The sequence below is a fragment of the Sphingomonas sp. BL-S-30 genome (assembly GCF_055521475.1).
This window is the reverse complement of the sequence record NZ_CM145481.1, coordinates 516408-739537: the sequence shown is the minus strand read 5'-3', so window position 1 is coordinate 739537 and position 223130 is coordinate 516408. Positions and strand designations below refer to the sequence as shown.

At 66.3% G+C, this 223130-nt stretch carries 216 protein-coding genes, 5 tRNA genes and 1 pseudogene (1 of these 222 only partly in view); 126 read left to right on the top strand and 96 right to left on the bottom strand.

What is annotated here, in order from left to right; all coding sequences use genetic code 11:
• A protein-coding gene (gene dxs / locus ACZ1I5_RS03260) for a 1-deoxy-D-xylulose-5-phosphate synthase (protein ID WP_465172306.1) crosses the window boundary here: on the bottom strand, positions 1–828 show its start. The gene continues 1098 nt to the left of window position 1, outside the view; only the first 828 of its 1926 coding nucleotides appear in the window; it begins with the start codon at positions 826–828; the stop codon falls past the left edge of the window.
• Between the two features lie 97 nt (positions 829–925).
• Here dxs and ACZ1I5_RS03255 point away from each other — a divergent pair, with 97 nt between their 5' ends.
• Positions 926–1462, top strand: coding sequence for a GNAT family N-acetyltransferase (locus ACZ1I5_RS03255; RefSeq protein WP_465173884.1), 537 nt, complete (start codon positions 926–928; stop codon positions 1460–1462).
• Here the strand turns inward: ACZ1I5_RS03255 and ACZ1I5_RS03250 are convergent.
• Positions 1459–1935 carry a Fur family transcriptional regulator gene (locus tag ACZ1I5_RS03250; RefSeq protein ID WP_372857177.1) on the bottom strand — a complete coding sequence of 159 codons (477 nt, stop codon included), beginning with the start codon at positions 1933–1935 and terminating at the stop codon, positions 1459–1461. The two genes, ACZ1I5_RS03255 and ACZ1I5_RS03250, sit on opposite strands and share 4 nt — an antisense overlap.
• A gap of 44 nt (positions 1936–1979) precedes the next feature.
• Positions 1980–2375 (bottom strand): MerC domain-containing protein, encoded by a 396-nt coding sequence (locus tag ACZ1I5_RS03245; protein WP_465172305.1) that lies wholly within the window; start codon positions 2373–2375, stop codon positions 1980–1982.
• A gap of 132 nt (positions 2376–2507) precedes the next feature.
• On the opposite strand from ACZ1I5_RS03245, the gene ACZ1I5_RS03240 reads away from it, so the two are divergent.
• From ACZ1I5_RS03240 to ACZ1I5_RS03215, 6 genes are all read left to right on the top strand, one after another.
• Positions 2508–3545 (top strand): COX15/CtaA family protein, encoded by a 1038-nt coding sequence (locus ACZ1I5_RS03240; RefSeq protein ID WP_465172304.1) that lies wholly within the window; start codon positions 2508–2510, stop codon positions 3543–3545.
• Positions 3542–3862 (top strand): divalent-cation tolerance protein CutA, encoded by a 321-nt coding sequence (gene cutA / locus ACZ1I5_RS03235; RefSeq protein ID WP_465172303.1) that lies wholly within the window; start codon positions 3542–3544, stop codon positions 3860–3862. The genes ACZ1I5_RS03240 and cutA overlap by 4 nt, the downstream gene beginning before the upstream one ends.
• 118 nt (positions 3863–3980) lie before the next feature.
• The gene (gene rplM / locus ACZ1I5_RS03230) at positions 3981–4460 is read left to right on the top strand and encodes a 50S ribosomal protein L13 (protein WP_465172302.1); all 480 of its coding nucleotides are present in this window, start codon (positions 3981–3983) and stop codon (positions 4458–4460) included.
• Positions 4460–5008 (top strand): 30S ribosomal protein S9, encoded by a 549-nt coding sequence (gene rpsI, locus ACZ1I5_RS03225; protein WP_465172301.1) that lies wholly within the window; start codon positions 4460–4462, stop codon positions 5006–5008. The genes rplM and rpsI overlap by 1 nt, the downstream gene beginning before the upstream one ends.
• A 113-nt stretch (positions 5009–5121) precedes the next feature.
• Entirely contained in the window at positions 5122–5625 is a 504-nt protein-coding gene (locus ACZ1I5_RS03220; protein ID WP_465172300.1) for a hypothetical protein, read from the top strand.
• A gap of 55 nt (positions 5626–5680) precedes the next feature.
• Entirely contained in the window at positions 5681–7417 is a 1737-nt protein-coding gene (locus ACZ1I5_RS03215) for a serine hydrolase (protein WP_465172299.1), read from the top strand.
• 29 nt (positions 7418–7446) lie between these two features.
• On the opposite strand, the gene ACZ1I5_RS03210 is transcribed toward ACZ1I5_RS03215, so the two are convergent.
• The 3 genes from ACZ1I5_RS03210 to ACZ1I5_RS03200 all read right to left on the bottom strand — a co-directional run bounded on the left by ACZ1I5_RS03210 (position 7447) and on the right by ACZ1I5_RS03200 (position 9949).
• On the bottom strand, positions 7447–8130 hold the full coding sequence (locus ACZ1I5_RS03210; protein WP_465172298.1) for a DUF4166 domain-containing protein: 684 nt from the start codon (positions 8128–8130) through the stop codon (positions 7447–7449).
• A gap of 224 nt (positions 8131–8354) precedes the next feature.
• Positions 8355–9122 carry a metallophosphoesterase family protein gene (locus ACZ1I5_RS03205; RefSeq protein ID WP_465172297.1) on the bottom strand — a complete coding sequence of 256 codons (768 nt, stop codon included), beginning with the start codon at positions 9120–9122 and terminating at the stop codon, positions 8355–8357.
• The gene (locus ACZ1I5_RS03200) at positions 9119–9949 is read right to left on the bottom strand and encodes a diacylglycerol/lipid kinase family protein (RefSeq protein WP_465172296.1); all 831 of its coding nucleotides are present in this window, start codon (positions 9947–9949) and stop codon (positions 9119–9121) included. The genes ACZ1I5_RS03205 and ACZ1I5_RS03200 overlap by 4 nt, the downstream gene beginning before the upstream one ends.
• An 83-nt stretch (positions 9950–10032) precedes the next feature.
• On the opposite strand from ACZ1I5_RS03200, the gene ACZ1I5_RS03195 reads away from it, so the two are divergent.
• The 5 genes from ACZ1I5_RS03195 to ACZ1I5_RS03175 all read left to right on the top strand — a co-directional run bounded on the left by ACZ1I5_RS03195 (position 10033) and on the right by ACZ1I5_RS03175 (position 13941).
• Positions 10033–11550, top strand: coding sequence for a malonate--CoA ligase (locus ACZ1I5_RS03195; protein WP_465172295.1), 1518 nt, complete (start codon positions 10033–10035; stop codon positions 11548–11550).
• A 9-nt stretch (positions 11551–11559) separates the two neighbouring features.
• A complete protein-coding gene (locus ACZ1I5_RS03190; RefSeq protein ID WP_465172294.1) occupies positions 11560–11976 on the top strand; it encodes a polyketide cyclase in 417 nt (138 codons plus the stop codon).
• Positions 11977–11982: 6 nt separating this feature from the next.
• Positions 11983–12456 (top strand): Cys-tRNA(Pro) deacylase, encoded by a 474-nt coding sequence (ybaK, locus tag ACZ1I5_RS03185; protein WP_465172293.1) that lies wholly within the window; start codon positions 11983–11985, stop codon positions 12454–12456.
• Positions 12457–12566: 110 nt separating this feature from the next.
• Positions 12567–12640 (top strand) — tRNA-Gly (locus ACZ1I5_RS03180).
• Between the two features lie 56 nt (positions 12641–12696).
• The gene (locus ACZ1I5_RS03175) at positions 12697–13941 is read left to right on the top strand and encodes an NAD(P)/FAD-dependent oxidoreductase (protein WP_465172292.1); all 1245 of its coding nucleotides are present in this window, start codon (positions 12697–12699) and stop codon (positions 13939–13941) included.
• Positions 13942–14466: 525 nt separating this feature from the next.
• On the opposite strand, the gene ACZ1I5_RS03170 is transcribed toward ACZ1I5_RS03175, so the two are convergent.
• Positions 14467–15852, bottom strand: coding sequence for an RNB domain-containing ribonuclease (locus ACZ1I5_RS03170; RefSeq protein WP_465172291.1), 1386 nt, complete (start codon positions 15850–15852; stop codon positions 14467–14469).
• Positions 15853–16165: 313 nt separating this feature from the next.
• Between ACZ1I5_RS03170 and ACZ1I5_RS03165 the strand changes: the two genes are divergently transcribed.
• Together ACZ1I5_RS03165 and ACZ1I5_RS03160 are read left to right on the top strand one after the other, a co-directional pair.
• On the top strand, positions 16166–17905 hold the full coding sequence (locus ACZ1I5_RS03165) for a hypothetical protein (RefSeq protein ID WP_465172290.1): 1740 nt from the start codon (positions 16166–16168) through the stop codon (positions 17903–17905).
• Positions 17906–17908: 3 nt separating this feature from the next.
• Positions 17909–19237 (top strand): ComEC/Rec2 family competence protein, encoded by a 1329-nt coding sequence (locus ACZ1I5_RS03160; protein WP_465172289.1) that lies wholly within the window; start codon positions 17909–17911, stop codon positions 19235–19237.
• Here the strand turns inward: ACZ1I5_RS03160 and ACZ1I5_RS03155 are convergent.
• Positions 19234–21129, bottom strand: coding sequence for an ABC transporter ATP-binding protein (locus ACZ1I5_RS03155; RefSeq protein ID WP_465172288.1), 1896 nt, complete (start codon positions 21127–21129; stop codon positions 19234–19236). The two genes, ACZ1I5_RS03160 and ACZ1I5_RS03155, sit on opposite strands and share 4 nt — an antisense overlap.
• 250 nt (positions 21130–21379) lie before the next feature.
• Between ACZ1I5_RS03155 and ACZ1I5_RS03150 the strand changes: the two genes are divergently transcribed.
• Positions 21380–21811, top strand: a complete 432-nt coding sequence (locus ACZ1I5_RS03150; protein WP_465172287.1) for a lysozyme inhibitor LprI family protein — start codon at positions 21380–21382, stop codon at positions 21809–21811.
• A gap of 7 nt (positions 21812–21818) precedes the next feature.
• Here the strand turns inward: ACZ1I5_RS03150 and ACZ1I5_RS03145 are convergent, their stop codons facing one another.
• On the bottom strand, positions 21819–22715 hold the full coding sequence (locus ACZ1I5_RS03145; protein ID WP_465172286.1) for an AraC family transcriptional regulator: 897 nt from the start codon (positions 22713–22715) through the stop codon (positions 21819–21821).
• A gap of 89 nt (positions 22716–22804) precedes the next feature.
• Here ACZ1I5_RS03145 and ACZ1I5_RS03140 point away from each other — a divergent pair, with 89 nt between their 5' ends.
• The gene (locus ACZ1I5_RS03140; RefSeq protein ID WP_465172285.1) at positions 22805–23629 is read left to right on the top strand and encodes an SDR family oxidoreductase; all 825 of its coding nucleotides are present in this window, start codon (positions 22805–22807) and stop codon (positions 23627–23629) included.
• Here ACZ1I5_RS03140 and ACZ1I5_RS03135 read toward each other — a convergent pair whose 3' ends face one another.
• Positions 23630–25132: an FAD-dependent oxidoreductase gene (locus tag ACZ1I5_RS03135; protein ID WP_465172284.1), complete on the bottom strand. Its 1503-nt coding sequence runs from the start codon at positions 25130–25132 to the stop codon at positions 23630–23632.
• Positions 25133–25195: 63 nt separating this feature from the next.
• On the opposite strand from ACZ1I5_RS03135, the gene ACZ1I5_RS03130 reads away from it, so the two are divergent.
• The gene (locus ACZ1I5_RS03130) at positions 25196–25672 is read left to right on the top strand and encodes a MarR family winged helix-turn-helix transcriptional regulator (RefSeq protein ID WP_465172283.1); all 477 of its coding nucleotides are present in this window, start codon (positions 25196–25198) and stop codon (positions 25670–25672) included.
• Here ACZ1I5_RS03130 and ACZ1I5_RS03125 read toward each other — a convergent pair.
• The 3 genes from ACZ1I5_RS03125 to ACZ1I5_RS03115 all read right to left on the bottom strand — a co-directional run bounded on the left by ACZ1I5_RS03125 (position 25663) and on the right by ACZ1I5_RS03115 (position 28798).
• Positions 25663–26448 carry a hypothetical protein gene (locus tag ACZ1I5_RS03125; RefSeq protein WP_465172282.1) on the bottom strand — a complete coding sequence of 262 codons (786 nt, stop codon included), beginning with the start codon at positions 26446–26448 and terminating at the stop codon, positions 25663–25665. The genes ACZ1I5_RS03130 and ACZ1I5_RS03125 overlap by 10 nt on opposite strands.
• Before the next feature lie 112 nt (positions 26449–26560).
• Positions 26561–28048, bottom strand: a complete 1488-nt coding sequence (locus tag ACZ1I5_RS03120) for a S41 family peptidase (protein WP_465172281.1) — start codon at positions 28046–28048, stop codon at positions 26561–26563.
• Positions 28049–28111: 63 nt separating this feature from the next.
• The gene (locus tag ACZ1I5_RS03115) at positions 28112–28798 is read right to left on the bottom strand and encodes a lysozyme inhibitor LprI family protein (RefSeq protein ID WP_465172280.1); all 687 of its coding nucleotides are present in this window, start codon (positions 28796–28798) and stop codon (positions 28112–28114) included.
• Positions 28799–29055: 257 nt separating this feature from the next.
• Here ACZ1I5_RS03115 and ACZ1I5_RS03110 point away from each other — a divergent pair, with 257 nt between their 5' ends.
• Entirely contained in the window at positions 29056–29769 is a 714-nt protein-coding gene (locus tag ACZ1I5_RS03110; RefSeq protein WP_465172279.1) for a hypothetical protein, read from the top strand.
• Positions 29770–29774: 5 nt separating this feature from the next.
• Here the strand turns inward: ACZ1I5_RS03110 and ACZ1I5_RS03105 are convergent, their stop codons facing one another.
• Positions 29775–30530: a competence/damage-inducible protein A gene (locus ACZ1I5_RS03105; RefSeq protein ID WP_465172278.1), complete on the bottom strand. Its 756-nt coding sequence runs from the start codon at positions 30528–30530 to the stop codon at positions 29775–29777.
• Positions 30531–30594: 64 nt separating this feature from the next.
• On the opposite strand from ACZ1I5_RS03105, the gene map reads away from it, so the two are divergent.
• The gene (gene map / locus ACZ1I5_RS03100; protein WP_465172277.1) at positions 30595–31422 is read left to right on the top strand and encodes a type I methionyl aminopeptidase; all 828 of its coding nucleotides are present in this window, start codon (positions 30595–30597) and stop codon (positions 31420–31422) included.
• Here map and ACZ1I5_RS03095 read toward each other — a convergent pair.
• Positions 31413–31937 (bottom strand): helix-turn-helix domain-containing protein, encoded by a 525-nt coding sequence (locus tag ACZ1I5_RS03095; protein WP_465172276.1) that lies wholly within the window; start codon positions 31935–31937, stop codon positions 31413–31415. The genes map and ACZ1I5_RS03095 overlap by 10 nt on opposite strands.
• Before the next feature lie 134 nt (positions 31938–32071).
• On the opposite strand from ACZ1I5_RS03095, the gene ACZ1I5_RS03090 reads away from it, so the two are divergent.
• Positions 32072–32755: a hypothetical protein gene (locus ACZ1I5_RS03090; RefSeq protein WP_465172275.1), complete on the top strand. Its 684-nt coding sequence runs from the start codon at positions 32072–32074 to the stop codon at positions 32753–32755.
• A 30-nt stretch (positions 32756–32785) separates the two neighbouring features.
• Here the strand turns inward: ACZ1I5_RS03090 and ACZ1I5_RS03085 are convergent, their stop codons facing one another.
• Positions 32786–34015 (bottom strand): TCR/Tet family MFS transporter, encoded by a 1230-nt coding sequence (locus tag ACZ1I5_RS03085; protein WP_465172274.1) that lies wholly within the window; start codon positions 34013–34015, stop codon positions 32786–32788.
• 148 nt (positions 34016–34163) lie between these two features.
• Between ACZ1I5_RS03085 and ACZ1I5_RS03080 the strand changes: the two genes are divergently transcribed.
• The 7 genes from ACZ1I5_RS03080 to ACZ1I5_RS03050 all read left to right on the top strand — a co-directional run bounded on the left by ACZ1I5_RS03080 (position 34164) and on the right by ACZ1I5_RS03050 (position 42175).
• Positions 34164–34553, top strand: coding sequence for a hypothetical protein (locus ACZ1I5_RS03080; RefSeq protein WP_465172273.1), 390 nt, complete (start codon positions 34164–34166; stop codon positions 34551–34553).
• A gap of 325 nt (positions 34554–34878) precedes the next feature.
• Positions 34879–36540: a YbaL family putative K(+) efflux transporter gene (ybaL, locus tag ACZ1I5_RS03075; RefSeq protein WP_465172272.1), complete on the top strand. Its 1662-nt coding sequence runs from the start codon at positions 34879–34881 to the stop codon at positions 36538–36540.
• Between the two features lie 308 nt (positions 36541–36848).
• Positions 36849–37187 carry a P-II family nitrogen regulator gene (locus tag ACZ1I5_RS03070; RefSeq protein WP_332718811.1) on the top strand — a complete coding sequence of 113 codons (339 nt, stop codon included), beginning with the start codon at positions 36849–36851 and terminating at the stop codon, positions 37185–37187.
• 97 nt (positions 37188–37284) lie between these two features.
• Complete coding sequence (gene glnA, locus ACZ1I5_RS03065) at positions 37285–38697, top strand: type I glutamate--ammonia ligase (protein WP_465172271.1); 1413 nt, start codon at positions 37285–37287, stop codon at positions 38695–38697.
• Positions 38698–39043: 346 nt separating this feature from the next.
• A complete protein-coding gene (locus ACZ1I5_RS03060; RefSeq protein ID WP_465172270.1) occupies positions 39044–39394 on the top strand; it encodes a GreA/GreB family elongation factor in 351 nt (116 codons plus the stop codon).
• Positions 39391–40230, top strand: a complete 840-nt coding sequence (locus ACZ1I5_RS03055) for a uroporphyrinogen-III synthase (protein ID WP_465172269.1) — start codon at positions 39391–39393, stop codon at positions 40228–40230. The genes ACZ1I5_RS03060 and ACZ1I5_RS03055 overlap by 4 nt, the downstream gene beginning before the upstream one ends.
• A 76-nt stretch (positions 40231–40306) precedes the next feature.
• On the top strand, positions 40307–42175 hold the full coding sequence (locus tag ACZ1I5_RS03050; RefSeq protein WP_465172268.1) for an AsmA family protein: 1869 nt from the start codon (positions 40307–40309) through the stop codon (positions 42173–42175).
• Between the two features lie 19 nt (positions 42176–42194).
• On the opposite strand, the gene ACZ1I5_RS03045 is transcribed toward ACZ1I5_RS03050, so the two are convergent.
• Positions 42195–42491, bottom strand: coding sequence for a hypothetical protein (locus tag ACZ1I5_RS03045; protein ID WP_465172267.1), 297 nt, complete (start codon positions 42489–42491; stop codon positions 42195–42197).
• Positions 42492–42566: 75 nt separating this feature from the next.
• Between ACZ1I5_RS03045 and ACZ1I5_RS03040 the strand changes: the two genes are divergently transcribed.
• Positions 42567–43175 (top strand): flavodoxin family protein, encoded by a 609-nt coding sequence (locus tag ACZ1I5_RS03040; protein WP_465172266.1) that lies wholly within the window; start codon positions 42567–42569, stop codon positions 43173–43175.
• Between the two features lie 27 nt (positions 43176–43202).
• Here ACZ1I5_RS03040 and ACZ1I5_RS03035 read toward each other — a convergent pair whose 3' ends face one another.
• Positions 43203–44177, bottom strand: a complete 975-nt coding sequence (locus ACZ1I5_RS03035) for a quinone oxidoreductase family protein (protein ID WP_465172265.1) — start codon at positions 44175–44177, stop codon at positions 43203–43205.
• A gap of 120 nt (positions 44178–44297) precedes the next feature.
• Between ACZ1I5_RS03035 and ACZ1I5_RS03030 the strand changes: the two genes are divergently transcribed.
• Positions 44298–45722, top strand: coding sequence for an aldehyde dehydrogenase family protein (locus tag ACZ1I5_RS03030; RefSeq protein WP_465172264.1), 1425 nt, complete (start codon positions 44298–44300; stop codon positions 45720–45722).
• A gap of 4 nt (positions 45723–45726) precedes the next feature.
• The gene (locus ACZ1I5_RS03025) at positions 45727–46563 is read left to right on the top strand and encodes an ATP-grasp domain-containing protein (RefSeq protein ID WP_465172263.1); all 837 of its coding nucleotides are present in this window, start codon (positions 45727–45729) and stop codon (positions 46561–46563) included.
• Here ACZ1I5_RS03025 and ACZ1I5_RS03020 read toward each other — a convergent pair.
• Positions 46560–46838, bottom strand: coding sequence for a helix-turn-helix domain-containing protein (locus ACZ1I5_RS03020; RefSeq protein WP_465172262.1), 279 nt, complete (start codon positions 46836–46838; stop codon positions 46560–46562). The two genes, ACZ1I5_RS03025 and ACZ1I5_RS03020, sit on opposite strands and share 4 nt — an antisense overlap.
• 72 nt (positions 46839–46910) lie before the next feature.
• Between ACZ1I5_RS03020 and ACZ1I5_RS03015 the strand changes: the two genes are divergently transcribed.
• The gene (locus tag ACZ1I5_RS03015; RefSeq protein WP_465172261.1) at positions 46911–47276 is read left to right on the top strand and encodes a VOC family protein; all 366 of its coding nucleotides are present in this window, start codon (positions 46911–46913) and stop codon (positions 47274–47276) included.
• Between the two features lie 172 nt (positions 47277–47448).
• Here ACZ1I5_RS03015 and ACZ1I5_RS03010 read toward each other — a convergent pair whose 3' ends face one another.
• Together ACZ1I5_RS03010 and ACZ1I5_RS03005 are read right to left on the bottom strand one after the other, a co-directional pair.
• A complete protein-coding gene (locus ACZ1I5_RS03010; protein ID WP_465173883.1) occupies positions 47449–51510 on the bottom strand; it encodes a translocation/assembly module TamB domain-containing protein in 4062 nt (1353 codons plus the stop codon).
• Positions 51511–51602: 92 nt separating this feature from the next.
• On the bottom strand, positions 51603–53585 hold the full coding sequence (locus ACZ1I5_RS03005; RefSeq protein WP_465172260.1) for an autotransporter assembly complex protein TamA: 1983 nt from the start codon (positions 53583–53585) through the stop codon (positions 51603–51605).
• 143 nt (positions 53586–53728) lie between these two features.
• Here ACZ1I5_RS03005 and ACZ1I5_RS03000 point away from each other — a divergent pair, with 143 nt between their 5' ends.
• Positions 53729–53908, top strand: a complete 180-nt coding sequence (locus tag ACZ1I5_RS03000; RefSeq protein ID WP_465172259.1) for a hypothetical protein — start codon at positions 53729–53731, stop codon at positions 53906–53908.
• Positions 53909–53918: 10 nt separating this feature from the next.
• Here ACZ1I5_RS03000 and ACZ1I5_RS02995 read toward each other — a convergent pair whose 3' ends face one another.
• Complete coding sequence (locus ACZ1I5_RS02995; RefSeq protein WP_465172258.1) at positions 53919–54533, bottom strand: S24 family peptidase; 615 nt, start codon at positions 54531–54533, stop codon at positions 53919–53921.
• A 112-nt stretch (positions 54534–54645) separates the two neighbouring features.
• Between ACZ1I5_RS02995 and ACZ1I5_RS02990 the strand changes: the two genes are divergently transcribed.
• A complete protein-coding gene (locus ACZ1I5_RS02990) occupies positions 54646–54825 on the top strand; it encodes a hypothetical protein (RefSeq protein WP_465172257.1) in 180 nt (59 codons plus the stop codon).
• Positions 54822–55133 (top strand): hypothetical protein, encoded by a 312-nt coding sequence (locus tag ACZ1I5_RS02985; protein ID WP_465172256.1) that lies wholly within the window; start codon positions 54822–54824, stop codon positions 55131–55133. The genes ACZ1I5_RS02990 and ACZ1I5_RS02985 overlap by 4 nt, the downstream gene beginning before the upstream one ends.
• Before the next feature lie 2 nt (positions 55134–55135).
• On the opposite strand, the gene ACZ1I5_RS02980 is transcribed toward ACZ1I5_RS02985, so the two are convergent.
• Positions 55136–55999, bottom strand: coding sequence for a hypothetical protein (locus ACZ1I5_RS02980; protein ID WP_465172255.1), 864 nt, complete (start codon positions 55997–55999; stop codon positions 55136–55138).
• A 123-nt stretch (positions 56000–56122) separates the two neighbouring features.
• Between ACZ1I5_RS02980 and ACZ1I5_RS02975 the strand changes: the two genes are divergently transcribed.
• The 3 genes from ACZ1I5_RS02975 to ACZ1I5_RS02965 are packed head-to-tail and all read left to right on the top strand — an operon-like array spanning position 56123 to position 58750.
• Entirely contained in the window at positions 56123–57124 is a 1002-nt protein-coding gene (locus ACZ1I5_RS02975) for a DNA topoisomerase IB (protein WP_465172254.1), read from the top strand.
• Between the two features lie 4 nt (positions 57125–57128).
• Entirely contained in the window at positions 57129–58382 is a 1254-nt protein-coding gene (locus ACZ1I5_RS02970; protein ID WP_465172253.1) for a mechanosensitive ion channel family protein, read from the top strand.
• Positions 58379–58750, top strand: coding sequence for a nuclear transport factor 2 family protein (locus tag ACZ1I5_RS02965; RefSeq protein ID WP_465172252.1), 372 nt, complete (start codon positions 58379–58381; stop codon positions 58748–58750). The genes ACZ1I5_RS02970 and ACZ1I5_RS02965 overlap by 4 nt, the downstream gene beginning before the upstream one ends.
• Positions 58751–58796: 46 nt before the next feature.
• Here the strand turns inward: ACZ1I5_RS02965 and ACZ1I5_RS02960 are convergent, their stop codons facing one another.
• Positions 58797–59291 carry a hypothetical protein gene (locus tag ACZ1I5_RS02960; RefSeq protein WP_465172251.1) on the bottom strand — a complete coding sequence of 165 codons (495 nt, stop codon included), beginning with the start codon at positions 59289–59291 and terminating at the stop codon, positions 58797–58799.
• Between the two features lie 297 nt (positions 59292–59588).
• On the opposite strand from ACZ1I5_RS02960, the gene ACZ1I5_RS02955 reads away from it, so the two are divergent.
• From ACZ1I5_RS02955 to ACZ1I5_RS02945, 3 genes are all read left to right on the top strand, one after another.
• Complete coding sequence (locus ACZ1I5_RS02955; protein ID WP_465172250.1) at positions 59589–60047, top strand: MaoC family dehydratase; 459 nt, start codon at positions 59589–59591, stop codon at positions 60045–60047.
• Between the two features lie 147 nt (positions 60048–60194).
• Positions 60195–61373 (top strand): acetyl-CoA C-acyltransferase, encoded by a 1179-nt coding sequence (locus ACZ1I5_RS02950; protein ID WP_465172249.1) that lies wholly within the window; start codon positions 60195–60197, stop codon positions 61371–61373.
• Between the two features lie 121 nt (positions 61374–61494).
• The gene (locus ACZ1I5_RS02945) at positions 61495–62463 is read left to right on the top strand and encodes a glucokinase (protein ID WP_465172248.1); all 969 of its coding nucleotides are present in this window, start codon (positions 61495–61497) and stop codon (positions 62461–62463) included.
• Positions 62464–62474: 11 nt separating this feature from the next.
• Here ACZ1I5_RS02945 and ACZ1I5_RS02940 read toward each other — a convergent pair whose 3' ends face one another.
• Entirely contained in the window at positions 62475–63704 is a 1230-nt protein-coding gene (locus ACZ1I5_RS02940) for a polyhydroxyalkanoate depolymerase (protein ID WP_465172247.1), read from the bottom strand.
• A gap of 167 nt (positions 63705–63871) precedes the next feature.
• Between ACZ1I5_RS02940 and ACZ1I5_RS02935 the strand changes: the two genes are divergently transcribed.
• Together ACZ1I5_RS02935 and ACZ1I5_RS02930 are read left to right on the top strand one after the other, a co-directional pair.
• Positions 63872–65674 carry an ABC transporter transmembrane domain-containing protein gene (locus ACZ1I5_RS02935; RefSeq protein ID WP_465172246.1) on the top strand — a complete coding sequence of 601 codons (1803 nt, stop codon included), beginning with the start codon at positions 63872–63874 and terminating at the stop codon, positions 65672–65674.
• 1 nt (position 65675) lies between these two features.
• Positions 65676–67115, top strand: coding sequence for an FAD/NAD(P)-binding protein (locus ACZ1I5_RS02930; RefSeq protein WP_465172245.1), 1440 nt, complete (start codon positions 65676–65678; stop codon positions 67113–67115).
• A 428-nt stretch (positions 67116–67543) separates the two neighbouring features.
• On the opposite strand, the gene ACZ1I5_RS02925 is transcribed toward ACZ1I5_RS02930, so the two are convergent.
• Positions 67544–67996 (bottom strand): MarR family winged helix-turn-helix transcriptional regulator, encoded by a 453-nt coding sequence (locus ACZ1I5_RS02925; protein WP_465172244.1) that lies wholly within the window; start codon positions 67994–67996, stop codon positions 67544–67546.
• A gap of 57 nt (positions 67997–68053) precedes the next feature.
• Between ACZ1I5_RS02925 and ACZ1I5_RS02920 the strand changes: the two genes are divergently transcribed.
• Together ACZ1I5_RS02920 and ACZ1I5_RS02915 are read left to right on the top strand one after the other, a co-directional pair.
• On the top strand, positions 68054–68725 hold the full coding sequence (locus ACZ1I5_RS02920; RefSeq protein ID WP_465172243.1) for a glutathione S-transferase family protein: 672 nt from the start codon (positions 68054–68056) through the stop codon (positions 68723–68725).
• A gap of 124 nt (positions 68726–68849) precedes the next feature.
• Positions 68850–70013 carry a saccharopine dehydrogenase family protein gene (locus ACZ1I5_RS02915; protein WP_465172242.1) on the top strand — a complete coding sequence of 388 codons (1164 nt, stop codon included), beginning with the start codon at positions 68850–68852 and terminating at the stop codon, positions 70011–70013.
• A 157-nt stretch (positions 70014–70170) separates the two neighbouring features.
• Here the strand turns inward: ACZ1I5_RS02915 and ACZ1I5_RS02910 are convergent, their stop codons facing one another.
• The 3 genes from ACZ1I5_RS02910 to ACZ1I5_RS02900 are packed head-to-tail and all read right to left on the bottom strand — an operon-like array spanning position 70171 to position 73165.
• Positions 70171–70485 carry a hypothetical protein gene (locus ACZ1I5_RS02910; protein WP_465172241.1) on the bottom strand — a complete coding sequence of 105 codons (315 nt, stop codon included), beginning with the start codon at positions 70483–70485 and terminating at the stop codon, positions 70171–70173.
• Positions 70486–70526: 41 nt separating this feature from the next.
• Positions 70527–70829 (bottom strand): hypothetical protein, encoded by a 303-nt coding sequence (locus tag ACZ1I5_RS02905; protein ID WP_465172240.1) that lies wholly within the window; start codon positions 70827–70829, stop codon positions 70527–70529.
• Positions 70826–73165, bottom strand: a complete 2340-nt coding sequence (locus tag ACZ1I5_RS02900; protein ID WP_465172239.1) for a ribonuclease R family protein — start codon at positions 73163–73165, stop codon at positions 70826–70828. The genes ACZ1I5_RS02905 and ACZ1I5_RS02900 overlap by 4 nt, the downstream gene beginning before the upstream one ends.
• A gap of 145 nt (positions 73166–73310) precedes the next feature.
• On the opposite strand from ACZ1I5_RS02900, the gene ACZ1I5_RS02895 reads away from it, so the two are divergent.
• Together ACZ1I5_RS02895 and ACZ1I5_RS02890 are read left to right on the top strand one after the other, a co-directional pair.
• The gene (locus ACZ1I5_RS02895; RefSeq protein WP_465172238.1) at positions 73311–73667 is read left to right on the top strand and encodes an ArsR/SmtB family transcription factor; all 357 of its coding nucleotides are present in this window, start codon (positions 73311–73313) and stop codon (positions 73665–73667) included.
• Positions 73651–74154, top strand: a complete 504-nt coding sequence (locus tag ACZ1I5_RS02890; RefSeq protein WP_465172237.1) for an SRPBCC family protein — start codon at positions 73651–73653, stop codon at positions 74152–74154. Before ACZ1I5_RS02895 ends, ACZ1I5_RS02890 begins: the two co-directional genes overlap by 17 nt.
• A gap of 174 nt (positions 74155–74328) precedes the next feature.
• Here ACZ1I5_RS02890 and ACZ1I5_RS02885 read toward each other — a convergent pair whose 3' ends face one another.
• The 3 genes from ACZ1I5_RS02885 to ACZ1I5_RS02875 form a co-directional block, all read right to left on the bottom strand.
• Positions 74329–77085 (bottom strand): TonB-dependent receptor, encoded by a 2757-nt coding sequence (locus tag ACZ1I5_RS02885; RefSeq protein WP_465172236.1) that lies wholly within the window; start codon positions 77083–77085, stop codon positions 74329–74331.
• Between the two features lie 266 nt (positions 77086–77351).
• Entirely contained in the window at positions 77352–78419 is a 1068-nt protein-coding gene (locus tag ACZ1I5_RS02880; RefSeq protein WP_465173882.1) for an acyl-CoA dehydrogenase family protein, read from the bottom strand.
• A 163-nt stretch (positions 78420–78582) separates the two neighbouring features.
• Entirely contained in the window at positions 78583–79800 is a 1218-nt protein-coding gene (locus ACZ1I5_RS02875) for an acyl-CoA dehydrogenase family protein (protein WP_465172235.1), read from the bottom strand.
• A 299-nt stretch (positions 79801–80099) separates the two neighbouring features.
• Between ACZ1I5_RS02875 and ACZ1I5_RS02870 the strand changes: the two genes are divergently transcribed.
• The gene (locus tag ACZ1I5_RS02870) at positions 80100–81323 is read left to right on the top strand and encodes a TCR/Tet family MFS transporter (protein ID WP_465172234.1); all 1224 of its coding nucleotides are present in this window, start codon (positions 80100–80102) and stop codon (positions 81321–81323) included.
• Between the two features lie 44 nt (positions 81324–81367).
• Here the strand turns inward: ACZ1I5_RS02870 and ACZ1I5_RS02865 are convergent, their stop codons facing one another.
• The 3 genes from ACZ1I5_RS02865 to ACZ1I5_RS02855 all read right to left on the bottom strand — a co-directional run bounded on the left by ACZ1I5_RS02865 (position 81368) and on the right by ACZ1I5_RS02855 (position 82895).
• A complete protein-coding gene (locus ACZ1I5_RS02865) occupies positions 81368–81700 on the bottom strand; it encodes a hypothetical protein (RefSeq protein ID WP_465172233.1) in 333 nt (110 codons plus the stop codon).
• Positions 81700–82185, bottom strand: coding sequence for a hypothetical protein (locus ACZ1I5_RS02860; protein ID WP_465172232.1), 486 nt, complete (start codon positions 82183–82185; stop codon positions 81700–81702). Before ACZ1I5_RS02860 ends, ACZ1I5_RS02865 begins: the two co-directional genes overlap by 1 nt.
• 95 nt (positions 82186–82280) lie before the next feature.
• Positions 82281–82895, bottom strand: a complete 615-nt coding sequence (locus ACZ1I5_RS02855) for a glutathione S-transferase family protein (protein ID WP_465172231.1) — start codon at positions 82893–82895, stop codon at positions 82281–82283.
• A gap of 64 nt (positions 82896–82959) precedes the next feature.
• On the opposite strand from ACZ1I5_RS02855, the gene ACZ1I5_RS02850 reads away from it, so the two are divergent.
• The 5 genes from ACZ1I5_RS02850 (at position 82960) to ACZ1I5_RS02830 (ending at position 88288) form a co-directional block, all read left to right on the top strand.
• Positions 82960–84486 (top strand): class I adenylate-forming enzyme family protein, encoded by a 1527-nt coding sequence (locus tag ACZ1I5_RS02850; RefSeq protein ID WP_465172230.1) that lies wholly within the window; start codon positions 82960–82962, stop codon positions 84484–84486.
• Positions 84483–85259, top strand: coding sequence for a thioesterase family protein (locus ACZ1I5_RS02845; protein ID WP_465172229.1), 777 nt, complete (start codon positions 84483–84485; stop codon positions 85257–85259). Before ACZ1I5_RS02850 ends, ACZ1I5_RS02845 begins: the two co-directional genes overlap by 4 nt.
• A 144-nt stretch (positions 85260–85403) precedes the next feature.
• Positions 85404–86132, top strand: coding sequence for a hypothetical protein (locus tag ACZ1I5_RS02840; RefSeq protein WP_465172228.1), 729 nt, complete (start codon positions 85404–85406; stop codon positions 86130–86132).
• Positions 86133–86222: 90 nt separating this feature from the next.
• Positions 86223–86942, top strand: coding sequence for a response regulator (locus ACZ1I5_RS02835; protein WP_465173881.1), 720 nt, complete (start codon positions 86223–86225; stop codon positions 86940–86942).
• Between the two features lie 38 nt (positions 86943–86980).
• Positions 86981–88288, top strand: a complete 1308-nt coding sequence (locus ACZ1I5_RS02830) for a sensor histidine kinase (protein ID WP_465172227.1) — start codon at positions 86981–86983, stop codon at positions 88286–88288.
• On the opposite strand, the gene ACZ1I5_RS02825 is transcribed toward ACZ1I5_RS02830, so the two are convergent.
• Complete coding sequence (locus ACZ1I5_RS02825; protein ID WP_465172226.1) at positions 88269–89201, bottom strand: LysR family transcriptional regulator; 933 nt, start codon at positions 89199–89201, stop codon at positions 88269–88271. The two genes, ACZ1I5_RS02830 and ACZ1I5_RS02825, sit on opposite strands and share 20 nt — an antisense overlap.
• Positions 89202–89300: 99 nt before the next feature.
• Between ACZ1I5_RS02825 and ACZ1I5_RS02820 the strand changes: the two genes are divergently transcribed.
• Positions 89301–90092: an SDR family NAD(P)-dependent oxidoreductase gene (locus tag ACZ1I5_RS02820; RefSeq protein ID WP_465172225.1), complete on the top strand. Its 792-nt coding sequence runs from the start codon at positions 89301–89303 to the stop codon at positions 90090–90092.
• A 158-nt stretch (positions 90093–90250) separates the two neighbouring features.
• A complete protein-coding gene (locus tag ACZ1I5_RS02815; RefSeq protein WP_465172224.1) occupies positions 90251–92131 on the top strand; it encodes an ABC-F family ATP-binding cassette domain-containing protein in 1881 nt (626 codons plus the stop codon).
• Positions 92132–92168: 37 nt separating this feature from the next.
• On the opposite strand, the gene ACZ1I5_RS02810 is transcribed toward ACZ1I5_RS02815, so the two are convergent.
• Positions 92169–92253 (bottom strand) — tRNA-Leu (locus ACZ1I5_RS02810).
• 446 nt (positions 92254–92699) lie between these two features.
• Here ACZ1I5_RS02810 and ACZ1I5_RS02805 point away from each other — a divergent pair.
• Positions 92700–93203, top strand: coding sequence for a Ros/MucR family transcriptional regulator (locus tag ACZ1I5_RS02805; RefSeq protein ID WP_465172223.1), 504 nt, complete (start codon positions 92700–92702; stop codon positions 93201–93203).
• Positions 93204–93266: 63 nt separating this feature from the next.
• Here the strand turns inward: ACZ1I5_RS02805 and ACZ1I5_RS02800 are convergent, their stop codons facing one another.
• Positions 93267–95417, bottom strand: a complete 2151-nt coding sequence (locus ACZ1I5_RS02800) for a sulfatase-like hydrolase/transferase (protein ID WP_465172222.1) — start codon at positions 95415–95417, stop codon at positions 93267–93269.
• A gap of 196 nt (positions 95418–95613) precedes the next feature.
• On the opposite strand from ACZ1I5_RS02800, the gene ACZ1I5_RS02795 reads away from it, so the two are divergent.
• On the top strand, positions 95614–95955 hold the full coding sequence (locus tag ACZ1I5_RS02795) for a hypothetical protein (protein WP_465172221.1): 342 nt from the start codon (positions 95614–95616) through the stop codon (positions 95953–95955).
• A gap of 54 nt (positions 95956–96009) precedes the next feature.
• Here ACZ1I5_RS02795 and ACZ1I5_RS02790 read toward each other — a convergent pair whose 3' ends face one another.
• Positions 96010–97845, bottom strand: coding sequence for a hypothetical protein (locus tag ACZ1I5_RS02790; RefSeq protein WP_465172220.1), 1836 nt, complete (start codon positions 97843–97845; stop codon positions 96010–96012).
• Positions 97846–98144: 299 nt separating this feature from the next.
• On the opposite strand from ACZ1I5_RS02790, the gene ACZ1I5_RS02785 reads away from it, so the two are divergent.
• Positions 98145–99719, top strand: a complete 1575-nt coding sequence (locus ACZ1I5_RS02785) for an alpha-N-arabinofuranosidase (protein ID WP_465172219.1) — start codon at positions 98145–98147, stop codon at positions 99717–99719.
• A 150-nt stretch (positions 99720–99869) separates the two neighbouring features.
• Here ACZ1I5_RS02785 and ACZ1I5_RS02780 read toward each other — a convergent pair whose 3' ends face one another.
• On the bottom strand, positions 99870–100406 hold the full coding sequence (locus ACZ1I5_RS02780; RefSeq protein WP_465172218.1) for a DUF805 domain-containing protein: 537 nt from the start codon (positions 100404–100406) through the stop codon (positions 99870–99872).
• Positions 100407–100535: 129 nt separating this feature from the next.
• Positions 100536–102044, bottom strand: a complete 1509-nt coding sequence (locus ACZ1I5_RS02775; protein WP_465172217.1) for a YifB family Mg chelatase-like AAA ATPase — start codon at positions 102042–102044, stop codon at positions 100536–100538.
• Positions 102045–102162: 118 nt separating this feature from the next.
• Between ACZ1I5_RS02775 and ACZ1I5_RS02770 the strand changes: the two genes are divergently transcribed.
• From ACZ1I5_RS02770 to ACZ1I5_RS02735, 8 genes are all read left to right on the top strand, one after another.
• Positions 102163–102576, top strand: a complete 414-nt coding sequence (locus tag ACZ1I5_RS02770) for a hypothetical protein (RefSeq protein WP_465172216.1) — start codon at positions 102163–102165, stop codon at positions 102574–102576.
• An 87-nt stretch (positions 102577–102663) separates the two neighbouring features.
• Complete coding sequence (gene rpmH, locus ACZ1I5_RS02765) at positions 102664–102798, top strand: 50S ribosomal protein L34 (protein WP_010162954.1); 135 nt, start codon at positions 102664–102666, stop codon at positions 102796–102798.
• A complete protein-coding gene (gene rnpA / locus ACZ1I5_RS02760; RefSeq protein ID WP_465173880.1) occupies positions 102795–103121 on the top strand; it encodes a ribonuclease P protein component in 327 nt (108 codons plus the stop codon). Before rpmH ends, rnpA begins: the two co-directional genes overlap by 4 nt.
• A 142-nt stretch (positions 103122–103263) precedes the next feature.
• Positions 103264–103476 carry a membrane protein insertion efficiency factor YidD gene (gene yidD / locus ACZ1I5_RS02755; protein WP_465172215.1) on the top strand — a complete coding sequence of 71 codons (213 nt, stop codon included), beginning with the start codon at positions 103264–103266 and terminating at the stop codon, positions 103474–103476.
• 45 nt (positions 103477–103521) lie between these two features.
• Positions 103522–105276 (top strand): membrane protein insertase YidC, encoded by a 1755-nt coding sequence (gene yidC / locus ACZ1I5_RS02750; RefSeq protein WP_465172214.1) that lies wholly within the window; start codon positions 103522–103524, stop codon positions 105274–105276.
• Positions 105277–105279: 3 nt separating this feature from the next.
• The gene (gene yihA, locus ACZ1I5_RS02745) at positions 105280–105921 is read left to right on the top strand and encodes a ribosome biogenesis GTP-binding protein YihA/YsxC (protein ID WP_465172213.1); all 642 of its coding nucleotides are present in this window, start codon (positions 105280–105282) and stop codon (positions 105919–105921) included.
• Between the two features lie 65 nt (positions 105922–105986).
• Positions 105987–107117, top strand: a complete 1131-nt coding sequence (locus tag ACZ1I5_RS02740) for a zinc-binding dehydrogenase (protein WP_465172212.1) — start codon at positions 105987–105989, stop codon at positions 107115–107117.
• A gap of 56 nt (positions 107118–107173) precedes the next feature.
• Positions 107174–107842 (top strand): glutathione S-transferase family protein, encoded by a 669-nt coding sequence (locus ACZ1I5_RS02735; RefSeq protein ID WP_465172211.1) that lies wholly within the window; start codon positions 107174–107176, stop codon positions 107840–107842.
• Between the two features lie 434 nt (positions 107843–108276).
• Here the strand turns inward: ACZ1I5_RS02735 and ACZ1I5_RS02730 are convergent, their stop codons facing one another.
• A complete protein-coding gene (locus tag ACZ1I5_RS02730) occupies positions 108277–108723 on the bottom strand; it encodes a cupin domain-containing protein (protein WP_465172210.1) in 447 nt (148 codons plus the stop codon).
• Between the two features lie 10 nt (positions 108724–108733).
• Here ACZ1I5_RS02730 and dapE point away from each other — a divergent pair, with 10 nt between their 5' ends.
• Together dapE and ACZ1I5_RS02720 are read left to right on the top strand one after the other, a co-directional pair.
• Positions 108734–109891 carry a succinyl-diaminopimelate desuccinylase gene (gene dapE, locus ACZ1I5_RS02725; RefSeq protein WP_465172209.1) on the top strand — a complete coding sequence of 386 codons (1158 nt, stop codon included), beginning with the start codon at positions 108734–108736 and terminating at the stop codon, positions 109889–109891.
• Between the two features lie 79 nt (positions 109892–109970).
• Positions 109971–111137 carry a PrnB family protein gene (locus ACZ1I5_RS02720; protein ID WP_465172208.1) on the top strand — a complete coding sequence of 389 codons (1167 nt, stop codon included), beginning with the start codon at positions 109971–109973 and terminating at the stop codon, positions 111135–111137.
• Between the two features lie 4 nt (positions 111138–111141).
• Here ACZ1I5_RS02720 and ACZ1I5_RS02715 read toward each other — a convergent pair whose 3' ends face one another.
• The 5 genes from ACZ1I5_RS02715 to ACZ1I5_RS02695 are packed head-to-tail and all read right to left on the bottom strand — an operon-like array spanning position 111142 to position 115568.
• Positions 111142–112365, bottom strand: a complete 1224-nt coding sequence (locus ACZ1I5_RS02715) for a threonine synthase (protein WP_465172207.1) — start codon at positions 112363–112365, stop codon at positions 111142–111144.
• A complete protein-coding gene (locus ACZ1I5_RS02710) occupies positions 112362–113342 on the bottom strand; it encodes a cobaltochelatase CobT-related protein (RefSeq protein WP_465172206.1) in 981 nt (326 codons plus the stop codon). Before ACZ1I5_RS02710 ends, ACZ1I5_RS02715 begins: the two co-directional genes overlap by 4 nt.
• Entirely contained in the window at positions 113342–113893 is a 552-nt protein-coding gene (grpE, locus tag ACZ1I5_RS02705) for a nucleotide exchange factor GrpE (RefSeq protein WP_465172205.1), read from the bottom strand. Before grpE ends, ACZ1I5_RS02710 begins: the two co-directional genes overlap by 1 nt.
• Before the next feature lie 20 nt (positions 113894–113913).
• Positions 113914–114957, bottom strand: a complete 1044-nt coding sequence (gene hrcA / locus ACZ1I5_RS02700; protein WP_465172204.1) for a heat-inducible transcriptional repressor HrcA — start codon at positions 114955–114957, stop codon at positions 113914–113916.
• 59 nt (positions 114958–115016) lie between these two features.
• Positions 115017–115568: a hypothetical protein gene (locus ACZ1I5_RS02695; protein ID WP_465172203.1), complete on the bottom strand. Its 552-nt coding sequence runs from the start codon at positions 115566–115568 to the stop codon at positions 115017–115019.
• Positions 115569–115651: 83 nt separating this feature from the next.
• Here ACZ1I5_RS02695 and rph point away from each other — a divergent pair, with 83 nt between their 5' ends.
• Positions 115652–116368, top strand: a complete 717-nt coding sequence (rph, locus tag ACZ1I5_RS02690; protein ID WP_465172202.1) for a ribonuclease PH — start codon at positions 115652–115654, stop codon at positions 116366–116368.
• Positions 116365–116988: an RdgB/HAM1 family non-canonical purine NTP pyrophosphatase gene (gene rdgB, locus ACZ1I5_RS02685; RefSeq protein ID WP_465172201.1), complete on the top strand. Its 624-nt coding sequence runs from the start codon at positions 116365–116367 to the stop codon at positions 116986–116988. The genes rph and rdgB overlap by 4 nt, the downstream gene beginning before the upstream one ends.
• Before the next feature lie 153 nt (positions 116989–117141).
• Here the strand turns inward: rdgB and ACZ1I5_RS02680 are convergent, their stop codons facing one another.
• Positions 117142–117699 carry a CAP family protein gene (locus tag ACZ1I5_RS02680; protein WP_465172200.1) on the bottom strand — a complete coding sequence of 186 codons (558 nt, stop codon included), beginning with the start codon at positions 117697–117699 and terminating at the stop codon, positions 117142–117144.
• A 50-nt stretch (positions 117700–117749) separates the two neighbouring features.
• Here ACZ1I5_RS02680 and hemW point away from each other — a divergent pair, with 50 nt between their 5' ends.
• A complete protein-coding gene (hemW, locus tag ACZ1I5_RS02675) occupies positions 117750–118910 on the top strand; it encodes a radical SAM family heme chaperone HemW (RefSeq protein ID WP_465172199.1) in 1161 nt (386 codons plus the stop codon).
• Positions 118911–118979: 69 nt separating this feature from the next.
• On the opposite strand, the gene ACZ1I5_RS02670 is transcribed toward hemW, so the two are convergent.
• Positions 118980–120167, bottom strand: coding sequence for a penicillin-binding protein activator (locus ACZ1I5_RS02670; RefSeq protein ID WP_465172198.1), 1188 nt, complete (start codon positions 120165–120167; stop codon positions 118980–118982).
• Positions 120168–120177: 10 nt separating this feature from the next.
• On the opposite strand from ACZ1I5_RS02670, the gene rsmI reads away from it, so the two are divergent.
• From rsmI to ACZ1I5_RS02650, 4 genes are all read left to right on the top strand, one after another.
• Positions 120178–121011 (top strand): 16S rRNA (cytidine(1402)-2'-O)-methyltransferase, encoded by an 834-nt coding sequence (gene rsmI, locus ACZ1I5_RS02665; RefSeq protein WP_465172197.1) that lies wholly within the window; start codon positions 120178–120180, stop codon positions 121009–121011.
• Positions 121012–121190: 179 nt separating this feature from the next.
• Positions 121191–121544, top strand: coding sequence for a YraN family protein (locus tag ACZ1I5_RS02660; RefSeq protein ID WP_465172196.1), 354 nt, complete (start codon positions 121191–121193; stop codon positions 121542–121544).
• Between the two features lie 121 nt (positions 121545–121665).
• Positions 121666–122619 (top strand): glutathione synthase, encoded by a 954-nt coding sequence (gshB, locus tag ACZ1I5_RS02655; protein ID WP_465172195.1) that lies wholly within the window; start codon positions 121666–121668, stop codon positions 122617–122619.
• Between the two features lie 34 nt (positions 122620–122653).
• Entirely contained in the window at positions 122654–123253 is a 600-nt protein-coding gene (locus ACZ1I5_RS02650) for a DedA family protein (protein WP_465172194.1), read from the top strand.
• A gap of 123 nt (positions 123254–123376) precedes the next feature.
• Here ACZ1I5_RS02650 and ACZ1I5_RS02645 read toward each other — a convergent pair whose 3' ends face one another.
• Positions 123377–124291: a tyrosine recombinase XerC gene (locus ACZ1I5_RS02645; protein WP_465172193.1), complete on the bottom strand. Its 915-nt coding sequence runs from the start codon at positions 124289–124291 to the stop codon at positions 123377–123379.
• A 43-nt stretch (positions 124292–124334) separates the two neighbouring features.
• On the opposite strand from ACZ1I5_RS02645, the gene ACZ1I5_RS02640 reads away from it, so the two are divergent.
• The 4 genes from ACZ1I5_RS02640 (at position 124335) to ACZ1I5_RS02625 (ending at position 131322) form a co-directional block, all read left to right on the top strand.
• Positions 124335–126503, top strand: a complete 2169-nt coding sequence (locus ACZ1I5_RS02640) for a primosomal protein N' (RefSeq protein WP_465173879.1) — start codon at positions 124335–124337, stop codon at positions 126501–126503.
• Positions 126504–126560: 57 nt separating this feature from the next.
• The gene (locus tag ACZ1I5_RS02635; RefSeq protein WP_465172192.1) at positions 126561–128120 is read left to right on the top strand and encodes a hypothetical protein; all 1560 of its coding nucleotides are present in this window, start codon (positions 126561–126563) and stop codon (positions 128118–128120) included.
• 20 nt (positions 128121–128140) lie between these two features.
• On the top strand, positions 128141–129709 hold the full coding sequence (locus ACZ1I5_RS02630) for a hypothetical protein (RefSeq protein WP_465172191.1): 1569 nt from the start codon (positions 128141–128143) through the stop codon (positions 129707–129709).
• A 74-nt stretch (positions 129710–129783) separates the two neighbouring features.
• Positions 129784–131322, top strand: a complete 1539-nt coding sequence (locus ACZ1I5_RS02625) for a S1C family serine protease (RefSeq protein ID WP_465172190.1) — start codon at positions 129784–129786, stop codon at positions 131320–131322.
• On the opposite strand, the gene ACZ1I5_RS02620 is transcribed toward ACZ1I5_RS02625, so the two are convergent.
• The 5 genes from ACZ1I5_RS02620 to ACZ1I5_RS02600 form a co-directional block, all read right to left on the bottom strand.
• Complete coding sequence (locus ACZ1I5_RS02620; RefSeq protein ID WP_465172189.1) at positions 131319–132200, bottom strand: lysostaphin resistance A-like protein; 882 nt, start codon at positions 132198–132200, stop codon at positions 131319–131321. The two genes, ACZ1I5_RS02625 and ACZ1I5_RS02620, sit on opposite strands and share 4 nt — an antisense overlap.
• 57 nt (positions 132201–132257) lie before the next feature.
• Positions 132258–132728, bottom strand: a complete 471-nt coding sequence (locus ACZ1I5_RS02615) for a DUF1203 domain-containing protein (protein ID WP_465172188.1) — start codon at positions 132726–132728, stop codon at positions 132258–132260.
• Positions 132725–133762: a bifunctional DNA-binding transcriptional regulator/O6-methylguanine-DNA methyltransferase Ada gene (gene ada / locus ACZ1I5_RS02610; protein WP_465172187.1), complete on the bottom strand. Its 1038-nt coding sequence runs from the start codon at positions 133760–133762 to the stop codon at positions 132725–132727. The genes ACZ1I5_RS02615 and ada overlap by 4 nt, the downstream gene beginning before the upstream one ends.
• A 57-nt stretch (positions 133763–133819) precedes the next feature.
• A complete protein-coding gene (locus ACZ1I5_RS02605; RefSeq protein ID WP_465172186.1) occupies positions 133820–134485 on the bottom strand; it encodes a hypothetical protein in 666 nt (221 codons plus the stop codon).
• Positions 134486–134577: 92 nt separating this feature from the next.
• Complete coding sequence (locus ACZ1I5_RS02600) at positions 134578–136347, bottom strand: methyl-accepting chemotaxis protein (protein ID WP_465172185.1); 1770 nt, start codon at positions 136345–136347, stop codon at positions 134578–134580.
• A gap of 284 nt (positions 136348–136631) precedes the next feature.
• On the opposite strand from ACZ1I5_RS02600, the gene ACZ1I5_RS02595 reads away from it, so the two are divergent.
• From ACZ1I5_RS02595 to ACZ1I5_RS02575, 5 genes are all read left to right on the top strand, one after another.
• Positions 136632–137186 (top strand): F0F1 ATP synthase subunit delta, encoded by a 555-nt coding sequence (locus tag ACZ1I5_RS02595; RefSeq protein WP_465172184.1) that lies wholly within the window; start codon positions 136632–136634, stop codon positions 137184–137186.
• A gap of 29 nt (positions 137187–137215) precedes the next feature.
• Positions 137216–138745 carry a F0F1 ATP synthase subunit alpha gene (gene atpA, locus ACZ1I5_RS02590; RefSeq protein WP_465172183.1) on the top strand — a complete coding sequence of 510 codons (1530 nt, stop codon included), beginning with the start codon at positions 137216–137218 and terminating at the stop codon, positions 138743–138745.
• Positions 138746–138818: 73 nt separating this feature from the next.
• The gene (locus ACZ1I5_RS02585; protein WP_465172182.1) at positions 138819–139697 is read left to right on the top strand and encodes a F0F1 ATP synthase subunit gamma; all 879 of its coding nucleotides are present in this window, start codon (positions 138819–138821) and stop codon (positions 139695–139697) included.
• Positions 139698–139721: 24 nt separating this feature from the next.
• Positions 139722–141257: a F0F1 ATP synthase subunit beta gene (gene atpD / locus ACZ1I5_RS02580; RefSeq protein ID WP_465172181.1), complete on the top strand. Its 1536-nt coding sequence runs from the start codon at positions 139722–139724 to the stop codon at positions 141255–141257.
• Positions 141258–141389: 132 nt separating this feature from the next.
• Complete coding sequence (locus tag ACZ1I5_RS02575; protein WP_465172180.1) at positions 141390–141641, top strand: ATP synthase F1 subunit epsilon; 252 nt, start codon at positions 141390–141392, stop codon at positions 141639–141641.
• On the opposite strand, the gene ACZ1I5_RS02570 is transcribed toward ACZ1I5_RS02575, so the two are convergent.
• Complete coding sequence (locus tag ACZ1I5_RS02570; protein ID WP_465172179.1) at positions 141642–142079, bottom strand: DUF6265 family protein; 438 nt, start codon at positions 142077–142079, stop codon at positions 141642–141644.
• A 181-nt stretch (positions 142080–142260) separates the two neighbouring features.
• On the opposite strand from ACZ1I5_RS02570, the gene ACZ1I5_RS02565 reads away from it, so the two are divergent.
• Positions 142261–143778 carry a CpaF family protein gene (locus ACZ1I5_RS02565; protein WP_465172178.1) on the top strand — a complete coding sequence of 506 codons (1518 nt, stop codon included), beginning with the start codon at positions 142261–142263 and terminating at the stop codon, positions 143776–143778.
• A 47-nt stretch (positions 143779–143825) separates the two neighbouring features.
• Positions 143826–144983: an aspartyl protease family protein gene (locus ACZ1I5_RS02560; RefSeq protein ID WP_465172177.1), complete on the top strand. Its 1158-nt coding sequence runs from the start codon at positions 143826–143828 to the stop codon at positions 144981–144983.
• Between the two features lie 54 nt (positions 144984–145037).
• Here the strand turns inward: ACZ1I5_RS02560 and ACZ1I5_RS02555 are convergent, their stop codons facing one another.
• A complete protein-coding gene (locus ACZ1I5_RS02555) occupies positions 145038–145223 on the bottom strand; it encodes a hypothetical protein (RefSeq protein WP_465172176.1) in 186 nt (61 codons plus the stop codon).
• Between the two features lie 9 nt (positions 145224–145232).
• Positions 145233–145787, bottom strand: coding sequence for a polyhydroxyalkanoate synthesis repressor PhaR (gene phaR / locus ACZ1I5_RS02550; RefSeq protein WP_465173878.1), 555 nt, complete (start codon positions 145785–145787; stop codon positions 145233–145235).
• 95 nt (positions 145788–145882) lie between these two features.
• Here phaR and ACZ1I5_RS02545 point away from each other — a divergent pair, with 95 nt between their 5' ends.
• The gene (locus ACZ1I5_RS02545) at positions 145883–146887 is read left to right on the top strand and encodes an alpha/beta hydrolase (RefSeq protein WP_465172175.1); all 1005 of its coding nucleotides are present in this window, start codon (positions 145883–145885) and stop codon (positions 146885–146887) included.
• Positions 146888–146922: 35 nt separating this feature from the next.
• Complete coding sequence (locus ACZ1I5_RS02540) at positions 146923–148095, top strand: acetyl-CoA C-acetyltransferase (RefSeq protein WP_465172174.1); 1173 nt, start codon at positions 146923–146925, stop codon at positions 148093–148095.
• A 30-nt stretch (positions 148096–148125) separates the two neighbouring features.
• On the opposite strand, the gene ACZ1I5_RS02535 is transcribed toward ACZ1I5_RS02540, so the two are convergent.
• The 4 genes from ACZ1I5_RS02535 to ACZ1I5_RS02520 all read right to left on the bottom strand — a co-directional run bounded on the left by ACZ1I5_RS02535 (position 148126) and on the right by ACZ1I5_RS02520 (position 151531).
• Positions 148126–149148, bottom strand: a complete 1023-nt coding sequence (locus ACZ1I5_RS02535) for an alanine racemase (protein ID WP_465172173.1) — start codon at positions 149146–149148, stop codon at positions 148126–148128.
• 105 nt (positions 149149–149253) lie between these two features.
• The gene (locus ACZ1I5_RS02530) at positions 149254–149586 is read right to left on the bottom strand and encodes a type II toxin-antitoxin system RelE/ParE family toxin (protein ID WP_465172172.1); all 333 of its coding nucleotides are present in this window, start codon (positions 149584–149586) and stop codon (positions 149254–149256) included.
• Positions 149535–149804 (bottom strand): CopG family ribbon-helix-helix protein, encoded by a 270-nt coding sequence (locus ACZ1I5_RS02525; RefSeq protein ID WP_465172171.1) that lies wholly within the window; start codon positions 149802–149804, stop codon positions 149535–149537. Before ACZ1I5_RS02525 ends, ACZ1I5_RS02530 begins: the two co-directional genes overlap by 52 nt.
• Positions 149805–149908: 104 nt before the next feature.
• On the bottom strand, positions 149909–151531 hold the full coding sequence (locus ACZ1I5_RS02520; RefSeq protein WP_465172170.1) for an MFS transporter: 1623 nt from the start codon (positions 151529–151531) through the stop codon (positions 149909–149911).
• Between the two features lie 564 nt (positions 151532–152095).
• On the opposite strand from ACZ1I5_RS02520, the gene ACZ1I5_RS02515 reads away from it, so the two are divergent.
• The 3 genes from ACZ1I5_RS02515 to ACZ1I5_RS02505 all read left to right on the top strand — a co-directional run bounded on the left by ACZ1I5_RS02515 (position 152096) and on the right by ACZ1I5_RS02505 (position 154506).
• On the top strand, positions 152096–152680 hold the full coding sequence (locus tag ACZ1I5_RS02515) for an HD domain-containing protein (protein ID WP_465172169.1): 585 nt from the start codon (positions 152096–152098) through the stop codon (positions 152678–152680).
• Between the two features lie 303 nt (positions 152681–152983).
• Positions 152984–153880: an HAD family hydrolase gene (locus ACZ1I5_RS02510; protein ID WP_465172168.1), complete on the top strand. Its 897-nt coding sequence runs from the start codon at positions 152984–152986 to the stop codon at positions 153878–153880.
• Positions 153877–154506, top strand: a complete 630-nt coding sequence (locus tag ACZ1I5_RS02505; protein ID WP_465172167.1) for a hypothetical protein — start codon at positions 153877–153879, stop codon at positions 154504–154506. Before ACZ1I5_RS02510 ends, ACZ1I5_RS02505 begins: the two co-directional genes overlap by 4 nt.
• 202 nt (positions 154507–154708) lie before the next feature.
• On the opposite strand, the gene ACZ1I5_RS02500 is transcribed toward ACZ1I5_RS02505, so the two are convergent.
• The 3 genes from ACZ1I5_RS02500 to ACZ1I5_RS02490 all read right to left on the bottom strand — a co-directional run bounded on the left by ACZ1I5_RS02500 (position 154709) and on the right by ACZ1I5_RS02490 (position 157295).
• Positions 154709–154814 (bottom strand) — tRNA-OTHER (locus ACZ1I5_RS02500).
• Positions 154805–155191 (bottom strand): helix-turn-helix domain-containing protein, encoded by a 387-nt coding sequence (locus ACZ1I5_RS02495; protein ID WP_465172166.1) that lies wholly within the window; start codon positions 155189–155191, stop codon positions 154805–154807. The genes ACZ1I5_RS02500 and ACZ1I5_RS02495 overlap by 10 nt, the downstream gene beginning before the upstream one ends.
• 181 nt (positions 155192–155372) lie before the next feature.
• The gene (locus tag ACZ1I5_RS02490; protein WP_465172165.1) at positions 155373–157295 is read right to left on the bottom strand and encodes a PEP/pyruvate-binding domain-containing protein; all 1923 of its coding nucleotides are present in this window, start codon (positions 157293–157295) and stop codon (positions 155373–155375) included.
• A 110-nt stretch (positions 157296–157405) separates the two neighbouring features.
• Between ACZ1I5_RS02490 and ACZ1I5_RS02485 the strand changes: the two genes are divergently transcribed.
• The 3 genes from ACZ1I5_RS02485 to ACZ1I5_RS02475 all read left to right on the top strand — a co-directional run bounded on the left by ACZ1I5_RS02485 (position 157406) and on the right by ACZ1I5_RS02475 (position 159010).
• A complete protein-coding gene (locus ACZ1I5_RS02485) occupies positions 157406–158368 on the top strand; it encodes a phytanoyl-CoA dioxygenase family protein (protein ID WP_465172164.1) in 963 nt (320 codons plus the stop codon).
• 66 nt (positions 158369–158434) lie between these two features.
• A complete protein-coding gene (locus tag ACZ1I5_RS02480; protein WP_465172163.1) occupies positions 158435–158572 on the top strand; it encodes a hypothetical protein in 138 nt (45 codons plus the stop codon).
• Between the two features lie 183 nt (positions 158573–158755).
• Entirely contained in the window at positions 158756–159010 is a 255-nt protein-coding gene (locus ACZ1I5_RS02475) for a hypothetical protein (protein ID WP_465172162.1), read from the top strand.
• A 43-nt stretch (positions 159011–159053) separates the two neighbouring features.
• Here ACZ1I5_RS02475 and ACZ1I5_RS02470 read toward each other — a convergent pair.
• Together ACZ1I5_RS02470 and cpdR are read right to left on the bottom strand one after the other, a co-directional pair.
• Positions 159054–159128 (bottom strand) — tRNA-Val (locus ACZ1I5_RS02470).
• A 69-nt stretch (positions 159129–159197) separates the two neighbouring features.
• A complete protein-coding gene (cpdR, locus tag ACZ1I5_RS02465) occupies positions 159198–159575 on the bottom strand; it encodes a cell cycle two-component system response regulator CpdR (protein WP_465172161.1) in 378 nt (125 codons plus the stop codon).
• Between the two features lie 137 nt (positions 159576–159712).
• Between cpdR and ACZ1I5_RS02460 the strand changes: the two genes are divergently transcribed.
• Positions 159713–160570: an N-formylglutamate amidohydrolase gene (locus ACZ1I5_RS02460; RefSeq protein WP_465172160.1), complete on the top strand. Its 858-nt coding sequence runs from the start codon at positions 159713–159715 to the stop codon at positions 160568–160570.
• A 353-nt stretch (positions 160571–160923) separates the two neighbouring features.
• On the opposite strand, the gene ACZ1I5_RS02455 is transcribed toward ACZ1I5_RS02460, so the two are convergent.
• Positions 160924–161697, bottom strand: a complete 774-nt coding sequence (locus tag ACZ1I5_RS02455) for a SapC family protein (protein WP_465172159.1) — start codon at positions 161695–161697, stop codon at positions 160924–160926.
• Between the two features lie 58 nt (positions 161698–161755).
• Positions 161756–163204, bottom strand: a complete 1449-nt coding sequence (locus ACZ1I5_RS02450) for an FAD-binding oxidoreductase (RefSeq protein ID WP_465172158.1) — start codon at positions 163202–163204, stop codon at positions 161756–161758.
• An 87-nt stretch (positions 163205–163291) separates the two neighbouring features.
• On the opposite strand from ACZ1I5_RS02450, the gene ACZ1I5_RS02445 reads away from it, so the two are divergent.
• From ACZ1I5_RS02445 to ACZ1I5_RS02430, 4 genes are all read left to right on the top strand, one after another.
• On the top strand, positions 163292–163741 hold the full coding sequence (locus tag ACZ1I5_RS02445) for a hypothetical protein (protein WP_465172157.1): 450 nt from the start codon (positions 163292–163294) through the stop codon (positions 163739–163741).
• Between the two features lie 103 nt (positions 163742–163844).
• Positions 163845–164354: a hypothetical protein gene (locus tag ACZ1I5_RS02440; protein WP_465172156.1), complete on the top strand. Its 510-nt coding sequence runs from the start codon at positions 163845–163847 to the stop codon at positions 164352–164354.
• 111 nt (positions 164355–164465) lie between these two features.
• The gene (locus ACZ1I5_RS02435; protein ID WP_465172155.1) at positions 164466–165983 is read left to right on the top strand and encodes a DEAD/DEAH box helicase; all 1518 of its coding nucleotides are present in this window, start codon (positions 164466–164468) and stop codon (positions 165981–165983) included.
• Positions 165984–165990: 7 nt separating this feature from the next.
• The gene (locus ACZ1I5_RS02430; protein WP_465172154.1) at positions 165991–166191 is read left to right on the top strand and encodes a DUF1289 domain-containing protein; all 201 of its coding nucleotides are present in this window, start codon (positions 165991–165993) and stop codon (positions 166189–166191) included.
• A 56-nt stretch (positions 166192–166247) separates the two neighbouring features.
• Here the strand turns inward: ACZ1I5_RS02430 and ACZ1I5_RS02425 are convergent, their stop codons facing one another.
• The 4 genes from ACZ1I5_RS02425 to ACZ1I5_RS02410 all read right to left on the bottom strand — a co-directional run bounded on the left by ACZ1I5_RS02425 (position 166248) and on the right by ACZ1I5_RS02410 (position 169701).
• Positions 166248–166883, bottom strand: a complete 636-nt coding sequence (locus tag ACZ1I5_RS02425) for a glutathione S-transferase family protein (protein ID WP_465172153.1) — start codon at positions 166881–166883, stop codon at positions 166248–166250.
• A 129-nt stretch (positions 166884–167012) separates the two neighbouring features.
• Positions 167013–167495, bottom strand: coding sequence for a dienelactone hydrolase family protein (locus ACZ1I5_RS02420; RefSeq protein ID WP_465172152.1), 483 nt, complete (start codon positions 167493–167495; stop codon positions 167013–167015).
• Between the two features lie 250 nt (positions 167496–167745).
• Positions 167746–168834 carry an MBL fold metallo-hydrolase gene (locus tag ACZ1I5_RS02415; protein ID WP_465172151.1) on the bottom strand — a complete coding sequence of 363 codons (1089 nt, stop codon included), beginning with the start codon at positions 168832–168834 and terminating at the stop codon, positions 167746–167748.
• A gap of 201 nt (positions 168835–169035) precedes the next feature.
• Positions 169036–169701 carry a cell cycle transcriptional regulator TrcR gene (locus ACZ1I5_RS02410; protein ID WP_465173877.1) on the bottom strand — a complete coding sequence of 222 codons (666 nt, stop codon included), beginning with the start codon at positions 169699–169701 and terminating at the stop codon, positions 169036–169038.
• Positions 169702–169904: 203 nt separating this feature from the next.
• On the opposite strand from ACZ1I5_RS02410, the gene ACZ1I5_RS02405 reads away from it, so the two are divergent.
• Together ACZ1I5_RS02405 and ACZ1I5_RS02400 are read left to right on the top strand one after the other, a co-directional pair.
• The gene (locus ACZ1I5_RS02405; RefSeq protein WP_465172150.1) at positions 169905–170303 is read left to right on the top strand and encodes a DUF1963 domain-containing protein; all 399 of its coding nucleotides are present in this window, start codon (positions 169905–169907) and stop codon (positions 170301–170303) included.
• Positions 170304–170355: 52 nt separating this feature from the next.
• Positions 170356–170751 carry a DUF1963 domain-containing protein gene (locus ACZ1I5_RS02400; protein WP_465172149.1) on the top strand — a complete coding sequence of 132 codons (396 nt, stop codon included), beginning with the start codon at positions 170356–170358 and terminating at the stop codon, positions 170749–170751.
• A gap of 9 nt (positions 170752–170760) precedes the next feature.
• On the opposite strand, the gene ACZ1I5_RS02395 is transcribed toward ACZ1I5_RS02400, so the two are convergent.
• From ACZ1I5_RS02395 to ACZ1I5_RS02380, 4 genes are all read right to left on the bottom strand, one after another.
• On the bottom strand, positions 170761–171786 hold the full coding sequence (locus tag ACZ1I5_RS02395) for a glycosyltransferase family 4 protein (protein WP_465172148.1): 1026 nt from the start codon (positions 171784–171786) through the stop codon (positions 170761–170763).
• 5 nt (positions 171787–171791) lie between these two features.
• A complete protein-coding gene (locus ACZ1I5_RS02390) occupies positions 171792–172682 on the bottom strand; it encodes a UDP-2,3-diacylglucosamine diphosphatase (RefSeq protein WP_465172147.1) in 891 nt (296 codons plus the stop codon).
• A gap of 86 nt (positions 172683–172768) precedes the next feature.
• On the bottom strand, positions 172769–173386 hold the full coding sequence (locus ACZ1I5_RS02385; RefSeq protein WP_465172146.1) for a glutathione S-transferase family protein: 618 nt from the start codon (positions 173384–173386) through the stop codon (positions 172769–172771).
• 189 nt (positions 173387–173575) lie between these two features.
• Positions 173576–174577: an NAD(P)H-quinone oxidoreductase gene (locus ACZ1I5_RS02380; RefSeq protein WP_465172145.1), complete on the bottom strand. Its 1002-nt coding sequence runs from the start codon at positions 174575–174577 to the stop codon at positions 173576–173578.
• Positions 174578–174650: 73 nt separating this feature from the next.
• On the opposite strand from ACZ1I5_RS02380, the gene ACZ1I5_RS02375 reads away from it, so the two are divergent.
• The 5 genes from ACZ1I5_RS02375 (at position 174651) to ACZ1I5_RS02355 (ending at position 181202) form a co-directional block, all read left to right on the top strand.
• On the top strand, positions 174651–174848 hold the full coding sequence (locus ACZ1I5_RS02375; protein WP_465172144.1) for a DUF1192 domain-containing protein: 198 nt from the start codon (positions 174651–174653) through the stop codon (positions 174846–174848).
• A gap of 124 nt (positions 174849–174972) precedes the next feature.
• Positions 174973–177288, top strand: a complete 2316-nt coding sequence (clpA, locus tag ACZ1I5_RS02370) for an ATP-dependent Clp protease ATP-binding subunit ClpA (protein WP_465172143.1) — start codon at positions 174973–174975, stop codon at positions 177286–177288.
• 211 nt (positions 177289–177499) lie between these two features.
• Entirely contained in the window at positions 177500–179188 is a 1689-nt protein-coding gene (locus ACZ1I5_RS02365; protein WP_465172142.1) for a GGDEF domain-containing protein, read from the top strand.
• 67 nt (positions 179189–179255) lie between these two features.
• On the top strand, positions 179256–179453 hold the full coding sequence (locus tag ACZ1I5_RS02360; RefSeq protein ID WP_465172141.1) for a hypothetical protein: 198 nt from the start codon (positions 179256–179258) through the stop codon (positions 179451–179453).
• A 39-nt stretch (positions 179454–179492) separates the two neighbouring features.
• A complete protein-coding gene (locus ACZ1I5_RS02355) occupies positions 179493–181202 on the top strand; it encodes a long-chain-fatty-acid--CoA ligase (protein WP_465172140.1) in 1710 nt (569 codons plus the stop codon).
• A gap of 6 nt (positions 181203–181208) precedes the next feature.
• Here the strand turns inward: ACZ1I5_RS02355 and ACZ1I5_RS02350 are convergent, their stop codons facing one another.
• Positions 181209–181448, bottom strand: a complete 240-nt coding sequence (locus ACZ1I5_RS02350; RefSeq protein WP_465172139.1) for a ribbon-helix-helix domain-containing protein — start codon at positions 181446–181448, stop codon at positions 181209–181211.
• A 100-nt stretch (positions 181449–181548) separates the two neighbouring features.
• Here ACZ1I5_RS02350 and ACZ1I5_RS02345 point away from each other — a divergent pair, with 100 nt between their 5' ends.
• The 7 genes from ACZ1I5_RS02345 to ACZ1I5_RS02315 all read left to right on the top strand — a co-directional run bounded on the left by ACZ1I5_RS02345 (position 181549) and on the right by ACZ1I5_RS02315 (position 189930).
• Positions 181549–181788 (top strand): exodeoxyribonuclease VII small subunit, encoded by a 240-nt coding sequence (locus ACZ1I5_RS02345; RefSeq protein WP_465172138.1) that lies wholly within the window; start codon positions 181549–181551, stop codon positions 181786–181788.
• 4 nt (positions 181789–181792) lie between these two features.
• Positions 181793–182689 carry a polyprenyl synthetase family protein gene (locus tag ACZ1I5_RS02340; RefSeq protein ID WP_465172137.1) on the top strand — a complete coding sequence of 299 codons (897 nt, stop codon included), beginning with the start codon at positions 181793–181795 and terminating at the stop codon, positions 182687–182689.
• The gene (locus tag ACZ1I5_RS02335) at positions 182686–183384 is read left to right on the top strand and encodes a GH25 family lysozyme (protein ID WP_465173876.1); all 699 of its coding nucleotides are present in this window, start codon (positions 182686–182688) and stop codon (positions 183382–183384) included. Before ACZ1I5_RS02340 ends, ACZ1I5_RS02335 begins: the two co-directional genes overlap by 4 nt.
• An 81-nt stretch (positions 183385–183465) precedes the next feature.
• On the top strand, positions 183466–183966 hold the full coding sequence (gene coaD, locus ACZ1I5_RS02330; protein WP_465173875.1) for a pantetheine-phosphate adenylyltransferase: 501 nt from the start codon (positions 183466–183468) through the stop codon (positions 183964–183966).
• A gap of 159 nt (positions 183967–184125) precedes the next feature.
• Positions 184126–184860, top strand: coding sequence for a peptidylprolyl isomerase (locus ACZ1I5_RS02325; protein WP_465173874.1), 735 nt, complete (start codon positions 184126–184128; stop codon positions 184858–184860).
• 37 nt (positions 184861–184897) lie between these two features.
• Positions 184898–185923: a tRNA preQ1(34) S-adenosylmethionine ribosyltransferase-isomerase QueA gene (gene queA / locus ACZ1I5_RS02320; protein ID WP_465172136.1), complete on the top strand. Its 1026-nt coding sequence runs from the start codon at positions 184898–184900 to the stop codon at positions 185921–185923.
• Positions 185924–186333: 410 nt separating this feature from the next.
• Complete coding sequence (locus ACZ1I5_RS02315; RefSeq protein WP_465172135.1) at positions 186334–189930, top strand: hypothetical protein; 3597 nt, start codon at positions 186334–186336, stop codon at positions 189928–189930.
• Positions 189931–189960: 30 nt separating this feature from the next.
• Here the strand turns inward: ACZ1I5_RS02315 and ACZ1I5_RS02310 are convergent, their stop codons facing one another.
• Complete coding sequence (locus ACZ1I5_RS02310; protein WP_465172134.1) at positions 189961–190308, bottom strand: DUF2200 domain-containing protein; 348 nt, start codon at positions 190306–190308, stop codon at positions 189961–189963.
• Between the two features lie 44 nt (positions 190309–190352).
• Positions 190353–190709, bottom strand: coding sequence for a DUF1428 domain-containing protein (locus ACZ1I5_RS02305; RefSeq protein ID WP_465172133.1), 357 nt, complete (start codon positions 190707–190709; stop codon positions 190353–190355).
• A gap of 221 nt (positions 190710–190930) precedes the next feature.
• Between ACZ1I5_RS02305 and ACZ1I5_RS02300 the strand changes: the two genes are divergently transcribed.
• Positions 190931–191485 (top strand): EF-hand domain-containing protein, encoded by a 555-nt coding sequence (locus tag ACZ1I5_RS02300; protein WP_465172132.1) that lies wholly within the window; start codon positions 190931–190933, stop codon positions 191483–191485.
• Between the two features lie 14 nt (positions 191486–191499).
• On the opposite strand, the gene ACZ1I5_RS02295 is transcribed toward ACZ1I5_RS02300, so the two are convergent.
• Positions 191500–193275 (bottom strand): adenylate/guanylate cyclase domain-containing protein, encoded by a 1776-nt coding sequence (locus tag ACZ1I5_RS02295; RefSeq protein ID WP_465172131.1) that lies wholly within the window; start codon positions 193273–193275, stop codon positions 191500–191502.
• Positions 193276–193565: 290 nt separating this feature from the next.
• Between ACZ1I5_RS02295 and ACZ1I5_RS02290 the strand changes: the two genes are divergently transcribed.
• From ACZ1I5_RS02290 to ACZ1I5_RS02280, 3 genes are read left to right on the top strand one after another with little or no spacing between them, the layout of a single operon-like run.
• A complete protein-coding gene (locus ACZ1I5_RS02290; protein ID WP_465172130.1) occupies positions 193566–194288 on the top strand; it encodes an HAD hydrolase-like protein in 723 nt (240 codons plus the stop codon).
• A complete protein-coding gene (locus tag ACZ1I5_RS02285) occupies positions 194288–195091 on the top strand; it encodes a nucleotidyltransferase domain-containing protein (protein WP_465172129.1) in 804 nt (267 codons plus the stop codon). The genes ACZ1I5_RS02290 and ACZ1I5_RS02285 overlap by 1 nt, the downstream gene beginning before the upstream one ends.
• 39 nt (positions 195092–195130) lie before the next feature.
• Positions 195131–196036, top strand: a complete 906-nt coding sequence (locus ACZ1I5_RS02280) for a bifunctional helix-turn-helix transcriptional regulator/GNAT family N-acetyltransferase (protein WP_465172128.1) — start codon at positions 195131–195133, stop codon at positions 196034–196036.
• Between the two features lie 126 nt (positions 196037–196162).
• Here the strand turns inward: ACZ1I5_RS02280 and ACZ1I5_RS02275 are convergent, their stop codons facing one another.
• Positions 196163–196861, bottom strand: coding sequence for a hypothetical protein (locus ACZ1I5_RS02275; protein WP_465172127.1), 699 nt, complete (start codon positions 196859–196861; stop codon positions 196163–196165).
• A 73-nt stretch (positions 196862–196934) separates the two neighbouring features.
• Here ACZ1I5_RS02275 and tgt point away from each other — a divergent pair.
• Together tgt and ACZ1I5_RS02265 are read left to right on the top strand one after the other, a co-directional pair.
• A pseudogene (gene tgt, locus ACZ1I5_RS02270) lies at positions 196935–198075 on the top strand (tRNA guanosine(34) transglycosylase Tgt).
• A 1-nt stretch (position 198076) separates the two neighbouring features.
• A complete protein-coding gene (locus ACZ1I5_RS02265) occupies positions 198077–198277 on the top strand; it encodes a hypothetical protein (protein WP_465172126.1) in 201 nt (66 codons plus the stop codon).
• Between the two features lie 16 nt (positions 198278–198293).
• Here the strand turns inward: ACZ1I5_RS02265 and ACZ1I5_RS02260 are convergent, their stop codons facing one another.
• From ACZ1I5_RS02260 to ACZ1I5_RS02245, 4 genes are all read right to left on the bottom strand, one after another.
• Positions 198294–199115, bottom strand: coding sequence for a TIGR04222 domain-containing membrane protein (locus ACZ1I5_RS02260; protein WP_465172125.1), 822 nt, complete (start codon positions 199113–199115; stop codon positions 198294–198296).
• 13 nt (positions 199116–199128) lie between these two features.
• A complete protein-coding gene (locus tag ACZ1I5_RS02255) occupies positions 199129–199704 on the bottom strand; it encodes a glycine-rich domain-containing protein (protein WP_465172124.1) in 576 nt (191 codons plus the stop codon).
• Between the two features lie 99 nt (positions 199705–199803).
• Positions 199804–200631 carry an alpha/beta fold hydrolase gene (locus ACZ1I5_RS02250; protein WP_465172123.1) on the bottom strand — a complete coding sequence of 276 codons (828 nt, stop codon included), beginning with the start codon at positions 200629–200631 and terminating at the stop codon, positions 199804–199806.
• 42 nt (positions 200632–200673) lie between these two features.
• The gene (locus ACZ1I5_RS02245; protein WP_465172122.1) at positions 200674–201372 is read right to left on the bottom strand and encodes a pirin family protein; all 699 of its coding nucleotides are present in this window, start codon (positions 201370–201372) and stop codon (positions 200674–200676) included.
• Between the two features lie 103 nt (positions 201373–201475).
• On the opposite strand from ACZ1I5_RS02245, the gene ACZ1I5_RS02240 reads away from it, so the two are divergent.
• Complete coding sequence (locus tag ACZ1I5_RS02240; protein WP_465172121.1) at positions 201476–202393, top strand: LysR family transcriptional regulator; 918 nt, start codon at positions 201476–201478, stop codon at positions 202391–202393.
• A gap of 54 nt (positions 202394–202447) precedes the next feature.
• Here ACZ1I5_RS02240 and ACZ1I5_RS02235 read toward each other — a convergent pair whose 3' ends face one another.
• Positions 202448–205396, bottom strand: a complete 2949-nt coding sequence (locus ACZ1I5_RS02235) for a TonB-dependent receptor domain-containing protein (protein ID WP_465172120.1) — start codon at positions 205394–205396, stop codon at positions 202448–202450.
• A 433-nt stretch (positions 205397–205829) separates the two neighbouring features.
• Here ACZ1I5_RS02235 and ACZ1I5_RS02230 point away from each other — a divergent pair, with 433 nt between their 5' ends.
• Together ACZ1I5_RS02230 and ACZ1I5_RS02225 are read left to right on the top strand one after the other, a co-directional pair.
• Entirely contained in the window at positions 205830–206252 is a 423-nt protein-coding gene (locus ACZ1I5_RS02230) for a hypothetical protein (protein ID WP_465172119.1), read from the top strand.
• A 101-nt stretch (positions 206253–206353) separates the two neighbouring features.
• Positions 206354–206842 carry an EF-hand domain-containing protein gene (locus ACZ1I5_RS02225; RefSeq protein ID WP_465172118.1) on the top strand — a complete coding sequence of 163 codons (489 nt, stop codon included), beginning with the start codon at positions 206354–206356 and terminating at the stop codon, positions 206840–206842.
• 199 nt (positions 206843–207041) lie between these two features.
• Here the strand turns inward: ACZ1I5_RS02225 and ACZ1I5_RS02220 are convergent, their stop codons facing one another.
• The gene (locus ACZ1I5_RS02220; RefSeq protein ID WP_465172117.1) at positions 207042–207848 is read right to left on the bottom strand and encodes a hypothetical protein; all 807 of its coding nucleotides are present in this window, start codon (positions 207846–207848) and stop codon (positions 207042–207044) included.
• Positions 207849–208019: 171 nt separating this feature from the next.
• Here ACZ1I5_RS02220 and ACZ1I5_RS02215 point away from each other — a divergent pair, with 171 nt between their 5' ends.
• Positions 208020–210851: a M16 family metallopeptidase gene (locus ACZ1I5_RS02215; RefSeq protein ID WP_465172116.1), complete on the top strand. Its 2832-nt coding sequence runs from the start codon at positions 208020–208022 to the stop codon at positions 210849–210851.
• 184 nt (positions 210852–211035) lie between these two features.
• Complete coding sequence (locus ACZ1I5_RS02210; protein ID WP_465172115.1) at positions 211036–212184, top strand: Yip1 family protein; 1149 nt, start codon at positions 211036–211038, stop codon at positions 212182–212184.
• A gap of 206 nt (positions 212185–212390) precedes the next feature.
• Here the strand turns inward: ACZ1I5_RS02210 and ACZ1I5_RS02205 are convergent, their stop codons facing one another.
• Entirely contained in the window at positions 212391–213383 is a 993-nt protein-coding gene (locus ACZ1I5_RS02205) for a cupin domain-containing protein (RefSeq protein WP_465172114.1), read from the bottom strand.
• A gap of 287 nt (positions 213384–213670) precedes the next feature.
• Between ACZ1I5_RS02205 and ACZ1I5_RS02200 the strand changes: the two genes are divergently transcribed.
• From ACZ1I5_RS02200 to ACZ1I5_RS02190, 3 genes are read left to right on the top strand one after another with little or no spacing between them, the layout of a single operon-like run.
• Positions 213671–214582 (top strand): fatty acid desaturase, encoded by a 912-nt coding sequence (locus tag ACZ1I5_RS02200; RefSeq protein WP_465172113.1) that lies wholly within the window; start codon positions 213671–213673, stop codon positions 214580–214582.
• Positions 214579–215388 (top strand): phosphate/phosphite/phosphonate ABC transporter substrate-binding protein, encoded by an 810-nt coding sequence (locus ACZ1I5_RS02195; RefSeq protein ID WP_465172112.1) that lies wholly within the window; start codon positions 214579–214581, stop codon positions 215386–215388. Before ACZ1I5_RS02200 ends, ACZ1I5_RS02195 begins: the two co-directional genes overlap by 4 nt.
• A gap of 20 nt (positions 215389–215408) precedes the next feature.
• Complete coding sequence (locus tag ACZ1I5_RS02190) at positions 215409–216614, top strand: dipeptidase (RefSeq protein ID WP_465172111.1); 1206 nt, start codon at positions 215409–215411, stop codon at positions 216612–216614.
• A 526-nt stretch (positions 216615–217140) separates the two neighbouring features.
• Here ACZ1I5_RS02190 and ACZ1I5_RS02185 read toward each other — a convergent pair.
• The 7 genes from ACZ1I5_RS02185 to ACZ1I5_RS02155 form a co-directional block, all read right to left on the bottom strand.
• Positions 217141–217986, bottom strand: coding sequence for an IS3 family transposase (locus ACZ1I5_RS02185; protein ID WP_465169739.1), 846 nt, complete (start codon positions 217984–217986; stop codon positions 217141–217143).
• A gap of 23 nt (positions 217987–218009) precedes the next feature.
• Complete coding sequence (locus ACZ1I5_RS02180) at positions 218010–218420, bottom strand: transposase (protein ID WP_465169738.1); 411 nt, start codon at positions 218418–218420, stop codon at positions 218010–218012.
• Between the two features lie 455 nt (positions 218421–218875).
• The gene (locus tag ACZ1I5_RS02175; protein ID WP_465172110.1) at positions 218876–219550 is read right to left on the bottom strand and encodes a transposase; all 675 of its coding nucleotides are present in this window, start codon (positions 219548–219550) and stop codon (positions 218876–218878) included.
• A 139-nt stretch (positions 219551–219689) separates the two neighbouring features.
• Complete coding sequence (locus ACZ1I5_RS02170; RefSeq protein WP_465172109.1) at positions 219690–220562, bottom strand: DUF4231 domain-containing protein; 873 nt, start codon at positions 220560–220562, stop codon at positions 219690–219692.
• Between the two features lie 33 nt (positions 220563–220595).
• Positions 220596–221873 (bottom strand): tetratricopeptide repeat-containing protein, encoded by a 1278-nt coding sequence (locus ACZ1I5_RS02165; RefSeq protein WP_465172108.1) that lies wholly within the window; start codon positions 221871–221873, stop codon positions 220596–220598.
• Between the two features lie 93 nt (positions 221874–221966).
• Positions 221967–222383: a TIR domain-containing protein gene (locus ACZ1I5_RS02160; RefSeq protein WP_465172107.1), complete on the bottom strand. Its 417-nt coding sequence runs from the start codon at positions 222381–222383 to the stop codon at positions 221967–221969.
• Between the two features lie 475 nt (positions 222384–222858).
• A tRNA-Pro gene (locus ACZ1I5_RS02155) sits at positions 222859–222935 on the bottom strand.
• Between the last annotated feature and the right edge of the window lie 195 nt (positions 222936–223130).

Sequence of the window (223130 nt, the reverse complement as noted above, 5' to 3'; positions counted from 1 at the left end):
CGGGCCTTCCTCAGCATCGCGCACATTCTCCAGCACCGGGATCAGCTGGTCGAGGTTATGCCCGTCGACCGGGCCGACATAATAAAAGCCCAGCTCCTCGAACAAGGTCCCGCCCATCGCCATGCCGCGCGCGAACGAATCGGTCTTCTTCGCCGCCGAATGCAGCGGCCGCGGCAGCTTGCGCGCCAGGCGCCGCGCCAGCTCGCGCAAGGACAGGAACTCCCGGCTCGACACGATGCGCGACAGATAGGCCGACAAGCCCCCCACCGGCGGCGCGATCGACATGTCATTGTCGTTGAGGATCACGATCAGCCGGTTGCCGGCGGCCTCCGCATTGTTCATCGCCTCATAGGCCATGCCCGCCGACATCGCCCCGTCGCCGATCACCGCGATCGCCTTGCCCGGCTGGTCCTTGATCTTGTTGGCGATGGCAAAGCCAAGCGCCGACGAGATCGAGGTCGACGAATGCGCCGCACCGAACGGGTCATATTCGCTCTCGCTGCGCTTGGTGAAACCCGACAGCCCCCCGCCCATGCGCAAGGTGCGGATCCGGTCCCTGCGCCCGGTCAGGATCTTGTGCGGATAGCATTGGTGACCCACGTCCCAGATCAGCCGGTCGCGCGGCGTGTCGAACACATAATGGATCGCCGTCGTCAGCTCGACCACACCCAGCCCCGAGCCGAGATGACCCCCCGTCACCCCCACCGCCGCAATCGTCTCCGCCCGCAACTCGTCGGCCAGCTGCCGAAGCCGGGTCGGGGAAAGCGCCCTGAGATCCGCGGGCGTATGAACCGTGTCGAGCAACGGGGTCGAAGGAACGTCAGACATCGCGCCTGCTTAGCGGACGCGAAGAAGTGTGTCGATTGTTGTGGCGGTTGCGAGTGCTTCTTGACGACATGTGCACAGGATCGTGACACTGCCGACCATGGACCTCACGCATCGCCTCGCCACCGAAGCCGACATTCCGGCGATTCGCATCCTGATGGACCGCGCGATCGAGGCACTGCAACGTCCGTTCCTGTCGCCCGAAGAAGTAGCGGCTAGCCGGTTGAGCATGGGCCTCGACAGCCAGCTCATCGCCGACCGGACCTATTTCCTGGTCGAGACGACGGGCCGCCTGGCGGGGTGCGGCGGCTGGAGTCGCCGGGCGACGCTTTATGGCGGCGATCACAGCGCCGCGTTGCGCGACCCGAAACTGCTCGATCCGGCGACGGACGCGGCGCGGATCCGGGCGATGTACACCGATCCGGATTTCACGCGGCGCGGCGTGGGCCGGCTGGTGCTGCGGCTGTGCGAAACGGCCGCTCGGGAGGCGGGATTCGCCCGGGCCGAGATGATGGCGACGCTTGCCGGCGAACCGCTCTATCTCGCCTGCGGCTATGCGCCGATCGAGCGGGTGATGAAATTATCGGCGGAAGGTGCACCGGTCCCCGGCGTCCGCATGGGCAAGCCGCTGGTTTAAGCGGCGTCCTCATGCTCGCAATCGGCGCATTTGCCGCGCACCTCGATCACCGGCCGAACCGGCGAGAAGCCGGCTGCCTCGGCGGCTGAACGAACGCCGCTGGTGATGCGATCATTGTCGAGATGAGTCGTCTGGCCGCAGGTGTCGCAGACCAGGAAGATGCAGTCGTGCAGGCAATCCGGATGCGCATTGGCGACATAGGCGTTCGAGCTCTCGACTCGCCGCGCCAGGTTCGCGCCGACGAACAGGTCGAGGATGCGATAGACGCTGTTCGCCGCGACCCGGCGCCCCTCGGTCTTCGATACCGCCTCGGCGATGTCATAAGCGCTTGCCGGCTTGTCGAAGCCAGCGAGCGCCTCGAAGATCTGGGCGCGCATCGTCGTCCACTGCTCGCCCGATTTCTCGAGCGTCTCGCGCGCTGCCTTTGAAAGGTCAGCGCCCTGCGGTTCGTGATGGTGATGATGTGCGGCCATGGGGTTCAATTTAGGCACTGCCGCCCCCCGCGGCAAGTAAAGTCCTAGTAGGTCGCCCGGCGGTTCAGATCATGGCCGAGTGCGAGGATCGCGACGCCGATCAGAGTCCACACCGTCTCCGTGCCGCCGTCATGCGGCATGGTGATCGCACCCGCCATGATGCCGAGGCCGAGCGAGCCGACCACCGCCGGCATCATATAGCCATGCGCGAAGATGCCGCGGCCGAGCGCCAGCACGCCGAAGCCGATCGCGACGGTCAGGCCGATCTCGTGGAACAGCGGGTTGAGCAGCAGGCCGCCGGCCGATGCCGCGAGCGCCAGGAACACCGAACTCGCCAGGCAGTGCACCGCGCACAGCCCGGACAGGCCGATCGCGAATCGATCGAACCGCGACTCGAGCCACGCAAAAGCGGGGAAATGGGAATGGACATGCGTTGTCATTGTGCGGGTCATTTGGCACAGCATAGCGCAAGTTACAATATATCATCGATGATTTTTCGACGAACCGATCGTCGCAATCCCGAATCCCAATCCTGAATCGACGCGCGCGTGCGATGGGGCTAGAGGCGGAGCATGCTTCAGGCCTCTTCGCTCGCCCATCCATCGCGGCCGCGCGCCCTTGCCGTGTGGCTGTTTTCGGTCGCCGGGCTGATCGTGCTGATGGTGGTGATCGGCGGCATCACCCGCCTGACCGAGTCGGGCCTGTCGATCACGGAGTGGAAGCCGATCAGCGGCATCATCCCACCGCTTACCGATGCGGCGTGGCAGGCCGAGTTCGACCATTACAAACGCATCCCCGAATATACCCAGATCAACAGCGGCATGACGCTGGCCGGGTTCAAGGCGATCTTCTTCTGGGAATATACGCACCGGCTGCTCGGCCGCTTGATCGGCATGGCCTTCGCGCTGCCGCTGCTGTGGTTCGCGGTCCGCCGGCGCATTCCCCCCGGCTATGGCTGGCGTCTGGTCGCGCTGCTTGCGCTGGGGGGGCTTCAGGGCGCGATCGGCTGGTGGATGGTCGCCTCGGGCCTGTCGGTACGTACCGATGTCAGCCATGTCCGGCTCGCGGTGCACCTGATCACCGCGCTGGTGCTCCTGTCGGGCCTGGTCTGGACCGCGCTCGACCTGCGCGCCTTGGCGGAGAGCCGCCTCGCCGCCCCTGCCTCGCTAAAGCCGCTCGCGGTGGTCGCGCTCGCGCTGCTGTTCAGCCAGATCATGTTCGGCGCCTTCACCGCCGGGCTCGACGCGGGCTACGCCTTTTCGAGCTGGCCGCTGATGGGCAATGCCCTCTTCCCGGCGGGCGTGGCGTTCATCGAGCCGATCTGGCGCAACGCGGTCGACAATCCGGTGGTGGTGCAGTTCATCCACCGCTGGTTCGCGTTTGTCGCGGCGACCGCGCTGATCATCCTGGCGCTGCGGGCGATCCGCCAGGGCGGGGTCATCGCCGGGCGCATGCTCGTCTGGCTGGTGGTGTTGCAGATCCTGCTGGGTATCGCGACCCTGCTCAGCGGGGTGCAGATCGTCATCGCGATCGCGCATCAGGCCAATGCCGCGCTGACGCTGATCGCTGCGACCTTCGCCGCGCATGCGATCGGCCGCGCGACGCGGTGAGCCGAATCCAGCTCGTCCGGACCAGCTTCGGCAGCGCCGACGAAGCCGAGCGCGTTGCGCGGGCGATGATCGAGGATCGCCTCGCTGCCTGCGCCTCGATCGCGCCGATCCGCTCCATCTATCGCTGGCAGGGCAAGGTCGAGACCGACGACGAGATGGCGGTCCTGTTCAAGACCACCGGCGACCGGGTCGCCGCGCTGAAGGCGGCGATCATGGCGCAGCACAGCTACGACCTGCCCGTCATCGAAACCTGGGAGGCCGAAGTCGACCCGGCGGTCGGCGACTGGATCTATGAGGAAACCGTGCCGGTATCCTGATACCCGTCATGAAACCGGCCTTTCGCTTGACTTTTTTGGGCCTTCCTCACATTAGCCCGCCATCAGCGCCGTCCCGTGGGGGCGGCGCATGTCGTTTGAACGAAAGAGGTCTGGCCCCATGAAGGCGCTGATGAAGACCACCAAGTCGGTAAAGCCGCACGAGGTGGAGAAGAAATGGCATATCGTCGATGCCGACGGCCTGGTGGTCGGTCGCGCAGCCTCGATCATCGCCAATGTCCTGCGCGGCAAGCACAAGCCGAGCTTCACCCCCCATGTCGATTGCGGTGACAATGTCATCGTCATCAACGCGGACAAGATCCGGTTCACGGGCAACAAGCTCAAGGACAAGATCTATTACCGCCACACCGGCTATGCCGGCGGCATCAAGGGCGTCGCAGCGGGCAAGATCCTCGAGGGTCGCTTCCCGGAGCGCGTCCTGGAAAAGGCGATCGAGCGCATGATCCCGCGCGGCCCGCTCGGCCGTGAGCAGATGCGCAACCTTCGCGTCTTCTCGGGCAGCGAGCATCCGCACGCAGCGCAGAACCCCGAAGTCCTCGACATCGGTTCGATGAACCGCAAGAACAAGGTGGGCAATTGATGTCCGACAATCGTCAGTCCCTTTCCGATCTCGCGACCCTGACCAGCCAGCCGGCACCGGTCGCAGCCACGTCGACGGTTCTCGCCGGTGACGAATATGCGCCCGCCGCTCCTGTCGTCGTCCGCGAGCCGATGCCCCTGCGCGAGCAGATCCTCGACAAGTTCGGCCGCGCCTATGCGACCGGCCGCCGCAAGGACGCCGTCGCACGCGTCTGGATCAAGCCGGGCACCGGCAAGATCACGATCAACGGGCGCGACCAGGAAGTGTATTTCGCACGTCCGACGCTGCGCCTCGTCATCAACCAGCCGTTCGGTGTCGCCGAGCGTGACGGTCAGTATGACGTGGTCTGCACCGTCAAGGGCGGCGGGCTTTCGGGCCAGGCCGGCGCGGTCAAGCACGGCATCAGCCAGGCGCTGACCAAGTTCGAGCCGATCCTGCGCGCGCCCGTCAAGGCCGCCGGGTTCCTGACCCGCGACAGCCGCACGGTCGAGCGCAAGAAGTACGGCCGCGCCAAGGCACGCCGCAGCTTCCAGTTCTCGAAGCGCTAAGTCGTTCTCGATTTCGCGAAATGGGGCGGTCCGGCAACGGGCCGCCCTTTTTCGTTCTCCCCTTTCGCGAGGCGCTGGGCTAGCTTCCCCGGAAATCAGACGGAGAAAATGCGTTGGCTTTGCACGATCCCGTAACGGCCCGCATCGTGACGTTCATCGAACAGGTCGGCATCCCGGTGGAAACCGATTCAGTCCCCGAGGCCTCATTCCTTCCCGCGATCACGATCCGGAACGGCGCGGTCGTCTATGATCCAGCGCGGCTCGAATGGCCGGGCGATCTGCTGCACGAGGCGGGACACGTCGCCGTGACGCCGCCGGAGGAGCGGTCCACGCTCAGCGAGATCCGGTCCGACCCCGCCGAGGAGATGTCGGCAATCGCCTGGTCCTATGCCGCGGCGCTGGCGATGGAGCTGGATCCCAGAGTGGTGTTCCACGAGCATGGCTATCGCGGCGGCAGTGACTCGCTGCTCGAGAATTTCGCGGAGGGCCGGTATCTCGCCGTGCCGATGCTGCAATATTACGGGATGACGCTGGAGAAGCGCCCGGCGGCGGAACGCGGCGAAGAGTCCTATCCGCACATGGTGTCGTGGCTTCGGACCCGTCCGAAGGACCCGTGAGCCGCACCATGACGACAGCTCATAAGGCAGGCGGCAGAAAGGCATGATTCCCGTGATGAAGCGATGGCTCGTGCTGCTCGGACTCATCCTGTTGCCCGTGGCGGCATCCGCGCAGGACGCCAAAGGCGACTGGACGGGTACGCTTCAGGTGAACGTCTCGGTCAAGCTTCGCCAGGCCGTCCATATCGCCGCCGCCGAAAGCGGTGCACTGACGGGGACGCTCGACAGCCTGGATCAGCAAGCGCTCGGCATGCCGCTTGCCAATCTGGCCGCTGCATCGGGCAGCCTCTCCTTCGACGTACCCGCCGTGAAGGGACATTATGAAGCGACCTGGAATGACGCGGCGAAAAGCTGGTCAGGCACCTGGAGCCAGCTGGGCCAGAACTGGCCGCTCTCGCTGAGCGCCGGCACCAGGGAATCGCTCGCGCCCGCACCGCCAAAGCCCTTGCCCGCCAATTGGGCGGTTCCCGACAAGGCCGCGATCGACTCGCTGATCGATCGACGCATTGCCGGTCGCGCCGGCGAAGGGATCGTGATCGGCATAACCGACGCCTCGGGCCACCATCTCACCGGCCGCGGCCCAGCGGGCGCGGCGGCGTTCGACGGCACGACATTGTTCGAGATCGGGTCGATGTCGAAGGTCTTCACCTCGCTGCTGCTCGCCGACATGGTCCGGCGCGGCGAGGTGGCGCTCGACGATCCGGCGGAGAAATATCTTCCGGCCGGCGCGAAGATGCCGATGCGCGCCGGCCGGAAGATCACGCTCGAGGATCTCGCGACGCATCGCTCGGGGCTGCCACGCCTGCCCGACAATCTCTCCTTTGCCGATCCGGCCAATCCCTATGCCGATTACAGCGAGGCCAATCTGCTCGACTTTCTCGGCCGCTATGCGCTGACGCGGGACATTGGCAGCCAGTTTGAATATTCCAACCTGGGTGTCGGGCTGCTCGGCTATCTGCTCGCGCGGCGGACGGGCACCGATTACGAGACGTTGCTCAAGCAGCGGATCACCATCCCGCTCGGCATGCGCGACACAACGATCACGCTGACACCCGCGCAAAAGGCACGCTTCGCCATCGGTCATGACCAATATATGCGGCCGACCAGCGCCTGGGACCTGCCGACATTGGCCGGGGCCGGGGCGATACGATCGACCGTCAACGACCTGCTCCTCTTTCTCGACGCCAGTATCGGCACCAAAGCCTCTCCGCTCGCGCCCGCGATGAAGGCGATGCTGGCGAAACGCTGGCCGGGGGTCTCGCCCCACGTCGCCACCGGTCTCGGCTGGATGGTCCTGACGACGTCCTCCGGCGACATCGTCTTCCACGACGGCGGGACGGGCGGGTTCCGCACCGCGATGGCCTATGATCCAGCCAGGCGGCGTGGCGCCGTAGTCCTCACCAATGCGGCGATCGAGGAGTCGATCAGCGACATTGCCTTTCATCTCTTGCTGGGTGCACCGGTGGCGCCGCCCGCTCCAGTGCCGCCGGCGCCAAAGCCGGTCGCCACACGCACCGCGATCGAGTTGCCAGCCGCCGAGCTCGATCGGGTCGTCGGACGTTATCGCTTCACCGCCCAGCTCGACATGACCGTCACGCGCGATGGGTCGGGGCTGAAAGCGCAGCTCACCGGCCAGCCGGCTTTCCCGATCTTCGCCGAGGCACCGCTCAACTTTTTCTGGCGGGTGGTCGATGCTCAGGTCGTGTTCACCGCCGACCCGGGTAGCCAGGCAACCGGCGTGGTGCTCCATCAGGGCGGCGGCACGATGACGGGGACGCGCGTCAATCCCTGACGATCGGTGCGGCAACGAACACCGGTCGTTCATGCCACCTCTCCCGGGCGATATTCCGTGAACAGGCCGCATTGATGGACCAGCGCGCCGAACCAGGGGTGGTCGAGCGCGAGGGTGAAGGCGAACCAGCCATGGTCGCAGTCGATATGGCCGATGCTGAGCCGGCCGGGACTCAGCCAGCGCGGCAGGCGAAGGCGGAGCGGGCCGAGGCGCCAGAAATAATGATCGCTGTCGAAATAGAGCGCTTCGTTCTCGACCCGCAGGGTGAGCGCGATGCCGAAGCCCATGCCGAGATATTCCTCGATGCCGGTGGGGCCCGCGAAGCGCTTGGAGCTGTGGATCACCTGGGGGAAGCCGGCGTGGCGGCTATACTGGCGAGTCCAGAATTGGCCGCCGCCGCCGGCATCCTCCGTCACGCACACCGCCGCCGCGACGCCGGTATCGGTGGTGAGCGGCAACGGCGCGCCGACCAGGCGGCAGGCCTGGGCGAAGAGCCAGCCGAGCTGGCTCATCCGGCATTCGACGATCTCGCCGACATAGCTGATCGTCTGAGTCGCGAGCGCCTTACGCCCGAACCGGGCGCGGACGGCGGGCGGGAGGCTGGCCCAGCCCGCCTCGCCGAGCAACTGGCGGAAACGGGGGTCGATGACGGTGACGCCGGTGCGCGGCGCGTGCTGCGGAACGGGGCTTCGAGGTGTCGCGATGCTTGCCACTTCTTCCTCCTGTTCCGGTCATTTCTGTTAAATCAGAAATTACAGATTATGGAGGCGAAGTCAAGGCGGGAGGTAGCGGATCAGTTAGGTGGGGGCTTTTTTTGTTCCTTCCCCGGCGAAGGCCGGGGCCCAGTCGGGGGACAGTTCTGGTTCGCGTTGCGCGTCACAGCAGCCTTTCCAACTGGGCCCCGGCCTTCGCCGGGGAAGAAGGAAGGGAAAACGCCCTACTCCACCTTTTCCTTTGGCAGCACGGTATCCGGCTCGGGCCCGAGCGTGCGCAGGACCACGTCGAAACGCGCGTCCTCGATCCGGATCTCGTTGAACGATGGCGGCGAGTCGCGGGTGCGTTCGGAGAGGGTGCCGGCCCCGATCATCCGAATCTTGCGGCCAGCCGCCTCGTGAGCCACGTCGAACGGATCATGGACATGGCCGGTCAGCACCGCGCTCGCGCCCGCTGCCGCCAGCGCCGCGAAGGCCTCGGCGCCGTTGCGGGTCGAGGAAGTCATGCGGGTATGCGCCTCGATCAGCGGGTGGTGACAGGCGACGAAGACCAGCGCATCCTTGGGCGCTGCCTCGACCAGCGCCAGCGCCTTTTGCAAGGCGCGCGTGCTGACATGACCCTTGGACCAGTTGAGCCGCCACTGCGCGCGCGCGGTCGTGACCATCGGGACGATCGCCACCCCGGGCAGGTCGAGCGGCCGTTCGATCAGACGCTCGATCGCGCCGATCCGCCCATAGGGACGAAAGAAACGCGCGATCGGATTGAAATAGGGCAGGTCGTGATTGCCCACCTCGACCGTCACCGGCACGCCCAGCCCCTGCAGCCAGGCGAGGCCGGCGGCGAATTCGTGCGCCCGCGCGCGCATGGTGAGATCGCCGGTCATGATCACCGCGTCGGGCTGCTCGGCGCGCACGAGCCCGTCGAACCAGGCGATCGCAGCGCGATCCTCGCGGCCGAAATGAACGTCGCTGACATGGAACAGCCGGATCATGCTGCCTCCACGGTCGCGATGAACATCTCCCGTCCGATGCCGCCGGTGATGGTGACATTGGCATCGAGTTTGACCGGCTCGCCGTCGAACAGCGCCTGGACCGGCTTGTGCCCGGCGATACGCAGCCGCGTCGCCTGGACCTCAGTGACCTGGGCCGCCGCGACCCAGTCTCCGGTCAGCCATTCCCAGCCGAGCGCGGCGATCGACCGCCAGTCGCGCGCGTCGACGGCGGCGACGTCGAGATGGTCGGGCTCGGGCGTGACGAACACCGCCTGGGCGTGGTGGCGCAGGCCCGGCACGCCTTCCAGCCGGATCCCGCGCGAGAAGGTGCGGCGCCACGCAGCGAGGATCGCCCGACCAAGCCCGCGCAGCCGCCGCGACCGCACCAGCTCGCGCGCCCGGACCCAGGTGGCGGCCGGGCCGAGGATCAGCCCGACAAAGGCGCGGTGCGGCCCCGCCTCGACATAGGGCAATGCGATCCGCCTGCCCCCTTGCTTCGCCGCATGGACGATCGTGGCGGGATCGGCATTGCCGTGGAGCGCCTTGGCGAGCAGATTCATCGTGCCGCCCGGCAGGATGAGGATGGCGCCGGTCCAGTCGGCGAGCCTGCAGGCCGCGGCGTTGATCGTGCCGTCGCCGGCGAACAGCACGACCGTGTCGACTCCCTCGGCATCGAGGCGATCGGCGTCGGGCAGGTCGTCCTCGGGAAAGGCAGTACGACCGACGAGTTGCAGGTCATGTTCGGCGAACACGGCTTCGATCGCCGTGGCTTTTGCCGCCGTCGCCGTGCCGGAGGCGGTGTTGGTGATGAACCACAGTTTCTGCATGGGCACCTCAACGCGCGAGAAGAGAGAAAGGTGACGCGCCGCGCGCGGCGCGATAGGCAGCAGGCGACAAAAGCGGAGAGCTCATGCCCAATCTCTACAACCGGTTCGTCGAAGCCTTCACGCCGCGATCCGACGCGCCGTTCATCATCCGCCCGGACGGCGGCACGATCACCTATGCCGATCTCCACGCGGCAACGGGGCGGATCGCCAATTTGTTCGTCTCGATGGGCATTGAGCGGGGCGACCGGATCGCGATGCAGGTCGACAAGTCGGCGGAAGGGCTGCTGGTCTATCTCGCGACCCTGCGCATCGGGGCGATCCACCTGCCGCTCAACCCGGCCTATACCGCGCGCGAACTCGACTATTTCCTGCGCGATGCCGAGCCGGCGCTGTTCATCTGCAGCCCGGCGAACGAGCCGGTGCTGGGGCCGCTGTGCCGGGAAATCGGCGTTCCTTATGTGATGACCCTGGGCAAGGCTGGGGACGGCAGCCTGATCGAAGCTGCAGAAGCAATGCCCGCCGACTTCGCGACCGTCGATGTCGCGGGCGATGAGCTGGCGGCGATCCTCTACACCTCGGGCACGACCGGGCGCTCCAAGGGCGCGATGCTGACGCACGACAATCTCGCCTCCAACGCCGAGACGCTGGTCGATCTGTGGCGCTTCACGAAGGACGATGTGCTGCTCCACGCACTGCCGACCTTCCACACGCACGGGCTGTTCGTCGCGACCAACATCATCCTGCTCACGGGCGCGCGGATGATCTTCCTGCCGGCGTTCGATCTCGACACGATGATCCGGCTGCTGCCGCGATGCACGACGATGATGGGCGTGCCGACCTTCTATTCGCGGCTGCTGTCGCGACCCGAGTTCACGCAGGATCTGGTCAGGGACATGCGGCTGTTCGTGTCGGGATCGGCCCCGCTGTCGGCGGAGGTCCACCGCGAGTTCAGCGCGCGCACCGGGCATGCCATCCTCGAACGCTACGGCATGACCGAGACCAACATGAACAGCTCCAACCCCTATGACGGGGACCGGGTGCCGGGCAGCGTGGGTTTCCCGCTGCCGGGCGTGGAGATCCGCATCACCGATGCCGAGACGGCCACGCCGCTCGCGCAGGGCGAGATCGGCATGATCGAGGTGCGCGGGCCGAACGTGTTCAAGGGTTATTGGCGGATGCCGGAGAAGACCGCCGAGGAGAAGCGCGGCGACGGCTATTTCATCACCGGCGATGTCGGCAGTTACGACGAGCGCGGCTATCTGGTCATTTCGGGCCGGCAGAAGGACCTGATCATCTCGGGCGGTCTCAACGTCTATCCGGCCGAGGTCGAGGCGCTGATCGACGAGATGGCGGGCGTCGCCGAATGCGCAGTGATCGGCGTGCCGCATCCCGACCTGGGCGAAGGCGTGGTCGCGGTGATCGCGGCGAAGGCGCCGGGCGCGGTCGAGGCACAAGCAGTGAAAGCGGCGCTGGCCGACACGCTGGCGTCGTTCAAGCGACCGAAACAGGTCTATGTGGTCGACGAATTGCCGCGCAACGCGATGGGCAAGGTGCAGAAGGCGGAACTGCGCAAGACCTACGCCGCGACCTTCCAGGCATGAAAGGACAGCATGATGTTGCCAGCCCGCACCTATAGCGTTTCGATCGATCGCGACTGGCGCGCGCTGTACGAGGAGATCTGGCGGCCGGAATATTTCACGAAATGGGCGTCCGGTCTCGCCGAATCCGATCTGCGCGCCGAAGGCGATGGCTGGACGGCGGACGGGCCGGAGGGGCCGATCCGCATCCGCTTCACGGCCCATAACGACTATGGCGTGATGGACCATTTCGTCGATGTCGGCGCCGACGGCGAAGTCCATATCCCGCTGCGCGTCGTACAGAATGGCGACGGCGCCGAGGTGATGCTGACGCTCTATCGCCAGCCCGGCATGAGCGACGAGAAATTCGCCGCCGATGCGAAATGGATCAATGCCGACCTGAAATCGCTGAAGGCGCTGTTCACGCCGCAGCGCGGCCGCAACGGATAAGCGGTCATGTCCAAAGCCACGCCGGCAACCCGCGCGCTTTCCGCTGCCGGTATCGCCTTCACCGTCCACGCTTATGACTATGATCCGGGCGCCGAGCGGATCGGACTCCAGGCGGCCGAGGCACTGGGCGAGCCGCCGCAGCGCGTGCTCAAGACGCTGATGGCGCTGGTCGACGGCAAGCCCGTCTGCGTGGTGCTGCCGTCGGATCGCGAGGTCGCGATGAAGAAGCTGGCCGCCGCGTTCGGCGGAAAGGCGGCCGAGATGATGAAACCGGCCGATGCCGAGCGGCTGACCGGTTATCATGTCGGCGGGATCAGCCCGTTCGGCCAGAAGCGCCGCGTGCCGACCGCGATCGAGCAGACGGCGCTGGGCGAGGCGCTGGTCTATATCAATGCCGGCCAGCGCGGCCTTCAGGTCCGGCTCGATCCGAAGGCGGCGGCGACGGTTCTTGGCGCGGTCGCGGCGTCGATCGTGAGTTAGGCACGGCTTGCAGGAAAATCCGCGCCGGGCTATCGGCGCGTCAGGCGATCCGGCTGAAAATGTCGGAAAGCTACCGGCCGATACGCCAGAAATGGCGGAAAAGCGGGTTCGCGGGTGTAGCTCAATGGCAGAGCAGAAGCTTCCCAAGCTTACGACGAGGGTTCGATTCCCTTCACCCGCTCCAGATTTTCGGCTCTCCCGTATTCCGCACGCTGAAGCCGAACGGGGAGAGAGAATTTCATGACGACAGCCGCACCCCGCATCGTGATCATCGGCGGCGGCCATGCCGGCGCGAACGCGGCCGCATCGCTGCGTCAGGCCGGGCATGACGGCGAGATCGTGATGATCTCCGAAGAGGCCGTGCTGCCTTATCATCGCCCGCCGCTGTCCAAGGCTTATCTCAAGGGCGGGTCGACGCTCGAGGCGCTGTATCTGCGGCCGGCCAAATTCTACGAGACCAACCGAATCGAGACGATCCTCGGCGCGCGCGCGACCGGAATCGACACGGCGCGCAAGATCGTGACGCTGGCGGACGGGCGCGAGATCGGGTGGGAATTGCTGATCCTCGCCACCGGATCGGTCGCGCGGCGTTTCGACGGGCCGGGAGCCGATCTCGGCGGCGTGCATGTGCTGCGCGACATCAAGGATGCCGAAGCGCTGCGTGCGCGGATCGTCGGGGGCGCGAAGCTGGTCATCATCGGCGCCGGCTATATCGGGCTCGAGGTCGCCGCCTCGGCGCGCGAGCTGGGCGCTGAGGTGACCATCCTGGAACGCGAGCCCCGCATCCTGTCGCGCGTGGCATGCGAGGAGCTTTCCGGTTTCTTCCACCGCTTCCATGCGAGCCGCGGCGTGACGTTCCGTACGGGCGTGTCGGTCGCAGGGCTGCACGGCGAGGACGGTCAGGTGCGATCGGTCGAGCTGTCCGACGGCGAGGTGCTGCCCGCCGATGTGGTGCTGGTCGGGATCGGCGGGGCACCCTGCGATGCGCTGGCCAGGGCGGCGGGCCTGCACTGCGACAATGGCGTGATCGTCGACCTGGCGGGGCGGACGTCGGTACCCGGCATCTATGCGATCGGCGACCTGACGCGCCGGCCGATGCCGCATTATGGCGACCGCATGTTCCGGCTGGAAAGCGTGCCCAATGCGGTCGACCAGGCCAAGGCAGTGGCGGCCAACATCATGGGCAAGCCCCTGCCCGCGCCCGACCTGCCCTGGTTCTGGTCGGATCAATATGAGCTGAAGCTGCAGATCGCCGGCGTGCCGTTCGACGCCGACCGGCAGATCGTGCGGCACACGCCGGACAAGGAGAACAGCTTCTCGATCTTCCACATGAGCGGCGACCGGATCGTCGCGGTCGAGGCCGTCAACGCGCTGGGCGATTTCGTGGCGGGGAAGAAGCTGATCATGAGCGGGCAGCCGGTGGATATTGCGGCGCTTTCGGATGCGAGCGTGGCGGTGAAGACGCTGATCGCTGCGGGCGACTGAAGAGCGCAAGTCCTCGTCCGCGATTCGGGCGCGGCGTATGAACAGCGTGTCGGCCACGAAGTAATGCGTCGCCGCCATCGGGGTGTGGTCGCAACTATTCGGGTATTTTTGCCACCCAACGTCGACCCCGATTTTTCGGGGTTCGGGCGCCATTTCGGCGGGCGCGTTGGAGATTTTTACGGGTGTGCGGTGCACGATCCAACAGATCGAGCCTGGCGGTGAAAATCTATAGTGGAGAATTTCACGGGCTTTATTCGACGAATTTCGAGAATTGGTGGTGTTTGACCTGAACGGTATTTGGTCGCGTCGATCGTATGGCGTTGCCGGCATTTCGCGACATCCCTTCAGCCTGACCGAACAGGTTAGGGCAGGTGATGGCGATTTAGAATCGAGCCAGTTTCTTCCGCTTCCCCGGCGAAGGCCGGGGCCCAGTTGGGAAGGCGGGAGCAACAGCGCGAAGCGCTACCCAATTGACCTCCCCCAACTGGACCCCGGCCTTCGCCGGGGAAGGTCAGGGAGGAAGGCTCAGCCTACCCGCTCGAAGCTGATCGTCCTCTTGTCGGGGTCGGCCGCGACCAGTTTCACGTTCAGGGCATCGCCCGGCGCGACATGGTGGGCGGTGATGCGCGCGACCACCGGCAGGTCGCTCAGCTGCATGCGCGCACCGCGATCGTCGAGATCAGTGACGACCGCCGGAAACACCTCGCCCTCGCGCCCGCGCAGCATCGTGGCCTCGGCCATGTCGATCACCGCGCGGTCGATCTGGCCGCTCAGGGAATCGGCACGGGCCATGACGGAGGGAAGCTGGGTGAAGGCAGCCGTCACCACCTCGGGCACGGGCTGGCCGTTGGCGATCGCGAGGGTGGCGCGGACGACATAGCGGTCGGCGAGGCGGCGGAGTGGCGCGGTCGCATGGGCATAGGTCGCCGCCATGGCGGCGTGCCAAGGGGTGATGCCCTCGCGAAAGGGCACGTAGCTCGCCCCCTCGCCCGCGCGGCGGATCGCCAGCATGAACGCGGCCTGTTTCGGATTCCGCGGATCGAGCCTGCGGCTGAACTGGTCGAGCGTCGCGGTTGCCGGCCAGTCCAGGCCGAAGGCGCGCGCGGTGAGGCGCAAGCGCTTGATCGCGCCCTCATTGGGTTCGGCCATCACCCGGAACAGGCCGGTCCGGTGCGCCTGGAGCGCGTCCGCGATGGCCAGGTTGGTGGCGAGCGACATCGCCGCGTTCTTCACCTCGGAGTCGAGCACCGGGCGGAACAGCAGCTTGAACTTCCCCTCGCCGATCGCATCGACTTCCTGCTCGGGCGGATCGATGCGGGCAGCACCACGCCGGTCCTCGGCACCCTGGATGCGGCGCGCCAGTTCGTCGAAATCGGCGGGCAGGTCGGCCGGGGTCACGCTGTCATAGGCGAGCTTCGCCCGGCTGCGGATCACGGCGCGCTCGGCCCCGTCGAGATGCACCGCGCCATCGGGCGCGACGCGCACGGTGAAGATCACCGCCGGGCGCGGGCCGGTGGGCAGCAGGCTGGCGGCGCCTTCGGCCAGCACCGGCGGATAAAGCCCGGCCTTGCCGTCGGGCAGATATTGCGTGGCGCCGCGATGCCAAGCCTCGGCATCGAGCGCGTCGCCATCGTCGACGAACCAGGCGACGTCGGCGATGGCGTAATGGAGCAGAAGATCGGCGCCGCTCCGATCGATGCAGAAAGCCTGGTCGAGATCGGTCGAACTGGCCGGATCGAGCGTGACGAAGGGCCGGTCGGTGCGGTCGGCATGTTCGGTCGGCACGCGTTTCGCGGCGGCCTCGGCGGCGGCGAGCACCGCGGGCGGGAAGGAATCCGGCACCTGGAACTGGGCGCGGATCGCGGCAAGGCCGGCGGCCAGCGCTTTATCGGGATCGGCGAGCGCCTTCATTGCCGCCTGCCGTACACGCTGCGCGTGAGATGGGGAAGACGGGAGCGGGTCAGCGGAGCCTGCGACACCGGAGGGGAATTGGAGCGACTCCCGGTGACAGTTTTCCCGGCTCGGCGTCGTGGCTGCCGGCTCCCTTGCGCGGAGTCGCGTTCCGGCCAACACACGGACAGGAAAAGCAATTCACTCTCCCATGCAGCACAGGCGCGGCCTGCGCCGAACTGGTCCAGCCCATTTCCGAAGGATGGAACTCACCATCAGGGCGTTGTCCGGGGGGAGAGGCTGCGGTACGCTTCCACGTCCGGGAGACAAGCACATGGCCGCCCTTCAACCGGTACGCAAGCTCACCATCGTGGCGAAGGATCCCGCGCTGCGGATCGGCAAGGACGGGCCGATGGCGTTCGCCCAGGTCGACGTGCCCGCCGAGATCCTTGCCGCCGGGCCGACCGGCTACAGGATCAAGGTGGTCGATTACAATGCGACCGAACGCCGCGCCTATGCCAACCGGAAACAATATCAGGACGCGGGCGGCGCGCTGCTCGACCCGTTCGCGCCGGGCAGGAACGAGACGATCCAGGATCCGGCCTATCAGGCGCGCCTGCTCGCCGACCCGAATTTCCACGCGCAGAATTGCTACGCGATCGCGATGCGGACGCTCGGCCTGTTCGAGCGGGCGCTCGGGCGCCGGGTGTCCTGGTCGTCGGGCGGGCATCAGCTGCACATCGCGCCGCATGCCTTCGCTCTCGCCAACGCCTTTTATTCGGAACCCGACCGCGCGCTGATGTTCGGCTATTTCTTCGACGCCGCGGGCAAGCCGGTCTTCACCGCGCTGAGCCATGACGTCGTGGCGCACGAAACCACGCATGCGGTGCTCGACGGACTGCGATCCCGCTACACCGAGCCTTCCGGCCCCGATCAGGCCGCGTTCCATGAGGGGCTGGCGGATATCGTCGCGATCCTGTCGATCTTCTCGCTCCGCGAGGTGGTGGTGGCGGGGCTCGACCCGGCGCTCACCCTGCCCGGCCCCGGCGAACCGCTGCGTTTCATCAACGCGGACAAGGTCACCTCCAATGCCATCCGCCGATCGATCCTGCTCGGCATCGGGGCCGAGATCGGCATGACCACGGGCGGCGGCCGCGGCGCGCTGCGCCAGTCGGTCGAGATCGCGCCCGACCCGGCGATTCTCGACCGGCCGGGCATGGCCGAGCCGCACAATCGCGGCGAAGTGCTGGTCGCGGCGATGATGCATGCCTTTGTCGCGTTGTGGTCGGCCCGGATCGAGCAGCTCGGCACCTTCAAGGGCGAGACCTATAATCTCGCCGCGGTCGTCGACGAAGGCGCCAAGGCGGCGGCCCAGCTGCTCCAGATGGCGATCCGGGCGCTCGATTATTGCCCACCGACCGATGTGGATTTCGGCCAGTTCCTCACCGCCCTGCTGACCGCCGACCGCGAGCTGGTGCCGGACGACAGCCGGTTCGGCTATCGCGGCACGGTCAAGGCGTCGTTCGCCGCCTATGGCATCTTGCCGCCCGCCGGCGCGAGCGACGCCGAAGGATGCTGGCGGCGGTTCGACCAGGCCGACGCGCTCAGCTATTCGCGCAGCAATTCGGAGGCGCTGACCCGCGACCTGGACGAGTGTTTCCGCTTCCTGTGGGAGAACCGCCATGCGCTCGACATCAGCGACCGGGGCTATACCGAAGTGGTGTCGATCGACACCTCGCTGAGGATCGATCCGGACGGCATCCCGTTCCGCGAAACCATCTGCCAATATATCCAGCTGGGCCATTTCTTCGGCGCCGAGCTCCAGGCGCTGCTGAAGATGGAGCCGCTTCCCGAGGGTTTCACGACCCGAAGCAGCGCCAATATCCTGGGCGGGGGTGTCGTCGTCTTCGACCAATATGGGCGAGTCAAATATCACATCGCCAACGCGCTGCTCGACGGACCGCGCCAGCAGCGCCGCCTCGAATATCTGCGCGACACCGGCCAGCTGAGCGGGCGGCGCGACGACGCGCGCAGCCGGTTCGCGAACCTGCATCTTGCGCGGATGGAGGGCTGACCGATGGCCGCGACCCCCGTGACCGCAACGATCAACGCCTATCAGGTCGGGTTCGGCGACTGTTTCCTGCTGCGCCTCGACTATGACGACGGCAGCGCCCGGCACATCCTGATCGATTTCGGCACCACCAAGCTGCCGGACGATCCGGCAGTGAACATGAAGCGCATTGCCGACGACATCGCCGCGCGCTGTGGCGGGAAGCTCGACATCGTCGTCGCCACGCACCGCCATGCCGACCATATCAGCGGCTTCACGACTCAGGCGGACGGCAAGGGTCCGGGCGACGTCATCCGCGGCCTGAAGCCGCGCCGCGTGATCCAGCCATGGACCGAGGCCCCCGACGCGCCCGAGGACTGGGAAGGCCCCGAGGGCGTGAACCCGGCGACCGCGTTCGCCGCGCGCCGCCAGTCGCTGGACAATATGCATGCGGTGGCGGAATCGGTCGTGCAGCGGCTCAACCGCAAGGACGGCTTCGACCCGCGCTGGCCGCTGGCATCACGCCTGCGCTTCATCGGCGAGGACAATATCAAGAACGTCTCCGCGGTGAAGAACCTGGCGACCATGGCGGGCGACAAGAAGAACAACCTCTATGTCTTCCACGGCTGCAAGCTGAAGCTCAGTCAGATCCTGCCGGGCGTGAAGGTGCATGTGCTCGGCCCGCCGACCCTGCGGCAGACCGAGACGATCAGGAAACAGGCAGCGAAGAATGCCGACGAATTCTGGCTGCGCGCGCCGGCGATGCTGGCGCTGGGCGCTGACGGCACGGCGGCATCGAACACGGACAGCATGTTGTTCCCCGGGCTGAAGCGCACGGACAGCTTTCGCAAATCGAAGCTGCCGACCGAGATGCGCTGGGTCGCCGAACGGATCGATACCGCCGAGGCCGAACAGATGCTGGGCATCGTCACCGCGCTCGACAATGCGATGAACAACACCAGCGTCATCCTGTTGTTCGAGGCGGGATCGAAGAAGCTGCTCTTCCCGGGCGACGCGCAGCTGGAGAACTGGATGTTCGCGCTCCAGTCCCCGATGGCCAAGCTGCTCGACAGCGTGGACGTCTACAAGGTCGGCCATCATGGCAGCCTCAACGCGACGCCGAAATCGATGTGGAACCGCTTCAGCAAGCGCGGCAAGGCGGGCACACCCGACCGGATGACCTCGGTCATGTCGACCATGGCGGGCAAGCATGGCGGCAAGAACGGCGCGCCGACCGAGGTGCCGCGGCAACCGCTGGTCGATGCGCTGAAGGCCGACACCAATTTGTTCAACACCCAGGATTTGGGCAGCGGGGAGCTGTGCCAGACCGTGGTGATCGATTTGCGACCGGTCTAAATCTCCCGCCTTGGCAGCCGGGCGAAGCCACTTTGCCAGCGCCGGCCGACCCGGTTCGGAGCACGGGCGCCAGTCATCAGCAGCCGCTCGATCCGGCCCGGTGCCGTGGCATGGACCGGGGCCTTGCGCCCGGGCTCCTCGAGCGGCGGCTGTTCCAGCCCTTCCGCCTGGAGCGCCCAGAGCTGCTGAAAGGCGCCGCGTTCGCGCAGCAGGCGCTGCGGCGGGCCGTCCTCGACCACGCGGCCATGCTCGATCACCAGGATGCGGTCGAACGTGGCGACGGTCGACAGCCGGTGCGCGACCGCGAGCACGGTGCGGTCGGCCATCAGCGCGGCGACGCCGGCCTGCACCTCGAGCTCCGAGCCGGTATCCAGCGCCGAGGTCGCTTCGTCGAGCAGGACGATCCGCGCATCCTTCAGAAAGGCGCGCGCGATGCCGATGCGCTGGCGCTGACCGCCCGACAGGTTGGTGCCGCGCTCACCGGCGATGCTGTCATAACCATGCGGCATCTGGCGGATGAACGCGTCGCAATGCGCCGCCTCGGCCGCGCGATACACCTCCGCGTCAGTCGCGTCCGGGCGGGCGAAGCGGATATTCTCGAGGATCGAGCGGTGGAACAGCAGCACTTCCTGCGGCACCACCGCGACCGCCTCATGCAGTGTCTCCTGCGTGACGCCGTCGATCGCCTGGCCGTCGATCAGCACGCGGCCGGACTGGGTGTCGTAGAGACGCTGCAGCAGCTGGAGGATGGTCGACTTACCGGCACCCGACGCCCCGACGATGCCGACCTTCTGCCCGGCGGGGATGTCGATCGAGACATCGTGCAGCACCGGGCGGTGCGGATCATAGCCGAAGGTGACGTTTTCCAGCCGGATCGCGCCCGCGCCGCGGCGCAGGGCCGGCGCACCCGGCGCATCGACCACCTTGTGCGGCTTGCCGACGATGTCCAGCGTCTCGCCGAGATAGCTGAACTGCTGGCTGGTATCGATCAGCGCCATCGCCAGATCGCGCGAGCCGTTGAGCATGCGGAAAGTCATCGAGCTGATCATCACCACATCGCCCGCGGTGATGCTGCCGGCCGACCAGCGGCTGACCGCGTAGAGCAGGGTCGCACCGACCAGCGCGACCAGCGCGACGTCATGAAGGCAGCGCACGCGCTCGACGAAGAACCAGCCCTTGCGCTGGGCATCCGCTTCATCCTCGAAAAAGCCGCGCAGGCGATCGAGCTCGCGGCGGCGCGCGGCAAAGGCCTTCACCGCCCAGATATTGCTGATCAGGTCGACCAGCTCGCCGCCGCAATTGCCGGCGCGGCGGGCGAATTCCTTGTGATGGACATCGCCGCCAAGGCCGACCCCGACCAGGACCACGCCCACCACCACGACGAACAAGGCGAGCAGGACGGCCATGCGCACGTCGATCGACAGGAAGATGATCACCGCGCCCGCAAAGGAGATCAGCGGCGGGACGATCTCCATCAGGATGCGGTGGGTGATCGCGCTGAACGAGCCGGTGAGCGCGGAAACGCGGTGGCCAAGCGAGCCGGCCCGCTCATTCTGGAAGAAGGACAGCTGATGGCCGCTGAGGTGATTGACCATGTCGAGCCGGATCCGTACGCCGGTCGACACCGTCAGGCGGCAGAGCAGCCTGGCCGAGAGGCGCACGAGGATGCTTTCCAGCGTGACCAGCCCGACAAACGCGATCAGCGCGGTCTGCACCGGCCCCATCACGCGGCCCGGCGCGGCCATCGCGTCGATCAGCAGCTTCATCGCATATTGGATGCCGACCGAGCTCGATGCGCTGGCGACCACGACGACAGTGAGCAGGAGGAAACCGAGGGGCCGCGCCGCGAGGTAATGGGCGATGAAGCGGACGGGCCTGGCGACATAGGGCAATGGTGCGATCCCTTGTTTATCGTCGGTTGCAGTGCAGCAACCTTTGGTAACGCCGAGAGCCGCGCGAAGATGAACGGCAGATGAAATTTTCTTCAGGCCGCCCTGAAAACACGACGAGATCAAGGCGTTGCCCGGTGAATCGCCTATTAAATGTCCGGTCCGGCCCGGTTCGTTCTTTTGCGGCAGACAGGCTTTGACGAAGCCGGAGCGCTGGGCCAAGGCTGCTGCTTCCCCACAGGAGAGGATGAGCATGCGGAACGGTGCATCGATCATGGGTCTTGCCTTGGCGGCGCTGGCGCTGTCCGCCGCCCCGCCTCTGGCTACGTCAGGTCGGGCCGCCGGCCTCCCCCAGGCCCGCGCGACGAGCTGCGACAATCCCAAGACCGCGTTCGACAATGTCTATTGCGAGCGCAAGGTCTATATGCAGGCCGATACCGACCTGAACGCCGCCTACAAGAAGCTGCGCCCGCTGCTGACGGTGGCTGATCGCGCCACGCTGTTGCAGTCGCAGCGCGCCTGGATCCGCCAGCGGGACCAGCGCTGCGGGCTGAGCGAGGGCGACTCGATCAAGGTCGACCTGGTCTGTGCCAAGGACATGACGATCGAGCGCACCAACTGGCTGAACGACCGCTCGCGCGAATGCACCAGCTCCGGCTGTCGGTCGAGCCGGCTCGACGAATGACGCCGCGTCAGCGCCCGCGCGCAAAGGCGCCGGGCGCGCAGCCGACATGCCGGCGAAAGGCCGTGCTGAAGGCGCTGGCGGAGTCATAGCCGATCTCCGTGGCAAGGCGATCGAGCGATGTCCGGCCGCGACTGAGCGCGTCCCGGGCGAGGGCCATGCGCCAGCGCGCGAGATATTCGATCGGAGCGCAGCCAAGGGTCGCGGCGAAGCGCGCGGCAAAGGCCGAGCGCGACATGCCGGCGCGCCTGGCGAGCGTGGCCACGGTCCAGCCGGTGCGCACATCGGCATGGATCGCGCGCAGGCTTTCGGCGAGCGCCGCGTCGCGCATGCCGGCGAGCAGCCCGGCCGGCAGTGCCTGGCCGCCGATGCCGCGCCAGCGCAGGCATTCGACCAGCATGACCTCGAGCAGCCGCTCCAGGATCATGTCGCGGCCGGGCCGGTCGATCGCGGTCTCCTCCACGATCAGGTCGATGATGCGGGAGAGGCGGCCGGTATCGCCATCGGCCGCGCGGATATGGATCATCTCCGGCAGCAGCGCGATCAGCTGGGGCGCGTTGACCGGATCGATCCGGAACGCCCCGCCGAGCATCTCGACATCGGGCTCTCCCTCCTGCTCGCCATGCCGCACCGGGCGGTCGGACGGATCGCGCTCGACACAGGCCGCGCCGGGGTAGCTGGACAGCGTGAAGGCGGGCGTGGCGGGGAGCAGCACGAAATCGCCCCGTTCGAGCAGCACCGGCGCCGCTCCGTCGAGCGCGAGCCAGCATCGTCCGGCAAGGACGATGGCGAATCCCGGTTCGCCATAGGCGGCATAGCGAACGCCCCATTCCCCCCGCCCGCTGATCGGCTTGGACAAGGCGGCGTGCGGCCGGAGCAGGGTGATGACGTCGCTGAGCGGATCCATCTGGACGATCCATAATGAATTGCGGATGATCGATTATAGAACGTCCAGCCCTTCTGTCTATGATGCCGGCAACAGACAGGAGCATCGACATGACCAGCACCATCCTCATCACCGGCACGTCCTCCGGCTATGGCAAGGCGATCGCCGAGCATTTCCTCGCGCGCGGCTGGAACGTGATCGCGACGATGCGGCGCCCCGATCCGGGTGTGTTCGCCCCGTCGGAGCGGCTGAAGATCGTGGCGCTCGACGTCACCGATGCGGGCAGCATCGACCGCGCGATCACCAAGGGCGTCGCGGCGTTCGGGGCGATCGACGTGCTGGTGAACAATGCCGGGATCGGCCTGGCTTCGATCGTCGAGGCGACTCCGGATTCAGTGGTGCGCGAAGTGTTCGAGACGAACAGTTTCGGCGTGTTCGCGACCTGCCGCGCGATCATCCCACAGATGCGCAGGCAAGGCGGCGGGGCGATCGTCAACCTGACGTCGAGCACGACGATCGGCGTCATGCCGTTGGTCGCCCTCTATGCCGCGAGCAAATGCGCGGTCGAAGGCTTCACCGAATCGCTGGCCTATGAGCTGGACGGGTTCAACATCAGGGCGCGGCTGGTCGAACCGGGCTATGCGCCGACGACCAACTTCACCGCCAATGGCGGCCCGCGCATGGCGGGCCTGATCCCCGAGGATTATATGCCGTTCGCTCAGGCCTGTTTCGCGAAGATGGCCGATTATCCGACCGCCTATTGCACCGAAACCGAGGTGGCGGAGGCGTGCTTCGCGGCCGCGACGGAGAAGGGCGACAGGATCCGCTATCCGGCCGGGGCCGACAGCCGCATGCTCGCCGAACTGCGCTGGCCGACCGAGGACGCCTATCTGGCGCGGATGCGGGAGATGTTCGCACCGCGGCCGGTCACCTGATCACCCCCCAGCCGCGATCCCGAATTGCGCGAGATAGCAGGCGAGCGCGCCCTGCTCCCCGCGCGCGATAATCGCGCCGACATAGCCGTCCGGGCGGACGAGGAGCATGTCGCCGGTATCGAGGCCGCACAGGGCGCGGAACCGGTCGCCGTCGTCAAGCATATCGCCGTCCGCGCCGATCGCGCGACACTGCAGGTCCGGGCGCGCCGCCGGAAGATCCCGCGCGGCGCCGAAGAGCAGCAACGTCATGTGCGGACCGCGCAGCAGATCGAACAGCCGCACGGGCTGGCCGCCGGCACCGCGGAGCGGCGCGTCCGGCATGCGATCGCCCGCCAGCAGCCCGCCGGATCGCGCCGGTATTTCCAGCGACAGCGAGGATTCGGGATAGCCGAGATCGAGCTGATGCACTTCCCGCCCGCGCCGCATGTCGCCACGTTTCGCCTTTTCGAGCAGGTCGGTGGACAGGCCGAGCACCCCGGCCGCGATCGGACGGCGTTCCTCCTCATAGCTGTCGAGCAGCGCATCGGGCGCACCGGCGCACACCGCGCCCAGCTTCCACCCGAGATTATAGGCGTCCTGCACGCTGGTGTTGAGCCCCTGCCCGCCGGTCGGCGGATGGATATGGGCGGCATCGCCGATCAGGAACACGCGGTCGATACGGTAGCGATCGGCCAGACGGGCATTCATGCTATAGGCCGATGCCCAGGCGACCGACCGCACCGTCAGGCCCCGCCCGCCGATCCGGTCATCGATGAAGCGCTGCAATCCTTCGACCGAAAGGTCCGGCTCTCCCTCCGGATCGATCGGTGCCTGGAGCTGGAACAGATCGGTCTGCGGCAAGGGGCAAAGCCCGATCTGCCGCGCCATGTCGCCCTCGTTGAAACGGTGCCACACGTCACGGTCCAGCCCGTCCAGTTCGATATCGGCGACCACCGCGCGCACCCCGAGCGTCTTGCCGGGGAAGCCGATGCCAAGCGCGTGACGCACCGCGCTGCGCCCGCCATCGGCGCCGACCAGGTAATGGCAGCGCAGGCTCTCCAGCCCATCGGGTCCGGCGATGCGCACGGTAACGCCGCCGGCATCCTGATCGAAGCCTTCCAGGTCCCGGCCATAAAGAGGCCGGTGGCCCAGCTCGGCCAGCCGGTCGCGCATCGCCGCCTCGGCCCTGAATTGCGGGACCATCAGCGCCGCGCGATAGGGTTCCTCGGCGGTCGGCGGATCGATCGCCGCTTCCTGCCTCTCCTCTACACTGCCATCGTCCCGATATTCGCGCTGCAGCGGGTACAGCCCGCCGGTCGCGAAGAGCCGGTCGATGATGCCGAGATCCTCGAACACCTCCTGCGTCCTGGGCTGGATGCCCTTGCCGCGCGACCCGGCAAAGGGCTGCTCGAGACGATCGATCAGCCGAAACGACACGCCACGCCGCGCAAGATCGATCGCCAGAGTCAGGCCGGCCGCGCCGGCACCACAGATCAGGACGTCAACATCGCTCCGGTCTTCCATCAATGCCTCCTATGTGTATAATGCACATATCTCTCGCGGAGGCGCTGCGTGTCAACAAATAAAGTGCATAATACACATATTTCCCGGTCGCTGCCCGCGCTGCATCGATCGCTGATCGATATCGTCACGGTGATGGTGCAACCGGAGCGCGATGCCGCGATGCTGGAAGCGGCGGGGCTGACACTGGAGCGAGCGCTGTTTCCGTTGCTGGTGCTGATCGAGCGGCTCGGCCCGATCGGCGTGGTCGATCTCGCTGGTCGGGTCGGGCGGGACTATACGACGGTCAGCCGCCAGGTCGCGCGACTGGAGGACCATGGTCTCGTCACGCGCCATGCCGGCAAGGCCGACAAACGCGTGCGCGAAGCGGCGATCACGCCCGCCGGCAAGACCGCGACCGACGCCGTCGACGCGGCGCGCGAGCGGATGGCGCTGACCTTGTTCCAGGACTGGAGCGCGGAGGAATTCGATGAGCTGGTCCGGCTGATGCGCAAGCTGGCGGACGGGATGAACGAGGCGGGGCCGCAGTTCGATCAGGGCTGATCCGCCCCCTCATCCTCCTTCTTCTTTTCCCGGGTGAACGTAATTCGGATGCGCACCCAGGAGCCGATCAGCGACTTGCCGCCGAGGCGCGGCGGGCGGACAAGGAACTGCCACGAGGCAAGGCGCATTGCGCGAGCCAAGCCCGATCCGACCGGATATTCGCCGAGCGAGCGGCAATTGTCGACATGGTAGGCGGCGATCGTTTTGCAGGCGATCTCCGCCCAGCTGCCGCGCGTGGCCGCGCCCTCGGGGACATAGGTGGAGAGCTCGGCATGGGTGGGCTCGCGATACCATTCGACGTCATAGAGACGCTCGCCGCCCGGCCCCTCACCCGGACCATAGGCCGAGCCGCTGTCCTTGCCGGCACCGGTGTCGCCCGCGCCCGGCGCGTCGTTGCCGCGGGTGGTGGGAATCTTGGAGATGTCGGCGGCGTGGAACAGGTCGCCTTCGTTCAGCCAGGGATTGACGGGAGTCGGCTCGGGCGCGGCCGGCGGCGTCGGTGATGGGGGGGCGGGCGACGCACCGCCGGCCGCTTGTTTCTTGCGCGAGACGGCGCGCGGGCTCGGATTCTTCTTCGCCTCCTGATTCGCGTCCGGCGCCAGGCTGAAGGTCTTCTCCTTTTCCTTGGGAATCGGCGGCGGCAGGTGCGGCGAGAGCGTGAGCAGGCCGATCACGACCAGGATCTCGAGCGCAAGCGCAAGCAGGAAGGAAGTCGCGCGGCTGCGGGTCGAAGCGCGACGCCGGTCCGGCAATTCGTGGTCGGGCGCCGAACGCATTGGCGGCACGCCTAGACGGCGCGCGGCTACGCCGCAACGACCGGACGGCGAGATGACATTCTTTTAATCGGCCCTTTAATCGACGCGCCGGCGCGCGCGCGACCTCCGAAACTCAGAACAGGCCGGGGACCTCGCGCTGCGGTGTGCTCGGCCGATCGGGTGTCAACAGCTCGCGGGGAGCCGCGAGCGTGTCCCGCGCCGCCTGGGCGCGCTGGTCGCTCGCCGCGCTGGTGGAGCCAGACGCGATCGCCGAGCAAGACCGCCCGGCGAGGAAGTCCAGCGCCGAGCGCGTGGACGATTCGAGCGGGTCGCCGAGCTGGTGCGTGATATCGTCGTCCGCGCGGCAGCTCGCCTCCATGAAGGGGGCGAGGCCGTCGAAATAGGCGCCCTGACGCGCGGCGTTCTGAGTCGCGAAGGCGATCACGCGCAGCCGATCGTCACAGGCGGCGCGGTCGAGCGCGATCTGCCCGACCGGCTTGCCATAGGTATTGGTGCCGATCAGCGCCGAGCGGTTGTGAAGATAGGGCGTAAAGGCGTTGATCACGAGCTCGCTGGCCGATGCGGTGCCGCCGGTGCCGATAAAGGCGAGCCGGGTCGGCGAGGCCGATTGCGGCTGGGGCGAGAAAGTGCGGGTCGAGTTCTCCGACGATTTCTCGGGACGCAAGGTGACATAGTCGAACACGTCCGCGGTCGAGCGGTTGCCGCCGAGGAGATCGCCCATCAGCTCGGCGATCGAGACCAGCCCGCCGCCATTGTAGCGCAGATCGACGATGATCTCCGTGATGCCCTGGGCACGGAAATCGGCAAAGGCGGCGCGCAGCGCCGGGTCAGCGGTGTTGATGAAAGTGCGCAAATTGACATAGCCGACCTTGCGCCCGCCATCATTGATCACCTTCGCGCCGTAGCGCGATGAGACCGGCTTCAGCTCGAAATCGGCCTTGGCGACGGTCACGTCGCGCGTGCCGCTCGCATTGTTGATGCGCAGGAGCCTGGTCGTGCCGACGGTGTCGGGCCCCAGCGCGGCGGTCACGCCGGCAGTGCCCTCCGCCGCGATGATCGCGTTGACCGTGCGGAGATTGGCCGATGTGGTCCCGATCGCGAGAATCTCGGTGCCGCGGTCGATGCCGGCGGCGAGCGCGGGCGCGCCTTCGAAGGATTCGATCGCGAAGATGCGGCGGGCCGCGGTATCGGCGCCCAGGCGGAAACCGAAGCCGGCGCTCGCGCCCGAACTATAATAGGCGTTCTCCTCCGCGATCGAGGTGAGATAGGTGAAGAAGCGATCGCGCCGCTGGCTGCGCGCGGTGGCGGTCAGCGCGTCGATATAGGCCTCGACCGTGGTGTAGGGTGCCGGATCGAGGCTCGCGGGCAGCGTTTCCGGGAAAAGATACCATTCGCGCAGCTGCGCGCCCGCCCAGTCCTGGCGCTCGCGGAGCGAGCATCCGGCCGCGGTTGGGGTCGGTGTCGAGCTGGGCGTCGGCGTTGGCGTCGTGCCGCCCCCTCCACCGCCGCCGCCATTCGCGAGCGAACCGCCGCCGCCACCGCCGCAGCCGGACACCAGGGCCGCGATCGCCAACATGGCTCCGAACGGACGACGCTTCATCAGGCTTCCCCTCTGCTTCCAGACGTTTAGCCCGGCGAAATGCTTATGTCAGGAGGGTATTACCTATTGATTGCCGGCCGCCCAGATATTGTCGGGCGTGTAGCTGTCGTCGATCGAATAATGTTTGTTGGAGCAATAGCGTTTGCACCCGGCCGAACTCGTCACGGCGATACGCGTGACATGACCGGTCTTGTCGCGATCGAACCCGAAATCGACGGTGCAGGCGCCGCCGCCGACCCAGCGCGCCTGGACCAGCGGCGCCTTGTCGGAGAAGGTCGCGATCTGTTCCGCGCCCGCCAGCGCGCAGAGCGATTCGGCCTTGTCGCCTTCCAGGTCGCGCTTGATCGTGAATCTGAACTGCATCGGCCCTTCGTGCGCGATGTGGAGATAGGCGACATCGGCCGTCTTGTAGCTGGCGGACCAGTCCTCCTCCCTGAAGCCTTCGAGGAAGGCGCGTTGCTGCGTATAATCGCGCTCCACATCGGCGGCGCGGCAGGTCTTCACGCAGCGGGTCCGCAGGATCTGCTGCCAGTTGCGCTGCTGGGTGCGGAACGCGACCTTGTCGAACACGATGGCGAGCTTGTCGCGATATGCCTCGGCGACCAGGCTATCGAGCAGGGCGAGCTGCTCATTGGCGCAGATCGTCTTTTCGAGCGGGTGCGTGGCCCTGGCGCAGCTGAAGCTGGGTTGTTGCTGAGGCGCAGGGACGCCGAACAGGGTGACCATCAGCAGCGGAATAACATCGATCATCAAGGCCTCCCGGGTTGGCCGTGCAATGTTCTACCATGGGGTTATGTCATGCGCGCAACGAGCGGGGAAGAAGATGCTTTTCCGATCATGATATCGAGACTTGTGCCGGAAGGCGGAGGATCTAGGGTTGGGGCATGCGGGGGTGGTCCTATTTCGTAGCGGCGGCGGCCCTGGTCGTCGGCTTTATTGTAGGGTTCACGATGCGTAGGCCGGTCGTGTCCACCGTTTCAGGCGGGCCGATGCCTAGCCTTGCCGCAATGGAACATCTCCGGACTCCCGATTTGGGTGCACTGCTGATGGCGCGCGTAGGACGCAAATTAATCGGAGACAGCCGGAACGGTCATCCGATGGCCAACGGAGTTCAGTTTTATTCCATTCCAAAGCCTTACGGCTCCTGGCTTTGCCGGGTTCAGGTGTACTCAGTCCCCAAGAAGATTGTACGCGACAGGATCGAAGAGAGAGATTTTTTCGAGGACGATCTGGAAGTAGATCGGCGATACGGCATATGGCGTCACCCTACCGGGCCCGAGCCCACCGATGGCGCAAGAGACAAGGCTTGCGACACTTATCGCGACTTTGGCCACATGTTCTCGGAGGAGACGCTAGTTGCTGCCGGACGTGGGGCATATCTGCTCGACCTGGCGCTGCAACAGGCTCGAGCAGGCAAATTGGGCTTCGACGTCATTTGTCATCAAGTTCGCGGGCATCCGCCAGCAAGGCAGTGCGACGCATTGGCGATCTTGCGCAGATTGTCGCTCAAGCAACTCGTTAACGTCGAAACGAAATTCGAAAAGAACGGCGCTGCCTCTACTATTCGAGAGGACGAGCTGGGACTCAACACCAAGCGACAATTTGACGAGGGCAAAGAGGTCATTACCCTGACGATCGTCAATGAACAGGTCTGGGCAAAGCATGGCGCCGACCAAGCTGATATCCGGCGCGTCACTATCGAGCAGACGGCGATTTATTAGATAGCCTAAATCCCGTCCGGCACCACCACCCTGCCCTCGGCCTCGAGCCGGGCGGTGAGATCCGCCACGCAGGCATCGACCATCGCCTGGTCGGTCGAGCGGACCACGAAATTGGCGCCGGTGCGCCCCTCGCGGAAAAAGGGATAGCTGCCGATCGCGACGCCGGCATAGGCGCGCTCGACTTCGCCGAGCAGGACCGCGACTTCGCTCTCGGCGACCCAGCAGCCGATCGTGCGGGAGATCACCGGCAGCCCGCCCTCCAGGGTGCCGGTCAGGGCATCGAGCATGCCCGCGGTGATGTGCGGCACGCCCGCCATCACGAAGATGGTGCCGATGCGGATGCCCGGCGCGCCGGACATGCGGTTCTCGATCAGGTCCGCGCCTTCGGGCACGCGGGCCATGCGCTTACGGGCCTCGGTGAGGCCGCCGCGCGTTTCATAGTACCGTTCGAGCACGGCCACCGCTTTGGGATGGAAGGTGACGGGCACACCCAGCGCCTCGGCGATGGCATCGACGGTGATGTCGTCATGAGTCGGGCCGATGCCGCCGGTGGTGAAGAGATAGTCGTTGCGGGCGCGCAGGACGTTGACCGCCTCGACGATCGCCGCCGTCACGTCCGGCACCACGCGGACCTCGGCGAGGCGAATGCCCTGCACGTTGAGCCAGGCCGCGACCTGCGCGACATTCTTGTCCTGGGTGCGGCCCGAGAGGATCTCGTCACCGATCACCACCAATGCTGCTGTCCAGATCCTCTCGCTCATAACGTGCGCATAGACTGGTAACCCCGCCCTCGCAAAGTGCGCCGTTGCACGCTATATCTCCGGAATGACCGAATATGTAACCGTTACCCCGGATGCGCCCGCCGGCCGCACCGGCGCGATCAAGCTCCATGGACGCGAGGCGTTCGATGGCATGCACCGGGCCGGCCGCCTCGCCGCCGAGACGCTCGACATGGTCGTGCCGCACATGGTGCCCGGCGTCGCCACCGCGGATATCGACGACATGATCCGCCAGTTCATCGCCGATCGCGGCGGCGTGCCCGCCACGCTCGGCTATCGCGGCTATACCCATTCGAGCTGCATCTCGATCAACCATGTCGTGTGCCACGGCATCCCGAGCGAGAAGACGCTGAAGGCGGGCGACATCGTCAATGTCGACGTGACGCCGATCCTTGACGGGTGGCACGGCGATTCGAGCCGGATGTATCTGATCGGCGACGTGCCGATCAAGGCGAAGCGGCTGGTCGACGTGACCTATGAATGCCTGATGCTCGGCATCGAGCAGGCCAGGCCCGGCAATCATCTTGGCGACGTCGCGAATGCGATCCAGGTCCATGCCGAGAAGCATCGCTACGGCGTGGTCCGCGATTTCTGCGGGCATGGCCTCGGCCAGCTGTTCCACGACGCGCCCGAAGTGGTGCATGTCGGCCGCCCCGGCACCGGGCCCGAGCTGAAGCCGGGCATGATCTTCACGATCGAGCCGATGATCAATATCGGCCGCCCGGACGTGAAGCTGCTCGACGACGGCTGGACCGCGGTGACGCGCGACCGCTCGCTCTCGGCGCAGTTCGAGCATTCGATCGGCATCACCGAGGGTGGCTGCGAGATCTTCACGACCAGCCCCAAGGGCCTGCACCAGCCGCCTTACGCCTGAAGCCCGCGCCGGGCGAGTTCCTCGGCGACTCGGGTTTCGAAACGGATCGCCTCCTCCTCCGCCTTTTCGCGCCGGTGTTTTTCCAGGCGGACCTGGGCTTTCTCCAGCGCTTCGACCAGGTTGAAGTCCTCCGGCGCTTCCTTGACTGCGCCCCATCGTTTCGGTCTGCGGCTGGCGAGCCATTGCCGGGCGGCGCCGACATCCGCCGGAACATGGACGCGGATCGGCACGATCACCGGCTCCTTCGCGCCACTCGGGTGGAAGATTTTCTTATCGTCATAATCATAACCGCAGGCACGCTCGTACAGGGCGCGCTCGACGCGGTCGTCGGCCAGTTCCTTGCCGGTCCGGAGCGCCTCGGCGAAGTCGTCATGCTCGGCACGCCAGCGATAGAAGGTGCGCACGCAGACGCCGAGGATATCGGCGATCTCGCGGTCGGTTGCGCCGTTGCGGCAGAGTTTCCGCGCCTGCTCGGCGAAATCGGGGCGATAGGGGCTGGGGCGACCTCGGGACATGACGCCGGTTTAGCGGGGTGCGGGGGATGGTTGAATCAAGCTTTCGGGTGCCAGAATTCAATGCGCGCGTGTGACAAAAGTCAGCGCAATTGTCGCGCCGAAATTGGCGATTCACAAAGGAACCGCGCGACAAATTGGCAGGCGGCGCCGGCGAATTTTGTCATGCCGTCGGCGGTCGCAGAGCAGAGAGGCATAAAATCACTCTGACCCCTTTTACTCACAGTGTCATCGAAATCGGGCGCCATCTGACTTCACCATTATGGCGGCATCGGCTGATTTACTGGCGAAAATCGTATAAAAAGAATGCGGGGAGATACGCCATGCTCAATTACGTCATGTCGCACCTTGATAACATCAAGGACGCCGGCAATATTGTGTCTGTCGTGTTGTCGATCGCCGGAACGGCAATAGCCTTGTCAGCACGGCGGCAGATACGGAACGAACTTTTCGTAGCGGCCCGTGAGAGACTCTTGCTGTCGATGGCAGAGAACGATGCGAAAATGCAAATTTCGAAAATAAAAGCAGAAGGCCTGTCGAAAATCCTGAGCTCGCGATTAACCGGCACCGAACCCGATATAGAAGAAATATACCACACCCTCGAGAAAATCGAGAGCGAAAATAGTACAATCTCTTTACGACAATATACTACTGAAAGCCTAAGAGACCTTAGACCTACAACAGCAAACCTTATTCTCATGCGTGAAATTGGGATATCAGAAGCAGCTTTGACCAAGAATATCTCGGTCATCGATGCATATGTGGATCAAAACGCCATGATCGTGGAACTGCTGCGCAGTCGAGCGACTTCGCTTCCCTGACCAACACCAATGCGGGGACGTTGCCGCCCGCTACGCAGTCGGTTTTGCCGCGAAATGCCGCCGGATCGTCCAGGCCAGCAACAGCCATGCCGCGACGAGAAGTCCGCTCGCCAGCACGAACGGCGCACCGGGGAAATACACCCCCTTCGCATCGGCGAAATGGCCGAACACCGAGGTCATCACCAGCGGTCCGATGATCGCGGTCAGGCCGACCGTGCTGGCGACCGCACCCTGCAGCTCGCCCTGCGCATCCTCCTCGATCCGGCTGCTCATCATGCCTTGCATCGCGGGAAAGGCGATGCCGGTCAGGGCACCGATGACAATCGCGAGATAGATCATCCAGCCCGAGCCGGCGACGGCGAGCAGGAGATAGCTGGGCAGGCCGAAAGCGAGGCTGAAAAGGGCGCTGCGCCGCTCGCCGAAGCGCGCGATGGCGTGGCCGGTGACGAGCCCCTGCGCGATCGCGATGGTGATGCCGAAGGTCGCGATCGACAGGCCGATATCGAGCGGCGACCAGTTCAGCCGCGCGATCAGGAAATAGCCCCAGGTCGAGAGCTGCGATTGCGCGGCGAGCTGCATCAGGAAGATCGTCGCGAGGATGCCCAGCACGAAGGGATAGCGCGCCATGCGGATCAGCGTGCCGAACGGATTGGCGCGGGCGAGAGTGAAGGGGCGGCGCCGGTCGGCCGGCAACGTCTCGGTGAAGATGAAGAAACCGATCACTGCGCCGGACAGCGCCAGCACGCTCGCCGCGACGAACGGCAGGCGCAGGCCGATGGTGCCGAGCAACCCGCCGATCGCCGGGCCGAGCACGAAGCCCGAGGCCCCTGCCCCACCGAGCAGGCCGAACAGGCGGCCACGCTGTTCCGGCGGATAGATGTCGGCGATGCAGCTGTTCGCCGCCGCCCAGGTCGCGCCCATCACGCCCGAGATCAGCCGCCCGGCGAACAGCCAGGCGAGGGTCGGCGCCCAGGCCATCATCGCATAGTCCATGCCAAGCGCGACCAGGGTGCCGAGCAGCACAGGCCGGCGCCCGAACCGGTCGCTGAGCCCGCCGATCACCGGCGCGAACAGGAACTGCATCGCGGCATAGGCGAACAGCAGCTCGCCGCCGATCAGCGCCGCATGCGCGACATCGGCATGGCCGAGGCTCTCGACCAGCGACGGCAGGATCGGGATGATCAGCCCGATACCCGCCATGTCGATAAAGACGATGAACGCGATCAGCGGCAGCCGATTGTCGCTTCTGGAAATGGCCACCGATTCCCCCTCGCGCCGCCCCCGGCGCGCCGCCCTTATGCAGATTTCCGCGCGAAAGCCCATGCTCCGGATTCCCCAACCCCGAGGATCGATTATCGGCCTCGTCCGTTATCTCAGGGAGAATGCTACGCCACGGCTGGGAGAGAGGGTGCACATCACGAAGCTTGGACACATGAGGGACACGCTGCGGCTGTTCGCCGGTGCGGTATGGCTGACCGTTGCCACCACGCTTCTCTGCGCTCTTCTGCCGATCGGGCTGCCGCAAACCAGCGCGGTCGGATCCGCGTTCAACCCGTCGACCACCATCGTTGCACTGCGCAGCGTGGAGCCTTCTTCCCGGCTGACTCAGGCCGATGCGGTGCGGCCGAGGGACAGGGATATTCCCGCCGCCGATGCGCTGGTGATTCCGGCCGCCATCGCCTCTGTCGGTATCGTACCGAAACCGACGATCGCCCTTGATGGCGCGGTCGATCAATCGCCGTCGGTCTTTGCACCAAGCGGCGCCGCATACCCTCGGGGTCCGCCCTCCCGCGCCTAGGCGACCCGTGACGACATGGGCCGCCACCCGGTTCGTCGCGGCACTGACCAGCGCACGACGCTGCATGCCGCATCGGAAGGAAGCGCCCGGTGGAGCGGCCTCATCCGCCCCCTTGCGCTTTTCGACAAGGAATGAGTGATGACCCGACAAACCAAGCGGCCGCCCTGGTGGTTCGCCGCCGCCCTGTGGGCGGGAATTGCGGCAAGCGCGGCGATGATCGCCGCGGTCGCGAGCACCGCCCAATGACTCGACCGCCGGCGGGCGCTTCGTCCGCCGGCACCGGCCCGCCCGGCGCGTGCCGTTACCACCCCGTCAAGGAGACCCGATGCACCATACGCCCCTGATCGCCACCATCGTCGCCGCGCTGTTCACCGCCTTCGTCACCGGATCGATCGCGCACCGGCTGAAGGTGTCGCCGATCGCCGGATATCTGCTGGCCGGCGTCATCGTCGGGCCATTCACTCCCGGCTTCGTCGCTGATGGAGACCTGGCCAACGAGCTCGCCGAGATCGGCGTCATCCTGCTGATGTTCGGCGTCGGGCTGCATTTCTCGCTGCGCGACCTGCTGTCCGTCCGCAACATCGCGGTGCCGGGGGCGATCGTCCAGATCGCGGTGGCGACGCTGCTGGGCATCGGGCTGGCGCTGCTGCTCGGCTGGGGCCTGTTCGCCGGCTTCGTGTTCGGGCTGGCGCTGTCGGTGGCGAGCACCGTGGTGCTGCTGCGCGCGCTGCAATCGCGCAAGCTGGTCGAGACCGAGCGCGGCCGGATCGCGGTCGGCTGGCTGATCGTGGAGGACCTTGCCATGGTCCTGGCGCTGGTGCTGCTGCCGCCGCTCGCCAAGGTGATCAACGGCGCCGATGGCGGGGGCGCGTCGACGCTGATCGTGCCGATGCTGATCACCTTCGCCAAGGTCGCCGGGTTCATCGCGCTGATGCTGGTGGTCGGGCGCCGGATCATTCCCGCGGCGCTGCACTGGGTGGTGCATACCGGGTCGCGCGAGCTGTTCCGGCTCGCGGTGCTGGCGATCGCGCTCGGCGTCGCTTTCGGCGCAGCCTATGTGTTTGACGTATCCTTCGCGCTCGGCGCCTTCTTCGCCGGCATGATCCTGGGCGAGACTCAGCTCAGCCGTCAGGCGGCGGAGGAGACCCTGCCGCTGCGCGACGCGTTCGCGGTGCTGTTCTTCGTGTCGGTCGGCATGTTGTTCGATCCGTCGGTGGTGGTGCGGCAGCCGCTGCCGCTGCTTGCCACCGTGGGCATCATCGTGTTCGGCAAATCGATCGCGGCATATGCCATCGTCCGCGTCTTCGGCCATTCCAACCGGACCGCGCTGACGGTGGCGGCAAGCCTTGCACAGATCGGCGAATTCTCCTTCATTCTCGCCAGCCTCGGCACCAGCCTGCAGATCCTGCCCAAGGCAGCGAACGACCTGATCCTGGCGGGCGCGATCATCTCGATCTTCCTCAATCCGTTCATCTTTTCGCTGGTCGCCTCCCGGCTGCGCAAGGCCGAGGGCGAGCGCGACGACGCGCCGCAGCCCGCGCCGCGCAAGGGTCATGTCGTCCTGATCGGCTATGGCCGGGTCGGCCGGCTGATCGCCCGCGACCTGGCGCTGCGCGGGCGCGACACCATCGTGGTCGAGGACCAGGACGTGGCGGCGAAACGCGCCGAAGCCGATGGGGCGGTCGTCGTGCGCGGCAATGCCGTCGATGCCGAAACGCTGATGGCGGCGGGGATCGACAGTGCCGACAAACTGCTGATCGCGATTCCGGAAGGGTTCGAAGCGGGCGCGATCGTCGAGCGCGCGCGCACGCTCAATCCGGCGGTGCCGATCATCGCACGCGCGCATTCGGACGCGGAGGTGCAGCATCTGGAAAAGCTGAAGGTCGCGCATGTGGTGATGGGCGAGCGCGAAATCGCTTCACGGATGCTCGAGCTGGCGGGCCGGGCCGCCGCCGGGCAGGGCGTGCCGATACCCTCGGCGGCGTGACGGAGGAGGCAATGATCCTGACCCTGCCCGATCGCGGTCGAGCGGATTGAGCGGCAATTCGCTCTGCCCCCTTTTTGCACTGGCCTCTTGTCTGCCGACAACGCCGGACACTGCCGCAAAATAGGGCAGCCCCTGCCCGCCTGCACGGGCGTTAGGCATAGGTTGGCGCGCGAATCGCGCGTCGCGTCGCGGCGTTCCGCGCTCGCGCGGCTGGCACGCTTGTTGTAAGGGTTGCCGACAGGCATGGACGCCCGCTCAGTTTTTGGCGGCTCGGACTGGCCAACCACTTACCCCGGGGGCGTACCGACGTGAAGAAGATCGAGGCTATCATCAAGCCGTTCAAGCTGGACGAAGTGAAGGAGGCGCTGCACGAAGTCGGCGTATCCGGCATCACCGTCACCGAGGCCAAGGGCTTCGGGCGCCAGAAGGGGCATACCGAACTGTATCGCGGCGCGGAGTATGTCGTCGATTTCCTGCCCAAGGTGAAGCTCGAGGTCGTGGTCGAGGACGCGCTGGCCGACCGCGTGGTGGAGGCGATCGCCGCCGCCGCGCAGACCGGCCGCATCGGCGACGGCAAGATCTTCGTCATTCCGGTCGAAACCGCGCTCCGCATTCGTACGGGGGAGCGCAACGAAGACGCTATTTGACGCAACGCAGCATTTTGTGACAGCAGGGCCCTCCGGGGCAACATCATGATTCCCGATTCTATCGGGCAAACGACATTTCCAGAAAGGCTAGGGGCATATGGCGAATTCGGCGAACGACGTCCTGAAGATGATCAAGGAACAGGAGATCGAGTGGGTCGATCTGCGATTCACTGATCCCAAGGGCAAGTGGCAGCATCTGACGATGGTGTCGTCCGTCGTCGGCGAAGACGAGCTTACCGACGGCTTCATGTTCGACGGATCGTCGATCGCGGGCTGGAAGGTGATCAACGAGTCCGACATGATCCTGAAGCCGGATCTGGACGCGGTGTGGACCGATCCCTTCTCGGCGACGCCGATGCTGATCCTGGTGTGCGACATCGTCGAGCCTTCGACCGGCGAGCTCTATGCCCGCGACCCGCGCTCGACCGCGAAGCGCTCGGAAGCGTATCTCAAGACCACCGGCATCGGCGACACCATCTATATCGGCCCGGAAGCCGAGTTCTTCATGTTCGACAATGTGCAGTTCGAGACGAGCTACGCGACGAGCTATTACAAGATCGACGATATCGAGCTGCCGACCAACACCGGCCGCGACTATGAGGGCGGCAACCTCGGCCATCGTCCGCGCGCCAAGGGCGGTTATTTCCCCGTCGGCCCGGTCGACAGCGCCGTCGACATCCGCGGCGAGATGGTCTCGACCATGCTCGAAATGGGCCTGCCCTGCGACAAGCATCACCATGAGGTTGCCGCGGCCCAGCATGAGCTCGGCCTGACCTTCGGCACGCTGACGCTGACCGCCGACCGCATGCAGATCTACAAATATGTCTGCCACCAGGTCGCGCAGGCCTATGGCAAGACCGTCACCTTCATGCCGAAGCCGATCAAGGAAGATAACGGCTCGGGCATGCACACCCACCTTTCCATCTGGGAAGGCGGCAAGCCGCTGTTCGCGGGCAATGGCTATGCGGGCCTGAGCGACACCTGCCTGTATTTCATCGGCGGCATCATCAAGCATGCCAAGTCGCTGAACGCCTTCACCAACCCGTCGACCAACAGCTACAAGCGTCTGGTCCCGGGCTATGAAGCGCCGGTGCTGCTCGCTTATTCGGCACGCAACCGCTCGGCATCGTGCCGCATCCCGTACGGCACGGGCGCCAAGGCGAAGCGCGTCGAAGTGCGCTTCCCCGACGCGATGGCCAATCCGTATCTCTGCTACGCGGCGCTGCTGATGGCCGGCCTCGACGGCATCCAGAACCGCATCCACCCGGGCGAGGCGATGGACAAGAACCTGTACGACCTGCCGCCGGCAGAGCTCGCCCAGGTGCCGACCGTCTGCGCGTCGCTGCGCGAGGCGCTGGAGAATCTGGCGGCCGACAACGACTATCTGCTCAAGGGCGGCGTGTTCACCCCCGACCAGATCGAATCATACATCGAGCTGAAGATGGAAGACGTGGCGCGCTGGGAAATGACCCCGAGCCCGGTCGAGTACGACATGTATTATTCCTACTGATCGAATTCGTTTCGAGAGGGAGGGCGTCCGGAGCGATCCGGGCGCCCTTTTTCTATCGGGCGGCAATGTTTGACTTGCCCGGCCTCCCGGCCCATCCTGCCGCCATGCAGATCGCTGCGCATCACGACCGCTTTCGCGACCATTCGGGGCAACTCGCCGCACGCGGCTAGCCCGGGTTCCGCTCGGCTTCGCCGCCGGTGCCCGGGTGTCATCTCGCCATAGAAATTTCAGCGCTGCCGAACGGCGGCCCTTCAGCGGATGGACAATCGTGATTCCCCAACCTGCCATATCTGCCTGCGCGGCGCCTGTGCCGTGCCTAATCGACGCGGAATGCCGCCGTCTGGAAATGCTGGCGCTCGAGCGTCGGCATCTCAACCCCCTCGCCTCCTCGCTTCTGCTGGCCGAACTCGAGCGGGCCATTCTCTACCCGGCACGGGAGCTGCCGCCCGGGACCGTGACGATGAACGCCGAGCTGGACTATCTCGACGAGAGCAGCGATGTGCGCCGCACCGTCCGCCTGGTCTATCCCAATGAAGCGGATGTCGAGCGCGGGCGCATCTCCATCCTGACGCCCGTCGCGGCGGGATTGATCGGCCTGCGCGAAGGCGATCGCATCGTCTGGCCCGATCGACAGGGTCGGACACGCACCCTGCGCATCATGAAGGTCGCGCCGCGCGACGCCGAGCTTACCCCATGACTCTGTGGGTGACGCGGGCAGCGCCCGACAATCTCGCGACCGCCCGGCGCCTGAGAGCGATGGGCTATGGGTCGATCGTCGTGCCGGTGCTCCGCACCCGGGCGATCGAGCACGAGCCGGGGACAGGCCGGCCCGACGCGATCATGTTCACCAGCGCGCATGCCGTCCGCCACCACCGCCGGCCAGCGGTGAACGACACCGTCGCCGTCTTCGCTGCGTCGGAAGGAGTCGCCCGCGCCGCCTGTGCGGCCGGCTATGCGAACATCACCTCGACCGGCGACGATGCGGGGATATTGGCCGGGCTGCTCGCGCATGTCCTGCCGCCCGGCGGACGGCTGACCGAATTCTGCGCGCGCCGGACGTCACCGGGGTTCAGCCAACGCCTGTCCGGCAAGGGTTTCCGGGTCGACCATGTACCGGTGTACGACATGGAGCCGGTGGATCCCGCCGAACTCGGCGACACGCCCGTCCCGACCGGTGTCGGCGGAATCCTGGTCCATTCCTGCGGCGGGGCCCTGGCCGTGCGCCAGATCATCGAGCGGACCGGCTGGCGCGGGCCAATCTGGTGCATCTCACCGGCGAGCGCGCTGCTTCTGGACGGCCTGGACGGGATAACGCTGTCCTGGGCCGCCGCGCCGACCGAACGGGACCTGATGGCGCTGGTCGAAAGCGAAGCGCTGCCGACGCGGTGGCCGACGCAATCCGCGGCCGGCCGCGTGCTGCTGCGGCCGGTGCCGATCCGGTTCGGCGCGGGGCGGCGGCGAAGGCCTGGACCGGCCAATGATCCATGGCCGGCCGGCGGCCCGCAAGACGATGGGCCACCCCCTGCCGCATGAGCGGGCCACCGCCCGTCCCGGGGAATCGGGCGTCCGGCAAACGGAACGATCCGCCGGTCGGTTCGTCCTTCCCGCGATGACCATCCGCACTGTCCTCGCCGACCGGCGACTCCATCTCGCCGCCGGGGGCGTGATTGCGCTGCTCGTCGTGGCGCTGGTCGTGCTCGCGATGATGCCATGGGGAATGTTCAAATCGACCATCGAGTCGCGGCTGAGCGACAGTTTCGGGCGGAAGGTGACGATCGCCTCGGTCGAGCGGCTCGACGGTTTCTCGCTCTCGCCGACCGTCGCGATCCGGGGGTTGCGCATCCCGCAGGCGAGCTGGGCCGGGACGGGCGACCTGATCAAGGTCGACAGCGCGACGCTGCGCTTCCCGGTATTGCCGCTGCTGATCGGCCAGTTCCGCCCGGGCACGATCGACGTGAACGGTGCGCACCTCGTGCTCGTCCGCGACGCGCAGCGCCGCAAGAGCTGGAGCAAGCCCGACGACCCCGCGCAGGATGGCGGCGGCGGGGATGCGATTTCCCCGACCAGCCTGCGCATCGCGAACAGCAGCATCACCTATCGCGACGCCTTTCAGCAACGCACCTTCACCGCCGCGATCGCCGCCGATCCGCAGCACGGCGTGACGCTGGACGGCACCGGCGTGGTGCGCGGCGAGCCGGTGACGATCGCGGCGCGCGGCCCCGCGGTCGAGGGCGCCGAAGGTAAGCCCTGGCCGTTCCGTGCGACGATCCGCGGTGCCGCGCTCGACATGACGATCATCGGGGCGATGGATGCGCCGCTCGATCCGGGCGCGCTGAGCATGGATGTCACCGCCCGCGCCGACGATCTGAAATTCGTCGACTCGATCGTCGAGGCCGGCCTGTTCGGCACCCGCCCGGTCCGGCTCAAGGCCCATGCCCGGCGCGACGGGGCCATGTGGAAGGTCACCGGGCTGAGCGGACTGATCGGCCAGTCGGACATTGCGGGTCACGTCACCGTGCGCAAGGTCGACGGGCGGACCAAGCTGGACGGCGCTGTCTTCTCCAACCGGCTCGACTTCGACGATTTCGCGTCACGCGCGGGCGCCGCCGAAGCGGCGGCGAAGCGCCAGGCGATCGGGCCGCGGCTGGTGCCCGACACGCGGATCAACATCCGCAAGATCACCCGTACCGACGGCACCATCGCCTTCACCGCCCGGCAGCTGGTCAGCGCCAAGCCCTCGTCGCTGCGGGCGATGCGCGGCACCATCACGATCGACCATCAGCTGATGACCATTGCCCCGTTCGCGCTCGACCTGACTCGCGGCGCCATCACCGGATCGATGCGAGTCGATCAGCGCGGCGGGCGCAGGGAGCCGCTGGTGCGGATCGACCTGACGATGCGCGGCAGCAGCATCGCCACGCTCGCGGGCGGCGATGGCGAGGTCGACGGGCGCGTCGACGGCCGGGTGAAGCTGACCGGCACCGGCAGCACGATCCGCGAAGTGGTCGGCGCCTCGGACGGCACGATCGGACTGGTCGCGCGGGACGGCGTGCTGCCGGCGAAGATCGCCTCTTTCCTCGGTCTGGATCTTGGCCGCGGGCTGTTCACCGACAAGGACGCGCGGTCGACCCTGCGCTGCGCGATCGTCCGGCTCTCGGTCCGGCGCGGGGTCGGGACGACCGATCCGTTCCTGATCGACACGACTCGCAGCCAGGCGAACGGCACCGGCACGATCGGCTTCCCGTCCGAGCAGATGGCGATCCGCGTGACCGGCGCGCCCAAGGAGAAAAGCGTGCTGCGCCTGCCCGGATCGCTGACCATCGGCGGGTCGATCAAGGCGCCCGACATCGGGCTCGCGCCGGGCACCAAGTCGGTCGGCAATATCTTCAAGGCGATCGGCCGGTCGATCGCCGGAACGCAGGGGCCGCGGGCGACGGACGCGGACTGCGCGGGGCTGGCAGCGCGGACGCTGGGGTGATCGCTTCGCGACGAGCGCTCTACCCCCGGACCTTGCCGAAATGCCAGGCAAGATAGGCGCCGATTGCGAGCCAGCCGGCCGCTGCGGCGACCAGACCAGGCAGCAGGCCGGCGTCCGGCAGCCAGAGGATCATCAGCGCCACGCCGGCGAAGAGATTGGCCGAGCCCCACAGCATGTTCACCAGCGGCGGCGAATTGCCGATGCCGCGGGGTGTGGCGAAGGGCGTCGGGAAGGGATCGCCGCTCAGGCCGCTGGCGAGATGGGGAATGGCGTTGCAGAGCAGCGCGCCGGCGAGGAAGAGAAGCGCCAGGGTCATTTCGTCGCCTCGTCAAAGGGATAGGTTTCGATCGCTCCTCGTTTGCTGGTGAGCACCATCACGAGGAACCCGACCATGACGCTTAAAGCCATCGCCCTCAACTGCACGCTCAAGGCCGACGCCTCGAAGGAATCTTCCACTGACGCGATGATCGCGGTGCTGAAGGACGCGTTCGCCAGGGTGGATGTGGAGGTGACCGAGACGATTCGTGTCGCAGCGTTCGACATCAAGCCGGGCGTTACCTCCGATGAAGGCGATGGCGACGAATGGCCGGCGCTGCGCGAAAAGATCCTGGCGCATGACATATTGATCTTCGGCGGGCCGATCTGGATGGGCCAGGTCGGCAGCGTCGGCAAGCGCGTGCTCGAGCGGATGGATGCCTTCCTGAGCGAAACCGATGATCAGGGGCGGATGCCGAGCTACTCGAAGGTCGCGATCGCCGCGATCGTCGGCAATGAGGACGGGGCGCATATGTCGTCCTCGCAGATCTTTCAGTCGCTGAACGATGTGGGTTGGACGATCCCTGCGGTCGCCGCCTGTTACTGGGTTGGCGAGGCGATGGGGGATGTCGACTTCAAGGATCTGGAGAAGACGCCGGACAAAGTGCTGGAGACCGCGAAGATGGTGGCGGGGAATGCGGCGCATCTGGCCGGCTTGCTGAAGGGCGCACCGTATCCCGGATAGTTCAATCCTGCCCGGCACGGGCAGGAATTAAGGGATCAGCACCGTCGCCCCGCGCGTCTCGCCCGCCTCCAGCGCGCGGTGCGCCTCGGCGGCATCTTCCAGGGCGAAGGTCTGGCCGATCTCCGGCACGATCGCGCCGGCCGCCAGCATCTCGAACAGGCGGTCGGTGCCGGCCTGTTTCTCGGCATGGTCGAGATAATAGTCGAACAGGGTCGGACGCGTGACGAACAGCGAGCCTTTGGCCGCCAGCACGCCGAGCGCCACATCGGTGACGGCGCCCCCGGCATTGCCATAGCTGACGATCAGGCCGCGCTTCGCCGCGGCGGCCAGCGAGACCTGCCAGGTCGTCCTGCCGATGCCATCGAGCACCACCGGGACGCCCTTGCCACCGGTCAGCGCGCGGACCTCCTTCGCCACATCGACCTGCTTGTACAGCAGGATATGGTCGGCGCCCGCCGCACGCGCCTGCTCGGCCTTCTCCTCGGTACTGACCGTGCCGATCACCGTCGCCCCGATATACTTGAGCCAGCCGACCAGCAGATGGCCGACACCGCCCGCCGCGGCATGGACCAGCACGGTCTGGCCGGCCTGCACCTTGGCGCAGCGCTCGACCAGGAATTCCGCCGTGCATCCCTTGAGCAGCAGCGCCGCGGCGGTGCGATCGTCGACGCTGTCGGGCAGGATCATCACCTGGTCCGCCGGCAGGTTGCGTTCGGTCGCATAGGCACCCCGCGCCGGGCCGAAGGTACCGACCCGGTCGCCGACCGCGACTCCGTCGACGCCGGGGCCGACCGCCTCGATCACGCCTGCCGCTTCGCCGCCAAGGCCGGCCGGCAGCTCGGCGGGGTAGAGGCCGCTGCGGAAATAGGTGTCGATATAGTTCAGCCCGACCGCGGTGTTGCGCATGCGGACCTCACCGGGACCGGGATCGGGCAGGTCGATATCGACCCACTGAATCACCTCCGGACCACCGGTCCGCTCGATCCGTGCAACGCGCGCCATGTGTCGGTCTCCTGCTGGGATGAGGTGCACATAATCATCGCGTTTCAGGTTGCAACGTTTCGCGTTGCCCGCCATCTAGACCGCAACACCGTACCGCGAATTCAAAAATCGGAGGCGAGGATGAAGAGCTACCTCAACCAGTATATCGACGGCGCCTGGGTCGAGAGCGAGGGCGGCACGCGCCATGAGGTGATCGATCCGGCGACCGAGCAGCCCTGCACCGAGATCACGCTCGGCACCAGCGCCGATGTCGACAAGGCGGTCGCCGCGGCCCGCCGCGCGTTCGAGAGCTGGTCGCAGACCAGCGTCGAGGAACGCGCCGCGCTGCTCGGCCGGATCATCGAGGAATATAAGGCGCGCATCCCCGATCTCGCCGCCGCGATCAGCCAGGAAATGGGTGCGCCGATCGGCTTCGCCACCGCGGCGCAGGCACCGACCGGGCTTGGTCATTTCATGAACACACTGAAGGCGCTGAACGCGTTCCAGTTCGAGGAGCGCCTGGGCCGCGCCCGGGTGGTGCATGAGCCGCTGGGCGTCGTCGCGATGATCACGCCGTGGAACTGGCCGCTCAACCAGATCTGCGCGAAGGTCGCTCCCGCGCTCGCCGCCGGCGACACCATGGTACTGAAGCCGAGCGAGGAATCGCCCGCCTGCGCGATGATCCTCGCCGAGATACTGGAAAAGGCCGGCGTGCCGGCGGGCGTGTTCAACCTGGTCAATGGCGACGGGCCGGGTGTGGGCGCGGCGCTGTCGAGCCACAAGGACGTCGACATGGTGAGTTTCACCGGATCGACCCGCGCCGGCATCGCGGTGGCGCAGGCCGCCGCCGCGACCGTGAAGCGCGTGCATCAGGAACTGGGCGGCAAGGCGCCGAACCTGGTACTCGAGGGCGCCGATCTCGCCAGCGTGCTGCCGCCGACGGTGTCGGGCGTGCTCGCCAATTCGGGCCAGAGCTGCATCGCACCGACCCGCCTTCTGGTCCATGCCTCGCAGGTCGAGGACGCGACGCAGATCGTGAAGACGATGATGGAGGCGACTCAGGTAGGCGATCCATCCGTGATGGGCGCGCATATCGGCCCGGTGGTCAACAAGGCGCAATATGAGAAAATCCAGGGCCTGATCCAGTCAGCGATCGACGAAGGCGCGACGCTGGTCACCGGCGGCACCGGGCGGCCTGACGGGCGCAATGCGGGGTATTTCATCAAGCCGACCCTGTTCACCGGCGTCACGCCCGACATGCGCATCGCGCAGGAAGAGACGTTCGGGCCGGTTGCGACGATCACCTCCTATGAGACTCAGGACGAGGCGATCCGCCTTGCCAACGACACGCCCTATGGCCTGTCCGCCACCATCTCGGGCGATCCCGCCGCCGCGGCGAAGGTCGCGCCGCGGCTGCGCGCCGGACTCGTGACGATCAACTCCTGGTCGCCCGAGGGCAGCGGCCCGTTTGGCGGCTACAAGCAGTCGGGCAATGGCCGGGAGGGCGGGAAATATGGCCTGACCGACTTCATGGAAGTGAAGAGCATCGTGGGCGAACCCGCCTGACCCGATGACCCTGACCATCGATGTCCTGATGCCCGCCGCCGCCAGCGACTATGGCGCGGCGGCGGTGGCGATCCTCGACCAGTATCGTGCGGCCTTTGCGGCGCGCGACATGGCGCTTGCCACCCGGCCCTGGGACCAGGGACCGGGAGACGGCGACGTCACGCTGGCGCTGTTCGCCTGGGGCTATCATCTCGACGTCGCGCGCTGGGAGACGATCCTCGCCGCCTGGCCGGCGGAGCGGTTGCTGCTCAACGCCCCTGCCCTGCTCGCCTGGAACACGCGCAAGACCTATCTGCGCGAGCTCGCAGCGGCGGGCATTCCGATCGTACCGAGCTGGTTCGGCCGCGCCGACACGGCGAGCGTCGCGGCGGCGTTCGAACGGTTCGGCGCCGGGGAGCTGGTGGTGAAGCCGCAGGTTTCGGGCGGGAGCTACCGCACGGTGCGCGTCCGGCCGGGCGACGCAGTCGAGCCGCTCGACGATGCGATCGTGCAGCCATTCGTGTCGGCGGTTTCCGGTGAGGGCGAGCTTTCCTTCCTGTTCATCGGCGATGCCTTCAGCCATACCGTGCGCAAGGTGGCGAAACCGGGCGATTTCCGCATCCAGCCGCAATTCGGGGGGCAATTCAGCCGGTTCGAGCCCGAAGCGTCGCAACGGGCGCTGGCCGAAACCGTGATCGCGGCGCTGCCTGACGCACCGCTCTATGCCCGGGTCGACCTGTTGCGGCTCGCGGACGGCAGCCTGGCGCTGATGGAGCTGGAGGCGATCGAGCCCGACCTTTATCCGCATATGGCACCGGAGCTGCCCGGTCGCCTGGTGGACGCCGTGGCCACGCGGCTCTAACGCCGCCAGGGGCGAAGCGGCCGGTAGCTCGCCGCCTCATTTTCCAAGCGCCTTTCCACGTCGATCAGGCGGCGACGCTCAAGGTGCGCGACTGCTGCCTGGCAGGATCGGCGCGACAGGCCGGTACGCTCGGCGATGGTGGCGTAACTCAGCGCCTCCGGGCTGCTCGCCTCGATCAGCAGATAGACGAGAAAGGCCGATGGCCGGCGGTCATGGCCGACCAGGTCGCCCATCAGCGTGTCGATCACATAGGAGTCGAGCGATATGGCATTCATTGCCATGGCAATGCCTGCACCCCTCCCCGGCCGCAAGCCCCATGTCTAGGCTGGCACCCAAAGGAGACGGCGATGATCAAGATGATGAAGTTCGTGAGCATCCCGACGACGGACCAGGACCGCGCGCTCGCTTTCTGGACGACGAAGATGGGGTTCCGCGTCGTGACCGACCAGCCGATGGGCGAGACTCAGCGCTGGATCGAGCTGGGCATTCCCGGCGCGGAGACCAGTGTGGTGCTGTTCACGCCCGAGGGGCATGAGGATCGGATCGGCAGCTTCTTCAACGGCTCCTTCGCGTGCGACGACGTCGATTACAGCTATCGCCAGTTGAGCGAGCGCGGGGTGGAATTCGATGGCCCGCCGGAGAAACAGCCCTGGGGGACCTTCGCGCGCTTCCGCGATCCCGATGGCAACCAGTTCATCATGTCGAGCCGGTAGATTTGCTTCGACGAATGCATGCTGAATTACACGCTTCCCAATCCAGATCGTCATGCCGGACCTGTTCCGGCATCCATGGCTCCGCAAGCGCCGCAGCGGTGGGGTTTGCGGATCGATGGACCCGGACAAGTCCGGCGTGACGGATGAGGGACGCGCAGCTTACCTAAAAAACTCAATAATCCTTCGACACCCGGAGGTTCGCGCTCTGGCGGCCGAGGGTGGAGATGCTCGACAGGATCGACAGCCAGCGGGTGACCTGGAATTCGACCTGGGTCGCGGAATAGCCGGCGCCGTCCGTGATGATCTCGGCGAAAAGCCGGCGGGTGATATATTTACCTGCGGCGACCGAGGTGCCCGCGCCGGTCTGCGGATCGGCGGGCAGGATGCGCAGCCGGTCGAGGCCCGCCGCGCGGCGCACCGCGTTGATCGGGTTGAGCCCGCCGCTGCCATCGCGCAGCGCCGCGACCGCCGCCGCGAGCTGAAGCGCCTCGGGCGCCGAGAGATTGGTGATCGAGGTGCCGAACAGCAACCGCGAGAGCAGTTCGTCTTCCGGCAGCGCGGGTGTGCTGGTGAAGCTGATCTCCGGCTTCTGCGCGAAGCCGGTGACCCGGATCGTCGCGCTCAGCCCGGTCGAATCCGCATTGGCCGCGATATCGAGCGACGGGTTGGCCGGCACCTCGCCCGCGAAGCGGATACGGCCGCGCACCAGCTCGAACTGCCGGCCGGCGAATTCGTAATCGCCGCGGATCAGGTCCGCCTCGCCGGTGATGGCGGGGTTTTCGGGCGCGCCGCCAATCTGGAGGTCCGCCGACCATTCGCTGCTGAGTCCCAGACCGCTGACGGTCAATTCGGTGGGCGCGTGCGCCTTGATTGCCAGCCGCCACGGCTTGCGCGGAACATCGTCCTCCTCGCCGCCGCCGGGCAGGTTGATCTCGCGGATGTTGAGCTGCGGCACCGCGCTCGCCGCGGTCGCCTGGCCGAGCCGGTAGCGGCTCTTGTTGAGCAGCAGGTCGCCGCCGATCACCCCGCCCTGGCCGTCCGACTTGATCGTCAGCGGCCCGGTGACGGTCGCGCCGATATCGTCGCGGTTGATCATCACCGCATTCTCCGCGCGAATCGCGAGGTCGATGCCGAAGCCGTTGGCGGCGGCAAGATCGAAGCTGCCGGTGCCGGTGACGCGCCCGCCCTTGCCCGCGTCCGCCGCGAACCTGTCGATCACCAGGCGCGACCCGCCGAAGCGCCCGGTGGCCTCGACATTGGTGAGCAGGGTGCCGGTCACGCCGCTTTCGATCCGCGCATTCTTCGCCTGGACCACGCCGCGGATCTGCGGATCATTGACCTTGCCGCCAAGATCGGCCCCGATCGCGATCGGGCCGGTCAGGTCGAACAGCTCGATGCCGGTCAGCCGCCACAGCGTATCGGCTGGGCCGTCATAGCGAAGCTGCGCGAACAGCGCGGCGTTGGCCAGCTGGGTCGGCAGATCGCCCGAACCCGACAGGGTGAGCTGTGCCTGGGCGCGGCCGACCATCTTGCCGCCGCTTTTCGCCACGGCGCGCGCCGCTGCCTTGCCCGGCTGGAGGATGCCGGCAATGCCGACATCGACCGGCTGCGATGAGAGGATCAGTCCCGACCGGGTCAACCCGCGCACCGTCATGTCGACCCGTCCGGTCGGCGCCGCCCCGCGGCTTTGCGTGAAGGACAGCTTGCCCGAGGCAGTGCCGCCCAGCCCGAGGCCCGGATAGCCGATGTCGAGGATCGACAGCGGCATGCGCGACAGTGTCGCGTCGACCGAACTCGATGCGCCGGTGAACCGCCCCGCGACTTCCGCCTCGCCGCCGGCAAAACTCAATCTGGCGGGCGCGAGCCGCCAGCCATCGCCGTCGCGCGTGAACACCGCCGGCGTCACCAGCTTGATCGGCCGGCGATCGAGCGTGCCCTGCGCCGTCAGGGTGAAACTGTCGGGCGTCACCTCGGTCACGGTCTGGATATCGAAGGCGCGCCCACGCGAGCCGGAGATCGAGGCGCGGATCTGGCCGCGCCCGCCGCGCAGGGAGATGTTGGCCGCGACCCGCCCGAGCGACAGCGTGCCGCGCCGGAGGCCGGCGCCGGTCGCCGTCGCTTCGATCGACGTCCCCGCCGGATCGAGCAGCATCACCGCATCGATCCGACCGCGTCGCAAGGTGACGTTGTTGGCGAACGTGGCCGCGGCGATGTCGAGATGCGCTTCGATGCGCTGGATGCTGCCGACGGGACGGAACAGCAATTCGCCCGACAGACCACCACCCGCAATGGCCAGTCGCCCGTCGAAACCGCCATCGACGATCGCCAGGGTTCCGGTCGCCTTGCTGCCGCTGACGTTCAGTTCGTCGATCTGGATCGATCCACCACCACCCGGCGGCAACAGGATCTCGCCCTTGCCGTCGAACGGCCCGAGCCGCGATCCGCCCCGCGCGGTGAACGCAAAGCCTCGCGCGGTCGGATCGAGATGCGCCACGACGCCGGCCAGGCCCAGCGTGTCGTTGGGCCGTTCGAACACCAGGTCGAGCGTCGGCCGTTCGATCTTGCCGTCGAGTTTCAGGGTCAGCGGGCCATAGGTCGCCTGAGTCCCGCGCCCCTCGAAGTGGAAGGTGCCGTCGCGACGGCGAATGCCGTTGCCGGCCAGTCGCAGCGAGGGCGAGGTCAGCACCAGATTGTTGAGATGGAGGATGCCGTCAGGCGTGCGCTCGAGCCCGGTGACGAGCTTCGGCAGGCCGCCGGTGAGCGAGCGGAAGAAAGCGTTGTCGAGCCGCACCATCTGCGCCGTGCCGGTGCCGATCACCCGTGTACCGTGGCCGCCGGGGCCGGGCACCACGCGCAGGGTCGATTTGACGTCGACGATGCCGAGACCGGGGATGAGGTAGCGCCCGAGCATACCGTTGATCCCGACCTCGAACTTGCCGGTCGCCAGGTCGAGGATCAGGTTGATCCGCCCGGTCAGCTTGTCCGATTTCACGCGGAGATCGTCCCCAATGACGAACTTGCTGGTGACGCGCAGCACGCCGTCCAGGCTGAGATTGCGCAGGATGCCGCCGGCCACGTCGCCGACACCGGTCACCCGCGCGGCGGTGAAACGGATCGGCACCTTGATCGGCTGTTTCGAGAAATTGCCGGCGCCGCCGGCGCGCGCGACCTCGAACCCGGTCTGGTCGAAGGCGAAGCGGTCCGCGGTCAGGCGATAGTCGAAATGCGCGGTGGCAAAGACGCCGTCGAGGATTGCGCGCAGCTCGATCCCGCGGCCGCTCATATTGGGGAACAGCGCCTTTGGCTGGAGCAGCCGGGCATGGATCCGCAGGTTGCGGTACGCGCCCTGCCCCAGATCCACCGTGCCGACCGTGTCGACCGCCATGGCCGCCGACCGGAGGTTGAGACTGCCCTCCAGCCGCCGCTCGGCGAGGGTTGCCGCGCCGTTGACGATCACGCGCGGTGTCGTCAGCCGCTGCAGCTTCCCTTTGGAGAGCGGCGCCGGGTTGAGGGTGCCGGTCAGCGCATAGGTGCCCGAACGATTGGTCAGCGCGAGATCGATCAGCCGCACATCGCCGACATCGGCGCGCGCCATGCCCTTCCACACGGTCCAGGTGCCGTCGCCCGATACGTCCATCGCGATCGGGCGGGCAAAACCGGCGAGCTTCGCCAGCACGCCGGTCGCGCTGCCGCGCGCATGGATGTCCGCGTCGAACTTGTTGCGATCCGGCTCGGCATCGAGCTTCAGTGTCAGCGTGTCGCTGCCCTCGACCATCGCGTTCAGATCGACCAGCGCACGGCCGGCATGGATTTCCGCCCGTCCGGCCAGCCGGCCAATCCGCGCCACGCCGGTGATCTTCGGTGAGACCGCCAGCCGGTCGACGCGCAACTCGCCGATCCGGATATCGAAGGAGGGCAGCAACGGCCCGGCCTTGCCGGTGCGGATCGTCTGGGGAAGCTTGGCCAGGGTCGCGCGGGGGATGACCAGACTGCGAATATGCAGGCGGTTGTCGAGCCAGGCGAAGGGGACCCAGCGCAGTTCGGCGCGCGGCGCGTAGAAGATCAGGCCCTTGGGATCGGAGATGCGGACGTCGATCAGCCGCGCCTTGGAGAAGAGCGATCCCTCGATCCGCCCGACGCTGTAGCGCAGCCCGTTGGAGGGCCGCAGCGCCGCGATCCGGTCCGCCACCCAGCGATGGCCAATGGCGGTATCGAGCACCGCCAGCCCGACCATCAGCAAGGCAACGATGCCCAGCAGGCCGCCCACCAGCCAGCGCCACCAGCGGCGGCGCGCCTTAACGGCAGCCGGGGGTGCCGTTTCTTCGGTCAAAAGGCCTGTCCCAGCGAGACATAGACCGCGACGCGTGAATCCCCGCGCTGGGGGTTGATCGGCGTGCCGACATCGATGCGGATCGGCCCGAAGCTTGAATAATAGCGCACGCCGATGCCGGTGCCGAAGCGGAACTGCGTGAATTTGGGCAGAGGTGAGGTGTAGATGTTGCCGCCATCGAGGAACGGCACCACGCCGAAATTGCCGAACGCCTTGACCCGCGCCTCGAGGCCGAATTCGGTCAGGCTGCGTCCGCCGATCGGCGCATTGTTCGGATCGCGCGGCCCGATGCTCTGATACCCATAGCCGCGGACCGAGGCGCCGCCGCCGGCATAGAAACGCCGCGACGGCGCGATCGCGTCGCGCGGCGCGCCGGCAATCGTGCCCAGCCGGATGCGCCCGGCCATCACCACCCGGTCGCTGACCGACTGATAGGCGCTCGCGTCGATTTGCATCCGGGCATAGCCGAAGGCCGATCCCTCGAGCGAAATCTCGGGCGAGAATCGTCCCCCCAGCCGGAACCCCCGGGTCGGATTGAGCAGGTCGTCCGATCCGTCATAGATGAGCGTGGTGGGCAGCGCGCCGATGAAGAAGGTGCGGCGGCGCGGCGCGCCGGTCGACAGGATCACGTCGCGCTCGTCCGACGCGGCCAGCTCGGCGCCGAGCGACCAGGTCCATTTCTTCTGGAAGAAGATGTTGGTCTGCTTCTCCAGGCTGCCCGATATCGAAAAGGTCTTCGCCTGATAGGCGTCGCGCGTCAGGTTGGAGGCGACGATCTGGCCGGTCAGAACCCGATCACGCGCATGAAAGTTGCTGCGGCGGAATACGACGCTGGCGAGCTGTTCCTTGGTGCCGAGCACGCCGCGCAGGGTCAGCGCGCCCTCGGGAGGAAACAGGTTGCGATGAGTCCAGCTCGCCTCGGCGCGTACGCCTTCACCGGTGCCATAACCGATCTCGCCGGCGATGGTGTGCGGCGGCGCGGGCGCGAGCCCGACATTGATGTCGACGACCTGGGGGTCGGCGCTCTGCACCGGCTTGATGTCGACGGTGGACACCAGGCTGGTCTGGATCAGTGCGCGACGCAGATCTTCAAGCGCCGCGGCATTATAGGGTTCGCCGGGCGCGAAGCGGGCGATCTCCAGAATGTGCTTTGCGTCGAACACCTTGTTATCGGCTGCGGTCGTGATGGTACCGAAGCGCTTCTGCCCGCCTGGGTCGACTGTCATCGCCAGAGTCGCGGTGTGAGTCGCATGGTCGACGACGATCTCGGGCTCGCCCATCTCAGCAAAGGGAAAGCCCTGCTGGCCGATCGCGGTGCGCAACTGCGCCTCGCCCGCCGCAATTCTGTCGGCGTTGACCGCATCGTCGGCCTTCACGCCAAAGGCATCGCGCAGCCCCGGTTCCTTGTCGCCGGCGGCGGCGACGCCGGCAAGGGTAACGCCCTCGAACTTGTAGATCACGCCCGGCTCGGCATCGAGCACTACGACTGGCCGGCCCGCGGCCCGCTCGATCCGGGTGGAGACCCGCGCGTCATAATAGCCCTCTGCGCGGAGCAGTCCCACCAGCAGCGTGGAATCCTCGCGCGCGCGCCGGTCGAGCTGCGCGGCATTGGCCGGATCGCCCTCATGCGCCTTCAACGTGGAGAGCCCGAGGAAGCGCAGGTGGAGCAACGGACTGGCTACCGCGTCGATGCCTTCGATGCGGTAGCTGTAGCGCGATTCCCCGGTCATCTCGGCCTGGGCGGCCGCGGCCGGATCGACCGGCTCGGGCGGGGCCGCATCGAGATCGGGCCAGTCGACACCGAGACCCGGCATGGGTGCAAGCGGCGATTGCGGATCGAGCGCGGAGGGCTGCTGCGGCAGCGTCTGGGAAGCGGTCGCCGCGCCGCCATCCTGCGCATGAACGCCGGGCGCGGTGCAGACAAAAAGACCAGCGGCGGCACACAACACCGTGCCACGCGCCCTTACGGGTAACCACATGCCCCAGTCCTAGCGGGTCAAATCCCCCAGCGACAGTGGCTTGGCGCTCAACCTCCCCGAGCGGTGCCGATCACGCGTCGGCGGTGGCCCGATCCCATGGCCGGACGCTGGCGTCTTGCGGCGGGACATGGCAGAGGCGGGCCATGGCCAGCAAACCACCCACCCGCACCCCGCTTGCCGGCGGCGCCCTGATCGCGCTGGGCGCCCTGGGCGGCGCCGTGATCGGCCAGTTGCTGTACGCGCCGATCCCCGGGCTGCTGATCGGCACCGGGCTTGGCATCGCCGTCTCGATCGCGATGTGGCTGTTGAACCTGCAGCGCTAGCCCGCCGGGATTACCGCAGCGCGCGCGACAGCCAGACGACCCGGCCGAGCACCTCAACCTCGCCAGGTGCCCGTGACGGAATCGGCGGGAAATCCGCATTGTCGCTGGTGATGGCAATCTGCTCCCCGGCCCTGGCCAGCCGTTTCACCATCAGCGCGCCGTCCATGCGGACGACGAAGATACCGCCCTTCGCCACGACCTTCCGATCGCGTTCGTCGATCAGCATCCGATCGCCGTCCTCGATCGTCGGCGACATCGAGTCACCCTGGGCGCGCAGCACCGCGCTCTCCTCCTCGCGCACGCCGAGCGATGCCAGCAGACGCGGGTCGAACAGCTCGCCGCCCAGCAACCGGTCGTCCTCGGCCAGCCCGCCCGGCCCCGCCGAGGCCGCCACGTCGAGCCGCCGGACCTGCGCGACCGACGGGATGGCGGGCGTTTCCGGCCCGCCCAGCACCGCCTCGTCGACGCGGAAATAGCCGGCGAGTAGCTTGCGGTCGCGCTCCGCCAGCAAGCGCGGCGTACCACGCTTCACATATTGCTGGAGATAGGCCGGGTTGCGATGGAGCATGCGCGACAGTGCGGCATAGCTTTCCCCGCTCGCCTCGACGAGGCGGTCCAGAGCCATGCGAGGATCAGACGCCTCCATTCCCGTTCCAATAGCATAGGAAAATTCCTAGACAAGTTGGAAATTACGGAACAGACCGGGAACACAACCAAGAGACTCGGGAAGGGCTGTGATGTCGGTGCTGGCAAGAATCAATCGCTATCTGAAGAGGACGGGCATGCCGCCGACGCGGTTCGGGCGGCTCGCCATCAACGACCCGCGGCTGGTCGGCGACATGCGCAACGGACGGGAACCCGGGCCACGCGTGATCGCGCGGATCGAGGCGTTCCTCGCGCAGGGCCGCGAACGATGAGCCGCGGCCCCGATGCAGTCACGCTGCTCGTCCGAAGTCTGGAGGCCGATTCGCTGCGCGCCGGTTGTCCGGTGCGCATGACCGAGTCGGGCTGGACGCGCTGGGCCAGCGCCACCTTCAGCGGCGCGCGCCATGAACTGGGGCTCGAAGCGCCCGCTTCGGCCGCCCTCGATGCATGGCTCGAGGCGTTGCCCGAGGCGGATCTGCCGCTGCGCGGCCATCTGGTCGCGGATATCGTGGTGGCCGGCATATCCCGTGCCGACGGCATGGCGACGATCGCGATCGAAGCGCTGACCGTGGAAGAATAAAGTCAGCCGCGGCTGCCGAGACGCCGCAGCGAACCCAAAGCCAGATCCAGCGAATCCCTATCATAGGGCAACGTCCGCGACGGCGGCGGTGCTATCGTCTCGCGCCCGCCGAAACTGTGCTCGAGCCGATCGAGCAGCGCATGGATGCTGGCCGACGGATCCTTCTCGACCAGCGCCGAGGCAAAGGGCCGGGCGGGTGCGAAGGGCCGGTCGCGACCGCGCGGTACCGGGCGGAACGGGTTCCTGGCGCGGAAAAACCCTGCCGGCTCGAACGTCGCGGCGCGAACGGGCGGCGTCAGGTCGGCGGTCGCGACGCGCAGGCCGGGATCGAACGGCTGCCGGTCGACCGGCTTCGCCGGAATGGCGCCCGGATCATAGGCGGCCAGCGGCAGGTCGAGATCGGCGGGCAGAGCGCGTTCGAAGACCGCTTCCTTCACCGGCACCCCGTCGACTGCGGCAGCGGCAATCACGTCCGCCCTGGCACGGACCGGGCGATGCGCGCGCACCTCGAGAAAGGGTGTGCCCAGCTCGCGACTGGCCGACAGCGGCCGCCGCGCCGGCGCGTCCGGATGGGCATCGGCCCGGCGTAGCACTGGCGGCGCGTCGTCGCCGGCCGATTTTTCCACGACGATCGCACGGTCGCCCAGCAGGAACAGGCCGAACCAGATGATCAGCGCGACGCCGGCCATCAGGATCAGCACCGCGCCGGCCGGGCTCGCGCCGGCGAGGCCGCCATCGATCATGCCGGGGTCGATGAGGCGCGTCGGGACAAGCGCGAAGACAAGTGCGACGCCGCCGCCGATCACCGCCGCGGCGAGCGGCGCGACCGGGAGGTTCAGCTGTTGGCGGCGCACGGTATCGACCATCTGTACGGGATGGCATGCTTTTATGAGTTTTTGGTTAACGCCGGCGTAACGTCCGGCATCGCCGGCCTGTTGCGCCGGTAACTCCCGGTGGAACCTCACCCCCGTCCCGCGCATTCCGGCCCTATGGCCAAGATCAGTTATTGCGACGACAGCGAGCCCGGCATCACCCGGAAGAAGATGCGGCATGGCTGGGGTTATTTCGATCCCGAGGGCAACCGCATCACTGACCGCGACGAAATCGACCGGCTGAACGCGGTCGGCCTGCCCCCGGCCTATCGCGACGCCTGGTATTGCCCGAAACCCAATGGCCATATCCAGGCGATCGGCTGGGACGAGAAGGGCCGCAAGCAATATCGCTATCACCCGGAATTCCGCGAGGCCCAGGAATCCGCCAAATATGAGCTGTGCGCGCCGTTCGGCCGCGCCCTGCCGAAACTGCGGGCACGAGTCGAGGCGGACCTGAAGCGGCGCGGACTCGACAAGGAAACGGCGGTGGCTGCCATCGTCCGCCTGCTCGATCTCGGCCATGTCCGGATCGGCAATGAAGGCTATGTGAAGGCGAACAAGAGCTTCGGCGCGACCACGCTCCGGAAGCGCCACGCCAATCTGCGCGGCAAGACGCTGAAGCTGCAGTACAAGGCCAAGTCGGGCAAGCTGCGCGTGCTGACCATCACCGACGGCTCGCTCAGCCGATTCGTCAGGAAGTGCCAGGACTTGCCGGGCCAGCATCTGTTCCGCTGGATCGACGCCGCCGGCGAGGCGCATCCGGTCACCTCGTCGGACGTCAACGCCTATATCCGCGAGGCGATGGGCGAGGATTATTCGGCCAAGCATTTCCGCACCTGGGGCGCGAGCGTGCTCGCGTTCGAGACACTGGCCGGGGCCGGCCACGACATCAGCCTGAAGACGATGCTGGAGCCGGTCACCGAGGCACTGGGCAACACGCCCGCCATCGCGCGCAAATCCTATGTCCACCCCGCGCTGCTCGCCGCGGTGAAGGACGGGCAGGCAGCGCTTCGCGAGACGCCCCTGCCGCGATCGACTCAATATCTGTCGCGCGCCGAGCGCGGGCTGATCGATTTCCTCGAAAACCCTGGTGCCGCGACGCCCGCCAAGGCAGCATGATTTCATGACAGTAACGAACAACACGCAGGCCCAGTCGCCTGTCCTTTCCGCGTCCAACGTGCAGGATCAGGCCGAGGACCTGTTCACCGCCAGCTCGATCTGGATTCAGACTCACTGGCTGCAGATCATCATCGCCGTCGCCGCCGCGGCGGTGATCGTCGTCGTGCTGCATTTCCTGCGGCGGCTCGGCAACAAGCTGTGCAATCTCCGGCCCGGCCAGGCCGGCTGGGGCACGGTGTTCGGCCGCGCCATCGTCAAGACCGGCAATTTCTTCATCGTCATGGTCGCGGCCAAGCTGGTCGCCGGCTATGCCAATGCCCCGCACGAGGTGGCGACGACGATCACTTTCCTGTTCACGGTCTCGGCCGTGTTCCAGGCGGCGATCTGGGCGCGCGAGATCATCCTCGGCACGATCGAGCACCGCACCCATTCCGAACATTATTCGGGCGAGGCGATCGGCAGCGCGATGGGCATCATCCGTCTGCTCGTCACCTTCGCGCTGTTCGCGATCGCGCTGATCGTCGTGCTCGACAATCTCGGGGTGAACGTCACCGGCCTGGTCGCCGGCCTCGGCGTCGGCGGCATCGCGATCGGCCTCGCTGCGCAGGGCATCTTCGCCGACCTGTTCGCCGCGCTGGCGATCATCTTCGACCGGCCGTTCCGGCGCGGCGACGCGATCTCCTACGACACCAGCTCGGGCACGGTGGAAGCGATCGGCCTCAAATCGACCCGGATCCGCGCGGCGACCGGCGAGGAGCGGATCATCGCCAACCGCAACCTGCTCGACAAGGAAATCCTCAACACCAGCCAGCGCGACTATCGCCGCGGCCAGTTCAAGCTCGGCCTGGTGCAGTGGACGCCGGTCGAGAAGATGGAAAAGCTGCCCGACATCCTGGAGGAAGTGATCGAGGGATGCGGCCGCAAGTTCGTCCGCGCCGGCTTTATCGGCTTCGGCGAGGCGAGCTATGATTTCGACGTCGAATTCGATTCGCCGACATCAAGCTTCGAGGATTTCTTCGCCGCCCGGCATGCCGTCGGCCTCGGCATCATCAAACGGCTGAACGCGGAAGGGATCGAGCTCGCCTATCCCACGCAGACCGCCTTCACCGCGGCACCGCGCGGCGGGATGATCGCGCCCTATTCCGACGGGCCGATATATGGCGAGAATGCCGCGCCGATCGCTGACGATCCCGGCACCACGGCCGAGCTGAAACGGTCGGGCAATCACTCGGCCGTCGACCAGGATTCGCATCCATGACCAACGATCATGAAGCGATCGTCCGTGCCCAATATGAGGCGTTCCGCGATCGTCGTCGCGAGGATAGCGAGGCGCTGCTCGCGCCCGACTTCACCTTCACCAGCCCCTATGACGACGCCATTTCGCGCGCCGCCTTTTTCGACCGGTGCTGGCCCAATGGAGACAGGTTCGCCGAATTCCGGGTCGAGCGGGTCGCGCCGGATCCGGAAGGAGCGTTCGTCACCTATCTCGTCACTGCCGATACGGGCGAGCAATTCCGCAACACTGAATATCTGACCGTCTCTGATGGGCAGATCCACAGCGTCCATGTCTATTTCGGCGAAAGCTATCGCAGCGGAGAATTCGTCGCCAGGAAGCCGGAAATCTGAAGCCGGCGGTCCCCCCTCCCCGGGCAAGCCCGGGGAGGACTCGGGGTTACGCCATCTCCGGCACGCGCTGGCTCATGGCAATCGACGCGAGCATAGCGTTCCAGTTGCCGACGGTCATCGCGCCGAGATATTCGTCCTGCATCACCGGCGTCAGCACTTCGATCATGCGGCTGCCCTCGACCCAGAACTCGATTACGCCGAACGCGCCGCCGCGCTTGCGGTATTTGGCGGGCCAGCCCTCGCGCTCGGCGATGGCGAAGACGTCGGTCGCGCCCATGCGGGTGGCGATGGCGACGTGAGTCGCCGAACGGCGATCCGGCGATCCGATTACGCCATAGCAATCGGCGTCGCCATCGGCCGGCACCAGCTCGGTGCCGCGCGGATAGACTTCGATGATGGTGTTGCGCTCGTCGCCGGCCATCGCGACCCAGCTGCCCTCGATCACGGGCGGAAACGGCGTGGCCTGGCCGTCCCACAGCTCGGCAATCACCTTGGCGACATGCTGCGGATTGTCGGCATCGATCGAAACGTGGAAAATCATCTGTGAGCTCCGTAAATCTCGGTCCTCGCGATCGGCGAGGTGTCGCAATCTTCCTATCGCAGCGCCCGGTCGGGACGGTGCGGCGTTCGACGGATTCGACGAAATTGCGACGGGTGCGATTCGGCGCTACGCCTTTTAGAAGCTTGGGTCCGCTCCTGTCGCCGCGCCGGTTGCCGGATTCGCGAGCCAGGGACGCTACGTCATCGCCGCAATTAATGTTTCCGGTCAGCCGAGGCTTGCGCGGGCCGGGGCGGCGTGCCTAGAGGGTTTTCACATCCAACTACCCCTGAGGACATCATGGCGACCATCACCGCGCAGGACATGGCGGGCCGCATCGGCACCGAGACGGTCTCGGACTGGGTCGAGGTGAGCCAGGAGATGATCGACAAGTTCGCCGACGCGACGGGCGATCACCAGTTCATCCATGTGAACCCGCAAATGGCGGCGATGACGCCGTTCGGCGGCACCATCGCGCATGGTTTCCTCACCTTGTCGCTGATGCCGCTGCTTGCCTCGAAGGTGCCCGACGCGCCGAAGATCGAGGGCGTGAAGATGGGGATCAACTATGGCGGCAACAAAGTCCGCTTCCTCCAGCCGGTCCGCTCCGGCAAGCGCGTGCGCGGCCGGTTCAAGCTGATCGAATTCATCGAGAAGCGCCCCGGCCAGTGGCAGCAGACCAATGAATTCACCGTCGAGATCGAGGGCGAGGAAAAGCCGGCGATGATCGCGGAATGGATCGCCCAGATTTTCGTCTAACTTTCTCCCCTGGAACTCCCCCTTCCCGCTTGCGGGAGGGGGTCGGGGGGTGGGCACCCGCTCTCCGCACCGTCATCGCCCGCTCAGGCCGGGCGCCCACCCCAGCCCCTCCCGCAAGCGGGAGGGGAGTGAAGAAGAGGAATACCCATGCGTTCCGCCGTCATCGTCTCGACCGCCCGCACTCCCATCGGCCGCGCTTATCGCGGCGCGTTCAACAACACCCCCTCGCCCACCCTTGCCAGCCATTCGATCAAGGCAGCGGTCGAGCGTGCCGGGATCGATCCGGCCGAGGTCGATGACGTGGTGTTCGGCTGCGCGCTGCAGCAGGGCCACCAGGCCGGCAACATCGCCCGCACCGCGCTGCTGCGCGCCGGCCTGCCGGTGAGCGTCGCCGGCCAGTCGATCGATCGCCAATGCTCGTCGGGCCTGATGGCGATCGCGACCGCCGCGAAGCAGATCATCACTGACCAGATGGACATCACTATCGGCGGCGGCGTGGAGAGCATCAGCCTCGTCCAGACGCCCAAGATGAACGTCGCGCCCGACCCCGAGCTCGTCGCGATGCACAAGGACATCTACATGCCGATGCTCGGCACCGCCGAGGTCGTCGCCAAGCGCTACGGCATCAGCCGCGAGGTGATGGACGAATATGCCCTCCAGTCGCAGCAGCGCACCGCCGCCGCCCAGGCCGCCGGCTATTACGACAAGGAGATCGTGCCGGTCACCGCGACCATGGCGGTGGTCAACAAGGAGACCAAGGAAGTCACCTACAAGGAAGTGACGCTGGCGAAGGACGAGGGCAACCGCGCCGACACCACGATCGAGGGCCTGCGCGCGCTCCAGCCGGTGATGGGGCCGGGCATGACGATCACCGCCGGCAATGCCAGCCAGCTGTCGGACGGCTCGTCCTCCTCGGTGCTGATGGAAGAGAAGCTTGCCGAGCAGCGCGGGCTCCAGCCGCTCGGCCGTTATGTCGGCATCGCCGTCGGCGGCACCGAGCCTGACGAGATGGGCATCGGCCCGGTCGTCGCCATCCCCAAGCTGCTCCAGCGCTTCAACCTGAAGATGGACGATATCGGCCTGTGGGAGCTGAACGAGGCGTTCGCGGTGCAGGTGCTCTATTGTCGCGACAAGCTCGGCATCCCCAATGAACTGCTCAACGTCTCGGGCGGCGCGATCTCGATCGGCCATCCCTATGGCATGACCGGCGCACGCGCGACCGGCCACGCCCTGATCGAAGGCAAGCGCCGCGGCGCGAAATATGTCGTCGTCACCATGTGCATCGGCGGCGGCCAGGGTGCGGCCGGCCTGTTCGAAGTCCTTTGAGCTGACCGGGAGGGTGCCGTAGGGCACCCTCCCGCCACTTCCGGGCAGTGCATTAGCTTCTGAGTAAGCACCCGCGCCCTATGGTACCGCTCACAGGATTGCCCCTCCGGACAGGAGGGCGATGGAGGGGCGGATGACCGGCGACGCAATTGGTTTAGTGGCTGATATCGGCCGACAGTCAGTGCGATTTGCGCTGACCGGCGGCGGCGTGGGCATCACCCCGCGCGACGTGCGCAGCTATCACACCGCCGAACATGCCACCTTCACCAGCGCGCTGCTCGCCTATCTTTCCGAGGTCAATCAGCGCGATACGGTGCTGCCCAGCGTGCTCGCAGTGGCCGGCGCGGCGCGGGGCGACCTGATCAACCTCACCGGAAGCCGCTGGTATATTTCGCTCTCGGGCGTCGAGGCAGTGCTTCGGTCGCGCCCCCAGGCACTCAACGAATGCGCCGCCACCGCGCTGGCGCTGACGACCCTCAACCAGAGCGCCTTCACCCCGATCGGTGCGCAATCGACGCGCCTGGTCCAGCCCGGCGGCAATTATATCGTGCTCAGCATCGGCACCGGGCTCGGGGTTGCCGCGCTGGTCACCGGATCGAACGGCAGGCTCCAGCCGATCGCCAGCGAAGCGGGCCATATGGGCTTCTCGCCGGGTAGCCCTGACGAGGAGAAGTTTGCGGCCTTCATCCGGGCGCGAGGCCCGGCCAGCGCCGAATCGCTGCTCAGCGCCGGCGGGCTGGTCGCGGCCTATGCCGCGCTGGCCGAGGGCGGCAGGACGATCGGCAGCCCCGAAGAGGTGACGCGGTCCTCGGGCCGCGATCCGGTGTCGACCGCGGTGACGAGGATGTTCGCGGGTTATCTCGGCGCGTTCATCGGCGATCTGGTGCTCGCTTATGGTGCGTGGGAAGGCGTTTACCTGACCGGGCCGATCCCGCGCGCGTTGCAGGTACAGCTGAGCGATCCCCGGTTCCGCAGCCGGCTCGAGGCGAAGGACGCCTTTCGCCGCCAGCTCGGCGAAGTGCCGATCGCGATCGTCAACCGCTCCGACCTGGAACTGATGGGCGCCGCCGCCGCACTACACAACGACTAGCGGTCCGGGCGTCAGGCGTTCGACGCCATCCACTCTTCCAGCACCGGCGCGATCTGGTTGCGCCACTTGCCGCCATTGAAGATGCCGTAATGGCCGGCATCGGCCACCAGATATTTCTTCTTCGCCGCCGGCAGCTTCGTCGCCAGCTTCAGTGCCGCCCTGGTCTGGCCGAGACCGGAGATGTCGTCGCGCTTCCCCTCGATCGCCAGGATGGCGATATCGGTGATCGCCGCCGGATCGACCGGGCGGCCGCGATGCGTCATCGTGCCCTTGGGCAGCGAATGGTCCTGGAACACCACATCGATCGTCTGGAGGTAGAATTCAGCGGTCATGTCGCAGACCGAGCGATATTCCTCGTAGAAATCCTTGGTCTGGTTGGCGCTGTCGTCATCGCCCTGCACGAGATGTTTGAACATCTCGTAATGCGACATCATGTGGTTGCCGAGGTTCATCGTCATGAACCCGCTGAGCTGCAGGAAGCCGGGATAGACCCGCCGCCCCGCGCCCGGATAGGTCGCCGGGATGGTCGCGATGACATTGTTCTCGAACCAGCTGTGCGGCCGCTCGGTCGCCAGGGTGTTGACCGCGGTCGGCGCCTCGCGCGTGTCGATCGGGCCGCCCATCATGGTCAGGGTCTTCGGCCGCGCCGGATTCTCGTCGGCGCTCATCAGGCAGGCCGCGGCATAGCAGGGCACCGAAGGCTGGCAGACCGCGAGCATGTGCGAGCCCCCCTCTTTTTCATTGGGCCCGACATGCTCCATGAACTCGATGATGTAATCGATATAGTCGTCGAGATCGAAGCTGCCGTCGCTCAGCGGCACCAGCTTCGCGTCGCGCCAGTCAGTGATATAGACATCCGCCACCGGGAGCATGCGCTCGACCGTGCCGCGCAGCAGCGTGGCGTAATGGCCCGACATCGGCGCGACGATCAGCAGCTTGGGGCCGCCCTTCACGCCCTTGCGCACGAAATGCTTGAGCTGGCCGAACGGCTTGCGCAGCGCGATCTCCTCGACAACGTCGACCTGCTTGCCGTCGATGATGGTGTGATCGAGCCCGAAGGCCGGCTTGCCGCGCGGCGCCGACGCATGGGCGAACACTTCCAGTGCGGAGCTGACGATCGAGCCGCCACCGAAATAGGCGAAGGGATTGGCCGGGTTCGACAGCATTCCTGCACCGAAATTGGCCATCGCGCTGGCGCCCGCCAGCATCGATTTCTGCATTTCATAGGCGTCGTAGAGCATTGCGTACCCAATATCGGAAAACTGGTTTGTCGGATCAATGCATAGGTGTGCAGCGCAGCATACGCAATCGAAACGGACATACTATTTGGGTCCGCGACCCGGAGCGGGTCACCCGCATCGCTTTCTCGCCCATTGCGGAGGCGGAGGACAGGCCCTACTCCGCCGGCATGGCTGAGCCACTACCCGCGTCACCCGCCGTTTCCGTCGCGAAGCCCGCCGAATCGCGGCGCCAGCTCGGCAATCTCAGGATGGTGTGGCAGCACGCCTCGCGCTATCCGCGCCAGATCGTCACCGCCCTGCTGGCGCTGCTGGTCACCTCCGCCGCGACGATCGCCATCCCGTACGGCTTCAAGAAAGTGATCGATCGCGGTTTCGGCCCCGGCGCCGACGGCTCGGTCACCAATTCCTTCCATTATCTGCTGATGATCGTGGTCGTGCTCGCCCTCGCGACGGCGGTGCGTTTCTATTATGTCTCCTGGCTGGGCGAGCGAGTCGTGGCCGATATCCGCACCGCCGTGCAGCGTCATTTGCTGACTCTCGCGCCGCGCTTCTTCGAGGAGAACCGGCCGTCGGAAATCTCCTCGCGCCTGACCTCGGACACCGCACTGATCGAACAGGTGGTCGGCACCACCGTCTCGGTCGCGCTGCGCAACTGCTTCACCGGCGTCGGCGGCATGATCTATCTGTTCGCGCTGTCGCCCAAGCTGGCCGGCATGCTGATGCTCGGCATCCCGATCATCATCATGCCGATCGTGCTGCTCGGCCGGCGCGTGCGCAATTTCTCGCGCACCTCGCAGGACCGGGTCGCCGATGTCGGCTCGATCGCCTCGGAGACACTCGGCGCGATGAAGATCGTGCAGGCCTTTGGCCAGGAGGATCGCGAGGCGGCCCGCTTCGGCACTGCCGTCGCCGCCACCTTCGCCGCGGCCAAGCGCCGCATCGCGCTGCGCGCGGTGATGACCGCGATCGTGATCGGGCTGATCTTCGGGTCGATCACCATGGTGCTGTGGGAAGGCGCGGTCGACGTCGCCGCCGGCCGGATCAGCGGCGGATCGATCGCCGCGTTCGTGCTGACCGGCGGCCTCGTCGCGGGCGCGTTCGGGGCATTGACTGAAGTCTATGGCGACCTGCTGCGCGGCGCGGGCGCCGCCGGCCGCCTCGCCGAGCTGCTCGACGAAGTCCCGGAAATCCGGGCGCCGGCGCATCCCGTCGCCCTGCCCGAGACCGCGCGCGGCGCGATCGAGTTCGACAATGTCACCTTCCGCTACCCGACCCGGCCCGAAGTCTCCGCGCTGCAGGATTTCTCCCTGGCGATCGCTCCGGGCGAGACCGTCGCGGTGGTCGGCCCGTCGGGGGCGGGCAAGACCACCCTGTTCCAGCTGATCCAGCGTTTCTACGATCCCGATGCCGGCCGCGTGCTGCTCGACGGCGTGCCGCTGCCCGATGCCGATCCCGCCGATATCCGCCGCCACATCGCGATGGTGCCGCAGGAAACGGTGATCTTCGGCGCCTCGGCCCGGGACAATCTGCGCTACGGCAAATGGCAGGCAAGCGACGACGAGCTCTGGGCCGCCGCCGAGATCGCCAATGCCGCCGAATTCCTGCGCAAGCTGCCCCAGGGCCTCGACACCTTCATGGGCGAAGGCGGCGCGCGCCTGTCGGGCGGCCAGCGCCAGCGCGTGGCGATCGCCCGCGCGGTGCTGCGCGACGCGCCGATCCTGCTGCTCGACGAAGCGACCAGCGCGCTCGACGCCGAGAGCGAGCGGCTGGTGCAGGAGGCGCTGGAGCGGCTGATGGAGGATCGCACCACCCTGGTCATCGCGCATCGCCTCGCCACCGTCCGCGCCGCCGGCCGGATCATCGTGATGAGCGAGGGGCAGATCGTCGAAAGCGGCACCCACGGCTCGCTGATCGGCCAGAATGGGCTGTACGCGCGGCTTGCCAGCCTGCAGTTCAGCGAGGCGGCGTAGCTTGAGCAGACCGAATGTCCACACCGTCGCGGTGATCGGCGGCGGAATGAGCGGCGCGCTGTTCGGCCTGAAGCTGGCCGCCGCGCGCCCCGATTTCCGCGTGATCGTGATCGAGGCGACGCGCCGGATCGGCCGCGGCCTCGCTTATGGCGCGTGCTCGCCGCAGCATCTGCTCAACGTGCCGATCAGCCGGATGGAAGTCGGGCTCACACCCGGCTTCGCTGACTGGCTGCAGGCGAACCCGAACGCCCGGGAAGCCCTCTCGACCGGTCTGGCGGAAAGCGGCGGCGACCTGCACGGTGTGTTCGTGCCGCGCGCGCTGTTCGGCGCCTATCTGGAGGAGCGGCTGGAGGCGGCGCTGGTCACGGGCGACGGGCCCGGCCTGTCGCTGGTCCGCGGCGAAGCGGTCCGCGTGCTCGCCCGACCCGATCGCACCGTCCGGTTGAGCGACGGCCGCGAGATCCCGGTCGATGCCGTGGTGCTGGCGACCGGCAACCTCGCCCCGCGCGCGCCGGGCGGGCCCGACTCATGGTTCTATGACAGCCCCGGCTTCGTGCCCGACCCCTGGGCGCATGATGCGTTCGACGGGCTTGCGCCCGACGATCCCGTGCTGCTGCTCGGCACCGGCCTCACCACGGTCGATATCGTGCTGAAACTCAGCGCCGCCGGCCATCGCGGCCCGATCCTCGCCACTTCGCGCCGGGGCCTCTTGCCCCAGGTGCACGCGGCCGGCGGCGCCTGGCCGGCCTTCCTCGAAGCGGCCCTGCCCGCCTCGCCGCGCCGGCTGATGCGGCTGATCCGCGAGCAGGTCGCCACTGCCGAGGCGCGGAGCATCCCGTGGCAGCGCGTGTTCGACGCCGCCCGCCCCGCCATTCCGGCGGTGTGGAGCAGCTGGTCCACGCGCGAGAAGCGCCAGTTCCTCCGCCATCTCCGTACCCGCTGGGACGTCCACCGCCACCGCATGGCGCAGCGCATCCATGACGCGCTCCACGCCGAGGCCGCGCGTGGCCGGCTCGAGATCCTGCCGGCGCGGCTGCGCGGCTATCGCCTGGTCGGAGACAAGGTCGAGGTCGCCCTCGCCGCTCGCAACGGCGGCGAGCGTCGGTTCACCGCCGCCCGCGTGGTCAACTGCACCGGGCCGCGCCGAGATGCCGGCGCGATCGCCATCCCCCTGCTCGCCGACCTGCGCGACCAGGGTCTTGCCTTGCCGGATGCGCTCGGCCTCGGCCTCGAAACCGACAATTGCGCCCTGCTCGATTCGGATCGCCGCGCCTCGACCTGGCTGTTCGCGCTCGGCGCGCTGACCTGCCCGCAATGGTGGGAAATCACCGCCGTCCCCGAGATCGCGGTCCAGGTCGACCGGCTGGTCGGGCACCTCGCCAATCCCGAAGCCGCGCATCTCAGCGCCGGCGACTTCCTGGATCTTGGATCGGGCATCTAGAGCATATTTGAGCTGGATTTACCCCCTACCGTTCGGCCCCGGACTTGATCCGGGGTTGTCGAAGCCCTGCTCTTCATCTTCTCCGGAAGAAAGAACAGCCCTTCGACAAGCTCAGGGCGAACGGGGAGAGGTGATTCCAGCCAACTAAGTTTTTTGCGCTAGTCGGATTCGGGTGCAAGGGATGACATGCCAGGTCCCGTGGCGCGGTTGAATCGAGCTCGACGGCAAGCTGTCACAAGCGGCCACGATCACAGGAAAATCGGCCCGAGATATGGGACACCAGCTTGTCCCATATCTCGGGCCGCCGCTTGGCAAGCGCTTCAGACAATATTATTAAATATCAAGTGCCTGCTTGAAATCCGACCTCCATGGGAAGCGCCCGTCGCGAGGCGCCGCGCTGAGAATCTCCAACAACTGTCCCATGAGGCTCACAGCAGCGCGCCGAGGCCCATGCGAAGCGCGTCGCCACTGGCGGCACGCGACTCCAGCCCCCTCTCGATCTCGCCATGGACGCTGGTCCATACCGGCATCGCTTCCGCCAGCACCTGCTGCCCCGCCGCCGTGAGCACCAGCCGCTTGATCCGGCGGTCCGACGGGTCGGCCTCGACAAGCACCAGCCCGTCGCGCTGCATCGGCTTGAGATTGGCGGTGAGACTGGTGCGGTCCATCGCGAGCAGGTCGGCGACCGAGCCGAGCGACGGCGGCCTGGGCCGGTTGAGCGCGTTCAGCAGCGAGAACTGGCCGCTGGTGATGCCGAACGACCGGAAGGCTTCGTCGAACCGCCGGGACAATGAACGCGCCGCGCGCTGGGTGGCCAGGCACAGGCAGTGATCGCGCACAAAATGCGTCTGATCGACGGATACCGGTCCAGGCTTTGACATGACGGGTTTATGTTGATATCAACTTATTCTGTCAAGTGCTTCGTGAGAGGATGCCCCATGCCGATCGATCCCAATGCCGATATCGAGATTACCAGCTTTGCCTGGGTGCCGGACTTCGCGCGCGGCTTCGTCCGGGATCTGCGGCCGCGCTGGGCGTGCGAGGAAGCCGGCATCGGCTATTGCGAACGGCTGATCGGTTTCGAAACGGCCAAGGGCGAGGACTATCGCCGCGAGCAGCCCTTCGGCCAGGTGCCGGCGTACCGCGACGACGAAGTGCAGATGTTCGAGAGCGGCGCGATGGTGCTGCGTATCGCCGAGCGTTCCGCGGCGCTGATGCCCAAGGACGCGGCGGGCCGCTCGCGCGTGCTGACCTGGGTCACCGCGGCGCTCAACAGCGTCGAGCCGTTCGTGTTCGACCTGGTCAATATCGATACGTTCAACCCGGACGCCGAATGGGGCAAGCTGCGCCGCCCGCAGGTGATCGACAATCTGCGCGGGCGGCTCGCAGGAGTGTCGGGCTGGCTGGGCGAGAAGGACTATCTCGAAGGCGACTTCAGCGCCGCCGACATCATCATGACGACGGTGCTGCGGGAGGTTTCGGACGACGCGCTGCTGGCCGAATTCCCAAACCTCGTCGCCTATCGCGATCGCTGCATGGCGCGCCCCGCCTTCAAGCGCGCGCTGAACGCGCAACTCGCCTCGTTCGCGCCCGAACCCGTGCCGGCGTAAAAAGGTAAGTCCTCTTAAAAATCCCCCTTCCACTTGCATCACCGGGTTAGGGGAGGGCATGTTCGACCGACCGCGCGGTAACAGGCCCTCCCCCGGCCCCTCCCGCGAGCGGGAGGGGAGTAACATGCGCGACTTCGACATCATCGTATACGGCGCCACCGGCTTCACCGGCCGCCTCGTCGCGGAATATCTGATCCAGGCCTATCCCGGCCCCGACGCGCCGCGCTGGGCGATGGCGGGCCGGTCGCTGTCGAAGCTGCAGGAGGTCCGCGACGAGATCGGGGCGCCCGCCGACATGCCCCTGCTCACCGCCAATTCGGACGATCCCGCCAGCCTGAAGGCCCTGTGCGAGCGCACCACGGTGATGCTCACCACCGTCGGCCCCTATCAGCTGTACGGCAGCGACCTGGTCGCCGCCTGCGCGGAGACCGGCACTGCCTATGTCGATCTGTGCGGCGAGCCGGCCTGGATGCGCCACATGATCGACGCCCACCACGAAACCGCACAGCGCACCGGCGCCCGCATCGTCTTTTCCTGCGGCTTCGATTCGATCCCGTTCGACCTCGGCGTGCTCACCCTGCAGGACGCGGCGAAGCGCAAATACGGCAAGCCCGCCCCGCGCGTGAAATGCCGGGTGCGCAAGATGGTCGGTACCTTTTCCGGCGGTACCGCCGCCAGCCTCAAGGCCACGCTCGCCGCCGCGGCGCGCGATCCGTCGATCCTCGGCCTGCTGACCAACCCCTTCTCGCTGACCCCCGGCTTCCAGGGACCGAGCCAGCCGCGCGGGCTGCTGCCCGATTACGACAAGACGATCGAGGCCTGGGTCGCCCCCTTCATCATGGCGCCGATCAACACCAAGAATGTCCACCGCACCAATTTCCTGCTCGGCGAGGCGTACGGTGCCGACTTCGTCTATGACGAGATGATCGTCGCCGGGCTCGGCGATATCGGCAAGGCGGCGGCCGAGGCGATCGCGAAATTCAACCCGATGGCCAGCGACAAGGGCCCGAAACCCGGCGAAGGCCCGTCGAAGGAAGAGCGCGACAACGGCTATTTCGACGTGCTGTTCATCGGCGAGATGCCCGACGGCTCGCGCATCGACTCGGTCGTCACCGGGGACCGCGATCCCGGATACGGGTCGACCAGCAAGATGATCGCGGAGGCGGCGCTCTGCCTGGTGCAGGACGTGGCGGGTGAAGGCGGTATCTGGACGCCGGGCGCGCTGCTCGGCGAGGTGCTGGTCAAGCGGCTGCAGGCGAAGGCGGGGCTGACGTTCCGGGCGGGCTAAATCCTCCCCGGAACGGGGAGGGGGACCATTCGCCTCTTCCGGCGAATGGTGGAGGGGCTTGGAGTGCGGAACGTCGGTCCCCCGCTCCAAGCCCCTCCACCACCCGCTGAAGAAGCGGGCGGTCCCCCTCCCCGAGCAAGCTCGGGGAGGAATTAAGTTAGCCGAGCAGCCCGATCCCCACGCCCGCCGCCAGCGCCGCGGCAAGGCCGGCCAGCGCCATGCCCAGCTTTTTCCGCCGGCCCTGCTGATACGCATCCAGCTTCGGCACATCGAGATACCAGGTCCCGTTCTTCGCCGGCGCGATCACGCCGTTTTCGCGCAGGCGGTCGAAGAATTTCTCCTCCATCCGCCGCGCCGGGGTGAAGCTGACCGCCTTGTCCGGCGATACCGCATTGCGCGACATGAAGTGCGAGATGACCCTGCGTCGCGCCCGTGCCGCCGCTGCCGCCACCGCTGCCGTTGCCCCGCCCATGCCCGTTCCCCAATGACGTAAGCGGCGATCATGCCACGGCTTCAGCCGCGATAGAAGAGCATCGCGACGGCGGCGATCACCACCGGCACCGCGATCGCGATCGGCACCCAGCGCCGGCTGAATGCTTGCGCCTCACGGTGATAGGCGACCAGATCGAACCACCAGCGCCCCGGCGCCGCCTCGCGCAGCGCGCCGATGCGGCGGAAGCGGTCGAACCACCAGCGCTCGACGCGATCCTTGGGCACGAAGGCGATCGCCTCCCCGGGCGACAGCGCATGCTGCGCGAGGAAATGACCCGCCACCGGCCCGCGCACGCGCCGGGCGGCCGCGGGAAGCTCGCTCACCGCTTGCGCCCCTGGTGGCGGATGTTCGCCGGCCGGCCGCGTCGCTTGATCACGCGGTGCGGTTTCGCGTCGCGCTCGGGCCGGGCGCCCTTCCCGTCCACCATCTCGAAGCGCAGCGCGCCCGACACCGGGTTCGCTTCGGCCAGCCGGAGTTGCAGCCGCTGGCCGCTCGCATATTCAGTGCCGGTCTCGTCGCCGATCAGGCGCCGCGCCGTCTCGTCATAGCGGAAATATTCGCCGCCAATGTCACGCACCGGCATCAGCCCGTCGCCACCGATCCCCTCGACCGTCGCGAAGAAGCCGAAATTGGCCACGCCGGTGATCCGCACGTCGAGCACCTGCCCCACCCGCTCGGCGAGGAAGGCGGCGACATAGCGGTCGATCGTGTCGCGCTCCGCCTCCATCGCGCGGCGCTCCATCATCGAGATGCTCTCGCCGATCTTCTCCATCGACGCCGCCTCGCCCTCGGTCAGCCCGCCGGGGCCGAGCTTGTACGCAGCAACCAGCGAGCGGTGGACGATCAGATCGGCATAGCGTCGGATCGGCGAGGTGAAATGCGCGTAGCTGCCGAGCGCGAGCCCGAAATGGCCGTGATTCTCCGGGCCGTAATAGGCCTGGGTCTGGGTGCGCAGCACCTGCTCCATCACCTGGGGGCGGAAATCCACCTCGCCGATCCGGTCGAGGATGTGGTTGAAGGTGCCCGGCCGCACCACCTGGCCCAACGCGAACTCGACGCCGAAGGTCTTGAGATATTCCTTCAGCGCGACCAGCTTCTCGCGGCTCGGCGGCTCATGGTCGCGGTACATGACCGGGGCCTTTTTCGCCTCCAGCGCCTTGGCCGCCGCGACATTGGCGGCGATCATGTAATCCTCGATCAGCTTGTGCGCATCGAGCCGCTCGCGCGGCGCGACCGACAGGATGCGGCCCTTCTCGTCGAGCACGACGCGGCGTTCCGGCAGGTCGAGATCGAGCGGCTCGCGCTTCTCCCGCGCCTTGTTGAGCGCGCGCCAGCAGGCCCAGAGGGGGAGGAGGGCGGATTCCAGCAAGCCATTCGCTGCCAGGGGGCCTGCCCCCTCTCCGTTCGCTTCGAGCGAAGTCGAGAAGCCTTGGGGCGGGAGACCGTCATTCTCATCGATGGTGTCTCGACTTCGCTCGACACGAACGGGTTGGTTTGCCGCTTCATGAGCATCGATCGCCGCCTGCGCATCCTCATAGGCAATGTTCGCCGCGATCCGCACCACGGCGCGCGTGAAGCGCCAGCTCTTGAGCGTTCCGTCCTTCGCGATCCGCAAGTGACACGCCAGCGCCGCGCGATCGACATCCTGCTTCAGCGAGCACATGTCGGCCGACAATTCCTCCGGCAGCATCGGCACGACGCGGTCGGGGAAATAGACGCTGTTGCCACGCCGCCGCGCTTCGCGGTCGAGTTCGGAGCCGGGGCGGACATAGAAGCTGACATCGGCGATCGCGACGATCGCCTTCCACCCGCCCTCGTTCGCGGGATCGTCGTCGGGTGCGGCCCAGACGGCATCGTCATGGTCGCGCGCATCGGCCGGGTCGATGGCGACGATCGGCAGGTCGCGCAGATCCTCGCGCCCCTCCCCCAGAGGCGTCTGCGCGACCCGCGCGGCTTCCTCGATCGTCTCGGGCGTGAAGACATTGGGGATGCCGAGCTTGTGGATCGCGATCAGCGAAAAGCTGCGCGGCGCGAAGGGATCGCCGAGCCGCTCGGTCACCCGTACGGTGATACGCGGCGGACGCCCGGCCTTTTCCGCCAGCACCAGGTCGCCCGGCTCGGCACCGCCGGCATCGGAGACCATGAACTCGCGCCGCTCCTTCTTTTCGACGCCCTGCAGCCAGAGCTTGCCGCCTTCCTGATGCAGCACGCCGAGCACCAGCTCCTCGCCACGCGCGAGCTGCTTCATCGGATGCGCGATCCAGCCATTGCCGGCTTCCTCGGTGCGCGCCAGCACCCGGTCGCCAATGGCCAGGGCGCCATGCTTGCGCTCGCGTATCCTGAGGCGCGGCGCGGGGGCGTCGGACTCCCAGCGCTCGGGCACGGCCCACACATTGCCGCCGTCATCGACATCGGCGATGCGCAGCACCGTCACCTTGGGCAGCCCGCCGAGCTTGTGGAAGGCGCGGCCGGGCGCGCTGTCGATCAGCCCCTCGTCCGCCATATCCTTCAGCAGCGCCTTCAGGCCGATCTTCTCCTGCGCGGTCAGGCCGAAGGCGCGCGCGATCTCGCGCTTGCCGGCGGGAGTCTCCGACGAGGCGATGAAATCGAGGATCTGCTCGCGGGTGGGAAGGCCGGGCGAACGCTTTGGCTTGGGCATCGGCCAGAGATAGGCCGCGCGCGGCGTTGCGTCACTCCCCTGCGGAATACTGCAATGGCGGTACGGGACATGGAATGACCGGCCTACAGCAACAAAGGCCGGGACGCTTGCGCTTTCCGCGCGGGCAAGTTACATACTGAACCATATGGTTCAGTATGCGAGTCCTCCCCTCGATCTCTCCTTTGCGGCGCTGTCCGATGCGACCCGTCGCGGGATCATCGATCAGCTCGGGCAAGGCGACGCGTCGATCACCAGTCTCGCGGACACGTTCCAGATGACGCTGACCGGCGTGAAGAAGCACGTCCAGGTTCTCGAGCGGGCGGGGCTCGTCGTCACGCAGAAGGTCGGACGCGTGAGAACCTGCAAGCTTGGGAAACGCGGCCTAACGGCGGAAGCGGAGTGGATCGAGGTGCACCGCAAGCTCTTCGAGGATCGCTTCGACGCATTGGACGACATCATCAGTGAACTGAAACAGGAGGAAAGCGATGGATCAGCAAGTTAGCAGCGCAGGTGGCGTGCAGAACCCCACGTCAGTCGAGCGTAGAGGGGATCGCGAACTCGTCGTAACGCGGACATTCGACGCGCCGCCGAGCATCGTTTTCAGGGCGTGGAGCCAGCCTGAGCTGTTCCAGCGCTGGTGGATGCCGAAATCGGTATCCGGCGTTTCGCTCGTATCGTGCGATATGGATGTACGCACGGGCGGCAAATATCGGCTGGAATTCGGCACCGGCGGTTCGGACACCATGGCCTTTTACGGCAAGTATCTCGAGGTGGTACAGAACGAGCGCATCGTCTGGACCAACGACGAGGGCGAAGAGGGCGCAATCACGACCGTGACCTTCGAGGACCAGGGCGGGAAGACGCTGCTGAAGTTCCACGAAATCTATCCGTCCGGGGAAGCGCTCGAGGAAGCACTGCAGGGCTCCGCGGCCGGATTGCCGGAGCAGCTGGATCAGCTCGACGAGCTGCTTCCCAGCATAGGCGCGTAGCGCGGCGACAGGACGCTTTAACGACCGAGATGGGCGCGAAGCGGCCCTAGGCGCCAACATCTCCAATCGGGTCATTCACTCAAACAAAAAGCCGGCCGGGGTCGCCCCCGCCCGGCTTCAGGTGATCCCGCGCCCCGCGCCTCCGTCACGCCCCGGCGCGAGGGCACGCGCCCGTCAGAACTTCCCGCGCAGCGTCACGCCATAGGTCCGCGGCTCGGCGAGGAAGGCCGAGAAAATCTGCGTCGCGCCGGGATAGGTCGCGGCCGGGAACACGCCCGCCGGCCCGGGTCCGTCCGCCTGGAAGGGCGAGCTGAACGCCACCTGGGTATATTGCGTGTTGGTCACGTTCTGCGCCCAGAACTCGATCGCCCAGCGCTCGTCCTTGCCGCGCAGGCCGATACGGGCGTTCATCACGCCATAGCCATCCTGTTCCTTTTGCGGGAACAGGTCGGATCCGGTGTTGTAATCGCCGGTCAGGCGCCCATCGACATAGAACAGCGCCGACAGGCCGCTGTCGCCGAGCTTCGGCGTCCACGCCACGGACGAGGTGACGACGATCTCGGGCGCGTTGGACAGGTTGTCGCCCGGCAACAGGCGCAGCGCCGGGTCGAGCGGCGCGCCGCGATCGTTGCCGATCAGGTTCTTGCGATAATGGGTGTTGGAATAGGTCAGGCCCGCGCTGACCCGGAAATCGCGGATCGGTACCATCGACGCCTCCAGCTCGACGCCCTGCGAGATCACACCCGCTTTCACGTCGCCCGCGGCGCACGATCCGGTCGTCGCGCTCGTGTCGAGATCGGCACCGGCAAGGTCGGTTTTGCAGCTGTTGACGTTCTGGACCAGGAAGACGCTGCCGTTGAAGGTGTTCAGCTGGAAATTCCTGAAGGCCTGATGGAAGGCGGCGATGTTCAGGTTGAATTTCGGCGTCGAATATTTGAGGCCGATCTCGAACGCATTGTTGATCTCGGGGTCGAATTCCAGGTTGCGCACCAGCGCCTGGGCCCCGCCGACCGCCGCGAAGGTCGTCGTCGGCACGCCGTTCGCGACCAGGATCGGGGGTTTCAGGGCCGAGCGGTCGAGGTTGAAGCCGCCCGCCTTGTAACCGCGCGAATAGCTCGCATAGGCCAGCAGATCCGGCGTCACCTTGTACGACAGGATACCCGTGCCGGTCAGCTCGTTCTCGCTGCGCTTGTCGTTGATCGACACGCCGTTCAGCTCGGATGTGGAATTGCCCTGGCAGGTCAGGTTGATCAGGCCCCCCGCCAGCGCCGACAGCGCGGCATTGCTGAGGAGCCCCGTCAGGGCGGATTGCTGGGCCGGGCAGAGGCTGTTGTTGTTGCCGAAGGTCGCGTCGAGCTTCTTGGTCTCATGCGTGTAGCGCAGGCCGATGGTCAGCTTCAGCCCGTCGGTAATCTCGAAGATATTATGCGTGAAGACCGCGTAATTCTCGCTGTTCTGCTTGTAGGTGGACACCGTGTCGCCGACATTCACCACTGAATCCAGCCGGTCGAACGCGCCGATGAACAGCGGCGTCGCCGCGCCGAACTGGCCGGCGCCGCCATTGGCGCCGAGCAGCGCGGCCCGCCCGCCGGGGCTGAGACAGCCCGCCGAGGACGGGCTGGCGAGCCCGGCCAGCGCACCGCTGACGAGAATGCGGCAGGCGGCGAAACGGCCATATTGCGATCCGAATTTCAGATTGTCGCGAACCTCGAGGTCTTCGTTCGCGTAATAGCCGCCGATCAGCCAGTCGAGCTTGCCGTCGAACGCCTCGCCCTGGAGCCGCAGTTCCTGCGAGAAGGTCTTGAACCCTCGCCGTCCGGCATTCACGCTCGGCGCGCGGTACAGCAGGTCGACATAGCTGTAGTCGGTGTCGGACGCCTGGTAGTTGTAATAGTCGCGATAGGCCGTGATCGAGGTCAGCCTGGCCGGGCCGAGATTATAGTCGATCTGCCCCGAAACGCCCCAGTCCTGCGTCTTGCCGCCATAGACCCGGCCCGGGCTGATGTTGAGTTTGCGGGAATAGGGGTTGCTGAACGCCGCGACCGGCTGGCCCAGCGCGATCAGCACCGGGATGATCGGGTTCTGCGTGGTCAGCAGGTTGCGGTTCGCCGGCGCGATCGTCTGGTCGATATAGGCCGCGGCGCAGCAGGATTCGTCGCGCTTGGTATAATCGGCGATCAGGCGGATCGAGAGATCGCTGCTCGGCTGGTACATCAGCTGGCCGCGCAGAAAATAGCGGTCGCGGTCGTTGATTTTCCTGTTGTTCGTGACGTCCTTGTAGAAGCCGTCGCGCTTCACATAGACGCCGTCGAGCCGGGCCGCGAAGGTCTCGCCCAGCGGCACGTTCACATTGCCGCTGGCGCGCCAGTAATCATAATTGCCATAGGTCACCTCGCCGCCGCCGCTGAAACGGAATTCGGGCGGCTTGCTGTAGATGCTGATGAGGCCGGCCGAGGCATTGCGGCCGAACAGCGTGCCCTGCGGGCCGCGCAGCACCTCGACCCGGTCGATATCGCCCAGCTCGTTGAGGCCGACGCCGGAGCGCGATCGATAGACGCCGTCGATGAACACCGCGACCGAGCTTTCCAGCCCCGGATTGTCGCCGACGGTGCCAATGCCGCGCAGGCGCGCCGATCCGTTCGCTTCGTTGCCGGTGGACGACACCAGCAGCGAGGGCGCGACCTGGTTGAGCTGGCGGATGTCGTTCGCGCCGGAATTCTGCAGCGTCTCGGCCGTCACCGCGGAGATGGCGAGCGGCACATCGGCCAGGATCTGGGAGCGGCCCTGCGCCATGACGATGATGTCCTCGGCCAGGTCGGTCGCGTCGGTGGATGGGGCAGCCTGGTCGGCCACCTGGGCGAAGGCCGGCGGCGCCGTTCCGATCGCCAGGACGGACAGCGCACATGCAGCCATATAGTGCGTCTTCAGCATCACTCTCTCCCCTTCGGCCGGGATGCTCCATGATCCCGTACCGTAAACTCGAATTGATATCGAGATTGACGCGACGTCAAGTGAAAGACGCGTTTCGAAACAGTACCGATCCGCCCCGATCCGGCGCCAAACCCCGGGCGAAAGCCCCGGATCGGCCAGAACCTATATTCGAAATGGCTATATCTCCGCATTCCGGCGGCCCAAGAAAAAAGGCGCCGTCCCCAAGGGACGGCGCCTGTCTTTGCCGGGATAGGTCGCGCGAAGCGTCAGTAACCGTTGAGTCTCGCGAAGCGTTCGCGGTGCCAGGCGGCGTTGCCCCACAGGGTTTCCAGCACGCGCGCGCGCTTCAGGTAGAAGCCGGCGTCATGCTCGTCGGTCATGCCGATGCCGCCGTGCATCTGGATCAGCTCGCGGCTGACCAGGTTGAGCGTATCGCCCGCCACGGCCTTGGCGAGCGTCACGGCCTGGTCGACGTCCGACCGGTTCGCGTCGATCGCCTCCAGCGCGCCCTCAACCGCCGATCGCGTCAGCTCAAGCTCGGTGAACATCTTCGCCATGCGATGCTGCAGCGCCTGGAAGGTTGAGAGCGGCTGGCCGAACTGCACGCGCGTCTTGAGATAGTCGTTGGTCGTCGCAAAGGCCTGTTCCGCCATGCCGAGCATCTCGGCGCAGACCGCCGCGGTGGCGCGGTCGATCACCTTTGCGGTCAGGTCGGTCCCGCCCAGTCTCTCCGCGGGGGCGCCATCGAAGGTGACCTGCGCATGGCTGCGCGAATCCACCATCTTGCGCGTGGCGCGCGACACGCCCGCGCCGTCCGGCACCAGATAGAGCCCGTCCACCGCCGCGACGACGAACAGGCCGGCGCTGTCGCCTTCCGCCACGAACTGCTTGGTGCCGCTGATCCTGCCGTCGGACACGCTGGTCGCGATCGCCGCCGGGTCGTGGATCGGCCCTTCGTCCACCGCCAGCGTCGCAACGACCTCGCCCGCCGCGATCTTCGGCAGCCAGGCCGATTTCGCCGCGTCCGACCCGCCCAGCACGATCGCAGTGGCGGCGGCCGCGGTCGACGCCAGCGGGGACGCGGCCAGGTTGCGCCCGAGCTGCTCGAGCACCAGCCCGAGCGAGAGATAGCCGAAGTCCGATCCGCCAAAGGCTTCGGGCACGACGATGCCCGCCCAGCCCATCTGGCCCATCTCGGCCCAGGCGGCGGCATCATAGCCCTCCGCCGGCGCCGCATCGCGCATCCTGCGGAAGGCGGAGACGGGCGCCTCATTGTCCGCCCATTCGCGCGCCATGTCGCGCAGCATCGTCTGTTCGTCGTTGAGTGCCGCCATCATCCTGCCCCTTGAAACTATATCCGTCGTGCCGGTCAAAACCACTTCCGTCATGCCGGACTTGTTCCGGCATCCATCGATCCGCATGCGGTGCCGCCGGAACCTCCAGCCCACCGTTCGCGGCGCGATGGCCCCCGGAACAAGTCCGGGGTGACGGCCACCGCTATTGGTGGTCGAGCATCCCGAGGATGCGCTTGGCGATCACATTGTTCTGGATCTCGGCCGATCCGCCATAGATCGACACGGCCTTGCCCCACAGCCAGGTGCGGGTCTGGCCCAGCTCGGCCTCGGTAAAGCCTTCGCCTTCCCAGCCCAGCCCGTTCATGCCCATGATCTCGATCGACAGCTCGGCGCGGTCCTGGGTGATGCGCGCGCCGACATTCTTCATGATCGAGGTCGTGGCCGACGGCCCCTGGTTCGATTTCGCCTCGAGCGCGGCGCGGCGAAGCGTCAGCGCGAAGGCGCGGCTGTCCATCTCGTGCCGCACGATGCGCATGCGCAGGTCACTGTCGCCGATCCGGCCCTGCTCGTCCGTCCCGCGATATTCCTTGGCGAGCGTACCCATCGTCTTGCCGGCGAACAGGCGCCCGACCGTGCCGCCGCCCGACAGATTCTGCCGTTCGTGCTGGAGCAGCCGCTTGCCGATCGTCCAGCCCTCGCCCTCGCGGCCGACCAGATTGCCCTTGGGCACTTTCACGTCGGTGAAGAACGTCTCGCAAAAGGGCGACGCGCCCGAGATCATCTTGATCGGCTTCACCTCGACGCCCGGCGAGGTCATGTCGATCACCAGGAAGCTGATGCCTTCATGCTTCTTCGATTTGTCGGTGCGCACCAGCGCGAAGCATTTGTCGGCCCATTGCCCGCCCGAGGTCCAGGTCTTCTGGCCGTTGACGAGATAATGGTCTCCCCTGTCCTCGGCGAACATCTGCAGGCTGGCCAGGTCCGATCCCGCGCCCGGCTCCGAATAGCCTTGGCACCACCGCACCTCGCCTTTCGCGATCGCCGGGATATGCTCCAGCTTCTGCTCCTCGCTGCCATATTCGAGCAGGGTCGGGCCGAACATCATCACGCCCATGCCGCCGATCGGGTTCCACGCGCCGATCCGCGCCATTTCCTCGCCCAGCACGCGCGCCTGCGCCCGATCGAGCCCGCCGCCGCCATATTGCGCGGGCCAGGTCGGCACGCCCCAGCCCTTCTCGCCGAACGCCTTTTTCCAGGCGGCCTCCTCGTCCGACAGGCTGGTCGGCCCCTCGACCACCGCCATCAGATTCTCCTTGCCCTTCAGCGAGGGCGAGAAATGCGCCTCCAGCCAGGCGCGCGTCTCCTGGCGGAACGCGTCGATCGGGGTGACGGCGACGTCGGTTTCGGCGGCGCTGGCCATAATGCTCTCCTTCGGGACCGAATCTGAATATCGGGTATGGCCGAGCATGTGGCACAGATCGCCGGGCAAGCAAAGCGCCCAGGTGCGTGCCTCCGACCTCCTCGGCGCGTTGGGCGGAACCGCGCGACAAGGGCGCGCGATTAATCCGAAATGGCCCGAAAAACAGCGGTTTTTGGAGACAATTGATGCCCCCCTGCCCCCTTGCCCCGCCGTGCGACCTTGTGCATGTTCGGTGAATGTTCCGCCGGCGCCCGCGCGTCAGGAAAATTGTGGGACGCGAGCGATCCGGAGGGGAGTGAATGCGCTTCGAACATCGTGCCGTGCCCATCGTCCTTGCGGCCGTACTGATCGACACGATCGGTTTCGGCATCGTCATGCCGGTCTTCCCGCACCTCATCACCAGCATCGGCCATGTCGACCTCGAACAGGCGACACGGATCGCCGGCTATATGCTGGTGGTGTTCGCGGTGATGCAGTTCTTCGCCGGGCCAGTGCTGGGCAATCTCAGCGACCGCTTCGGCCGGCGTCCCGTGCTCATCGCCTCGATGCTCGCCTTCGGCATGGATTATGCGCTGATGGCCTGGGCCCCGACGCTCGCCTGGCTGTTCCTCGGCCGCGCCATCGCCGGCGTCGCGGGCGCGGTCTACAGCCCGGCCAGCTCGGTGCTGGCTGACGTCACCCCACCCGAAAAGCGCAGCGGCGTGTTCGGGCTGATCGGCGCGGCGTTCGGCATCGGCTTCATCATCGGGCCGGCGATCGGCGGACTGCTCGCCGATTTCGGCCCACGCGCGCCGTTCGTCGCCGCCGCGATCCTGGCGCTCGGCAACGCCCTGGTGATGATCGTCGCCATGCCCGAGACGCTCGCGCTGGAGAATCGCCGTCCGTTCAGGCTGCGCGATGCCCATGTCGTCGGCGCGTTCCGCCCGCTGTTCCATGCCGGCAACGCCGCGCCTCTGCTCGCGGCCTGGTTCGTGTGGCAACTCGCGCACATGGTCTATCCCTCGACCTGGGCCTTCTGGGCCGCGATCCGCTTCGACTGGGACGCCAAGGCAATCGGCTGGTCGCTCGCTTTCGTCGGGCTGGTCATGGCGCTGGTGCAAGGCGGCCTGACCGGCAAGATCATCGCCCGCATCGGCGAACGGCGAGCCCTTGTCGTCGGCCTGCTCTCGGCAGGCATCGCCTTTCTCGCCTTCGCCTTCATCACGCAGAGCTGGCAGGCTTATGTCCTGTTTCTGGTCGGCGCCCTGTCCGGCCTGATCTTCCCCGCGATGAACGGCCTGCTCTCACGCATGGTGGACGCCTCGCACCAGGGCGCGCTGCAGGGCGGCATCGGCAGCATGGGCAGCGTCTCGTCGATCCTCGGGCCGCTGCTGCTCACTCAGGCGCTGGCGACCGGGGTCGACCATGGCTTCCCGGGCGCGGCGTTCCTGCTGGCCGCAATCCTCTCCTTCCTGTCGCTCGGCATCCTCATGTGGAAAGTGCTGGATCGCGTGCCGCTGCCGGAAGCGAAAACCGCGATCTGAAAAAATCAAATTCCCCACTGTTCGGGAGGAGGTCTGATCGCGCCCTATAGCAGCGCGAAGCCCAGCGCCTTGTTGACCGTATCGCGTACCACGCTCACCCCCGCGTTGATCGCCTGCTCCGCCGCGAGGATGCCGATCCCCTTCACCGCCAGCAACATGGTCCGCGAGGTATTCTTCTGGATGTCGAGCTTCAGCCGCGCCTCTTCCGCGTCGATGATGCCCGACGCGTAGAGCTCGGCGATCTGGCGGATCGAGATGGCGATCTTCTCCGCTTCGTTCTTCGCATAGATCGCGGCGGTCTTGCCGCCCCCGACCAGCACCGCTGCCATCGCATTGCCGATCTCTCCGGTCAGCGCCCCTACGTCGATCTGCGCCATCAATTTCCTCCCGGTGCCATGCCGCGCTGCTTGGCCTTTTCCAGCATCAGGATCGCGCCGGTCGACTGCGCGAGCCCATTGAAGTCGGGCTCGAGGATTTGCGCGCTCATGCACTGCTCGGTGCCCTGCCGCGTCTGCTCGCGCCGCTTATGCTCCGCCTCGAGCGCGCTGAGGCTGTCCTCGAGCAGGCCGACCATCTGGATGGTCTGGCTGTTCTGCGCGAACACGCCGACATGGACGCGCAGGTCCTCGATATCGGCGTGCGCCTTGCGGTAGAAACCGGTCTGGCGCGAATAGACGCAATCGGGCGTGCCATAGCTGTAGAGCAGAGCCTGGCGCTCGGCCGAAAAGCTGCTCTGCAACGCCGAGACCATCTGCTCCGTCTGGCTGTCATAGGGCGCCATCAGGGTCACGGTACAGGCGCCGAGCGACAGCGCGGCCAGGCTCGCCACGATGCTGGCAAAACGTCGGCGACCCTGAGCCATTTAGCACCTCCCCGAATGTGCCGGAGCGCGACCTTATGGCGCGGCACCCGGGCTGTCGATGACAGCTACAGCCGGTCAGGTTGCAATCCGCCCGCTCACGCCCGGGCGCTTGGTCGGGCGGAAACGCGCTCATGCCAGGCGCGGAGATTCGCCTGATCCTCAGGGATCGCGATCCCGACAAAGCCGGCGAAGTCGACCACCGACAACAGCACGATATCCGCCATCGAATAGCTTTTCCCGTCCAGATAGTCCCGGTCCGCCAGCGCGCGGTCGAACTCGCGCATCGCGCCGGTCACGCGCGGCCGCTGGCTCTCGCCGAACTCGGTATATTGCGGCTTCACCACGCGTGCGGTGAAGGGATGGCAATGCGCCCACACCATCGACAGTGGCACCATCAGGCGCAGCTCGGCGCGGCGGGTCCACATATCGACCTCGGCCATGCCCTGCGGCCCCTCGCCGAACATCGGCGGTTCGGGGTGCATTGCCTCGAACAGGCGGCAGATCGACACGCTTTCCGTCAGCACGTCGCCATTGTCGAGCTTCAGCGCGGGGATTTGCCCCAGCGGATTCACCGCGAGGAAATCCGGCCCCTTATGCTCCCCCGCGACGATCGACAGGGTCTCGCTCGGCACGCTCAGTCCCTTTTCGGCGAGATAGATGCGCACCCGGCGCGGATTGGGCGCCGGATTCACCGCGTCGTAGAACAGCATCGGCATCCTCCTTTTTCGAAGATTGCGTATGGCATTTGCGGCGCGCCTCGCATAGCGGCGTCTCATGACAGCCGCTGATATGCTCGCGAGTGATTTCGCGACCCTGCCCGACCTGATCCGAGCGCATGCGACCGAGCAGGGCGGCAAGACCGCCCTTGCCGCGATCGAGGGCAGCATCGACTATGCGACGCTCGACGCGCTGATGGACCGGGTCGCCGCGGCGTTGCAGCGCGACGGCGTGGCGCAGGGCCAGGCGGTGGCGATCGTCGCGGCTTCGCGCATCGAGTATGGCGCGGTCTTTCTCGGCGCGCTCCGGGCCGGTTGCGTCGCCGCGCCACTCGCCCCGTCTTCCACGCCGGAATCGCTCGCCGCGATGATCGCCGATTGCGGGGCGCCGATCGTATTTGTCGACGACGAGGCCGCCGCAGCGCTGGCGGGCCGGGACATCACGGCAAAGGTCGTTCACTTCCCTTCGTTTGAAGACTGGCTCGCTCCCGAGGGTTCAAGCCCCTCCCCGGTCGCCATCGCGCCCGAAGACGGCTTCAACATCATCTATTCCTCCGGTACCACCGGCACGCCCAAGGGCATCGTGCAGAGCCACGCGATGCGCTGGGCGCATATCCATCGCAACGCCTCGGCCGGTTTCGGCGAGGCGGTGACGATGATCGCGACGCCGCTCTATTCCAACACGACATTGGTCAGTTTCCTGCCGACGCTCGGCTGGGGCGGCACCGCGGTGCTGATGACGAAATTCGACGCACGCGGCTTTCTCGAGCTTGCCCAGGCCAATCGGGCGACTCACGCCATGCTCGTGCCCGTCCAGTATCAGCGGATCATGGCGCTGCCCGATTTCGGCGGTTTCGACCTGTCGTCCTTCCGGCTGAAGACCTGCACAAGCGCGCCCTTCTCCGCTGCGCTCAAGGCCGATGTCATCGCCCGCTGGCCCGGGCTCCTGGTCGAATATTACGGCATGACCGAAGGCGGCGGTACCTGCCTGCTGGTCGCCAACCAATATCCCGACAAGCTCCACACCGTCGGCAAACCGATAGAGGACCATGACATCCGCCTGATCGACGATGACGGCAACGAGGTGCCGCAGGGCGAGATGGGCGAAGTCGTCGGCCGCTCGCCGGCGATGATGACCGGCTATCACGGCCGCTCCGACGCGACGCGCTCGGCCGAATGGTTCGACGCCGAGGGCCGCCGCTATATCCGCCACGGCGATGTCGGCCGCTTCGACGCGGATGGCTTCCTGACCTTGCTCGATCGCAAGAAGGACCTGATCATCTCGGGCGGCTTCAACATCTATCCGACCGATCTCGAAGCCGTGCTGGCACAACACCCCGCCGTCGCTGATTGCAGCGTGATCGGCATGCCGTCCGACGCCTGGGGCGAGACGCCGGTCGGCTTCTATGTGCCGCATACCGGCGTGGATGCCGGCACTGCCGAGATCCTCGCCTGGACCAATGCCCGGCTCGGCAAGACCCAGCGCCTGTCCGCGCTCCACGCGATCGACGAACTGCCGCGCAGCGCGATCGGCAAGGTGCTGAAACGCGCGCTGCGCGATCGCCTGGCGGAGAAGGCGCTGTGACCCCGATCGCCGACATCCTCGCCGCCGGCACGCCGATCGAGGGTGGATTCCGCACCAGCATCCCGGCCGACTGGCTGCAGGGCCGGACCAGCTATGGCGGCCTGTCCAGCGCGCTCGCGCTTCACGCGGCGCAGGGCATCGAGCCGGATCTGCCCCCGCTTCGCTCAGCCCAGATCGCCTTTATCGGCCCGCTCTCGGGCGCGGTGAGCGTCACCGCGACCAGGCTCCGCCGCGGCCGTAACGCCGCTTTCATCCAGGCCGATATCGTGTCGGACGCCGGCCTCGGCTTCCGCGCGACCTTCGTCTTCATGTCGGACCAGCCCTCGCGGATCGATCTCGATGGCCGGCTGCAAAGCGCCAGGTGCCCGCCCGCGCCTGATGCGACGCTCTATACCGGGCCCGACGAGTTCTTCACCGGCAACTTCAACTTCCTCGACCTGAAGGAAGAGGCGACGGGCGACGCGGAATGGCTGCGCTGGGCAAGGCTGCGCGCAGCCGAGGGGCTCGATCCGATGGTCCATGTGCTCGCCGTCGCCGATGCCCTGCCGCCCGCGGCATTCAAGCTGCTCGGCAAGCAGCCCGCCCCGATCAGCTCGCTGACCTGGATCGTGAACCTGCTCACCCCGGCACCCGCGACCACCGATGGCTGGTGGCTGCTCTCGGCGCAGTCGGATTATGCGCGCAACGGCTGTTCGAGCCAGGCGATGACGATCTGGAACGCCGACGGCCAGCCAATCGCCCAGGGCATGCAGAGCGTCGCGATCTTCGCGTGATTTTTCCTCCCCGGCACGGGGAGGAATTAAAGCTGCGACAAATTGCGACACTTTCGCGCTTCGCTGACATAGCCGCGCGACACCCGTGAGCGAAAACCCCGATCATAGCCGGCGGGACCGGGCAATCACTCGAAGGAACAAGGTATGCGTAACTATCTTCTCGCCCTCGCTCTGGCGGGCACTGCCATCAGCGGTGCCGCGTTCGCGGGGCAGAATGGCGGCGCCATGCGCGCCGACGCCGGCAAAATGGATACCAACGGGGACGGCACCATCTCGCGCGCCGAATTCATGGCGCGATCGGATCAGCGCTTCGCCCGGCTCGACGCCAATGGCGATGGCGTGATCTCGGGCGACGAACTGCCCGGCCGCGGCCGGCTGGTGGCGGGCACCGACACGGACAAGGACGGCAAGATCACCAAAGCGGAATTTTCGGCCCAGGCCGCCGCGCGCTTCGCGAAGCTCGACGCCAATGGCGACGGCAAGATCTCGCCTGACGAAATGAAGGCGATGGGCGAGCGCATGCGCGAAGGCCGGGGCGGACGGGGCGGCGGCATGATGCCGCCGCCCGGCGCTCCGGGGGCCCCCGGCATGATGGGCCGCCACGGCGGTCATGGCGGGATGATGGCCCGTCTGGACACCGACCATGACGGCAGGATCAGCCATGCCGAGGCAATCGCCCAGGCCGAAGCGCGGTTCGCGAAGACGGATGCCAATCATGACGGCTTCATCGACAAGGCCGAGATGGAATCGGCGCGCGACAGCATGAAGCAGCACATGGGCAGGATGCGAGGCCATGCGTGGCATCGCCCCGGCGGCCCCGGCACGCCTCCCCCTCCGGGTGCCGACGCGCCCAAACCAGACGCCGGCCAGTAATTCCCCGACTGGCCTGGCTGCCGGGCGGGTTTTCCCCCTTGCCCGCCCGGCATGTTCCAAAGGCAACCGATCATGCTAGACGCCGACATCATGGGAGAAACGCCACACCTGCTGCTGGTCGATGACGAGCGCTCGATCCGCGAGCCGCTCGCGCAATATCTGACCAAGCAGGGTTTTCGCGTGACTCAGACGGGCGATGCCGAGGCAGCGCGCACGCGCCTTACGGCCTATGCGATCGATCTGGTCATCCTCGACATCATGATGCCGGGCGAGGACGGATTGAGCCTCTGCCGCCATATCCGCGAGACGAGCGAGACCCCCGTCATCCTGCTCACCGCGCGCAGCGAGGAGACCGACCGGATCGTCGGGCTGGAGATGGGCGCCGACGATTATGTCGTGAAGCCCTTCTCGCCGCGCGAACTGGCCGCCCGGGTCAAGGTGATCCTGCGCCGCGCCGCCGCCGGCGGCACGCGCCAGCACGCGCCCGACACCGGCTCCTTCGCCTTTTCCGGCTGGGTGCTGAAATCGGGCGAGCGCGCCCTGGTCGACCGCGAGGGCGTGTCGGTGCCGCTCTCGACTGGCGAATATAATCTGCTCCACGCGCTGGTGACTCGCCCGCGCCAGGTGCTGACGCGCGACCAGCTGCTCGACCTGACTCAGGGCCGCGAAGCCGCCGCGTTCGACCGCGCGATCGACAATCAGGTCAGCCGCCTGCGTCGCAAGATCGAGACCGATCCGAAGAATCCCGATCTGATCAAGACGGTCTGGGGCGGCGGCTACACGCTCGCCGCCGAAGTCACCCGCCTGTGAGGCATATCCGGCTGTGGCCGCGCAATCTTTCCGGGCAGATGGTGCTGCTGATCGCGATCGCGCTGTTCGTGGCGCAGGCGATCAACTTCGCGATCCAGCTGCAGGACCGGCGCGCCTCCCGCTACGATCAGGCCACCGGCCCCGCGGTCGCCCGCATCGTCGATGCGGTCGAGCGCAGCAATCGTGGCGGTCCCTTCGACGGTAGCCGTCGCGGCGTGCGCAAGGCCGACCTCTCGCCCGTCAACCCGGCAGGCGAGCATCAGCCGATCGTCGAGCAGGGATTGCGCACCGAACTGGCGGAAGCCGGGCTGAAAGTCGGGCGGATCGAAACTGAAGTCCGCGCGATTCACAAAGGCGATCGCCGATCGCGCCGCTGGGGTCCGCGTTTTTCGGAACGCATGGTCAAGATGGGTGGCGAGCTGGTCATCGCGGTCGAACAGCCCGGCAAGGGCTGGCTCGTGCTCAGCGCGCCATGGCCCCGCGCCGAAGCCTTTCTGGTCTGGCGTCTGATCTGGCAGACGCTGGTGCTGTACGCGATCATGCTGATCCCGGTGCTGTGGATCGGCCGGCGCATCTCGCAACCGCTGCGCAGCCTCGCCGCCGCCGCCCGCAATTTCATGCCCGGCGAAGTCGATGTGCCGGTCGAGGAACGCGGCCCGCAGGATCTGCGCGACGTGATCGCCGCGTTCAACGCGCTGCGCCTGCGCGTTTCGGCGATGCTCGACGAGAAGGACCGGATGCTCGGCGCGATCGGGCATGATCTGCGCACCCCGCTCGCCGCGCTGCGCGTGCGCATCGAATCGGTCGAGGACGATACCGACCGGCTGAAGATGGCCGACACGATCGAGGAGATGAACCGGACCCTCGACGACATCCTGTCGCTCGCCCGCCTCGGGCGGCCGAGCGAAGCGCTCACCGAGGTCGATCTGGCCGCCCTGGTCGATGCCGTGGTCGAGGATTTCCGCGATCTCGACCATGACGTGACCTTCGAGGAAGCCGACCGGCTGAGGATGCGGCTGCGCCCGTCGCTGATCCGGCGCGCGGTGCGCAATCTGATCGAGAATGCGGTCAAATATGGCGTATCAGCCGAAGTTCGGGTCGTGCCCGGCGACCGCGAGGTCTCGATCGTGGTCGCCGATCAGGGCCCGGGCATTCCGCCCGAACATCTCGGCGACGTGTTCGACGCCTTCACCCGGCTCGAGACGTCGCGCAACAAGGAGACGGGGGGCATCGGACTCGGCCTCGCGCTGGCCCGCGCCATCGTGCGCGAGGCGGGCGGCGACATCACGCTGGTCAACCGCCCGGAAGGCGGGCTTGACGCGACGATCACCCTGCCCCGGCGCTGACGGGCGCAAGCAGCGGCACGTCCCGCAACTCCTCGACGAGGTGATCGATGAACACCCGCACCCGGTGCGGCAGGATGCCGCCGCCGACATAGACCGCGCTGACCACTTCCATGTCGCCCGGATTAAACTCTTCGAGCAGCGCGACCAGCCGACCCGCCGCGATCATCTCCGCGACATGGAACAGCCCGATCCGGGCGATGCCGACGCCGGCCAGCGCCATCTGCCGCATCGTCTCGCCATTGTTGAGTTGCAGGCTGCCGGTCACCGGCTGGTCGATGATCCCCTCGTCGCAGCGGAACGGCCAGGTCGTGCGCGGTCGGCGGAAATTGAACGTCAGGCAATCATGCCGCGCCAGATCCCGCGGGTGCTCGGGCGTGCCGTGCCGCGCGAGATAGGCGGGGGACGCGGAGATCATCCGGCGGCTCTCGCCGAGCTTGCGCGCCATCAGCCCGGAGTCGGGCAGATTGCCCATGCGGATCGCCACATCGGTCCGCTCCGCCAGCAGGTCGACCACATCGTCGGTCAGGTTGAGATCGACCACTACCTGGGGGTGCTTCGCCAGGAAAGTCGCGACCGCCGGTGCCACGAACATCGTCCCGAACGGCAGGGAAGCGCTGACCCGCAGCCTGCCGCGCACCGCCCCGCCCGATGCCTCCTGGTCGGCATCGTTCAGCTCCTGCAGGATGCGCATCGCCGCGCGGTGATAGGCCTCGCCCTCGTCGGTCAGGCTCAGCGCACGCGTCGTGCGCACCAGCAGCCGCGCGCCGAGCCGCTCCTCCAGCCGGGCGATCAGCTTGCTCACCGCCGACGGCGTCAGGTCGAGCGTGCGCGCCGCTGCGGAGAAGCCGCCCTCGGCGACGACCCGCACGAACACCTCCATCTCGCCCGATCGTTCCATCTGGATGCGCGGCATTGATGATTTCCAGTCACAGATGCTGATCTGCTTCTGGACATAGTAGAAACCAGGCGTCACGCCTAGATCACTTCCAACGAAACCCCGTGGAGACTCATCATGGACCTGGAACTCACCGACAAGATTGCCCTGGTAACCGGCGGCACCGGTGGCATCGGCCTTGAAATCGCCCGCTCGCTCTCGCTCGAGGGCGCCGTGGTGACCATCACCGGCCGCTCGCAGCAGAAGCTCGATGACGCGATCGCCGACATCAACGCCTCTGGCGGCAAGCCCGTCGCCGGCGTGATCGCCGACGTCGCGACCGCCGAGGGCGCCGCGGCGGTGACGGCGGCGCTGCCGACCGTCGACATCCTGATCAACAATCTCGGCATCTATGAAAGCAAGGCATTCGGCGACATCAGCGATGCCGACTGGGCCAACATCTTCGACGTCAACGTGCTGAGCGGCGTCCGCCTGTCGCGCGCCTATCTGCCCGCCATGCTGGAGCAGAACTGGGGCCGGATCATTTTCATCTCGAGCGAATCCGGCCTCGCCGTGCCGCAGGACATGATCCATTACGGCATGACCAAGACCGCCCAGCTCGCCATCGCCCGCGGCCTGTCGCAGCTGACGCGCGGCACCAACGTCACGGTCAATTCGGTGCTGCCGGGGCCGACCCGGTCGGACGGCGTCGTCGAATTCCTGCGCAGCCAGGCGTCCGATCCCGCCGCGTCGATCGACCAGATCGAAACGGAATTCTTCCGCGACGCCCGCCCCTCCTCGATCATCCAGCGCATGATCGAAGCAAAGGAGATCGGCGACATGGTGGCCTATATCGCCAGCCCGCGTGCCTCCGCCACCAACGGCGCCTCGATCCGGGCCGAGGGTGGACTGGTCAACACGATCGCCTGACCTTCTTCTGCCCCCCTCCCGCTTGCGGGAGGGGTCGGGGGAGGGCCTGTCCTCCTCCACTGAACTCCGCTTATGCGGACAAGCCCTCCCCTAACCCCTCCCGCAAGCGGGAGGGGAAGTGCTTCTAATATGCTGCGCTGCATGATAGTGGCGCCCGCATGCTGAATATCAACGGTATCACGGTGCGCCTCGGCGGGCGCACGATCCTCGACCGCGCGACGGCAACCTTGCCGCCGAAAAGCCGTGTCGGCCTGATCGGCCGCAACGGCGCGGGCAAGTCGACCTTGATGAAAGTGATGATCGGATCGATCGAGGCCGACGAGGGCGAGATCGAGATGCCGCGCAAGACGCGCATCGGCTATCTCAAGCAGGAAGCGCCGAGCGGGAAGACCACGCCGATCGAGACCGTGCTCGCCGCCGATACCGAGCGCGCCGCGCTTCTCAAGGAAGCGGAGGATTGCCACGATCCCGACCGGGTCGGCGAAATCCACGACCGGCTGATCGCGATCGACGCCTATACCGCCGAGGCGCGCGCCGCGCGTATCCTGGTCGGCCTCGGCTTCGACGAGGAAATGCAGGGTCGCCCGATCGACAGCTATTCGGGCGGCTGGAAGATGCGCGTCGCGCTCGCCGCCCTGCTTTTCTCCGAACCAGACCTGCTGCTGCTCGACGAGCCCTCGAATCATCTCGATCTCGAAGCGACCCTGTGGCTCGAGAATTTCCTCAAGGCCTATCCGGCGATGATGGTCGTCATCAGCCATGAGCGCGACCTGCTCAACAATGTCGTCGACACCATCCTTCATCTCGAGGGCGGCAAGACGGTGATGTACACCGGCGGCTATGACAGCTTCGAGCAGCAGCGTGCCGAACGCGCGGCTCAGCTCGCCGCCGCCAAGGCATCGCAGGATGCGCAGCGCGCCAAGCTGCAGGACTATATCGCCCGCAACAGCGCGCGCGCCTCGACCGCGAAACAGGCCCAGTCGCGCCAGAAGATGCTCGCCAAGATGCAGCCGATCGCGGCGATGGCGGAGGATCCGACGCTGTCCTTCGACTTCCCCAGCCCGGAAGAGCTGCGCCCACCGCTCGTCACGCTCGACATGGCCGCGGTCGGCTATACCGAGGGCAATCCGATCCTGCGCCGCCTCAACCTGCGGCTCGATCCGGACGACCGCGTCGCGCTGCTCGGCCGCAACGGCAACGGCAAGACCACGCTTGCCCGCCTGCTCGCCGCGCAGCTCACCCCGATGGAAGGCGAGATGACCGCATCGGGCAAGATGCGCGTCGGCTATTTCACCCAGTATCAGGTGGAAGAGCTCGACACGACCGATACGCCGCTCGAACATATGACGCGGATGATGAAGGGCATGTCGCCCGCCGCGGTCCGCGCGCAGCTCGGCCGGTTCGGCTTTTCGGGGCAAAAGGCGACGACCAAGGTCGGCAGCCTGTCGGGCGGCGAGCGCGCGCGCCTCGCTTTGGCGCTGATCACCCGCGACGCGCCGCACATGCTGATCCTCGACGAGCCGACCAACCATCTGGATGTCGACGCGCGCGAGGCGCTGGTCCAGGCGCTCAACGCCTATGACGGCGCTGTGGTGATCGTCAGCCATGACCGCCACATGATCGAGCTGACCGCCGACCGGCTGGTGCTGGTCGATGGCGGCGCGGCGACCGAATATAATGGCAGCATGGAGGATTATATCGCCTTCGTGCTCTCCAGCGACGGCGCTACCGGCGGCGGCGGTGCCGCCAAGGCCAAGGTCAGCAAGAAGGACGAACGCCGCGCCAGTGCCGAGGCACGCGAGAAGAGCGTCGCGCTGCGCAAGCGGGCGCACGAGGCGGAGGCGCTGGTCGCCAAGCTCTCCAAGCAGCGCAGCGCGATCGACCGGGCGATGTTCGATCCCTCGACCGCCGAGCCATGGCTGTCCAGGATGAACATGAGCGAGCTGATGAAGCAGCGCGCCGATGTCGCGGCGAAGCTCGAAGCGGCCGAAGCCGTGTGGCTGGCGATCAGCGAGGAACTGGAGACGGTGGAGGCCTGACCTTCGGGCCTGATCCCGAGCCGATCCTCGAAAAATTTGGTGCGGGCGGTCGGAATCGAACCGACACTCCTTTCGGAACCGGATTTTGAGTCCGGCGCGTCTACCAGTTTCACCACGCCCGCACGATCCCGGCAAGACCGGGAGAGCGCGCAGTTAGCCGGGCGCCGCCGCGATTTCAACCCGCGCGCTGCCGCACGCTGCGCTGGTGTCGTCGCCCGACCGGACACGCCCCGCCGCGCGACAAATTCCGCCGATCTCCGCTCATTTGGCGCAAGATGAAGTTTCGTTCATCTTTCTTTCAGATAGTTGGCCTGCCCGCCCAGAGATCAGCCTGAAAATACCAAGCAACCGGCAAGTGTCCGCGCAGAAGTGCCGAGAATTATGGTCGACCGGGCGCTATCGTCGTCGCCATCAACCTTGATCTGCACACGCGCCGTGCAGGCAGTAATATGCACCGGTTTGTGTCTGTGACGAACTCGCCATCATGCGGTGCAGAACAATTGTTGTATTGCTGTTGACGCCACCCGTAATCGCGCTAATGAGCAATATATCCAGTTTGGAGGTAATTATGGCTGACGACACTTCAGATCTCAACGCAACCGAGCTCGCGACCGAGCTGACCATTGCGTGGCTTGGCAATCCCAACAACCGGGTGTCCGCCGACGAAGTGCCGGCCTTCCTCCAGAAGATGCATGCCACCGTGACCGCACTCGCAAGCAGCGCCACAGAAGACGCGGCGCCCGAAGCTGCGACTGAGCATGTGCCCGCCGTGACCGTGCGCAAGTCGCTGGCGTCGAAGGATCACATCATCTCGCTGATCGACGGCAAGCCTTACAAGACTCTGCGCCGTCATCTGTCGGGCCATGGCCTGACCCCGGACGATTACCGTTCGCGCTACGGCCTCAAGGCGGATTATCCGATGGTCGCCGAGACCTATTCGGAGGCGCGCCGCGCCATGGCCAAGAAGATCGGCCTCGGCCGCAAGCCCGGCCCGCTCAAGGCTCCGGCCACCGCGTCCGATGCGCCGGCGGCTCCCAAGGCACCGCGCGGCCGGCCGAAAAAGACCGTTTGAGTTTTACCCGACGCGCTGAAAGGGCGGGCAACCACATGGTTGCCCGCCCTTTTCGTGTCACGGCTACAGATCGCGCAGCTCGAGCTTCGCCAGCAACCGCGCCAGATGGTCGGCCACCTCCTGCACCTTTTCCGCATGCGGCAGGCCGGCTTTGGCCCGGGGCGGCGATCCGGCGACCTCGACCAGGTTGAACGCCTCATTGGGGTCGTTCGCCAGATCGTACATCTCCCATTCCTGCGCCTCGCGGCCGGACGGATCGAAATAGCGCGCGAGCTTATAGTCCTTTGTCCGGACCGCGCGGACATGGTTGGGCTGCTTCACTGACCCCGGCTTGAGCGGGACCGGCCCCTTGCCGTCCTTGCCGCAGATCACTGACTCCACCACCTCCTGATAGACCGCGAACTCCTGATAGGAGCGTTTCTCGCTGGCGTTGCGGGAGGGCGCGAGCGGCGCGGTGATCTCGTCGTCGGTGATGAACAGCACGCCTTCGCGGATGTCCCCGTCCGGCTCGACCACGGGCATGTCGACCCGCGCGCCATCGACGGCGCCGGCGATGATCGGGGACAGGTCGACCCCCGGCAGCGGCGGCACCGGGCGGCTCATTGCCAGCTGCGCGGCGATCGCCTGCCGCTCGGTCGCGTCGACGCCGGCCAGGCCCAGCACCGTCGGCAGGATGTCGATATGGCTGGTCAGCGCATCGATCTGCGCCGGCTCCGCCCCCACGACATGAGGGTTGGCCGGCGCGCTGCCGCCGGGGAACTGCACCACCACCGGCACGTGCAGCGCCTCCTGATAGGCAGCGTGCCATTTTTCGATCATCATGCCGTGCGCGGCGCCATATTCGCCGTGATCCGCTAGGAAGATGACGATGGTGTTGTCGGCCTGGCCGGACTCCTCCAGCGCCTCCAGCACCGCGTTGATCTGCACGTCGACCGCGGCATGCAGCCAGGCATAGAGCTCGAGGAACTTGTGACAATTCTCCTCGGGTCCCGGGTCCTGCGCCAGCTGGAACGGGATGCAGCTCTTCAGCGAAAAGGCGACGGCCGCCGCCATCGCATTGTCGCCCGTCGGGGCGAGGCCCGCGGCCGAGGCAGCGCCGGCCACGCCCGCGACGATGTTGAACCCGCCCTTGGACGCCAGCGCGAGCCCGACCTTGTACGCCGCCTCGTGCTGGCAGCTCGGCTTGTCGGCGAGCGATTCATTCTGGGTCGGCGAGGGCTTGGTCGAATGCCGCGGGAAATCGTCCGGATTGAGCGGGATCTGGGTGGTGCCCGCGGCGGGCGGCAAGGTCGCGGCGCCCACTTCCGGCACGGTCAGCGGCCCGAAGATCGACTGGGTGCCGCTGCGACTGTCCGCATCGGGCAGCGCCTGCGCGATCACGCCGGGATAGGTCGCGATGTCGTGCGGGTTGGCGAAGGATGCGACCGCGAACCAGGGCGGAATGTCGGCAACCACGGGCCCGCTGCTCGTCGGATCCTGCGCCAGCATCGAGGCATAGGCGCGGTTGTAATTCGCGGCGAGGCCCTGGCGGCGAATGAAGTTGCTCGCGCTCCCGGCGAATTCGGCATCGCGATAGATGCCCAGATTATTGGCCTGCGCGCCGTGCGGCTCGGGATAGGATTCCTCCCAATCGTCGAAGCCGTAGCGCCTGAGCGAATGCTCGGGCGGGTTGGAGACATGCCATTTGCCGAAATAATGCGTCGAATAGCCCGCGGCACGCATCCAGGTGCCGAGCGTCGGGATGCCGTCCGCCGCGAGCCAGGGGAAGTTAGAGGAATCGCCGTTCTTGAACAGCCCGTCGGTCTGGGTGACGCCGGTCTTCGTGCCATATTGCCCGGTATAGATCACCGCGCGGCTGGGCGTGCAGGCGCTGGCGGCGATCGTGTGATTGCGCAGCACCGCCGCATTCCGGCGCAGCCTGAGCAGGCCGGGGAAGAATTTCGCATAGGGATTGGACTGGTGAATCTCCCCCTGAAAGCCGAGGATTTCCTTCAGCGGCTCGGCGAACCCGCCACCCGCCCCATAGGAAAAGCGCGGGAAGCGATACTGGTCGCAGGTGATCAGCAGGATATTGGGCCGGGGCGGCGGAGTCGGTGCCGGCGTCGGCGTGTCCGCGATGTTGGTGCCGTTCATGCCCGCCGTTCGGTTCGCGCTGCTCGCCATGTCCCGCTCCTCGTCAACGCGGATCGTCGATGCGTCCGCAGGACGCTTCATGCCACGACATCGCGACCTCGGGATTCCGAGTCGGAGCCGAAACGGTTATGACATTTTGGCGAAGCTGAACGGCGCTGGCCTATCCATCACATATCGCGACACTTTCGCGCTCGAAACGGCACAATTCCGCGACAGGCGGGTTCCACAACATCCACGGCGCCCGGCAAAGGGGCCATGGAGTCAAAAGGAGTTCGTAATGCGTAAGATATTGATCTCGATCGCGATGGCATCTGCGACGATGGCCGCCATGCCCGCCTCCGCCCAGGCCTGGCGGGTTCAGCCAGGGGTCCAGCGGGAGATCCAGAGCGACATCAACCAGCTGCAGAACCAGATCCAGCGCGCGCAGTTGCGCCACACCATTTCGCAGCGCGAGGCCGCCGGTCTGCGCCGCGACGCGACCAGGCTGCAGCGCACCTATAACGACTATCTGCGCGGCGGCCTGAACCGCGCCGAAGTAAGCGCGCTGCAGACTCAGGTGAACCGCATTCATGTCCGCCTGCGCCTCGAGCGCCGCGACTGGGACGGCCGCCGCGGTTGAGGCCATCCGCATCACCAGCCTGGAAGGGGCGTCACCGCGGTGGCGCCCCTTTTGTCATATCGGCTTGAACAAGGCCGTGAACGCCGCGCTGTTCTGCATCACCGTCCAGGCGGTCAGGTTGGACAACAGGTTCATCTGCACCGGAGTGCGCTGCGTCTTGAGCGTATCGTAATGCGGGAAATTCTCGGCGGTCAGCTCGAAGTCGATCCTGGCCTTCACGACGAAATCCTTGACCTCCTTGAACCAGGCTTCGGACATGCCGAGATACACCCATAGCACCGTCACGTCGCGCCCGGCCTCGATGCCGAACCAGTCGTTCGCCACCGTGACGAGCTGCTGGGTGAAGATCGGCGCCATGTTCTCGTCGCCGCCCGTGCTCTGCCACAGGCCGTCGAGCAGCGGCTGGAAATCCTCGCTCGGGAAGATCTGGTTGAACCGGCGCAAATTGCTCGTCGGCGCCCCCGACAGCGGCGCATAGGGTGGTGACGCGTTCCCATCATATTTCTGGAATCCGAACAGGGCGGACACGCTCTCGTCGATCGCGATATTGCCGTTCGAATCCTGGGTCAGCGCATTCTCGGTGTTGATGAAGGCGATGACGGTCGACACGTCGGGATAGAACAGCATCGAGGTGACGCCGCTATTGTCGAGCGATCCGCCATCGGCGAATTCCTGCTGCGCGAACCCGCCCGAGGATGGCGGCGTGCCGGGCGACCAATAATCATAAGTCGGGATCAGCCCGCTCAGCGCGTCGATCCCGCCCAGCCGGCCCTTGACCGCGTCCATGCCGCCCGTCTCGGCCGTCTCGGCCAGGTCTTCCAGCGTGGCGGCGACGTCGGTCGCCGAATAGCCATGCTCGGCCAGGCTCGCCGCGGCGCTGTCTTTGTTGGCGCGCAGCGCGGCGGCGAAGCGATGGGACGATTGTGCCATTTTGGCGAGCTCGCTCTCCAGCGACGCGGCGAAGGCGGCGCTGCTCGTGCCCACGATATCCATCAGCGACCATTGCCCGCTCTGCTGGATCGTCGCGGTCCCGTCGCTCCCGCTCGATTCATAGGTCGAGTCGAAGCTGAACGATCCGATCGCGCCCCCGCCCACCGCCAGGCCATTGCCATCGACGCCGCCCACCGGCGTCGGGAGGATGCCGGTCAGCACCGGGGTCGACTGCACCGGCACGAGCGCTTGCACTTGCTCGATGGGCAAGGTCACGAACATGCTCGCGACACCGAGCAGATAGGGCCGCTGCTGTCCCGAAACCTGCGCGACCAGATAGGCCGGCACATCGGTCAGCGACGGGTTGGGCCCGGTCACCTGGCTGCCGAGCACCTGCGAATCGAGCGAGAACAGGGTGTTCGGCTGGAAATCGGACGCGACGGGAAACAGGCCATAGGGCTGGAGGAAATGCAGGCCCATCAGCGTCTGCCACAATTGGCTCGACGGCACGCCCTGGCTGCTCAGATACACCGCCTTGGTGGCGAGATCGGGAAGCGAGAAGCCGCTCGACACCTGCCCGCCGAGCCATCCCGCCGGCGAGGCAGTGATGATCCCGTCGGTAAGATTGGCAGGCTCGGTATAGCTGCCGAGGAACTGCGAATCGGAAAAGCTCGACGGCAGAAACGTGAAGGGAATGCCGACCCAGCCGCCGCCCGACACGGTCGACATCGCCAGGACCTGGCTGAACAGGCTGTCGCCCGAGGCCGTGGTCAGCGCCTCCAGCGCCTGGAGCTGCCCCATCGCCGCGCCCATCGCGCGCGAGCCGCCGCCGCTGAGGCAGATGCCCACGCCGCCCGGGTTGATCGGGCCCCCGGTTGCGCCGCCCGTGGACATTGCCGCCAGGACTCCGCTGGTCCGGTATACCGGCGTGACGAAGCTACCCGAAGTCTGATCGGACATGACAAATCTCCGCTGGAAATCGGCGGCAAAAAGATGCCCGGGCGCGGGCTGAGTCAATCGGGCGGGATGCAAACTCGAACCGATCCGGGGAAGACTCTTTCGAGGAACTCCAACGCCTTGCCGGCCGATCGACCGCGTTGCCGCCTGGTCTCGCGAGACTGGCACCTCTTGTAGGAGTTATGATCATATGGAAGGCGGCAAATCACCGCCAGGAACGTGCTTCGTTGCCCAAGTTCCTCTCTTGCGATCCTATATGATCCCGTATATTTGTCCGACAATAAGACAGGGAGAGGAATATCATGAGGAAAGGCTTTGTTGCCGCGCTGCTGGCCTGCGCCTGTTTCGGGATGGCGCCAGGCCTGGCCCAGTCGCCCCCGCCCGCCCCCGCCGCCACGCTGACGATCCATGCCGACCAGCCCGGCGCGACGATCGACCGGCATATCTTCGGCCAGTTCGCCGAGCATCTCGGCACCGGCATTTATGGCGGCGTCTGGGTCGGCCCCAATTCGAAGATCCCCAACACCCGCGGCATGCGCAACGACGTCGTCGCCGCGCTGAAGGCGCTTCAGGTCCCCGTGGTGCGCTGGCCGGGCGGCTGCTTCGCCGACGAATATCATTGGCGCGAAGGCATCGGTCCGCGCGCGCAGCGCCCGACCAAGGTCAACACCCATTGGGGCGGCGTGACCGAGGACAATGCCTTCGGCACGCACGAATTCATGGATTTCGCCGAACAGATCGGCTCCGAAGTCTATGTCTCGGGCAATGTCGGCAACGGCACGCCGGCGGAGATGGCCGAATGGGTCGAATATATCACCGCGCCTGCCGGCAGCCTCGCCGATCTGCGCGCGAAGAACGGCCACAAGGCGCCGTGGAAGCTCGAATGGTTCGGCCTCGGCAATGAGCTATGGGGCTGCGGCGGCAATATGCGTCCCGAATATGCGGCCGATGTGACCAAGCGCTACTCGACCTTCGTCAAGCTGCCCCAGGGCACGAAGACGATGAAGATCGCCAGCGGCGCGACGCACAATGCGGAGCCCTGGGCGGAATATAACTGGACCGAAGTGATGATGCGCGAGGCCGCGAACGAGATCGATGGCACCGGCGTCCATTACTACACCTTCCCCAGCCGCCGTAACCCCAAGGGATCCGCCACCGATTTCGACGAGGAATCCTGGGCCCGCGTGCTCTCCAAGACGCTGCTGATGGACACCTATCTCGACGGCCATGAGAAGATCATGGACAGATACGACCCCTCCGGGAAAAAGATCCTGGCGGTCGACGAATGGGGCACCTGGTACGATCCGACGCCGGGCAGCAATCCGGGCTTCCTGCAGCAGCAGAACACGCTGCGCGACGCGGTGGTTGCCGCGCTCAACATCAATATCTTCGCCAAACATGCGAAGCGCGTGAAGATGGCCAATATCGCGCAGATGGTGAACGTGCTGCAGGCGATGATCCTGACCGACGGGCCGAAGATGGTGCTGACGCCCACCTATCATGTGTTCGAGATGTACAAGCCGTTCCAGGATGCGACCTTCGTGCCGATCGATCTCATATCGAGCTGGTACAACAAGGATCAATGGGCGATCCCGTCAGTCAGTGCCTCGGCCGCGCGCGGCACGGACGGGCATCTCTACATCGCGCTGGTGAACGTCGATCCCAACCGCGCGGCCGCGGTTTCGGCGACGCTGGCCGGTGTCGCCGGCACCAGCGTCACCGGCCGCATCCTGACCGCGGCGACGATGCAGGCACATAACGACTTCGCCGCGCCCGATGCGGTGAAACCGGCGGCGTTCAACGGCGCGCGGCTCGAGGGCGGCGCGCTGAACGCCACCATCCCGGCCAAGTCAGTGGTGATGCTGAAGGTCCAATGAGGTGACAGGGGGCGTCATCGGGCGCCCCCTTCACCGGCGCATTCTGCGCGCGACATAGATATAGCCCTGCGCGGCGGGTTCGATCTTCATGACATAGACGCGCGACAGGAACCCGCGCCCGGCCCGCGACCCTCGGGCCGGGATGTGCTCCTACTCGAAGGTGCGGATCAGATCCTCTTCCGAGGCGTCCATCGGATCGGGGCCGAAGCGGTTGGCCCCGACAGTGCCGCTGGTACAGAACCAGACCAGTATCACGATACTGGCGATTGCGCCCACCAGGAGCAGGATAGCGCCGACGATAGCCACCCCATCGACGCTGCCGGTCGAACCTGCCCTGACCACGAGGGCGAGACCGACCAGATAGGGCAGGAACGACACTATCAGCCACCATCCGGTGCGGTCTACATCGTGCAGGCGGCGAACCGAGACGGCGAAGGCGGGTATCAACGTGGCGAGTACGAAGAGCGTGGAAAGCAGCCCGCCCATAAGGCCTATGGCATACATGAAGCCGTTCGGCGTCGCACCTGGCTCAAACGCGGTTTCCCCGCTCAGCCCGAGGACCGAGTCGAGAATGCCGGTCACGATCGAGGCGAGAATGACGAACAGGGTCCACATCCAATATTCCTTGCGCCGCGACCGCCCATTGAACTGAGCGTATCGCTTGAGCGGCAAAATCATCCATTCCATCAGATACATCCCCCTTTGCATGGCGCCTCGGTGCGCGGCACGAACCAGCCCTCCAAAATGCGTTCCGGCAATGCGGACGGCTACGCAACACACCATCCGACCCAAATGTGAACAGCGCGTTGCCGCGACTTAGTTTCGCGGCGCCTGCCGCCGGTAACTCAGCGCCTCCGCCACATGGATGCGCCCCACCCCTTCGCTCCCCGCCAGATCGGCGATGGTCCGCGCCACGCGCAGGATGCGGGTATAGCCGCGCGCCGAGAGGCGCATCGCCTCCGATGCCTGGGCGAGCAGCTTGCGCCCCGCCTCGTCCGGCGTCGCGACCGCCTCGAGCAGCACCCCATCGACCTCGGCATTGGTGCGGATCGGGTGGTCGGCATAGCGCGCCGTCTGCACCGCGCGCGCCGCGGCCACGCGCGCGGCGACCTCGGTCGATCCTTCCGCCGGCGGCGGCAGCACCAGGTCGGCGGCGCTCACCGCCTGCACCTCGACATGCAGGTCGATCCGGTCGAGCAGTGGCCCCGAGACCTTGGTCTGGTAATCCGCCGCGCACCGCGGCGCGCGCGAACAGGCGAGCGAGGCATCCCCCAGATGTCCGCAGCGGCACGGGTTCATCGCCGCGATCAGCTGGACGCGCGCCGGAAAGGTCACATGCGCATTGGCCCGCGCGACGCTGACTGTGCCCGTCTCCAGCGGCTGGCGCAGCGAATCGAGCACCGCACGCTGGAATTCCGGCAGTTCGTCGAGGAACAGCACGCCGAGATGCGCGAGGCTGACTTCCCCCGGCTTCACCTTCAGCCCGCCGCCGACCAGCGCCGCCATCGAGGCCGAATGATGCGGCGCGCGGAACGGCCGCGTGCGGGTCAGCCGCCCGCCGCTGAGCGTGCCGGCCACGCTCGCCACCATCGACACCTCCAGCGCCTCGGCCGCATCGAGCGGCGGCAATATGCCCGGCAGGCACGCCGCCATCAACGATTTGCCCGCGCCCGGCGGCCCGACCATCACCATGTTATGGCCACCCGCCGCCGCGATCTCCAGCGCGCGCTTGGCGGTCTCCTGCCCCTTCACCTGCGCGAGATCGGGGCCGAACCCGGTTTCCTCGACCTCGCCGGGCTGTGGCGGGGAGAGCAGGCCATGTCCCTTGAAGTGGTTGAGCAGCGCCAGCACGTCGGGCGCCGCCAGCACCTGCACCCCCGCCGCCCAGGCCGCTTCCGGTCCCTGCGCCGCCGGGCAGACCAGCCCCTTGCCGATCTCCGACGCGTGCAGCGCCGCGAGCAGCACGCCCGGCGAGGGCGCGATCCGGCCGTCCAGGCTCAGTTCGCCGACCACGACATAATCCGCCAGGGTCTCGGCATCGACCACGCCCATCGCGCCGAGCAGCGCGAGCGCGATCGGCAGGTCGAAATGCGATCCCTCCTTGGGCAGGTCGGCCGGCGACAGGTTCACCACGATGCGCTTGGGCGGCAGCGACAGGCCCATCGCCGCGATGGCGCCGCGCACCCGCTCACGGCTCTCCGCCACCGCCTTGTCGGCTAGCCCGACGACATTGAAAGCGGGCAGGCCGGGGATCAGCTGGACCTGCACTTCGACGGCGCGCGCCTCGAGCCCGAGATACGCCACCGTCGATACGCTCGCGACCATATTGCCCCCGACTCCCCCCGAAGAGCGTTGGTCATACGCAATTTTGTCCGGGAAAGAACCGGTCGTGGCCAGGAACAGTGTCTTGTCAAACCAACACACCGCACCCACATCGCGTCCCATGCGCGCTTCACGTCACCCGACGATCCGCTTCGGCCTGTTCTGGCTGGGTGTCCTGCTGGTGCTCGTAACGCCGTTGGTCGGCGTGATCCCCGGCCCCGGCGGCGTGTTCGTGTTCGCGGGCGGGCTGGCGCTGATGCTGCAAAACTCGCATTGGGCGAAACGCCAGTTCGTTCATGGCAAGCGCCGCTGGCCCAGACTCGGCCATTATGCCGATATGGGCCTGCGCCGCGCGAGCGCGCGCCGGCGCCGCGAGCGGGACGGAATTAAGGTCTCGAGCGCCGGGACGATCGAAGCCGGCAGCCTTCTGGCCGACGGGCACCCCGTCGGCGTCACGCTGTGGCTCGGATCGATCTTGAGCCGCATGAAGTTCTGGCGCCGTCCGCCCACTGTCGGCGAGACGCGGAAACGTTGACTAAGCCGCACTCTTTGCCTAAGGGCACCCGCTACGAGGCCGTCCGCGTGGCGGCCCTTTTCTATTCAGACGACCAGGGAATGAACGATGAAGCGGACCTTTCAGCCGAGCAATCTGGTGCGCGCGCGCCGGCACGGTTTCCGGTCGCGGATGGCGACTCCGGGCGGCCGCAACGTGATTCGCGCTCGCCGCAATCGCGGCCGCAAGAAGCTGTCGGCCTGACCACCCTTCGCATCCGCCGCGATTTTCTCGCGGCGAATGCGGGAAAACGCGCGCCGATGCCGGGCTTTGTCCTGCTGGTGCGCGATCGTGACGACGGCGATCCGTCGATGCGAATCGGGTACACCGTCACCAAGAAGATCGGCAATGCGGTCGTGCGTAACCGCATGAAGCGGCGCCTGCGCGCGCTCGCTCGCGATCTGCTGCCCGAATCAGGCATTCGCGGCGCGGACCATGTGCTGATCGGGCGGAACGGCGGTATCGACCGCGACTTCGCCCAGTTGCGGGCGGATCTCGCCAAGGCGCTGACCAAGGTGGCGCGGTGACCGGCCCCACCCCAGCCGTCATGCTGAACTTGTTTCAGCATCCAGGCGCGGCCACTCGCCTCAGGAGCGTCGCCCAGGGTTCAGATGACCGCGCCTGGACCCTGAAACAAGTTCAGGGTGACGAAGAAGAAGGCGGGCAACCATGCTGACCCGCTTCCTCATCGCTCTGGTCCGCTTCTGGCAACTCGGCCCATCCGTCATCCTGCCGCCGAGCTGCCGCTACCAGCCCAGCTGTTCCGCCTATGCAATCACTGCTCTTCGCCGCTATGGCGCGCTGAAGGGCGGGTGGCTGGCGGCAAAGCGGATCGGACGGTGCCATCCCTGGGGCGGGTTCGGTCACGATCCGGTTCCCTGAATCAATGCCTCACCAGACGCCCATCATGAGCGGGACATCACTCACGTGAATAACGACAACAAGAATTTCATCCTGTTCGCGGTGTTCGCCGCGCTGATCCTGTTCGGCTGGCCGATCGTGACGTCGAAATTCTTCCCGGCGGCCAACCCGCCCGTGACGAAGATCGAGAAGGGCAAGGCGACCGTCGTCGCGAATCCCGGCGCAAGCCCGGTGGCAAACAGCAGCGCCGCGACGCGCGACCGCAGGGTCGTGCTGGCGGAATCGCCGCGCGTGCTGGTCGAAACCCCGGAACTGAAAGGGTCGATCAACCTGAAGGGCGCGCGAATCGACGATCTGGTGCTGGTCAAGTACAAGGAAACGATCGACAAGAACTCCCCGCCGATCCGGCTCCTGTCGCCGTCCGGAACCAAGGATGCCTATTTCGCGGGCTTCGGCTGGACGGGCGATGGCGTCGCCGTGCCCGGTGCCGATACCGTCTTCACTGCCAGCGCGCCGACCCTGAGCCCGGGCAAGCCGGTGACGCTCAGCTGGACCAACCCGACCGGTCAGACCTTCGTGATCCGCGTCGCGGTCGACGAGAAGTTCATGTTCACCACCGATCAGTCGGTCATGAACGCTGGCGCTGGTGCCGTGAAGGTCGCGCCCTACGCCTTGGTATCGCGCGCCGGCCCGGGTGCTGATGTGGATACCTGGACCAACCATATCGGGCCGATCGGCACCTTCGGCAACGGCACGACCTACGACATCACCTACGACAATCTGCACGGCAAGGAGCCAGGCTTCTTCGGCAAGATCTTTGGCAATAGCGGCCGCCCGGGCGACAATTATTTCGACACCACGGGCGGCTGGGCCGGCTTCGGCGACAAATATTGGCTGGCGGCGCTGATCCCCGATCAGAAGGCGTCGGTCCATTCCGGCTTCCGCGCTGCGACCCCCGGCACCAATTTCCAGGCCGATGTGTCGCGCGCGCCGGCGATCATCCCGCCCGGTTCGCAGATGAACACGACCACTCATCTGTTCACGGGTGCGAAGGAAGTGAACACGCTCGATCGTTATGAGGACAACCTCAAGATCCGCCATCTCGGCAAGGCGATCGACTGGGGCTGGTTCGAAATCGTCGAAAAGCCGATCTTCAAATATCTCGACTGGCTGTTCCGCATGGTCGGCAATTTCGGCCTGGCGATCATCCTGCTGACGGTCACCATCCGGGGCCTGATGTTCCCGATCGCCCAGCGCCAGTTCGCCTCCATGGCCAATATGCGCGCGATCCAGCCCAGGATGAAGGCGCTGCAGGAGAAGCACAAGGACGACAAGACGCGCCAGCAGCAGGAGATCATGGCGCTGTACAAGGCGGAGAAGGTCAATCCGCTCGCGGGCTGCCTGCCGACCTTCCTGCAGATCCCGATCTTCTACGCGCTGTACAAGGTGCTGCTGCTCACGATCGAAATGCGCCACCAGCCTTTCGTGCTGTGGATCAAGGATCTGTCGGCGCCCGATCCGGCGACCATCCTCAACCTGTTCGGCTATCTGCCCTTCACCGTGCCGCATTTCCTGGCGATCGGCGTGATCCCGGTGCTGCTCGGCATCTCGATGTATTTCCAGTTCAAGCTGAACCCGGCCCCGATGGACGAAGCGCAGAAGCAGGTTTTCGCGCTGATGCCCTGGGTGCTGATGTTCGTGATGGCGCCGTTCGCGGTCGGCCTGCAGATCTACTGGATCACGTCCAACACCCTCACCATCCTCCAGCAGCGCCTGCTCTATGCGCGGCATCCGGGGATGAAAGAGGCGATCGCGAAATGACCCATGGCTGATCCCTTCACTCCCGAAATGATCGAGGCCGCGCGAAAGACCTTCGCCGGCCCGGTCGCCTTCCTGAAATCGGCGCCGAAGCTGGAATTCCTGCCGGACGCGACCGTACCCGAGGTCGCCTTCGCGGGCCGCTCCAACGTGGGCAAGTCGTCACTGCTCAACGCGCTGACCGGCCGCAACGCGCTCGCCCGCACGTCGAACACGCCTGGCCGCACCCAGGAGCTCAACTTCTTCGACGTGGGCGATCCCCTCGCCTTCCGGCTGGTCGACATGCCCGGTTACGGCTTCGCCAAGGCGCCCAAGGACGTCGTCAAGAAATGGCGCTTCCTGGTGAACGACTTCCTGCGCGGTCGGCAGGAACTGAAGCGCGCGCTGGTGCTGATCGACGCCCGCCACGGCATCAAGGACGTTGACCGCGAGATCCTCGAGATGCTCGACAAGGCCGCGGTCAGCTATCGCATCGTCCTGACCAAGGCCGACAAGATCAAGCCGAGCGAGCTCGCCGAGGTCGCCGCGCAGACCGCCGAGGAAGTGCGTAAGCGCCCCGCCGCGCATCCCGACATCCTCGAAACGTCGAGCGAGACCGGCCTCGGCATCCCGGAACTGCGCGCTGCGGTAATCGAAGCGATCGGCTGAGAAACCCTCTCGCGTCGAGGCAACTTCCGTTGCATATCGCTACCCATAAAATTGGGAGAGACGCGATGACCATCACCACCGGCCTGCAGATCAGCTCGCTGATCACCCCCGAAGGCGAGCTGCGCCTGACGCTGGACGATGTCGCGATTCCTGCGCCGGCCGCCGACCAGATCGTCGTGCGTATGGAGGCAGCGCCGCTCAACCCGTCCGATCTCGGCCTGCTGCTCGGCCCGGCTGACCTCTCGACGATCGCGGCCGGCGGCACCGCCGACCGCCCGGTCGTCACCGCGTCGGTCAACCCGGCTTTTCTCCCGTCGCTCCAGGCGCGAATCGGCGAACCGATGGCGGTCGGCAATGAAGGCGCCGGCGTGGTGGTCGATGCCGGCGACGATGCCAAACACCTGATCGGCCGCACCGTCGCGATCCTCGGCGGCTCGATGTATTCGCAATATCGCGTCATGCGCGCCGCCGAGGCGCTGGTCCTGCCCGAGGGCACCACCGCGGCGCAAGGCGCCTCCTGCTTCGTCAACCCGCTGACCGCGCTCGCCATGGTCGAGACGATGCGCGCCGAGGGCCACACCGCGCTGGTCCATACCGCCGCCGCGTCGAACCTCGGCCAGATGCTCAACCGCATCTGCATCGCCGATGGGGTGCCACTGGTGAACATCGTCCGCAGCGAAGCCCAGGCAAAGATCCTGACCGATATCGGCGCCAGATATGTCGTCGACAGCACCGCGCCCGATTTCCGCAACCAGCTGATCGAGGCACTGATGGAAACCGGCGCGACGCTTGGCTTCGACGCCGTCGGCGGCGGCCCTCTGGCAGGGCAGATCATCGGCGCGATGGAGGCCGCCGCGACGCGGAAAATGACGTCCTACAGCCGCTACGGTTCGACCACCCACAAGCAGGTCTATATCTACGGCGTGCTCGATACCCGCCCGACCGAGATCGGCCGCAACACCGGCATGGCCTGGGGCGTGGGCGGTTTCCTGCTCACCTATTTCCTGATGAAGGCCGGGCCGGAAACCGGCCAGCGCATGCGCGCGCGCGTCGCCGCCGAGCTCACCACCACCTTCTGCAGCACCTACACCGCGGAAATCTCGCTGGCCGAGGCGCTGCAGCCGGAAACGATCGCCGCCTATGCCCGCAAGGCCACCGGCGAGAAGTTCCTGATCAACCCGAACAAGGGCCTCTGAGACCGCGCCGGGCGCAGGAGTTGCCGCCCGCGCCCGGCCCGTCTATCCACCCCCGCATGCTCAAACTCATCATCGGCAACAAGGCCTATTCCTCCTGGTCGCTGCGCGGCTGGCTCGCCTGCAAGCAGTCGGGCCTTCCCTTCGAGGAAGTGGTCGTCCCGCTCTACGACGCCGACTGGGACAAGCGCCGCGAGGGCGACGAGTTCGCGCCCTCCTCGGGCAAGGTGCCGATCCTGTGGGACGGCGACGCCGTGGTGTGGGACAGCCTGGCGATCATCGAATATCTCGCCGAGAAGACCGAGCGCGCGAAATTCTGGCCCGAGGACGACACTGCCCGCGCCATGGCCCGCTCGATGGCCGCCGAGATGCATTCGAGCTTCACGGCGCTGCGCCGCAAGCACAGCATGAACATCCGCCAGGTCTTCCCGCCCAAGCGCCCCGACGACGATGTGCTGGCCGATATCGGGCGCATCATGGAACTCTGGGCCCAGGCCCGCGCCCGCTTCGGCGGCACCGGCAAGTTCCTGTTCGGCGAGTTCGGCGCGGTCGACATGATGTACGCGCCGGTCGTCACCCGCATCGTCACCTACGGCCTGCCGATCGCCCGCTTCGCCACCGGCTATATGGATGCGGTGCTGCAGCACCCCTTCATGCAGGACTGGATCGCCGGCGCGCAGGAAGAGGAATGGGTGATCGAGCAGTTCGAGCAGCCGGCCTCGGCCTAGGCGACGTCGCCCGGCGCAGGCCGGCCCAGGATCAAAACGCCGACGATCGATTCAACTGCGTCGCGAACCGGTGCATCACGCGCGGCGCGCGGACCAGCACGCTCTTTCCCATGATGGTCGAAACGCCGCGCTTCGCCCGTCCCCGCCACCGTCAACATCGGCCCTGTTACCGGCGCGGCTTTCCCTGTTCCGTGCAGATTTTACCCTGTTATTTTCATAACAGGGTAAGCACCTCACAAGTCACGAATAACGTGACGAAATTTCGGGCGAGAAATCCAACATAACAGGGTAAAAGTGGTGAAAAAAATAAAGTCACCCTGTTCTACCCTGTTATTGGCAGGGAACAGCGAAAAAATCACCCCTGCTGGCTTGGAACTGACGGTCGCTGGCAAATATCTGAATTCCGTCATCGAGCGAACTTTCGGTTCGGGACACTAGAAGTCACCGCCATCCTTCCGCCGGAACCCCTTCTCCGCAAACAGATGCATGTCGATGTCGGGATAATGGCAGTCGGTATCCGATGGCCGCCCGACCGCGATGAACATGCAGTCCGCATCGCTGCGGTTCTGCAGCACATGGCCGTTGCCGTCATTCTTGGGGAAGGCCGCGCAGTCGCCGGCGCGCATCACCGTTTCCCCGCTATCGTCGACCAGCACTGCCTCGCCTGCGATCATCACCACGAATTCATCCTCGCCCTCATGCCAGTGCCGCTGCGACGACCAGGCGCCCGGCTTCAGCGTGACATGGCTCACCCCGAAGTCGCCCAGCCCCGACGCCGGGGCGAGGCGGCGATACCAGCGGCCCTGCACTTTCTCGGAATGCGGCGGCGGATAGCCGGTCGCATTGGTCTGCGGGATTGAATCGAGATCGAGCTTGGGCAATGCCACCTCCATGGATGCTGAGACCAGATTGCCCGATGTCGTCGCGCTGACCAAGGCGCTGATCGCCCGCGAGAGCGTGACCCCCGCGCAAGGCGGCGTGTTCGACGTGCTAGAAGCGGCGCTCGTCCCGCTCGGCTTCCATGTCGATCGCTTCATTGTCGGCGAGGCGCCCGACGGCCCGGTCGAGAATCTGCTCGCGGTGCGCGGCTCCGGGGCGCCGCATTTCGCCTTTGCCGGCCATCTCGACGTCGTTCCCCCGGGGGCCGGCTGGACCAGCGGCGCGTTCGAGCCCGAGATCCGCGGTGGCCTGCTCCATGGCCGCGGCGCGGTCGACATGAAGGGCGCGATCGCTGCCTTCGTCGCCGCGCTTGGCCGGGCGCCAGCGATGGGCACGCAAAGCCTGATCATCACCGGCGACGAGGAAGGCCCCGCCATCTTCGGCACCCGCGCGCTGATCGACCGCATGGCCGAGCGCGGCCTGAAACCCGATTTCTGCCTGGTCGGCGAGCCCACCTCGGTCGCGCGACTCGGCGACATGATCAAGATCGGGCGGCGCGGCTCGGTCAATATCTGGATCGACGTGCCCGGGCGGCAGGGCCATGTCGCCTACCCCCATCTCGCCGACAATCCGATCCCCAAGCTGGTGGCGATCCTCGCCGAGATCGACGCGATCATACTCGACCAGGGCAATGACTGGTTCCAGCCCTCGAACATCGAAGCGACGGACATTACCGTCGGCAATCCCGCCACCAACGTCATCCCGGCGCACGCCTCGGCCCGGCTGAGCATCCGCTACAATGATCTGCACAAGGGCGACGATCTCGCGGCGCGGATCGAAGAGATCGTACACCGCCACGCTCCCAAGGCGACGATGATCGCGCGCGTGTCGGGCGATGCCTTCCTGACTGCGCCGGGGGCGCTCTCGACCCTGATCGGCGACGCGATCGAGGCGCGGCAGGGCATCCGGCCCGAGCTGTCGACCACCGGCGGCACGTCCGACGCGCGCTTCCTTTCGGCGCTCTGCCCCGTCGTCGAGTTCGGGCTGATCAACGCGACGATGCACAAGCTCGACGAAGCGGTGGCGATCGACGATCTCGCCGCGCTGACCGACATCTATGCCGATATCATCGGGCATGTCGGCGCCCTGAAAGGCAGCACCGCCCCCTGACATGGCCTCGGAACTGGCGTCGGGCGGGCTGCGCGGCTAGGACGGTTTCATTCGATACCGGTTTGCTGAAGGACTTCTCATGACGCTGCAGGGCCTGGCCCATTACGGGCTTTCGGGCGAACGCGGCTTTTTGTCGCAGGCCGAGATCGACGAGGTGGCGCTGCCGGCCGGGTTCGCGGCGGTCGAAGCGATGGCCGCCGACCTGTCCGGCCTCGTCACCACCGGGCGGATTCGCCACTGGCTGGCCGAGCTGCCGACACCCGACGTGGCGGCGTTCCTCGCCACCGCCAGCGACGCGCAGATCAGCCTCGCGATGGTGCGCTATGCCTTTCTGGTCCAGGCCCATGTCTGGGGCGAGCCGACTCCGCCCGAGATGCTGCCGGCCAATCTCGCCGTGCCGTTCGTCGCCCTGTCCGACCGGATGGGCTTCCCCCCGGTCATGAACTATGCCTGCTATATCCTCGACAATTGGTACCGGCTCGACAAGCAAGCGCCGATCGCACTGGGCAATGTCATGCAGAAGCAGCGCTTCGCCGGCGGCCTGGACGAGGAGTGGTTCGTCCAGATCCATGTCGCGATCGAGGCGACCGCCGGCCATGCGCTGGAGCTGGCGATCGACCTCGTCCAGGCCAGCGACGAACGCGATGCGGCGCGCGTCGAGGCGCTGCTGATCGAGATGAACGCGGTGTGGGAACGCCTGTTGGCGATCTTCGACCGCATGGTCGAGAAGTGCGATCCGTACATCTATTACAACCGCATCCGCCTCTACATCAACGGCTGGAAGAACAATGCGGCGCTGCCCCAGGGCCTGATCTACGAGGGCGTCGAACGCTTCGGCGGCAAGCCGCAGGAGTTTCGCGGCCCCACCGGCTCGCAAAGCTCGATCGTGCCGTCGATGGACGCGCTGTTCCAGGTCTCGCACGAGAATGACGAGCTGCGCGACCTGCTGGTGGAGCTGCACCCCTATCGCCCCCGCCGCCACCGCGCCTTTATCGAGGACCTGCAGCGCGCCAGCCACCTGCGCGACTTCGCCGCCACGCAGAATCAGGGGGTGAAGCAAGCGTTCAACGCCTGTGTCGAACAGGTCGCCCGCTTTCGCACCCGCCATCTCGAATATGCCGCGGCCTATATCAACAAACAGGCCTCATCCGGCGCGGGCAACGACCCCGATATCGGGACCGGCGGCACGCCCTTCATGAAATATCTCAAGAAGCACCGCGACGAGAACCGCGCGCAGACGCTCTGACGGGTCAGAGCGCCGCCAGATCGATCACGCCGAACCGGTCGATCGTGTCGTTCGCCTCGGGCATCGGGTATTTCAGGCCCGTCGCGCAGTTGAACAGGACGGTGCTTTCCTCCTCGTCGACCAGGCCGGTGCGCAGCGCCTCCTTATAGGCCGCCAGCGTGGCGCCGCCCTCGGGGCAGAGCAGCAGCCCGTCCTTCTTGGCAGCATCGTCCACTGCCTTGAGGATCGCGGGGTCGCCGACCGCCATCGCCTGGCCGCCGCTCTCGCGCACCGCGCGCAGGATCAGGAAGTCGCCGACCGCCTTGGGCACGCGGATGCCCGCCGCGACCGTCGCCGCATCCTCCCAGCGCTCGGCATGCTCGACACCTTCGTCGAAGGCACGGACGATCGGCGCGCAGCCCGAGGCCTGCACCGCGAACATGCGCGGCCGTGCCGGGCCGATCCAGCCGAGCTTCTCCAGCTCGTCGAACGCCTTCCACATGCCGATCAGGCCGGTACCGCCGCCGGTTGGGTAGAAGATCGCATCGGGCAGCTTCCAGCCGAACTGGGCGGCCAGCTCCAGCCCCATCGTCTTCTTGCCCTCGATCCGGTACGGCTCCTTCAGGGTCGAGAAGTCGAACCACAGCCCTTCCGCCGCGCCCTTGCCGACGATCGCCCCGCAATCGTCGATCAGCCCGTTGACCCGGTAGACGCGCGCGCCCTGTTGCGCGATCTCGCGCACGTTGATTTCGGGCGTGTCGTCGGGACAGAAGACGATCGTCTCGATCCCGCAGCGTGTCGCATAGGCAGCGAGCGCGGCGCCGGCATTGCCGTTGGTCGGCATCGCGATCTTCGTGACGCCCAGCGCCTTGGCCATCGACACCGCCATGACGAGGCCGCGCGCCTTGAACGATCCGGTCGGCAGCCGCCCCTCGTCCTTGACCAGCACGTTCGGCCCGCCCGAGCGCGTGATCGGCACCAGCGGCGTCTCGATCTCGCCCAGGCTGACCACGTCTCGGGTGGCGCGCACCGGCAGCAGCTCGCGCCAGCGCCACATGTCGGTCGGCCGCGCGGCGATCATCGCCCGCGGAATCATCGCGCGGAGCGAGTCGAGATCATAGCGCACCAGCAGCGGCCGCCCGACGCGCGACAGGCCATGCAGCGTGTCCGCCTCATAGCGTTCGCCCGTCATCGAGCATTCGAGATGCGTGACGAAGGTCGGGCGATCGGTGGTGATGTTCTCGTTCATGCGTCTTCCGTCTTTGCCCGAACGGTTTGCGCTATGAGCGCCGCCAGTTCGCCCGGCAACACATCGAGAGTATCGACCGACCGCGAGCGATGGTAATATCGGCTGACATCATAGCCAATGCCAAGGGCTGCCAGGATCACGTCATCCGAGGCTTCGATATTTTGAATAACGGACTGAAGATGCCGTTCAAGATAGGACGGACCGTTTTGCATCAAGGTCGAATCATCGACCGGAGCCCCATCAGAAAGAATGACGAGCAGCTTGTGCGGTTGGGATTGCTCACGCAGTATGGCGCGCGCCCATTCGATCGCTTCGCCATCAACATTCTCGCGCAGAATGTCCGGATGGAGCATGACTGCCCAATCCTCCTGCCCCAATGGTTCGCCCGCGCGCTGATAGAGAATATGGAGCAGCGCGCAGAGCCGACCGGGCCGCTGTGGCTGGCCGTTCGACAACCAGTCTTGCCGCGATTTCCAGCCGTGCCACCCCATGGTCGAGAAGCCCAGGAGCGTGACTGTCGCGCCGATATCGCCGAGGATAGCAGAGAGCCAGCGGACAGCTGCCGCGGTATGCAGGATCGGATCGTCCCGCATCGATCCCGATTGATCGACGAGTATACAGATCGCCCAATCACCCGGCGTCGTTGTTGCAAAAGCCGCACGCAGGGAATCGGCGTCAGCAGCGGGGACGGCGTCGAAGAGCTTCTTTGCCGCGTCAGCCCTGCGATGCCAGATGGCCGGATCACGCAGCAGCCAACCCTTGGCACTACTGAGGTCGTCCGCCGCGAACGCCGCCGGGAGATCGCGGGCCCGCAACGTCAGGTCATGTGTTCGGGAATATACCCTATAGGGCTGACCCACCGGGCCGTCCGAAACGCATTTCGAGACGGGACGACGGCGCTGAAAAGCCCAGATGATATAGCCGAAGAACAAGACGGTGAGTGCAACGCTTAACGTGTCACCCACCGGCTCTCCCATCACTCCGGCTTCTTCGCCACCCCGACCAGCGCCGGGCGCAGCAGCCGGTCCTTGATCATATAGCCCGCCTGCATTTCCTGGACGATCGTGCCGACCGGCTTGTCGCTCGGCATTTCGAACATCGCCTGGTGGAAATTGGGGTCGAGCGTCTCGCCGAGCGTGCTCATCTTCTTGATGCCGTGGCGCTGGAACACCGATTCGAGCTCGCGGCCGGTCGCATCCAGGCCAGTGATCAGGTTCTTGAGCTTCTCGTCCGCGCGCAGCTCGGCCGGGATCGCCTCGAGCCCGCGGGCGAGATTGTCGGCGACCGACAACAGGTCGCGCGCGAACGCGGTCGCGGCATAGGCGCGGGCATCGGCTGCTTCCTTCTCGGCGCGGCGGCGGACATTCTGCGCCTCGGCATGGGCATAGAGCACCGCCGATTTCGCGTCGGCCAGCTCGGCCTCGAGCTTCGCCACGCGATCATGCTCGGCAAGCTCGGGGGCGTCCTGCGCGGTCTCCTCGCGCAGGTCTTCGGCGGTGGGCGTCTCGATCTTTTCGTCTTCGATCATCGTGTGTCGCTTCGATCCTGTTAGGGCATGAGCCGCGCGAGTGTCGCGGCAGTGAAATCCACCATGGGCACGACGCGGGCATAGTTCAACCGAGTCGGGCCGATTACGCCGACCACGCCGACCACCCGCCCATCGAGCCCGCGGAACGGTTTCGCAATGACGGATGATCCCGAAAGCGAGAATAATTTATTCTCGGCGCCGATGAAGATGCGCGTCGCATCGCCCGCGCCGGCGCTGTCGAGCAGCCGGGCGATCTCCTGCTTGCCCTCCAGGTCGTCGAGCAGGTCGCTGATCCGTTCGAGGTCGGCCGCGGCCGCCGCGTCGATCAGCCGCCCCTGCCCGCGCACGATCAGCACCGGACGGCGATTGCCGTCCTCGCTCCAGATGGCGAGGCCGCGTTCGATCAATGTCCGGGCGACGGTATCGACCAGCGCGCGCTCCTCGCCGATCTCGCGCTCGATCCGCGCACGCGCCTGGGCGATGGTCATGCCGGAGAGCATTGCGGTCATGTAATTGCCCGCCTCGACCAGCGCGGAGGGCGATACGCCGGCGGGCAGGTCGATCACGCGGTTCTCGACCGATCCGTCCTCGGCGACGAGCACCGCAAGCGCCTTGTCGGTGGAAAGCGGCACGAAGCTCATCTGGCGCAGCACCAGCTCGCGCTTCGGCACCAGCACCAGCCCGGCACAGGCCGACAGGCCGGACAGCGCGGCCGTGGTGGCGGCAAGCGCTTCCTCGACCGGGCCGACCTGCGACACGCGCGACTCGATCGCCGCCCGCTCCTCGGCGGAGGGCTCCAGTGCCTGCATCATGCCGTCGACGAACAGGCGCAGCCCGATCTCGGTCGGCAAGCGCCCCGCGCTGGTATGCGGCGAGGCAAGCAGGCCAAGCTCCTCCAGATCCTGCATCACGTTGCGAATCGAGGCCGGCGAGAGGTTCAGGCCGGAAAGGTGCGCGATGGTGCGCGATCCGATCGGTGAGCCGGTATCGAGATAGCTTTCCACCACCACGCGGAAGACGTCACGCGCGCGGTCGTTGAGCTCAGTGATCGGGGGCGCGGACATGGGTGTCATGTAAGGAGCACCGATGCGCGTCTCAACGCCGCTTGTCACCTTGTCAGTCCTCACCACTCGTCAATTGGAGCGGTTTGTCCCGCCCCAAGAGGCCTGCCGTTGATCGGATTCATCTGCGCCGCGGCCAGCGCGGAAAAGATGGCGTGACGTACGCGCGCGTCTTCGTAGCAGGCTCTCACTCGGGAAGGCGATGCGCCGCCGCGCCACTCGATCACATAGTGACTCACACCGTGGCGAGTCCCGCCCGAAATCGGTTCTCCATTTGCTTTGGGTCTTTGGTAGGCGTCGCACGCCCGTCCGAACTGGCGATCTCCAATTGGCCTGATGCCAGCCAACCGCCGTCTGAAGCCCGCAAGTTCGGAGGTGCTGAGCCTGTATCGGGCTGTCTTGATGACCTGCTCCCCTCCCGGCTCGAAGGTGCGCTGCATGACACCGCCATCAGTCGCGATACTCACCGAAAAGTCGGGGCAAATTCCCAGGCAGATATTGGTGATCCAGCGAATGCGAATGGTGATCGTCTCCGAAGACGGCAATGCCTGCGGCGATGCCGGCGCCGAGGATGCCAACGACGCCATCATCGCCAGAACCCAGATGCGCATCATATTGTCTCCATGACCATCACCAAGACTGGCGCGTTCACCTTGTCGCGTCTAGGTGGCGAAGCCCAGTTTCAGGAGATTCCCCAATGCGCCCATCCGGCCGCGCCCCCGATCAGATGCGCACGATCACGATCGAGCCGCGCTTCACCCGCCATGCCGAAGGCTCCGTGCTGATCGGCTTTGGCGACACCAAGGTGCTGGTGACCGCCTCGGTCGAGGAGAAGGTCCCGCCCTTCCTGCGCGGCAAGGGCGAGGGCTGGGTCACCGCCGAGTACGGCATGCTCCCCCGCGCCACCCATACGCGCGGCCAGCGCGAAGCGGCCAAGGGCAAGCAGTCCGGCCGCACCCAGGAGATTCAGCGGCTGATCGGCCGTTCGCTCCGCGCCGTCACTGACATGAAGCTGCTCGGCGAGCGCCAGATCGTGCTCGATTGCGACGTGATCCAGGCCGATGGCGGCACCCGCACCGCGTCGATCTCGGGCGCCTGGGTCGCGCTGCGCCTCGCCATTGACGGGCTGCTCGCCTCGGGCAAGCTGACGGTCGACCCGCTGAGCCAGAAGGTCGCGGCGATCTCCTGCGGCATCTATAATGGCACGCCCGTGCTCGACCTCGACTATGACGAGGATTCGAACGCCGATGCGGACGCGAACTTCGTCCTGCTCGAAAATGGCAACATCGCCGAGGCGCAGGCGACCGCCGAGGGCGCGACTTATGACGAGGAAGCGCTGCTCCGTCTGCTCCGCCTCGCGCGCATCGGCTGCTCGGACATCTTCGCCGCCCAGGCCAGGGCCGTCGCGAAATGACCATCGAGGTCCCGCCCCAGGCGATCCGCAAGCTCGTCCCCGGCAAGCTCGTCATCGCCAGCCACAATCCCGGCAAGGTGCGCGAGATCCTCGAGATGCTTGGGCCGTACGGGATCGAGCCCGTCTCGGCCGCCGAGCTCGACCTGCCCGAGCCGGAGGAGACCGGCACCACCTTCCTCGCCAATGCCGAGCTGAAGGCGCTGCAGGCAGCCGATTTGACCGGCCTGCCCGCGCTGGCCGACGACAGCGGCCTGTGCGTCGACGCGCTGAACGGCGATCCGGGGATCTTCTCGGCGCGCTGGGCCGGCGAGGGCAAGGACTTCAAGGTCGCGATGCAGCGAGTCAATGACGCGCTCGAGGCGAAAGGCCCCGATGCCAGCCGCGACGCGCATTTCATGTGCGTGCTCGCGCTTGCCTGGCCCGACGGCCATGTCGAGTGGTTCGAGGGCCGGGTCGACGGCACGCTCGCCTGGCCGCCGCGCGGCACCGGCGGGTTCGGCTACAACCCGATCTTCGTGCCCGAGGGCAGCGAGCTGACCTTCGCCGAAATGCCCGACGCGAAGAAGGCGATCAGCCACCGCGCGCGGGCGTTCGACGCGATGATGGCGGCGGTGCTTTAAGAGCCCTCTCCCTTTCGGGAGAGGGAGACGACCGTTAGGTCGTCGGGGAGAGGGCTGGGTCGGAACGGCCGGCTTTAGTCTCATGACCCGTTCCGACCGAACCCTCTCCTTGCCGGCTTCGCCGGTTTTCCTCTCCCGAAAGGGAGAGGAGTTTTATGTCGGCATTTGCCCCACGACATTCCCCGGCGGCGTGTATCGGCAGACCAGATAATCATCCGTCGCGTTACTCGCCGTCGCGCAGCCGAACTCGGTCGTGCCGCGCCAGATGATCTGGGTGTAGTGCGCCACGTCCTCCCACCGCCCGGTCACGCTGAAATCCGGCGTAGGCCCGCGGCGATAGTCGCGGCGCTCGTCGACCCAGTGGCCGGCCATCTCCTCGTAGCGATAGGCCCCGCGAGTGCCGGTCCAGAGATTCTCGCCCTCGGGCGCGGGGCCGCGCGGTTCCTTCGAATGCTCGAATCGCCCGGTCCGGGCGAGCTCGCGGGCATAGCGTTCGGCATCGACCGCCAGTGCCGGATTCCACACCAGCGGCGGCACTCCGGCGGCGGCGCGGGCGCGGTTATGTGCGTCGATCATCGCCTGGCGCATCAGCGCCTCGCCGCGCGGGGCCACGCCCGAAAAGCGGCGCTCCTCGATCACCCGTTCGCTCTGCGGCGGGGCGGCGGCGGAGCAGCCCGTCAGCAGCGCCAATGCCATCAGCAGAAACCGCATCTTTGCCTGCCTCTTTCCTGGCCTCGTTCGCACGATCATATGGGGGCCACATGAACGATCCCCAAACGCCACCGCTCGCGCTTTATGTCCATTGGCCGTTCTGCGTGTCGAAATGCCCTTATTGCGACTTCAACAGCCATGTCCGCGCCGAGGTCGATCAGGCCGCCTGGCGCGCCGCCCTGCTCGCCGACCTGCGCCATGAGGCGGCGGAACTGCCCGGCCGCACGCTCGGCTCGATCTTCTTCGGCGGCGGCACCCCCTCGCTGATGCCGCCAGAGACGGTCGCGGCGGTGATCGACGCGGCGGAACGGGCCTGGGGCTTCGCACCCGATGTCGAGATCACGCTCGAGGCCAACCCCTCCTCGGTCGAGGCGGCGCGCTTCGCCGATATCGCCGCGGCGGGGGTGAACCGGGTCTCGCTCGGGCTGCAGGCGCTCGACGACCAGGCACTGAAATTCCTCGGCCGTGCGCATGACCAGACCGAGGGGCTGGCCGCGCTCGACACCGCGCAGCGCGCCTTTGCCCGGGTGAGCTTCGACCTGATCTATGCCCGGCCCGACCAGCGGCTGGCCGACTGGGAAGCGGAGCTGACCCGGGCGATCGGCTTCGGCACCGAGCATCTGTCGCTCTACCAGCTCACCATCGAGCCCGGCACGCGCTTCGCCACTGAGGCCGCAGCGGGGCGGATCGTCATTCCCGATGGCGACAGCGCCGCGGACCTGTTCGAGGCGACGCGGGCGATCACCGCCGCGGCGGGTATCCCCGCCTATGAGATTTCCAACCACGCCCGCGCCGGCGCGGAGAGCCGGCACAACCTGACCTATTGGCGCTACCGCGACTATGCCGGGGTCGGGCCGGGCGCGCATGGCCGGCGCGGTGGGCTGGCCACGGTGCGCCGCAAGAAGCCCGAGAACTGGATGAGCGCGATCGAGCGCAACCAGCACGGCATGGAGAGCGAGGAGCCGCTCGCCCCGCATACCCGCGCGACCGAGGCGCTGCTGATGGGTCTGCGCCTGCGCGAGGGCGTCGATCTCGCCCGGATCGCGCGGCTGGGCGAGACCAGCGTCGAGGCGCTGATCCACTGGCCCGCCGCCATCCGGCTGCAGGACCAGGGCCTGCTTGTCCGCGACGGCGACCATCTGACCGTGACCGAGGCAGGCATGCTGCTACTCGATGCGATCCTGCCCGAGATCGTCAACGACGCCGCCTGAGCGCGCGACAATAGCACCGTTTGCCGGTTTCCTATCGTTCCGCGACGCTATGCCTGCGGACGACGCGACTCAGAAACCGGTCGGCGCCGGGGAGACGGTGACCGTGGTCCCGCCCCGGATCTCCTGTACCTCCAGCGCGCGTTCGGCGACGCTGTCGCGGCCGAAGCGGAACGGACCGTCGATGCCGGAGAACCCGCCCGGATCGCGCAGCCGCGCCTCGGGGAACGGGCTGCCGACCGTCCAGTCGCGCGCGATGCGCACCGTCAGCAGCACCGAATCATAGCCCAGGCTCGACAGGCGATAGGGTGCGGCGCCGAAGCGGGCGCGGTATTTGGCGGCATATTGGCGATAGAAAGTGTCCGACACGCTCGCGAACCACGCGCCGTTGAGCGCCGGCCGGGTCGTGATCGAGCTTTCCGAATTCCACAGATCGGTGCCGAGGACATGCGCCCCGCCCCCGCCATTGCGGCGAATGAGCGGCACCGCCGTCGCCGCGGATGCGCCGCTGTCGGCGATCAGCACCGCCTGATAGGGCGCGTTCTGCGCCAGGCGGCCGATCGCCCCGGTCAGCGATCCCGCGCCGCGATCATAGGTCTGAAGCGTGCGCACCTGGCCGCCGGCACCCTCGACCGCGCGCAGAAAGGCAGTCGACGCGCGTTCGCCATAAGTGCCGTTGGGAACGAGCCCGGCGAACTCCGTGACGCCCTGTCCCTTGGCATAGCGCACGACCCGGTCGATCGACTGGGCCGGGGCGTAGCCGATCAGATAGGCACCGTTGCCGGCCGCCGTGGTGTCGTTGGAATAGCTGATCACGGGCACGCCGGCCCGGCGCGCCAGCGGGGCCACCGCGCGAACGTCCTCGGCGAGCAGCGGGCCGAGGATCAGCCGGTTGCCGTCGGCCAGCGCGCGCTGGGCGGCGGCGGCGGCACCGCCATTGGTGTCATAGGTGGTGATGCGCACCTTCTCGTTCTTGCTGTCGAGCAAGGCGAGCTGGGTGGCGTTGGCGAGGCTCTGGCCGATGCCGGCATTGGTGCCGGTCAGCGGCACGAGCAGCGCGACGCGGTGGCGCGCGACGTCGGTCGGGATGCCCGCCTGCACCTGCCCGCTATCCTGCACCGGCCGCGGCGGCGGCGGCGCGGCCGGCCCCGGCCCGCGCGGCACTACCGACTGGCAGGCGCTCAGAAGCAACGCTCCCGCGATGAATGCTGCACGAAGAAGCTTCGCTCCCCGTTGCGGTATCGATAGGGCCTCTGCCATGACTGCTCCAATGAACGCCGAACTCGCGCCCGGTCTCTATATCGTTGCCACCCCGATCGGCAATCTTGGCGATCTGAGTCCGCGCGCCGCGCATATACTCTCGAACGCCGCGGTAGTTGCAGTCGAAGACTCGCGTGTGACGGCGGGCCTGCTGCGCCATATCGGGGTGAAGCGGCCAATGACACCCTATCATGATCATAATGCCGAGCATGTCCGCCCCGGCCTGATCGCGCGGATGGGCACCGAGGCGGTGGCGCTGGTGTCCGATGCGGGGACGCCGCTGATCTCCGATCCCGGCTACAAGCTGGTGCGCGATGCGCGCGCGGCCGGGCATCTGGTGGTGACGATCCCCGGCCCCTGCGCAGCGATCGCCGCGCTGACGCTCGCCGGGCTGCCGACCGACCGGTTCCTTTATTGCGGCTTCCTGCCGCCCAAGGCGCAGGCGCGCGCGACGGCGATCGCCGAGATCGGATCGGTGCGGGCGACGCTGGTGCTGTACGAATCCGGGCCGCGCCTGGGCGCGACCCTGGCGGCGCTGGCCGAGGGGCTGGGCGACCGCGAGGCAGCGGTGACGCGGGAGATCACCAAGAAGTTCGAGGAAGCGGTGACGGGCACCCTGTCGTCGCTCGCCGCGCGCTATGCCGATGCGCCGCCCCGCGGGGAGATCGTGGTGGTGGTGGCACCGCCCGGCGAGCCCGAAGCGGCAAGCGTGGACGATGCCGAGGCGGCATTGACCGAGGCGCTGACGCGGTTGCCCATGGCGAAGGCGGTCAGCGAGGTAGCGAAGAAGCTCGGCGTGGACCGCAAGGAGCTTTACGCGCGAGCGCTGGAGATGAAGGGGTGATGGGTGGCGCACTTCATTCCTCCCCCGGGAACCGGGGGAGGGGGACCATTCGCCTCTTCCGGCGAATGGTGGAGGGGGCTTGGAGCGCGGAACAGATGCACCGTGTGCCAAGCCCCCTCCACCACCGGCTGAAGAAGCGGGCGGTCCCCCTCCCCCGCTTCGCGAGGGAGGAATAAGGGGTGCGTGACCGCCGCGTTGCCGAAGCCGCAGGCCGTCGCGGCGAGCGTCTCGCCGGCTGGTGGCTCCGCCTCAAGGGCTGGCGCATCCTCGATCGCCGCGTGCGCACGCCGGCGGGCGAGGTCGATCTGGTCGCGCGGCGCGGCAACCTGGTCGCGTTCGTCGAGGTGAAGATGCGCAAGACCTCGGCCGAACTCGACTTCGCGATCGACGAGCGCCGCCTCTCGCGGGTCGCGGCAGCTGCGGAATACCTCATGCCGAAATATGCCGGCCCCGGAGACGACATCCGCGTCGACGTGATCCTGCTCGCCCCCGGCACGCGGCCGCGTCATATCGAGAATGCGTGGATCGGGTGACAACAGCCTGACCCGCGCCTACATCCCCGACCGTTCGGGCTGAGCTTGTCGAAGCCTTGCATTTTCTTCCTGAGAAGAAGGACAGTCCTTCGACAGGCTCAGGACGAACGGAGGTTGTTCGATGCCGCTTACCGTCGCCGTCCAGATGGACCCGCTTGATTCGATCAACATCGCGGGCGATTCGACCTTTGCGCTGATGCTGTCGGCGCAGGCGCGCGGGCACAGGCTGTTTCACTACACCGCCGAGGATCTGAACTATTCGGACGGGCGCGTCTGGACCAAGGCGCATCCAGTGACGGTGCAGCGCGTCGTCGGCAATCATTTCAGCTTCGGCGACCCGGTCAGCCTCGATCTCGGCAAGCAAGCCGATGTCGTGCTGATGCGGCAGGATCCGCCGTTTGATCTCGGCTATATCACCGCGACGCATCTGCTCGAGCGGATCGCGCATGAGACCCTGGTGGTGAACGACCCGGCCAATGTCCGCAACGCGCCCGAAAAAGTCTTCGTGCTCGACTATGCGCGCTTCATGCCGCCGACTTTGGTCACCCGTTCGCTCGACGAAGCGCGCGCCTTCCTCGCCACCCACGGCGAGATCGTGGTCAAGCCGCTGCACGGCAATGGCGGCAAGGCGATCTTCAAGGTCGGCAGCGACGGGGCGAACCTGTCGGCGCTGATCGAAGTGTTCAACACCGCGTACCGCGAGCCGCACATGATCCAGGAATTCCTCCCCGATGTGGCGAAGGGCGACAAGCGCATCGTGCTGGTCGACGGCGAGGTCGCGGGGGCGATCAACCGGGTGCCGGGCGCGGGCGAGATCCGGTCCAACCTGGCGGTCGGCGGATCGGCGGAGAAGACCGTGCTCACGCCCGAGGAGCAGGAAATCTGCGCAGTGCTCGGGCCGGAACTGAAGAAGCGCGGGTTGCTGTTCGTCGGCATCGACGTGATCGGCGGCAAATGGCTGACCGAAATCAACGTCACCTCGCCCACCGGCATCGTCGCGATCGAGCGGTTCGACGGGACCGATGTCGCCGGCCTGATCTGGGATGCGATCGAGGCGAAGGTCGGGCGTGCTTGATTCTCCCCTCCCGCTTGCGGGAGGGGGACAAGGCATGACCGAGTTCATCATCGATCTGACTGCCTGGGGCGGCTATTTCGGCATCTTCCTGCTGATGATCCTCGAGAATGTCTTCCCGCCGATCCCGTCCGAGGTGATCATGGGCTTGGGCGGCATCGCGGTGGCGCGCGGACAGATGGAGGCGCTGCCGCTGATCGCGGTCGGCACGGCGGGCACGGTCGTCGGCAATTATTTCTGGTACGCGCTGGGCCGGCGCTTCGGGTATCTCGGTTTGAAGCCCTGGGTCGACCGGCACGGCCGCTGGCTGACCGTGGACTGGCATGAGGTCGAGCGACTCCATGCCTTCTTCACGCGGCATGGCGAGTGGATCGTCTTCGTGTTCCGCTTCATGCCGGCCTTCCGCACGATCATCTCGCTGCCCGCCGGTATGACCTGCATGCCGCGCTGGCGCTTCCTGCTGTGGACGGCGGCGGGTAGCGCGATATGGAACTGCCTCCTGACCTGGGCCGGCTGGTATCTCGGCGCGAATTTCCATGCGCTGGACCGGTTCATCGGGCCGGGCGCGCTGGCGATCATGGTGGGGATCGTGCTGGTGTATGTGTGGCGCGTGTTTACGTGGAAGCCGCGGGGGTAGGACGGTTCGGAAACCCCACCTCCCCGTTCGTTTCGAGCGCAGTCGAGAAACGTTGATGGAGCGTTAGGCCCGGCTTCTCGACTTCGCTCGAAACGAACGGGAGAGAGGGGCCGGTGAAAGCCTCTAAGCCCGCGGATGGGCATTCCGGTACACGTCGAGCAGATGCGCCGCGTCGACCGCGGTGTAGATCTGGGTCGAGCTGAGGCTGGCATGGCCGAGCAATTCCTGCAGCGCGCGCAAGTCGGCACCCCGCCCCAGCAGATGCGTCGCGAAGCTGTGGCGCAGCGCATGGGGCGTGGTCCGTTCGGGCAGGCCGAGCCGGACCCGCGCCGCCTGGACCGAGCGGCGGACGATGGCGGGCGATAGCGGTCCGCCCTTGGCGCCGCGGAACAGTGCCGTATCGCGGGATATCGGCCAGGGGCAGGTCTGGAGATAGGCCTCGATCGCCTCGCGCACCTGGGGCAGCAGGGGCACGATCCGGGTCTTGTCGCGCTTGCCGGTGACGCTGAGCGTGGGGCCGAGCGGCAGCACCGCGCCGGTCAGACCGGTCGCCTCGCCGACGCGCAGGCCGGCGCCGTAGAGCAGCATCAGCACGGCCCAGTCGCGCGCGCCGATCCAGGGTTCGGCCGCATTCTCCTCGACATCCTCGGCCAGCGCGACCGCTTCGTCGGGCGAGATCGGGCGCGGCACGCCCTTCTTGACGCGCGGGCCCTTCACCCGGGGCGGCGCCCCTGCCCCGCCGGCAAAGACGAGGAAGGAACGCGCCGCCGACAATTCCCGCGCCGCGGATGCGTTGCCCAGTCCCTCGCCGCGGCGCAGCGCGAGATAGGCGCGCAGATCGGCGGCGCTGACCTTGCCGAGCGAGTCGCGCGAGACGGCACCGCCCCAATGGGTTTCGAGAAAGTGGATCAGCCGGTTGGCCGTCGCTTCGTACGCGCGGATCGTGTGGACCGATCGCCGCCGGTCGCGGCGGAGGTGATCGGCGAAATCGGGGGCGAGACCGGACATGGTCCGACCATAGCGCCGAACGAGCTTCATGCGGAAGCTTTGCGCGCGGCCGCCGAGCCGCCATATGGGCGCCGTGTCCCGCGCCCGTGTCCTCGTCATGAATTCAGCGCTCGGCCCGCTCGATTACCGAGTCCCGCATGGGATGACGGTCGAGCCGGGGTCGATCGTCGTTGCGCCGCTGGGCCCGCGCCAGTTGATTGGGGTGGTGTGGGAGCCGCAGACCATGCCATCCGATGCGGAAGTCGGCGACAACCGGCTGCGCAACCTGATCGGCGTGATGCCCGTGCCGCCGCTCGGCGCGCCGCTGCGCCGGCTGATCGAATGGACTGCGAATTATTATCTCGCCCCGCCCGCCTCGGTGGCGCGCATGGCGCTTGCCTCCACCTCGGCGCTGGAGGGCGGACGGACCGTCACCGAATATCGCGCGACCGGGCTGGTGCCCGACCGGCTGACGCCGCAACGCGAACAGGCGATCGAAAGGATCGGCGAGCGCCAGGGCCTGGTCCGTGAGCTGGCGCTGGCCGCTAACGTCTCCGACGCCGTGATCCGCGGGCTAGTGAAGACGGGCGCGCTGGAACCGGTCGAGGTCGATATCGACAGTCCCTTCCCCCTGCCCGATCCCGAACATGGCGTGCCGGCCCTGTCGCCCGACCAGCGCGCAGCGGCCAAGGTGCTGGTCGCCAATGTCGAGGCGGAAGCATTCCAGCCGACCCTGCTCGACGGGGTTACCGGCTCAGGCAAGACCGAGGTCTATTTCGAGGCGGTGGCCGCCGCGATCCGCGCCGGTCGGCAGACGCTCGTGCTGCTGCCCGAGATCGCGCTGACCGAGCCGTTCCTGCAGCGCTTCGCCGCGCGGTTCGGCGTGGCGCCGGTCGCCTGGCATTCGGGGCTGCGCCAGTCGCAACGGCGCCGCGCGTGGCGGGCGATCGCCAGCGGGCAGGCGCTGGTGACGGTGGGGGCGCGATCCTCCTTGTTCCTGCCCTATGCCAATCTCGGCCTGATCGTGGTCGACGAAGCGCATGAGACCAGCTTCAAGCAGGAAGAGGGCGTGCATTATCACGCGCGCGACGTGGCGGTGATGCGCGGGCTGTTCGAGAAATGCCCGGTGATCCTCGCCTCCGCCACGCCCGCGATCGAAACGCGGCAGCAGGTCGCGCTGGGCCGCTATGCCGAGCTGAAGCTGCCCGGGCGCTGGGGCGCAGCGGAGATGCCGGCGATCGAGGCGATCGACCTGATCGCCAACCCGCCCGAGCGCGGCCGCTGGATCGCGCCGGCGATCGTCAAGGGGATCCAGGAACGGCTCGAACGCGGCGAGCAGTCGCTGCTGTTCCTCAACCGGCGCGGCTATGCCCCACTGACCCTGTGCCGCACCTGCGGGCACCGCTTCCAATGCCCCAATTGCACGGCGTGGATGGTCGAGCACCGCCTGGTCGCGCGGCTCGCCTGCCATCATTGCGGGCATATCGAGCCAGTGCCGCGCGCCTGCCCGGAATGCGGCAACGCGGACACGCTGGTCGCGGTCGGGCCTGGCGTGGAGCGCATCGCCGACGAAGTGCGCGCGCTGTTCCCCGCGGCGAAGACCGCGATCGTCACCTCCGACACGATCTGGTCGCCGGCCAAGGCGGCGGAGTTCGTCCACCGCATGGAGGCGGGCGATATCGATATCGTGGTCGGAACGCAGCTGGTCACCAAGGGGTATCATTTCCCCAATCTGACGTTGGTCGGGGTGATCGATGCGGATCTCGGGCTGGGCGGGGGCGATTTGCGCGCGTCGGAACGGACCTTCCAGCAGATCATGCAGGTCGCGGGGCGCGCCGGGCGCGGCGAGAAGCCGGGCCATGTCTATATCCAGACCCACAGCCCCGACGCGCAGGTGATGCGCGCGCTGGTGACGGGCGATGCCGACGCCTTTTACGAAGCCGAGACCGAATCCCGCCGCGAGGCCGGCGCGCCGCCCTTCGGGCGCTTCGCCGGGATCGTGGTGTCGAGCGAGGACCAGGCGGCGGCGCAGGAGATCGCGACCTTGATCGGCCGCACCGCGCCGAAGCTGGAGGCAATGGAGGTGTACGGCCCCGCCCCGGCGCCGCTGGCGATGCTGCGCGGGCGGCACCGGTTCCGCCTGCTGGTCCATGCGCGGCGTGCGCTCGACGTGCAGGACGTGATCCGCGACTGGCTCGGCAAGCTCGACTGGCCGAGCAAGGTGCGTGTCGTGGTCGATGTCGATCCTTACAGCTTTCTCTAGGACTTACAGCGCGCTAGAAGGGCCTTCATGACCTTTCGAGGGATTGGGGGAACAAGGATGATTCGCAAAGTGATGGCGCCGCTGATGGCGCTCGCGTGCTGCCTGCCGGGCGCCGCCGAAGCAGCATGGCGCAAGGCCGAATCGACGCATTTCATCGTTTATAGCGAGGATGACGAGGCGACCATTCGCCGCCAGGCCGAGCGGCTGGAAAAGTTGAACCTGCTGCAGCGGGCGATGACCGGGCTCGACAAGAGCAAGGACAAGGCGGGGATGAAGGTGAAGGTCTTCGTCGTCCGCAGCTATTACGACGTCCAGCAGACCATGCCCTTCCCCAATCAGGTCGAGGGTGTGGCGGGATATTACGACGCCAGCCCGCGCGGGCCCTATTCGGTGATCAGCCGGCAGAGCGATGCCGGCCACGGCTTTCCATCGCAGCTCGTGCTGTTCCACGAACTGACCCACCACTTCATGTTCCAATATTACAACGTGGCGTATCCGCCCTGGTACGTCGAGGGATTTGCCGAATTCATCGGTGCCTCGAAGATCGACGACACGAACGAGGCGATCCTCGGCACGCTGTCGGAGAGCCGTTACTACACGTTGCGCAACGAGCTGTGGACGCCCGTCCAGGAAATTCTGGCGGCGCACAGTTATGACGACATGAAAGGCAATGTCGGCGCTCTCTACGCCGAGGGATGGCTGCTGACTCATTACCTGCAACTCGGCGGCAAGCGCGATGGGCAGCTCGCCAAATATCTCGCGAACATCAACGCGGGAATGTCCTTCGAGGATGCGGCCAAGGATGCCTTTGGCGATCTCGGAAAGCTCAACGCGGAACTCAGCGCCTACAGCAAGCGCAACCGGCTTCCCGCGACATACATCACGTTCAAGCCGATCTCGATTCCACCGATCACCGTGCAGGAGTTGCCGGCCGACCAGGCGGCGATGGTGATGGACGACCTGAAGCTCTATGCCGGCCTGTCGCGTCGCAATGTGAAGGCCTTCGCGGCGAAGGTCCGCGAGGATGCGACACGCGCGGGCGACACCGCCTGGACGTTGCGGCTGCGCGCGGAAGCAGACCGGCTCGCCGGAGACCGGACGGATTACGAGGCCTCGGTCGCGCGCTGGAACGCCCTCGCACCTGAGGATCCGCACGCCATGATGCACCAGGCGCTGGTCAGGATGGATGCCTTGCGTGAGGCCAAGTCGACCGACACGGCGGCCTGGACGGCTGCCCGGCGCATCATCGTCAACGCGGCGCGCAAGGCCGCAGACGATCCGGTCGTGCTAAAGGCCTATTTCGACAGCTTCGGCATGCAGGGCATCGCGCCCACCGCGGATGCGCATAACGCCCTTTACAGGGCGCTGGACATGGTGCCCGCGGCGAACGAACTGCGTTACCAGCTAGCGGCGAGTTTCGAGGCGCATGGCGACGTCAAGGACGCGATCAACGTGATCCGCCTCGCCGCCTTCAACGAGAAGGACAATCTGTCGGACAAGGAACGTGCGGAACGCGACAAGGATGAAGAGAAGTACCGCCTCGCCGGCACGCCGAAGCACGAGACGCCTCGCGACATGCTCGACCGGCTGCTGAAGAAGCAGGGTGACGCGAAGTGAAGCAACCATCGGGGGATCGCATGTTTCGCAGCGTCATTCTGGGCCTGGCCTGTCTCATTCCATCAGCCGCAAGCGCCGAGTGGCAGGAAGGCACGTCCGAGCATTTCATCGTCTATGCGGACGACAAACCGGCCGATGTGAAGGCCATGACCACCCGGCTCGAGCGGTTCGACCGCGCCGTCCGGGTCGCGCTGAACCTCAAGGAACGTCAGGTCGGGCCGAACGCGCGGGTTGTCGTGTTCGTCCTGCCGACGATGGCCGACGTACAGAAGATGCTGGGCGACAAGAATCGGAACGTCGGCGGCTATTATCGCCGTGAGATGCCATCGGGCCCCATCGCCTTCGTTCCGGCACAGAGCCCGTCGGATTCCGGCCAGACGCTGACGCCGCGCATGGTGCTCCAACACGAATATACGCATCACCTGATGTATTCGAACTGGGGCGATGTGGTCTTCCCGCAATGGTTCAGCGAAGGGTTTGCCGAGCTGTTCGCGACGGCGCGGGAGCGGGATGACGGCAGCGTCGTGATCGGTGCGGTTCCAGGCTATCGCAGCTACGGCATCGACCGCATGAACGACCTGCCCGTCGAAAAGCTGGTGGCCGGCGCGCCGGATTCCCACGACACCATGCAGACCCAGATTTTCTACGGGCGATCCTGGCTGCTGACCCATTTCCTGATGTTCGATCCGGACCGCGCGAAACAACTCGCCGCCTATATCGGCGCGATCAACACCGGAAAAACGCCTGCGGAAGCGGCCGCCCTGATCGGCGTTGCGCCGTCCCTCGACCTCAAGCTCAACGGCTATGGCGCGCGCAAGACACTTCCAGCCGCCACGCTCGCCGCCGCCAAGCTACCGATCGGCGAGGTTACGGTGCGCGCGCTTTCCCCGGGCGAGGCGGCAGTGATGCCGGCCAGGATGCGATCGCAGAACGGGGTCGACGCGAAGCTGGCCAAGGAAGTGCTCGTGCAGGCCCGGCAACTCGCCGCACCCTATCCGAATGATGCGGGCGCGCAGAACGCGCTGGCCGAGGCCGAACTCGACGCGGGCAATCTGGCCGAGGCCAATGCCGCAGCCGACCGCGCGCTGGCGGCCGATCCGAAATCGGTCCATGCGCTGATCTACAAGGGCAAGGCGCAGATGGCGATCGCCGAAAAGGCGCAGAACAAGGACCCCGCCGTCTGGACCACCGCTCGGCGGTGGTTCCTGGCCGCGAACAAGATCGATCCGCTCTATTCCTGGGCACCTCAGCTCTATTTCGAGAGCTTCGGCGAGGCGGGCCAGGGCGCGCCGAAGAGTGCGCGCGATGCGTTGCTCTATGCCTATAAACTGTCACCGCAGAATACCGTGCTGCGGCTGGAGGCCTCGCGGATATTCCTGCAGGACGGGATGACGAAGGAGGCGCGCGTCGCGATCGAGCCGATCGCCTTCAGCCCGCATGGCGGCGACCTAGCGGATCAGGCGAAGCGGGTAATCGCGGCACTCGACAGCGGCGGCACGGCTGCGGCGATCGCGGTGCTGCAGGCGGATAGCGCCAAGAAGAAGGAACCAGACGACGCCAAGGCGAAACCCGGCGACAAGAAAAGCTGAGTCGTGCGCGACGACGGTTCGTCGCGCGCATTTTCCCTGTCCCGGCGCGCCGGTTGATGTCAGAATCGCCGGCGATGCCGATCGCCCTTTTCCCCGCCGCCGTGCGCCGTGCCCTGTTCGGCGCGCTCGCGCTGCTCATTGCCCTAATAGCCCCCGCGCACGCCGACGACATCTCCGCCACCGGGCGCGGGGTGGTGCGGATCGTCACCATCGCGGTGGTCGATGACGAAGTGGTGGGCTTCGGCCATGGCAGCGGCTTTGCGATCACGCCCAACCGGATCGTGACCAATGCCCATGTCGTCGATCTGGCCAAGCGCTATCCCGACAATGTGGTGGTCGGCGTGGTGCCCTCGGAGGGCGCCAAGAGCTATGAGGGCAAGGTCATCGCGATCGATGCCGCGCGCGATCTCGCGCTGATCGAGTTCACCGGCACGAAGCTGCCGACGGTCGCGCTCTATAGCGGGCCGGTCGAGGAAGGCGCGCCGGTCACCGCGCTCGGCTATCCCGGCAATGTCGATCTAGCGACGGCGCGCTCGGCGGTCGATTATATCCATCCGCTGTCGCCGATCCGGTCCGAAGGCGTGTTCTCGGGCCGGCGCGTCATGTCGGGCGTCGACGTGCTGCTGCACACCGCGAACATCGCGCGGGGCAATTCGGGCGGGCCTTTGCTCGATCCGTGCGGTCGGGTGATCGGGGTCAATTCGTCCTTCGCCAAGGGCGAGGAAGGCGATTCGAGCTTCGGCTTCGCCATCGCCGATTCGGAGGTCGCGGCGTTCCTGCGCGAGGCCGGGCAGGACTATCCCGCGGTCGGCACGCCCTGCACCTCGATCCTCGACCGCGTGAAACAGGACAGCGAGGCCGATGCCCGCGCCAGTGCCGAAGCCGATGCGGCGACGCGTGAGGCCGCCGCCCAGGCCGCCGTCGCGCGCGAGCAGGCGCTGGGCAATGCGCGCGTCGCGGCCGAGCGGAATCGCGAGAACATCATGGCGCTGGCCGCCGTGCTGCTGGTCGCGGGCGCGCTCGCGATCGGCGGAGGCGGGTTGCTCGAGGTGCGGCGCAAACGGCGCGAAGCGATCTGGGCTGCTTCGGCCGGCGGGGTGCTGATGCTCGCGTCGGCGGTGGTGTTCTTCACCCGGCCGAGCGGCGAGGTTACGCTGCCGCCCGATGTCGCGCCGACCCAGGCGCCGGCGGTGTCCTCCACTGCCCCGCTGGGCAAGATGGTGTGCACCGTGGTGCCGGATCGCAGCCGGATCGTCTCCTCCTCGATCGACGACCTGACGATCGACTGGGGCAGCGCGGGCTGCATGAACGGGCGCACTCAATATGCCGAAAATGGCAGCAAATGGGACCGCATCCTGGTGCCTGACGAGGAACAGACCGTCTCCATCCTGCAGTTCGACCCGGCGGCGCGAGTCTATTCCAGCCAGCGCTATTTCCTGACCGCGGCGCAGATGGACTCGCTCCGGAAGATCAGGTCGCAGGTGACGATCAAGGCCTGCACCCCGGACGAGGCGGGGCGCGCCAATCTGGCGACTCAGCAGCGCGCGATCCGCACGCTGCTGCCGCCCTATCCCAACGAGAAGATCGTCTATTCCTGCAAGTCCGCCGGTTAGGGCTTCCTCATCCAGAAGGGCGGCACGATCCGGTTGCGGCGATAGGCGAGCACGAGCAGCGCCACGCCAAAGGCAGTGCAGACGATAACCGCCGGCAGCGACGCCTCGGCGCCGAAGGACCCGCCGGTCAGCAGGTCCGAGCCGCTGATGCGCGGGATCAGGATGCCGTCCTGCCTGAAGCCGGAAACGGCGATGCCGTAGATCCCGCCCTGCGAGAGGTTCCACGCCGCATGCAATCCGATCGCCGCCCATAGCCGGCGCGTCATCATATAGAGCGCGGCGAGCATGACGCCCGCCTCGAGCGCGATGGCGGAGCCCGCCAGCAACGACGCGTTGGGATTGCCGAGATGCAGCGCACCGAACAGCGCGGCGGACAGGATCAGCGCGATCCAGCTGCCCAGCCAGGATTCGAGCAGCCGGAAGAAGATACCGCGCAGCATGATCTCCTCGGTCACGCCCGAGGTGATCGAAATGGCGAGCACCGGCAGCAGCACCGCCGCGGGATGCTGGCCGATCACTTCATAGCCGCCGGCCGCCGCGATGATGCCCACCACCACCGAGAAGAGCAGGAAACCGCCGAGCAGGCCGGCGCCGAGTTCCTTCGCCCAGCCGTTCAACGCGAATTCGGCAACGACCGGCCGGCGTTCGACCAGCCGCACGAACGCGCAGTAGAAAGCGATGAAGATCGCCGCGACGAGGATCGCGACGAGCACCGCAAGCAAATCATTCTTGGCGTGCGGGATGGCGCGGCTGACCAAGGTTGCGGTCATGCCTGCCCCGATCATGAAGGCGATGCCGATGACCAGCAGCACCAGCGGAAAATGCACGATGCGCCACACCAGGCTGTTCGGCGGCGTGACAGGCTTGATCGGTTCCATGAGTTCCCCCCCTCGATGATCGAGGGAGCCTAACGGGCATCGCCGCCCGACGCAAAATCAGGTGCGGTCGATCCTGGCGGCAAAGCAGCCGCGCTTCGCATTGTGCGCGTGCAGCCAGGCGACCGCCGGATCAGCGAAGAACCGGTCGATCAGCGCCGGCAGGTCGCGGCCTTCTATGAGGTCGGCGTCGGTCATCATGCCGGTCGCATCATAGGCACGGACCGACAAAGTGCGGATCGCGAGCTGTTCGGGCACTTCGTTCTCGAAGCGCGCCGCCTCGGTTGCCCCGTCGCGCACGAAGATCGCGTGGCGCTGGCGATAAGGCGAGGCGACCGGCAGATGCTCATAGTTGAGCAGCAGCACATGCTCCCCCGGCACCGCATCCTCGAGCGAGACGCGGCAGGGAAAGCCGGGCTTCGCATCGACCGGCAAGCGCACCATGCCGAGACCGGCAAGCTCCGCATCGCTGAAGCCGTACAGCGGCACGAACGGCGCCGGATCGAGCCCGGTGATGGCGAAGCCGTTCATGCCGCGCCCTCCCGCTTGAGCAGCACGGTCTTGCGGTCGAGGCCGTACGCATAGCCGCCGAGCGTCCCGTCGCTGCGCTGGGCGCGGTGGCACGGGATGACCACCGCGACCTGGTTCTGGCCGCACGCGGTGCCCGCCGCGCGGACTGCCTTTGGATTGCCGGCGATCGCAGCAAGTTCGCTATAGCTGCGCGTCTCCCCGGCCGGGATGGCGCGGAGCGCCTGCCACACCGCTTCCTGAAAGGCGGTGCCCTGCACGTCGAGCGGCAGGTCCTGGTGACGATCGGGCGATTCGACGCTCGCCACCACACGCGCCGCCAGATCGGCCAGCGCCGCGCCGCCGGGCACGATCTCGGCGTTGGGGAAACGCGCCCTCAGCGCGTCCTCGCCCTCCTCGAACGACACGCGGCACAGGCCCTTGTCGGTCGCGGCGACGAGCATCGGGCCGAGGCTGGTATCGGCAATGGTCCAGCGGATCGTCACCCCTGCCCCGCCCTTGCGCCAGGCGCTCGGCGTCATGCCAAGGCGCTTGGCGCCGCCTTCGTAGAAGCGGCTGGGCGCCGAATAGCCGGCCTCGTAAATCGCCTGGGTGACGCTGTCCTCGTCGATCAGTGCCTTGGCGGCGCGCTGCGCCTTGAGGCCGCGCGCATAAGCCGCGGGAGTCACCCCGGTCGCGCGCTTGAACAGGCGGTGGAAATGATGCGGGGCATAGCCGACCCGCGCGGCGAGCTCCTCGAGCCCGATGCCGTCCTCGTCCGCCTCGATCAGCGCTACCGCCCGCGCCACCGCGACGCGGTCGCGGCCGACCTCGTCAGGCGTGCAGCGCAGGCAGGCGCGGAACCCCGCCGCCCGTGCCTCGGCCCCGTCGCGGTAGAACAGGACATTCTCGCGCTTCGGGTGCCGCGCCGGGCAGCTCGGCTTGCAATAGATGCCGGTCGAGGTGACCGCACCGACGAAACGGCCGTCATAGGCCCGGTCGCGCCGTTCGAAGGCGGCCCAGGCGATATCGGCGTCGATGGCGAGTGGCTCTGTCATGATGCCGATATAGGCGCCGCCGATGCCCGCCACATCCCGAGGCTTGCGCTCAAAGCATCAGGCCGGCGGGGTTGCCTTGATCGTCAGCGCAACCGCCTTCGCCTCGCGCAGCAGCGCCGCGATACCGGCGTCATCGGCCTTGGTGCCATAGCGATTCACCACGACCACCCGGTTGCCGATGCTGGTGATGCAGGTTCCGACCGCCTGGAGATAGCTGATCCCGTTCCCCGTGACTTTGGTTGTGCCGCCCAGATAGGCGCAGACATCGTCCCGCCCGAGCGGTTTGATATCGCCGGCGAATTGCGGCTTGCCCGGAATGGCCTTGCCCGCATCTTCGGACACCTTCCTGTCGAATTCGTCCGACTGCAGCATCTTGAGGGTCTCGGGCTTGTCGAACTCGGCGCCGAGCGACGCGAGCAATTGCGGCCGATCGACGGCCACTGCCAGCGCCGCCGTTGGCGTCTTGATCAGAGTATAGTCGTTGGCGCCCGTGCCGATCGTGACGCCGCACTGGACCAGGGTCAGATCCGTGACGCTGTTGGGGTCGGCCGCCGCGATCATCTGCGCGATATCGATCTGCACGCCTTGCGGCAGGCAATAGCCCTTGGGCAGCGGCAGGGAGAAGTCGACGCCACCGACCCGAAACCCGGCGGGCGCCGCCGTATCGGCGGCGCTGACGGACGACGTGGCAAGCGCGGCGGCAAGCAGGAGCAGGGCTTTCATCGTCATCCTTGTCTTGGTGCGAGCTGGTGCCGGCACCCTATCCATCGCAGCGATGCCGAAAAGCCCCGATCGAGAATAATCGGCAGCGCGCCTCACGCCACCCTTACATCGTCGATCAGGCGACTGATCCGGCTGCGCAGCGTTTCGACGCCGCCGGCGACGGCTTCCGCGGTGTGCGCTACCTTCTCGGCGCTGCGCCGCGAGCGTTCGGCGCGTTCGTACAGGAGCTGCATGTTGGTCGCCGCATCGGCGGTGCCGCCTTCCACCTCGGCGATGGCGGCGGCGATGCGGCGGGTCATGTCGCGCTGCTGCTCGACCGCGCCGGCGACATTGGCGGCCGAGCGATCGAGATCGGCGGCGAGCGAATCGACTGACTGGATCGTCTCCAGCACCGTATCGCTCGCGCGGGAGACCGCGGCGAGGCGCGATTCGATCCGGCCCGCCGCTGCCTGGCTCTGGCGCGCCAGCAGCTTCACCTCGTCGGCGACCACCGCGAAGCCGCGACCGGCATCGCCGGCGCGGGCGGCCTCGATCGTCGCGTTGAGCGCGAGCAGATTGGTCTGCCCGGCGATTTCGGAGATGAGGTCGAGCACGCCGGCGATCTCGCCGACCAGGACGCCAAGCGATTCGGCATGCGCGCGACCTTCCAGCGTGCGCGCCCGCACATGCGCCGCACCCGTCTTGGATTCATAAGCTTCGTCGCTGATGCGCTCGATCGCCCCGGCGAGCGCCGCGCCGGACTGGGCGATGGTGCGGGCGCTCGATGCACTCTGCTTGGCCAGCGCCGCGGTCGCGAGCGCATGGTGCTCAGTCGTCCCTGCTTCGCCGGACATGGCGTTCGACGTCTCGCGCAGGGCGGGGCCGGCCGAGATGAGGTCGTGCACGACAAGGCCCGCCTCGCGCTCGAACACCGCGAACAGCGCATCGAGATCGGCCGCGCGTTTCGCCCGCGCTTCATGCTCGGTGACCTGGCGGCGGTGCAGCGCCTCGTTCGCACGGTGCGATTCCTCGCTGAGCCGCCGGGCATCGCCCGAGCGCTTGCGGGCAAAAGCCAGCGCGCGGGCGATCTTGCCGATCTCGTCGGTGCGGTCGAGGCCGGGGATCGGCGTGTCGTCGCGCTCGAGCGTGATGCCGCCAGTCGCGACCGCGATCTCGGCGAGCGGCTGTTCGATCCGCAGCGCCAGCATGCGCATGCCCCACCAGCCGATCAGCGCGGCGAGCAGAGTCACGAACGCGACCATGAGATAGGTCGTCGCAAAGCCTCGTTCGAGTGCGGTCCGCTCGCGCGCGGCATCCGCCCTAAGGTCGTCGATCAGCCCGTTGCTGGCGGCCGTCAGCGGATCGATCGCGGCATAGAGCGCGCCGCTGACGAAGAAATCGAGCTGGTCGACGCGGTGGCTGCGGAGCAGATCGAGCAGGCGCTCGATCGCGGCATCGGCATCCCGGCGCGCAACGGCGACCTGCGCGACGGCGGCACCGCGACGGTCATCGAGCGCCTGCCTCGAAAAGGAGCGCCAGTTGCTGCGGATGGTAGCGCGCGCTTCCTCGATCGCGCTGATCGCACTGTCGGCCGAGAGATTGCCGCTCTGCACCTTCTGCGCGGTGAGCAGGGCCGCGACATAGCTGTCATTGACGCGCTGGAGCTCGCCGATCGGATCGAGCCGGTCGAGCACGAGCGACCGCACGCCGTGGCTGGTGCTGAACGTGGTGCCGATGAGCGCGATGGCCAGCAGCGCCTGGATGCCGAGCAGGCTCCAGACGATACGGCGAAGCTGGGAGCGGATGCTGCTGCCGCCGGCGTCCCACCGCGCGGCGATTTGCTTGAAAGCGGAAAGGGCGGCGGCGATGTCTGGGCGAGGCATGGCCCGGCTATGAGGGCAAGACCCAAACGCATGGTTAACTGGTTGTTGCGGTTATGTGAAATTCTGGAAATATCGTGACATGCAGGAAATCGTGCCCGCACGGGCAATGGCGCGCACGATGAAACGGCACCTATATTATATAGCGAGGCTCAAGGGGGCAGGTCGGACTCGGGTTGCATCCCGCGTAACCCGATGCTAACCGCGCGGCGACCCATCAGGGGGGCCGATTCCGGCCTCCCTTTTCGTATGGGTCGCAAACAGTTCCAAACGAGGATTTCGATCGCGTGGAGACATCCGGCGGTATTCAAGCAAGCTTAAGCGGTCGCTACGCCACCGCACTGTTCGAGCTTGCCCGCGATTCAAAGACGATCGACGCCGTCGAGGCGAGCCTGGCCAATGTGCGCGCTGCGCTGGAGCAGTCGGACGAGTTCGCCCGGCTGGTCGCCAGCCCGCTGGTGAGCCGCCAGGACGCCGCCCGGGCCGTTGCCGCCACGGCGACCGCGCTGGGCGTCGATGGCACCACCAGGAATTTCCTCGGCGTGCTCGCCGACAACCGCCGTCTGGCGCAGCTGCCCGCGATCATCCGCGCGTTCCGCATGCTGGCCGCCAATCATCGCGGCGAGACCACGGCCGAAGTGACCTCGGCCCATCCGCTTTCCGACGCCCAGATCGATGCGCTGAAGCAGCAGCTTCGCACCCGCATCGGCCGCGACGTCGCGGTCGACCTGTCGGTCGATCCCACGCTACTTGGCGGGCTGGTCGTGAAGATCGGCTCGCAGATGATCGATAGCTCGATCAAGACCCGTCTCAACACTCTCGCGCACGCAATGAAAGGCTGACAGCTCTTAGCTGTTGGGAAAGGCTGACAATGGATATCCGCGCCGCTGAAATCTCGAAGGTCATCAAGGACCAGATCGCTTCGTTCGGTACCGAGGCCCAGGTCTCCGAAACCGGCCAGGTGCTGTCGGTCGGCGACGGCATCGCGCGCATTCACGGGCTGGACAATGTCCAGGCCGGCGAGATGGTCGAATTCTCGAACGGCGTGCAGGGCATGGCGCTCAACCTCGAGGCCGACAATGTCGGCGTCGTGATCTTCGGGTCCGACTCGGAGATCAAGGAAGGCGACGTCGTCAAGCGGACCGGCACGATCGTGGACGTTCCGATCGGCAAGGGCCTGCTCGGCCGCGTGGTCGATGGCCTCGGCAACCCGATCGACGGCAAGGGCCCGATCGTTTCCGACCAGCGCAGCCGCGTCGAAGTGAAGGCGCCGGGCATCATCCCGCGCACCTCGGTGCATGAGCCCGTCCAGACCGGCCTGAAGGCGATCGACGCCCTCGTCCCCGTCGGCCGTGGCCAGCGCGAGCTGATCATCGGCGATCGCCAGACCGGCAAGTCCGCCGTCGCGATCGACACCTTCATCAACCAGAAGAACGACCACGCCGGCGACGACGAGTCGAAGAAGCTCTATTGCATCTATGTCGCGGTCGGCCAGAAGCGCTCGACCGTCGCGCAGCTCGTCCGCACGCTGACCGAGAATGGCGCGATGGACTATTCCATCGTCGTCGCCGCGACCGCGTCCGACCCTGCCCCGCTGCAGTTCCTCGCGCCCTATACCGGCACCGCGATGGGCGAGTATTTCCGTGACAACGGCATGCACGCGCTGATCGTGTTCGACGATCTGTCGAAGCAGGCCGTCGCGTACCGCCAGATGTCGCTGCTGCTGCGCCGCCCGCCGGGCCGCGAAGCCTATCCCGGCGACGTGTTCTATCTCCACTCGCGCCTGCTCGAGCGCGCCGCGAAGATGAACAAGGACAATGGCTCGGGCTCGCTGACCGCGCTGCCGATCATCGAGACCCAGGCCGGCGACGTGTCGGCGTACATCCCAACCAACGTGATCTCGATCACCGACGGCCAGATCTTCCTCGAAACCGACCTGTTCTTCGCCGGCATCCGCCCCGCGATCAACGTCGGCCTGTCGGTCAGCCGCGTCGGTTCCGCCGCGCAGACCAAGGCGATGAAGAAGGTCTCGGGCTCGATCAAGCTGGAGCTGGCGCAGTATCGCGAGATGGCCGCCTTCGCTCAGTTCGGTTCGGACCTCGACGCCTCGACCCAGAAGCTGCTCAACCGCGGCGCGCGCCTGACCGAGCTGCTCAAGCAGCCCCAGTTCAGCCCGCTGCCCTTCGAGGAGCAGACGGCGTCGATCTTCGCCGGCACCCAGGGTTATCTGGATACCGTCGCGGTGCAGGACGTGGTGCGTTACGAAGCCGCGATGCTCGCCGATCTGCGCGCGAACCATGCCGATGTGCTCGGCCTGATCCGCGACACCAAGGATCTGGGTGACGAAGCCAAGGGCAAGCTCAAGGCTGCGCTCGACGCGTTCGCGAAGACGTTTGCGTAACTGACTTGTGCCCCCGCGAAGGCGGGGGCCCAGACTGGGTTCCCGCCTTCGCGGGAACACAAGAAGGAAAACAATGGCTAGTTTGAAGGCCCTCAAGATCCGCATCGGCTCGGTGAAGTCGACGCAGAAGATCACCAAGGCGATGAAGATGGTCGCCGCCGCGAAGCTGCGCCGTGCGCAGGAAGCGGCCGTCGCCGGCCGCCCCTATGCCGAGCGGCTGGAAAAGGTGATGGCGAGTCTCGCCGCCAAGGTGAGCGTCAGCGAATCCTCTCCGAAGCTGCTCGCCGGCACCGGCAAGGACCAGGTCCATCTGCTGATCGTCGCGACCAGCGAGCGTGGCCTGGCAGGCGCGTTCAACACCAACATCGTCCGTGCGGCCCGCCGCAAGATCGAGGAACTGGTCGCCGCCGGCAAGACGGTGAAGATCTACATCGCCGGCAAGAAGGGCCGCGTGCTGAAGCGCTTCTACCCGAACCTGGTCGTTGCCGATCATGAGATGGGCCATATCAAGCGGGTCGCGTTCGCCGATGCCCGTGCAGTGGCCGATGACGTGATCGCGCGCTTCGAGGCGGGCGAGTTCGATGTCGCTCACCTGTTCTACGCCCGCTTCCAGTCGGCGCTGGTGCAGGAGCCGATCGGCCGCCAGATCATCCCGGTCGCGATTGACGTCAATGCGGCCCCGGTCGACGATGGCGGTGCCGCGGTCGAGTACGAACCCGACGAGGAATCGATCCTGGCCGACCTGCTGCCGCGCAACGTCGCGATCCAGGTGTTCCGCGCGCTGCTCGAGAACGCCGCGTCGGAGCAGGGCAGCCGCATGACCGCGATGGACAATGCCACGCGCAATGCCGGCGACATGATCAACAAGCTCACGATCCAGTATAACCGCACCCGCCAGGCCGCGATCACCACGGAACTGGTCGAAATCATCTCTGGCGCCGAAGCGCTCTAAGCAGTTCGAAGCAAGGAAAGAACGATGGCAACCGCAGCCCCGACCACCGAGAAGCCTGCCCGCAAGCCGCGCGCGACCAAGGCAGCCGCTCCCGAGACCACGGCCACCGCGCCGGTCGCGACGACCAACAATGTCGGCCGCATCAGCCAGGTCATCGGCGCCGTCGTCGACGTCGCCTTCCCGCAGGGCAGCCTGCCGGCGATCCTTTCGGCGCTCGAGACCGACAATAACGGCAACCGCCTCGTGCTCGAAGTCGCGCAGCATCTCGGCGAGAACACCGTCCGCACCATCGCGATGGACGCGACCGAGGGCCTGACCCGCGGCCAGACCGTGACCGACACCGGTTCGCAGATCCGCGTGCCGGTCGGCCCGAAAACGCTCGGCCGCATCCTCAACGTCATCGGCGAGCCGATCGACGAGCGTGGCCCGGTCGGCCACACCGAGACGGCCCCGATCCACGCATCGGCACCTTTGTTCGTCGACCAGTCGACCGAGAGCGCCATTCTGGTCACCGGCATCAAGGTCATCGACCTGCTCGCCCCGTACGCGAAGGGCGGCAAGATCGGCCTGTTCGGCGGCGCCGGCGTGGGCAAGACCGTGCTGATCCAGGAACTGATCAACAACATCGCCAAGGGGCACGGCGGCACCTCGGTGTTCGCCGGCGTCGGCGAGCGTACCCGTGAGGGCAACGATCTGTACCACGAGTTCCTCGACGCAGGCGTCATCGCCAAGGATGCCGACGGCAATCCGCAGTCCGAGGGTTCGAAGGTCGCGCTGGTGTACGGCCAGATGAACGAGCCGCCGGGCGCCCGCGCGCGCGTCGCGCTGTCGGGCCTGACGATCGCCGAATATTTCCGCGACGTCGAAGGCCAGGACGTGCTGTTCTTCGTCGACAACATCTTCCGCTTCACTCAGGCGGGTTCGGAAGTGTCGGCGCTGCTCGGCCGCATTCCGTCGGCCGTGGGCTATCAGCCGACCCTGTCGACCGACATGGGCGCGCTGCAGGAGCGCATCACCTCGACCAACAAGGGTTCGATCACCTCGGTGCAGGCGATCTACGTGCCTGCCGACGATCTTACCGATCCGGCGCCGGCAACGTCCTTCGCTCACTTGGACGCGACGACCGTGCTCAACCGCGCGATCTCGGAGCTGGGCATCTACCCGGCGGTCGATCCGCTCGACTCCACTTCGCGCGTGCTCGAGCCGCGCGTCGTCGGCCAGGAGCATTACGAGACTGCCCGCGCCGTCCAGTCGACGCTGCAGAAGTACAAGTCGCTGCAGGACATCATCGCCATTCTCGGCATGGACGAGCTGTCGGAAGACGATCGCCTGACCGTGTCGCGTGCGCGCAAGATCCAGCGCTTCCTGTCGCAGCCGTTCCACGTCGCCGAGGTGTTCACCGGCATCCCGGGCAAGTTCGTGCAGCTCGAGGACACGGTGAAGAGCTTCAAGGCCGTGGTCGACGGTGAATATGATCACCTGCCCGAGAGCGCATTCTACATGGTCGGCGGCATCGAAGAAGCGATCGCCAAGGCCGAGAAGATGGCGCAGGACGCGTAAGACTTCCTCCCCTCCCGCTCGCGGGAGGGGACCGAGGGTTGGGCGCCCGGCCTAAGCTGGACGCACCGCCCGTGATTGACCGGGTGCCCACCCCCAACCCCTCCCGCAAGCGGGAGGGGAGTGAGAAACGAAATGCTGCACTTCGAACTCGTCACTCCCGAAAAGCTCGTCCGCTCCGAGGACGTGTACATGGTCGTCGTCCCCGGTTCCGAGGGCGATTTCGGTGTGCTCGAAGGCCATGCGCCCGTCATGTCGACGATCCGCGACGGCGCGCTGTCGATCTATCGCACCGAAAAGGGCGAGCCCGAGACGATTGCGATCGAAGGCGGCTTTGCGGAGGTCAGCTCGGCCGGCCTGACCGTGCTCGCCGAGCGCGCCGAATAACTAGCGCATTGCGCTGAAGTGCCAGCGCATCGGCTTGCTGCCGTCCAGCATTGAAATCTCCGCGTTGAGCGTGGCGCCGTCCCGCCAATAGCGGATGCGCTGCGGGTAATCATGCGCCGGATTGGCGAACACCATCTCGCTCGCGGTGCGGGAGGCGAGCGGGAACGCGACGCGTTGCCCACCCTGAGGTGAAGCCCAGAACACCGGCTTGCCCGCCGCGTCGGGCAGGATCTGGGTCGCCTCCCAGGATCGGAGCCGTTCCCCCACCCCGCTTCGCCCCGAACCAAGCATCATGCCGGCGCGGGGCGCGGTCCAGCATTCCTCCGTCCATGCCTTCCCTTCCTGCTGAATCCAGCAGCCGGCGAGCCAGGCCGGCAGGCCATCCGGATCCGGCGCTCGGGCCGACGCATTGCCCGCGCCCAGGGCCAGCAGACACATCAATGGCGTTATGCGGCGCATCCCCGTCCCTCCGAGTCCATCCATGACATAGCAGCCTGGCTCGGTTCTGGCTCGTACCTCCTCAAGAGCGGCGGAGCAGGCGCGGCGACACCCAATGTGGTTAGTCAATTATCAAGCCTTGGGCGCTAGGCCCGTCCCCGACCATGAGGAATCTATCGGCATGAGTGCATTTGGACGTCGTCCCGGGTTAGCCAATGGACCCGGAAGCCGTCCGGCATTCGGTGTCGCGCGCCCGATGCAGGGCGCCGCGGTGCCGCGCGAGGTGGACAGCGGCGGCGAGCAATTCCCGCCAATCCCGAAAATGCCGCTGCCCGGCAGCAATGACGGCGGCAACCCCGCTAACGCGGAAGCGCTGGCGCGGCTGGCCGATCGGCAAAATGCCTCGGGCGAGGCCGGCAGCAGCAAGGTCGAGGGCTTCGAAGCCTCGGTCCACAAGATCAAGGAACAGGTCCTTCCCCGCCTGCTCGAGCGAGTCGATCCCGAAGCCGCCGCCACCTTGAACAAGGACGAGCTGGCCGAGGAATTCCGCCCGATCATCGGCGAAGTGCTCGCCGAGCTGAAGCTGACGCTCAACCGCCGCGAGCAGTTCGCGCTGGAAAAGGTGCTGGTCGACGAACTGCTCGGCCTTGGCCCGCTCGAGGAATTGCTGGCCGATCCGAACGTGTCGGACATCATGGTCAACGGCCCCGAACAGACCTTCGTCGAACGCAAGGGCAAGCTGGAGCTGGCGCATATCCAGTTCCGCGACGAGGAGCATCTGTTCCAGATCGCGCAGCGCATCTGCAACTCGGTCGGCCGCCGCGTCGACCAGACCACCCCGCTCGCCGACGCCCGCCTAAAGGACGGATCCCGCGTCAACGTGATCGTGCCGCCGCTGAGCCTGCGCGGCACCGCGATCTCGATTCGTAAATTCTCCGCCAAGCCGATCACGCTCGACATGATGGCGGGCTTTGGATCGATGAGCCCGAAAATGGCGACCGCGCTGAAGATCGCCGGCGCGTGCCGGTTCAACGTGGTGATCTCCGGCGGTACCGGTTCGGGCAAGACCACGATGCTCAACGCCCTGTCGAAGATGATCGACCCAGGCGAGCGCGTGCTGACGATCGAGGACGCGGCCGAACTCCGACTGCAGCAGCCGCACTGGCTGCCGCTGGAAACCCGCCCGGCCAATCTGGAGGGCCAAGGCGAGATCAGCATCCGCGATCTCGTGAAGAACGCCCTGCGTATGCGCCCCGACCGCATCATCCTCGGCGAAATCCGCGGCAGCGAGTGTTTCGACATGCTCGCCGCCATGAACACCGGTCATGACGGCTCGATGTGCACGCTCCACGCCAACTCCCCGCGCGAGGCACTCGCCCGTATGGAGAACATGGTGATGATGTCGGACATCAAGGTGCCGAAGGAAGCGATCAGCCGCCAGATCGCCGATTCGGTCGAGATGATCATCCAGGTGAAGCGCCTGCGCGACGGCTCGCGCCGCGTGACCAACGTGACCGAAGTGATCGGCATGGAAGGCCCGGTGATCGTCACCCAGGAGCTGTTCAAGTTCGAATATCTCGACGAGAGCGCCGACGGGAAGATCATCGGCGAATATCGCTCGATGGGGCTGCGCCCCTACACGCTGGAAAAGGCACGGCAGTTCGGCTTCGACCAGGCCTATCTCGAGGCATGTCTCTGACGCCTTCCGACTCCGGCTGAGCGCGGACCTTGGCTATCATGGGACCGATGCGCATCCTGGCCGGTCTCCTCCTGTCCTTCCTGGCGATGCCCGCGGTCGCGCAGCAGCCCGTACCAGCGCCTGTGTTCGCGCTTGCCAGCGACACCGAGGCGCGGTGGGTGCCGTTCGAGCTGACGCCGCAGGACCAGATCCGCTTCACGCTGGAGCTCGACGGCAGGCCGGTGACGGCGATGCTCGATACCGCCGTCAGCGTCACCACCATCTCGCGGGCCTATGCGCGTCGCATGAAGCTGAGGAGCCGGGGCGAGCGCAGCGCCGCCGCGATCGGCGGCGCGGTGGGGATCGAATGGGCCGATGCCGCGTCGATCACACTGGGCGGGCTGCGCCGCACTGGCGGCAAGGTGGCGGTGCTCGACCTAGTTCAGGCGGCGACCGGTGGCGAGCCGGTCGAGATGCTGGCGGGCATCGACCTGGTCGGTGGTTATGCGCTCGACCTGGACTATCCGGGAAGGCGGTTCCGGCTGCTGCAATCGGGCCGCATGCCCTTTCCCGGGGCGACCGCACCGCTGCGCGCGGGTACGGACCTGAGCTTCTACCTCACCGAGATGGAGCTTCACGGTGTCCGCGTGCGGCCGCTGGTGATCGACACCGGGGACGGCGGCGCGATCACCGTCTCGGGCGATGCCTGGCGGCCGCATGGCGCGCTGGCGCCGCTCGTCACCACGACGATGAGCCATGGACTCGCCGGTCCGGTCGTCACTGACCTGACGATATTGCCCGAGCTGACGCTGGGGGCGCTCACCGCGCGGCACGTCGCGATGAATGTCGAGCGGCCGGGCGGCTATTCGAGCCGCACGGGAGTCGCGGGGCGGATCGGGTCGGGCTTTCTCAAGCGCTATCATGTGCTGCTCGACCCCGGCGCCGGTCACATGATCCTGAGCCCGGGGCCCGAGGCGGACATGCCGTCCGTACGATCGACCAGCGGATTGCTGGTCGAGGCACAGGGCGCGGCACTGGTCGTGCTGCATGTGATGAAGGGCGGGCCGGGCGAGGCGGCCGGCTGGCGCGCGGGAGAGCGGATCTGCTCGGTCGACGGCATCTCGCCGCCGGCGAGCGACTGGCCGGCGGGAGAAGCGGGACGGACGGTGACGCTGGGGCTGTGCGACGGGAGCGAACGGCAGCTGACGCTTGCCGCCTTCTACTGATCCCCTTTTCGCCCGGAGCAAGTCCAAGCCCGAACGAGGATCGGCGTGTCCGCTTCAGCTATTGGCGGCGATGCTGGCCAGAATGGCGGTGACGATCAGCGCCAGAACCTGGACGGTCGGCCAGTCGACCAGCCCGATCGAATCGAGATTGGCGCGCCGGCTGCGCCGCCGGTCACCAACGCCAGCGACGATCGCCAGAGCGAGCGTACCGCCCGCGCCGATCCAGAACGGCATCGCCATCGACCGGAATCAGTCGCCGAGCTTCTCGATCTTTTCGTGAAGCCGGGTGAGCTCGGCTTTGAGCGCTGCGATCTCTTCGTCCTTGGTCGCCGCCGGTGCGGGGGTCTCGCCGGGCTTCGCACCGGGCTTGAACGCCTGGGTGGCGGCCTCGAACACCGCCATGTTGCGCTTGGCCAGTTCGGCGAAGGGCGAGTTGGCGAACGCACCCTCGACCGCCGACTTGAACTGTTCCTGGTTGCGGCGGAAACTGTCCATCGACGCTTCAAGGTAACCAGGCACCATCTGCTGCATCGAATCGCCGTACATCGCGATGAGCTGACGCAGGAAGTTTACCGGGAGCATGGTCTGCCCGCGCGATTCCTCCTCCATGATGATCTGGGTGAGGATATTGTGCGTGATGTCTTCTTCGCTCTTCGCGTCGACCACCTTGAAGTCGCGGCCTTCGCGAGTCATCGCGGCGAGGTGCTCAAGCGTGATGTAGGACGAAGTCTCGGTGTTGTAGAGACGACGGTTAGCGTACTTCTTGATAATCACCGGGCCGTCGCCCGCATTCTGCTTCTTCATAAAAGAAGGCTCCCGACCCTGTGTTTGATCCATCTGTATCACCCTTTCATACTGCACCGCAACACGGTCCGCGCCCGCTTCCGTTGTTCCTGGACATGTTGCGCAACGAGACTGCACCATCACCTGAACGGCGCGCCGCGGCGCTGGCGGGATTGCGCGCCTATCAGGACGCGCCGCGCGGCCGCGCGCGCCGGCCCGCACCGGCGCGATTCCGCAAGGGACGCGCGCGACTGCGCGATTACGGCGCGAAGGACAGCAAAGGGCGCGCGGTGATCCTTGTCCCCTCGCTGATCAACCCTCCCTTCATCCTCGACCTGATGCCCGGGAATTCGTTAATGAAATGGCTCGCTGCCGAGGGATTCCGGCCGTTTCTGCTCGACTGGGGCAGCCCGACGCCGGCCGAGCGCGGCATGGACGTGACCGCCCATGTCGAACGATTGCTGCTGCCGCTGATCGCCAAATTCGAGCAGCCGCCGGTGCTGGCCGGGTATTGTCTGGGCGGGACGATCGCGATGGCGGCCGCGTGCGCGGTGCCGGTCGCGGGGCTGGCGATGATCGCCGCGCCCTGGCGCTTTTCGGGCTTCGGCGCTGCAGCACGGGCGGATATCGCCGCGCTCTGGCAAGCGGCGCAGCCGGCCTGCGAGACGATGGGGCTGGTGCCGATGGAAGTGCTGCAGAGCGGGTTCTGGCGACTCGACCCGGCGCGCACCATCGCCAAGTACGAGGCCTTTGCCGCGATGGAGCCCGGCAGCGCCGCAGCGCGGTCCTTCGTCGCGATGGAGGATTGGGCGAATGCGGGCGCCCCCCTGCCCTATGCCGCCGGGCGGCAGATGTTCGACGACTTCATCGACGCGGATTTGCCCGGCACCGGCCGCTGGAGAGTCGGCGGCGGCATCGCCGATCCGGCGCGGCTGACGTGCCCGGCGGTCGATTTCGTGTCGATGACTGACCGGATCGTGCCCGCCCGGAGCGCGGCGGACCTGCCCGACCGTCGCGACCTGGGCGCGGGCCATGTCGGCATGATCGTCGGGCGCGGCGGGCGATCCCAGCTCTGGGAGCCCCTTGCGGACTGGCTAAGCGCGATCCCCGGCACTAGATAGCCGCCAAACATCTCTTCCACTGGAGTCCCCACATCATGCAGGACATCGTCATCACCGCCGCCAAGCGTACGCCGGTCGGCAGCTTCCTCGGCGCCTTCGCGGCGACTCCGGCGCATGAGCTTGGCCGCATCGCGATCGAGGCAGCACTGGCGCAGGCGGGGGTCGAGGCGGGCGACGTGTCCGAAGTGATCCTGGGCCAAGTGCTGACCGCCGCGCAGGGCCAGAACCCGGCGCGCCAGGCGTCGATGGCGGCGGGCGTGCCCAAGGAGATCCCGGCCTGGGGCGTCAACCAGGTCTGCGGATCGGGCCTGCGCGCGGTCGCGCTGGCGGCGCAGGCGATCCAGACCGGCGATTCGACGATCGTCGTCGCGGGCGGACAGGAATCCATGTCGCTCTCGACCCACGCGCAGAACCTGCGCGGCGGGACCAAGATGGGCAATCTCGCGCTGGTCGACACGATGATCAGCGACGGCCTGACCGACGCCTTCAACAATTATCACATGGGCATCACCGCCGAGAACCTCGCCGAGCAATATCAGGTGACGCGCGAGATGCAGGACGTGTTCGCGACCCGCTCGCAGAATCTCGCCGATGCCGCGCGTTCCTCGGGCCGGTTCAAGGACGAGATCGTGCCGGTGACGATCAAGGGCCGCAAGGGCGACACGATCGTGGCGAACGACGAATATATCCGTAGCGGCGTGACGCTGGAAAGCCTCTCGGGCCTGCGCCCGGCGTTCAAGAAGGACGGCACGGTGACCGCCGCCAACGCCTCCGGCCTGAACGACGGCGCCGCGGCTTTGGTGCTGATGACGCGCGAGGAGGCCGAAAAGCGCGGCTCCACCATCCTGGCGCGGATCGCGAGCTGGGCCTCGGCCGGCGTCGACCCGTCGATCATGGGCATCGGCCCGGTACCGGCGACTCGGCGCGCGCTGGAAAAAGCCGGCTGGAGCATCGCCGATCTCGACCTGATCGAGGCGAACGAGGCGTTCGCGGCGCAGGCGCTGTCGGTCGGCAAGGAGCTCGGCTGGGATGCCGAGCGCGTCAACGTCAATGGCGGCGCGATCGCGATCGGACATCCGATCGGCGCGAGCGGCGCGCGCGTGCTGACCACCCTGCTCTACGAGATGGCCAAGCGCGACGCCAAGAAGGGCCTCGCCACATTGTGCATCGGCGGCGGCATGGGCATCGCCATGTGCGTCGAGCGGTAACCTCTCTCCCCTCCCGCGCGCGGGAGGGGGTCAGTCGCTCCAGACGCGATCGAAGCGGTCGCCCAAGCTGGTGAGCAGTTCGTACTGCGACATGCCCGAGCGCGAGGAGGCTTCAGGCAAGGCATAGTCGAGCGCAAGCCAGTCGCCCTCGGCGAGATCGGGCGCGGCGGTGACGTCGATCGCGATCAGGTCCATCGAGACCCGGCCGAGCAGCGGCAGCGACTGCCCGTCGGCCCGCGCCGAGCCCGTATTGGAGAAGCCACGGAAATAGCCGTCGGCATAGCCAAGGTTGAGGATCGCGACCTCGGTCGGCGCGGGCGCGGTCCAGGTCGCATTATAGCCGATGGTCTGGCCCGCGGGCACGGTGCGGCGCTGGAGGATCTGCGCCTCGGGCGTGACGACCTGGCGGATCGCGCCGAGTTCGCCGCGCGGGATTCCGCCGTACAGGGCCAGGCCGGGCCGCGTGAGATCGAAGGCATAATCGGACCCGAGGCCGATGCCCGCGGAATTGGCGAGGCTCATCCGCCTGGCGCCCGTCCGGCCGGCAAGCGGGGCGAACGCAGCCAGCTGGCGCGCGTTCATCGCCGCATCCTCGTCGGCGCAGGCGAGGTGGCTCATCAGCGTCTCGATGACGAGCCCCTCGAGCAACGGCAGATCGTCGACCGACAGGCCGAGCCGGTTCATGCCGGTGTCGATCATCACATCGCAGGCACCGCCCCCCGCCGCTTTCCAGCGCGCGACCTGCCCTGCCGAGTTGAGCGCGGGGCGAGCGATGCCGGTGAGCGCCAGCGCCATATCCTCCTCGCGCACGCCGTGCAGCACGGTGACCGGCAGGCCCAGCGGCGCAAGCGCTGCCGCTTCCGCCCAGGTGGCGACGAAGAAGTCGCGGCACCCCGCCGCGGCAAGGCGCGTCGCGACCTCCACCGCGCCGAGACCGTAGCCGTTCGCCTTGATCGCAGCGCCGCAGGCCGCTGGGCCACTCATCGCGGCCAGGGTGCGCCAATTGTCGACAAGGGCGGCACCATCGAGGCGGAGACGTAGGGGAGCGCTCATCAGGAGCCGGTTAGCGGGGCGGCTCGCGCTACGCTAGGCCGATCAAGGTTCGAAAGCGGTTCGGGAGCCGCCAGCCGGCCACGCGCGCTTTGCGGCGATGAAATACTATTCCGCGCCACGATCCTCCCGGCTGTGCCACAATCGCAGGATGAAGATGACAGCATCGGCAATCTCATAGCGCATTTCATAGTGCCCCACGACGATGCGACGGACCTCACGAGGTGCATACGCGTCCAGCCTCTCCCCGATCCGGGGAAACTCGGCAAGGCGATCCGGGGCATGCGCGAGTTGCTGGACGACCCGGGCTGCCGCATCCGGAGCGACCGGCTCAAGAAAAGCGTGCAAGCGAACGAGATCGGCCGACGCCCTGCCCGTCCAGACAATCCTCACGCTGCCGGTGGCGGCAGCGGTCGATCGGTCGACAGGCTGTCCGCCCATGCCTGGATGCTTTGATGGTTTATCACCCGCCCCGCGTCGACATCGGCGAGCGCCGCCAGCGTCATCCTGTGGCGCTCCTCCTCCTGGTCGACCCAGGCGGCGATTGCCTGCTTGACGATCCAACCTCGCGACCGATCCAGTCGCGACGCCATGACATCCACCTTGTCCGCCAGATGCAGCGGCACATGCGCGGTCAGGACGCGGGTTTCGGCCGTCATTTCAATCACTCCAAATCAACGTGATTAAAATATAATCGGTCGGTCGATTTTGCAATCTGGCCGAGGCATTTGTCGAGCGATCGGGATGCAGTCCGCCAGGTGATCTAATCCGCGCTCGCCGTGCCCGGCTTGGTCTCGTGCAGGCCGACCGCCGTCACGACGAACGCCATCGCGACGACGGCGAACGTGTACCACAGGCCGGCATAGGGATCGCCGGTCCGCGCGACGATATACTGGCCGATGAACGGCAGGAACCCGCCGAAATAGCCCGTGCCGATATGATAGGGGATCGACATCGAGCTGTAGCGGATGCGCGGCGGGAACATCTCGGCGAGCAGCGCGGCGACCGGGCCATAGGTCATGCCCGACAGCGCCCCCATCACGATGATGGCGAGCATGATGATGAGGATGCCGCGAAAGCCGGGCACGACCTTGTCGAGATTATAGCCGGCGGCGGCGAGCGCGGCGTCGAGCCCGGCCGGGCTGGTGTCAGCGATCGGCACCTGGCCGATGGTGACGAGCGTCACCGGCGTCTTGCCCTTGGTATAGGTGACACCCTTTTTGGAGAAATAGTCGAGCAGTTCGCCGCAGCGATCGACCTGCTTCGCGGCGAAGGGATTGTAATCGCAAACGGGGCCGGAAACGACCACGGGCGCGCGGCGCGCGGCGCGGGCGAGATCGGGGTTGGCGGCGCCGCCGAGCATCCAGAACAGCGGGAAGATCAGCACCAGCGTCATCGCATAGCCGAGGATGATCGGCGTCTTGCGCCCGACCCTGTCGGACAGGCGGCCGAAATAGATGAACCAGAACAGGCTCAGCGACGCGCCGAAGCCGACGATGAGCTGCGCGGTGGTCGCCTCGACGCGCATCGTCGTCTGGAGGAAGGAGAGCACGGTGAAGGTCGCGGTGTACCAGATCACGGTCAGGCCGGCGGAAATGCCGAACAGGGCGACGAACAGGCGGCGGAGATTGCCGGGATAGGTGAAGCTTTCGGTGAAGGGGTTCTTCGCGGTCTCGCCCGCGTTCTTCATCGCCTTGAACACCGGGCTCTCGTTGAGCTTCAGCCGCATCCATAGCGACACGGCGAGCAGCAGCAGCGAGAAGACGAAGGGGAAGCGCCAGCCCCAGCTGTCCCAGATCGCGACCGGCATCAGCCATTTCGAGAGCAGCACGACGACCAGGCTGAGAATGAAGCCGCCGACCACGCTGGCCTGGATGAAGCTGGTGAAATAGCCGCTCTGCCCCTTGCCGCTATGTTCCGCGACATAGATCGCGGCGCCGCCATATTCGCCGCCCAGCGCCAGGCCCTGCAGGATGCGCAGGAAGATGACGATGAACGGCGCGGCGAGCCCGATCGACGCGGCCGAGGGCACCAGGCCGACGCCGGCGGTGGCGACGCCCATCAGCGTGATGGTGACGAGGAAGGTGTATTTGCGCCCCCATTTGTCGCCGAGGAACCCGAACAGGATCGCGCCGAGCGGGCGGAAACCGAAGCCGACCGCGAACACTGCCCAGGCGGCGAGCGTCTGCACCAGCTCGTTGCCGGCGGGGAAGAAGACCCGGCCGATGATGCCGGACGCGGCGAGCGTGCCGTAGATGAAGAAATCATACCATTCGAAGATCGTGCCGAGCGACGACGCGGTGATGACGAGCTGGATGTCCTTCCGGCTCGGCTCTGGCGTCGCGGCGGGTTCGGGCGCCAGGTCGGTGGGCGCGATCGTGGCCATGCTTGCTTCTCCCCTTGAGTGAGAGGTTTAGCGGGATTGGGGCGGGCGGCAAGATGAATGGGCGCAGAGGTTGGCGATCGTTTCCGCCTGAGTCGGCAGGCGGGTCCGATCGGGGCGAAGGGCACGCCTTCCGAGGGCCGGAAATTCGCTGTTCCGGGCCGGTAAACAGGGAAATAACAGGGAATTTCTTTTTTTCGGGACTTTGCGGGTGATCTTGGCCATCTTTTCCGGAGCGATATCAGCATCTTGCTGACCCATTCCCTGTTATCCCGGAACAGGGAATGTCGGGCGCGGAACAGCGAATTCGCGGCGACCGGTCGCCGCCAGAACGCGGCAAGGGCCAGCGGCGGCGAGCAGACGGACGCCTGCGCGATCGGGATCATCCTGGGCAATGCCATGGCGCGACGATAGCCACATCGTGCCGAGGATTGAATCAAGCGCCCGGGGGGCGGTGCGACCAGCCAACGGTACGCCGTGGAGCGAAACAGGCCTGGCACCGAACGCAATCGACCCACCCCGTCCAGGCTTGCTATCCAGGGCACCGCCATTCGGGAGTCCGGGATGTTGAGCGCCACCCTGCTGCAAGAGATACGAGACCTGCATTCGGGGCCGGATCGCGGCTATCATGGCTGGAGCCACCCGCTCGCGCTGCTCGCGCTCCATGCCGAGGTCGAGACCATGCTGCATGACGCCGAGGCGGTGCGCTGCGCGATCCTGCTGCACGATGCGATCTACGAACCGCGCCGAAAGGACAATGAGCGCCGCAGCGCCGCGCTGGCGGCGGAGATGCTGGCGGGCGTCGTGCCCGAACCGACGCTTGGCCGGACGCTGCGCCTGATCGAGGCGACCGCGCATCATGCGATTCCAGCGGGCCTCCCCGCCGACGAGGTGGCGGATATGGCGATGTTCCTCGACATGGACCTGTCGATCCTCGGCGCGGCGCCGGAGGTTTTCGATGCGTATGAAGCGGGCGTGCGGCACGAGTATCGCGAGGTGCCGGAGGAGGCGTTCCGGGCCGGGCGGGCGGCTATTCTGGTGGGGTTTCTGGCGCGGGAGGCGTTGTATTTCTCGGACTGGGGGCGGGAGAGGTTCGAGGTGGCGGCGCGGGAGAATCTTGCTCGGTCGATTGTGAGACTCAGTGCTGCCTAGCGCAGTTTCACGCCACAGCGGTCCTGCTTACGGAGTGGGTGTGGCAGCTTATTTGGTGGAATCTAATGTCAGTTACGCGCCCGTTTCGTCATTCCTGATCGATTGAGCAGCAGTAGAAGCGGTCGCTCATTGGGCCAGTCTCGCGTTTTTGCCTCTTCGTACCGTCGGAGCGATTGTAAAAACGACAGACACTTGCCATATGGAACATAAAGAGAACATTAATGTCGGATTGCCCTACCCCAAACGAAGGGGCTGACGGCTTAGACACAGCCGTTCAAACCTAGCGGCGAAGGAACGATGATCATGGCAAAGGGCAATATGCCGATCCGATCCGTCCTAATAAGTGACGTGGATAATACCCTATTCGACTGGGTGAATGTCTGGCACGCGGCCTTCTCCGCGATGCTAGATGAACTCCTGCGCCTGAGCGGGCTCGACGAGGCGGTTCTGATCCCGGCGATTCGCAAGGTTCACCAGCGAGTGGGCACATCGGAATATGCCTTTCTGATAAGCGAACTTAAGGAGCTTCGCGGTCCGGCCGGCACTACACCGGTGCTCGATTTCTATGCGCCAGCGATTGATGCGTTTCGCGCGGCGCGCCAGCAAACCTTGGAATTTTATCCAGGCGTTCTGACGACCCTTGAAGAACTCAGTCGGCGTGGAACACTGCTCATCTGCTACACCGAGTCCCTCGCTTATTATTCGCAATACCGCTTCCGCAAGCTGGGACTAGATCGACTGATCAACTATCTCTACTCGCCACCCGACCACGATCTGCCACAGGGTCTGTCGCGCGAGGACGTCCGATTCTATGAGGCCTCGCATTATGAGCTCGCGCGAACCGAACACCGATACACCCCGCCTGGCGAACTCAAACCGAATCCAGACATCTTGCTCTCAATCTTGCGCAGTCTGAACGTACCGGTCGAGCAGGCGGTCTACATCGGCGACAGCCCACACAAAGATATTGGGATGGCGCAGCGAGCCGGAGTGACGGATGTACTTGCCGCTTACGGCACGGCGCAGCATCAGGATGCCTATGCTCTGCTACGCAACGTATCGCACTGGCCGCAGAATGAGGTCGAGCGCGAAAAGACGCTTCTGGGCGACGCGGCGATCGTACCAACGTACAGCCTCGCTCGCTTCGACGAGCTACTCGATCGCATCGAGTTCACAGCTTTTGAGGGACAAAGCTCATGAGTGCGACCGACGAGAATAGAATCGAAATCTGGAAGACGATTATCGACGTTCAGAAGCACTTCAACGAACTCGAAATGCGTATCCGCAATGTTGCGGTGACGGTACTCGCAGCCTTTCTCGCTGCTGCCGGCTTCACGATGAAGGAGAATATTCATGTCACGCTTTGGATCGGCCGGGTCTCCCTGACCTCGCTCGTGCTTCTGGGTGGTGCTTTTTGCTGGCTTGCCTTCTATGGCATGGACCGCTTCTGGTATCACCGGCTGCTGATTGGTTCGGTCAAGCAGGGCCTAGTCGCCGAAAATGCACTTGCTGCGACCTATCCCGAGATCCGGCTAACCAAGGCGATCGGCGACGAGAGCCCGACCCGTATTGGCCCTTGGCAAGTGCACTCGAGTCGAAAGATCGACATCTTCTATTGGCTGGTGGCCTTCCTCCTGCTGGTCGGCGCTGCGATTTCACTCTGGCAGCCGGCGCAGCCTGTTCCTGCGGCGTTGTTGACGACCAAACCATTGGCTGCCGCGCCAACGCCAGCGCGGCTTTCCTCGAAGCCCGATTCATCACCTGTCTCTTCACCGCTGCCTTCGCCCATAACGACGAAAGCTGGTGCCAATACCGAGGCGAGGTGAGCTTTGCCCATTTGCCTGACTAGGCCCAGTCGTGAAAGCGCATTTGAGCGATCGACTGTCTACGTCACGGAGATCGTTGCCTCAGGTCCAGCAAATAGTCCACGACTGGAGACGGCACGGATTGGCCTATGTGGGCGGATCGCCGCCTGAGCTAGCAGACGCATCCTGCTCGCTCCGGTAGGCCAGAACCATCGAAATTCGGCGGGCGCGGCCGGAGTTGAACCAGCGCTTCCTCGGGCGTATCTAAGAGTTGTCACACACCGATACATTAGTAACCCAAGGCACTCTATCCGCTAAGCTACACGCCCAAACTCTCCTTTCCTGCCAATTGGTGGGAAAGATTGATGTCCCGCGCGAGCCGCGCGGCTAGCGGGGTGAACTGGAAAGTCCGGCGCTTTTCGTTGCCGAACTCGATAAATTCCCGTTCAATCAGCCCGGCGCCGACCAGTTTCTCGGTAGACCGCTGAACCGTGCGCTTGGTCACGCCCATGCGAGTTGCGATTGTGGTCGAGCGTGGGAATACGGCGCGCGCGGGATCCCACCAATGGGCCAACAGATTGATCAACACGACCATGTCGGTCGCGCTTAGGTCGAGCTTCGTCTGCAAACGAAGCAAGGCCATCGGAATTGCGACGAATCCCGAGCCTTCGGTCACGGCCCCTTGCCACTTCTCCTTCACGGTCATTGGAACAGGCTCTGACGTTTCGACGTCAGGTAATTCTGTGCCTGTTTCGTAATTCAATGGCTGTTGATGCGAACTCATGTTCGACCCTAAACCACAAATTCCCAGATAAGTAAAGTGGTCTTTTCTATGGATGACATGCATGTCGCTTTTTGTAAAAGGCGTTTGAATTTCGTCCCACTCCTCACCGCCCCCGCACATAATCCCGCGACTGCACGATCATGATACGGTCGCCCACCACCAGCCATTCCACATCCTGCGGCCGCTGGCCGAACACCTCCTCCACCGCGCGGCCGACCTTGCCGAGCCGGCGGACCAGATCGTCGGAGAGGACGGGGCGGTCGGGGTCGATCTTCGCTTCCTCCACGCCGCCGCCGGGGGAGAAGTGCAGCAGCACATCGTCCTTCGAGCGGGTGAGGACCTGGATCGAGTCGAGTTCCGGGCGGTAGATGAGCTGTTCGGCGATCTTGCGGCCCTCGACCACGCGGATGCCGAGGCCGCGTTTCGCGGCGATGAAGAGGCGGATCTCGTCGGCCTGTTGCTCGTCGAACGGGTCGATCGTGGTCATTACCCCGGCCGCATCGGCGTCGACGCCGATCTGCACCAGCACGGCGGCGCGGACCGAGCGGTGGTCGATGCCGGCCGCTTCGCGGGCGGCGAAGGCGCGGTCGTTCCAGATCGAGCCCCAGACCGTTTTCACGGCCTTCGCCAGATCCCCGGCGCTGACCACATTGGGGACGGTGTCGTAGAGGCCGGCGCCGTTGAAGCCGCGCAGATCCTCGGCATTGGTCGAGGAGCGGATGAACACGCCCTTGGGTCCGAGCAGGCTGGCGCGGCGCGCGGTGATGGCGGCGAAATCGGCGTCCGGGATCTTGCCGGCGAGGAAGGCGGCGCGGAGCTTTGCCAGTTCCTGCTGGCGCCACGCCGCATCGGTGCGGCGCGGATCGGCCAGCAAGGCGGCGATGCGCGAGCCGAGCCGGTTGGCGGCGACGAAGCGGTCGTAGAAGGAGAAGGGGATGCCGAAGCCCGGCGGCACGGTGAAGCGGCCGTCGCGTTGCGCGAGCTGCGCCACCTGGCCGAGATTAGCCGCTTTGGCGCCAGTGCGGCGCGCCCAGCTCTCGTCCTGCTCGACCAGCGACGGCAGGCCCGCATAGGCGGCATCCGCGGGCGCCACCTGGACCGCACGCGCCTTCTTCGCGCGCTCCGCCGCCTTGACCTCGGCCGGGGTGGCCATGCGCAGCACCACCATCGCGCCGCGCGTATCGAGCACCACCATCTGCCCGGCCAGCGATGCCCAGCGACGATCGGCATCGGCGCGATAGGCATTGGGAATGCGCCAGGTCTTGGCGAGCAGGCTGACATGATTGATCGGCGTGGTGAAGGTGGCCGAGACGATGCCCGCGACCGGCGGCATGCGGATCGGCATGGTCGTCAGCACCGCCACGTCGCCGGGGGTGAGCGCATCCTCCTGCCCCTCCTTCACCACGACCAGCCGGCCGACCGCGCGGCCATGGTTGAGGATCAGCTCCTCGCGGCTGCCATAGGCTTCGTCGATGCCGATGGTCGGGAGGTTGGCCTGGCCAGCAGCCTCGCGCTGCTGGTCCGAATTGGGCTTGAAGGTGAGCGGCGCGGGGAAGCCCGCCTGGAGCACGCGCATCATGTCGGCGAGCAAAGCGGGCTCGACCACATCGCCTTCCCATAGTTCGACGCCGTAGCGGTTCAGCTTCGGATAGCGGACGACCGAGCCGAGCAGGAAGCGCCGTTTCGGGTTGGCATAATTGGCGGCATTGAAGGTCTCGCTGTCGGCGAGCGTCAGATATTTCGCCTGGAGATAGTCGAGATGATAGCGATAGCGCTTCGTATCGATCCATAGCAGCTTCGGGGCCGCGGCGGCGCGATCGATCGCGAACATGAGCTGCGGCAACGCGATAAAGCGTCCGCCGCCTTCGGTGCGGGCGAGACGATCGAATTCGGCGGCGTTTCTGATAGCGGCCTGGGGCGCCGGGGAATGATCCGGGGCAGTCGTCTGGCCAATAAGGGCGGACAGATCGCCGCCAGCCAAGCCGATGGCGGCGATGGCGAGCAGTGCCGCGATGGTTTTGGTCACGAGTCTCTCCCGAACGCCAGCGAGGCTGCGCGAAAGCGGGGCCGGGGTCCAGTGACTAGGTGCCCGGAGGCGCGCGTTTGCGCGGCGGCGGCGGTCTGCTATGCCGGCGCATGACGGCCCGCCCGAGAAGGGGGGCAGCAACGGGCGATTTCGTGCAGACATCCATTCTTCGGAATCGAGCGCTGCAGCCACGGCTGACACGGGACGGCTTCGTCCAGCTTCCCTTGCTGGATGCAGCGGAAGTCGACGCCCTGCTTCACACGCTGAAAACCATTCGCGACCGGGCGTCCCGTTCGTCGACGATCACCGGGCAGGTCCTTGCCTATCACGCGACGGCGCTCGACGGCGATCCGCTGTATCGGGAATCGATATTCTCCGCGGTGCGAGACGCGGTCGCGCCGAAGCTTGAGGTCCTTCTCGACGACTTCGACATCATCACGGCGGGCCTGATCATCAAGGAGCCGGGAACGGGTGCGCTGAGCCTCCATTCGGACTGGACCCTGACGGAAGACATGGATCAGCCGACACTGACGGTGTGGTGCCCGCTGGTCGACGTCGACGATCATAATGGCTGTCTGCGGGTCGTGCCCGGCAGCCACCGGCTGGTTCGCCAGATCCGCGGCCCGGGGATCAAGAACTATCATGCGCATTTTCAAAAATCTCTCGGCGACATCGTCCTCTCCTTGCCGATGCGGGCCGGTGAGGGCCTGATCTTCGACAGCAGCCTGCTGCATGGCTCGCCGATCAACGAATCCGGCGTTCCCCGCCCGGCAATCATGGTGTCCTGCGTGCGGAAGGGTGTCCGTCCGGTATTCTACCGTCATGAAGACGGCCCGGCGCAACAGGATTTCGAGATTTACGCGCTGTCCGACGGTGCGTTCAAGGAACACTCGGCCCATGATTATTTCGCGGGGCTGGTGCCCGATCGGTTCATCTCCCGGATACCCGACCGAAACGGCCCTGTGTCTCATCCCGGGTTCCGGCGCAGGCATTTGCTTGCCCGCTGGTGGCGCCGCCTGACGGGACGATATGAACCCCGCTGGCTGTTCGAGGCTCTGCCGGGATTTCGTTGAGGCTCGATGGTCGAGGGAACGCGCAGGCGTTCCGAACGGCAGCCAGGCGCTTGCCGATCGCACCGGATGCCCATCCTGATCGCGGCGCAATTGATGATGGTTATGACGGCGGTTACGCTGAAAAATTTCACCTGCGAAACGATTATGACGCAAAACCGCGGAATGGGCCGTGGCGTCCCGCAGGAAAAGGAACCGCGTCGTTGACCGTGGAACTGATGAACATGACGTCGCGCATCGCACGGGGCCAGCCGGCCCGGGCCTGTCTCGGGCCATGTCCGGCCCTGACTGTGCACGCCATGAATCGACCGTGCAGGGATATTCCTGCTTCCCGCACGGCCGGAAACGCACATCGCCGCATGGCGCTGATCTCGACAAGGGATAGCTGACGTGAGCGATTCTCCGGCCGGAAAGGGCGATTTGACGCCCGGTGCCGACGGCCCGGAGGAGCAGCGCGACCGGTTCCACGAGCTATCCGACCAGTTCGCGGGCCAGGACGAGGAAGCGAGCGACGCCATGCTCGACATGCTGACTGGCGACGCGATCAAGGAATGGCGGCTGCAGGACGCGACCTTCTGGCAGCGGGTCAAGTTCCGGTCGCGCATGCTCCGCGCGTCGGGTGCCGGCCGCAAGGATCAGGAATAAAAAAGCCCGTGAGATCCATCGGGACCCCACGGGCTTTTTAAGATGGTGGGCGTGGCAAGGATTGAACTTGCGACCCCTGCGATGTCAACACAGTGCTCTACCACTGAGCTACACGCCCACGCGAGTTGCGCGCTCTAGCGAGGGTTATCGGCCCGCGCAAGCCGCGACGCACGAAATCGTACCGCGATCAGACACCCCGGGTCGCATTCTCCATTTCGAACATGCGTTCGATCTCGAGCACGAGGTCGCGCAGGTGAAAGGGCTTCGACAGGACCCGGGCCTGCGGCACCGTCTTGCCCGCCTTCAGCGTGACCGCGGCGAAGCCCGTGATGAACATGACGCGCAGGTCCGGGCACATCTCTCCGGCGCGCTGCGCCAGCTCGATGCCGTCCATTTCCGGCATGACGATGTCGGTGAGGAGCAGATCGAAGGGCTCCGATTCGAGCAGCGGAATCGCCTCGGTACCGCGATCGACCGCGCTGACGGCATAGCCCGACCGCTCGAGCGCGCGCGTGAGATATTCACGCATCACCCGGTCGTCCTCGGCCAACAATATCCTGATCATCGCATTCCGCTCACTCTTCCGGGCGCGGTTTATGCGCGAAGCTCTTAAGATTTTCCAGCATTGCCCGCCCGCTTTACCATGACCGTCGAGCACAAGCCCGATTGCGGCGGCGTGGCGCGCGGCCTAGGTTGGTGCCGATGGCCGCCAGCGCCCTTTCCTTCGATCGATACGGTCCGGACGAGCCGGCCAGCCCCGTCATCCTGTCCGTGCCGCATGCGGGGCGGGATTATCCGCTGGCGCTCCGCGCCGCGCTGCGCGTGCCGGTGACCGCGCTGACCCCGCTCGAGGACCGGCATGTCGACGCGGTGGCGATGCTGGCGCGGGGCAACGAGACGATGCTGGTCCAGCGCGTCGCGCGCGCCTGGATCGATCTCAACCGCAGCGAGCAGGAACGCGACCCCGGCATCGACGACGGCGCCAGCCGCCAGGCGATGCCGATACAATCGGCCCGGATGCGCGGCGGGCTGGGCCTGGTGCCCCGGCGGGTTTCGGGCGCGGGCGATATCTGGCGGCGGCGGCTCGATGGCGAGGAAGTCATGGCGCGGATCGAGATGGACCACCGGCCCTATCACGCCGCCCTGACCGAGGCGTTGAGGCGCGCGCGAGCGCGATTCGGGATCGCGATATTGCTCGATCTCCATTCGATGCCGCCGCTGACGCCGGCCCAGGGCAAGGCGCGAATCGTGCTGGGGGATCGTTTCGGGCGATCGGCAGCGACGCGATTCGTCCATCGGCTGGAAAGCGAGATCCTGGCGGCGGGACTCACCGCGGGGCTGAACGCGCCTTATGCCGGCGGCCATATCCTCGACGCGCAGGCGCGGCCGGCGACGGGCGTGCATGCCATCCAGATCGAGTTCGACCGTTCGCTCTATCTCGATCAGGCGCTCGACGGACCCGGCGACGGGCTGGCCGACACGGCAACGCTGTTGCGGCGGATGATCGATGCGGTGGCCGATGAGGCACTGGCCCTGCCCGCCGCCATCGCCGCGGAATAAGCCAAACCCAAAAAAACCACCGCGTGCAATGCAGCACGCGGTGGCCAAGGTTCAGGGAGGAGACACACCCGAAGGTGTGTCGCACGGCCCCGCGAAAGGGGGGACACGACGCCGCGCAACACCCATATAGGTGGGGGGTTTTCGGGCTTCAAGGGCGAAAAGAGCCGGTTTGACTGTGCTTGGCGCCGCGACCCGATTTCAGCGCGTTCGTTGCGCGAATGGGGGCCGAGCGCGACAGAAAATGATACCGCGCTGCCGCAGCGCAGCGGATCGAGCGGCCGAGGCACGACTCGATCGGGATAGAATTTGTCATCCGGTCGCGCCGCGAAGGACGCGACCGGATGAGGTAGCGGTCAGACTGCCGGGAGCTGCGCCGGCATGAGGCCGAGCTGCATCTGGCGGCTGAAGATGTCGCGCATCAGGCTGAGCGAGAAGAGATGCGCATAGAGCAGCGGAAGCATGCCGTTCTTGTGGATCTTGCGCAGCTGGTCACCGCGAAGATCGGCCAGCTTCTCCTCGTTCACGATGCGGAAGCCGCGATAGATGAAGGGCTGCTCGACACCGTCGGCCTGGATGGTCGTCTCACCGTCCATCAACAGGCCAAGCTCGGTCAGGTCGCGCATGAACTGCGCGGTGCGGGCACCGGCCTGCTCGAACGATTCGTTGAACTGCATGATGCTCTTGGTCACCTCGGACGGCTGACCGTCGTCGAACAGCGGCTGGCCCTCGAGATCGGCACCGATGCCCTCGGACGTCGGGTCGAAGCACAGCGACAGCTCGTCCGCGCCCGGACGCAGGCGCGCGAGCATGAACGGATAGCGGCGGATATAGGCCGGCAGGTACATCTGGTTCTCGGTCAGCGTGCCCTCGGCATCGACGAATACGTTGACGCCCTCGTTCAGGCCCATCAGCGCGAGCGGCACCGCATCGTCACCCTCGGTGAAGACGATCGGGAAATGGCGCTGCGCGAGCGGGAATTCGTCCACCGTGATCGGGATGGCGTGCTGGCCGATCAGGAACTTCGCCTGAGTAATCGGCTTCATCTTGAAATTGACGTGAGTCTCGCTCGAAAGCGGTTCGAGCGCATTATAGAACAAAGGAAGTTGCGATTGCGGCGCGCTGGCCATGAAAACTCTCCATCGGGACTGAACGTAACGGCTATTGCGTGCCGGACGGCGCCCGGCTCTATGGTGCCGAGGGTTCCGGCGCAAGCGCCACGAGCTTGCCGGGGTTCATAAGGACTCCCGGATCGAACGCCGCCTTGATCGCGCGTAGCGCCGCCATGCGGGCCGGCGAGGAAAGGCGTTCCAGCTCCTTGAGCTTCATCTGGCCGATGCCGTGTTCGGCCGAGATCGACCCGCCCGCCGCCACGACCAGATCGTTGACGAAGCGTGTGATGGCCGGGGCATCCTCGGCATACCAGCGGGCCGCGTCCACGCCGCGCGGGGCGCGGATGTGGAAATGGACATTGCCGTCGCCGAGATGGCCGAACGCCATCGCCTCGGTCCCCGGGAAACGCGCCTCGCAGGCAGCGCCGCCTTCGATCATGAAGCGCGGCATGCCCGACACGGGCACCGAGATGTCGTGCTGCACGGCGGGGCCGTTGTTGCGCTCCGCCTCCGAGATCGAATCGCGGATGTGCCAGAAAGCCTCGGCCTGCGCCTCGCTTGCCGCGATCACCGCATCGGCCACCTGGCCATCCGCCAGCGCGGGGGCGAGCAGCCGCTCAAGCAGATCGGCGGGGGCCTCGTCCTCCGGATCAGTGATGACCGCCTCGATCAGCACGTGCCAGGGATATACGCCGGTCAGCGGCGCGCGCGTACCCGGGACATGCTGAAGCACCAGCGACAAGGTGTGGCCGGGCACGATCTCGAAACTCTCGATCCGGTCGGTGCCGGCCTCGAGCCGGCGCAGCAGCGCGAGCGCCGTTTCCGGATCGGACAGGCCGCACCATGCCACCGCCCGCGCGGCGATCGCCGGCACCAGCCGTAGCGTGGCCGCGGTGATGACGCCGAGCGTGCCCTCGGCGCCGATCAGCAACTGGTTGAGATCATAGCCGCGATTGTCCTTCTTGAGCGCGGCGAGCCCGTCATGGATGCTGCCGTCGGGCAGCACCGCCTCGACCCCCGCGACGAGGTTGCGCATCGTGCCGAAGCGCAGCACCTGCGTACCGCCGGCATTGGTCGAGGCAAGACCGCCGATCGTCGCGCTGCCGCGCGCCCCAAGAGTCAGCGGGAAGCGCCTGCCCTGCTCCAGCGCGGCCGCATGGAGATCAGCGAGGATCACCCCGGCCTCGGCGATGGCCAGGCCGTTCACGGGATCCACCGCGCGGATGCGGTTCATCCGGCGCGTCGACAGGATCAGCGCCGACCCGTCGACGGGAGGCGTCGCGCCGCCGACCATGCCGGTATTGCCGCCCTGCGGCACCAGCGGAACGCCCGCGTCGCGCGCCAGCGCGATGATCGCCGCGACGCCGTCGCGGCTGTCGGGCGCGAGGATCGCCGGGGCGGCGCCGTGATAGCGGCCGCGCCAGTCCTCGAGCCACGGCGCGATCGCGGTTTCGTCAGTGATCACGGCCTTGGGGCCGAGCTTTTCGCGGACCGAGTCGGTCAGCTGGCGTTGGGCGGGTGTCATCGCCGCGCCCTACCACGCGGGAATGGGCGCGCCAATTCATGCACTGTTCAAGCATTTCAGGTAACGCGGCAAAGCATGTCGCAACCGATGATTCTTGCGCTGATTCTGCTTGCCGTCGCGCCCGGCGCGTCGGTCGACGAGTCGCGCCTGCCGACGGTCGAGGTTGCGCAGCTGACGGTGCACCAGCGAATCATCATCCGCATCCCCCGCATGACCCTTCCCCCGCAGCAGCCGGTCCAGCCCCAGCAGATGGTGACATGGTCGGAGAAGAAGGGCCCGAAATGCGTGGTGATGGGCGATCTGGTCGGCGCCGCGATCTCGGCGCCGGACAGCATCGACCTGATGATCGACGATGGATCGCGAATCCGCGCGCGACTCGACGATGATTGCCCGCCGCTCGATTATTATTCGAGCTATTATCTGAAACCGACCCCGGACGGCATGGTCTGCGCCGACCGCGACGCGATCCGCTCGCGCTCGGGCGGATCCTGCCCGATCGAGGAATTCAAGCGGCTAATCCCCAAGGTGAAGCGGTAGAACATCCGTAGCGATCATCGTATCGGATCGCGCCCGGAACGGAGTGACTCGGCCGAACGAATAACCGACCGGTAACGGCCCGGTTTGTCTACCGTCCACGTCATTGCAGGCGCTCGACATCACGTTATGCTGGCCGTGCATCGTTGGCCGCGCTGGACCGGGGGGATATGTGATTTTTTTGCCGACCCTGCTGACGCTCGTCGCCTCCGACGTCACTGCGCATCAGCCGAAGGAATCGAGAGCTCCCGCAACCGCCGAAGGCGCCGCGCTTATCGTGGCGCGCCTTCTCGACGCTACAGCGGCTAGCGACGATATCGCTTTCGACAAGGTCGCCGGCGGCATGGTGATCATGCTCGCACCGGATTTCGGTGCGCCGGTTTCTCGCGCCAAATTCGCGGCATCTCTGGAAGGTTGCGTTGCAATTCACGTCGTGAATTCAGTACCGTTCCCGCAAATGCCGGAAATGCAGTCGGTTCGCATCACCATGCAGTGTCGAAAGCATGAGGACTCGCAACCGGTGGCTGTGGTAGCAGATGTCATGGCCGATAACGAACATGCTATCGCCGTTTTTCCAGGCGGCGTGTCAAAAATATGGCCCGCACCCAAGCGCTAAGTTACCCTCGGCGGGTCGCCACGACCCCTTTTCCTTGACAATCGCGCCCTTATCGGCAAGCGCTCCGGGGCTGGCCGGGCCACGATGACCGGGCCTTTTTCCGGACACCGCATGACTTTCGCCGACCTCGGCCTATCCGACCAACTTCTGAAAGCCGTGAACGAGTCCGGCTATACCGAGCCGACTCCGATTCAGGCGAGCGCGATCCCGAGCGTCCTGATGATGCGCGACATCGTCGCCATCGCCCAGACCGGCACGGGCAAAACCGCCGCCTTCGTGCTGCCGATGATCGACATATTGGGCGAGGGCCGCAGCCGCGCGCGCATGCCGCGGTCGCTGATCCTCGAGCCGACGCGCGAGCTCGCGGCGCAGGTCGCCGAGAATTTCGAGAAATACGGCAAGTATCACAAGCTCTCCATGGCGCTGCTGATCGGCGGCGTCTCGATGGGCGACCAGCAAAAGGCGCTGGAAAAGGGCGTGGACGTGCTGATCGCGACGCCGGGCCGGCTGATGGACCTGTTCGGCCGCGGCAAGATCCTGCTGACCGGCTGCAACCTGCTGGTGATCGACGAGGCGGACCGCATGCTCGACATGGGGTTCATCCCCGATATCGAGGAAATCTGCACCAAGCTGCCCAAGCAGCGCCAGACCTTGCTCTTTTCCGCGACGATGCCGCCGCCGATCAAGAAACTGGCCGACAAGTTCCTGTCCAACCCGAAGACGATCGAGGTCGCGCGCCCCGCGACCGCCAATGTCAACATCAAGCAATGGCTGGTGCCCGTCTCCGCCTCGAAGAAGCGCGAGAAGCTGGTCGAGCTGCTCGAGCATGAGGATGTGAAGACCGCGATCATTTTCTCGAACCGCAAGACCACGGTGCGCGAGCTGAACAAGGCGCTGCAGCGCCAGGGCTTCCGCTCGAGCGAGATTCACGGCGACATGGAGCAATCGCAGCGCATCGCCGAGCTCGACCGGTTCAAGGCGGGCGACGTCAACATCCTGGTCGCCTCCGACGTCGCGGCGCGCGGGCTCGACATCAAGGGCGTCAGCCACGTCTTCAATTTCGACGCGCCCTGGCATCCCGACGATTATGTCCACCGCATCGGCCGCACCGGCCGCGCGGGCGCGACCGGCGTCGCCTTCACCCTGGTGACCGCGGACGATGCCGAGAACATCGCCAATATCGAGAAGCTGACCGGCCTGAAGATCGATCGCCACGAAGGCGCCGAGGACGAGCCTGCTTCCGCCGCGACGCCGCGCGGACGCGGCCGGGGCAAGCCCGCTGCTGCCAGGGCACCCAGGGCCGAGGCGAAGCCTGCCCGCAGCAGGGCCCCGAAGGCCGCGCCGGTCGAGGCGGAGGCTCCGGCCGACGTCGAGCGCGCACCGGTCGAGGCCGAACCGCCTGCGCGGCCGGCTCGCGCACCGCGCGAGGCGCGCCCGCCCCGCGACGAGCGGCCAGCTCGTGAAGCGCGGCCCGCCCGTGAAGAACGGCCGGCACGCGACAGCCGTCCGCCCCGCCAGGAACGCCCCGCGCGCGACGAGCGCCCGGCACGCGGATCGCAGGACGATGGCCCGGACGAGGGCTGGAACGGGCCGCTGCCCGACTTCCTGTTGGCGAAGCTGACCGACTGACCGGGGCATGGACGGGATCGTCGAGACGGTGCCGGTTCAGCGACTCGAGAGCCCCTGCGTCAGCATCTGCGAGATGGACGCGGCCACGGGCCTGTGCGTCGGCTGCGCGCGGACGATCGACGAGATTGCCGGCTGGTCGAGCGGAAGCGCGGCCTGGCGGGATACGGTGATCGCGGCGTTGCCCGGGCGGATGGCCGGGCGCGTTTAATCTATAAGCCCCTCCCTTTCAGGGAAGGGGCTTAAGAGCAGGGCGTCAGCCTCCACTCACGCCGCCCGTTCAGGCTCCGGCGCGGGCATCAGCGCATTGTCCATGTCGTTGGCGCGCTTGTAGGCGTCGCGTGCCGTGATGCGGTCCGCATAAGCGACAAAGGCATCGCGTTTCGGCAAGGTACCGAACTGGACGCCCCAGACGACCTGCGACCCGACATAGACGTCCGCCGCGGTGAAGCTGTCACCCGCGATATAGGGGTGCGCCGACACCGCCTTTTCGAGCGTATCGACCGCGAGGTCGTAATTGCCGTATCCCGCCGAACGCTGCTGCTGTTCACTGGGGACGAAGTTCATCGACTTGTTGGTGACGGCCTGCTCGACCGGGCCGGCCGCGTAGAACATCCAGCGATAATAATCCGCGCGATCGGCCGTCGGCGGCGCGAGGCCGGCATCCGGGAAAGCGTCCGCCAGATAGGCGCAGATGGCCGCGCATTCGGTCACGACATGGCCGTCATGGACGATCGCCGGCACTTTCCCCATCGGGTTGATCGACAGATAGGGTTCCTGCTTCATCGTCGAGTCGTAATCCAGCACCACCGTCTCATAGTCGGCGCCGGTCTCTTCCAGCATCCAGCGCGCGATCCGCCCGCGCGACATCGGGTTGGTGTAGAACGTCAGGTCCGCAGCCATCTCATGCTCCCATATTGGTTCTTGGCGAATCGGGTTCGCAGAACATAAATCGAACATGACAAAGGAACGGCGTCAAGGTTGCCCCTGACGCCGGCCGGAAAATTCGCGCTGAACGTCGAATTGCTGCCGTCAGGCGGCGACGACGCTGATCTTCGCTGCCTTGCTGTTGCTGTGCGACAGGCGCTTCAGCTCGGGCACGGTATTCATCATCTCGGCGACCATCGCGTCGCGGCTGCCACCCTTGAAGGTCGCGCCGAGATCGGGCGCGATCGCCAGATAGCCGGCGTGCGCATAGCGCCGCGCGGTTTCCTGCGCCTTGGCATCGGCGCCGACCTGGTCGGGCATGACCACGACCACGCCGAGATTCGCCTTGCCGCGCGGCGAGGCGAAATAGCCCGTGAGCGTCTTGCCGCCGCGCAGTGCGTAGCGAACGTCACGCGTGTTGAGGCGGGAATCGTCGGTCGCGGCAAAGGCGGGACCAGCGAAACCGAGCAGGCCAGACCCGGCGATCGCGGGCGCGGCCGAGAGCGCGGCCATACGGCGCACGACGCTGCGGCGACCGATGGGCGCGGCGCCCAGCGCTTCGAGACCAGCAACGGGTTGGTCGTTCATATCTGACATGGTGCCTCCCTTGCGCCGCCCCTGTGCGGACCAGCGGAAGCGTAACCTCAGGACCAGCCCGTTACAACCAAAACGAACCGTTTTTAACCCTGGGTGTCCGTCCTTTTTATTGGGGACCCGCATTTTTTATTTCGGAATGCTTAAGGAGAAGGGAATAACTTCCGATACGGACCAAATCGGCCCGCGCGCATCACGACGCTTTCGCCTAAGTATCTTTCGCGGAATCGCTATCGGCCGGTCTTCAGGGAGCGCGGTACCACCACACGCCGCCGCGCACGTCCTTCACCGCCCTGCCCTCGAGCTCGAGCCGGCGAAGATGCGCCAGCGCTTCGCCCGTCGCCATGCCGAGCATGTCGGGTCCGATCGCCCGGCGGAACAGCCGGCCGAAACAGTCGATGGCGCGGCGCGGTTCGGCAAGGAAGACCTCGAGTTCGTCGAGCCGTTCGCGGTGCTCGCGGTCCATCGCATCGAGCCTCGCGTGAAGGCCGGTAAAGGGATCGCCGTGCCCAGGCAGGACGAGCAGGTCGTGTGGCAGCAGGCGAAGCTTGGCGATCGAGGCGAACCATTCGCCGAGCGGGTCGGCCTCGGGCTCGGTCATGCCGAGCGAGACATTGGGACTGATGCGCGGCAGGACCTGGTCGCCCGCAATCAGCACGCCCGCCGCTTCGTTGAGCAGGCAGGCATGTTCGGGGCTATGGCCCGAGCCGACCACGACGCGCCACCCGGCACCGCCGATCGTCATGTTGTCGCCATCCTTGATGCGGCGATAGCTGAGCGGCATCGGCGTCACGATCCGGCGGAAACCGGACCAGCCACGCGCGCTGGCATGCTCGACCTGCTCGTCGCTCCACCCCGCGGCGCGCCAGAAGGCGATCATCTCGTCGGGCACCGCATCACGTGCGTCGAGCAGGACCGAGCGCAAGGTAAGCCATTCGCCGCGGGTCATCACCAGCGGCGCCGCGTGATGCGAACACATCCAGCCCGCCAGGCCGATATGGTCCGGGTGGAAATGCGTGCCGATCATCTGCGTGACGCGCGTGCCGGCGAGCGCCCCCCGGAATAGGCTCTTCCACGCTTCGCGCGCCTCGGGCAGGTTCATGCCGGTGTCGACCAGGGCGACGCCGCCCTCATCGTCGACCAGCCAGCAGTTGACGTGCTTGAGCGGCCCCGGGACGGTGAGCCGCACCCAACGGATGCCGGGCGCCACCGTCATGACGTCACCATTCGCCGGCTCGCGGCCGCCGAACGGATAGATCAGGCCCTTATGGCTGGTCGGGACGAAACTTTCGTCCGCGACGAAGGCGGCATCGGTGCGGGAAGCGGTGGCCATAGGTTGCGACTAGCAACGGAATGATGGGCGAGTCACGCGACAAATGCGACGACGCATTGCGTCACCCCGGACTGGTTCCGGGGTCGATCGTTCCGCAATCGCAACACCGGTTGCTTTTGCGGAACGACGGATGCCGGAACAAGTCCGGCATGACGGCAGCGGCAATTGTCCGCGCCGTCTACACGGCGCGGGCGTCCGTCATCAACGGCGGAACAGGCTTTCCGCGGTCGGTTCGGCGGGTGCTGCCTGTTCGCCTGTTTCGGCTGCCTCGGCATCGCGAGCCAGTTGGTCGCGCTGGGCACGCAGCTCGGTGATCAGCGCTTCGCGGTCGCCCTCCAGCCGTGTGTCGACGGGGGCTTCGATGCCCGCAGCCTTGGCTGCCTTGGCCACTGCCGCATCCAGCTCGCGCTGAGTCGTCAGGCCCAGGGTCACCGGATCCTTCGGCGTGATGTTGGCGATGTTCCAGTGGCTGCGATCGCGGATCGCGGCGATGGTGGTACGGGTCGTGCCGATCAGGTTGCCGATCGCGCCGTCCGAGATTTCCGGATGGTTGCGGATGATCCACGCGATGCCGTCGGGCTTGTCCGACCGCTTCGACACAGGGGTGTAGCGCGGGCCCTTGGTGCGACGGACCTGTTCCGGCCCCTTCAGCATGACGAGGCGATGATCGGGATCGGCCTGGCCCTTGTCGATCTCGTCCTGAGTCAGCTCGTGCGCGCGGACGGGATCGCGGCCGGTCAGCTTGGTCGCGGCGGTATCGTCGGCGATCGCCTGAATCTCGAGGATGTGCAGGCCGCAAAAGTCGGCGATCTGCTCGAAACTGAGCGACGTGTTGTCGACCAGCCAGGAGGCGGTCGCATGGGGCATGAGCGGCTGGGCCACCGGAAACTCCTCAAAAGCACTAAGCAGCGCAAACAATAAGGGCCGCCCCTTTCGGAGCGGCCGCACAATGTTGATGACTTAGTCGCCCTTGAGCGGGGTGGCAAGGCGCGAGCTTTGCGGAACCCCAATGTTGAGGCAGAAGGAATCCTGTTCGGGCACAATATCGGCCCCTTGAACCGGGAGCGACGATGCCTTCCTTCTTCTCTCGGCTGTTCGGGCACCGGCCTGACTCGGCAACGACGGACTCCGCGCTGATCGCGGCAATGAAGCAGCGCACGGTGCCTGCACTGGCCGTCGAACATTGCGAGCAGCCGACCGGGTCGGCGATCGGCGGCTCGCCCGATCTCTCCTCCGCGCATCAATGGCCCGAATGGCGCGACGTGCCGCTTGCCTTCCTCGCCCAGTTGGACTGTGCGGCGATGCGCGCGGCGGGCGGCCCGGACTGGCTGCCCGCTCGCGGGACGCTGTTTTTCTTCTATCATCCGGAGCAGGAAACATGGGGCTTCGATCCCGAAGATCGAGGGGAGCTGGGCGGTCATCCACGATGCGGACGGACGGGCCGACGCCCCCATCGCGCCGCCTGCTGACCTGACGGTACGCTATGGTGCGTTACCCGTCGACTTTCGACTGATCGAGTCGATGCCAGACCCCGACCGTCTCGTGGAATTCGGCCCCGACGCCTTCGACACCGCTGCGTGGGACGATGCCTATACCCTGCTCGACAGTAGTTCCGGCACCGAGCCCCGACATCAGGTCGGCGGATTCCCGCGCCCGGTGCAGGGAGATTCCATGGAGCTGGAATGCCAGCTCGCTTCCAACGGCATCTATTTGGGCAATGGGGACGGCTATTCCCGACCCGAGGCTGAGGCGCTTTCGGCAGGCGCTACCGAGTGGCGACTGTTGCTCCAACTCGATACCGACGATGACGTCGACATGATGTGGGGCGATTGCGGCACGCTCTATTTCTGGATCCGCGAGAGTGACGCCAGGGCGGGCAATTTCGACGCCGCCTGGATGGTCCTGCAATGTGCCTGATGCTGCCCGTCAGGCAGCGATCGCCTCGTCCCCGTCGACCGGCACCAGCGCGCTGAGGAACTGGCGGGCGCTCGCTTCCCAGGTGAAGGTCCGGCCATAAGCGGCGCAGGCGGCGCGATCCTTGGTAAGGGCGCGGGCGATCGCCGTGGTCAGATCGTCATCCATCGCGCCGACCGCATCGTTCAGCACGTCGACCGGGCCGGTGACGGGATAGGCGGCGACGGGCACGCCGCAAGCCATCGCCTCGATCATCACCAGGCCGAACGTGTCGGTACGGCTCGGGAAGACGAACACGTCCGCACTGGCATAGGCCGAAGCGAGATCAGCGCCGAAGCGCGGCCCGAGGAACTTCGCCTCCGGATAGCGCGCCTCGAGCGACGCGCGCGCCGGGCCATCGCCGACGATGACCTTGGTGCCGGGGTGGCTGCTCGTCAGGAACGCCTCGATATTCTTCTCCACTGCGACCCGCCCGACATAGAGCTGGATCGGACCGGGCAGGCCGGCCAGTGCGGGATCAGGCGCGGTCGCCGCCGAGAAGATCGAGAGATCGACCCCGCGCCCCCAGTGACGGACCTTGCCCAGCCCATGTTCCTTCAGCGTCGAGGCGATCGAGGGCGTCGACGCCAGGATCGACTGGGCCGGGGCGTGGAACCACCGGATATAGCGCCAGACCCATTCCGGGTTCACCCCGGTCCGCGCCGAGACATAGTCGGGAAACTGGGTGTGATAGGCCGTGGTGAACGGGAACTCGTTCATCAGGCACCAGCGTCGCGCGGCGAGGCAGACCGGGCCTTCGGTCGCGAGATGGATCGCCTGCGGGTTGAAATCAGCGAGCATCCGGCCGACCGCGTGAGTCCTGGCAAAGGCCAGGCGGATCTCCGGATAGGTCGGGCAAGGCATCGAGTAGAACAGGTCGGGTGAGACGACCATCACGACATGTCCTTGCCGCTCCAGCTCGGCGCGAACGGACTGCAGCGTCCGCACCACGCCGTTCACCTGGGGGGCCCACGCATCAGTGGCGATCGCGATACGCACGCTCTTCAGGCCGCCAGCATCTCGATCTTCGCCGCTTCAGGGAAATCGGATTCCCTCGCGGCGATCTCGTCGGGCCAGTGAAGCAACTCCATCCGTCCGTCGAAATGCTCGACGAGCGCGTTGCAGCCCTCCACCCAGTCCCCGTCATTATAATATTCGATGCCGCCGATGTTGCGGAATTCGGCGGTGTGGATGTGACCGCACACGACGCCGTCGACGCCGCGCGCGCCGGCCGCCTGAGCGATCACTTCCTCGTAATTGGAGATGAACTCCACCGCGTTCTTCACTTTCGCCTTGGCATGCTTCGACAGCGACCAATAGGGCAGCTTGAAGAAGCGGCGATACGCGTTCACCAACCTGTTGAGCGCCATCATGAATTCATACGCCACGTCGCCGACGTGCGCGAGCCATTTATGTGCGAGCGTGATCGCGTCGAATTCGTCACCGTGCAGCACCAACAACCGGCGGCCGTCAGCGGTTTCATGGATCGCATTGCGGCGGATCGAGACGCCGCCGAAATCCAGGCCGGTGAACTGGCGCACGACCTCGTCATGGTTGCCCGGGATGTAGATGACGTCGGTGCCGCGCTTGGCGCGCTTCAGGATGCGCCACACCACGTCGTTGTGCGACGCCGGCCAGTAGAATTTCTTCTTGAGACGCCAGCCGTCGATGATGTCGCCGACCAAGTACATCCGCTCGCTGTCGACATGATCGAGAAAGTCGATCAGCATATCGGCGTTGCAGCCACGCGTGCCGAGATGGATATCCGAAATCCAGATCGTGCGATATTTGCGGCGTTCGGTGACCTCGCGCTCCGGAATCGACGGTTTGGAATGGGCGAAATCGGCGAAATCGGCGATGCTGTTATCCATCGCGATCCTGGTGATGGCATCCATCTTGGCAATATCCCGCAAAGCCCGTGATGGACCCGCGCTATGGCCGCTTTATGTTACAGCTTGATTCCAGTGATGTGAAAGCCAGGTTACGCTTTCATCGCAATATGATGCGGATCGGCGGCGATCCGCGCCAGCCAGAGCTGCACCGCGGGGTAGCGTCCGAGGTCGAAACCGCCCTCTTCCGCGACATGGGTATAGGGGTAGAGCGCGATATCGGCGAGGGTCAGCCGGTCGCCGATGAAGAAGGGCGTCTGCGCCAGATGCTCGTCCATCAGCTCGAGCGCGGCCTCGCCAGCCGCCTGTTTCGCCGGAATTTGAGCGCGTTGCAGGTCGGTCAGCCCCGCCTCGCCGATGAAGTGACGCCAGAAGCGCAGGGTCGCGACATTGGGCTCGTGATTATACTGCTCCCAGAACATCCAGCGGAACATGTCGGCGCGGTCGAACCGGTCGTGCGGGATCAGAGGCGAGCCGTCGGCGAGATAGAGGCAGGCCGCGCCGCTTTCGGGAAGATAATCGTCGCCGATCTGCAACACCGGAATCCGGCCATTGGCGTTGACGCCGCCGAGGAAAGCCTCTGACCGGGTCTCGCCCTTCATGATGTCATATTCGCGGCGGTCGAGCGGAATGCCGAGATGCGCGGCGGTGAGCCGGATCTTGTAGCAATTCCCCGACGCGGCATATTCATGGAGGATCAGGCTGGACATGTGGCGCTCCCCTTTGCGGCCGCCTTCATGGCGGTGCCGCGCCGAACGTCAAATCAAATGCAACGGGCGATCGACAAGGAGTGCTTGTCGATCGCCCGCGAGCAGGTGCCGCAAATCAGTCCAACCGCATCCCGGCGGCGGCGTAGCGCGCCAAGCTCGAACAGGCCGATCCCCCACCAAGTACGGACCCTATTCCATCGTCAGCACGATCTTCCCGACATGGTCGCCCGCTTCCATCCGTTCGTGCGCGGCGGGCGCCTCGGCGAGCGGGTAGGTCCGGTCGATCACCGGCTTCAGCCGCCCTTGCTCGACATGCGGCCAGACGGTGCGTGTCAGTTCGTCGGCGACCATCGACTTGAACGCGGTGTCGCGCGGGCGGAGGGTCGAGCCGGTCAGGGTCAGGCGTCGGCGCATGATCTCGAAGATCGGGATGGTCGCCATCAGCCCGCCCTGCACCGCGATCGAGACATGGCGGCCGTCATCGGCGAGGCATTGCAGGTTGCGCGGCACATAATCGCCGCCGACCATGTCGAGCACCACCGCCACGCCCTTGCCGCCGGTGATCGCCTTCACGTCGGCGACGAAATCCTGCGTCCTGTAGTTGATCGCATGATCGGCGCCCAATGCCGTTGCCGCGGCGCATTTCTCGTCCGATCCGGCGGTGACGATGATGGTGAGGCCGAACAGATTGGCGAGGCCGATCGCCATGGTGCCGATGCCGCTGGTGCCGCCATGGACAAGCACCGTGTCGCCTTCCCTGGCATAGCCGCGCTCGAACAAATTGGTCCAGACGGTGAAGAGCGTTTCCGGCATCGCCGCTGCCTCGACCATCGACAGCGCCTCGGGCACGTGCAGGCACTGGCCATAGGGCGCGACGGCATATTGGGCATAGGCGCCGCCGCTGATCAGCGCGCAGACCGGCTGGCCGACCAGCTCGGGCTGAACCTCCTCCCCCACGGCCGCGATGACACCCGACACTTCCATGCCGAGGATCGACGGCGCGCCCGGCGGCGGCGGATAGAGCCCCTTGCGCTGCATCACCTCGGGCCGGTTGACGCCGGCCGCGGCGACGCGGATCAGCACCTCGCCCGGGCCGGGCACGGGCACGGGGCGTTCGACCAGGCGCATCACCTCGGGCCCGCCCGGGGTTTCCGGGTCGATCGCCTGCATCATCGTTGGAATATCCACCATAATCCGCCGCCCCCCGTCGCGGAATTGCCCGGCCTTATTGACATCGCGGTCTGCCGGGTCAACGTTCCATGCCATGGACCCGGACGAGATTCTCGCGCGAAAAGCGGGCGATCCGCTTACCGAGCTTGCACGGCAAGACCTCGATCCCCTGTCGGTCGAGGAGTGCCAGGCGCGCATCGAGGCGCTGGAGGCGGAAATCGTCCGGACAAGGACCCGGTTGACGCGCGCCGTTAACCACAGGGCAAGCGCCAACGACCTATTCAAGCGATGAGCAGCGACGCTCCGGCACGGCGATCAGGCCGGAGCATTCGTCAAGTGCTTGATGCGGGCGCCCTGCCTTCCGACATAAGAGGAAAGGGCCGTCCGCCACGTTGCGGCCCGCATGGAGTAAACTAATGCCTTCTTTCGCATCAGCGCTGGAAACCACCCTCCACAAGGCGCTCGAAGCCGCGTCGTCGCGGCGCCACGAATATGCGACGCTCGAACATCTGCTGCTCGCCCTGATCGACGACGAGCATGCTTCCAAGGTGATGACCTCCTGCGGGGTCGACCTCGAGGAGCTCAAGGCGACCGTCGCGCATTATCTCGACACCGAGCTCGAGGCGCTGAAGGTCGATGCCGCGACCGATCCCTCGCCCACCTCGGGCTTCCAGCGCGTCGTCCAGCGCGCGATCCTTCACGTTCAGTCGTCGGGCCGCGACGAGGTGACCGGCGCGAACGTGCTCGTCGCCCTGTTCAGCGAGCGCGAGAGCTATGCCGTCTATTTCCTCCAGCAGCAGGACATGAGCCGTCTCGATGCCGTCAGCTTCATCTCGCATGGCGTCGGCAAGGGTGGCGCCGCCCCGGAAGCCCGCGAAGTGAAGGGTGCCGAGGAGGAAAAGACGCAGAAGCCGGACGGCAAGGGCAAGAGCGAGAGCGCGCTCAAGCAGTTCACCGTCGACCTCAACGAAAAGGCCAAGAACGGCAAGGTCGATCCGCTGATCGGGCGCGGGCCCGAAGTCGATCGCACCATTCAGATCCTGTGCCGCCGCTCGAAGAACAACCCGCTCTATGTGGGTGACCCCGGCGTGGGCAAGACCGCCATCGCCGAGGGCTTGGCCCGCAAGATCGTCGAGGGCGACGTTCCCGACGTCCTGCTGCCTGCGGTGATCTATTCGCTCGACATGGGCGCGCTGCTTGCCGGCACCCGTTATCGCGGCGATTTCGAGGAGCGGCTGAAGGCGGTCGTCAACGAACTGGAGAAGCTGCCTGACGCGATCCTGTTCATCGACGAGATCCACACCGTGATCGGCGCCGGCGCGACCAGCGGCGGCGCGATGGACGCGTCCAACCTGCTCAAGCCGGCTCTGTCGGGCGGCACGATCCGCTGCATCGGATCGACCACCTACAAGGAGTTCCGCAACCACTTCGAGAAGGACCGCGCGCTGCTGCGGCGCTTCCAGAAGATCGACGTCAACGAGCCGACGATCGAGGACACGATCAAGATCCTCGCCGGTCTGCGCAGCGCGTTCGAGGACCATCACAAGGTGAAATACACCCCCGACGCGATCAAGTCGGCGGTGGAGCTCAGCGCGCGGTACATCAACGACCGCAAGCTGCCGGACAAGGCGATCGACGTGATCGACGAAGTCGGCGCGATGCAGATGCTGGTGCCGCTCAACAAGCGCAAGAAGACCATCACCACGCGCGAGATCGAAGCCGTGATTGCGACGATGGCGCGCATCCCGCCGAAATCGGTCTCGACCGACGATACCAAGGCGCTGGAAAGCCTCGATACCGATCTGAAGCGGGTCGTGTTCGGCCAGAATGCCGCGATCGAGAAGCTCAGCTCGGCGATCAAGCTCAGCCGTGCCGGCCTGCGCGATCCGGACAAGCCGATCGGCAACTATCTGTTCACCGGCCCGACCGGCGTGGGCAAGACCGAGGTCGCCAAGCAGCTCGCCGCGATCATGGGCATCCCGCTCCAGCGGTTCGACATGTCGGAATATATGGAGCGTCATTCGGTCAGCCGGCTGATCGGCGCCCCTCCGGGCTATGTCGGATATGACCAGGGCGGGTTGCTGACCGATGCCGTCGACCAGCAGCCGCATTCGGTGCTGCTGCTCGACGAGATCGAGAAGGCACATCCGGACCTGTTCAACATCCTGTTGCAGGTGATGGACAATGGCAAGCTGACCGACCACCACGGCAAGACCGTCGATTTCAGGAACGTCATCCTGATCATGACGACCAATGCCGGCGCGTCGGACATGGCGCGCGAGACGCTCGGCTTCGGCACGCTCTCCCGCGAGGGCGAGGACGAGCAGGCGGTCCAGAAGATGTTCACGCCGGAATTCCGCAACCGGCTCGATGCCATCGTGCCGTTCGGTTACCTGCCGCCGGAAGTCGTGGCGCGGGTGGTGGAGAAGTTCATCCTCCAGCTCGAGCTTCAGCTGGCCGACCGTCACGTGCACATCAGCCTGGACGACGAGTCCAAGGCGTGGCTGACCACCAAGGGCTATGACAAGCTCTATGGCGCGCGGCCGATGGGGCGGTTGATCCAGGAGAAGATCAAGCAGCCGCTCGCGGAGGAGCTGCTGTTCGGCAAGCTCGTCCATGGCGGCGAGGTGAGCGTGAAGATGAAGGACGGCGCGCTGGCGTTCGAGATCGTCCCCGCGCCGCCCAAGAAGCCGAAAAAGAAGGGCAAGGCCGAAAGCGTCGACGCCAAATAGGCGTGAGCTCGATGTACGAAGAGACCGCGGCAGCGATGCCGCGGTCTTTTTCATTTTCAGGCGCTTAGTCGCCTGAATACTGGCTCGGGCGACTCGGGCACCGCTCGCGAACGACTCGCTGCCCAATATGGGCATGAAGATTAGCCAGAAATCTCAGCCATATCCTCGCTCTTTACTTTTTGTTTACCATCCATGGTGTATAGCGCGCGCTATGCTCAAGGGGTGGGTTTTCACGTTGCTGGCGCCGATCGGCGCGCTGCTGCTCCTTGCGCTTGCCGGCGCGGCGCCGGCCGCGGCGCAGGCCGGGCTTGCCGGCCGGCCTGTCGCGGTGTGCGTGACCAGGGCTATGCACGGCATGGCCCCGCGTGCGTTGTTCGCCCGGCCTGACCGCTTCGATTGCAGGGTCCGCCAGACCGCGCTCGGCTCCGGCGACTATTGGGCACTGTCGATGCCGTTCCGCGCCACCGGCCCGGTCGATGTGCGCATCGGCAGCCTGTGGCAGGAGCGCGTGACGCTCCATGCGCTCTACGCCGATGGCACGATCGTCTCCGCGGTGACGGACGGCCGCGCCGCGAGCCGGCATCTCCAGCTCGGCGCGATCATCGAGCGCGGCCTGCCCGAACGCGGCGCGCCGCTGGTGCGGCTGCTCTGGCATGTCGAGGGCGCCGCCAACCTGCGCGGCATCCTGGTCGGCGCTCGGATCGCGACGCCGGCGGAAAGCGCCAATGCGAATCTGAAGATGGCCTCGCTCTATGCCGGGTTCGCCGGGCTGTGCACTGCCCTGCTCGTCTATAACCTCGCGCTGTGGGGCGCGCTGCGCCACCGCTTCCAGCTCGCCTATTGCGGCATGCTGTTCGCGCTGATGGTCTATGCGACATCGTCCTCCGGCGCGCTGGCCTGGGCCTGGCCGGACATCGTCAACAATGATCGGCTACGGATCAACTATGCGTCGCTTGGCGTGGCGGCGATCGGGGCGATGCTGTTCGCGCGCACCTTCTTCGAGCCGCGCGTGTTCGCCGGGTGGCTGGCCAGGGCGAGCAACGCGATCTGCGCGCTAATGCTGCTCACGGTCGCGCTGCTGGCGACTCTCGCGCCGTCGCGGATCACCCTGTTCGACCGGTTCTTCTCGGTGGTGTTCATCGCCCAGATCGGCATCGTCGTGCCGATCCTGTGGCGCGGCTGGCGGACGCGGAGCAATTATCTGTGGATGTTCGCGATCGCCTGGGCAGCGCCGATCATGCTCGCCTGCCTGCGCATCGCCAGTTCGCTCAACGCGATCAGCTGGAGCTTCTGGCTCGACAATTCCACCATCCTGACGATGACGATGGAGGCGCTCTTCTCCAGCCTCGCCATCGCCTATCGCATCCGCCTGCTCAGCATCGAGCGCGATCAGGCGCGCGAACAGGAGATCGCGGCGCGGGTGCTCGCCGATACCGATCCGCTGACGGGCCTGTTCAATCGCCGGGCCTTTCTGCGCCATGCGATCGGCCGTGAAGGCGATCATATCTTGCTGCTGGTCGACATCGACCATTTCAAGCGAGTCAATGAGGCGATCGGCCATGACGGCGGCGACGAGGTGCTGCGCGTGTTCGCGCGTACCTTGCGCCAGGCGGTACCTGCTCAGGCGCTGGTCGCGCGGATCGGCGGCGAAGAATTCGCGATCATCACGCCGGCCAGCCTGGCGGTCGAGGCCGAGGAGGTATTGGCCCGCCTGCGCGCCGCGCGCATGCCGTACGACCTGTCGGTGACGGCAAGCATCGGCACCTGCGTTGGACCGCTGGTGCGGGAGAGCGACTGGAAGGCGCTGTATCGCGGCGCCGACCGCGCGCTGTTCGAGGCCAAGCGCGCGGGCCGCAACCGGGCACGCGGCACCCGGAATCAGGGGCGCATCGCTGCCTGAATCGGGACGGCGCCGGCTTGCCCCGATCCTGCCCCGCGCCTATGGAAGGCGGCACGGGAGGTAGCCGATGCGTCGTCGTCGAACAGGATTGATCATCGCGGCGGCCGCATTGCTGATCATGGCGGCGCGCCATCCCTCCGCCGATCTCCGCATCCTCACGCACGACCGGGGTGACACCGCGCCGCACAGCTTCCGCGCCGCACTGGATTTGGGGCTGATGGCCGTCTCCGTGCTGATCACCTGGACCGAAAAGCGCTTCGTCTGACGCTTGCGCCGTGCGGGACCGCTGCTTACACCCTTGTCAATGACTGATCCCGAAAGCGCCTGGCGCGAGTCCTATCGCCACCCCACGCGCTGGGACAGCGCCTATCCGCCGCAATCAATGGTCGACTTTTTCGACGAAGCGGCGACGCGGAGCGGCAAGGCGCCGCTGATCGATTTCCTCGGCCGGCATTACAGCTATGCCGAGACGCTGGACGGCGCGAACCGCGTCGCGGCGGGGCTGAAGGCGCTGGGCTATGGCCCCGGCGACCGGATCGGGCTGTTCCTGCCCAATGTGCCGCATTACCTCGCGGCCTATTACGGCATCCTCAAGCTCGGCGCGACGGTGGTGAATTTCTCGCCGCTCTACACGCCGGCCGAGCTGGAGCATCAGGTCGCCGATTCGGGCACGAAGTTGCTGTTCACCCTGTCGGCCAGCGCGTTGCTGCCGACCGCCTTGCAGGTGCTCGACGGTTCCAGCCTGGAGCGGCTGGTGGTGGGGTCAGTCGCCGGGGCGCTGCCGGCAACCAAATCGGTCCTCTACCGGCTGTTCAAGCGTGGTGAAGTGACCAAGCGCCCGCATGACCCGCGAATCATCGCCTTTTCGAAACTGATCGCGAATGACGGCGCGCACCCCGAGGCGACAATCGACCCGGTCAATGACGTCGCGCTGATCCAATATACCGGCGGCACGACCGGCACGCCGAAGGGCGCGATGCTCACGCATCAGAATCTGAGCGCCAATGCGCGCCAGGTGATGGGGCTCGATCCGCATCCCGAGATGCACGACCGAATTCTCGGCGTGCTGCCGCTGTTCCATGTCTTCGCCAATACCTGCGTGCTCAATCGCACCGTGCTCAACGGCGGCTGCATCGTGATGCTGCCGCGTTTCGAGGCGGGCCAGGTGCTGGCGGCGATCGACCGCACCAAGGCGACGGCCCTGCCGGGCGTCCCGACCATGTACCAGGCGCTGCTCGATCATCCGAAGCTCGCCGCCACCAATTTCTCGTCGCTCCGCGTCTGCATCTCGGGCGGCGCACCGCTGGCGGCCGAACTGAAGGCCCGGTTCGAGGCGGCGACGGGCGCTACGGTGGTCGAGGGCTATGGCCTGTCCGAAAGCTCGGGCGTGATCTCGGCCAATCCGTATGAGGGCGAAGGCAAGGCGGGCACGATCGGCCAGCCGATCCCGGGCACCTGGGTCAAGCTGGTCGACAAGGGCGATCCAAGCCAGCCCGCGCCGGAAGGCGAGCCGGGCGAGATCGTCGCGTCGGGCCCGCAGATCATGAAGGGTTATTGGAACCGGCCCGATGCCGATGGCGACGTGTTCATCACCGATGCCGCCGGACGGACCTGGCTGCGCACCGGCGATGTCGGCACGATCGATACGGACGGCTTCATCAAGATTGTCGACCGGCTGAAGGACATGATCGCCGTCTCCGGCTTCAAGGTGTTCCCCAGCCAGATCGAGGCAGTGCTGCATCACCATCCCGCGGTGAAGGAGGCCATGGTGATCGGCCTGCCCGATCCCTATCGCGGCGAGCATCCGCGCGCCTATGTCACCCTGAACGACGGCGCGATCGCGACCGGCGAGGAACTGCGCGACTGGCTCAATCCCCAGATCGGCCGGCACGAGCGCGTCGACCAGGTGGTGATCCGGCTGACCATGCCCAAGACGATGATCGGCAAGCTCAGCCGCAAGGATCTGGTCGCCGAGGTGATGGCTGAAAGTCAGGCTTCGAGCAGCGCAGCCTGATTGCCGTCAGCGAGCACGATCGAGCCGAGCGAACGCTTCGTCCAGTGGGATGGATGGTCTCGGATCGGCCAGCGCCTCGTCGATCTTGCGGCGATACAAGTCATCCAGCATCGCTTCCCGCCGATCAAGCGCTCGCAACCCTTCGCGCATCAGCTCGCTCATTGAGGCATAGCGTCCGGATTCGAGGTGCTTGCTCGCCATCTCGACCATGTTGCCCAAGGTGACGGTGACAGTCTTGCGCGCCATGTGAGCCTCCAATGATTTATCATAAACTTCACACCGACTCTGCTCAACACCTGCTCAGCCGTCCTTGACCCCCCTCGCCCGCGTGCCGCATAGCGGCGCGATGGAGAGACCCATTGAAGAGCTGTCGTTCGAGGACGCGCTAAAGGAATTGGAGACGATCGTCTCTCGACTCGAAACCGGCGAGGCCCCGCTCGACCAGGCGATCAGCCTGTACGAGCGCGGCGACAAGCTGCGGCGCCGCTGCGCCGATCGGCTGGACGCGGCGCAGGCGCGAATCGAGGCGATCCGGCTTGATGGCGAGGGCCGCGCCGCCGGCACCCAACCCTTTGCCGCGGGCTGATCCGATGCCCGCGTCCTTGTCGCTGCAGGCGGCGCTCACTCAGGTCGGCGCGGATGTCGACCGGCGGCTCGACGCTTTTCTCGCCATCCCCGGCGATCCCCGCGCCGAGCTTTACCGCGCGATGCGCCATGCGGCCATCGGCGGCGGCAAGCGGCTGCGCCCCCTGCTGGTATTCGCGACGGCGCGGTTGTTCGGCGTCGACCGGGATTGCGCCGGCCGGGTCGCGACGGCGATCGAATGCATCCATGTCTATTCGCTGATCCACGACGATCTGCCCGCGATGGACAATGACGACATGCGCCGCGGCAAACCGACGGTGCACAAGGCGTTCGACGAGGCGACCGCGATCCTGGCGGGCGATTCGCTCCACGCGCTGGCCTTCGAGATCCTGGCCGATCCGGCCACTCATCCCGATCCGTTCGTGCGCAGCGAGCTGGTGCTCGACCTTGCCCATGCGGCCGGCCCGTCGGGCATGGCGGGCGGCCAGATGATGGACCTGGAGGCGGAGAAAGCGAGCTTCGACCTGCCGACCGTCACCCGTCTGCAGGCGATGAAGACCGGCGCGCTGATCGCCTGCTCGGTCGAAGCCGGAGCGATCCTGGGTCGCGTCCCGCCTGATGGCCGGACGCCCTTGCGCGGCTATGCCCGCGACGTCGGCCTGGCCTTCCAGATCGCCGACGACCTGCTCGACGTCGAGGGCGACGAGGCAGCCGCGGGCAAGAAGCTGCGCAAGGACGAAGGCGCGGGCAAGGAGACCTTCCTGTCACTGCTCGGCGTCGATCGCGCCCGTGCGCAGGCCCGGATGCTGGTGGATCAGGCGATCCAGCACCTGCAGGGTTTTGGGCCGGAGGCCGACCTACTGCGCCAGATCGCGCGCTTCACCCTGGAACGCGACCGATAGGCCGATCCCGCCCACTACGGATTGGCGCGGCGCTGCTGTTCGCGGCGATCGGGCTTGGCGCCTGGTACTACGCGCCGCACTGGCACCCGTCCGAATCGCGCTATCCGCGCCAGGGCATCGACGTCTCGCATCATCAGGGCACGATCGACTGGGCGGCGCTACCCGCACAACAAGTGGATTTCGCCTATATCAAGGCGACCGAGGGCGGCGATCATCGCGATCCGCGCTTCGCCGGGAACTGGGCCGCAGCGGGCCGGGTCCGGATTGCACGCGGCGCCTATCATTTCTTCACCTTGTGCCGCTCCGGCGCTGACCAGGCCGCCAATTTCATCGCGACCGTGCCGCTCGACCCAGCAGCGCTGCCGCCGGTCATCGACCTCGAGTTCGGTGGCAATTGCGCAGCGCGCCCGTCAATTTCGGCGCTGATGGCGGAACTGGCGGCCTTTACCCGTCCGGTCGAGGCACGGTTCGGCAAGCCGGTGACGCTCTACCTCACCCGCGAATTCGATGCCGCCTACGACCTCAGCACCCGCGTGAACCGTCCCCTCTGGCTGCGCCGGCTGGTGCTGGAACCGGATTGGGCCGCCCGCCCCTGGACGATCTGGCAGACATCCAGCTTTCGCCGGGTGAGCGGCATCACCGGCCAGGTGGACTGGAACGTGATGCGGCCCGAGATGATGCGGCCCCCAATGTGATGCAGCCTTGACACCCGCACCCGGCCCCCGCAGTCCCCGTTCGCAGATCTTGCGGGCTTGGCAGAGGCAGTCGACATGACCATGCGTACCGGCGTCTATCCGGGCACCTTCGATCCCGTCACGCTCGGGCATATGGACATCATCCGGCGCGGCGCGAAGCTGGTCGACCGGCTCGTCATCGGCGTGACGACCAATCCGTCCAAGTCGCCGATGTTCGATCTGGACGAGCGCATGGCGATGGTCCAGCGCGAGGTGGCGGGGATCGGCGGGGAGATCCATGTCGTCAGCTTCGATTCGCTGCTGATGGATTTCGCCGAGCGCGAGGGCGCGAAGGTGATCGTGCGCGGCCTGCGCGCCGTCGCCGATTTCGAATATGAATATCAGATGGCGGGCATGAACCAGCAGATCAATCCGCGCGTCGAGACGGTGTTCCTGATGGCCGATGTCTCGCTGCAGCCGATCGCGAGCCGGCTGGTCAAGGAGATCGCGCTTTATGGCGGGCCGATCGGCCGGTTCGTCTCCCCGGCCGTTGCGGTGGACGTCGCCGCCCGCGTGGAGAAGATCGGCCGCAAGGGCAGCTGACGACGATTTCCCCTTGCCTGCCACATGAGCGCCACGGTTGCGTCGGATGAGGGCGGTTTGCAGCGGGACGTTCAGATTGGCGCAAGCGGGGATTTGCTCTAAGCGCGCTGCAAGTCTTACGGGTCCGAAATATCGGGACCAGGATGTTACGGGGATATGATGCGTTTTATTGCCAGCCTGATCGCGTGTGTATCCGCCCTTTTCGTCGCGGGCACGGCGACTGCCCAGAATGTGGATACGCAGATCGCGGGGCGCATGCCGCTGCCCAGCAAGGATCCCGCGAATCTATGGTATCTCGACCTGTCGACCGGTGGCCGGGTGGTCATCTGGCTGCGCCCCGATGCCGCGCCGAAGATGGTCGACCGGGTGAAGGAGCTGACCCGGCAGCATTTCTATGACGGGCTCGCCTTTCACCGGGTGATCGACGGCTTCATGGCGCAGGGCGGCGATCCCAAGGGCGACGGTACCGGCGGATCGACGCTGCCCGACATGAAGGCCGAGTTCAATTTCCTGCCGCATGTGCGCGGCGCGGTCTCCGCGGCGCGCACCGCCGATAATGAGGACAGCGCGAACAGCCAGTTCTTCATCGTGTTCCAGCCGCGCCTGACGCTCGACCACAAATACACGGTGTTCGGCCGCGTGATCGAGGGCATGGACTATGTCGACGCGATCCAGCGCGGCGAGCCGCCGGCGAACCCGACCAAGATTCTCCACGCCTATATCGGGTCGGACAATCCGCCGGCCTATGTCGCCCCGCCGCCCGCGCCGGTGGTGGTCGCACCGACCCTGTCGCTGACCGACGCGCCCGTCGCGCCGATGGTGGTGAAAGCACCGGCGGCGACGGCGAAGAAGCCGGCGGCCAAGGCTCCCGCTCCAAAGGCAAAGGCCAAGTAATCGGCGCCGGTACCGGGCGGGCAACGAGGCCGCTCCCATGAAGGTCGACCTGTTCGATTTCGATCTGCCGCCGGAACGCATCGCGCTCCGGCCGGCATCGCCACGCGATTCCGCCCGGTTGCTGGTGCTGGACGGCGCGGGTACGCGCGATCTTCACGTCACTGACCTGCCCGGTCAGCTCCGCGCCGGCGACCTGATCGTGTTCAACGATACGCGCGTGATACCCGCCCAGCTCGAGGGCCGGCGCGGCGATGCGAAGATCGGCGCGACGCTGCACAAGCGCGAAGGCCCACGGCGCTGGCGCGCCTTTGTCCGCAATGCGCGGCGCCTGCGCGAGGGCGACAGCATCGATTTCGGCGCCGGCGTCAGCGCGATCGCAAGCGACAAGGCCGAGGATGGCAGCCTGGCGCTGACCTTCGCGGGCGACGAGCCGGTCGAGCTGCTGCTGGAACGCGCCGGCCGCATGCCGCTGCCGCCCTATATCGCCACGCGCCGCGCGGCCGATGCGCAGGACGCGGCGGATTACCAGACCATGTTCGCGGCGGAAAAGGGCGCCGTCGCCGCCCCCACCGCCTCGTTGCACTTCACGCCCGCGCTGATGGAACGCCTGGCAGCGGCGGGGATCGATCATGCCACGCTGACGCTCCATGTCGGCGCGGGCACCTTCCTGCCGGTGAAGGCGGAAGATACCGACGCGCACCGCATGCACGCCGAATGGGGCCGCATCGACGAAGCGACGGCGGCGCGCCTCAACCAGGTGCGCCGGAACGGCGGCCGCATCATCGCCGCCGGCACCACCAGCCTGCGCCTGATCGAAAGCGCTGCGGACGAGGACGGCACGATCCACCCCTTCGAGGGCGATACCGCGATCTTCATCACCCCCGGCTACCGCTTCAGGGGCGTGGACGGGCTGGTGACCAATTTCCATCTGCCCAGATCGACGCTGTTCATGCTGGTATCGGCGCTGATGGGGCTTGACCGGATGCGGGCGGCGTACGCCCATGCGATCGCCAATGGGTACCGCTTCTATTCCTATGGCGACGGGTCGCTGTTGCTGCCCTGATTCGCGCACATACCAGCGGCCCACGTTTCGAGCAGTGCCGTGCGGCGAACGCTCCTAGAGTCTGATGACTTTACCTTTACCCGTTCGTGCCGAGTGAGACCGAGTAGCTCCGCAGGAGCGTATCGAGGGCTCGTATCGAGGCACTGTTCCGGGCGACACCTGTCTCTCGATACGCCATCTCGCTACGCTCCTGCGGAGCTACTCGATAGCTACTCGAGACGAACGGCAGGGATCTCGACCTGAAGTCAGCTCGCTCTAAGTCGGAAGAACGCAGCGGCGTCAGGTCGATACGATCCGGGCGCGCTGAGGCCGAAATGCGCCATTTCGGTTTCGAAACCGATTGCCGCCACCGCGCGGGTTGTTGCTCTATCCGGGCAGCTTCGATCCTCTCCGCGCAGGAAATTCGCCCGATGACCGCGACCACGCCCGTTCCGTCCGCTGCCACCATCTGGGTCTCGCTCGACGGCGACGATGCCGCGCCGGGCACCCGCTACGCACCGCTGCGCACGCTGGCCGCCGCGCACGCCGCCATCCTCCGCTTCGCCGGGGAAGCACCGCCGGGGAGCAGGATCACCATCGTGCTGATGGACGGAACCCATCGGATCGACGCACCCCTGGTGTTCGACCCGGAACTGTTCGGCCCCGACGGCCCGGACGTCCGCTTCGTCGCCGGGGGAGATGCCGCGCCGGTGATATCGGGCGGCCGCCGCATCGAGGGCTGGACGCTCCACGACGCCGAGCGCAACATCCATGTCGCCAGCGCCCAAGGGGCCCGCTCGCGCCAATTCTACGTCAACGGGCGCCGGGCCATCCGCGCCCGCACGACCATGGCCGATGGCGGCATCCCCGCCGGTTTCAGGCCCAACCCGACCACGCCCGCCGCGCCGCCGCCGGACGGCGCCCCCTATGTCATCGGCGGCGGGATCGATTACCTGCCGACCGAGCTCAACCCCGCGACCTGGCGCGATCCCGCAACGTGGCGGAAGCTCGATCAGATCGAGGCCGTGATCGACACCCAGTGGAAGACGATGCGTGTCCCCCTGCGGTCGCGCACCCTGCCCGACGGCGCCACCCCCGGCACGCTCCACCTTGCCCAGCCCGGCTGGACCAACGCCAACCTGTTCTTCACCGCCACCAAAACCGATCCCAAAGGCGTGCCCGGCATCTGGAGCCTGTGGCAGGTCACGCGGTTCGAGAATGGCTATGAGTTCCTCGACGAGCCCGGCGAATGGGTGCTCGACACCGACGAGGACCTGATCTTCTACATCCCGCGTCCCGGAGAGGATCTCGCGACCGCGGAAGCGATCCTGCCGGCGCTCGAGATACTGGTGGAGGCGCGCGGCACCGCCGAGCGGCCGGTGACCGGCCTGTCGTTCGAAGGCATCGGCTTTCGCCACGCGACCTGGCTCGATCCGAGCGGCGACGACGGCTATGTCGCCGACCAGAGCGGCTTCCACCTGCGCGGGAACCGGCACCAGCCCAACCTTACCGGGCATGACCCGCATGTCGTCCGCACGCCCGGCAATTTGCGCTTCGCCCATGCGCACGGCATCCGCTTCGATCGCTGCCGCTTCGAGCATCTGGGCGCCGTCGCGATCGATTTCGGCACCGGCAGCCAGCGCAACAGCATCACCCGCTGCGCCTTCGACGACATCGCGTCGGCCGCGATCCAGATCGGCGGCATCGACCGCCGCGACTTCGAGCCGACCCCGGCCGATCACACGCGCGACACTGTCGTCACCGACAACCATATCCGCCGCACCGGACGCGACTATGCCGATTCCGCGGCGATCTATCTCGGCTTCACCACCAACAGCCTGGTCGCGCACAACAGCATCAGCGAGACGCCCTGGGCGGGCATCGCGCTGGGCTGGGGCTGGGGATTGCTTGATCCGGGCAGCTTCCCCGGCATCTCCAACGCGGTCTCGGGCATGTGGGGCCTGCCCGCGCCGCGAACGGTCAATTGCGGCAACATCGTCGCCAACAATCACATCTCGCACTTTCTCGAGACATTGTGGGACGGCGGCGCGATCTATTGCTGCGGCTGGCAGGGCAATTCGTTCGACGACGCTTTGCGGATCGAAAACAATGTCGCCTGCGACAAGCGGCCCAAGGGCGGCGGGAACATCATCTACACCGATGGCGGCAGCCGTTTCGTCAAGGTCACCGGCAACGCGCTGTTCGACAATGCGATCGGCGCGGTCGATCTCGGTCCCCCACCGCGACCGGGCGATCCGCTTCCCTATATCGCGACGCCGAGCAAGCTCAACGGCATCCCCTATGGTGGCGACATCGGTGGCTGCCGCACTTATGGCGACATCCATTATGCCGGCAATTACTGGGCGGCGGGCCTGATTCCGATCGAGGAGGGGCTGATCGACCTGGCCGAGCTCGCGATCACCAAGATCTTCACCGGCGAGGCGGTCGACACCTATTCGCCGCAGGGCTTTTTCGACATCTGCCCCTATTCGCAGGGCGGCGTCTCCTATCCCACCGGCCTGGTGTTCGAGGATAACCACAAGCTCCCGTTCGGCCGCGCCTCGGTTCCCGCCGCAATCCTCGCCGCCGCGGGCGTGCGCGGCGGCGGGGGCGACTATGTCGCGACCGGGCGCGCGCCATATGGCGGCGGCGCCGCCTTCCCGCCGCTCTATCCCGGCCCGAGCTGGAACGTGCCGCGCGTCTCGCTTCCCGGCCTGTTCGGCATGCAGAAACAGTTCGCCCAGGAATGGTGGTATTATGTCGGCATCGCCGAGGACGATGCCGGGCAGCGTTTCGGCCTCCAGCTCGAGATCGGCCGCTTCGCGCTCGGCGGCACCCAGCTGTGCCTGGGCCTGACCGGCATCGGCTGGCGCGACGGCGATGGTGGGGACCACTATCTCAGCGGCGAGGGCATCGGCTTCGGTGCCGCGCTCGGGCGGCCAACGCTCGCCTCGGCGGTGATCCCGCCCGTCGGCGACCAGGCGTATAGCGCGCATTTCCGGCCGCTGGTCGAGATCGTCGGCCGCTCCGACGATCTGTCGCGCGACGTGCGGTGGAATCTGCCGCTGTTCGGCACCAGCAAGGGCTGGAAGTTCGACTATCTCCAAAGCGCGTCGCAGGGTGCGCCGGTCGGGACGCCGGGATCGCGCTATGCGCTCGCGGTGCAGGGCCGCGGCTATATCACTGGCGCGGACAGTGCGGTCACGCGGCCGGCCCACTATGCGGTCGACCTCACCCTCGCCGATCGCCGCGGCACGGTGATGGAAGGGCTCTCCGGCTATGTCGGCCCGTCGATGTTCGAGAATGATGATATCGGGCTGAGCTCCTACGAATGCGCCCAACCGGTGCTCCGCATCGAGCGCGGCGGTATCACGCTCGACGACCGCGTCCATGCGATCACCGGGGGCACCCTGTGGCTGGACCGCCAGATGATCGCGAAAGCCGCCGGCGACGGCACCCCCACGGCGAGCGTATCGGCGGCGCTGCGCGGCCAGACGCCGTCGCCGCGCGAGCTCTATCTCGGGGACTGGATCGCCGTGACACTCGACGACGGGCTGTCGCTGGCGCTCGCCCTGTTCTGGCAGCCATCGAACCCGCAATGGATCACCGGCACGGCGGTGGGCAGGCCGCCCAAACAGGGCTTCGGCAATCTCTATCTGCCGGTCCGCGGTACCGCGCCGCAGGGCAATGGCGGCCTCGCGCTCACGCCCCGCACCGCGATGTCGGGCGACGATTGGGATTTCGACCTCAATCTGCTCGAACCCGAAGAGCCCGCGCGGTCGCCGCACTGGACGTCGCCGGCATCGGGCAAGACCTACGCCACGGCCTGGCGCATCGACTTCGCACCGCGCGCGCAGCAGCAGGGCTTGCCGTCGGTCCTGTATCTCCACACCGTCAGCGACAATTGCGAAATCATCCCCGCCACCCCGTCGGGGGCGTTCTTCGAAGGCGCGGCACTGGTCTATGCGGATCGGGAACGGCGCCGGCGGATCGGCCAGGCTTTTGTCGAGCAGATGGGGTTCAACTAGGGCTATCCACCACGCTGCATACCCGCCGGGCTAGCGAAGGATTTTCTCCATCGCCTTCCCTTTGGCGAGCTCGTCGATCAGCTTGTCCAGATAGCGTATTTCCCGCATCACGGGTTCCTCGACATTCTCCACGCGAACGCCGCACACCACGCCCGTGATGAGCGCACGTGAAGGATTCATCTTGGGCGCCTGCGCGAAGAAATCCCTGAAGGTCACCTTTCGCGCGAGCTGATCCTCCAGGCTGTCCTGGCTGTGTCCGGTCAGCCAGCGGATGATCTGATCGACTTCGGCCTTTGTGCGTCCTTTCTTCTCCGCCTTGACGACATAATGCGGGTACACGCTCGCGACGCTTACCGAAAAGATGCGGTGCTCCGTCATTTTACCTCCCAACGCGGTGAGTGGATCGCTAGCCGGACGGGCCGTCAGTCCCGGCCCACCGAAACGATCGGCTCGAAACAGCCGAGGATAAGGCGCCTGGCATCGAACGGCGGGTCCCCGGCCGAGTCCATGCGCGCGTCGTGGTGCATCTTCTCCTCGGCGGCCTGGAAATAGGCCTTGTCGGGCCAGACCTGCCAGGTGAAGACGATCTTCTCGCCGGCCTCCGCCGCGACCGCTCGGCGGAAATCGGTCTGCTTGCCGTCCGGGATATAATCCTCCCAGCATTCGACGATCTCCAGGCAACCATAGTCCCTGAAGAACTCCGCACTATTCTCGGCCCAGGCGCGATAGGCGTCGATCCGATCCCCGGGCACCGGGATGACGAGACCACAGACATACATGGCACAGTCTCCTTCCGTTATCCGCTTCAAGGCACCGTAAAATATATCATGCAATAACAGTTGTTTAACTACATTCGCCTTCGCGACCATGTCGATTCAACGCAGCGCACTCCGTCCTGAACCGCCACCATGCACACTGCCCATCGCACGACAACCTATCCCCCGCCGCCGGATTCCGGCTATCGGATTCCGCAACTCCGATGAGCGAGCGTGCCGGTCCCGTGAAAACCCCTTCCACAATCCCTCTGTCGATCCTTGCCGGCGCGCTCCTGGCCCTGTTCGCCGCGGCGCCGGCCGCCGCGCAGGTCACCCAGCAAAGGGTGCCGATCACGCTCCCGTCCGGCGGCGGCCCGCCGATCGGTTCGTCGACCGGCCAGCCACCCGCCACGATCGTCGCCGAGCCCGTCGCGCTGATGATCGCCGCCTGCGATGCCAATGGCGACGCGAAGGTGACGCGGGCCGAACTCGACGCATGCGTGAAGCGTAGCTTTGCAGCGGTGGACACCGGCAATGCCGGATCGATCGGCTATATCGGTTATAGCGACTGGGCGCTCTTGTGGCTCGGCGATCGCAACGCCCTGCCGAGTCCCTTCACCATCGACACCGATGGCGACAATCGCATCACCCTGGCCGAGTTGCAGGCGCAGTTCGCCACGCTGTTCGCGCGCTTCGATACCGACAAGGACGGCGTGCTGACCCGCGCCGAGCTGCTGACGATCAAGGCCATGGCTATGGGCGACCGCCCGGACCCGCGCGGCAGGAAACCGAAGGGATAAGCTCTGGGCACGCGTCACTTGCTGGCGGTCACCCAGATCCCGGTCCAGTCCTTCCCGGGCGGGGTTTCGCGAAAGAGGCGGACGCGTTGCTCGAACAGCGCTGACGGCGCGTCGCCGGGCGCGATCCGCCGGCACGCGGCGAAGCGGTCCGCCGCCACCGCCCAGTCGCCCGCGCGATAGGCCGCCAGCCCCGCCTCGAACAGGTCGCGCAGCTCCAGCAGACCGGGCTCGGTCCGGCCGGTTTCGCCCAGCAGTTCGAAGATCCGTATCGCCTCGCTCTTGCCGACCGCGGCCATGATATCGATCTCGCGCACCTCGATATGCGCGCGCACCCGGTCGATCGTCGCCTCGTCGGCGAGGATGGTCGTGCCATAGATCTTGTTCGCGCCTTCGAGGCGCGACGCGATATTGACGGGATCGCCCATGATCGTGAACGACTTTGACCGGGACGACCCGATGCTGCCGACCACGACGTCGCCCGTCGCCAGGCCGATGCGGATGTTCACCTCGGGCGCCCCTCGCCGCAGGCCGAGCAGTTCGGGCAGTTCCGCCTGCAATGCGGTCACCTGGCGCCGCTGGGCGAGCGCGGCGCGGCAGGCGGCCAGCACAGGGTCGCCCTGCGTGAAGGGCTCGCCCCAATAGGCCATCACGGCATCGCCGATATATTTGTCGATCACGCCCTGATTCTCGTGGATCGGCTCGGACGCCAGCGAGAGATAGCGGTTGACCAGCTTGACCAGCGAGGTCGGCGTCAAGGTCTCGGAGATCGCGCTGAACCCCTGAAGGTCGGAGAAGAACACGGTCATGTTCCGCCGCTCGCCCGCTTCGAGCACGGCGCGGTCGTCGCCGAGCAGCCGGTCGACCACGCGCGGATCCATGTAATTGCCGAAGGTCTGCCGCATCGTCACCTTGCTGCGCAACTCGCCGACCATGTCCGAAAAGGCGTTGGTCAGCTGCCCGATCTCGTCGCCCCCGGTCACCGGCAGGGTCACGTCGAGATTGCCCCGCCGCACCTCATGCGTGCCCCGGATCAGGCGATGGACCCTTCCCACCATGTGGCGGGTGAACAGGAAGGACAGCAGGGATCCCGCGAGGAAGGCGATGATCGCCAGGATCAGATTCTCCTTCGATGCCAGCAGCGATCGGGACATGGTCCTGCCCTCGCCCGCTTCGCCCGCGGCGGCCAGCGTGCCGGTCTCGCGGGTCAGACGCTCCATCGCGCCGATCAGCGCGATTTCCTGTTGCTGCGTGTGCCGCTCGAGCAGGTCGATCTGGTCGCGCGGGGTGCCGGGCGCCGGGCTCAGCAGGGCCTTTACCGAGGCTTGATAGCGTTGATGCTCGCGCTTCACCGCTTGCAGTTCCAGATCCAGCCGGCCCAGCGCCACGGCGATATCGGTGCGCGTCGTCCGGGTTTCATAGGCGGCGATGTGCCGCGCAAGCGTGACGATGCTCGCACCGACATGATCGGACAGCGCGGCGAAGCGGCTCGCCTGCTCCTTGGCGCGCACCGGATCGTTGATCTGCGGGCCGCCATAACGCAGCGCCCGTTCGACCGAGAGCGCTTCAGCCGACGCGTTCTGCGCGAGATCGTTCAATTCATGATCGAGCGGCTCGACCACGTCGGTGAGAAGGTGGGTCTCGTCGCTGGCCAGGCTGACCTGGACGAAGGAATAGACCGCCGCCGCCAGCATCAGCAGGAGCAAGGTCACGCTCAAGCCGATATATTTCTGCCCCATGGAGAGGCCGTGCCTCGTCGAAACGGCCTCGTCCGGGCCGGCTTTCTCGGCCATCCTTCGCTCCCCTGGCCCTGGACACCCGTTCCGACGGGGCCGGCGAACAGTATCAGGCGGGAGACCGGGCCGTGCAATGAATATGGTTGGGATATGGTGGGATAATCGCTCCTTCTCCCTGGAGGATCGATTCACCTAAAACCGTGCAACGGCTATCGCCACGCGGTTCGATTGCGCTATCGCTTGTGCGCCCATGGCACCGCCACCCTGCTGACCCGTGAAAAAGGCCTCCGAGATGCGCATGCCGATCCTCACCGCTGCTGCGCTTGCCCCCAGGCCAAGGCAGTAGCGTGAACTACTGCTCCACTCCGGACGGCCACAAAGGCATCACGGCAAGCGCGGAATCGCGCCGCTATCGCCTGGTGATCTTCGATTTCGACGGCACGCTGGCGGACAGCGGCGACTGGTTCCTCTCGATGTCCGACCAGCTGGCGCAGCGCTTCAGCTTCCGCCGGGTCACCCCCGAGGAAGTCGAGATGCTGCGCGGCCGCACCAGCCGTGAAGTGATTCGCTATCTCGGCATCCCACGCTGGAAACTGCCCGGGATCGGCCGCTATCTCCATGCGCGGCTTGCCGAGCAGACCGACAAGATCGCGCTGTTCGACGGCGTCGAGCCGCTGCTCCGCGACCTGGCCGGGGCGGGGTTCAAGATCGCGCTCGTCACCTCGAATTCCGAGCCGAACGCGCGTGCCATCCTCGGCCCGGCGAACGTCGCGCGGATCAACTGGTTCGAATGCGGGGCCTCGCTTTTCGGCAAGGCCCCGCGTTATCGCAGGGTGCTGCGCCGCGCTTATGTCGAGCCCTATGAGGCGATCGCGATCGGCGACGAAACCCGCGACATTTCCGCCGCGCGCAAGGCCGGGGTCACCGCCGGCGCGGTGCTATGGGGCTATGCCCACCGCGAGGCGCTGGTGAACGCCGCGCCAGACCTGTTCTTCGAGCATCCCGACGAAGTGTCCCGACTGCTGCTCGGCGGCGCCTGTGCGAGCGGCAGCGAGCAGCGGCAGGCCTGATGCGGTCGATTCCCGGTGATTTCGACGCGGCGACCGTCGCGGCGATCGATGGTCGGCTCGAGGCGATCGTGCGCGACGAGCGGGTCTCGATGCCGCTCGCGATCGAAAGCGGCAGCCGCGCGTGGGGCTTCGCCTCGCCCGACAGCGATTATGACTGCCGCTTCCTGTTTGTCCGGCGCCGCCAGGATTATCTGACGCTCTGGCCGCAGCGCGACGTGATCGAGACGCCGCTCGACGGGCTGCTCGATGTCAATGGATGGGATATCGCCAAGGCGCTGCGGCTGATCGTCAAGGGCAATGCGGTCGCGATCGAATGGCTGCGCTCCCCGATCGTCTATCGCGGTGATCCCGCCTTCCGCGATGCCCTGCTCGCCTTTGCCGACGCTTATGCGCCGTTGCCGTTGATTCGGCGCCATTATCTCCATCTCGGCCTGCAGCAATGGAAGCGCGCGAGCGACGGGGATGGAATCGCGATCAAGCGGCTCTTCTACATCCTGCGCCCGGCCGCGGTGCTGCGCTGGATGCGCCACCACCCCGACGCCACGCCGCCGATGCATTTCCCGACCCTGACCGCCGAATGCGAACCGCCGGCGCAGGTCCGGACGATCATCGCCGATCTCATCGCACGCAAGGCGGAAACGCGCGAGCTCGGCCTGGCACCGATGCCCGCCGAGATCGAAGCGTTCGTCGAGGCCGAATATGCCATCGCTGAAGCGGAGCCGAAGGGCGTGATCGACATGGGATCCCAGGCAGCGGCGGACATGATTTTCTACGAGATGCTGGAGCGCTTCGCACCTCCGTGATTACTTGACATCGTCAAGTATCAGTCGCATCAAGGGGACATGGACTCGACCATTCCCGCGCTGCGCGCGTTCAACCGCTTCTATACCAAATTCTCCGGCGCGCTGGATCAGCGCTTCCTCGGCAGCGCCCTGTCGCTCGCCGAAGGGCGGCTGCTCTATGAGATCGCGACCCGCGACCAGCCCGTGGCGACCGACCTGCAGGAGGTTATCGGGCTCGACGCCGGCTATGCCAGCCGGATGCTGCGCAAGTTCGAGGCGAGCGGCTGGATCGAGCGCGGCCGCGGCGAGGACGCCCGGCGCCGCCCGATCTCGCTGACCGCAGCCGGGCGCGAGATGTTCGCCGATCTCGACAAGCGCCAGCGCGAGGTGCTGGAACACCGCATCGCGCCGCTGGCCGAGGCGGACCGGCGCGTGCTCGTCACCGCGCTCGACACCGCGCGCGGATTGCTCGGCACCAGCGAAGCGGCGGGTTATGATATCCGCACCTTCCGCGCCGGCGACATGGGCATGATCACCGCGCGCCAGGCGATCCTCTATGACGAAAGCCATGGCTGGGGCGCCCCGATGGAGGCGCTGCTGGGAGACGTCACCTCGGCCTTTCTCCGCGACTATCAGGCCGACCGCGAGCAATGCTGGGTCGCCGAAAGCGGCGGCGTGATGGCCGGCTCGATCTTCGTGGTCGATGTCGGCGACGGCGTCGCCCAGCTTCGCCTGCTCTATGTCGAGCCCTGGGCGCGCGGCATGGGCATCGGCGGCGACCTGGTCGGCCGCTGCGTCACCTTCGCGCGCGACGCAGGCTACAAGACCTTGCGGTTATGGACTCACAGCGTGCTGCTGAGCGCGCGGCGCATCTATGCCGGCGCCGGGTTCCAGATCGTGAAGACCGAGGTGCATCACAGCTTCGGCAAACCCGAGCAGGGCGAGATCTGGGAGCTGGCGCTCTAGGCTTTTTCACTCTTCCCCGGCGAAGGCCGGGGTCCAGTTGGGGAAGGCCCATTGGCTGGCGCTGCGCGTCATAACTTCAGCCTTCCCGACTGGACCCCGGCCTCCGCCGGGGAAGGCGGAAGGAATTCAGCCGATATGCACCGCCAGCCAAACCGTCGGCGCGCCCTTGGCGGTATAGGTCACCCAATGCCGCTGCCCGCCCGCGATCGTCAGGTGATCGCCGGGCTTCAGCGTCACCGCCACCGAATCCTCGATCCTGATCCCGGCCTCGCCCTGCAACAGCATGACCCATTCGTACTGTTCCTGCACCATCGGCTCGTCCTCGGGCGTCGCCTGACCGTTCGACACGATCCGCTCGATGCGTACGCCCGGACGGTCGAGCAGCTCGGTAAAGGCCTCGGCACGCTTGGCGGCAGGCAGCTTCGCGAACAGGTTGGCGACCGCGACCTTGAATTTCGGCTTGGGTTTTGCCTTTGGTGCCGGCTTCGGTTTGGGGGCGGCCTTGGGTTGTGGCTCAGGCTCAGGCTCAGGCTCAGGCTCAGGCTCAGGCTCGGGCTCAGGCGGCGGCGCCACCTTCTTCCGCGCCTTTATCGACCCCGCCGAACTCTTCCATGTCGCCCGCTCCACGTCGCGCAGATAGGCCTCGACCTCCTCCGCGCTCGCCTCCAGCCCCTTGTCGCCGATCCCCAGCATCGGCTTGTCCGCCGCATCGACCAGCCCAAAGCGCCCGAAATCGCCGCCCGGCTTGCGCCTGCGCGACGTCTTCAGCTTCAGCCCGCGATGCCGCGCCATCTCGCGCAGCTTTTCCGTCCGTTCGTCGGCCATGATGGCGCAACGTCTAGGCCGGCGAAGCGATGCGTGTCGACAGGCGCCGACTTCCGCCGCTAGAGGGCAGGCCATGTCCCCCCGTTTCGACTTCACCATCCACGCCACCGACGGCAAGGCCCGCACCGGCGAGATCGCGATGCGCCGCGGCACGATCCGCACGCCCGCCTTCATGCCGGTCGGCACCGCCGCCACGGTCAAGGCGGTGAAGCCGGCCGATGTCCGCGCCGCCGGCGCCGACATCATCCTCGGCAACACCTATCACCTGATGCTCCGCCCCGGCGCCGAGCGCGTCGCCCGGCTCGGCGGGCTGCACGGCTTCATGGGCTGGGACCGCCCGATCCTCACCGACAGCGGCGGCTATCAGGTGATGAGCCTCAGCGACCTGACCACCCGGTCCGAGGACGGCGTCACCTTCAAGAGCCATCTCGACGGCACCCGCCACACCCTCTCGCCCGAACGCTCGATCGAGATCCAGCGGCTGCTCGGTTCCGACATCGTCATGGCGTTCGACGAGCTGGTGCCGACCACTTCGACCAAGGACGTGCAGGCCGCCGCCATGGCCCGCTCGATGCGCTGGGCGAAGCGCAGCCGCGACGCCTTCGACGGCGGCGGCGCGCACGCCGAGGGCGCGGCGATCTTCGGCATCCAGCAAGGCGCGCTCGACGAACAGCTCCGCGGCGAAAGCGCCCGGGCACTGACCGATATCGGGTTCGACGGCTATGCGGTCGGCGGCCTCGCGGTCGGCGAGGGGCAGGCGGCGATGTTCGGCTGCCTCGATTTCGCACCCGGCCAGCTTCCCCGCCGACAAGCCGCGCTATCTGATGGGCGTGGGCAAGCCCGACGACATCGTCGGCGCGGTCGAGCGCGGGATCGACATGTTCGACTGCGTCCTGCCCACGCGCTCCGGCCGCACCGGCCAGGCCTTCACCCGCACCGGCCCGATCAACATCCGCAACGCGAAGTTCGCCGAGGATACCGGTCCGCTCGATCCGGCCTGCCCCTGCCCGGTCTGCAACACCTGGAGCCGCGCCTATCTCCATCACCTAGTGCGCGCGGGGGAGATTCTCGGCGCGATGCTGATGACCGAGCATAATCTGTGGTTTTATCAGGTCTTGATGGCCGATCTTCGCGGCGCGATAGCGGACGGGCGGATCACGGCCTTTGCCGATGCGTTCAGACGGGACTATGCTGGCCCGCCCAAGGGAGAGTGACTTGGCTACCGACGACCAGGACGACACCAACGAGATCCTCGCTGCGACCCGCGCCGCCAAAGAGCAGCGCGAAGCCGCGGCAGCGACCGGCGATGCCGCCAAGGCGAAGCGCTGGCCGCTGACGACCATCGGGCTCGGCATCGGCTCCGCCGCCGTCGTCGCCGCCCTGCTCTACGCCAACAGGTCGCGCCAAAAGCGCTGACCCTTGCGGCCGGCGGTCACCCGCCGCAACCGCCGCACCCGCCACCGCCGCACCCTCCGCCGCCGCCATCGCTCGAGCCGCCGCCGCTGTCGCCCGAGCTCGCGGTGCGTAGTGTGTGATAGTCGCCCAGCCCCGATCCGATCAGCACGCTGGTCCCGAACAGCGCCACCGCACGGTCGGTCTCGTCGGCGGTTGGCGCACGCCGCAGCCGATCGGCATCGTCCCGGGCGCGGTTCAGCACCGCATGCCCGCCCCGGGTCCGTCGATCGACCGCGACCCAGCGGATCACCGCGAAGACCGCGGTCAGGATCAGCAGCAAGGTCAGATACCCCACCGGCCGGTCGCGTTCGACCCCGACCAGCAGCTTGATGCTGCCGAAGACCAGCAGCAGCAGATAGGGCAGTGTCTGCCAGAAGCGCATCTGCAGGGTCAGCCCGTCGTCCATCATCAGGCCCGCCGCGACCAGCTTGCTCCGCACCGGCTGGGCATAGGGTTTCAGCGCCATCTCGATCACCGGCCAGCGCACCTCGCCGGGGATCGCCAGCACGCTGCGGTCGGCGGGCGTATCGCCGCCGCTGCGCGCCGCGACATGGAAGCTCTTCTTGCCGATCAGGACGAGCGCCCGCGCCGCCAGCAGCCGGGTCACCACCGCATCGGCGAAGCGGGTCGCACCGCCCGCCAGATAGGCGAGCTGCCGCGTATCGGTGACGCGGGCCGACCGTCCGTCGGGGCGGAGCCAGCGCGGAATGACGAAGCCCGCGACGATCACCGTCGCGAACAGGATCATGTAGAGTTGGAGGAACGGTTCGGCAGTCAGGTCGAAAGGTCCGAGAGACATCATCAATGCTCCTCTACCGTGACACCACAGACGCAAGGACCGCCGCTGCCAGCAGGATCGTGAAAAGGAACAGCAGCGCCGTGCGCCTGGGGATGATGAAGGCGTCGCGCGGGTGGACCCGGCGCGCCCTGGGATCGTCGATCAGCCGCCGCGCCCCGCCCGGCCAGATATCCGCCGGCGGTGCCTCGCCGAACACACCTTCGTAGCGCTTCAGCGTTTCGGCATATTGATCGAAGAAGCGGCCCCGCTCGCCCGCGCCGCCCGCGGTCGGGCCATGATGCAGCGGGCGGCCGAGGATCTCGGGGCAGAAACGCTCCCAATAATCCCGGCTATAGGTCAGGTGCAGGTGCCAGGCCTGGTCGACCGCGTCGGAGGGTGTCACCTCCGTCTCGCCGGTGACCGCCAGGAAGCAGAATTTCTTGTACTCCCCGATCACGCGCCCGGCATGAGCGAGGCTCCAGCCATTCTCGCGCGCCAGCCGCGCCGCGAAGGAGAGCGCCGCATCCTCGGGGCCGATGATATAGGGGAAAAGCGAGGCCCAGACCGGGTGATCCGGGCAGGTCGTGGGCAGACGATTCGTCTCGCTCATCTAAAATCCCACTAACATGGTAGGCTTTAAGATTCAATGACCGAGTATTGATGACAACAAGGCGCGCGGCGGGGCTTTCGCTCCGCCGCGCGCCGTTGTTCAGCCCTGGATGAACGCGAGCAGGTCGGCGTTGATCGCGTCGGCATGCGTCGTCGGCATGCCATGCGGATAGCCCGGATAGGACTTCAGCACCGCATTCTTGACGATCCCGGCGGACAGCTTGCCGGTCGTCGGGAACGGCACGACCTGATCGTCTTCGCCGTGCAGCACCAGGGTAGGCACCGCGATCGCCTTCAGGTCCTCGGTGAAGTCGGTCTCGGAGAAGGCGGCGATGCCGACATAATGTGCCAACGCGCTGCCCATCATGCCCTGCCGCCACCAGTTGTTGCGCACCGCTTCCTTGATCTCCGCGCCGTCACGGTTGTAGCCGAAAAAGGGCAAGGTGAAGTCGTAGAAGAACTGCGCCCGGTTGGTGGCGGTCTGGTCGCGGACCATGTCGAACACTTCCATCGGCACACCGTCCGGGTTGCTCGCCGTCTTCACCATGATCGGCGCGACCGCGCTGACCAGCACTGCCTTGGCCACCCGGCCGGGCTTGGCTCGGGCAACATAGCGCGCCACTTCGCCGCCGCCGGTCGAATGGCCGATATGGATCGCATTCTTCAGGTCGAGCGCGTCGGTCAGTTCGATCACGTCGGCGACATAGGTGTCCATGTCGTGGCCGGTGGCCGCCTGGGAGGAACGGCCATGGCCGCGGCGGTCATGGGCAATGACGCGGTACCCCTTGGCGAGGAAGAACATCATCTGCCCGTCCCAATCGTCCGAGCTGAGCGGCCAGCCGTGGTGGAACATGATCGGCTGGGCGTCCTTGGGGCCCCAATCCTTGTAGAAGATCTCGGTGCCGTCCTGGGTGGTGATGGTGTTCATGGTCATTCTCCCTTGCTTGGTGGTCGTGGTTGGTCGTCAGGTTCAGGCAGCGTCGACGAGGACGATTTCGGCATCCTCGATCGCCGTGACGCGCAGGCGGGTCTCGTCGCTGATCGCGGCGCCGTCGCGGGCATCGATGCGCACGCCGTTGATCTCGACTACGCCCTTGGCCGGCACGAGATAGGCATGGTGCCCGGCACCCAGATCATAGTCCGCCGTCTCGCCGGCCTTCAGCGTCGCGCCGAGGATGCGGGCGTCGGTGCGGATCGGCAGGGCGTCGCCATCGCCCTCGAAACCGCTCGCCAGGGTGACGAACCCGCCCGAACGATCGCCCTTGGGGAAAGGCTTGGCACCCCAGGACGGTGCGGCGCCGCGTGTCTTCGGCTCGATCCAGATCTGGAAGATCCGGGTGGTGCCGGGTTCGCGATTATATTCGGAATGGCGGACGCCCGACCCGGCGCTCATCACCTGCACGTCGCCCGCTTCGGTGCGGCCGATATTGCCCAGGCTGTCCTGGTGAGTGATCGCCCCGTCGCGGACATAGGTGATGATTTCCATGTCGGCGTGCGGGTGCGGCGGAAAGCCCGTGCCCGGCGCGATCGTGTCGTCGTTCCACACCCGGATCGGGCCCCAGCCCATGCGGGCGGGATCATAATAGCCGGCGAACGAGAAATGATGCTTGGCATCGAGCCAGCCGTGATTGGCACCGCCGAGGCTGGCAAAGGGGCGACGATCGATCATGGTGTATCTCCTTGTAAAAGCGGTGGGTTGCTTCGTTGGGGACAAAATGGCGGCAAAGCCGACTTGACGAAATAGAAACGTTGGCATCTTATCATTGCCGAAAATGACACGTCGCCTGCCCGACCTCGAAGCCTGGGCGATCTTCGCCAAGGTCGCCGAACTCGGCTCCTTCGCGCGCGCCGCGCAGGAGCTCGGCCTGTCCAATCCCACCGTTTCCAAGGCGATCGGCCGGCTGGAGGCGCGGCTGGGCATCTCACTGCTGGCGCGCACTTCGCGGCGCCTGTCGCTCACCGAGGGCGGGCGCAGCTCGCTCGACCGCGCGATGCGGATCCTGCGCGAGGGCGAGGCGCTGGAGGACGAAGCAGCCGAGCAACTCGCGATCCCGCGCGGCCGTGTGCGGATCAGCGCACCGCTCTCCTTCGGCATCGGCTATATGGCGGCCACCCTGCCGGACTTTCTCGCGGCCTATCCCGACGTGATCCTGGATTTCGCGCTCAGCGATCGCCAGGTCGATCTGGTCGCCGAGGGTTTCGACCTGGCGCTGCGTATCGCGCGGCTCGGGGATTCGTCCCTGCTCGCGCGGCGCCTCTGCACCGTGCGGCTGCTTCTCGTCGCGTCGCCGGCCTATCTCGATGCGCTGGGCCGCCCGACGCATCCCGCGCAGCTGCGCGACCACCGCGCCCTTGCCTATACCGGCGGCGCGACCCCCGGCTCCTGGCGCTTCGCCCATCCGCAATTCGGCGAGGAGGTCGTCCAGCCGCCGGTCGCGATGTGGACCGACAACGCCGATATGCTCGGTCCCGCGCTGGTTGCGGGCCAGGGCATCGCGATCCAGCCCGAATTCCTCGTCTGGCGCGAGCTGGGCGAAGGCACGCTCGAAATCGCGATGCCGGACTGGACGCCGCCGCCGCTGGCGCTCCACCTGATCATGCCGCCCTCGCCGCTGCGGCCGCTGCGCGTCCAGGCCGTGATCGATCATCTTGCCGCAGCGCTGGCCCATGCTCCCTGGGCCTGCGACTGACACAAAAAGGGGCGGCTCCTCGCGGAACCGCCCCGTGTCAGAAATACGAACGGATCAGAAGGAGAAGTTCGCCCCCGCCTTGAACGTCCGCCCGATCAGGCCGGCATAATGCCAGCTGGTCAGGAAGTTCGGCGCGCTGGCATAGGCGCCGGGCGCGATCGGTGCCCGGGCGTTGAACAGATTGCCCACGTCGACGAACAGGGTGAACGTGTCGTTGACGCGCGCCTGTGCATTCAGGTTCGTATTGATGAAGCTGTGGATATAGCAGAATTGCGCGCCCTTCGCCGTGTCGCCGGTGGCATACTGGTTGTTGAGCGTGCAATCGTCGCCCACGCGTTCGTCATTGGCGATCGATTTGATCCGGCCGACATAATAGGCCGTCGCGGTCAGCGAGAAATTGCCGACCTCCAGCGTGTTCTGCCAGTTGCCGCGCCATTTCGGCGTGCCGTTGCCCGACGACAGCTCGTACGGCCCGAGCGTCCCGGCGAATTTCTGGACGCCGGTCGCCGTGTGGAGATCATATTGCAGCACGTCGGTCACTTCGAGCCGGCTGGTGAAGCGGATGCCGTCGCTGATCGGGATCCTGGCGGTGGCCGAGAAATCGATGCCCGAGGTGATCGCATAATTGGCGTTCACGAACGGCGCATTGATGATCAGCACGCGCGGCAGCGCGTTGGGGAACAGCGGATCGGGCGCGTCGACGACGTTGACGGAATAGCCCGGCCCGACCGCCGCGACCGCGGCGATCGCCTCGGCCAGGGTCGACTTGCTGTAATAGGCGTTGCGCGCATCGCCGGTGGCCGGGCCGGCAACGATCAGGTTCGATTTCTTCACGTTGTAATAATCGACCGTGAAGCTCAGCCAGGATACCGGCTGGAAGATCCCGCCCGCGGTGAAGCTGCGCGAGGTCTCGGGCTCGAGATTGGGATTGCCGACCAGGCCCGAGCCGAGCTGATAGGCCTGGGCATAGGGGTTGGTATTGCCCTGGACCCCGCCATGCACCGCCAGGAACGATGCCGGCGGCGTGAAGGTGGAGAAGCCGGCAAATTGGCTGAGCGGGTTGCTTTCGGCGAAGGTCGGGGCGCGGAAACCCTGCGAATAGGTGCCGCGGATCGCCAGTTCCTTGATCGGCGTGAACTTGAAGCCGACCTTGGGCGAGAAGTGGCTGAACCCTTCCGAATAATGGTCGTACCGGCCTGACGCGGTGAGATCGAGGATGTCGAGCACCGGCGCGTCGATTTCGAAATAGCCGGCCGAGACGGTGTGCTTGCCGAACGCCGACGAGGTGGTCAGCGTATAGGTGTCGAGCCGCGCATTCTGGTTGTTGTTGGTCAGCGTCTCGCGCCGGATCTGGCCACCGATCGCGAGCTGCAGCGCACCGCCCGGCAGTTCGAGCAGCGACTTGGTGATCGACGCGTCGAGCGACACCATCGACGAGGTCGAGGGCGTGGTGACGTTGGGCGAGACGAAGCTGCGGGTCGCCGCGCTGTTCAGCGAGGGATCGACGAAATTATAGGCGCCGGTGTTGATCGCGTTGAGCAGGTTCGGGATGTTGATGAACCCATATTGCGTGATGCTCAGATTGTCCTTCGCGCCTACCGCGTCGACGCGCCAGTCCCACCCGCCTTCGAAGCTGCCGCGCAGGCCGGCTGCGCCGCGGATCACCTCGTTGCTGCGGTCGCTGCCCGCCTTGATGTCGCCGAACAGATAATAGATGCGCGCCGCGCCGTTCGCCGGATCATTGGCAAAGGCGGCCGCATAGGGGTTGTTCGGGTTGAGGCGGCGGTCGGCGGCGGTCGCGCAATTGGTGCCCGTGCCGCAGACATAGACCGGCAGCACGATGCCCGGATTGCTCGAGGCGAGCGCGGGGGCCCCGCCGAACGGCTGCGTGGCGCGCAGCGCGCGCGGTGCGTTCAGGATGCTGACGAAGTCATGCGAATAGCTGCCGGTGATATAGGCTTCGATATTGTCGCTCAGCCGGATGCTCAGCCGGCCGTTGAACGCATAGCGTTCCTGCAATGGCTGGAGCTGGAAATATTCGTCGACCAGGTCGTGCTTGCAGCCCGTACCGCGGGCCGCGCCCGTCGCGACGGTATAGCTGCCGCGCGCGCAGTTGAGGTTCAGCGAGGTATAGTTGCTATAGGCCGACCCGTTGGGTTGCAGGCCGCTCGCGAACAGCGCCGTGCCGCCCGCCAGCGGATTGTTCAGGTCGGTCTGGTTGGTGCGCACCACCACGGCGTTCGGTGTCGCGGTGGTCAGCGTGCTGTCGGCGGTGTTGTTGTCGAGGCCACCGATCGAGCTCAGGTCGGTCGTGTTGTACGGGAAACCGCGGCTATGGTTGGTCACCCGGCCGTCGCGCTGATATTCGCCGTTGACGTAGAAATTCCAGCCCTTCTCGGCATAGTCGCCATAGCCGATCGAGAGGTCGGCGCGCTGATGCCCCGCATCGCCTTCCTGCGCCACGCCGGCCGCGACGCTGCCGGAGATGCCGGTGAACTGCTTCTTCAGGATCAGGTTGACCACGCCGCCGATCGCGTCGGCACCGTAGGTCGAGGACGCGCCGTCCTTCAGCACTTCGACCCGCTCGATCAGGCTGAACGGGATCGAGTTGAGGTCGACATAGGCATTGTGCCCATCGTCGTTGATCGGGAAGTTGGTCGACCGCAGGCCGTCGATCAGCACCAGGGTCGAGGACACGCCGAGACCGCGCAGCGAGACCGCGGCGCCGCCGGCCGAGAAGCCGCTCTGGAAACCGGTGCCGATCGAGCCGGCGCTGTCGGCCGAGACCGATCGGATCGCGTCGTTGACGGTGGTGATACCGGCCTTTTCGAGATTGTCGGCGGTCAGCACGGTGACGGGCGACGGCGTTTCGGTGTCGGTGCGGCGGAACAGCGATCCGGTCACCACGATATCGGGCGCGTCCGCTGCCTCGGCCGACTGGTCGGCGGTGTCGGCAGGCGCAGTTTGCGCAAAGGCCGGCGCCGCCGCCACGGCGATGAGCATAGCAATAGGAGCCGCGCCTGCCCGCAAGCGCGAAAGAGTATTTACTGACATTGGAACAGATTCCCCGAGTTACGCACTTTAGACGTGCAGCCTGTTCGGGGGTGCTATTACACGCCCCGGATGATAATAGGCTGTAACTTGCGGTAACTTTTGTAAAGTGTCCGGGCTGCTCGATTCCATCTTGTGTTGCAGGGTTACAATACTGATGCGAAATATGGCCGCCGTAGATTTACAAGCCATTTGGGCAGTCCATTGCAGCTCGGCGCCGATCGAGAGGCGTTTCCCCAAGAGCAGGAGCGTCACGGCAGACGATTGCCAATCCCCACCGCGTTCAATTTGCCGTCATAGATTTTTTGCAAGGGCGACGCCGCGCCACCACGCGCGCCGACACGCTCTCGCTTGCGTCGCGGCCGTCGCGCCCTACCATCGCGCCATGCAGCAGCTCGCCCCCGCCTATCTCTCGACGCTCGCCACGCAGATCGGCGCGTTGAGCGCGTTTCTCGGCGGGTTCGCCGCGACCTATCTCGCAACCTTCCTCACCGCCGGACAGCGCAGCCGTCCCGCGGCCGCGGCGATTGTTGGAGCGGCGGTTTCCGCGGTCGGCTTCATCGTCGCCGTGGTCGGCTCGACCATGTTGATCGCGGCGCTTCATCCCGACGCGCCCGCGCACGCCGCGCACCTGGCCGGCACGGCACAGATTGGCATGACGCTGAGTTTCATGCTGGCGCTGCTGGCGTTGTTGTTCAGCCTGGGCGCCAGCGGCTGGACCCGGTCTCGCGCGATGGGCTGGACGACAAGTATCGCCGCGGGCGTAGCCACCCTGATCGTCATCTCTTTCCTCGTGCAGACCGGCTGATTTCCCGGCGCGTTCACGCTGCGGATAGCTTGCCGCGCCTATCGCATGCCCGGACATGCCCCGTGCGCCGGTCCCACCGGCGCGCCCGTGAAAGGAATATCATGCGCCCCATCGCTCTCGCCGGAACGGCCGCGCTCGCCGCCATCGCCCTCGCGCCGCCGCTCGGCGCCCAGGGGAAGACGACCGGCCCCGTGACGCGCGCGCAGGTCGAGGCACAGGTCAAGGAGGTGTTCGACCGCGCCGATACCGACAAGGACAATTTCATGAGCCGCGCGGAGTTCGGCAAGCGCATGGGCGCGGTGCTGAACCGCACGCCGCCGGGCACCCCCGGCGCGCCGACGCGGGAAGAGGCGCAGAAGATGCTGAACGCCGCGACCGCCGCGTTCAACGCGGTCGACGTCAACCATGACGGCAGGCTCAGCCGCAAGGAGGCCGGCGCCCGCGCCCTGGCGGCGTTCGACGGCATGGACACCAATCACGACGGCATCGTGACCCTCGCCGAGAAGCGCGCGGCCAACGACAAGGCAGTGCAGATCGGCCCGAATGGTCCGGGCGCTCCGGCAAGCGCGCGCGCTATTCCGGGTCGTTAGAGTAGCTTGCATTAAATCAGAGCCACCACCACCCGTTCGTCCTGAGTAGCCATCGAGTAGCCGCGCAGCGGCGTATCGAGAGGGCGTATCGAAGGACAGGTTCCGCGCGACAACCTGTCCTTCGATACGGGCTCTCGATACGCCTTCGGCTACTCGATCCCTACTCAGGACGAACGGATCAGATTTAACGATCGCCGCTCTAGAGCCTCGTCCTGCCGCCGGACAGAGGAAGGGTTCGGGGCTGCGGATCTGGCTCAAGCGGTTCAGGGACGGCCTGGCGATCGGTACTTCCCATCATGCGGGTGATCGTGAAAAGCGCTCGTTGCGGTGTGGCGACGAAGGTGAACTCGGCGCCCTTGATCGCCCCCGCCCCACGCCCGGTCGCATCCATCGGAAAGACGAAATCGTCGCGCTGGAGACCGTGGGTGGAAATGGTTTCCTCACGCACCCGGACCTTGTCCCCGTCGGTACCGAGAAAAAGGAGACGTTCCGCGGGATTTCCATCCGACTCGATCCCACCGACCTCGGATGTCACGGTAGGATCCGTATCCTTTACCCGGCGCGTCCAGATGGTGGTGAAGCCGTTGTGAATCGAGTTATCGACGAACCATTCGCGTTCCCCGGACTTGCTGACTCGCAAACCGACCGTATCGCCGGGCGCGATCACTGAACCCAGCAGACCGTGCGACGCGGTGAAAGCATTGTCCCTGGGCGTAAAATAGGTCCAGCGCCCATCCGCGCTCCTGCCCGCGCTCACCAGCACGACACTGTCGATCGAAAAGGCGAAGGGGAAGCCCATCGAGCCTTTCATGCTGCTTTTGAAAGGTCGGGAAAGTCGCAACGCCATCACCGGCACCACCCCGACCTCGACATAAAAAGCTTCGCCCGGGGTGACCGCCGTGATGGACCCGACGGTAGACGAAACGAGGCGACCCGATTGCGGCGCGCCCAGCGCCGATGAGGCTGGTGCCATCGCCAGCACCGTCGCCAAGATGATGATGCGCATGTCCCCCTCCGTTCCTCCCCCTCATGCATCGCACCCCGGAACGAGCGTTTCAATAGATCGGACACAGTTTGCCCCTGCCGCCGCGCGCCCGCGCGGTGTCTCACGCAATTGACACAGCTCGACCCCACAGCGACACCTTGCGGCAATCCTTCCGCCTTACCGGAGTCGTTCATGCGTCTTTATCGTGCCGCCCTTCTGCTCGGCGCCGCCCTGCTCCCGCTTTCGGCACAGGCCCAAAAGGCGCCCGCGCCGGCCGCGGCGGTGAAGCCGATCGACTTCACCGAGCGCACCCTGGCGAATGGGCTGAAAGTCTACGCGATCCGCGATACGGGCACCTCCAACGTCTCGGTGCAGGTCTGGTACGATGTCGGGTCGAAGGACGATCCCGCCGGCCGGTCGGGCTTCGCGCACATGTTCGAGCATCTGATGTTCAAGGCGACACGCAACCTCGTCTCGGAGCAGATGGACCGGCTGACCGAGGATGTCGGCGGCTACAACAACGCCTCCACCAATGACGACTATACCAATTATTACGAGGTGGTGCCGGCCAACCATCTGCAGCGGCTGCTGTTCGCCGAGGCCGACCGCATGGCGAGCCTGGTGGTCGAGCCCAAGAGCTTCGCCTCGGAGCGCGACGTGGTGAAGGAGGAGCTGCGCCTGCGCACCCTCGCCCAGCCCTATGGCAAGCTGTTCTCGATCTATTTCCCGGAAATCTCCTACACGACACATCCCTATGCCCGGCCGGGCATCGGCAGCCTGGAGAATCTGGAAAGCGCGACGATCGACGATGTCCGCGCCTTCCACGCGACCTATTACCGGCCCGACAATGCCATTCTCGTCGTCTCCGGCAATTTCGATGCGAAGCAGCTCGATGCCTGGGTCGACCAGTATTTCGCGGGCATCAAGAAGCCGGATCGCCCGATCCCGCGCGTGACGGTGACCGAGCCCGAGCGGACCAAGGCCACGCATGTCACCGTCTATGAACAGAACACACCGCTGCCCGCGGTGATGATCAGCTATCCGGTGCCGCCCGACAACAATGCGGACATGCCGGCGCTGACCGTGCTGAACGCCGTGCTGTCGCAGGGCGAAAGCTCGCGGCTGTACGAAACGCTCGTCTATCGCGACCAGCTCGCCCAGAGCGCCGAGACCTATCTCGACACCAAGCAGGGCCCGGGCAATCTGGCGGTGTTCGCGATCCTCGCCGGCGGCAAGACCGCCGATGCCGGCGAAGCCGCGCTGCGCCGCGAAGTGGCGCGGCTGCGCGATGCGCCGGTCACCCCCGCCGAGCTGTCCGAAGCGAAGAACGAGATCCTGACCGGCGTGCTCCGCGGCCGCGAGACGGCGGAAGGCAAGGCCTCGGCGCTGGCCGCGTCGGTGATCATCAACGGCGATCCGCGCGCGTCCGACCGCCAGATCGCCGAGATCGCCCAGGTGACGGCCGCCGACCTCCAGCGCGTCGCGAAGAAATATCTGCGCGACGAACGCTCGGCCGCGATCCATTATCTTCCGGCCGAGAGCGCGCCAGCGGGCGCCAAGGGCGATGCGGTGACGGTCGCCTCGACGGTCCAGGTCGCGCCCTTGGTCGCGCCCGCCAATGTCGCGATCGTGACGCCCGCCCCGGATGGCCAGCGCCTGGCGCCGCCCGTGGCGGGGACCCCGATCGCCGCCGCCATCCCCTCGCCGCAGGAGATCAGGCTCGCCAACGGGCTGCGCGTGCTGGTGGTCGAAAAGCATGATCTGCCGCTGATCACCGCCACGCTGGTCGCGCCCGGCGGCGGCGCGGCCGACCCGGCCGACCGCGCCGGCGTCGGCGACCTGACCGCCGATCTGCTGACCAAAGGCACCAGGACTCGATCCGCCACGCAGATCGCCGCGCAGGTCGAGGCGCTTGGCGGGTCGATCGGCAGCGATGCAAGCTGGGACGGCTCGTCGATCACGGTCACGGTGAAATCGGACCAGGCCGCGCCCGCGCTGACCATCCTCGCCGATGTCGCGCGGAACCCCGCCTTCGCCGACGAGGAGATCGAGCGGGCCCGCGCCCAGGCGATCGACGGCGTCACCGTCACGCTCAAGGATCCAGCCCAGCTTGCCGGCCTCGTCGCGAGCCGCGCGGTGTACGGCAACCAGGCCTATGGCCATGTCCTGTCCGGGACGCCCGATTCACTCAAGGCGATCAAGGCCGCCGATATCCGCGCGGCCTATGGCGCGACATGGCAACCCGGCCAGACGACCCTGATCCTGGTCGGGGACATCACCCCGGCTGCCGCCAGGGCCCTGGCGGAGAAGAACTTTGCCGGCTGGAAGTCCGGCGCTGCCCGGGCAGCCGCCGCACCCGGCGCGCCGCCATCGCCCCAGCCGCGTGTGATCGTGGTCGACATGCCCGGCGCCGGCCAGGCCGGCGTGGTCGTCGCGCGCCCCGGCATCGCGCGGCGCGACCCCGCCTTCTATCCGGCGAGCGTCGCCAACACCGTGCTCGGCGGCGGCTTCTCGTCGCGGCTCAACCAGGAGATCCGGATCAAGCGCGGCCTCGCTTATGGCGCGGGCAGCTCCCTGTCGGCGCGGCGCATGCCGGGGTCGATCTCGGCGCGGACTCAGACCAAGAACCCGACCGCGCCCGAAACCGTCGCGATCATGGTCGCCGAGATGAAGCGGCTCGGCACCGAGCCGGTGCCCGCGAACGAGCTCGAGCCGCGCAAGGCGACGCTGATCGGTGATTTCGGCCGCGGCGTGGAGACGACCGACGGCATCGCCGACGTGCTGGGCGACTATGTCGTGCAGGAGGTGCCGCTGAGCGAGCTCAAGGCCTTCACCACGAAAGTCTCGGCAGTCGATCCCGCAGCGGTGCAGGCCGCGGCCGCCACGCTGCTCGATCCGGGCAAGGCGAGCATCGTCGTGGTAGGGGATTCGAAGGATTTCATCGAGGCACTCAGGAAGGACTATCCGAACCTCGAGCTGATCCCGGCCAGCGCCCTGAAGCTGGACAGCGCTGCCCTGAAATAGCGCCGCCGCGTCTCCGGAAAGGCCAACGACCCCGAACCGTGATATGGCCGGATCGGGGCGAAACCGCCGCGCATGTCGCCTTGATCCTATCCTTCGGGACGCCCCGGGCTAGGGTCGCGCAAGGGGGGAGAGCAACAGGGAGCAGGCAATGGCCACGCAAATTCCAGGCGATCGACCCACAAACATGGTGGAACGGATCAAGCGACTGCTGACCGCGCCCGCGCAGGAATGGCCGCGCATCGACGCGGAACCGATGACGATCAAGGGCATCTATACGGGGTGGGTCGTGCCGCTGGCCGCAATCGGCCCGGTTGCCGGGCTGATCGGCACGCTCGTCTTCGGCTACAGCTTTCTCGGCGTCACCTATCGCCCGCCGATCGGCGCCGCGATCGGGACCGCGCTGATCGGCTATGTCATGGCGCTGATCGGCGTCTATCTCCTGTCGCTGATCATCAACGCGCTGGCGCCCAGCTTCGATGGCACCCGGAACCCGGTATCGGCCTTCAAGGTCGCCGCCTTCACCGGGACCGCGGGCTGGCTGGCCGGCATCTTCCAGATCATCCCGTCGCTTGCCTGGCTCAGCCTGCTCGGGCTGTACGGCCTCTATCTGCTCTGGGTCGGCCTGCCGATCCTGATGAAGGTGCCCGAGGGCAAGGCGACGGCCTATATCGTGGTGACGATGCTCGTCGCGATCATCCTGTTCCTGGTCTGCGGCGCGGTCGCGGCGCAGGTCGGTTCCTCACTGGCGCGGCCGATGATCAGCGCCGCCACCGATAGCGGTACGGTCGGCGGATCGCTGAACCTGCCGGGGGTGGGCAAGGTCGATCTCGACAAGGCCAACGCCGCCGTCGCCAACATGAAGGCGGCGACCGAGAAGATGCAGAACGGGACGGCGACGCCGATCCCCGCCGCCACGCTTCAGGCGATGCTGCCGGCGTCGATCGGCGGCTTCACGCGCGGCGATGTGGAATCGCAGAGCGGCGGCGTCGGCGGGATCACCGGCAGCCATGCCGAGGGGCGCTATAGCTCGGGCGATCAGAGCTTCAGCCTGTCGGTCACCGACATGGGCGCCGCCGGCGCGCTCGCTTCGCTGGGCGGCGCGATGAACATGCAGTCGAGCAAGCAGACCGCGACCGGTTATGAGAAGACCGAGATGGTCGGCGGCGCGATGGTGTCCGAGAAATGGAACACTGAATCGAACCATGGCAGCTATGGCACGATGGTCGCGAGCCGCTTCATGGTCTCGGCCGACGGCAATGCGCCGAGCATCGATACGCTGAAACAGGCCGTGGCCTCGGTCGATACGGGAAAGCTCGCCGCCCTGGCGCGCTGAGGCGCCGACATTCCTGACGACCATTCCAGCAGTCCCGTCATGCCGGACTTGTTCCGGCATCCATCGGCCCGCAGGAATGGAGGCTGGTTGCCATGCGGCGCGCGGCCCCGGAGCGAGTCCGCGGTGACGACTGGTGGTGACGTGCCCTCAAAAGAAACCCCGCCCGCTCTCGCGGGCGGGGTGTCCGACAGGATGAATCGACGCCCTTATTGCCGGCCCATCGATTCCGGCGTGTAATTGTGCAGGCCGCGCGGGAACGGGTTGATCGCGACGCGGGTCGCCATCTCGCCGACCGTGCCGCCCCAGCTGGCGCGGTGCCAGCGGCCGACCTCGGCGGTCACCACATCGCCGGGCGACGCGGTGAACACGGGAATGCCCTGGATCTGATAATCGATCTTGCCTTCCATCACGAACCAGAACTCGGAATAGTCGGTATGGAAATGGCCGAGATTGCTCGGCGGCGGCGTGGGCGTGCCCTTGCCGCGGATGTTGTTCACGAACATGTGGTCGCTGGCGATGAACGCGCCCGCGCGGGCACCCCCGGCGACGACATCCTTGTAATAGTCGAGATAGGGCTTGTTGGGCCCGTCATAGACGCCGTCGCCGCCCGACAGGATCGTCTTGGTATAGGTGATGCCCTTCACATCGGCCGGCTTGTCCGGCGTGCTCTCGACCGGATAGATCGGGATGTCGCCCGCCTGATGCACCTCGAGCCAGAGGCCGGGTTCGCCGCCGACCGTCTCGAGCGAATAGGGCAGGCGCAGCGGAATGTTGATCTCGAAGCCCTTGGAGGCGACGAACGGCTCCTGGCCCTTGATGTTGACGCGCACCTGGCCGCTCCACACGATCATCGCGACGCGGTTGTCGGCCGACAGCACCGGGGTGGTCTTGCCGCCCGGCGCGAGCTGATGCCAGTCGGCCATCAGGTCCTTGTTGCGCACGATCGGCTGGGACCAGGTCGCCTGGCCCTTGTGCAGCGCGAGCACGTCGGAGAGCTTCCACCACGGCTTGTTCGGCGCGACATAGGCCTGGACCGGGGTCTTTTTGGGCACCCAGCCGAAGATCGGCGGCGGCGGCGCGGGGCGGGCGCCCGGGGGCGGACCGCCCTGGGGCCCTGCGGTTTGGGCGAATGCCTGATGCGCCAGCATCGCTGCGGCCCCCATCATCCCGGCGGTCATCATCGTCGTCAGAACACGCATCCTCATCTCCCTCCAAAAGGACCGGCGCGCGCCGCCGGATATTCTTCTCTCCGCCGCCCCCTGGCTTTTGCCATGTCGGAGCGTGGAGTCGGCGCAGACCTATATCAAATATATGATATAGGAAAAGTGTTTTACGGGGCCGGTCCAGCCGCGACGGCCGCCAGGCGTGGTGCGCGCGCGTTCATCCCGGAAAAGCAAAACTTCGCCGCACCCAATTCCTCCCTGCGTTGAATATCCCATCAAATTGATGGAGATTTGGCGGGACCTTGGGAAAGGCCCCGCACCGCATGATTTTGTCTCGCCCGCCGTTCATCACCCCGACCGTTCGACCTATCGGCTGGCCGACCATCGCCATCGCTGTGGCGATCTATGGCGGCTGGATCGCCGCGACGCTCTGGCACGCCTCGATCCCCGCCCCGCTGCTCGTGCTGATCGGCGGCTGGCTGCTCGCCTGGCACGGATCGCTGCAGCATGAGACGATCCATGGCCACCCGACCGGCATCCGCTGGATCGACGGCGCGATCGGCTTCGTCCCGCTGTCGCTATGGCTTCCCTATCGGCTCTATCGCAGCAGCCATATCGCCCATCATGCCAGCCCGGCGATCACCGATCCGCGCGAGGACCCCGAATCCCGCTATGTCGACCGGCGCGGCGGGATCGACTGGGTCGCCGCCCGGCTCCAGTCGACGCTGCCCGGCCACCTGCTGCTCGGCCCGCCAATCGCGATCGCCAAATTCGCGCGCGAGGAAGTCCGTCGCGCCCGGTCGGCGCCGCTCGCGGTCCTGCGCGATTGGGTGCCCCATCTGCTGGCGGTCGCGCTGCTGCTGGTCTGGCTCGACCATGTCGGGCTCGGCATCGGCCGCTACCTGCTGTGCTTCGTCTATCCCGGCATGGCGCTCACCAACCTGCGCTCCTATGCCGAGCACCGCGCCGATCTCGCCACCAGCGGGCGCGCCGCGACGGTCGAGCGGGGCGGCCCGCTGGCCCTGCTGTTCCTCAACAACAACCTCCATGCCGCGCATCACGACCGCCCCGGCCTGCCCTGGTACCGGCTGCCGGCGCATCACCGCGCGCACCGCGCCCGCCTGATCGGCGACGGCACGGTGCGCTATGCCGGCTATGGCGAGATCGTCCGGCGCTTCTCGCGCGACGCGCATGACGTGCAGCTTCACCCCCATCATGGCGATCAGCGGGCATGAGGACCGGCATCGCCTCGCTCGGCATGTACGATCATGGCCGCCAGCGGGCGGCGAACGACCGGCTCTGGGCGGAACTCGCGCGCATCCTGCGCGACCGCGGCATCCCGGGCGTGCCCGACCGGCTCGATCGCACCCGCTCGGTCCAGGACAGCTGGCATGATCCCGACCTGCTGTTCGGGCAGATCTGCGGCTTCCCGCTGGTCACTGACGACTCGCTCGCCCTGCGCGTGCTGGCGCTCCCGGTCTATGATGCGCCGGGCTGTAGCGACGCGCTGCACCACAGCCTGCTCGTGACTCGCCAGGGCGACGCGACGACACTCGACGCCTATCGTGATCGCCGGGCCGCGATCAACGATCGCCATTCCAACACCGGCCTGAACCTGTTCCGCGCCGCCATCGCGCCGCTTGCCGCCAATGGCCGCTTCTTCGCCGAGGTCCGCGAGACCGGGGCGCACCGCCAGAGCCTCAGCGCGATCGTCATGGGGGAGGCCGATATCGCCGCGATCGACGCGGTCAGCTTCGCGGCGATCGCGCGCGCCGAACCCGAGCTGACCGAATCCCTCCAGACCATCGCCACCACCGCCAGTTCGGCCACGCCCCCGTTCGTGACCTCGCGCAACACCGGCATCGAGACCGTCGCTGCGCTGCGCATCGCGCTGGCGCATGTCGCCGCCGATCCCGGCCTCGCCGACACCCGCGCCGCGCTGTTCCTGGCGGACATCGTTCCCGGCGGCGTCGACCGGTTCGCCCCGCTTCGCACGCTCGAAAGCGACGCCGCCGCCGCCGGCTACCCCGAATTGCGCTGACTCAAGCAAAGGAATTGACCATGCGGTTCATGATATCGGCGCCCATCGCCCTGGTTGCCGCCCTGCTCGCCACCACCCCGCTCGCGGCGCAGAATATCGTGTTCGACCCCCATATCGATCTTCCCAAATCGGCGGTGGCGCCGGGCTGGTCGGGCCTGTCCGATCCGGGTTCGCAATTCGATCTGGTCCGTGCCCGCAAGGGCGGACTGACCACCGCGGCCATCGCGCTGTTCGTCCCGCAGGGCGCCCGCGATCCCGCCACCCTCGCGGACGCCCAGAAGGCTTTCGTCGCCCGCGACGCGGCGATCCACGCCATTGCCGATCGTAATCCCACCCTTGCCGGCTTCGCGCGCAGCCCGGCCGATGTCCGCCGCATCGTCGCGAGCGGCAGGGTCGCGGTGGTCGAGAGCCTGTTGAACGCCTGGCCGCTCGGCGACGACCTGAACGCCTTCGACCGCTGGCACGCGCGGGGCGTCAGCATCCTCGGCTTCGTCCATGCCGGGCACAACCAGTTCGCCGATTCCTCGCGCCCCGCGCTGCAACTGGGCGACCGGCCCGCCGAACATCAGGGCCTGTCGCCGCTCGGCCGCCAGGCGGTGAAGCGCCTCAACGACCTCGGCGTGCTGATCGACGTCTCGCAATTGTCGGATCAGGCGTTCGACCAGGTGCTGGCGCTCAGCCGCGCGCCCGTCATCGCCACCCATAGCGACGTCCGCGCCCTGGTCGACACGACACGCAACCTGAGCGACGCGCAGCTCGATGCGCTGAAGGCAAAGGGCGGTGTGATCGGCATCAACGCGTTCAGCGCCTATCTGCGCGCGCGGAGCCCGGCCACCCTGAAGGCGGTCGCTGCCCTTCAGGCCGAATTCGGCCTTTCCCCCGCCGGCGGCACGCTCCTCTCGCCCGATCGCCAGGCCGACTATGACCGGCGCTACCACGACATTGTCGGCCAGGAGCCGGTCGCGACGGTGTCCAACCTGGTCGACGCGGTGGATTATGCCGTGAAGCGGATCGGCATCGACCACGTCGCGCTCTCGTCCGACTTCAACCATGGCGGCGGCGTCACCGGCTGGGCGGATGTGGGCGAGACCGCCAATGTCACGACCGAGCTGAAACGCCGCGGCTATTCGCCGGAAGCGATCGACAAGCTGTGGGGCGGCAACGTCCTACGGGTCTGGCAGGCCGCGATCAACGCGCGCGACTCCGCCTACCGGCCGGGCGGCTGATCCGGATCAGACGCTGTTCAAGGCAGAGGCGGCTCGAATGTACCGGTAGCGCGGAACGGCACGTGTCACCGTTTAATAGGTGCCGTTTGTCTGCATCGCTCGGCGAGCGTCGGCGGCGATCAGATCTAATCTGCGGTGCGACCTTTGGCCGCTCGCGCTCCGAACGTCGTTGAGCGATTTGACCTCGACATCACACGGCGGGCCGGCAGTCTGCCGCTCCTTCCCGGTATCGTCCGGGGTGTCGGCTATGCCCTTCGTCCAGGCAACCGTGGATCGGCCGCTGTCGACCGTGTTGCGGACATAGAAGCATGGTGTACCTTTGCTCCATGGGCAAACATCAATGGCAAGTACTCGCGTTGTCGTTCCTGGTCGCAGGTTGCTCGAGCGGGCCTTCGTTCGGGAATCGCCAAGCAAGCCAAGTCGGCGGAGACCCCGAATATGGCGACACGACGCCAATTAAGGGCAAGGCCATGTTTGGAGTGCACCCCAGTGTTGAGACACGATAATTAGGGACAGCGCGTTGCTGTCATGGCGAGGGGCTGCTGCGCAGCACCCCTGGCGACATTTCTTCATACTCGTCCGGTGACAGATAGGCCAAGGCGGAGTGCAGGCGCTGTCGGTTGTAGACCTGCTCGATGAAGGCGCCGATCTCGGCCCTGGCATGCGCGAGATCGCGGTAGTCTGCGCCGTTTACCTGCTCCTGCTTCAGCGTCTTCATGAAGCTCTCGGCCATCGCATTGTCATACGGGCAGGCGATCCGGCTCATGCTGGGCAGGATACCGACGGCCTCCAGACGGGCGATGTAATCGCCACACGCGTACTGAACGCCGCGGTCGGAGTGGTGGACCAGCGCACCCGATACGACCGGGCGCCGCTCCAGCGCCATCGCAAGCGCATCGAGCGCCAGCTCCGCGCGCAGGTGATCCGCCATTGCCCAGCCGACCACCTTGCGACTGAACGCATCGAGGATCACCGCGAGATAGACGAACGCCTCGGCCAGGCGGACATAGGTGATGTCCGCCACCCACAGCTGATTGACGGCGGTGGGCATCAGATGACGCGCCAGGTTGGGCCACACCCGCCAGCCATGGCGCGAGTCTGTGGTGGCCGGCCGGAACAGTGGCTTCCTCAGGCACAGCAGGTTGTCCTCCCGCATCAGGCGAAGCACGCGCTTGTGGTTGATGACCCAGTCATCGCGCCTGAGCAGCGCTACGATCCGGCGATAGCCGTAATGCCGGTGCGTGATGCAAAGGCGTTGCAGCCGATCGCGCAGCGCCGTCTCCTCGACCTTGGGGGCGCTATCGTGCCAACGCCGATAGAAAGCGGCCCGGCTCACCAGAGAGAGCCGGCACAACTGCTCCACCGACAGCATCGATCCACAGCCTTGCAGACCTGTCATCGCCTGAATCTGGGCGATGACCCCGTCACGCCATTGCCGTCGCTCGGCTGACGTGACGCCTCGATACGCTGCAAGGCACCCCTGAAAAAATCCAGCGCCACCTGCTGCTCGCCGACCTTGCGCTCCAGCTCGGCAATCTGCTGCCGCGCTTCGCTCAGGTCACGCGCGCGCGCCGCCGGACCTCGCGCCAGCGCCATCGCTGCCTTCTCCACGCCGTTGGGGCGGCCGGGGCCATCGCGTAGCGCTTCTTCGCCACCATCGCGAACCGCATCACGCCAACGGTACAGGATCGTCCGCTTGATCCCCAACTCGCGCGATAGCGCCGTCCCGCTCTCGCCCGCCGCCATGCGAGCGACCACCTCCAGCTTGAACGCTCGGCCAAATCTTCGTCGAACAATCTTGGACATCAAACCCTCCTCCAAAAGGGCTGTCCCTAATTTTACTGTCTCAATCTAGGGGTGCACTCCAGTTCGGCTTCGAGCAGAGCGCCGTCGTGTTCTGCCCTGAGGCTCGGGAAAACTGCTCGGCACCTGTGCACGGTGATGGCACGGACGACATGAGCAGATATTGCTGGCTAGAGTTCACCGACAGCGCGCGGGCGGATCGCGAACGGCTGCGCAAGGCCAGCGGACAGTCACAAGATGCTGGCGAATATTGGATGGAAGGCAAGGGCCGAATCGCCCGGAAGCCTGGCGCTTTCGGGCATCTGGCAATGTATCCTTGCCAGGTTGAGATGACTAACATTTGGAAGTTCGAAGTTGGCCCTCCGTGGTTTTTTGCGCCACCGCCCGAATCAGTGAAGAGCGTTCGCTGACCACCACCTGTTGCCGTTCACCAATTACGGTGACACGTGCAATAACCCCTAAACTCCATCTCCACCCTTCGGTACGGGCCCACGCTTGCGCGGCGCGAGGGCCATGCCGGTACGGGCCTCCATATCGGCGAGCCACGCCTTCGACCCAACCGGACGGCCGACACTTTCCGCGCGGCGCAGAGCTGCATAGCTCAGCACCTCGTCGAACTCCTCACCCAGGAAAGCGGCGAAATCACCCACGCGATCGAGCCCCGGCACCACATCGACGAAGCGGTCGCTCGCGCCGGCGATGTGCGCTGCCGTGCTGGACCATCGCCAGTCCTCGGGCCGCTCGACCAACCGCGCCCGGACCGGATTGAGCGCGACATAGCGCAACGCCCCGACCAGATGCGCTTCGTCCATCGCGACCGAGCTGAATCGCCCCTGCCACAAATGCCCCGTCACCCGCATCCGCGCATTGATATAGCCGGTATAGTGGCGGTGGACGTGGCGAAAGGTACGGCGCAGTCCGTCCTCATCACCCGGCACGGCGATGATGTGCACGTGATTGGGCATCAGGCAATAGCCCCAGATGGCTACCTGCGATCGCCCCGCCGCTTCGGACAGAAGATCGAGGTAGAGTTCATAATCGCCATCCTCGAAGAACACCGGCTCGCGACGGTTTCCCCGCTGCGTCACATGATGCGGAAGGCCAGGAAGCACGATGCGGGGAAGTCGGGCCATTTGCCGAGGTTAGCAAGCCGCTTGGTAGAGTAAAGGGATTGTTGCACGTGTCACCGTAATTAGCGCTCGCCAGTAGGGCGCTTCGCAGGCTTCAAAGTAGCAGCCGCCGGCGATGACGATTGGTTCCACGACCGCTCTATCAATTCGGACGGTTTTGCAGGGCCGATCGTCTGGCAAGCCACTGCGTGTGTTCACGGGAGAACGCCTCCTCAGCGTCGTCGATGAAGATCGATAACGCGGCGTCATCCGCGATCTCGGGAGCACGAGACTTCAATATTCCGATCTCGGTGGCGGTGAGCCCGTAAGAGGCGCCCAACTCATTGAACCGCTTGATCTGCATCCATCCGAGAACGGAGGCGCCGAGGAGGATCAGCGGATCGGGATGGGCGTAGATCCACTGGGGCTGGTCCAGCCGGATCAGGAGGACGACGAACGCGATCACGTACAAGCAGCCGAGGATGACCGCAAATCTCCGGCCCGCGGTCGAATTCAACTTAGATTTTCGGCTGTACCAATCGAGCTGGTCCTCCACGCGGTCCCGCATGTAGACATCCAGCCGTTCAGATCGGGGCAGCATGCGGACCGCCTCCATCTCGCCGGTGATCTGGTCGCCTCCGGCGCCACCGTTGCCGAACTGCGAGCCCACGCTGCGGTTCGCGTCGAGCAGCTCCTGCAGCATCTGACGCAGACGGCGCCTATCCTCCCCGTCGTGCTCGAAGGGTCTGGCGACCATGGCGAATTTCCACGTGGTGGTTTTCACCGATTCTGCCAAAGCGCGCGCCTGATACCAGCGCTTTTCGGGCTTCAGGACTGATCGGACGACAAGCGTAGCGAGCGCAGCCCCCAGCAACACGCCGTACAGAATGATGTAGCGCCCGTCCGGGATCATGTTCACGCTGAGAACGCCAACCGCTAGGAGCGCTGCATATTCCGCAAGCACTAGACTGAAGTAGAGCGACTGCTGACGGTCGGAGGCGCGATCCGCCACGGCATGGAGAGCGGGGAACTTCATGGCACCTGCCTGCCGGCTTTAGTAACCATGGAGCTACAGCTCACCCGGCGACGGGATGTCGGCCACCGGTGCGTCCGGCGGACAAGCACCCCGGACATGGGCCTTGGAATCCTCATAGGTCTCGATCTCCCAGATTGCCGGCTGCTCCGCCATGAACCTCCCTTCGAACTGATCGCCCTCGTGCGGCTTGCCGAGTGCGTATGCGCAGTTCGCAAGCGTCGCCAACACCCAGCGCTTGTCGGATCGGTCATCGAAGGACGGTGTTTCAATGAGGAGCGATAGGGTTTCGAACAGTACCGTCCGAACCTTCCGGGCGCTCAAGCGGTCATATAAGGCTTCGTCCGGATCGGCCTGCAACACCTGCCTGAACTCGTAACACAGCGCCAAATTCTCGCCATTGTAGTAGTCCCGCCGGACCTCGAAGCCGCGTCCGTAATAGCGGATGGCGGCATCGAGCTGAGCACGATCGCCCGTCAGATGCCAGAGGCGCTTGCGTATTGCACCGGTGATCCCGAGAGTCTCCGGATCGTTGGACGCGTCGGGGCTCAACTGATCCATGATCCGCAGACCTGCGATCAACGCTTCCAACGGCGAAGGCTTCTTCGTCTTGTAGGTCGCAAGACCCAGCTGCTGGGTGATGAACGGATCCGGACCCTTTAGATGGGAGGCAGCCTGAAACGCTTCGACCGCGCCCTCGGGGTCGCTGGCCTTCATCGCCGCCTCTCCCCTTTGCATCAGTTCCGAAAGCCTCTCCTGCGCGGCCTCAGTCTCGTCAACCAGATCCGAGAACTCCTCTTCGCTGAGCTTGGGCTGCATGAGCCGCGGAAGATAGGTGTAGACGGGGCTGTCCGTCCTGCCTGACGCCATGACCTCTTTAATCAGGATCCCCAGGTCGCGGGTGGCGCGCTGGGCTTCACGCGCCCCGATATCTTCACCAAGGTGATCGTACTCGAAGGTGTTGACGTGGTTCAGGTCGAAATAGAGCCTGCCCTCGCGCTCTTTCATGATGATGGTGCAGTTTGGCCGCAGCGCATGCCGCACCCCGAGCTCGTACACTGCGTTGACGTTACCCGTCGAAATGTCGGCGATGACGAGATCGGACCGAAGCAGCATCTCGTACATCGGCGTGTCAATGATGCCGGAATGCGTGATCTCATCCGCCCTAATGCACCGCAGGTTATGCTTAGTTGCGGCTGGTTCGATGATCGCCTCGTAGGTCGCATCCAAATCGATCGTCCGCCCGGATTCAAAGTCAGTCTTCTTACCGAAACCCATCACAACGAAACATATGGCACGACTATCTTCGGTCATACGATCACCACCGATAAATCCCTGATGACGGTGAGCGCGCCGGATCGACCGCGCGAGGGGCGGTCGAGCCGGCAGGCGCCGATTATCCGCGAATCAGTATCCGACTTTCGCGTCGTTGAGTGCATCGACGATCCGGTCCCGTTCGAAGCTGGTCGCCCAAGAGGTGCCGACGTTCAACAGACCCGCAGGCGTGACGTTGCCCTTATTCAGCTTCACCGCAGCCAGCTTGAGCTTGATGTCGGACTGTTTCGCACGGGCAATCTCCCAAGCCATCCAATCACTGGTACTGCTCTTCTCGCCCACAATTACCAACAGATGCGTGGCAGACTTCAGCAATTTCGTCAAAGATGCCTTGATTACCCCGGCATCGTCACTGTTAATCGGGACATTTGGCCCGCGACTGTCGAACTCGAAATCAAAATTCGCGTTAGCGTCCCATGCTTGTAGAAGACGTTTGTATAGAGCGTCTTCCGAATGGTCGTAGCTAACGAAAACTTTTGTTTTTGCCATTTCGGCCCCCTGCCTATCTCGGTTGTATAATTTGTCGATGCGTGACGATCTACGGCCTAGGCTTGGACCCGTCTTACACGCCTGGCAAGTTTCAATAGGTTCCATCCTGCTTTTTCTTGCTCGCACTCCTTACGCTGAGCCTTCCGGCGGGTCCTTAAGGCCGCGTGGCCGAATTGACCGCCAGCACCGCCGAAGCTTGGAAAGCGACGACCAGTCCCCGACATTATGATGACCGGATCGGCCAGAGTCTCGCCCGCATATGAACGAACGCGCGTTATCGCTGTCGGATCGCTCCAAAGCGGACCGACTGCTTTCCCCCACTTTAAGACATTGTGCAGCGCTTGACTCCCATGCTTGCCAACGCCGCTTTGAGGTTGGCGTTCACTGAGAGTTTGTACGCCACCCATACAAGGCGCGCGCAGGGAAACGGGCACTTCCGATGCCCGCGCAACAATCGAAACGGTGTGAGAAATCTTGGTCGGGGCGACAGGATTCGAACCTGCGACCCCCACACCCCCAGTGTGATGCGCTACCAGGCTGCGCTACGCCCCGACCGAGGGTGGGGCACATATGCGGGTGACGCGCCGGATGCAAGCGCGGAAGGTGCCCGGCAATCGCAGGTCGAAATCGGCGCGGCGCGCCGCGGATCGATTCAACCCGCGCGAAGATCGTGCCACAGCGCGGGTGGCGGGTGCAGCCTGCATGCCCGCCTGCTGTTTCTCATGACCGCGACTCTGTTGGACGATG

What these genes read in the sequence shown, in the direction of transcription:
- ACZ1I5_RS03255 (WP_465173884.1), top strand. Translation starts at nt 926, where the DNA reads ATGGACCTCACGCATCGCCTCGCCACCGAAGCCGACATTCCGGCGATT.
- ACZ1I5_RS03250 (WP_372857177.1), bottom strand. Translation starts at nt 1,935, where the DNA reads ATGGCCGCACATCATCACCATCACGAACCGCAGGGCGCTGACCTTTCA.
- ACZ1I5_RS03245 (WP_465172305.1), bottom strand. Translation starts at nt 2,375, where the DNA reads ATGACAACGCATGTCCATTCCCATTTCCCCGCTTTTGCGTGGCTCGAG.
- ACZ1I5_RS03240 (WP_465172304.1), top strand. Translation starts at nt 2,508, where the DNA reads ATGCTTCAGGCCTCTTCGCTCGCCCATCCATCGCGGCCGCGCGCCCTT.
- rplM (WP_465172302.1), top strand. Translation starts at nt 3,981, where the DNA reads ATGAAGGCGCTGATGAAGACCACCAAGTCGGTAAAGCCGCACGAGGTG.
- rpsI (WP_465172301.1), top strand. Translation starts at nt 4,460, where the DNA reads ATGTCCGACAATCGTCAGTCCCTTTCCGATCTCGCGACCCTGACCAGC.
- ACZ1I5_RS03215 (WP_465172299.1), top strand. Translation starts at nt 5,681, where the DNA reads ATGAAGCGATGGCTCGTGCTGCTCGGACTCATCCTGTTGCCCGTGGCG.
- ACZ1I5_RS03205 (WP_465172297.1), bottom strand. Translation starts at nt 9,122, where the DNA reads ATGATCCGGCTGTTCCATGTCAGCGACGTTCATTTCGGCCGCGAGGAT.
- ACZ1I5_RS03200 (WP_465172296.1), bottom strand. Translation starts at nt 9,949, where the DNA reads ATGCAGAAACTGTGGTTCATCACCAACACCGCCTCCGGCACGGCGACG.
- ACZ1I5_RS03195 (WP_465172295.1), top strand. Translation starts at nt 10,033, where the DNA reads ATGCCCAATCTCTACAACCGGTTCGTCGAAGCCTTCACGCCGCGATCC.
- ACZ1I5_RS03190 (WP_465172294.1), top strand. Translation starts at nt 11,560, where the DNA reads ATGATGTTGCCAGCCCGCACCTATAGCGTTTCGATCGATCGCGACTGG.
- ybaK (WP_465172293.1), top strand. Translation starts at nt 11,983, where the DNA reads ATGTCCAAAGCCACGCCGGCAACCCGCGCGCTTTCCGCTGCCGGTATC.
- ACZ1I5_RS03175 (WP_465172292.1), top strand. Translation starts at nt 12,697, where the DNA reads ATGACGACAGCCGCACCCCGCATCGTGATCATCGGCGGCGGCCATGCC.
- ACZ1I5_RS03170 (WP_465172291.1), bottom strand. Translation starts at nt 15,852, where the DNA reads ATGAAGGCGCTCGCCGATCCCGATAAAGCGCTGGCCGCCGGCCTTGCC.
- ACZ1I5_RS03165 (WP_465172290.1), top strand. Translation starts at nt 16,166, where the DNA reads ATGGCCGCCCTTCAACCGGTACGCAAGCTCACCATCGTGGCGAAGGAT.
- ACZ1I5_RS03160 (WP_465172289.1), top strand. Translation starts at nt 17,909, where the DNA reads ATGGCCGCGACCCCCGTGACCGCAACGATCAACGCCTATCAGGTCGGG.
- ACZ1I5_RS03150 (WP_465172287.1), top strand. Translation starts at nt 21,380, where the DNA reads ATGCGGAACGGTGCATCGATCATGGGTCTTGCCTTGGCGGCGCTGGCG.
- ACZ1I5_RS03145 (WP_465172286.1), bottom strand. Translation starts at nt 22,715, where the DNA reads ATGGATCCGCTCAGCGACGTCATCACCCTGCTCCGGCCGCACGCCGCC.
- ACZ1I5_RS03140 (WP_465172285.1), top strand. Translation starts at nt 22,805, where the DNA reads ATGACCAGCACCATCCTCATCACCGGCACGTCCTCCGGCTATGGCAAG.
- ACZ1I5_RS03135 (WP_465172284.1), bottom strand. Translation starts at nt 25,132, where the DNA reads ATGGAAGACCGGAGCGATGTTGACGTCCTGATCTGTGGTGCCGGCGCG.
- ACZ1I5_RS03125 (WP_465172282.1), bottom strand. Translation starts at nt 26,448, where the DNA reads ATGCGTTCGGCGCCCGACCACGAATTGCCGGACCGGCGTCGCGCTTCG.
- ACZ1I5_RS03120 (WP_465172281.1), bottom strand. Translation starts at nt 28,048, where the DNA reads ATGAAGCGTCGTCCGTTCGGAGCCATGTTGGCGATCGCGGCCCTGGTG.
- ACZ1I5_RS03115 (WP_465172280.1), bottom strand. Translation starts at nt 28,798, where the DNA reads ATGATCGATGTTATTCCGCTGCTGATGGTCACCCTGTTCGGCGTCCCT.
- ACZ1I5_RS03110 (WP_465172279.1), top strand. Translation starts at nt 29,056, where the DNA reads ATGGAACATCTCCGGACTCCCGATTTGGGTGCACTGCTGATGGCGCGC.
- ACZ1I5_RS03105 (WP_465172278.1), bottom strand. Translation starts at nt 30,530, where the DNA reads ATGAGCGAGAGGATCTGGACAGCAGCATTGGTGGTGATCGGTGACGAG.
- map (WP_465172277.1), top strand. Translation starts at nt 30,595, where the DNA reads ATGACCGAATATGTAACCGTTACCCCGGATGCGCCCGCCGGCCGCACC.
- ACZ1I5_RS03095 (WP_465172276.1), bottom strand. Translation starts at nt 31,937, where the DNA reads ATGTCCCGAGGTCGCCCCAGCCCCTATCGCCCCGATTTCGCCGAGCAG.
- ybaL (WP_465172272.1), top strand. Translation starts at nt 34,879, where the DNA reads ATGCACCATACGCCCCTGATCGCCACCATCGTCGCCGCGCTGTTCACC.
- glnA (WP_465172271.1), top strand. Translation starts at nt 37,285, where the DNA reads ATGGCGAATTCGGCGAACGACGTCCTGAAGATGATCAAGGAACAGGAG.
- ACZ1I5_RS03060 (WP_465172270.1), top strand. Translation starts at nt 39,044, where the DNA reads ATGCTGGCGCTCGAGCGTCGGCATCTCAACCCCCTCGCCTCCTCGCTT.
- ACZ1I5_RS03055 (WP_465172269.1), top strand. Translation starts at nt 39,391, where the DNA reads ATGACTCTGTGGGTGACGCGGGCAGCGCCCGACAATCTCGCGACCGCC.
- ACZ1I5_RS03050 (WP_465172268.1), top strand. Translation starts at nt 40,307, where the DNA reads ATGACCATCCGCACTGTCCTCGCCGACCGGCGACTCCATCTCGCCGCC.
- ACZ1I5_RS03045 (WP_465172267.1), bottom strand. Translation starts at nt 42,491, where the DNA reads ATGACCCTGGCGCTTCTCTTCCTCGCCGGCGCGCTGCTCTGCAACGCC.
- ACZ1I5_RS03040 (WP_465172266.1), top strand. Translation starts at nt 42,567, where the DNA reads ATGACGCTTAAAGCCATCGCCCTCAACTGCACGCTCAAGGCCGACGCC.
- ACZ1I5_RS03035 (WP_465172265.1), bottom strand. Translation starts at nt 44,177, where the DNA reads ATGGCGCGCGTTGCACGGATCGAGCGGACCGGTGGTCCGGAGGTGATT.
- ACZ1I5_RS03030 (WP_465172264.1), top strand. Translation starts at nt 44,298, where the DNA reads ATGAAGAGCTACCTCAACCAGTATATCGACGGCGCCTGGGTCGAGAGC.
- ACZ1I5_RS03025 (WP_465172263.1), top strand. Translation starts at nt 45,727, where the DNA reads ATGACCCTGACCATCGATGTCCTGATGCCCGCCGCCGCCAGCGACTAT.
- ACZ1I5_RS03020 (WP_465172262.1), bottom strand. Translation starts at nt 46,838, where the DNA reads ATGAATGCCATATCGCTCGACTCCTATGTGATCGACACGCTGATGGGC.
- ACZ1I5_RS03015 (WP_465172261.1), top strand. Translation starts at nt 46,911, where the DNA reads ATGATCAAGATGATGAAGTTCGTGAGCATCCCGACGACGGACCAGGAC.
- ACZ1I5_RS03010 (WP_465173883.1), bottom strand. Translation starts at nt 51,510, where the DNA reads ATGGTCGGGCTGGCGGTGCTCGATACCGCCATTGGCCATCGCTGGGTG.
- ACZ1I5_RS03005 (WP_465172260.1), bottom strand. Translation starts at nt 53,585, where the DNA reads ATGTGGTTACCCGTAAGGGCGCGTGGCACGGTGTTGTGTGCCGCCGCT.
- ACZ1I5_RS03000 (WP_465172259.1), top strand. Translation starts at nt 53,729, where the DNA reads ATGGCCAGCAAACCACCCACCCGCACCCCGCTTGCCGGCGGCGCCCTG.
- ACZ1I5_RS02995 (WP_465172258.1), bottom strand. Translation starts at nt 54,533, where the DNA reads ATGGCTCTGGACCGCCTCGTCGAGGCGAGCGGGGAAAGCTATGCCGCA.
- ACZ1I5_RS02990 (WP_465172257.1), top strand. Translation starts at nt 54,646, where the DNA reads ATGTCGGTGCTGGCAAGAATCAATCGCTATCTGAAGAGGACGGGCATG.
- ACZ1I5_RS02985 (WP_465172256.1), top strand. Translation starts at nt 54,822, where the DNA reads ATGAGCCGCGGCCCCGATGCAGTCACGCTGCTCGTCCGAAGTCTGGAG.
- ACZ1I5_RS02980 (WP_465172255.1), bottom strand. Translation starts at nt 55,999, where the DNA reads ATGGTCGATACCGTGCGCCGCCAACAGCTGAACCTCCCGGTCGCGCCG.
- ACZ1I5_RS02975 (WP_465172254.1), top strand. Translation starts at nt 56,123, where the DNA reads ATGGCCAAGATCAGTTATTGCGACGACAGCGAGCCCGGCATCACCCGG.
- ACZ1I5_RS02970 (WP_465172253.1), top strand. Translation starts at nt 57,129, where the DNA reads ATGACAGTAACGAACAACACGCAGGCCCAGTCGCCTGTCCTTTCCGCG.
- ACZ1I5_RS02965 (WP_465172252.1), top strand. Translation starts at nt 58,379, where the DNA reads ATGACCAACGATCATGAAGCGATCGTCCGTGCCCAATATGAGGCGTTC.
- ACZ1I5_RS02960 (WP_465172251.1), bottom strand. Translation starts at nt 59,291, where the DNA reads ATGATTTTCCACGTTTCGATCGATGCCGACAATCCGCAGCATGTCGCC.
- ACZ1I5_RS02955 (WP_465172250.1), top strand. Translation starts at nt 59,589, where the DNA reads ATGGCGACCATCACCGCGCAGGACATGGCGGGCCGCATCGGCACCGAG.
- ACZ1I5_RS02950 (WP_465172249.1), top strand. Translation starts at nt 60,195, where the DNA reads ATGCGTTCCGCCGTCATCGTCTCGACCGCCCGCACTCCCATCGGCCGC.
- ACZ1I5_RS02945 (WP_465172248.1), top strand. Translation starts at nt 61,495, where the DNA reads ATGGAGGGGCGGATGACCGGCGACGCAATTGGTTTAGTGGCTGATATC.
- ACZ1I5_RS02940 (WP_465172247.1), bottom strand. Translation starts at nt 63,704, where the DNA reads ATGCTCTACGACGCCTATGAAATGCAGAAATCGATGCTGGCGGGCGCC.
- ACZ1I5_RS02935 (WP_465172246.1), top strand. Translation starts at nt 63,872, where the DNA reads ATGGCTGAGCCACTACCCGCGTCACCCGCCGTTTCCGTCGCGAAGCCC.
- ACZ1I5_RS02925 (WP_465172244.1), bottom strand. Translation starts at nt 67,996, where the DNA reads ATGTCAAAGCCTGGACCGGTATCCGTCGATCAGACGCATTTTGTGCGC.
- ACZ1I5_RS02920 (WP_465172243.1), top strand. Translation starts at nt 68,054, where the DNA reads ATGCCGATCGATCCCAATGCCGATATCGAGATTACCAGCTTTGCCTGG.
- ACZ1I5_RS02915 (WP_465172242.1), top strand. Translation starts at nt 68,850, where the DNA reads ATGCGCGACTTCGACATCATCGTATACGGCGCCACCGGCTTCACCGGC.
- ACZ1I5_RS02910 (WP_465172241.1), bottom strand. Translation starts at nt 70,485, where the DNA reads ATGGGCGGGGCAACGGCAGCGGTGGCGGCAGCGGCGGCACGGGCGCGA.
- ACZ1I5_RS02900 (WP_465172239.1), bottom strand. Translation starts at nt 73,165, where the DNA reads ATGCCCAAGCCAAAGCGTTCGCCCGGCCTTCCCACCCGCGAGCAGATC.
- ACZ1I5_RS02895 (WP_465172238.1), top strand. Translation starts at nt 73,311, where the DNA reads ATGGTTCAGTATGCGAGTCCTCCCCTCGATCTCTCCTTTGCGGCGCTG.
- ACZ1I5_RS02890 (WP_465172237.1), top strand. Translation starts at nt 73,651, where the DNA reads ATGGATCAGCAAGTTAGCAGCGCAGGTGGCGTGCAGAACCCCACGTCA.
- ACZ1I5_RS02885 (WP_465172236.1), bottom strand. Translation starts at nt 77,085, where the DNA reads ATGCTGAAGACGCACTATATGGCTGCATGTGCGCTGTCCGTCCTGGCG.
- ACZ1I5_RS02880 (WP_465173882.1), bottom strand. Translation starts at nt 78,419, where the DNA reads ATGGCGGCACTCAACGACGAACAGACGATGCTGCGCGACATGGCGCGC.
- ACZ1I5_RS02875 (WP_465172235.1), bottom strand. Translation starts at nt 79,800, where the DNA reads ATGGCCAGCGCCGCCGAAACCGACGTCGCCGTCACCCCGATCGACGCG.
- ACZ1I5_RS02870 (WP_465172234.1), top strand. Translation starts at nt 80,100, where the DNA reads ATGCGCTTCGAACATCGTGCCGTGCCCATCGTCCTTGCGGCCGTACTG.
- ACZ1I5_RS02865 (WP_465172233.1), bottom strand. Translation starts at nt 81,700, where the DNA reads ATGGCGCAGATCGACGTAGGGGCGCTGACCGGAGAGATCGGCAATGCG.
- ACZ1I5_RS02860 (WP_465172232.1), bottom strand. Translation starts at nt 82,185, where the DNA reads ATGGCTCAGGGTCGCCGACGTTTTGCCAGCATCGTGGCGAGCCTGGCC.
- ACZ1I5_RS02855 (WP_465172231.1), bottom strand. Translation starts at nt 82,895, where the DNA reads ATGCTGTTCTACGACGCGGTGAATCCGGCGCCCAATCCGCGCCGGGTG.
- ACZ1I5_RS02850 (WP_465172230.1), top strand. Translation starts at nt 82,960, where the DNA reads ATGACAGCCGCTGATATGCTCGCGAGTGATTTCGCGACCCTGCCCGAC.
- ACZ1I5_RS02840 (WP_465172228.1), top strand. Translation starts at nt 85,404, where the DNA reads ATGCGTAACTATCTTCTCGCCCTCGCTCTGGCGGGCACTGCCATCAGC.
- ACZ1I5_RS02835 (WP_465173881.1), top strand. Translation starts at nt 86,223, where the DNA reads ATGGGAGAAACGCCACACCTGCTGCTGGTCGATGACGAGCGCTCGATC.
- ACZ1I5_RS02830 (WP_465172227.1), top strand. Translation starts at nt 86,981, where the DNA reads ATGGTGCTGCTGATCGCGATCGCGCTGTTCGTGGCGCAGGCGATCAAC.
- ACZ1I5_RS02825 (WP_465172226.1), bottom strand. Translation starts at nt 89,201, where the DNA reads ATGCCGCGCATCCAGATGGAACGATCGGGCGAGATGGAGGTGTTCGTG.
- ACZ1I5_RS02820 (WP_465172225.1), top strand. Translation starts at nt 89,301, where the DNA reads ATGGACCTGGAACTCACCGACAAGATTGCCCTGGTAACCGGCGGCACC.
- ACZ1I5_RS02815 (WP_465172224.1), top strand. Translation starts at nt 90,251, where the DNA reads ATGCTGAATATCAACGGTATCACGGTGCGCCTCGGCGGGCGCACGATC.
- ACZ1I5_RS02805 (WP_465172223.1), top strand. Translation starts at nt 92,700, where the DNA reads ATGGCTGACGACACTTCAGATCTCAACGCAACCGAGCTCGCGACCGAG.
- ACZ1I5_RS02800 (WP_465172222.1), bottom strand. Translation starts at nt 95,417, where the DNA reads ATGAAGCGTCCTGCGGACGCATCGACGATCCGCGTTGACGAGGAGCGG.
- ACZ1I5_RS02795 (WP_465172221.1), top strand. Translation starts at nt 95,614, where the DNA reads ATGCGTAAGATATTGATCTCGATCGCGATGGCATCTGCGACGATGGCC.
- ACZ1I5_RS02790 (WP_465172220.1), bottom strand. Translation starts at nt 97,845, where the DNA reads ATGTCCGATCAGACTTCGGGTAGCTTCGTCACGCCGGTATACCGGACC.
- ACZ1I5_RS02785 (WP_465172219.1), top strand. Translation starts at nt 98,145, where the DNA reads ATGAGGAAAGGCTTTGTTGCCGCGCTGCTGGCCTGCGCCTGTTTCGGG.
- ACZ1I5_RS02780 (WP_465172218.1), bottom strand. Translation starts at nt 100,406, where the DNA reads ATGGAATGGATGATTTTGCCGCTCAAGCGATACGCTCAGTTCAATGGG.
- ACZ1I5_RS02775 (WP_465172217.1), bottom strand. Translation starts at nt 102,044, where the DNA reads ATGGTCGCGAGCGTATCGACGGTGGCGTATCTCGGGCTCGAGGCGCGC.
- ACZ1I5_RS02770 (WP_465172216.1), top strand. Translation starts at nt 102,163, where the DNA reads ATGCGCGCTTCACGTCACCCGACGATCCGCTTCGGCCTGTTCTGGCTG.
- rpmH (WP_010162954.1), top strand. Translation starts at nt 102,664, where the DNA reads ATGAAGCGGACCTTTCAGCCGAGCAATCTGGTGCGCGCGCGCCGGCAC.
- yidD (WP_465172215.1), top strand. Translation starts at nt 103,264, where the DNA reads ATGCTGACCCGCTTCCTCATCGCTCTGGTCCGCTTCTGGCAACTCGGC.
- yihA (WP_465172213.1), top strand. Translation starts at nt 105,280, where the DNA reads ATGGCTGATCCCTTCACTCCCGAAATGATCGAGGCCGCGCGAAAGACC.
- ACZ1I5_RS02740 (WP_465172212.1), top strand. Translation starts at nt 105,987, where the DNA reads ATGACCATCACCACCGGCCTGCAGATCAGCTCGCTGATCACCCCCGAA.
- ACZ1I5_RS02735 (WP_465172211.1), top strand. Translation starts at nt 107,174, where the DNA reads ATGCTCAAACTCATCATCGGCAACAAGGCCTATTCCTCCTGGTCGCTG.
- dapE (WP_465172209.1), top strand. Translation starts at nt 108,734, where the DNA reads ATGGATGCTGAGACCAGATTGCCCGATGTCGTCGCGCTGACCAAGGCG.
- ACZ1I5_RS02720 (WP_465172208.1), top strand. Translation starts at nt 109,971, where the DNA reads ATGACGCTGCAGGGCCTGGCCCATTACGGGCTTTCGGGCGAACGCGGC.
- ACZ1I5_RS02715 (WP_465172207.1), bottom strand. Translation starts at nt 112,365, where the DNA reads ATGAACGAGAACATCACCACCGATCGCCCGACCTTCGTCACGCATCTC.
- ACZ1I5_RS02710 (WP_465172206.1), bottom strand. Translation starts at nt 113,342, where the DNA reads ATGGGAGAGCCGGTGGGTGACACGTTAAGCGTTGCACTCACCGTCTTG.
- grpE (WP_465172205.1), bottom strand. Translation starts at nt 113,893, where the DNA reads ATGATCGAAGACGAAAAGATCGAGACGCCCACCGCCGAAGACCTGCGC.
- hrcA (WP_465172204.1), bottom strand. Translation starts at nt 114,957, where the DNA reads ATGTCCGCGCCCCCGATCACTGAGCTCAACGACCGCGCGCGTGACGTC.
- ACZ1I5_RS02695 (WP_465172203.1), bottom strand. Translation starts at nt 115,568, where the DNA reads ATGATGCGCATCTGGGTTCTGGCGATGATGGCGTCGTTGGCATCCTCG.
- rph (WP_465172202.1), top strand. Translation starts at nt 115,652, where the DNA reads ATGCGCCCATCCGGCCGCGCCCCCGATCAGATGCGCACGATCACGATC.
- rdgB (WP_465172201.1), top strand. Translation starts at nt 116,365, where the DNA reads ATGACCATCGAGGTCCCGCCCCAGGCGATCCGCAAGCTCGTCCCCGGC.
- ACZ1I5_RS02680 (WP_465172200.1), bottom strand. Translation starts at nt 117,699, where the DNA reads ATGCGGTTTCTGCTGATGGCATTGGCGCTGCTGACGGGCTGCTCCGCC.
- hemW (WP_465172199.1), top strand. Translation starts at nt 117,750, where the DNA reads ATGAACGATCCCCAAACGCCACCGCTCGCGCTTTATGTCCATTGGCCG.
- ACZ1I5_RS02670 (WP_465172198.1), bottom strand. Translation starts at nt 120,167, where the DNA reads ATGGCAGAGGCCCTATCGATACCGCAACGGGGAGCGAAGCTTCTTCGT.
- rsmI (WP_465172197.1), top strand. Translation starts at nt 120,178, where the DNA reads ATGAACGCCGAACTCGCGCCCGGTCTCTATATCGTTGCCACCCCGATC.
- gshB (WP_465172195.1), top strand. Translation starts at nt 121,666, where the DNA reads ATGCCGCTTACCGTCGCCGTCCAGATGGACCCGCTTGATTCGATCAAC.
- ACZ1I5_RS02650 (WP_465172194.1), top strand. Translation starts at nt 122,654, where the DNA reads ATGACCGAGTTCATCATCGATCTGACTGCCTGGGGCGGCTATTTCGGC.
- ACZ1I5_RS02645 (WP_465172193.1), bottom strand. Translation starts at nt 124,291, where the DNA reads ATGAAGCTCGTTCGGCGCTATGGTCGGACCATGTCCGGTCTCGCCCCC.
- ACZ1I5_RS02635 (WP_465172192.1), top strand. Translation starts at nt 126,561, where the DNA reads ATGATTCGCAAAGTGATGGCGCCGCTGATGGCGCTCGCGTGCTGCCTG.
- ACZ1I5_RS02630 (WP_465172191.1), top strand. Translation starts at nt 128,141, where the DNA reads ATGTTTCGCAGCGTCATTCTGGGCCTGGCCTGTCTCATTCCATCAGCC.
- ACZ1I5_RS02625 (WP_465172190.1), top strand. Translation starts at nt 129,784, where the DNA reads ATGCCGATCGCCCTTTTCCCCGCCGCCGTGCGCCGTGCCCTGTTCGGC.
- ACZ1I5_RS02620 (WP_465172189.1), bottom strand. Translation starts at nt 132,200, where the DNA reads ATGGAACCGATCAAGCCTGTCACGCCGCCGAACAGCCTGGTGTGGCGC.
- ACZ1I5_RS02615 (WP_465172188.1), bottom strand. Translation starts at nt 132,728, where the DNA reads ATGAACGGCTTCGCCATCACCGGGCTCGATCCGGCGCCGTTCGTGCCG.
- ada (WP_465172187.1), bottom strand. Translation starts at nt 133,762, where the DNA reads ATGACAGAGCCACTCGCCATCGACGCCGATATCGCCTGGGCCGCCTTC.
- ACZ1I5_RS02605 (WP_465172186.1), bottom strand. Translation starts at nt 134,485, where the DNA reads ATGAAAGCCCTGCTCCTGCTTGCCGCCGCGCTTGCCACGTCGTCCGTC.
- ACZ1I5_RS02600 (WP_465172185.1), bottom strand. Translation starts at nt 136,347, where the DNA reads ATGCCTCGCCCAGACATCGCCGCCGCCCTTTCCGCTTTCAAGCAAATC.
- atpA (WP_465172183.1), top strand. Translation starts at nt 137,216, where the DNA reads ATGGATATCCGCGCCGCTGAAATCTCGAAGGTCATCAAGGACCAGATC.
- ACZ1I5_RS02585 (WP_465172182.1), top strand. Translation starts at nt 138,819, where the DNA reads ATGGCTAGTTTGAAGGCCCTCAAGATCCGCATCGGCTCGGTGAAGTCG.
- atpD (WP_465172181.1), top strand. Translation starts at nt 139,722, where the DNA reads ATGGCAACCGCAGCCCCGACCACCGAGAAGCCTGCCCGCAAGCCGCGC.
- ACZ1I5_RS02575 (WP_465172180.1), top strand. Translation starts at nt 141,390, where the DNA reads ATGCTGCACTTCGAACTCGTCACTCCCGAAAAGCTCGTCCGCTCCGAG.
- ACZ1I5_RS02570 (WP_465172179.1), bottom strand. Translation starts at nt 142,079, where the DNA reads ATGTGTCTGCTGGCCCTGGGCGCGGGCAATGCGTCGGCCCGAGCGCCG.
- ACZ1I5_RS02565 (WP_465172178.1), top strand. Translation starts at nt 142,261, where the DNA reads ATGAGTGCATTTGGACGTCGTCCCGGGTTAGCCAATGGACCCGGAAGC.
- ACZ1I5_RS02560 (WP_465172177.1), top strand. Translation starts at nt 143,826, where the DNA reads ATGCGCATCCTGGCCGGTCTCCTCCTGTCCTTCCTGGCGATGCCCGCG.
- ACZ1I5_RS02555 (WP_465172176.1), bottom strand. Translation starts at nt 145,223, where the DNA reads ATGGCGATGCCGTTCTGGATCGGCGCGGGCGGTACGCTCGCTCTGGCG.
- phaR (WP_465173878.1), bottom strand. Translation starts at nt 145,787, where the DNA reads ATGAAGAAGCAGAATGCGGGCGACGGCCCGGTGATTATCAAGAAGTAC.
- ACZ1I5_RS02545 (WP_465172175.1), top strand. Translation starts at nt 145,883, where the DNA reads ATGTTGCGCAACGAGACTGCACCATCACCTGAACGGCGCGCCGCGGCG.
- ACZ1I5_RS02540 (WP_465172174.1), top strand. Translation starts at nt 146,923, where the DNA reads ATGCAGGACATCGTCATCACCGCCGCCAAGCGTACGCCGGTCGGCAGC.
- ACZ1I5_RS02535 (WP_465172173.1), bottom strand. Translation starts at nt 149,148, where the DNA reads ATGAGCGCTCCCCTACGTCTCCGCCTCGATGGTGCCGCCCTTGTCGAC.
- ACZ1I5_RS02530 (WP_465172172.1), bottom strand. Translation starts at nt 149,586, where the DNA reads ATGGGCGGACAGCCTGTCGACCGATCGACCGCTGCCGCCACCGGCAGC.
- ACZ1I5_RS02525 (WP_465172171.1), bottom strand. Translation starts at nt 149,804, where the DNA reads ATGACGGCCGAAACCCGCGTCCTGACCGCGCATGTGCCGCTGCATCTG.
- ACZ1I5_RS02520 (WP_465172170.1), bottom strand. Translation starts at nt 151,531, where the DNA reads ATGGCCACGATCGCGCCCACCGACCTGGCGCCCGAACCCGCCGCGACG.
- ACZ1I5_RS02510 (WP_465172168.1), top strand. Translation starts at nt 152,984, where the DNA reads ATGGCAAAGGGCAATATGCCGATCCGATCCGTCCTAATAAGTGACGTG.
- ACZ1I5_RS02505 (WP_465172167.1), top strand. Translation starts at nt 153,877, where the DNA reads ATGAGTGCGACCGACGAGAATAGAATCGAAATCTGGAAGACGATTATC.
- ACZ1I5_RS02495 (WP_465172166.1), bottom strand. Translation starts at nt 155,191, where the DNA reads ATGACCGTGAAGGAGAAGTGGCAAGGGGCCGTGACCGAAGGCTCGGGA.
- ACZ1I5_RS02485 (WP_465172164.1), top strand. Translation starts at nt 157,406, where the DNA reads ATGACGGCCCGCCCGAGAAGGGGGGCAGCAACGGGCGATTTCGTGCAG.
- ACZ1I5_RS02480 (WP_465172163.1), top strand. Translation starts at nt 158,435, where the DNA reads ATGCCCATCCTGATCGCGGCGCAATTGATGATGGTTATGACGGCGGTT.
- cpdR (WP_465172161.1), bottom strand. Translation starts at nt 159,575, where the DNA reads ATGATCAGGATATTGTTGGCCGAGGACGACCGGGTGATGCGTGAATAT.
- ACZ1I5_RS02460 (WP_465172160.1), top strand. Translation starts at nt 159,713, where the DNA reads ATGGCCGCCAGCGCCCTTTCCTTCGATCGATACGGTCCGGACGAGCCG.
- ACZ1I5_RS02455 (WP_465172159.1), bottom strand. Translation starts at nt 161,697, where the DNA reads ATGGCCAGCGCGCCGCAATCGCAACTTCCTTTGTTCTATAATGCGCTC.
- ACZ1I5_RS02450 (WP_465172158.1), bottom strand. Translation starts at nt 163,204, where the DNA reads ATGACACCCGCCCAACGCCAGCTGACCGACTCGGTCCGCGAAAAGCTC.
- ACZ1I5_RS02445 (WP_465172157.1), top strand. Translation starts at nt 163,292, where the DNA reads ATGATTCTTGCGCTGATTCTGCTTGCCGTCGCGCCCGGCGCGTCGGTC.
- ACZ1I5_RS02435 (WP_465172155.1), top strand. Translation starts at nt 164,466, where the DNA reads ATGACTTTCGCCGACCTCGGCCTATCCGACCAACTTCTGAAAGCCGTG.
- ACZ1I5_RS02430 (WP_465172154.1), top strand. Translation starts at nt 165,991, where the DNA reads ATGGACGGGATCGTCGAGACGGTGCCGGTTCAGCGACTCGAGAGCCCC.
- ACZ1I5_RS02425 (WP_465172153.1), bottom strand. Translation starts at nt 166,883, where the DNA reads ATGGCTGCGGACCTGACGTTCTACACCAACCCGATGTCGCGCGGGCGG.
- ACZ1I5_RS02420 (WP_465172152.1), bottom strand. Translation starts at nt 167,495, where the DNA reads ATGAACGACCAACCCGTTGCTGGTCTCGAAGCGCTGGGCGCCGCGCCC.
- ACZ1I5_RS02415 (WP_465172151.1), bottom strand. Translation starts at nt 168,834, where the DNA reads ATGGCCACCGCTTCCCGCACCGATGCCGCCTTCGTCGCGGACGAAAGT.
- ACZ1I5_RS02410 (WP_465173877.1), bottom strand. Translation starts at nt 169,701, where the DNA reads ATGCCCCATGCGACCGCCTCCTGGCTGGTCGACAACACGTCGCTCAGT.
- ACZ1I5_RS02405 (WP_465172150.1), top strand. Translation starts at nt 169,905, where the DNA reads ATGCCTTCCTTCTTCTCTCGGCTGTTCGGGCACCGGCCTGACTCGGCA.
- ACZ1I5_RS02400 (WP_465172149.1), top strand. Translation starts at nt 170,356, where the DNA reads ATGCCAGACCCCGACCGTCTCGTGGAATTCGGCCCCGACGCCTTCGAC.
- ACZ1I5_RS02390 (WP_465172147.1), bottom strand. Translation starts at nt 172,682, where the DNA reads ATGGATGCCATCACCAGGATCGCGATGGATAACAGCATCGCCGATTTC.
- ACZ1I5_RS02385 (WP_465172146.1), bottom strand. Translation starts at nt 173,386, where the DNA reads ATGTCCAGCCTGATCCTCCATGAATATGCCGCGTCGGGGAATTGCTAC.
- ACZ1I5_RS02380 (WP_465172145.1), bottom strand. Translation starts at nt 174,577, where the DNA reads ATGGTGGATATTCCAACGATGATGCAGGCGATCGACCCGGAAACCCCG.
- ACZ1I5_RS02375 (WP_465172144.1), top strand. Translation starts at nt 174,651, where the DNA reads ATGGACCCGGACGAGATTCTCGCGCGAAAAGCGGGCGATCCGCTTACC.
- clpA (WP_465172143.1), top strand. Translation starts at nt 174,973, where the DNA reads ATGCCTTCTTTCGCATCAGCGCTGGAAACCACCCTCCACAAGGCGCTC.
- ACZ1I5_RS02365 (WP_465172142.1), top strand. Translation starts at nt 177,500, where the DNA reads ATGCTCAAGGGGTGGGTTTTCACGTTGCTGGCGCCGATCGGCGCGCTG.
- ACZ1I5_RS02360 (WP_465172141.1), top strand. Translation starts at nt 179,256, where the DNA reads ATGCGTCGTCGTCGAACAGGATTGATCATCGCGGCGGCCGCATTGCTG.
- ACZ1I5_RS02355 (WP_465172140.1), top strand. Translation starts at nt 179,493, where the DNA reads ATGACTGATCCCGAAAGCGCCTGGCGCGAGTCCTATCGCCACCCCACG.
- ACZ1I5_RS02350 (WP_465172139.1), bottom strand. Translation starts at nt 181,448, where the DNA reads ATGGCGCGCAAGACTGTCACCGTCACCTTGGGCAACATGGTCGAGATG.
- ACZ1I5_RS02345 (WP_465172138.1), top strand. Translation starts at nt 181,549, where the DNA reads ATGGAGAGACCCATTGAAGAGCTGTCGTTCGAGGACGCGCTAAAGGAA.
- ACZ1I5_RS02340 (WP_465172137.1), top strand. Translation starts at nt 181,793, where the DNA reads ATGCCCGCGTCCTTGTCGCTGCAGGCGGCGCTCACTCAGGTCGGCGCG.
- coaD (WP_465173875.1), top strand. Translation starts at nt 183,466, where the DNA reads ATGCGTACCGGCGTCTATCCGGGCACCTTCGATCCCGTCACGCTCGGG.
- ACZ1I5_RS02325 (WP_465173874.1), top strand. Translation starts at nt 184,126, where the DNA reads ATGCGTTTTATTGCCAGCCTGATCGCGTGTGTATCCGCCCTTTTCGTC.
- queA (WP_465172136.1), top strand. Translation starts at nt 184,898, where the DNA reads ATGAAGGTCGACCTGTTCGATTTCGATCTGCCGCCGGAACGCATCGCG.
- ACZ1I5_RS02315 (WP_465172135.1), top strand. Translation starts at nt 186,334, where the DNA reads ATGACCGCGACCACGCCCGTTCCGTCCGCTGCCACCATCTGGGTCTCG.
- ACZ1I5_RS02310 (WP_465172134.1), bottom strand. Translation starts at nt 190,308, where the DNA reads ATGACGGAGCACCGCATCTTTTCGGTAAGCGTCGCGAGCGTGTACCCG.
- ACZ1I5_RS02305 (WP_465172133.1), bottom strand. Translation starts at nt 190,709, where the DNA reads ATGTATGTCTGTGGTCTCGTCATCCCGGTGCCCGGGGATCGGATCGAC.
- ACZ1I5_RS02295 (WP_465172131.1), bottom strand. Translation starts at nt 193,275, where the DNA reads ATGGCCGAGAAAGCCGGCCCGGACGAGGCCGTTTCGACGAGGCACGGC.
- ACZ1I5_RS02285 (WP_465172129.1), top strand. Translation starts at nt 194,288, where the DNA reads ATGCGGTCGATTCCCGGTGATTTCGACGCGGCGACCGTCGCGGCGATC.
- ACZ1I5_RS02280 (WP_465172128.1), top strand. Translation starts at nt 195,131, where the DNA reads ATGGACTCGACCATTCCCGCGCTGCGCGCGTTCAACCGCTTCTATACC.
- ACZ1I5_RS02275 (WP_465172127.1), bottom strand. Translation starts at nt 196,861, where the DNA reads ATGGCCGACGAACGGACGGAAAAGCTGCGCGAGATGGCGCGGCATCGC.
- ACZ1I5_RS02260 (WP_465172125.1), bottom strand. Translation starts at nt 199,115, where the DNA reads ATGTCTCTCGGACCTTTCGACCTGACTGCCGAACCGTTCCTCCAACTC.
- ACZ1I5_RS02255 (WP_465172124.1), bottom strand. Translation starts at nt 199,704, where the DNA reads ATGAGCGAGACGAATCGTCTGCCCACGACCTGCCCGGATCACCCGGTC.
- ACZ1I5_RS02250 (WP_465172123.1), bottom strand. Translation starts at nt 200,631, where the DNA reads ATGAACACCATCACCACCCAGGACGGCACCGAGATCTTCTACAAGGAT.
- ACZ1I5_RS02245 (WP_465172122.1), bottom strand. Translation starts at nt 201,372, where the DNA reads ATGATCGATCGTCGCCCCTTTGCCAGCCTCGGCGGTGCCAATCACGGC.
- ACZ1I5_RS02240 (WP_465172121.1), top strand. Translation starts at nt 201,476, where the DNA reads ATGACACGTCGCCTGCCCGACCTCGAAGCCTGGGCGATCTTCGCCAAG.
- ACZ1I5_RS02235 (WP_465172120.1), bottom strand. Translation starts at nt 205,396, where the DNA reads ATGCTCATCGCCGTGGCGGCGGCGCCGGCCTTTGCGCAAACTGCGCCT.
- ACZ1I5_RS02230 (WP_465172119.1), top strand. Translation starts at nt 205,830, where the DNA reads ATGCAGCAGCTCGCCCCCGCCTATCTCTCGACGCTCGCCACGCAGATC.
- ACZ1I5_RS02225 (WP_465172118.1), top strand. Translation starts at nt 206,354, where the DNA reads ATGCGCCCCATCGCTCTCGCCGGAACGGCCGCGCTCGCCGCCATCGCC.
- ACZ1I5_RS02220 (WP_465172117.1), bottom strand. Translation starts at nt 207,848, where the DNA reads ATGCGCATCATCATCTTGGCGACGGTGCTGGCGATGGCACCAGCCTCA.
- ACZ1I5_RS02215 (WP_465172116.1), top strand. Translation starts at nt 208,020, where the DNA reads ATGCGTCTTTATCGTGCCGCCCTTCTGCTCGGCGCCGCCCTGCTCCCG.
- ACZ1I5_RS02210 (WP_465172115.1), top strand. Translation starts at nt 211,036, where the DNA reads ATGGTGGAACGGATCAAGCGACTGCTGACCGCGCCCGCGCAGGAATGG.
- ACZ1I5_RS02205 (WP_465172114.1), bottom strand. Translation starts at nt 213,383, where the DNA reads ATGCGTGTTCTGACGACGATGATGACCGCCGGGATGATGGGGGCCGCA.
- ACZ1I5_RS02200 (WP_465172113.1), top strand. Translation starts at nt 213,671, where the DNA reads ATGATTTTGTCTCGCCCGCCGTTCATCACCCCGACCGTTCGACCTATC.
- ACZ1I5_RS02195 (WP_465172112.1), top strand. Translation starts at nt 214,579, where the DNA reads ATGAGGACCGGCATCGCCTCGCTCGGCATGTACGATCATGGCCGCCAG.
- ACZ1I5_RS02190 (WP_465172111.1), top strand. Translation starts at nt 215,409, where the DNA reads ATGCGGTTCATGATATCGGCGCCCATCGCCCTGGTTGCCGCCCTGCTC.
- ACZ1I5_RS02185 (WP_465169739.1), bottom strand. Translation starts at nt 217,986, where the DNA reads ATGCTGTCGGTGGAGCAGTTGTGCCGGCTCTCTCTGGTGAGCCGGGCC.
- ACZ1I5_RS02180 (WP_465169738.1), bottom strand. Translation starts at nt 218,420, where the DNA reads ATGTCCAAGATTGTTCGACGAAGATTTGGCCGAGCGTTCAAGCTGGAG.
- ACZ1I5_RS02175 (WP_465172110.1), bottom strand. Translation starts at nt 219,550, where the DNA reads ATGGCCCGACTTCCCCGCATCGTGCTTCCTGGCCTTCCGCATCATGTG.
- ACZ1I5_RS02170 (WP_465172109.1), bottom strand. Translation starts at nt 220,562, where the DNA reads ATGAAGTTCCCCGCTCTCCATGCCGTGGCGGATCGCGCCTCCGACCGT.
- ACZ1I5_RS02165 (WP_465172108.1), bottom strand. Translation starts at nt 221,873, where the DNA reads ATGACCGAAGATAGTCGTGCCATATGTTTCGTTGTGATGGGTTTCGGT.
- ACZ1I5_RS02160 (WP_465172107.1), bottom strand. Translation starts at nt 222,383, where the DNA reads ATGGCAAAAACAAAAGTTTTCGTTAGCTACGACCATTCGGAAGACGCT.